The 227383-nt window shown below is 66.8% G+C and carries 210 protein-coding genes, 7 tRNA genes, 1 other RNA gene, 1 pseudogene and 1 riboswitch (2 of these 220 running past the window's edge); of the genes and pseudogenes, 106 read left to right on the top strand and 113 right to left on the bottom strand.

The genetic code is table 11. The features are described from left to right. A protein-coding gene (locus HWX25_RS05905; protein ID WP_059530510.1) for an EAL domain-containing protein crosses the window boundary here: on the bottom strand, nt 1-17 show its 5' portion. The gene continues 787 nt to the left of window position 1, outside the view; the window shows 17 of its 804 coding nt (coding positions 1-17); it begins with the start codon at nt 15-17; its stop codon lies beyond the left edge, outside the window. 379 nt (nt 18-396) lie between these two features. Here HWX25_RS05905 and HWX25_RS05900 point away from each other — a divergent pair, with 379 nt between their 5' ends. Genes HWX25_RS05900 through fahA form a run of 5 tightly spaced genes read left to right on the top strand, consistent with a single transcriptional unit; the run spans nt 397 to nt 6354 of the window. Then, complete coding sequence (locus HWX25_RS05900) at nt 397-2085, top strand: FAD-dependent oxidoreductase (protein ID WP_175907638.1); 1689 nt, start codon at nt 397-399, stop codon at nt 2083-2085. A gap of 29 nt (nt 2086-2114) precedes the next feature. Further along, nucleotides 2115-2345: a DUF2783 domain-containing protein gene (locus HWX25_RS05895; protein ID WP_014897947.1), complete on the top strand. Its 231-nt coding sequence runs from the start codon at nt 2115-2117 to the stop codon at nt 2343-2345. Beyond that, nucleotides 2342-3703, top strand: coding sequence for an MFS transporter (locus HWX25_RS05890; protein WP_175907636.1), 1362 nt, complete (start codon nt 2342-2344; stop codon nt 3701-3703). The genes HWX25_RS05895 and HWX25_RS05890 overlap by 4 nt, the downstream gene beginning before the upstream one ends. Nucleotides 3704-3718: 15 nt before the next feature. Next, complete coding sequence (gene hmgA, locus HWX25_RS05885; RefSeq protein WP_175907634.1) at nt 3719-5053, top strand: homogentisate 1,2-dioxygenase; 1335 nt, start codon at nt 3719-3721, stop codon at nt 5051-5053. Continuing rightward, entirely contained in the window at nt 5050-6354 is a 1305-nt protein-coding gene (gene fahA, locus HWX25_RS05880) for a fumarylacetoacetase (RefSeq protein ID WP_175907632.1), read from the top strand. The genes hmgA and fahA overlap by 4 nt, the downstream gene beginning before the upstream one ends. A gap of 157 nt (nt 6355-6511) precedes the next feature. Here the strand turns inward: fahA and HWX25_RS05875 are convergent, their stop codons facing one another. From HWX25_RS05875 to HWX25_RS05855, 5 genes are all read right to left on the bottom strand, one after another. After that, nucleotides 6512-7672 (bottom strand): MFS transporter, encoded by a 1161-nt coding sequence (locus HWX25_RS05875; protein ID WP_175907630.1) that lies wholly within the window; start codon nt 7670-7672, stop codon nt 6512-6514. Nucleotides 7673-7813: 141 nt separating this feature from the next. Beyond that, nucleotides 7814-8983, bottom strand: a complete 1170-nt coding sequence (locus HWX25_RS05870; protein ID WP_059530493.1) for an MFS transporter — start codon at nt 8981-8983, stop codon at nt 7814-7816. Nucleotides 8984-9245: 262 nt separating this feature from the next. Next, the gene (bluB, locus tag HWX25_RS05865) at nt 9246-10019 is read right to left on the bottom strand and encodes a 5,6-dimethylbenzimidazole synthase (protein WP_175907667.1); all 774 of its coding nucleotides are present in this window, start codon (nt 10017-10019) and stop codon (nt 9246-9248) included. A 119-nt stretch (nt 10020-10138) separates the two neighbouring features. Continuing rightward, nucleotides 10139-11137, bottom strand: coding sequence for a 2-hydroxyacid dehydrogenase (locus tag HWX25_RS05860; RefSeq protein ID WP_059690708.1), 999 nt, complete (start codon nt 11135-11137; stop codon nt 10139-10141). A gap of 30 nt (nt 11138-11167) precedes the next feature. Further along, a complete protein-coding gene (locus tag HWX25_RS05855; protein WP_175907628.1) occupies nt 11168-12154 on the bottom strand; it encodes a LysR family transcriptional regulator in 987 nt (328 codons plus the stop codon). On the opposite strand from HWX25_RS05855, the gene HWX25_RS05850 reads away from it, so the two are divergent. Both HWX25_RS05850 and HWX25_RS05845 read left to right on the top strand, forming a co-directional pair. Continuing rightward, nucleotides 12153-12524, top strand: a complete 372-nt coding sequence (locus HWX25_RS05850; RefSeq protein ID WP_175907626.1) for a hypothetical protein — start codon at nt 12153-12155, stop codon at nt 12522-12524. The genes HWX25_RS05855 and HWX25_RS05850 overlap by 2 nt on opposite strands. Nucleotides 12525-12909: 385 nt before the next feature. Next, nucleotides 12910-14121, top strand: a complete 1212-nt coding sequence (locus HWX25_RS05845) for an alanine--glyoxylate aminotransferase family protein (RefSeq protein WP_059699324.1) — start codon at nt 12910-12912, stop codon at nt 14119-14121. A gap of 77 nt (nt 14122-14198) precedes the next feature. Here HWX25_RS05845 and HWX25_RS05840 read toward each other — a convergent pair whose 3' ends face one another. Next, nucleotides 14199-15134, bottom strand: coding sequence for an AraC family transcriptional regulator (locus HWX25_RS05840; protein WP_059530479.1), 936 nt, complete (start codon nt 15132-15134; stop codon nt 14199-14201). 133 nt (nt 15135-15267) lie between these two features. Between HWX25_RS05840 and HWX25_RS05835 the strand changes: the two genes are divergently transcribed. Continuing rightward, nucleotides 15268-16158, top strand: coding sequence for an EamA family transporter (locus tag HWX25_RS05835; protein ID WP_059530477.1), 891 nt, complete (start codon nt 15268-15270; stop codon nt 16156-16158). 111 nt (nt 16159-16269) lie between these two features. Here the strand turns inward: HWX25_RS05835 and HWX25_RS05830 are convergent, their stop codons facing one another. Then, nucleotides 16270-17484 (bottom strand): MFS transporter, encoded by a 1215-nt coding sequence (locus HWX25_RS05830; RefSeq protein WP_059690711.1) that lies wholly within the window; start codon nt 17482-17484, stop codon nt 16270-16272. Between the two features lie 349 nt (nt 17485-17833). On the opposite strand from HWX25_RS05830, the gene xdhA reads away from it, so the two are divergent. The 4 genes from xdhA (at nt 17834) to HWX25_RS05810 (ending at nt 22963) form a co-directional block, all read left to right on the top strand. Then, nucleotides 17834-19393: a xanthine dehydrogenase small subunit gene (gene xdhA, locus HWX25_RS05825; protein ID WP_175907624.1), complete on the top strand. Its 1560-nt coding sequence runs from the start codon at nt 17834-17836 to the stop codon at nt 19391-19393. 18 nt (nt 19394-19411) lie between these two features. Next, nucleotides 19412-21775 (top strand): xanthine dehydrogenase molybdopterin binding subunit, encoded by a 2364-nt coding sequence (xdhB, locus tag HWX25_RS05820; RefSeq protein WP_175907622.1) that lies wholly within the window; start codon nt 19412-19414, stop codon nt 21773-21775. A gap of 1 nt (nt 21776) precedes the next feature. Next, nucleotides 21777-22454: a xanthine dehydrogenase accessory protein XdhC gene (gene xdhC, locus HWX25_RS05815; RefSeq protein WP_175907620.1), complete on the top strand. Its 678-nt coding sequence runs from the start codon at nt 21777-21779 to the stop codon at nt 22452-22454. A gap of 107 nt (nt 22455-22561) precedes the next feature. After that, on the top strand, nt 22562-22963 hold the full coding sequence (locus HWX25_RS05810) for a polyketide cyclase (RefSeq protein WP_175907618.1): 402 nt from the start codon (nt 22562-22564) through the stop codon (nt 22961-22963). Between the two features lie 43 nt (nt 22964-23006). On the opposite strand, the gene HWX25_RS05805 is transcribed toward HWX25_RS05810, so the two are convergent. The 3 genes from HWX25_RS05805 to HWX25_RS05795 all read right to left on the bottom strand — a co-directional run bounded on the left by HWX25_RS05805 (nt 23007) and on the right by HWX25_RS05795 (nt 26224). Beyond that, a complete protein-coding gene (locus HWX25_RS05805) occupies nt 23007-23954 on the bottom strand; it encodes a LysR family transcriptional regulator (RefSeq protein ID WP_059530460.1) in 948 nt (315 codons plus the stop codon). Between the two features lie 69 nt (nt 23955-24023). Beyond that, nucleotides 24024-24662 (bottom strand): 2-hydroxychromene-2-carboxylate isomerase, encoded by a 639-nt coding sequence (locus tag HWX25_RS05800; RefSeq protein WP_175907616.1) that lies wholly within the window; start codon nt 24660-24662, stop codon nt 24024-24026. Between the two features lie 107 nt (nt 24663-24769). After that, nucleotides 24770-26224 (bottom strand): TAXI family TRAP transporter solute-binding subunit, encoded by a 1455-nt coding sequence (locus tag HWX25_RS05795; protein WP_175907615.1) that lies wholly within the window; start codon nt 26222-26224, stop codon nt 24770-24772. 452 nt (nt 26225-26676) lie between these two features. Here HWX25_RS05795 and HWX25_RS05790 point away from each other — a divergent pair, with 452 nt between their 5' ends. The 3 genes from HWX25_RS05790 (at nt 26677) to HWX25_RS05780 (ending at nt 31819) form a co-directional block, all read left to right on the top strand. Then, nucleotides 26677-27042, top strand: a complete 366-nt coding sequence (locus HWX25_RS05790; RefSeq protein WP_059820137.1) for a BON domain-containing protein — start codon at nt 26677-26679, stop codon at nt 27040-27042. Between the two features lie 237 nt (nt 27043-27279). Further along, nucleotides 27280-29370, top strand: coding sequence for a D-(-)-3-hydroxybutyrate oligomer hydrolase (locus HWX25_RS05785; RefSeq protein ID WP_175907614.1), 2091 nt, complete (start codon nt 27280-27282; stop codon nt 29368-29370). 613 nt (nt 29371-29983) lie between these two features. After that, nucleotides 29984-31819 (top strand): peptidase S1, encoded by a 1836-nt coding sequence (locus tag HWX25_RS05780; protein ID WP_059820139.1) that lies wholly within the window; start codon nt 29984-29986, stop codon nt 31817-31819. A 157-nt stretch (nt 31820-31976) separates the two neighbouring features. On the opposite strand, the gene HWX25_RS05775 is transcribed toward HWX25_RS05780, so the two are convergent. The 5 genes from HWX25_RS05775 to HWX25_RS05755 form a co-directional block, all read right to left on the bottom strand. Beyond that, nucleotides 31977-32765, bottom strand: a complete 789-nt coding sequence (locus tag HWX25_RS05775; protein ID WP_175907612.1) for a sulfite exporter TauE/SafE family protein — start codon at nt 32763-32765, stop codon at nt 31977-31979. Between the two features lie 279 nt (nt 32766-33044). Further along, a complete protein-coding gene (locus HWX25_RS05770; protein WP_175907610.1) occupies nt 33045-34484 on the bottom strand; it encodes a DHA2 family efflux MFS transporter permease subunit in 1440 nt (479 codons plus the stop codon). Between the two features lie 127 nt (nt 34485-34611). Continuing rightward, nucleotides 34612-35346, bottom strand: a complete 735-nt coding sequence (locus tag HWX25_RS05765) for a DsbA family oxidoreductase (protein ID WP_175907608.1) — start codon at nt 35344-35346, stop codon at nt 34612-34614. Between the two features lie 180 nt (nt 35347-35526). Beyond that, the gene (locus HWX25_RS05760) at nt 35527-36321 is read right to left on the bottom strand and encodes a PAS domain-containing protein (RefSeq protein ID WP_059530436.1); all 795 of its coding nucleotides are present in this window, start codon (nt 36319-36321) and stop codon (nt 35527-35529) included. Further along, a complete protein-coding gene (locus HWX25_RS05755) occupies nt 36318-37280 on the bottom strand; it encodes an ornithine cyclodeaminase family protein (RefSeq protein WP_175907607.1) in 963 nt (320 codons plus the stop codon). Before HWX25_RS05755 ends, HWX25_RS05760 begins: the two co-directional genes overlap by 4 nt. 332 nt (nt 37281-37612) lie before the next feature. On the opposite strand from HWX25_RS05755, the gene HWX25_RS05750 reads away from it, so the two are divergent. The 11 genes from HWX25_RS05750 to groL all read left to right on the top strand — a co-directional run bounded on the left by HWX25_RS05750 (nt 37613) and on the right by groL (nt 48223). Further along, nucleotides 37613-38392, top strand: coding sequence for an ABC transporter substrate-binding protein (locus HWX25_RS05750; protein WP_059530430.1), 780 nt, complete (start codon nt 37613-37615; stop codon nt 38390-38392). Nucleotides 38393-38459: 67 nt separating this feature from the next. Beyond that, nucleotides 38460-39704 carry an FAD-binding oxidoreductase gene (locus HWX25_RS05745; protein ID WP_175907606.1) on the top strand — a complete coding sequence of 415 codons (1245 nt, stop codon included), beginning with the start codon at nt 38460-38462 and terminating at the stop codon, nt 39702-39704. 480 nt (nt 39705-40184) lie between these two features. Continuing rightward, a complete protein-coding gene (locus tag HWX25_RS05740; RefSeq protein WP_175907605.1) occupies nt 40185-42257 on the top strand; it encodes a hypothetical protein in 2073 nt (690 codons plus the stop codon). A 277-nt stretch (nt 42258-42534) separates the two neighbouring features. Next, on the top strand, nt 42535-42894 hold the full coding sequence (locus tag HWX25_RS05735; RefSeq protein WP_059530421.1) for a hypothetical protein: 360 nt from the start codon (nt 42535-42537) through the stop codon (nt 42892-42894). A gap of 46 nt (nt 42895-42940) precedes the next feature. After that, nucleotides 42941-43456 carry a sigma-70 family RNA polymerase sigma factor gene (locus HWX25_RS05730; RefSeq protein ID WP_059530417.1) on the top strand — a complete coding sequence of 172 codons (516 nt, stop codon included), beginning with the start codon at nt 42941-42943 and terminating at the stop codon, nt 43454-43456. Beyond that, nucleotides 43456-44244, top strand: a complete 789-nt coding sequence (locus HWX25_RS05725) for an anti-sigma factor (RefSeq protein WP_175907604.1) — start codon at nt 43456-43458, stop codon at nt 44242-44244. The genes HWX25_RS05730 and HWX25_RS05725 overlap by 1 nt, the downstream gene beginning before the upstream one ends. Nucleotides 44245-44272: 28 nt before the next feature. Then, complete coding sequence (locus tag HWX25_RS05720) at nt 44273-44689, top strand: quinol oxidase (protein WP_175907603.1); 417 nt, start codon at nt 44273-44275, stop codon at nt 44687-44689. After that, nucleotides 44686-45318: a DUF1571 domain-containing protein gene (locus HWX25_RS05715; protein WP_175907602.1), complete on the top strand. Its 633-nt coding sequence runs from the start codon at nt 44686-44688 to the stop codon at nt 45316-45318. The genes HWX25_RS05720 and HWX25_RS05715 overlap by 4 nt, the downstream gene beginning before the upstream one ends. 41 nt (nt 45319-45359) lie before the next feature. Beyond that, the gene (locus HWX25_RS05710) at nt 45360-45869 is read left to right on the top strand and encodes an SRPBCC family protein (protein ID WP_175907601.1); all 510 of its coding nucleotides are present in this window, start codon (nt 45360-45362) and stop codon (nt 45867-45869) included. Nucleotides 45870-46242: 373 nt separating this feature from the next. Next, nucleotides 46243-46536: a co-chaperone GroES gene (gene groES / locus HWX25_RS05705; RefSeq protein WP_014897904.1), complete on the top strand. Its 294-nt coding sequence runs from the start codon at nt 46243-46245 to the stop codon at nt 46534-46536. Nucleotides 46537-46582: 46 nt separating this feature from the next. Beyond that, entirely contained in the window at nt 46583-48223 is a 1641-nt protein-coding gene (groL, locus tag HWX25_RS05700; RefSeq protein ID WP_044846298.1) for a chaperonin GroEL, read from the top strand. A gap of 178 nt (nt 48224-48401) precedes the next feature. Here groL and HWX25_RS05695 read toward each other — a convergent pair whose 3' ends face one another. Further along, nucleotides 48402-49268: a hydroxymethylpyrimidine/phosphomethylpyrimidine kinase gene (locus HWX25_RS05695; protein WP_059466951.1), complete on the bottom strand. Its 867-nt coding sequence runs from the start codon at nt 49266-49268 to the stop codon at nt 48402-48404. A gap of 255 nt (nt 49269-49523) precedes the next feature. Between HWX25_RS05695 and HWX25_RS05690 the strand changes: the two genes are divergently transcribed. From HWX25_RS05690 to HWX25_RS05655, 8 genes are all read left to right on the top strand, one after another. Next, on the top strand, nt 49524-49694 hold the full coding sequence (locus tag HWX25_RS05690) for a rubredoxin (RefSeq protein WP_004186709.1): 171 nt from the start codon (nt 49524-49526) through the stop codon (nt 49692-49694). A 104-nt stretch (nt 49695-49798) separates the two neighbouring features. Continuing rightward, nucleotides 49799-51100, top strand: a complete 1302-nt coding sequence (locus HWX25_RS05685; protein ID WP_175907599.1) for a hypothetical protein — start codon at nt 49799-49801, stop codon at nt 51098-51100. A gap of 182 nt (nt 51101-51282) precedes the next feature. Beyond that, on the top strand, nt 51283-51861 hold the full coding sequence (locus HWX25_RS05680) for a YqgE/AlgH family protein (RefSeq protein ID WP_006751106.1): 579 nt from the start codon (nt 51283-51285) through the stop codon (nt 51859-51861). Further along, nucleotides 51858-52307 carry a Holliday junction resolvase RuvX gene (ruvX, locus tag HWX25_RS05675; protein WP_059530402.1) on the top strand — a complete coding sequence of 150 codons (450 nt, stop codon included), beginning with the start codon at nt 51858-51860 and terminating at the stop codon, nt 52305-52307. The genes HWX25_RS05680 and ruvX overlap by 4 nt, the downstream gene beginning before the upstream one ends. Continuing rightward, complete coding sequence (gene pyrR, locus HWX25_RS05670; protein WP_175907597.1) at nt 52294-52809, top strand: bifunctional pyr operon transcriptional regulator/uracil phosphoribosyltransferase PyrR; 516 nt, start codon at nt 52294-52296, stop codon at nt 52807-52809. Before ruvX ends, pyrR begins: the two co-directional genes overlap by 14 nt. Before the next feature lie 74 nt (nt 52810-52883). Further along, on the top strand, nt 52884-53915 hold the full coding sequence (locus HWX25_RS05665; protein ID WP_044846292.1) for an aspartate carbamoyltransferase catalytic subunit: 1032 nt from the start codon (nt 52884-52886) through the stop codon (nt 53913-53915). Between the two features lie 52 nt (nt 53916-53967). Next, nucleotides 53968-55245: a dihydroorotase gene (locus HWX25_RS05660; RefSeq protein WP_175907595.1), complete on the top strand. Its 1278-nt coding sequence runs from the start codon at nt 53968-53970 to the stop codon at nt 55243-55245. Nucleotides 55246-55264: 19 nt separating this feature from the next. After that, nucleotides 55265-56122 (top strand): lysophospholipid acyltransferase family protein, encoded by an 858-nt coding sequence (locus HWX25_RS05655; RefSeq protein ID WP_175907593.1) that lies wholly within the window; start codon nt 55265-55267, stop codon nt 56120-56122. A 33-nt stretch (nt 56123-56155) separates the two neighbouring features. Here the strand turns inward: HWX25_RS05655 and HWX25_RS05650 are convergent, their stop codons facing one another. Then, nucleotides 56156-56995, bottom strand: a complete 840-nt coding sequence (locus tag HWX25_RS05650) for a symmetrical bis(5'-nucleosyl)-tetraphosphatase (RefSeq protein ID WP_175907592.1) — start codon at nt 56993-56995, stop codon at nt 56156-56158. Nucleotides 56996-57339: 344 nt separating this feature from the next. Between HWX25_RS05650 and rfbB the strand changes: the two genes are divergently transcribed. From rfbB to HWX25_RS05575, 15 genes are all read left to right on the top strand, one after another. Further along, complete coding sequence (rfbB, locus tag HWX25_RS05645; protein ID WP_175907590.1) at nt 57340-58401, top strand: dTDP-glucose 4,6-dehydratase; 1062 nt, start codon at nt 57340-57342, stop codon at nt 58399-58401. A gap of 11 nt (nt 58402-58412) precedes the next feature. Continuing rightward, nucleotides 58413-59306: a glucose-1-phosphate thymidylyltransferase RfbA gene (rfbA, locus tag HWX25_RS05640; protein ID WP_175907588.1), complete on the top strand. Its 894-nt coding sequence runs from the start codon at nt 58413-58415 to the stop codon at nt 59304-59306. Continuing rightward, complete coding sequence (gene rfbC, locus HWX25_RS05635) at nt 59291-59842, top strand: dTDP-4-dehydrorhamnose 3,5-epimerase (protein ID WP_175907586.1); 552 nt, start codon at nt 59291-59293, stop codon at nt 59840-59842. Before rfbA ends, rfbC begins: the two co-directional genes overlap by 16 nt. Further along, the gene (rfbD, locus tag HWX25_RS05630) at nt 59835-60737 is read left to right on the top strand and encodes a dTDP-4-dehydrorhamnose reductase (RefSeq protein WP_175907583.1); all 903 of its coding nucleotides are present in this window, start codon (nt 59835-59837) and stop codon (nt 60735-60737) included. The genes rfbC and rfbD overlap by 8 nt, the downstream gene beginning before the upstream one ends. Before the next feature lie 140 nt (nt 60738-60877). Continuing rightward, on the top strand, nt 60878-62323 hold the full coding sequence (locus tag HWX25_RS05625) for a mannose-1-phosphate guanylyltransferase/mannose-6-phosphate isomerase (RefSeq protein WP_175907665.1): 1446 nt from the start codon (nt 60878-60880) through the stop codon (nt 62321-62323). Then, the gene (locus tag HWX25_RS05620) at nt 62323-63117 is read left to right on the top strand and encodes an ABC transporter permease (protein ID WP_059699368.1); all 795 of its coding nucleotides are present in this window, start codon (nt 62323-62325) and stop codon (nt 63115-63117) included. The genes HWX25_RS05625 and HWX25_RS05620 overlap by 1 nt, the downstream gene beginning before the upstream one ends. After that, complete coding sequence (locus HWX25_RS05615; protein WP_175907581.1) at nt 63117-64337, top strand: ABC transporter ATP-binding protein; 1221 nt, start codon at nt 63117-63119, stop codon at nt 64335-64337. Before HWX25_RS05620 ends, HWX25_RS05615 begins: the two co-directional genes overlap by 1 nt. Continuing rightward, entirely contained in the window at nt 64334-65728 is a 1395-nt protein-coding gene (locus HWX25_RS05610; protein ID WP_175907579.1) for a class I SAM-dependent methyltransferase, read from the top strand. Before HWX25_RS05615 ends, HWX25_RS05610 begins: the two co-directional genes overlap by 4 nt. A gap of 31 nt (nt 65729-65759) precedes the next feature. Continuing rightward, entirely contained in the window at nt 65760-67259 is a 1500-nt protein-coding gene (locus HWX25_RS05605; RefSeq protein ID WP_244138737.1) for a bifunctional heptose 7-phosphate kinase/heptose 1-phosphate adenyltransferase, read from the top strand. 390 nt (nt 67260-67649) lie between these two features. Further along, nucleotides 67650-71306, top strand: a complete 3657-nt coding sequence (locus tag HWX25_RS05600; RefSeq protein ID WP_175907577.1) for a glycosyltransferase — start codon at nt 67650-67652, stop codon at nt 71304-71306. Between the two features lie 60 nt (nt 71307-71366). Then, the gene (gene gmd, locus HWX25_RS05595; RefSeq protein WP_059530360.1) at nt 71367-72401 is read left to right on the top strand and encodes a GDP-mannose 4,6-dehydratase; all 1035 of its coding nucleotides are present in this window, start codon (nt 71367-71369) and stop codon (nt 72399-72401) included. Beyond that, complete coding sequence (locus tag HWX25_RS05590; protein ID WP_175907575.1) at nt 72379-73296, top strand: NAD-dependent epimerase/dehydratase family protein; 918 nt, start codon at nt 72379-72381, stop codon at nt 73294-73296. Before gmd ends, HWX25_RS05590 begins: the two co-directional genes overlap by 23 nt. Continuing rightward, on the top strand, nt 73293-74444 hold the full coding sequence (locus tag HWX25_RS05585) for a glycosyltransferase family 1 protein (protein WP_175907573.1): 1152 nt from the start codon (nt 73293-73295) through the stop codon (nt 74442-74444). Before HWX25_RS05590 ends, HWX25_RS05585 begins: the two co-directional genes overlap by 4 nt. After that, nucleotides 74410-75546 carry a glycosyltransferase family 1 protein gene (locus HWX25_RS05580; protein ID WP_244138736.1) on the top strand — a complete coding sequence of 379 codons (1137 nt, stop codon included), beginning with the start codon at nt 74410-74412 and terminating at the stop codon, nt 75544-75546. The genes HWX25_RS05585 and HWX25_RS05580 overlap by 35 nt, the downstream gene beginning before the upstream one ends. Continuing rightward, the gene (locus HWX25_RS05575) at nt 75543-76733 is read left to right on the top strand and encodes a glycosyltransferase (protein WP_175907571.1); all 1191 of its coding nucleotides are present in this window, start codon (nt 75543-75545) and stop codon (nt 76731-76733) included. The genes HWX25_RS05580 and HWX25_RS05575 overlap by 4 nt, the downstream gene beginning before the upstream one ends. A 79-nt stretch (nt 76734-76812) precedes the next feature. On the opposite strand, the gene HWX25_RS05570 is transcribed toward HWX25_RS05575, so the two are convergent. Continuing rightward, nucleotides 76813-77064 (bottom strand): hypothetical protein, encoded by a 252-nt coding sequence (locus HWX25_RS05570; protein ID WP_156437091.1) that lies wholly within the window; start codon nt 77062-77064, stop codon nt 76813-76815. Nucleotides 77065-77219: 155 nt separating this feature from the next. On the opposite strand from HWX25_RS05570, the gene HWX25_RS05565 reads away from it, so the two are divergent. The 5 genes from HWX25_RS05565 to HWX25_RS05545 all read left to right on the top strand — a co-directional run bounded on the left by HWX25_RS05565 (nt 77220) and on the right by HWX25_RS05545 (nt 86145). After that, the gene (locus HWX25_RS05565) at nt 77220-78185 is read left to right on the top strand and encodes an SDR family oxidoreductase (RefSeq protein WP_175907569.1); all 966 of its coding nucleotides are present in this window, start codon (nt 77220-77222) and stop codon (nt 78183-78185) included. Nucleotides 78186-78190: 5 nt separating this feature from the next. Further along, nucleotides 78191-79207 (top strand): glycosyltransferase family 4 protein, encoded by a 1017-nt coding sequence (locus HWX25_RS05560; RefSeq protein ID WP_175907567.1) that lies wholly within the window; start codon nt 78191-78193, stop codon nt 79205-79207. A gap of 12 nt (nt 79208-79219) precedes the next feature. Beyond that, nucleotides 79220-81103 (top strand): nucleoside-diphosphate sugar epimerase/dehydratase, encoded by a 1884-nt coding sequence (locus HWX25_RS05555; RefSeq protein ID WP_175907565.1) that lies wholly within the window; start codon nt 79220-79222, stop codon nt 81101-81103. A 273-nt stretch (nt 81104-81376) separates the two neighbouring features. Next, nucleotides 81377-83398, top strand: coding sequence for a tail fiber domain-containing protein (locus tag HWX25_RS05550; protein ID WP_175907564.1), 2022 nt, complete (start codon nt 81377-81379; stop codon nt 83396-83398). Nucleotides 83399-83796: 398 nt separating this feature from the next. Further along, nucleotides 83797-86145, top strand: a complete 2349-nt coding sequence (locus HWX25_RS05545) for a protease pro-enzyme activation domain-containing protein (RefSeq protein WP_244138735.1) — start codon at nt 83797-83799, stop codon at nt 86143-86145. Between the two features lie 123 nt (nt 86146-86268). Here the strand turns inward: HWX25_RS05545 and HWX25_RS05540 are convergent, their stop codons facing one another. From HWX25_RS05540 to HWX25_RS05520, 5 genes are read right to left on the bottom strand one after another with little or no spacing between them, the layout of a single operon-like run. Further along, nucleotides 86269-87375 carry a glycosyltransferase gene (locus tag HWX25_RS05540; RefSeq protein ID WP_059820171.1) on the bottom strand — a complete coding sequence of 369 codons (1107 nt, stop codon included), beginning with the start codon at nt 87373-87375 and terminating at the stop codon, nt 86269-86271. A 27-nt stretch (nt 87376-87402) separates the two neighbouring features. Further along, on the bottom strand, nt 87403-88425 hold the full coding sequence (gene galE, locus HWX25_RS05535) for a UDP-glucose 4-epimerase GalE (protein ID WP_059530331.1): 1023 nt from the start codon (nt 88423-88425) through the stop codon (nt 87403-87405). Between the two features lie 14 nt (nt 88426-88439). After that, nucleotides 88440-89576 (bottom strand): glycosyltransferase family 4 protein, encoded by a 1137-nt coding sequence (locus HWX25_RS05530; protein WP_175907560.1) that lies wholly within the window; start codon nt 89574-89576, stop codon nt 88440-88442. 43 nt (nt 89577-89619) lie between these two features. Further along, on the bottom strand, nt 89620-90444 hold the full coding sequence (locus HWX25_RS05525; protein WP_175907558.1) for a glycosyltransferase: 825 nt from the start codon (nt 90442-90444) through the stop codon (nt 89620-89622). Beyond that, entirely contained in the window at nt 90441-91697 is a 1257-nt protein-coding gene (locus tag HWX25_RS05520; protein ID WP_175907555.1) for an oligosaccharide flippase family protein, read from the bottom strand. The genes HWX25_RS05525 and HWX25_RS05520 overlap by 4 nt, the downstream gene beginning before the upstream one ends. Nucleotides 91698-91939: 242 nt before the next feature. On the opposite strand from HWX25_RS05520, the gene HWX25_RS05515 reads away from it, so the two are divergent. The 4 genes from HWX25_RS05515 to waaA all read left to right on the top strand — a co-directional run bounded on the left by HWX25_RS05515 (nt 91940) and on the right by waaA (nt 96831). Next, complete coding sequence (locus tag HWX25_RS05515; RefSeq protein ID WP_059690756.1) at nt 91940-93334, top strand: phosphomannomutase/phosphoglucomutase; 1395 nt, start codon at nt 91940-91942, stop codon at nt 93332-93334. Nucleotides 93335-93478: 144 nt separating this feature from the next. Next, nucleotides 93479-94507: a lipopolysaccharide heptosyltransferase I gene (gene waaC / locus HWX25_RS05510; RefSeq protein ID WP_347879249.1), complete on the top strand. Its 1029-nt coding sequence runs from the start codon at nt 93479-93481 to the stop codon at nt 94505-94507. Between the two features lie 43 nt (nt 94508-94550). Continuing rightward, nucleotides 94551-95435 (top strand): Kdo hydroxylase family protein, encoded by an 885-nt coding sequence (locus HWX25_RS05505; RefSeq protein ID WP_059605588.1) that lies wholly within the window; start codon nt 94551-94553, stop codon nt 95433-95435. A gap of 37 nt (nt 95436-95472) precedes the next feature. Next, nucleotides 95473-96831 (top strand): lipid IV(A) 3-deoxy-D-manno-octulosonic acid transferase, encoded by a 1359-nt coding sequence (waaA, locus tag HWX25_RS05500; protein WP_175907551.1) that lies wholly within the window; start codon nt 95473-95475, stop codon nt 96829-96831. Nucleotides 96832-97506: 675 nt separating this feature from the next. Here waaA and HWX25_RS05495 read toward each other — a convergent pair. The 19 genes from HWX25_RS05495 to hemN all read right to left on the bottom strand — a co-directional run bounded on the left by HWX25_RS05495 (nt 97507) and on the right by hemN (nt 113694). Then, nucleotides 97507-97791, bottom strand: a complete 285-nt coding sequence (locus HWX25_RS05495) for a hypothetical protein (protein WP_175907550.1) — start codon at nt 97789-97791, stop codon at nt 97507-97509. Next, nucleotides 97772-98290: a DUF2778 domain-containing protein gene (locus HWX25_RS05490; protein ID WP_175907549.1), complete on the bottom strand. Its 519-nt coding sequence runs from the start codon at nt 98288-98290 to the stop codon at nt 97772-97774. The genes HWX25_RS05495 and HWX25_RS05490 overlap by 20 nt, the downstream gene beginning before the upstream one ends. Nucleotides 98291-98303: 13 nt before the next feature. Next, entirely contained in the window at nt 98304-98789 is a 486-nt protein-coding gene (gene tssD / locus HWX25_RS05485; protein ID WP_175907548.1) for a type VI secretion system tube protein TssD, read from the bottom strand. Nucleotides 98790-98928: 139 nt separating this feature from the next. Then, nucleotides 98929-99576, bottom strand: a complete 648-nt coding sequence (gene ureG / locus HWX25_RS05480; protein ID WP_175907547.1) for an urease accessory protein UreG — start codon at nt 99574-99576, stop codon at nt 98929-98931. A 14-nt stretch (nt 99577-99590) separates the two neighbouring features. Next, nucleotides 99591-100271: an urease accessory UreF family protein gene (locus HWX25_RS05475; protein ID WP_059820177.1), complete on the bottom strand. Its 681-nt coding sequence runs from the start codon at nt 100269-100271 to the stop codon at nt 99591-99593. Beyond that, the gene (ureE, locus tag HWX25_RS05470; RefSeq protein WP_175907546.1) at nt 100258-100848 is read right to left on the bottom strand and encodes an urease accessory protein UreE; all 591 of its coding nucleotides are present in this window, start codon (nt 100846-100848) and stop codon (nt 100258-100260) included. Before ureE ends, HWX25_RS05475 begins: the two co-directional genes overlap by 14 nt. Before the next feature lie 18 nt (nt 100849-100866). Continuing rightward, nucleotides 100867-102573, bottom strand: a complete 1707-nt coding sequence (gene ureC / locus HWX25_RS05465) for an urease subunit alpha (protein WP_059699397.1) — start codon at nt 102571-102573, stop codon at nt 100867-100869. 28 nt (nt 102574-102601) lie between these two features. Continuing rightward, nucleotides 102602-102907, bottom strand: coding sequence for an urease subunit beta (locus tag HWX25_RS05460; RefSeq protein WP_175907545.1), 306 nt, complete (start codon nt 102905-102907; stop codon nt 102602-102604). Nucleotides 102908-102921: 14 nt separating this feature from the next. Further along, a complete protein-coding gene (gene ureA / locus HWX25_RS05455; protein WP_006048588.1) occupies nt 102922-103224 on the bottom strand; it encodes an urease subunit gamma in 303 nt (100 codons plus the stop codon). Nucleotides 103225-103459: 235 nt separating this feature from the next. After that, nucleotides 103460-104335 (bottom strand): urease accessory protein UreD, encoded by an 876-nt coding sequence (locus HWX25_RS05450; RefSeq protein WP_059820180.1) that lies wholly within the window; start codon nt 104333-104335, stop codon nt 103460-103462. Nucleotides 104336-104520: 185 nt separating this feature from the next. Next, the gene (gene urtE / locus HWX25_RS05445) at nt 104521-105213 is read right to left on the bottom strand and encodes an urea ABC transporter ATP-binding subunit UrtE (protein WP_059820181.1); all 693 of its coding nucleotides are present in this window, start codon (nt 105211-105213) and stop codon (nt 104521-104523) included. 4 nt (nt 105214-105217) lie between these two features. After that, nucleotides 105218-106075 (bottom strand): urea ABC transporter ATP-binding protein UrtD, encoded by an 858-nt coding sequence (urtD, locus tag HWX25_RS05440; RefSeq protein WP_059530295.1) that lies wholly within the window; start codon nt 106073-106075, stop codon nt 105218-105220. Then, complete coding sequence (urtC, locus tag HWX25_RS05435; protein WP_175907544.1) at nt 106072-107256, bottom strand: urea ABC transporter permease subunit UrtC; 1185 nt, start codon at nt 107254-107256, stop codon at nt 106072-106074. Before urtC ends, urtD begins: the two co-directional genes overlap by 4 nt. Nucleotide 107257: 1 nt before the next feature. Next, nucleotides 107258-108877: an urea ABC transporter permease subunit UrtB gene (gene urtB, locus HWX25_RS05430; protein ID WP_175907542.1), complete on the bottom strand. Its 1620-nt coding sequence runs from the start codon at nt 108875-108877 to the stop codon at nt 107258-107260. A gap of 140 nt (nt 108878-109017) precedes the next feature. Continuing rightward, on the bottom strand, nt 109018-110325 hold the full coding sequence (urtA, locus tag HWX25_RS05425) for an urea ABC transporter substrate-binding protein (RefSeq protein WP_059699402.1): 1308 nt from the start codon (nt 110323-110325) through the stop codon (nt 109018-109020). 548 nt (nt 110326-110873) lie between these two features. Then, on the bottom strand, nt 110874-111197 hold the full coding sequence (locus HWX25_RS05420) for a rhodanese-like domain-containing protein (RefSeq protein WP_059820185.1): 324 nt from the start codon (nt 111195-111197) through the stop codon (nt 110874-110876). A 14-nt stretch (nt 111198-111211) separates the two neighbouring features. After that, nucleotides 111212-111868, bottom strand: a complete 657-nt coding sequence (locus HWX25_RS05415) for a protein-L-isoaspartate O-methyltransferase (RefSeq protein ID WP_059530282.1) — start codon at nt 111866-111868, stop codon at nt 111212-111214. A gap of 104 nt (nt 111869-111972) precedes the next feature. Continuing rightward, a complete protein-coding gene (locus HWX25_RS05410; protein WP_059820186.1) occupies nt 111973-112230 on the bottom strand; it encodes a hypothetical protein in 258 nt (85 codons plus the stop codon). A 72-nt stretch (nt 112231-112302) separates the two neighbouring features. Continuing rightward, nucleotides 112303-113694, bottom strand: a complete 1392-nt coding sequence (gene hemN / locus HWX25_RS05405) for an oxygen-independent coproporphyrinogen III oxidase (protein WP_175907540.1) — start codon at nt 113692-113694, stop codon at nt 112303-112305. A gap of 171 nt (nt 113695-113865) precedes the next feature. On the opposite strand from hemN, the gene HWX25_RS05400 reads away from it, so the two are divergent. From HWX25_RS05400 to HWX25_RS05390, 3 genes are all read left to right on the top strand, one after another. Further along, on the top strand, nt 113866-114183 hold the full coding sequence (locus HWX25_RS05400; protein WP_175907538.1) for a YkgJ family cysteine cluster protein: 318 nt from the start codon (nt 113866-113868) through the stop codon (nt 114181-114183). A 141-nt stretch (nt 114184-114324) separates the two neighbouring features. Then, nucleotides 114325-114906 carry a DUF1439 domain-containing protein gene (locus HWX25_RS05395; RefSeq protein WP_059820188.1) on the top strand — a complete coding sequence of 194 codons (582 nt, stop codon included), beginning with the start codon at nt 114325-114327 and terminating at the stop codon, nt 114904-114906. 77 nt (nt 114907-114983) lie between these two features. Continuing rightward, nucleotides 114984-115814 (top strand): undecaprenyl-diphosphate phosphatase, encoded by an 831-nt coding sequence (locus tag HWX25_RS05390; RefSeq protein WP_059820189.1) that lies wholly within the window; start codon nt 114984-114986, stop codon nt 115812-115814. Nucleotides 115815-115903: 89 nt separating this feature from the next. Here the strand turns inward: HWX25_RS05390 and trmB are convergent, their stop codons facing one another. Together trmB and HWX25_RS05380 are read right to left on the bottom strand one after the other, a co-directional pair. Beyond that, entirely contained in the window at nt 115904-116671 is a 768-nt protein-coding gene (gene trmB / locus HWX25_RS05385; protein ID WP_175907536.1) for a tRNA (guanosine(46)-N7)-methyltransferase TrmB, read from the bottom strand. A gap of 132 nt (nt 116672-116803) precedes the next feature. Continuing rightward, nucleotides 116804-116878: transfer RNA gene (locus HWX25_RS05380), tRNA-Gly, on the bottom strand. 289 nt (nt 116879-117167) lie between these two features. Here HWX25_RS05380 and HWX25_RS05375 point away from each other — a divergent pair. Next, nucleotides 117168-117512 (top strand): cupin domain-containing protein, encoded by a 345-nt coding sequence (locus HWX25_RS05375; RefSeq protein ID WP_059448122.1) that lies wholly within the window; start codon nt 117168-117170, stop codon nt 117510-117512. A 299-nt stretch (nt 117513-117811) separates the two neighbouring features. Here the strand turns inward: HWX25_RS05375 and HWX25_RS05370 are convergent, their stop codons facing one another. The 4 genes from HWX25_RS05370 to HWX25_RS05355 are packed head-to-tail and all read right to left on the bottom strand — an operon-like array spanning nt 117812 to nt 118816. Further along, the gene (locus HWX25_RS05370; protein WP_059530263.1) at nt 117812-118018 is read right to left on the bottom strand and encodes a hypothetical protein; all 207 of its coding nucleotides are present in this window, start codon (nt 118016-118018) and stop codon (nt 117812-117814) included. A 9-nt stretch (nt 118019-118027) separates the two neighbouring features. Continuing rightward, nucleotides 118028-118240 (bottom strand): 30S ribosomal protein S21, encoded by a 213-nt coding sequence (gene rpsU / locus HWX25_RS05365; protein WP_059530260.1) that lies wholly within the window; start codon nt 118238-118240, stop codon nt 118028-118030. A 34-nt stretch (nt 118241-118274) separates the two neighbouring features. Further along, the gene (locus HWX25_RS05360) at nt 118275-118484 is read right to left on the bottom strand and encodes a hypothetical protein (RefSeq protein WP_175907534.1); all 210 of its coding nucleotides are present in this window, start codon (nt 118482-118484) and stop codon (nt 118275-118277) included. A gap of 47 nt (nt 118485-118531) precedes the next feature. Beyond that, entirely contained in the window at nt 118532-118816 is a 285-nt protein-coding gene (locus HWX25_RS05355; protein ID WP_059820193.1) for a hypothetical protein, read from the bottom strand. A 474-nt stretch (nt 118817-119290) separates the two neighbouring features. On the opposite strand from HWX25_RS05355, the gene HWX25_RS05350 reads away from it, so the two are divergent. Then, nucleotides 119291-120451 carry an enolase C-terminal domain-like protein gene (locus HWX25_RS05350; protein ID WP_175907532.1) on the top strand — a complete coding sequence of 387 codons (1161 nt, stop codon included), beginning with the start codon at nt 119291-119293 and terminating at the stop codon, nt 120449-120451. Between the two features lie 218 nt (nt 120452-120669). Here the strand turns inward: HWX25_RS05350 and HWX25_RS05345 are convergent, their stop codons facing one another. Continuing rightward, nucleotides 120670-121425, bottom strand: coding sequence for a DeoR/GlpR family DNA-binding transcription regulator (locus HWX25_RS05345; RefSeq protein WP_175907530.1), 756 nt, complete (start codon nt 121423-121425; stop codon nt 120670-120672). Between the two features lie 81 nt (nt 121426-121506). Here HWX25_RS05345 and HWX25_RS05340 point away from each other — a divergent pair, with 81 nt between their 5' ends. Both HWX25_RS05340 and HWX25_RS05335 read left to right on the top strand, forming a co-directional pair. Further along, nucleotides 121507-122112: an NUDIX domain-containing protein gene (locus HWX25_RS05340; protein ID WP_175907528.1), complete on the top strand. Its 606-nt coding sequence runs from the start codon at nt 121507-121509 to the stop codon at nt 122110-122112. 79 nt (nt 122113-122191) lie between these two features. Further along, entirely contained in the window at nt 122192-123067 is an 876-nt protein-coding gene (locus HWX25_RS05335; protein WP_175907526.1) for a Sir2 family NAD-dependent protein deacetylase, read from the top strand. A gap of 37 nt (nt 123068-123104) precedes the next feature. On the opposite strand, the gene HWX25_RS05330 is transcribed toward HWX25_RS05335, so the two are convergent. Both HWX25_RS05330 and HWX25_RS05325 read right to left on the bottom strand, forming a co-directional pair. Further along, nucleotides 123105-124316 (bottom strand): S53 family peptidase, encoded by a 1212-nt coding sequence (locus HWX25_RS05330; protein WP_175907525.1) that lies wholly within the window; start codon nt 124314-124316, stop codon nt 123105-123107. A 42-nt stretch (nt 124317-124358) separates the two neighbouring features. Next, nucleotides 124359-124670: a hypothetical protein gene (locus HWX25_RS05325; protein ID WP_175907523.1), complete on the bottom strand. Its 312-nt coding sequence runs from the start codon at nt 124668-124670 to the stop codon at nt 124359-124361. A gap of 25 nt (nt 124671-124695) precedes the next feature. Between HWX25_RS05325 and crcB the strand changes: the two genes are divergently transcribed. After that, entirely contained in the window at nt 124696-125082 is a 387-nt protein-coding gene (gene crcB, locus HWX25_RS05320; RefSeq protein WP_175907521.1) for a fluoride efflux transporter CrcB, read from the top strand. 24 nt (nt 125083-125106) lie between these two features. Continuing rightward, nucleotides 125107-125457: a DUF190 domain-containing protein gene (locus tag HWX25_RS05315; protein ID WP_059690770.1), complete on the top strand. Its 351-nt coding sequence runs from the start codon at nt 125107-125109 to the stop codon at nt 125455-125457. 9 nt (nt 125458-125466) lie between these two features. Here the strand turns inward: HWX25_RS05315 and HWX25_RS05310 are convergent, their stop codons facing one another. After that, nucleotides 125467-126030, bottom strand: a complete 564-nt coding sequence (locus HWX25_RS05310; RefSeq protein WP_059530230.1) for a YggT family protein — start codon at nt 126028-126030, stop codon at nt 125467-125469. 76 nt (nt 126031-126106) lie between these two features. Then, nucleotides 126107-127036 carry a DUF2520 domain-containing protein gene (locus HWX25_RS05305; protein ID WP_175907519.1) on the bottom strand — a complete coding sequence of 310 codons (930 nt, stop codon included), beginning with the start codon at nt 127034-127036 and terminating at the stop codon, nt 126107-126109. A 514-nt stretch (nt 127037-127550) separates the two neighbouring features. Between HWX25_RS05305 and HWX25_RS05300 the strand changes: the two genes are divergently transcribed. Then, nucleotides 127551-127847 carry a hypothetical protein gene (locus HWX25_RS05300; protein ID WP_059467009.1) on the top strand — a complete coding sequence of 99 codons (297 nt, stop codon included), beginning with the start codon at nt 127551-127553 and terminating at the stop codon, nt 127845-127847. 103 nt (nt 127848-127950) lie between these two features. Here the strand turns inward: HWX25_RS05300 and HWX25_RS05295 are convergent, their stop codons facing one another. Together HWX25_RS05295 and HWX25_RS05290 are read right to left on the bottom strand one after the other, a co-directional pair. Further along, a complete protein-coding gene (locus tag HWX25_RS05295; protein WP_175907517.1) occupies nt 127951-128622 on the bottom strand; it encodes a LysE family transporter in 672 nt (223 codons plus the stop codon). A 34-nt stretch (nt 128623-128656) separates the two neighbouring features. Continuing rightward, the gene (locus tag HWX25_RS05290; RefSeq protein WP_059690774.1) at nt 128657-130213 is read right to left on the bottom strand and encodes a UbiD family decarboxylase; all 1557 of its coding nucleotides are present in this window, start codon (nt 130211-130213) and stop codon (nt 128657-128659) included. Nucleotides 130214-130808: 595 nt separating this feature from the next. Here HWX25_RS05290 and HWX25_RS05285 point away from each other — a divergent pair. Then, nucleotides 130809-131939, top strand: a complete 1131-nt coding sequence (locus tag HWX25_RS05285; protein WP_175907515.1) for a transglycosylase SLT domain-containing protein — start codon at nt 130809-130811, stop codon at nt 131937-131939. 87 nt (nt 131940-132026) lie between these two features. Here the strand turns inward: HWX25_RS05285 and HWX25_RS05280 are convergent, their stop codons facing one another. From HWX25_RS05280 to HWX25_RS05240, 9 genes are all read right to left on the bottom strand, one after another. Then, the gene (locus tag HWX25_RS05280; protein ID WP_175907513.1) at nt 132027-133223 is read right to left on the bottom strand and encodes a pyridoxal phosphate-dependent aminotransferase; all 1197 of its coding nucleotides are present in this window, start codon (nt 133221-133223) and stop codon (nt 132027-132029) included. Nucleotides 133224-133293: 70 nt separating this feature from the next. Further along, nucleotides 133294-133731 (bottom strand): transcription antitermination factor NusB, encoded by a 438-nt coding sequence (nusB, locus tag HWX25_RS05275; RefSeq protein WP_059530215.1) that lies wholly within the window; start codon nt 133729-133731, stop codon nt 133294-133296. Further along, nucleotides 133728-134246, bottom strand: a complete 519-nt coding sequence (gene ribH, locus HWX25_RS05270) for a 6,7-dimethyl-8-ribityllumazine synthase (protein WP_059530212.1) — start codon at nt 134244-134246, stop codon at nt 133728-133730. The genes nusB and ribH overlap by 4 nt, the downstream gene beginning before the upstream one ends. A gap of 53 nt (nt 134247-134299) precedes the next feature. After that, nucleotides 134300-135442 carry a bifunctional 3,4-dihydroxy-2-butanone-4-phosphate synthase/GTP cyclohydrolase II gene (gene ribBA, locus HWX25_RS05265; RefSeq protein ID WP_059530209.1) on the bottom strand — a complete coding sequence of 381 codons (1143 nt, stop codon included), beginning with the start codon at nt 135440-135442 and terminating at the stop codon, nt 134300-134302. Nucleotides 135443-135629: 187 nt separating this feature from the next. After that, nucleotides 135630-136148, bottom strand: a complete 519-nt coding sequence (locus tag HWX25_RS05260) for a DUF1993 domain-containing protein (RefSeq protein ID WP_059530206.1) — start codon at nt 136146-136148, stop codon at nt 135630-135632. 182 nt (nt 136149-136330) lie between these two features. Continuing rightward, complete coding sequence (locus HWX25_RS05255) at nt 136331-136960, bottom strand: riboflavin synthase (protein WP_059680800.1); 630 nt, start codon at nt 136958-136960, stop codon at nt 136331-136333. Nucleotides 136961-136974: 14 nt separating this feature from the next. Continuing rightward, nucleotides 136975-138096, bottom strand: coding sequence for a bifunctional diaminohydroxyphosphoribosylaminopyrimidine deaminase/5-amino-6-(5-phosphoribosylamino)uracil reductase RibD (gene ribD / locus HWX25_RS05250; RefSeq protein WP_175907511.1), 1122 nt, complete (start codon nt 138094-138096; stop codon nt 136975-136977). A 15-nt stretch (nt 138097-138111) separates the two neighbouring features. Then, entirely contained in the window at nt 138112-139395 is a 1284-nt protein-coding gene (hemL, locus tag HWX25_RS05245; RefSeq protein WP_175907509.1) for a glutamate-1-semialdehyde 2,1-aminomutase, read from the bottom strand. A gap of 174 nt (nt 139396-139569) precedes the next feature. After that, a complete protein-coding gene (locus HWX25_RS05240; RefSeq protein WP_059448147.1) occupies nt 139570-140022 on the bottom strand; it encodes a hypothetical protein in 453 nt (150 codons plus the stop codon). A 254-nt stretch (nt 140023-140276) separates the two neighbouring features. Here HWX25_RS05240 and HWX25_RS05235 point away from each other — a divergent pair, with 254 nt between their 5' ends. Further along, nucleotides 140277-141494, top strand: coding sequence for a Bcr/CflA family multidrug efflux MFS transporter (locus HWX25_RS05235; RefSeq protein WP_175907507.1), 1218 nt, complete (start codon nt 140277-140279; stop codon nt 141492-141494). 96 nt (nt 141495-141590) lie between these two features. On the opposite strand, the gene HWX25_RS05230 is transcribed toward HWX25_RS05235, so the two are convergent. From HWX25_RS05230 to zwf, 3 genes are all read right to left on the bottom strand, one after another. Next, nucleotides 141591-143519 (bottom strand): bifunctional transcriptional regulator/glucokinase, encoded by a 1929-nt coding sequence (locus HWX25_RS05230; protein WP_059690778.1) that lies wholly within the window; start codon nt 143517-143519, stop codon nt 141591-141593. After that, nucleotides 143497-144177 carry a 6-phosphogluconolactonase gene (gene pgl, locus HWX25_RS05225; RefSeq protein WP_175907504.1) on the bottom strand — a complete coding sequence of 227 codons (681 nt, stop codon included), beginning with the start codon at nt 144175-144177 and terminating at the stop codon, nt 143497-143499. The genes HWX25_RS05230 and pgl overlap by 23 nt, the downstream gene beginning before the upstream one ends. Before the next feature lie 86 nt (nt 144178-144263). After that, nucleotides 144264-145733 carry a glucose-6-phosphate dehydrogenase gene (gene zwf / locus HWX25_RS05220; protein ID WP_175907502.1) on the bottom strand — a complete coding sequence of 490 codons (1470 nt, stop codon included), beginning with the start codon at nt 145731-145733 and terminating at the stop codon, nt 144264-144266. A 430-nt stretch (nt 145734-146163) separates the two neighbouring features. Between zwf and HWX25_RS05215 the strand changes: the two genes are divergently transcribed. The 4 genes from HWX25_RS05215 (at nt 146164) to ugpC (ending at nt 150566) form a co-directional block, all read left to right on the top strand. Continuing rightward, nucleotides 146164-147411, top strand: coding sequence for an ABC transporter substrate-binding protein (locus HWX25_RS05215; protein WP_175907499.1), 1248 nt, complete (start codon nt 146164-146166; stop codon nt 147409-147411). Between the two features lie 138 nt (nt 147412-147549). Beyond that, entirely contained in the window at nt 147550-148488 is a 939-nt protein-coding gene (locus HWX25_RS05210) for a sugar ABC transporter permease (RefSeq protein WP_059509685.1), read from the top strand. Then, the gene (locus tag HWX25_RS05205; protein ID WP_059448153.1) at nt 148478-149335 is read left to right on the top strand and encodes a carbohydrate ABC transporter permease; all 858 of its coding nucleotides are present in this window, start codon (nt 148478-148480) and stop codon (nt 149333-149335) included. Before HWX25_RS05210 ends, HWX25_RS05205 begins: the two co-directional genes overlap by 11 nt. 112 nt (nt 149336-149447) lie before the next feature. Beyond that, a complete protein-coding gene (gene ugpC, locus HWX25_RS05200; RefSeq protein ID WP_059530181.1) occupies nt 149448-150566 on the top strand; it encodes a sn-glycerol-3-phosphate ABC transporter ATP-binding protein UgpC in 1119 nt (372 codons plus the stop codon). A 92-nt stretch (nt 150567-150658) separates the two neighbouring features. Here the strand turns inward: ugpC and HWX25_RS05195 are convergent, their stop codons facing one another. From HWX25_RS05195 to trxB, 3 genes are all read right to left on the bottom strand, one after another. Next, nucleotides 150659-151282 (bottom strand): trimeric intracellular cation channel family protein, encoded by a 624-nt coding sequence (locus tag HWX25_RS05195; protein WP_059530178.1) that lies wholly within the window; start codon nt 151280-151282, stop codon nt 150659-150661. Continuing rightward, nucleotides 151269-152048: a Smr/MutS family protein gene (locus HWX25_RS05190; protein ID WP_175907497.1), complete on the bottom strand. Its 780-nt coding sequence runs from the start codon at nt 152046-152048 to the stop codon at nt 151269-151271. Before HWX25_RS05190 ends, HWX25_RS05195 begins: the two co-directional genes overlap by 14 nt. 135 nt (nt 152049-152183) lie before the next feature. Continuing rightward, entirely contained in the window at nt 152184-153146 is a 963-nt protein-coding gene (gene trxB, locus HWX25_RS05185; RefSeq protein ID WP_059690783.1) for a thioredoxin-disulfide reductase, read from the bottom strand. Nucleotides 153147-153433: 287 nt separating this feature from the next. Here trxB and HWX25_RS05180 point away from each other — a divergent pair, with 287 nt between their 5' ends. The 7 genes and pseudogenes from HWX25_RS05180 (at nt 153434) to HWX25_RS05150 (ending at nt 162548) form a co-directional block, all read left to right on the top strand. Continuing rightward, on the top strand, nt 153434-155743 hold the full coding sequence (locus tag HWX25_RS05180) for a DNA translocase FtsK (RefSeq protein ID WP_059530170.1): 2310 nt from the start codon (nt 153434-153436) through the stop codon (nt 155741-155743). Between the two features lie 46 nt (nt 155744-155789). Further along, a pseudogene (gene lolA, locus HWX25_RS05175) lies at nt 155790-156461 on the top strand (outer membrane lipoprotein chaperone LolA); the annotation flags it as partial. A 192-nt stretch (nt 156462-156653) separates the two neighbouring features. Next, nucleotides 156654-157964 carry a replication-associated recombination protein A gene (locus HWX25_RS05170; RefSeq protein ID WP_014897797.1) on the top strand — a complete coding sequence of 437 codons (1311 nt, stop codon included), beginning with the start codon at nt 156654-156656 and terminating at the stop codon, nt 157962-157964. A gap of 236 nt (nt 157965-158200) precedes the next feature. Further along, entirely contained in the window at nt 158201-159502 is a 1302-nt protein-coding gene (gene serS, locus HWX25_RS05165; RefSeq protein WP_059820211.1) for a serine--tRNA ligase, read from the top strand. A gap of 130 nt (nt 159503-159632) precedes the next feature. Next, nucleotides 159633-159723: transfer RNA gene (locus tag HWX25_RS05160), tRNA-Ser, on the top strand. A gap of 136 nt (nt 159724-159859) precedes the next feature. Further along, nucleotides 159860-160807, top strand: coding sequence for a phosphatase PAP2 family protein (locus HWX25_RS05155; RefSeq protein ID WP_236873208.1), 948 nt, complete (start codon nt 159860-159862; stop codon nt 160805-160807). Between the two features lie 205 nt (nt 160808-161012). Beyond that, the gene (locus HWX25_RS05150) at nt 161013-162548 is read left to right on the top strand and encodes a methyl-accepting chemotaxis protein (RefSeq protein ID WP_175907494.1); all 1536 of its coding nucleotides are present in this window, start codon (nt 161013-161015) and stop codon (nt 162546-162548) included. A gap of 33 nt (nt 162549-162581) precedes the next feature. Here HWX25_RS05150 and HWX25_RS05145 read toward each other — a convergent pair whose 3' ends face one another. Then, on the bottom strand, nt 162582-163742 hold the full coding sequence (locus HWX25_RS05145) for an alkane 1-monooxygenase (RefSeq protein ID WP_175907492.1): 1161 nt from the start codon (nt 163740-163742) through the stop codon (nt 162582-162584). Nucleotides 163743-164280: 538 nt separating this feature from the next. Between HWX25_RS05145 and HWX25_RS05140 the strand changes: the two genes are divergently transcribed. From HWX25_RS05140 to HWX25_RS05120, 5 genes are all read left to right on the top strand, one after another. Then, on the top strand, nt 164281-164934 hold the full coding sequence (locus HWX25_RS05140; protein ID WP_244135197.1) for a GNAT family N-acetyltransferase: 654 nt from the start codon (nt 164281-164283) through the stop codon (nt 164932-164934). Between the two features lie 166 nt (nt 164935-165100). Then, nucleotides 165101-165868 (top strand): septum site-determining protein MinC, encoded by a 768-nt coding sequence (gene minC / locus HWX25_RS05135; RefSeq protein WP_175907490.1) that lies wholly within the window; start codon nt 165101-165103, stop codon nt 165866-165868. Nucleotides 165869-165927: 59 nt separating this feature from the next. After that, complete coding sequence (gene minD, locus HWX25_RS05130) at nt 165928-166743, top strand: septum site-determining protein MinD (protein ID WP_044849298.1); 816 nt, start codon at nt 165928-165930, stop codon at nt 166741-166743. Nucleotides 166744-166755: 12 nt separating this feature from the next. Then, a complete protein-coding gene (minE, locus tag HWX25_RS05125; protein WP_006486661.1) occupies nt 166756-167010 on the top strand; it encodes a cell division topological specificity factor MinE in 255 nt (84 codons plus the stop codon). Between the two features lie 157 nt (nt 167011-167167). After that, nucleotides 167168-167569: a YXWGXW repeat-containing protein gene (locus tag HWX25_RS05120; protein ID WP_175907488.1), complete on the top strand. Its 402-nt coding sequence runs from the start codon at nt 167168-167170 to the stop codon at nt 167567-167569. Between the two features lie 116 nt (nt 167570-167685). Here the strand turns inward: HWX25_RS05120 and HWX25_RS05115 are convergent, their stop codons facing one another. After that, nucleotides 167686-169227 (bottom strand): chloride channel protein, encoded by a 1542-nt coding sequence (locus HWX25_RS05115; RefSeq protein ID WP_175907486.1) that lies wholly within the window; start codon nt 169225-169227, stop codon nt 167686-167688. 174 nt (nt 169228-169401) lie between these two features. Here HWX25_RS05115 and waaC (HWX25_RS05110) point away from each other — a divergent pair, with 174 nt between their 5' ends. Beyond that, nucleotides 169402-170400, top strand: a complete 999-nt coding sequence (gene waaC, locus HWX25_RS05110; protein ID WP_175907484.1) for a lipopolysaccharide heptosyltransferase I — start codon at nt 169402-169404, stop codon at nt 170398-170400. A 58-nt stretch (nt 170401-170458) separates the two neighbouring features. Here waaC (HWX25_RS05110) and HWX25_RS05105 read toward each other — a convergent pair whose 3' ends face one another. From HWX25_RS05105 to rph, 9 genes are all read right to left on the bottom strand, one after another. Next, nucleotides 170459-170638, bottom strand: coding sequence for a hypothetical protein (locus HWX25_RS05105; protein ID WP_175907482.1), 180 nt, complete (start codon nt 170636-170638; stop codon nt 170459-170461). A 97-nt stretch (nt 170639-170735) separates the two neighbouring features. Continuing rightward, nucleotides 170736-172040, bottom strand: coding sequence for an MFS transporter (locus tag HWX25_RS05100; RefSeq protein ID WP_175907480.1), 1305 nt, complete (start codon nt 172038-172040; stop codon nt 170736-170738). A 301-nt stretch (nt 172041-172341) separates the two neighbouring features. Further along, nucleotides 172342-172833 carry a TonB family protein gene (locus HWX25_RS05095; RefSeq protein ID WP_175907478.1) on the bottom strand — a complete coding sequence of 164 codons (492 nt, stop codon included), beginning with the start codon at nt 172831-172833 and terminating at the stop codon, nt 172342-172344. A 226-nt stretch (nt 172834-173059) separates the two neighbouring features. Continuing rightward, nucleotides 173060-173353, bottom strand: a complete 294-nt coding sequence (locus tag HWX25_RS05090; RefSeq protein WP_175907476.1) for a hypothetical protein — start codon at nt 173351-173353, stop codon at nt 173060-173062. Between the two features lie 157 nt (nt 173354-173510). Next, nucleotides 173511-173912: a hypothetical protein gene (locus HWX25_RS05085; protein WP_175907475.1), complete on the bottom strand. Its 402-nt coding sequence runs from the start codon at nt 173910-173912 to the stop codon at nt 173511-173513. Nucleotides 173913-174063: 151 nt separating this feature from the next. Further along, nucleotides 174064-174151: transfer RNA gene (locus tag HWX25_RS05080), tRNA-Ser, on the bottom strand. 43 nt (nt 174152-174194) lie between these two features. Further along, a complete protein-coding gene (gene hemW / locus HWX25_RS05075) occupies nt 174195-175409 on the bottom strand; it encodes a radical SAM family heme chaperone HemW (protein ID WP_175907473.1) in 1215 nt (404 codons plus the stop codon). 34 nt (nt 175410-175443) lie between these two features. After that, entirely contained in the window at nt 175444-176073 is a 630-nt protein-coding gene (gene rdgB, locus HWX25_RS05070; protein WP_059816316.1) for an RdgB/HAM1 family non-canonical purine NTP pyrophosphatase, read from the bottom strand. After that, the gene (gene rph, locus HWX25_RS05065; protein ID WP_059530129.1) at nt 176066-176806 is read right to left on the bottom strand and encodes a ribonuclease PH; all 741 of its coding nucleotides are present in this window, start codon (nt 176804-176806) and stop codon (nt 176066-176068) included. Before rph ends, rdgB begins: the two co-directional genes overlap by 8 nt. A gap of 175 nt (nt 176807-176981) precedes the next feature. On the opposite strand from rph, the gene HWX25_RS05060 reads away from it, so the two are divergent. The 4 genes from HWX25_RS05060 to HWX25_RS05045 all read left to right on the top strand — a co-directional run bounded on the left by HWX25_RS05060 (nt 176982) and on the right by HWX25_RS05045 (nt 181287). Continuing rightward, nucleotides 176982-177905, top strand: coding sequence for a YicC/YloC family endoribonuclease (locus tag HWX25_RS05060; RefSeq protein ID WP_059467048.1), 924 nt, complete (start codon nt 176982-176984; stop codon nt 177903-177905). Between the two features lie 6 nt (nt 177906-177911). Further along, on the top strand, nt 177912-178595 hold the full coding sequence (gene gmk, locus HWX25_RS05055) for a guanylate kinase (protein WP_059530126.1): 684 nt from the start codon (nt 177912-177914) through the stop codon (nt 178593-178595). A gap of 58 nt (nt 178596-178653) precedes the next feature. Next, a complete protein-coding gene (gene rpoZ, locus HWX25_RS05050) occupies nt 178654-178857 on the top strand; it encodes a DNA-directed RNA polymerase subunit omega (RefSeq protein WP_006025620.1) in 204 nt (67 codons plus the stop codon). A 63-nt stretch (nt 178858-178920) separates the two neighbouring features. Continuing rightward, nucleotides 178921-181287: a bifunctional (p)ppGpp synthetase/guanosine-3',5'-bis(diphosphate) 3'-pyrophosphohydrolase gene (locus HWX25_RS05045; protein ID WP_059530123.1), complete on the top strand. Its 2367-nt coding sequence runs from the start codon at nt 178921-178923 to the stop codon at nt 181285-181287. A 177-nt stretch (nt 181288-181464) separates the two neighbouring features. On the opposite strand, the gene HWX25_RS05040 is transcribed toward HWX25_RS05045, so the two are convergent. The 3 genes from HWX25_RS05040 to HWX25_RS05030 all read right to left on the bottom strand — a co-directional run bounded on the left by HWX25_RS05040 (nt 181465) and on the right by HWX25_RS05030 (nt 181824). After that, nucleotides 181465-181541, bottom strand: a tRNA-Arg gene (locus HWX25_RS05040). Nucleotides 181542-181603: 62 nt separating this feature from the next. Continuing rightward, nucleotides 181604-181680, bottom strand: a tRNA-Arg gene (locus HWX25_RS05035). 67 nt (nt 181681-181747) lie between these two features. Then, nucleotides 181748-181824 (bottom strand) — tRNA-Arg (locus HWX25_RS05030). A 130-nt stretch (nt 181825-181954) separates the two neighbouring features. On the opposite strand from HWX25_RS05030, the gene greB reads away from it, so the two are divergent. Continuing rightward, nucleotides 181955-182518 carry a transcription elongation factor GreB gene (greB, locus tag HWX25_RS05025; protein WP_059816313.1) on the top strand — a complete coding sequence of 188 codons (564 nt, stop codon included), beginning with the start codon at nt 181955-181957 and terminating at the stop codon, nt 182516-182518. 107 nt (nt 182519-182625) lie between these two features. On the opposite strand, the gene HWX25_RS05020 is transcribed toward greB, so the two are convergent. Both HWX25_RS05020 and HWX25_RS05015 read right to left on the bottom strand, forming a co-directional pair. Next, the gene (locus HWX25_RS05020; protein ID WP_175907471.1) at nt 182626-183768 is read right to left on the bottom strand and encodes a porin; all 1143 of its coding nucleotides are present in this window, start codon (nt 183766-183768) and stop codon (nt 182626-182628) included. 517 nt (nt 183769-184285) lie between these two features. After that, nucleotides 184286-184540, bottom strand: a complete 255-nt coding sequence (locus HWX25_RS05015) for a hypothetical protein (RefSeq protein ID WP_175907469.1) — start codon at nt 184538-184540, stop codon at nt 184286-184288. 393 nt (nt 184541-184933) lie between these two features. On the opposite strand from HWX25_RS05015, the gene HWX25_RS05010 reads away from it, so the two are divergent. Then, nucleotides 184934-185137, top strand: coding sequence for a cold-shock protein (locus tag HWX25_RS05010; protein WP_027783827.1), 204 nt, complete (start codon nt 184934-184936; stop codon nt 185135-185137). Nucleotides 185138-185297: 160 nt separating this feature from the next. After that, nucleotides 185298-186425: an exonuclease domain-containing protein gene (locus HWX25_RS05005; RefSeq protein ID WP_059816302.1), complete on the top strand. Its 1128-nt coding sequence runs from the start codon at nt 185298-185300 to the stop codon at nt 186423-186425. Between the two features lie 36 nt (nt 186426-186461). Here HWX25_RS05005 and HWX25_RS05000 read toward each other — a convergent pair whose 3' ends face one another. Continuing rightward, nucleotides 186462-187055, bottom strand: coding sequence for a chorismate mutase (locus HWX25_RS05000; RefSeq protein ID WP_059530108.1), 594 nt, complete (start codon nt 187053-187055; stop codon nt 186462-186464). 220 nt (nt 187056-187275) lie between these two features. Continuing rightward, complete coding sequence (locus tag HWX25_RS04995; protein ID WP_167359231.1) at nt 187276-187422, bottom strand: hypothetical protein; 147 nt, start codon at nt 187420-187422, stop codon at nt 187276-187278. A 197-nt stretch (nt 187423-187619) separates the two neighbouring features. Here HWX25_RS04995 and HWX25_RS04990 point away from each other — a divergent pair, with 197 nt between their 5' ends. The 4 genes from HWX25_RS04990 (at nt 187620) to HWX25_RS04975 (ending at nt 192211) form a co-directional block, all read left to right on the top strand. Beyond that, on the top strand, nt 187620-188009 hold the full coding sequence (locus HWX25_RS04990; RefSeq protein WP_175907467.1) for a DUF2946 domain-containing protein: 390 nt from the start codon (nt 187620-187622) through the stop codon (nt 188007-188009). A 127-nt stretch (nt 188010-188136) separates the two neighbouring features. Then, nucleotides 188137-190485, top strand: coding sequence for a TonB-dependent receptor (locus HWX25_RS04985; RefSeq protein WP_175907465.1), 2349 nt, complete (start codon nt 188137-188139; stop codon nt 190483-190485). Next, nucleotides 190473-191732 carry a sialidase family protein gene (locus tag HWX25_RS04980; RefSeq protein ID WP_175907463.1) on the top strand — a complete coding sequence of 420 codons (1260 nt, stop codon included), beginning with the start codon at nt 190473-190475 and terminating at the stop codon, nt 191730-191732. The genes HWX25_RS04985 and HWX25_RS04980 overlap by 13 nt, the downstream gene beginning before the upstream one ends. Further along, the gene (locus tag HWX25_RS04975) at nt 191729-192211 is read left to right on the top strand and encodes a TlpA disulfide reductase family protein (protein WP_059530099.1); all 483 of its coding nucleotides are present in this window, start codon (nt 191729-191731) and stop codon (nt 192209-192211) included. Before HWX25_RS04980 ends, HWX25_RS04975 begins: the two co-directional genes overlap by 4 nt. A gap of 88 nt (nt 192212-192299) precedes the next feature. Here the strand turns inward: HWX25_RS04975 and HWX25_RS04970 are convergent, their stop codons facing one another. From HWX25_RS04970 to pepN, 7 genes are all read right to left on the bottom strand, one after another. Further along, nucleotides 192300-192554: a GlsB/YeaQ/YmgE family stress response membrane protein gene (locus HWX25_RS04970; RefSeq protein WP_059530096.1), complete on the bottom strand. Its 255-nt coding sequence runs from the start codon at nt 192552-192554 to the stop codon at nt 192300-192302. Nucleotides 192555-192768: 214 nt separating this feature from the next. Continuing rightward, complete coding sequence (locus HWX25_RS04965; protein WP_175907461.1) at nt 192769-192981, bottom strand: hypothetical protein; 213 nt, start codon at nt 192979-192981, stop codon at nt 192769-192771. Then, on the bottom strand, nt 192978-194723 hold the full coding sequence (locus tag HWX25_RS04960; RefSeq protein WP_175907459.1) for an FAD-dependent oxidoreductase: 1746 nt from the start codon (nt 194721-194723) through the stop codon (nt 192978-192980). The genes HWX25_RS04965 and HWX25_RS04960 overlap by 4 nt, the downstream gene beginning before the upstream one ends. A gap of 176 nt (nt 194724-194899) precedes the next feature. Next, the gene (locus tag HWX25_RS04955) at nt 194900-195709 is read right to left on the bottom strand and encodes a LuxR C-terminal-related transcriptional regulator (RefSeq protein WP_059530089.1); all 810 of its coding nucleotides are present in this window, start codon (nt 195707-195709) and stop codon (nt 194900-194902) included. A gap of 181 nt (nt 195710-195890) precedes the next feature. Beyond that, nucleotides 195891-195966, bottom strand: a tRNA-Thr gene (locus tag HWX25_RS04950). Between the two features lie 208 nt (nt 195967-196174). Further along, on the bottom strand, nt 196175-197194 hold the full coding sequence (locus HWX25_RS04945) for a class 1 fructose-bisphosphatase (protein WP_059530086.1): 1020 nt from the start codon (nt 197192-197194) through the stop codon (nt 196175-196177). 288 nt (nt 197195-197482) lie between these two features. Continuing rightward, complete coding sequence (pepN, locus tag HWX25_RS04940) at nt 197483-200176, bottom strand: aminopeptidase N (protein WP_175907457.1); 2694 nt, start codon at nt 200174-200176, stop codon at nt 197483-197485. A 186-nt stretch (nt 200177-200362) separates the two neighbouring features. Here pepN and HWX25_RS04935 point away from each other — a divergent pair, with 186 nt between their 5' ends. Next, a complete protein-coding gene (locus HWX25_RS04935; RefSeq protein WP_175907455.1) occupies nt 200363-201064 on the top strand; it encodes a DUF4136 domain-containing protein in 702 nt (233 codons plus the stop codon). A 52-nt stretch (nt 201065-201116) separates the two neighbouring features. Here HWX25_RS04935 and HWX25_RS04930 read toward each other — a convergent pair whose 3' ends face one another. The 8 genes from HWX25_RS04930 to HWX25_RS04895 all read right to left on the bottom strand — a co-directional run bounded on the left by HWX25_RS04930 (nt 201117) and on the right by HWX25_RS04895 (nt 209088). Then, nucleotides 201117-201689, bottom strand: coding sequence for a TMEM165/GDT1 family protein (locus HWX25_RS04930; RefSeq protein ID WP_059448199.1), 573 nt, complete (start codon nt 201687-201689; stop codon nt 201117-201119). Between the two features lie 91 nt (nt 201690-201780). Then, nucleotides 201781-201905, bottom strand: a riboswitch (yybP-ykoY riboswitch). A 96-nt stretch (nt 201906-202001) separates the two neighbouring features. Then, complete coding sequence (gene guaD, locus HWX25_RS04925) at nt 202002-203321, bottom strand: guanine deaminase (protein ID WP_059699462.1); 1320 nt, start codon at nt 203319-203321, stop codon at nt 202002-202004. Continuing rightward, complete coding sequence (locus HWX25_RS04920; RefSeq protein ID WP_175907453.1) at nt 203318-203671, bottom strand: hypothetical protein; 354 nt, start codon at nt 203669-203671, stop codon at nt 203318-203320. Before HWX25_RS04920 ends, guaD begins: the two co-directional genes overlap by 4 nt. A gap of 27 nt (nt 203672-203698) precedes the next feature. Then, nucleotides 203699-204724, bottom strand: coding sequence for an adenosine deaminase (locus tag HWX25_RS04915; protein ID WP_059690809.1), 1026 nt, complete (start codon nt 204722-204724; stop codon nt 203699-203701). Between the two features lie 18 nt (nt 204725-204742). Beyond that, a complete protein-coding gene (gene xdhC / locus HWX25_RS04910) occupies nt 204743-205747 on the bottom strand; it encodes a xanthine dehydrogenase accessory protein XdhC (RefSeq protein ID WP_175907451.1) in 1005 nt (334 codons plus the stop codon). Between the two features lie 614 nt (nt 205748-206361). Beyond that, the gene (locus tag HWX25_RS04905) at nt 206362-206874 is read right to left on the bottom strand and encodes a disulfide bond formation protein B (protein WP_059467072.1); all 513 of its coding nucleotides are present in this window, start codon (nt 206872-206874) and stop codon (nt 206362-206364) included. A gap of 149 nt (nt 206875-207023) precedes the next feature. Further along, nucleotides 207024-208400, bottom strand: a complete 1377-nt coding sequence (locus HWX25_RS04900) for an amidase (RefSeq protein WP_175907449.1) — start codon at nt 208398-208400, stop codon at nt 207024-207026. A gap of 7 nt (nt 208401-208407) precedes the next feature. After that, nucleotides 208408-209088, bottom strand: coding sequence for a GntR family transcriptional regulator (locus HWX25_RS04895; protein ID WP_175907447.1), 681 nt, complete (start codon nt 209086-209088; stop codon nt 208408-208410). A 278-nt stretch (nt 209089-209366) separates the two neighbouring features. Here HWX25_RS04895 and HWX25_RS04890 point away from each other — a divergent pair, with 278 nt between their 5' ends. Then, the gene (locus tag HWX25_RS04890) at nt 209367-210554 is read left to right on the top strand and encodes a type 1 glutamine amidotransferase (protein WP_175907445.1); all 1188 of its coding nucleotides are present in this window, start codon (nt 209367-209369) and stop codon (nt 210552-210554) included. Nucleotides 210555-210668: 114 nt separating this feature from the next. Further along, entirely contained in the window at nt 210669-211361 is a 693-nt protein-coding gene (locus HWX25_RS04885; RefSeq protein WP_175907443.1) for a DUF2968 domain-containing protein, read from the top strand. Nucleotides 211362-211438: 77 nt separating this feature from the next. Here HWX25_RS04885 and HWX25_RS04880 read toward each other — a convergent pair whose 3' ends face one another. Then, nucleotides 211439-212698, bottom strand: a complete 1260-nt coding sequence (locus HWX25_RS04880) for a hypothetical protein (RefSeq protein WP_244135192.1) — start codon at nt 212696-212698, stop codon at nt 211439-211441. 41 nt (nt 212699-212739) lie between these two features. On the opposite strand from HWX25_RS04880, the gene HWX25_RS04875 reads away from it, so the two are divergent. Further along, the gene (locus tag HWX25_RS04875; RefSeq protein WP_175907441.1) at nt 212740-214035 is read left to right on the top strand and encodes an MFS transporter; all 1296 of its coding nucleotides are present in this window, start codon (nt 212740-212742) and stop codon (nt 214033-214035) included. Between the two features lie 76 nt (nt 214036-214111). On the opposite strand, the gene HWX25_RS04870 is transcribed toward HWX25_RS04875, so the two are convergent. Further along, nucleotides 214112-216022 (bottom strand): tetratricopeptide repeat protein, encoded by a 1911-nt coding sequence (locus tag HWX25_RS04870; protein ID WP_175907439.1) that lies wholly within the window; start codon nt 216020-216022, stop codon nt 214112-214114. A 58-nt stretch (nt 216023-216080) separates the two neighbouring features. Between HWX25_RS04870 and HWX25_RS04865 the strand changes: the two genes are divergently transcribed. Continuing rightward, a complete protein-coding gene (locus tag HWX25_RS04865; protein ID WP_175907437.1) occupies nt 216081-217745 on the top strand; it encodes an FAD-dependent monooxygenase in 1665 nt (554 codons plus the stop codon). An 8-nt stretch (nt 217746-217753) separates the two neighbouring features. Here HWX25_RS04865 and HWX25_RS04860 read toward each other — a convergent pair whose 3' ends face one another. The 4 genes from HWX25_RS04860 to HWX25_RS04845 are packed head-to-tail and all read right to left on the bottom strand — an operon-like array spanning nt 217754 to nt 223056. Beyond that, on the bottom strand, nt 217754-218005 hold the full coding sequence (locus HWX25_RS04860) for a formate dehydrogenase subunit delta (RefSeq protein ID WP_059816236.1): 252 nt from the start codon (nt 218003-218005) through the stop codon (nt 217754-217756). Nucleotides 218006-218012: 7 nt separating this feature from the next. Further along, nucleotides 218013-220964: a formate dehydrogenase subunit alpha gene (gene fdhF / locus HWX25_RS04855; protein ID WP_175907435.1), complete on the bottom strand. Its 2952-nt coding sequence runs from the start codon at nt 220962-220964 to the stop codon at nt 218013-218015. A gap of 17 nt (nt 220965-220981) precedes the next feature. Next, a complete protein-coding gene (locus HWX25_RS04850) occupies nt 220982-222559 on the bottom strand; it encodes a formate dehydrogenase beta subunit (RefSeq protein WP_175907433.1) in 1578 nt (525 codons plus the stop codon). After that, the gene (locus HWX25_RS04845) at nt 222556-223056 is read right to left on the bottom strand and encodes an NAD(P)H-dependent oxidoreductase subunit E (protein ID WP_175907431.1); all 501 of its coding nucleotides are present in this window, start codon (nt 223054-223056) and stop codon (nt 222556-222558) included. Before HWX25_RS04845 ends, HWX25_RS04850 begins: the two co-directional genes overlap by 4 nt. A 131-nt stretch (nt 223057-223187) precedes the next feature. Between HWX25_RS04845 and HWX25_RS04840 the strand changes: the two genes are divergently transcribed. The 3 genes from HWX25_RS04840 to HWX25_RS04830 all read left to right on the top strand — a co-directional run bounded on the left by HWX25_RS04840 (nt 223188) and on the right by HWX25_RS04830 (nt 225340). Beyond that, nucleotides 223188-224294: a substrate-binding domain-containing protein gene (locus HWX25_RS04840; RefSeq protein WP_175907429.1), complete on the top strand. Its 1107-nt coding sequence runs from the start codon at nt 223188-223190 to the stop codon at nt 224292-224294. Nucleotides 224295-224395: 101 nt separating this feature from the next. Then, nucleotides 224396-224665, top strand: coding sequence for a hypothetical protein (locus HWX25_RS04835; protein WP_175907424.1), 270 nt, complete (start codon nt 224396-224398; stop codon nt 224663-224665). Between the two features lie 321 nt (nt 224666-224986). Continuing rightward, a complete protein-coding gene (locus HWX25_RS04830) occupies nt 224987-225340 on the top strand; it encodes a DUF4148 domain-containing protein (protein WP_069225320.1) in 354 nt (117 codons plus the stop codon). A gap of 261 nt (nt 225341-225601) precedes the next feature. Here HWX25_RS04830 and ssrA read toward each other — a convergent pair. The 3 genes from ssrA to ubiG all read right to left on the bottom strand — a co-directional run. After that, nucleotides 225602-225971, bottom strand: a transfer-messenger RNA (tmRNA) gene (gene ssrA / locus HWX25_RS04825). A 17-nt stretch (nt 225972-225988) separates the two neighbouring features. Then, the gene (locus tag HWX25_RS04820) at nt 225989-226705 is read right to left on the bottom strand and encodes an HAD-IA family hydrolase (RefSeq protein ID WP_059816211.1); all 717 of its coding nucleotides are present in this window, start codon (nt 226703-226705) and stop codon (nt 225989-225991) included. 13 nt (nt 226706-226718) lie between these two features. Continuing rightward, nucleotides 226719-227383: the 3' portion of a bifunctional 2-polyprenyl-6-hydroxyphenol methylase/3-demethylubiquinol 3-O-methyltransferase UbiG gene (gene ubiG / locus HWX25_RS04815; protein WP_059530025.1), read on the bottom strand. The gene runs 34 nt beyond the window's last position; 665 of the gene's 699 nt are visible here — the last part of the coding sequence; the start codon falls outside the window, past its right edge; its stop codon occupies nt 226719-226721.

Below are 227383 nucleotides of genomic sequence, written 5' to 3'. Positions count from 1 at the left end.
ATGTTGGGCGGAATCATCGGCGTAGGAAGGAAAAATGGCGGCCGAAACGGCCGCCTCATGTCTTGATATTAGCAGCGCCCGTCCGGCTCGGCTTGGCGTTTCGCTCATATGGTTATCCCGTTCTCGCGCGGATGGCTAGGGTTTACGTTGATTTCACTATTCGTAATTGGTTTTACTATTCGTAAATCCAAAGATTTGTCGCCGATCAAGAAAAGCGGCGTTCGGGCGCCCGGAGCGGCGCCGATTCCCGAATCGGATCAACAGGAAGCAAGGAGCGAGACGTGGCGGTTGACAGCAAGTGGGCGAGGCAGGGCGGGCCGCGGCAGTGGCGGGCAACGGGCATGAGCGGGACGACGCAGCGCGCGTCGGCGCGCGGACGGCAGGGCTGAGGAGCGGATGGCGACCATGAGCATCGATTACCAGACGCTGAAGTTCGACTACCAGCCGCGTGCGACGCGGGCCGCCGGCGATGACGCCGCCATCCACCCGGTGGTGGTGGTCGGCGCGGGCCCGGTGGGCCTGTCGGCGGCGATCGACCTCGCGCAGCAGGGCGTGCCGGTCGTGCTGCTCGACGACGACGACACGCTGTCGACGGGCTCGCGCGCGATCTGCTTCGCGAAGCGCACGCTCGAGATCTTCGACCGGCTCGCCTGCGGCGAGCGTTTCGTCGACAAGGGCGTGAGCTGGCACGTCGGCAAGGTGTTCCTGCAGGACGAGCAGCTGTATGCGTTCGACCTGCTGCCGGAGGAAGGTCATGCGCGTCCCGCATTCATCAACCTGCAGCAGTACTACGTCGAAGGCTATCTGGCCGAGCGCGCGTTCGCGCTGCCGAACATCGACATCCGCTGGAAGCACAAGGTGACGGGCGTCGCGCAATCGGCGGAACACGCCACGCTCACCATCGAGACGCCGGAAGGCATCGAGACGCTGCGCGCGCAGTACGTGATCGCGGCCGACGGCTCGCGCAGCCCGATGCGCGCGGCAATGGGCCTCGAGAGCCGCGGCCGCACGTTCAAGGACCGCTTCCTGATCGCCGACGTGAAGATGAAGGCGGAATTCCCGACCGAACGCTGGTTCTGGTTCGATCCGCCGTTCCACCGCAACCAGTCGGTGCTGCTGCATCGCCAGCCCGACAACGTGTGGCGCATCGACTTCCAGCTCGGCTGGGACGCCGATCCGGTCGCCGAGAAGCAGCCGGAGCGCGTGATCCCGCGCGTGCGTGCGCTGCTCGGGCCGGATGTCGAGTTCGAGCTGGAATGGGTGAGCGTCTATACGTTCCGCTGCCAGCGGATGGATACGTTCCGTCATGGCCGCGTGCTGTTCGCGGGCGATTCCGCGCACGGCGTGTCGCCGTTCGGCGCGCGCGGCGCGAACAGCGGCGTGCAGGATGCGGACAACCTCGCGTGGAAGCTGAAGCTCGTGCTCGACGGCCGCGCGGACGATCGCCTGCTCGACACCTACGCGAGCGAGCGCGAGTTCGCGGCCGACGAGAACATTCGCAACTCGACGCGCTCGACCGATTTCATCACGCCGAAGAGCGCAGTATCGCGCGTGTTCCGCGACGCGACGCTGAAGCTCGCGCGCGACTGCGAGTTCGCGCGCAAGCTCGTGAACAGCGGCCGCCTGTCGGTGCCGGCCGTGCTGGCCGATTCGCCGCTGAACACGCCGGACCGCACCGGCGACACGTTCGCGTGCGCGATGCGGCCGGGCGCGGCGGCGGCCGATGCGCCGGTGCGCGCGCACGGCACGTCGGGCTGGCTGCTGCGGCATCTGAGCGACGGTTTCGCGGGCGTGCTGTTCGGGCTGCCGGGCGACGCCGCCGCGCTCGCGCAGGCGCTCGACGGCCTGGCGCTGCCGGTGCGGCCGGTGCTGGTCGTGCCGGCCGGGCACGCGCAACCGGTGGCCGGCGTCGACGTCGTGGAGGACGTCGACGGTCTCGCCGCGCAACGCTACGACGCGAAGCCTGGCACGTTCTATCTGCTGCGCCCCGACCAGCACGTCTGCGCGCGGATGCGCACGCTCGAGCGCCAGGCGATCGCCGACGCGCTGGCGCGCGCGACCTGCGCGCGCGGAACATCGCATTGAACACGACAACGATACCGGAGACACCCGTCATGCCCCGACTCGACACCCGCCCGCGCCTGGCCGATCCGGACGCGTTCTACGAAGCGCTGATCGACATGCATCGCGATCTGTCCGACGCCGACAGCCAGCTCGTCAACGCGAAGCTGATCCTGCTGCTCGCGAACCAGATCGGCGATGCCGACGTGCTGCGCGAAGCGATGGCGCTCGCGCGTCAGGGCGTGACGCCGCCCGTGCATCCGGCCGCCGAGGTGGCGCAATGAGCGCGGCGCCGGCCGACGCGCGCGTGCTCGAAGTCGAGCGCGTGATCGACGAGACCCATCGTCCGGGCTTTCACTGGATGCTGCTCGCGTTGTGCGGGCTGTGTCTCGTGATCGACGGCTTCGATGCGCAGGCGATGGGGTATGTCGCGCCCAGCGTGATCGCCGAATGGGGCGTGCCGAAGCAGGCGCTCGGGCCGGTGTTCAGCGCGAGCCTGTTCGGGATGCTGCTCGGCGCGCTCGGGCTGTCGGTGCTGGCCGACCGGATCGGGCGGCGCCCGGTGCTGATCGGCTCGACGCTGTTCTTCGCGGTGACGATGCTCGCGACGCCGTTCGCGGGTTCGATCCCGGTGCTGATGGCGCTGCGCTTCGTCACGGGCCTCGGCCTCGGCTGCATCATGCCGAACGCGATGGCGCTGGTCGGCGAATTCAGCCCGGCCGCGCATCGCGTGAAGCGGATGATGATCGTGTCGTGCGGCTTCACGCTCGGCGCCGCGATCGGCGGCTTCATCAGTGCCGCGCTGATTCCGGCGCTCGGCTGGCGCTCGGTGTTCTTCGTCGGCGGCGCGGTGCCGCTCGTGCTGACGCTCGCGATGTTCGCGCGGCTGCCCGAGTCGCTGCAGTTCCTGGTGTTGAGAGGGCGCGACGCGCAGGCACGCGCCTGGCTCGCGCGCTTCGCGCCGCAGGCCGGCATCGACGCGAGCACGCGCCTCGTCGTGCGCGAGCGCGCGGCGAGCGGCGCGCCGGTCGCGGAGCTGTTCCGCCATGGCCGCCTGCCGGTCACGCTGCTGCTGTGGGCCATCAGCTTCATGAACCTGATCGACCTGTACTTCCTGTCGAACTGGCTGCCGACCGTGATGCGCGACGCGGGCTATTCGCCGGGCACGGCGGTGATCGTCGGCACGGTGCTGCAGACGGGCGGCGTGATCGGCACGCTGTCGCTCGGCTGGTTCATCGAACGCTACGGCTTCGTGCGCGTGCTGTTCGCGTGTTTCGCGTGCGCGGCCGTCTCGGTCGGGCTGATCGGCTCGGTCGCGCATGCGCTGCCGTGGCTGCTGATCGTCGTGTTCGCGGGCGGATTCTGCGTGGTCGGCGGGCAGCCGGCCGTGAATGCGCTCGCGGGCCAGTATTACCCGACGTCGCTGCGCTCGACCGGTATCGGCTGGAGCCTCGGCATCGGCCGGATCGGCTCGGTGCTCGGGCCGCTCGTCGGCGGCCAACTGATTGCGCTCAACTGGACCAACGACGCGCTGTTCCACGCGGCCGCGGTGCCCGTGCTGTGCTCGGCGCTGTTCGTGCTGGGACTGGCCGGCGTAACGCGGCGCAGCGGCGCGCAGGCGCCGAACGCCGCCATGAATTGATGGAGAAAGGAAACGATGACGCTTGACCTGTCGAAACCGGCGCGAGCCGGCTACCTGAGCGGTTTCGCGAACGAATTCGCGACCGAGGCGCTGCCCGGCGCGCTGCCGCACGGTCGCAACTCGCCGCAGCGCGCGCCGTACGGCCTGTATGCGGAGCAGCTGTCGGGCACCGCGTTTACCGCGCCGCGCAGCCACAACCGCCGCTCGTGGCTGTACCGGATCCGGCCGGCGGCCGTGCACCGGCCGTTCGAGCCGTTCACGGGCACGCAGCGGCTCGTGTCGGAATTCGGCGACTCGGCCGACGTGCCGCCGACGCCGCCGAACCAGCTGCGCTGGGATCCGCTGCCGATGCCGGTCGAGCCGACCGATTTCGTCGAAGGGCTCGTGACGATGGCCGGCAATGGCTCGGCGGCCGCGATGAACGGCTGCGCGATCCACCTGTACGCCGCGAACCGCTCGATGCAGGACCGCTTCTTCTACAGCGCTGACGGCGAACTGCTGATCGTGCCGCAGCAGGGGCGGCTCTTCATCGCGACCGAATTCGGGCAGCTCGACGTCGAGCCGTTCGAGATCGCGGTGATCCCGCGCGGCGTGCGTTTTTCCGTCGCGCTGCCGGACGGCGATGCGCGCGGTTACATCTGCGAGAACTTCGGCGCGCTGCTGCGCCTGCCGGACCTCGGCCCCATCGGCTCGAACGGGCTCGCGAACCCGCGCGATTTCCTCACGCCGCAGGCCGCGTACGAGGATCGCGAGGGCGCGTTCGAGCTGGTCGCGAAGCTGAACGGGCGCCTGTGGCGCGCGGACATCGGACATTCGCCGTTCGACGTCGTCGCGTGGCACGGCAACTACGCGCCGTACAAATACGACCTGCGCCTGTTCAACACGATCGGCTCGATCAGTTTCGACCATCCCGATCCGTCGATCTTCCTCGTGCTGCAGTCGCCGAGCGACACGCCGGGCGTCGACTCGATCGACTTCGTGATCTTCCCGCCGCGCTGGCTCGCGGCCGAGGATACGTTCCGGCCGCCGTGGTTCCACCGCAACGTCGCGAGCGAGTTCATGGGGCTCGTGCACGGCGCGTACGACGCGAAGGCCGAAGGCTTCGTGCCGGGCGGCGCGAGCCTGCACAACTGCATGTCGGGCCACGGGCCGGATGCGGACACGTTCGAGAAGGCGTCGGCGAGCGACACGACGAAGCCGCACAAGGTCGACGCGACGATGGCGTTCATGTTCGAGACCCGCACGCTGATCCGGCCGACGCGCTATGCGCTCGACACCGCGCAGCTGCAGGCCGACTACTTCGAATGCTGGCAAGGCATCAAGAAACACTTCAATCCGGAGCAACGATGAGCGATACCCAAGACTGGCGCGCAACGCTCGACCCGGCCCGCAAGAGCTGGGTCGAGACGGCGAACGATCCCGCCTGCGATTTCCCGATCCAGAACCTGCCGTTCGGGATCTTCAGCGATGCGAAGCAACCGGCGCGCCGCGCGGGCGTCGCGCTCGGCGACCAGATCGTCGACCTCGCCGCGCTCGCGCGTGCGGGCCTCGTGACGCTGCCGGCCGGCGCCGACGTGTTCGCCGCGCCGACGCTCAACCCGTTCATCGCGCTCGGCCGCGACGCATGGCGCAGCGTGCGCGTGCAGCTGTCGGGCCTGTTCTCGCGCGAGGACGCGCGGCTGCGCGATGACGCCGCGCTGCGCGCGAACGTGCTCGTCGCGCAGCGCGACGCGACGCTGCACCTGCCGGTCGACATTCCCGGCTATACCGATTTCTACTCGTCGAAAGAGCATGCGACCAACGTCGGCTCGATGTTTCGCGATCCGAAGAATGCACTGCTGCCGAACTGGTCGGAGATGCCGATCGGTTACAACGGCCGCGCGTCGTCGGTAGTCGTGAGCGGCACGCCGGTGCGGCGCCCGAACGGCCAATTGAAGCTGCCCGACCAGGAACGTCCGGTGTTCGGCGCATGCCGCAAGCTCGACATCGAGCTGGAGACGGGCTTCATCGTCGGCCGCGGCAACGCGCTCGGCGAGCCGATCGCCTGCGAGGATGCCGAAGCGCACATCTTCGGGATGGTGCTGCTGAACGACTGGAGCGCGCGCGACATCCAGCAGTGGGAATACGTGCCGCTCGGCCCGTTCAATGCGAAGACCTTCGCGACGACGATCTCGCCGTGGATCGTCACGCTCGACGCGCTCGAACCGTTCCGCGTCGAGCAGCCCGAACAGTCGCCGCAGCCGCTCGCGTATCTGCGGCACGCGGGCAAGCATGCGTTCGACATCGCGCTCGAAGTGACGCTGCGCGCGGAGGGCGCCGCCGAAGCGACGTCGATCTGCCGCACCAACTTCAAGCACATGTACTGGACGATGGCGCAGCAGCTCGCGCATCACACGGTCGCGGGCTGCAACACGCGCGTCGGCGACCTGATGGGATCGGGCACGATCAGCGGGCCGACGAAGGACTCGTTCGGCAGCCTGCTCGAACTGACGTGGAACGGCAAGGAGCCGCTCGCGCTGAACGGTGGCGGCAGCCGCGCGTTCATCGAGGACGGCGACGAGCTCACGCTCGCGGGCTGGTGCCAGGGCGACGGCTATCGCGTCGGTTTCGGCGCATGTGCCGGCAAGATCCTGCCGGCGCGCAGCGTATGACGGACTGCACCGCGACTCGTTACGCGTAGTCCGGATGCAGAGGGCGGCCCGCATTGCGCGGGCCGTTTTCATTTCGGCGGCGGGTGGCGGGCGGCGGTACGCAAGCGCTGGTGCGTGACGCTGCGCACGAGCGTCGGCGCCAACATCTGCGTCGGCGTCAGACCGCGCGCTGCAACGTGGCGCGTCGTTCCCACAACGCGGCTGCGACGAACGCGGCGACGCAGACGACCAGTACGCCGATCAGCGCGTTGCTGCCCAGTTGCTCCATCAATGCGCCGGCGACCAGCGGACCGCCGAAGCTCGCGGCGCTCCACGATGCCGACACGAGCGAGCTCGCGGTGACGAGCGCCGCGCCGCGGAAGCGTTCGCCGCATGCGACGAGCGACAGCGTGTAGATGCTGCCGGCCGCCGCGCCCAGCACGAACAGCAACGGCCAGCACAGCCACGGGTTCACGATAACGAACGGCAGCAGCGGCAGGCCCGCGAGCACGATCCAGCCGGCGCCGAGGTGCACGCGTTCGCGGCCGAGCTTGTCCGCGAGCCAGCCGATCGGGAACTGCATCGCGGTGTCGCCGAACAGCATGATCGACGCTAGCAGCACGGCGGTCGCGCTCGCGACGCCGTGATCCATCGCATAGAGCGGCAGCAGCGACAGCGCGAGCGTATCGAACAGCGCGAAGAAGCCCGTGCCGATGATCAGCGCCGGCATGCGCGGCAGCACGGCGAGCCAGCTGTCGTGCGCTGCGTGGTGCGCGTCGTCGCCGGCGAGCGGCGCGCGGCGGATCGTCGCGAGCGTCGGCAGCGCGAGCAGGAACAATGCGCCGCACAGCGCGAAGCGGATGCTCGTCGCGCCGGCGATCTGGCTGACGAGCACGGGGCCCGCCATCTGGAACAGCGTGAAGTTGGTCGCGTAGATCGCGACCACGCGGCCGCGCGTCGAATCGTCTGCGAGCTGGTTGACCCATGCCTCGCCGATCGTGAACAGCAGCATCAGCGCCGCGCCGCACAGCACGCGCAGCACGCCCCATACGATCAGGTTCGACGTGAACTGCATCAGCGCCGTGGCCGCCGCGAGCAGCACGACCGACACGACGATCGCGCGGCGCGAGCCGATGCGCCGCGCGAGTGCGGTGACGAACGGGACGATCGCGAGGCCACCCAGGGCCTGCGCGGCCGTCAGCATGCCGACGACGTTGGTGCCGTGTCCGGCTTCGGTCAGGGCGAGCGCGGTGAGCGGCATCGTCGCGCCGGTGCCGAGACCGACGACCGCGACGCTCAGGATCAGCGCGAGGAAATCACGATTGAGAATGGCTTTCATCGGCCGCGATGCTACACCGCGGACCCTGAAAGGTCCATGAAGGCCATCAGGTTCGCATGGCGTTGCGCGCGCAACGAACGCCGCGGCACGCGGCCCGGCCGCTGCACCGCCGCACCGCCACGCGTCGCCGCTGCGCGCGCGTCACACGTATCCGGTCGGCCCGCTCACCGGACGGCGCTCGAGCGACGCCGACCACAGCGTGAGCGCGAGCGCGGCGACCGCCATCGCGGCACCGACCCACGGCAGGTTCACGAGCGACACGCCGGAGCCGATCGCCATCCCGCCGAGCCAGGCGCCCGTCGCGTTGCCGAGGTTGAACGCGCCCTGGTTCAGCGTCGACGCGAGGTTCGGCGCGTCGCTCGCGCGATCGACGATCAGGATCTGCAGCGGCGGCACGATCGCGAACGCGAGGATGCCCCACACGAAGATCGTCGCAAGCGCCGCGAACGGCAGGTGCATCGTGCCCGCGAACAGCGCGAGGACGATGCCGATCAGCGCGAGCGTCGCGATCAGCGACGGCATCCGGCGCCAGTCGGCGAGCTTGCCGCCGAGCGTGCCGCCGACGGTCAGGCCGAGACCGAACAACAGCAGCACATAGGTGACCTGGCGCGGCGAGAAGCCCGTCACGTCCTCGAGGATCGGCGTGATGTACGTGAACACGCTGAACAGGCTCGCGGACGCCAGCACGCTGATGCCGAGCACCATCAGCACCTGCGGATGCTTCAGCACGCTGAATTCCCGCGTGATGCTGGTGTCGGGCATCGCGAGGTTCCTTGGCAGGCACACCGCGAGCGCGGCGGCCGCGGCGATGCCGATGCCGGTGACGGCCCAGAACGTCGCGCGCCAGCCCCAGGCCTGGCCGAGCGCGGTGCCGAGCGGCACGCCGAGCACGTTCGCGAGCGTGAGGCCGGTGAACATCAGCGCGATCGCCTGCGCGCGCCGGTTCGGCGCGACGAGGTTGCTCGCGACCACCGAACCGATCCCGAAGAACGCACCGTGGCAGAACGCGGTGACGACGCGCGCGGCCATCAGCACCGCGTAGCCGGGCGCGATCGCGCAGAACAGGTTGCCCGCGATGAACAGCCCGATCAGGCCCATCAGCGCGCGCTTGCGCGGCATTCTCGCGGTGACGATCGCGAGGATCGGCGCGCCGATCGTCACGCCGAGCGCGTAGCCCGACACGAGCATCCCGGCGGCCGGGATCGACACGCCGAGGTCGCGGGCGACGTTGGGCAGCAGCCCCATGATCACGAACTCGGTGGTACCGATTCCAAATGCGGCGACGGCAAGGGCGAAAAGAGGTAATGGCATCGCGGTGGGCTACGGAAAGGCCGCGGCCCGAGGCCGGCGCGGGATGCGCGCGGCGGGCGGGGCGGGGGGACATCAGCCGCGATTCTACTTCAGTGAAAACCCCTATGCTCGGGGCCAAAACGGATGTTGCCGGTGTGCGACGCGGTAGCAGCCGCGGCGCGTCACAGTGTGGGATTGAACGATGTCCGATGTCGGCAACGCGGCAAAATTCGGGTCGAAGCGACGCCGGTGGAGCGGCGCTTTTCGCGCGCCGCGGGCTCGATTAGCGCTCGGGCAGGGCGCCGGCTGATGTCGAGTCGGAGCGGTCGGCCGGTGCTGCCACCTCGGGCGACGGCGATGACGACGGCGACGATCCGCCTGTCGTGCCGGCGTTTGCCGTGCAATCGGCGGTCTGCGTCGCCGGTGCATCCCACCCGTTTTCGAACAGGCATGCCTCGATCGGCATCCGCGCGGCCCAGCGCTCCTCCTCGAGCATCGGCTTCGCATAGAACGCATCGACATGCCCGACGCACAGCACGGCGATCGGCTTCGCGCCGGCCGGCATGCCGAGCAGCGTGCGCAGCGCGTCGACATCGAACAGCGACACCCAGCCCATCCCGAGCCCTTCGGCGCGCGCGGCGAGCCACATGTTCTGGATTGCGCAGGCGGCGGACGCGAGGTCCATCTCCGGCAGCGTGCGGCGGCCGAACACGTGGCGCTCCCGATCGTCGGTCAGCGCGACGACCAGCAACTCGCCGCATTCGCGCACGCCTTCGACCTTCAGCCGCATGAATTCGTCCTGCCGCTCGCCGAGCGCGTCGGCGGTCGCGCGGCGCTCGGCCTCGACCAGCGCGTGGATCGCGGTGCGCAGCGCGGGATCGGTGATGCGGATGAAGCGCCACGGCTGCATGAAACCGACGCTCGGCGCGTGGTGCGCGGCGCGCAGGAGCCGCGCGAGCGTGGCCGGATCGACGGGCGCCGGCGTGAAGTGGCGCATGTCGCGCCGTTCGAAGATGGCGCGGTAGACCGCGGCAATGGCGGAGTCGTCGAAACGCATGAGCGGCAGAAGCAAGGGGGAAGTCGGCGCAACGATAGCAGACGCCGGCCGCGCGGCGTTACATCAGTCAAAACAAAATGATGAATCGTTGACGGATCGCGTGCGCCGCGCGCCGTGGATCAGCGCCCCGTCGTGACGACGTTGGTCGGCGTGCCGGCGTGCCATGCCTCGATGTTCAGCAGCGTCGTATGCGCGATCTCGGCGAGCGCCTCGCGCGTGAAGAATGCCTGGTGCGACGTGACGATCACGTTCGGGAATGTCAGCAGGCGCGCGAGGACGTCGTCCTGCAGCGGCAGGTCGGAGTGATCCTCGAAGAACAGGCCGCTTTCCTCTTCGTACACGTCGAGCCCGAGATGGCCGAGCTGCCCGCTCTTGAGCGCGTCGACCAGCGCCTGCGCGTCGACGAGGCCGCCGCGGCCGGTGTTGATCAGCATCGCGCCGTGCTTCATCCGCGCGAGCGTCTGCGCGTTGATCAGATGGTGCGTCGACGGCAGCAGCGGGCAGTGCAGGCTGACGATGTCCGATTGGTGCAGCAACTCGTCGAGCTCGACGTAGCGCGCGCCGAACGCGATCAATTCGTCGTCGTAAGGCGGCATCGAGTGCGCGAGCACGTGCATCCCGAAGCCCATCATGATCTTCGCGAACACGCTGCCGATCAGGCCGGTGCCGATCACGCCGACGGTCTTGCCGTGCAGGTCAAAGCCGAGCAGGCCGTTCAGCGAGAAGTCGCCTTCGCGCGTGCGTGCGACCGCGCGCGGCAGCCGGCGGTTGAGTGCGAGGATCAGCGCGACCGCGTGTTCGGCGACCGCGTGCGGCGAGTACGCCGGCACGCGCACGACGGCGATGCCGAGCCGCTCGGCGGCCGCCAGGTCGACGTGGTTGAAACCCGCCGAGCGCAGCGCGATCAGGCGCGTGCCGCCGTCGGCGAGCCGTTCGAGCACGGCCGCGTCGACGGTGTCGTTGACGAACGGACACACGACCTCGTAGCCGTGCGCGAGGATCGCGGTTTCCGCGTCGAGGTGCGACGGCTGGAAGTGCAGCCGATAGCCGAATTGCCGATTGGCGGCGGTAAACGATTCGTCGTCGTACTGTCGGCTGCTGAACAGGATCACACGCACGCTGCACCTCCGATGGCTGTCGCGTGCAGTTTACTGCAGGCCCGTCTGCCGGCCGGTGACGATGTCGGCGCGATCGGGCGAGCGCAGGAAGCCGTAGCCGGTCCGCTCGCGGGCCGCCTGCGCGCCGAAGTGCTCGAGCGCATGCTCGACGAAGCTGCGCGTGCGGGCCGGCACGTACTGGCGGTTCGGGTAGACGAGCGACAGTTGCGCGTCCGGGTCGTCGATCCGGTAGGCGGGCAGCAGCCGCACGAGCGTGCCGGCGGCGAGCGCGTCGGCGATGCTCGGCTCGGGCAGCACCGCGATGCCGGACCCGGCGACGGCCGCTGCCTGCACGAGCGCCAGCTGGTTGACCGTGCAGGTCGGGCGCACCGTGATCGAATGCGTGACGCCGTCGTGGCCGACCAGCCGCCACGCGGGCGCATGCTGGTGCGGCGCGAGCGCGACCCAGTCGTGACCCGGCAGGTCGTCGGGTGCGCGCGGCTCGCCGCGCCGTTCGAGATACGCGGGCGCCGCGCAGGCGACGAACGGGCTCGGCGCGAGTGCGTGGCCGATCAGGGTCGGGTTGCCGTCGAGCCGGTTGCCCGTCGCGATGCCGACGTCGTAGCCGGAATCGAGCACGTCGAGCGGCCCTTCGGCGACGGTGAGCTGCACGCGCAGTTCGGGGTAGCGGTGCCGGAAACTGCTGACGAGCGGCGTGAGCGCCAGCGGCGACAGCAGGCCCGACGCGACGACGCGCAGCGTGCCGGCGGGCTCGCGCACGGCGTGCGCGACGGACGCCTCGAGGTGGTCGAATTCCTCGAGCAGCGCACGGCAGCCGTCGAGGTAGCGCAGGCCGGCCTCGGTCAGCGACAGGTTGCGCGTGGTGCGGTGGATCAACCGCGTGTTCAGGTGAGACTCGAGCATCGCGATCGAGCGCGTGACGAGCGCATTGGACACGCCTAGATGGTGCGCCGCGCGCCGGAAGCTCTGCTGTTCGGCGACGCAGACAAACACACGCATGGTCTGAATCTGGTTCATGGCTCGCGGATTTCTGGCCCGGTTGATTGATTTTGGTTGTGATTTTTCGTTGCGCGACCTGGAAAACCGTCGCGTGACACCGGGGTTCTGGCCCGTATCGAAAAATCGGTTTTCGATTCTGCAGACGATTGTTCATTACAGAACCGATATCCGTCAACCTGAGAAAAAGGGCGGGTTGCGTAAAATCGAAATCGCGGGTATCGATTTAGCGGGGCAGTGTCGTGTGTGTATGCGGGGGATAGCCGGAAGTGAATTGGGTGAAACTGCCGGTGGTTTGAATGTTTACCATTTAAATCAATGCATTGTGCGTGATCGTGTGTGGCCTGGTGCGGTAATGGGTGAAATCGCTCACCAATTGATGCCGCGATAATGGATGTTTTTTACCGGGCCCGGTTTTCGTGGACCGATTCCATTCGCGCGATTTTTATCGTGATGGCCGGTATTCCGGCCGATGCATGTATCGTGCAGAACGCGGGCATCCGGAGCGCGTCGCGCATACTGCGCGAGAAAATCGCGAACATCGAACTGCGGATGGAACCGTTACGCATCCGCACGGCAATGCCGCGGCATGGCGAAATCCGCTCATGCGGCGCAGGCGCGGCCGGCTGGCCCGGTCCGTCGACCGGGCCAGCGTCGCGCTGTCCGGCGGCGCGTGCCTCTTGCGCGCGGGCGCGGAACGGGGAATGATCGATCAGTTCGCCATGCCGTGCGGCGAACGATGTCCGAGCGTTTTCTTCCTTCCTTCTTGATCTGCCATGTCCATCGATTACTCGCCGATTCCCTGTCCCGTCGTCGTGCCGCTCGACGCGATCCTGCCCGAAGAACCGCTGCTGATGATGGGGGCCGGCCCGGTCCCGATCCCGGCCGCCGTCGCGAAGGCGAACACGATCGTGATCAACCACCTCGGCGCGACGATGGCGAAGATCATCGAGCAGGTGAAGGAGATGGCGCGCTACGTATTCCAGACCCGCTCGAAGTGGGTGCTCGGCGTGGCCGGCCCCGGCTCCGCCGCGATGGAGATGGCGATTTCGAACCTCGCGTGGCGCGGCACGCGCGTGCTGTCGATCCGCAACGGCTTCTTCAGCGCGCGGATGGCCGAGATGGCCACGCGCGTCGGCGCCGACGTCGCCACGCTCGAGGTGGCCGACCGCTCGGTCGCGAGCCTCGACGAGATCGCGGACGCGATCGCGCGCGAGCGGCCCGAAATCGTCACGATCGTGCAGGGCGAGACGTCGAACACCGTGTGGAACCGCGATCTGCGCGACATCGCCGCGCTCGCGAAGGCGGCCGGCGCGCTGGTCGTGGTCGACGCGGTGTGCACGCTGTCGACGATGCCGCTCGAGATGGACGCATGGGGCATCGACGCGGTGATCACGGGCGGCCAGAAGGGGCTGTCGTCGATCCCCGGTGTGTCGCTGATCGCATTCTCCGACGCCGCGTGGGAGCGCATGAAGCAGCGTCCGGAACCGAACGCGCACTGGTGCCTCGACATGGCGCTCGCGGAGAACTTCTGGCACAACGCGGGCTATCACTACACGGCGCCGGTGTCGGGCGTGCTCGCGCTGCACGAGGCGCTGCGGCTCGTCTGCGCGGAGACGCTCGAAAGCCGCTTCGCGCGCCATCTGCGCTGCTCGCTCGCGCTGCAGGCGGGCGTCGAGGCGATGGGGCTCACGCTCTATGCGCCGAAGGACTGCCGGCTCAACTCGGTGGTCGGGATCGAGACGCCTGAAGGGCTCACGCCGGGGATGGTGTGCGGCCATATCTCGAAGCAGTACCAGGTCGAGATTTCGGGCTCGTTCGGGCTGCCGATCGTGCGGATCGGGCAGATGGGCGAACAGTGCCGCGAACACAACCTGTTCCGCACGCTGCACGCGTTCGGCCGCACGATGGACGACCTGAAGGTGCCGGTCGACCTGCCGGCCGGCGTGGCCGCGCTCGAGCAGGAACTGTCGCGGCGCGGTACGTAAGCGGAGAGCGGAGAGTGGCCAGGCGGGTGCGCTGCACGAAGCCGCCTCGTCGACGGCCGCGGCGCGTGGCGTGGCGTTCAGCCGCCCTGCATCGCGCGCCGGTACGCGTTCGGCGTCGTGCCGTGCGCGTCGCGAAAGCGATGGCTGAAGTGGCCGGCGTTCGCGTAGCCGCATTCGGCCGCGACCTGCGCGAGCGGTAGCGTCGTCGTGCGCAGCAGCAGCCGCGCCCGCGCGAGCCGCTGCTCGGCCACCCACGCGTGCGGCGCGCGGCCGAACGACAGCCTGAACATCCGCGAGAAATGGTATTCGGACAGCGCGGCGACGTTCGCCAGTTCGCCGAGCGTCAGCGGCTGCGACAGGTAGCTGTCGATATAGTCGCGCACGCGGCGGCGCACGGCCGGCGCGAGCCCGCCGCGGAACGGCACATCGGTGCGCGTCGTGCTCTGGCCGCGCAGCAGCAGGCTCAGCACGTCGTGCGCGGCTTCGTTCACGCGCAGCCGTCCGTCGGCATCGTCCCAGCGTTCGAGCGCGAGCGAACGGAACTGCGCCGCGACGCGCGCATCCTCGAAATAGGTGCGGTCGGCGAGCTTCAGCTCGCGCGGCTCGCGATCGAGCTCGCGGATCGCGCGCTGCGTGAAGTGCTCGGGCAGGAAGTACAGGTGGATGAAGTGCATCTCGCCGCGCACCCACCAGCGCGATTCATGGTCGCCGGGCAGGGCGCACAGCAGGCTCGGCGCGCCGTAGCGCGGCACGCGTTCGCGCTCCGTCCGGTAGCCGCCGTCGAGATAGCACGACAGCGTATGGTGGCCGGGCTGTTCGTAGATCGTCTCGCTTTCGTCGGTGATGCGCGTCCATTCGGCGATCGCGAGATGGTCGCCGAGCCACGCGAAGCGTTCGAGCGTCGCGTTCGCCTCGGCGAGCGTGCGGCACACCGACTGCAGGCCGAACGGCATCGCACCGCCGGCAAGGGCGGCCGCGTGGTCGGCGGGCGGGGCGTACAGGGGCGAACTCATGATGGGGCGAGTATAAGCGCGCGCGAAGCGCGCCGTGCGGACGCCCGAAAAAGACCGCAATTCCGGACAATCCGCGCCGGCAGGGTGGCGGCACAGTCGAAGTCCGTCTCACTCGTTCCGCTTCGTTGCCGCCATGAACCTGTCGCTTTATTTCGTCACCGTGCTGATCTGGGGCACCACCTGGATCGCGATCAAATGGCAGCTCGGCGCCGTGCCGCCGCCCGTGTCGATCGCGTGGCGCTTCTGGCTCGCGGCCGCCGTGCTGTTCGCGCTGCTGCGCGTGATGCGCCGGCCGGTGCGCCCGCCGCGCGAGGCGTGGCGCTACCTCGTCGCCCAGGGCTTCGCGCTGTTCTGCCTGAATTTCCTGTGCTTCTACTATTCGGAGCAGGTCGTGCCGAGCGGCCTCGTCGCCGTGATCTTCTCGACCGCGCCGCTGCTGAACTCGATCAACGGCCGGCTGTTCATGGGCCGCCCGCTGCGGCCGTCCGCGATCGCCGGCGCGCTGCTCGGGCTGACCGGCATCGCATGCCTGTTCTGGCAGCAGATGGCCGGTCACCTCGACGATCACGCGACCTGGACGGGCCTCGCGATCGCGTTCGCGGGCACGATGTGCTTCTCGGCCGGCAACCTGCTGTCGAGCCGGATGCAGTCGATGGGCCTGCACCCGCTCGCGACCAACGGCTGGGCGATGCTGATCGGCGCGGCGATCCTGACGATCGGCAGTGCGGTGGCCGGGCTGCCGTTCATGATCGACCCGAGCCCGCGTTATCTCGGCGCGCTTCTCTATCTGGCCGTGCCGGGCTCGGTGATCGGGTTCACGGCCTACCTGACGCTCGTCGGACGGATCGGGCCCGAGCGCGCCGCGTACTGCACGGTGCTGTTCCCGATCGTTGCGCTGGCCGTGTCGACGGTCTTCGAGGGCTACCAGTGGTCGCCGCTCGCGGTGCTCGGGCTGCTGCTCGTGCTGGCCGGCAATCTCGTCGCGTTCGACCTGACTCGCCGGTTGTTCCTGCGCACGGCCTGACCGGGGCGGCCGCCGCGATCGCCGCCGGAAACAAAAACGCCCGCGCGATGCGGGCGTTTTCCTTTGGGCCGCCAGGGCAGCGGCCGCCTGGCCGGTCGGCGAGCGGCTCGCTCAAGCCGCCGCGCCGCTCCCCGCGACCCGCGCCTGCCGCTGGTACAGCATCATCGACAGCGCGACGCCCGCCGCCGCGGCCACCGCCGCGAACAGGAACACCTGCGGATAACCGAACTCACCGGCCACATAGCCCGCGAGCGGGCCCGTGATGCCGAGCGACAGGTCGAGGAACACCGAATACGCGGACAGCGCCGCGCCACGGCTTGCCGGCGGCACCAGCGCGACCGCCTCGACGCCGAGCGCCGGGAAGATCAGCGCGAAGCCGAAGCCGGTCAGCGCGGCGCCGACGAGCGCGACGTGCGGCACGGGCGCGAGCCACAGCAGCACGAGGCCCGAGCATTCGAACGCGAACGACACGATCGCGACGCGGAAGCCGCCGTAAGTCTTGATCGTGTTCGCGAACAGCAGGCGCGCGCCGATGAACAGCGTGCCGAACACGGTCAGCGACAGCGCGGCGTTCGGCCAGTGGCGCGCCGCGTAGTACAGCGTGACGAAGGTCGCGATCGAGCCGAAGCCGGCGGAGCCGAGCGCGAGACCGAGGCCGTGCGGCAGCACGCGCGTGAACACGCTCGCATACGACATCCGTTCGCCGTGTACGAGCGGCACGGAATCGATCAGGCGTGCGAGATAAAAGCCGGTCGCGGCGAGCGCGATCACGATCACGCCGATCAGCGCCGGATTCAGCGTATGCGCGATCGCGACGCCGACCGGCGCGCCGAGCGCGAGCGCGCCGTAGGTCGCGATGCCGTTCCACGAGATCACTTTCGCGTTGTGCGCGACGCCGACCCGCCCGATGCCCCACAGGATCGCGCCGGTGCCGCACAGGCTCTCGCCGACGCCGAGCACGAGCCGGCTCGCGACCAGCAGCACGAGGCTCGCGACCGGCCAGTGAGCCAGCAGCAGCGCGACGAGCAGCAGCACGCCCGACACGCCGCAGCCGATCAGCCCGCGCAGCACCGTCTGCTTCGGCCCGAGCGTGTCGGCGAAGCGCCCGGCGAGCGGGCGCGACGCGAGCGTCGCGAAATACTGGACGCTGATCGCGCCGCCCGCGACGATCGCGGAAAAGCCGAGGTCGTCGTGGACGAAGCCCGGCAGCACGGCGAGCGGCAGGCCGATGGTCAGGTAGCAGATGAACGTGAAGCAGACGACGGACACGATTTGCAGCGTGACGGCAAACCCGCTGCGCGGCGATGTGGCGGAATCGGTGGACATGGGGTCGGATCGAATGGGCGAAACGGAACGGAAGACGGCGAAAAACGGAATCGGGATTTTCCCATGGAACCGGTTTTCCCGCAGGGACCATTTAGTTAATCGCGCCCCGTTTCCGTTGCCGAAGAATCGCTGACGGCGCGGTGCCGGCAAGCGCGGAATCCAGATGGAGCAAGGCGCGCGCCGCCCGCCGGGCAGCCTCGCCGCCCATATCGCGACAGTTATATGGGCCCCATGCGTGATGGGCTATGGGTTGCGGAATTTGATGGTGATAGCGTGCAAACTGTCAGAGAAACGTCGGTCGAGCGCCCCGCGCAGGCCGCCTTGCCCCCACTTGAAGAACGATAGAGACATGAGTGAGCCGATCCGCTTCTACCATCGTCACGCGGTCCGCGAAGTCAGCGGCGCGGACGTCACCCGCACCGTGCTGCAGTATCTGCGCGAGGATGCGCACTGCACCGGCACCAAGGAAGGCTGCGCGGAAGGCGACTGCGGTGCGTGCACGGTCGTCGTCGGCGAGCTGACCGACGCGGGCACCGTCGCGTTCAAGGCCGTCAACGCCTGCATCCAGTTCCTGCCCACGCTCGACGGCAAGGCGCTGCTGACGGTGGAAGACCTGCGCCAGCCGGACGGTTCGCTGCATCCGGTGCAGCAGGCGATGGTCGACTGCCACGGGTCGCAATGCGGGTTCTGCACGCCCGGTTTCGTGATGTCGATGTGGGCGCTGTACGAGAAGCACGGCCACGAAGGCTGCGGCAGCGCGTGCGCAAAGGCGAAGGACGTGCCGACGCGCACCGAGATTGCCGATGCGCTGACCGGCAACCTGTGCCGCTGCACCGGCTACCGTCCGATCGTCGACGCGGCCGTGCAGATGTTCGATGCGACCGGCGAAGGTGCGCCGGCGTCTACCGCGCCGGTCGACACGGCCGCGCTCGCCCGTACGCTCGCATCGCTCAAGCGCGACGACACGTTCGACTACACGACGCCCGACGGCGCACGCTTCGCGGCGCCACGCACGCTCGACGCGCTGGCCGCGCTCAAGGCCGAGCGTCCCGCCGCGCGGATCCTCGCCGGCAGCACCGACATCGGCCTGTGGGTCACCAAGCAGATGCGCCGTCTGGACGACCTGATCTACGTCGGCCAGATCGCCGAACTGCAGAACGTCGTGCACGGCGACGACTGGATCGAGATCGGCGCGGGCGTGACGGTCGAGAACGGGTATGCGGCGCTCGCCGGCACGTATCCGGAACTGACCGAAATGTGGAAGCGCTTCGCGTCGCTGCCGATCCGCAACGCGGGGACGATCGGCGGCAACGTCGCGAACGGTTCGCCGATCGGCGACTCGATGCCGGGCCTGATTGCGCTCGGCGCGCGGGTCGTGCTGCGCGGCGGCGACACGGTGCGCGAGCTGCCGCTCGAGGCGCTCTACACCGGCTATCAGCAAAAGGACATGGCGCCGCACGAATTCGTCGTCGGCCTGAAGGTGCCGACCCGCACCGGCGCGCGCGCGAAGCTGCAGTTCCGGACGTACAAGCTGTCGAAGCGGTTCGACTCCGACATTTCGGCGGTGTGCGCGGCGTTCGCGTTCATCGCGGACGGCGAGCTGATCCGCGAGCCGCGCATCGCGTTCGGCGGGATGGCCGCGACGCCGAAGCGCGCGACGCACACGGAAAGCCTGCTCGACGGCGCGCCATGGCACGAAGCCACCGCGCAGGCCGCGATGCAGGCGCTCGAGCGCGACTACCAGCCGCTCACCGACATGCGTGCGACGAGCGCGTATCGCCTCGATACCGCGAAGAACCTGATGTACCGATTCTGGCTGGAGACGCGCCCGCACGACCCGCTGCCGCCGCAGGCGCTGAACGTGCGTGAAGTGGCCGCCGAAGTTGCCAACGACGCGGCGCGCGTCTGACGAGGGAGAACACCGAACATGAACCAGCAAGCAGAACCGTTCCTGAACACCCTCGACCCGCAAGCCGACGCCGCGCAGGTGCACGTCTCGCGCGCGCACGAATCCGCGCACCTGCACGTGAGCGGGCGCGCGACCTACACCGACGACATCCCGCTCGTCGCGGGCACGCTGCACGCGGCGCTCGGGTTGTCCGCGAAGCCGCACGCGAAGATCCTGTCGATGAACTTCGACGCGGTGCGCGCGACGCCCGGCGTGGTCGCCGTGTTCACGGCTGACGACATCCCCGGCGTGAACGACTGCGGCCCGATCATCCACGACGACCCGGTGCTCGCGAAGGGCATCGTGCAGTTCGTCGGCCAGCCGATGTTCATCGTCGTCGCCACGTCGCACGAAATCGCGCGGCTCGCCGCGCGCCGCGCGCAGGTCGACTACGAGGAGCTGCCTGCGATCCTGACCGCGCAGGATGCGCGCAAGGCCGAAACCTACGTGATCCCGCCGCTGAAGCTCGCGCGCGGCGACGCGGCCGCGCGCCTGGCCGCCGCGCCGCATCGCGAGTCGGGCGAGATGCTGCTCGGCGGCCAGGAGCAGTTCTACCTGGAAGGGCAGATCGCCTACGCGGTGCCGAAGGACGACGACGGGATGCACGTGTACTGCTCGACGCAGCACCCGAGCGAGATGCAGCACCTCGTCGCGCACGTGCTCGGCGTCGCGTCGCACAACGTGCTGGTCGAATGCCGCCGGATGGGCGGCGGGTTCGGCGGCAAGGAATCGCAGTCGGGCCTGTTCGCGTGCTGCGCGGCGCTCGCCGCGTGGAAGCTGCTGTGCCCGGTGAAGCTGCGCCCTGACCGCGACGACGACATGATGATCACCGGCAAGCGGCACGACTTCCACTACCGCTTCGACGTCGGCTACGACGACGACGGCCGCCTCGACGGCGTCGCCCTCGACATGACGTCGCGCTGCGGCTTCTCGGCGGACCTGTCGGGCCCGGTGATGACGCGTGCGGTGTGCCATTTCGACAACGCGTACTGGCTCGGCGACGTCGACATCGCCGGCTACTGCGGCAAGACCAACACGCAGTCGAACACCGCGTTCCGCGGTTTCGGCGGCCCGCAGGGCGCGTTCGCGATCGAGTACATCCTTGACGACATCGCGCGCTCGCTCGGCCGCGATCCGCTCGACGTGCGCTACGCGAACCTGTACGGCAAGACCGAACGCAACGTGACGCCTTACGGGCAGACGGTCGAGGACAACGTGCTGCACGAACTGCTCGGCGAACTCGAGACAACGAGCGATTACCGCGCACGGCGCGCGGGCGTGCGCGAATTCAACGCACGCAACGCGGTGCTGAAGAAGGGCATCGCGCTCACGCCGGTGAAGTTCGGCATCGCGTTCAACGTCACGCACTTCAACCAGGCCGGCGCGCTGGTGCACATCTACACCGACGGCTCGGTGCTCGTGAACCACGGCGGCACGGAGATGGGGCAGGGGCTCAACACGAAGGTCGCGCAGGTGGTCGCGCACGAGCTCGGCATCCGCTTCGGTCGGATCCGCGTGACGGCGACCGACACGAGCAAGGTCGCGAACACGTCCGCGACGGCCGCGTCGACGGGCTCCGACCTGAACGGCAAGGCCGCGCAGGATGCGGCGCGCCAGCTGCGCGAGCGCCTCGCGGCGTTCGCGGCGAAGCAGTTCGGCGACGGCAAGGTCGATGCGGCCGACGTGAAGTTCGGCAACGACTTCGTCTGGATCGGCGGCGCGAGCGTGCCGTTCGGCGAGGTGATCGCGAAGGCGTATCTCGCGCGCGTGCAGCTGTGGTCCGACGGGTTCTACGCGACGCCGAAGCTGTACTGGGATCAGTCGAAGCTGCAGGGGCGGCCGTTCTACTACTACTCGTACGGCGCGGCCGTGTCGGAAGTCGTGATCGACACGCTGACGGGCGAGATGCGCACGCTGCGCGTCGACGCGCTGCACGACGTGGGCGCTTCGCTGAACCCGGCGCTCGACATCGGCCAGGTCGAAGGCGCGTTCATCCAGGGGATGGGCTGGCTCACGACCGAGGAGCTGTGGTGGAACGCGGGCGGCAAGCTGATGACGCACGCGCCGTCCACGTACAAGATTCCGACCGTCAACGACACGCCGCCCGAGTTCAACGTGCGGCTGTTCCAGAACCGCAACGTCGAGGACAGCATCCACCGGTCGAAGGCCGTCGGCGAGCCGCCGTTGTTGCTGCCGTTCTCGGTGTTCTTCGCGGTGCGCGACGCGATTGCCGCGGTCGGCGACTACCGGGTGAATCCGCCGCTCGACGCGCCGGCCACCGGCGAGTCGATCCTGCGTGCGGTGAATGCGGTGCGCGCGGCGAGCGCCGCGCGGGCAGGCTGATATGAAACGGCCCGCCGGCTCACTGCACTCGCCGCATGCCGCGCCGGATGCGCCTGCCACCGGTTGCGACGGCGCGTGCGGCAACACGCCGTCGCCGATACAGACGTTCGCGCCGGGCACCGGCCGGCGCCCCCGCGCGAATGCCGCGCCGCCGCCGATGCACATCGTGCTGTTCGGCGCGGGGCACGTCGGTCATGCGCTCGTCACGCTGCTCGGCGCACTGCCGTGCGTCGTGCAGTGGGTCGACACGCGCGACGAACTGTTCCCGGACGAATGTCCGCCGAACGTGCAGCCGGAGCCGACCGACACGCCGGAGGCCGTCGTCGACGCGGCGCCGCCCGGCGCGTACTTCCTCGTGATGACGCACAACCACGCGCTCGATTTCTCGCTCGCCGCGCAGATCATGCGGCGGCGCGACTTCGCATACTTCGGGATGATCGGTTCGCGCACCAAGCGCGTGAAGTTCGAACGCCGGCTCGCGGCGCGCGGCGTCGATCCGGCGCGGCTCGCGGAGATGGTGTGCCCGATCGGCATCGCGGGCATCGTCGACAAGGCGCCCGGCGCGATCGCGGTGGCCGTCTGCGCGGAACTGCTGCAGGCCCGCTCGGGCATGGCGGTGGCCGACACGAAGGCGGCCGCGGCGGAACGCGTGCGCGACGACGTGAGCTGCGCGCGGTAACGACGGGTAACGACGCAGGTCGGCACGCCCGACGCACGTCCGCGCGTTTTTGCCTACACTGCACGGATCGCGCGGCATCGGGCCGTGCGTCATTTCGTGCAGGCACCATGTCCGATCCCCAGGTCTATCTCGACGCACTCGATGCAAGCCTCGTCGACATCGAGCGCTGGCTGTCCGGCACCGATACTTCACCCGCGGCGCTCGATGCGCTGATCGCAGCCTTTTCCGCCGATTTCACGATGATCATGACCGACGGTCGCGCGCTCGACCGCGTCGGCACGCGCGCGCTGTTCGCGACGCTCGGCGGCGCGAAGCCGGGGCTGCGCATCGCGCTGTCGGACATCCGCGTGCTGATGGCCGACGCATCGCACGCGGTGCTCACCTATGTCGAAGCGCAGCAGGCGGCATCGGGCGAACTGCCCGCGCGTCGCGCGACCGCCGTGTTCGCGCGCGACGCGGCAGGCATCGTGCGCTGGACCCATCTGCAGGAAACCTTCTGCACGGCCTGAGCGCCGGCGCTGCGTCGTCGCGCGCCGGCAATGCCGCGCGGCGTCAGCGCTTGCGGCCGCGTGCGGCGGTCAGCTCGTCGGACACGCTCTGCATCAGCGCGCACAGCCACGCGATGTCGGTCGGGCGGTCGGGGTGCGGGTGCGTGAGCAGATAGCTCTTGATGCGCGGGAACGGCACGGGCGGCGTGACGACCACGAGCGGCAGCAGCTGCGCATAGTGCGTCGCGAAGCGGCGCGTCGTCGTGAAGATCAGGTCCGACTGCAGCAGCACCTGCGGCACGATCCCGAAATACGGCAGCGTCGTCACGATCCGCCGCGTGAGGCGGGCGCGCGCGAGGCCGATCTCGATCGCGTTGCGCTTGTCGCCGGTGTACGGCGTCGGCGCGACGTGCGCGGCCGCCGCGTAGGCTTCGCGCGTGAGCGGTTCGCGCGCGAGCGGATGCGCGTCGCGCATCAGGCACACGATCGTGTCGGAGAACAGGTCCTGGCGCGCGAACTGCGGGTCGGGCTTCGGCCAGTTGCCGATCACGAGATCGAGCGCGCCCGATTCGAGCGCCTCCGCGTGATCGAGCGCGGGGTTCAGCGAGTCGATTTCCAGATGTGCATGCGGCGCCGCGTCGCGAAAGCGCTCGATCAGCGTCGGCATGAAGAAATCGTTCAGGTAGTCGGGCGCGGCGACGCGGAACGTGCGCCGCGCCGACGACGGATCGAAGTCGCCGTGCGGCGTCGCGATGAAGTCGACCTCGCGCAGCGCACGCGACGCCGCCCCGAGCAGCGACGCGCCATACTCGGTCGGCACCATCCCGGACTTGCCGCGCACGAGAATCGGGTCGTTCAGCGTCTCGCGCAGCTTGCGCAGCGCGGTGCTGATCGCGGGCTGGGTCTGGTTCAGCCGCAGCGCGGCCTGCGTGACGCTGCGCTCGAGCAGCAGCGTGCGCAATACGCGCACGAGCCAGATATCGAGCGAGGCGGTACGGTCGTCGTCTTCCATCGGTGCGCGGTGATTCGGCAGAAGCGTAACCTTACCGCAGCCACGCGTCGCGGTGCGTGATACCGGCCATCACACGCGCCCCTTCGGCAGCGTGCTGATCCGCTTGACCTCGCGCGACTCGAGCCAGTTCGGCGTGCGCGCGCAGTACAGCACCATCGGCAGCGCGTCCTCGCCCCAGAACAGCTGCTGGTTCATCCAGAACGTCGGTACGCCGAACACGCCGAGCGCGATCGCGTCGTCGGTGTTGCGGCGCAACTGCGCGCTCGTTTCCTCGAATTCGATCAGCTCGTCGCCGTGTCCGACGCCGACGCGCTCGCACAGCGCGGCGAACCCGTTCGGCGTCGACGGATCGTTGCCGTCGTGCCAGATGAAGCGGAACATTTCCAGCACGGTCGCGATGTCGGCGCGCAGCGCGATCGCGAGGCGCAGCACCTTGTCGGAGTCGAACGGATGCGCGGGCGGCATCTTGAAGCGGATGCCGAGCTGTTCGGCGCGAAACAGCGCATGGCGGTACGTGAACATGCGCTTGGCCGGCACGTCGGCGCTCGGGCGCTGTCCCCAGTGGCGCTGCAGGTCGGGCAGCGACACGGCGACGGGGTCGAACGGCACGTCCGGCCACTTGTCGTGCTGTTCGAGCAGCAGGTAGGAGAACGGCGACACGAAGTCGAAGAACCAGGCAGGCTGGGCAGTGTCGAGGCCGGTTGTCATGGCGATCTCCAGAGTGTGGGGCGTGTGCGCCTCGCGGCGGCCTTCATGTTACGGGGCGGCGCGCGGACGCAGCCGCGCGGATGCAGCAATGATCGCGGATCGGCCGCTCATGCGGAACCGGGAGTCGCCCGAGGGGGCTCGCCGGCCGGCGGCGCCGCCGCGCCGCCGCGCGTCGCGGCGAGGCCGCCGGCGCCGGGTGTGCCCGACGTGCCCGATGCGGCGTCGTGGTCCTGCGCGGTGAGCCGCTCGCGCACGAAGCCGATGTGCTCGCGCAGCACGTAGAACTGCCCGGCATACGCGAGCGGCATCTTCATTCGATTCACGGCTTCCTCGATGTCGTCGAGTTCGTCGAGCAGATGGACGCGCTCCTCGGCCGTATGCTCGCCGAGCGCGCGGCGCTCGAGCGCGATCAGCGCGCCGTACCAGCGGTAGATACGCGAACGCACGCGCCAGCCGTACAGCGACGGCACCAGCCGCAGCCCGGGAATCAGCACGACGATCAGCGGCACCACGACGACCAGCAGCCGGTCGACGAGACTCGCGACCCAGAACGGCAGCCGCCGGTACAGGAAGGTCTTGCCCGACTTGTAATAGCGCGCCGCGTCATCCGACAGCGGGAAGCCGCGCGTGACGGCCGACGGGAATTCGCCCGCGTGCTGCAGGATCGTCGCGTGGCCGTGCACTTCGCGCGCGGCCTCGATCAGCAGGTCGGACAACGCGGGGTGCAGCGAATCGCGCGCGACCAGCTCGATCGTCGGCGCGACCGTGTGGATGTCGGCGGGCGGCAGGTTGCGGCCGAGATCGTAGACGCCCATCGGCAGCGTGATCGCGGTCAGGTACGGAAAGCGCCGCGCGTACGCCTCGGCCTGCGTGAACGAGTACACGTGCACGCCGGGCGCGCGGAACAGCTTCGCCATCACCGGGATCTGCGTCGAGTCACCGGACAGGAAGGCGGCGTCGATCGTGCCGTCGAGCAGCGCGGTCGCGGCGTCCTCGCCGGCCGTCGGCAGCAGCTCGGTCGAGCCGCCCGGCACGATGCCGTTCATCTTCAGCAGCGCCAGGCTCAATTCGCGCGCGCCGCTGCCTTCCGCGCCGAGCGCGAGCCGCTTGCCCTTGAAGTCGGACAGGCGCGCGACCAGCGGGCCGCGGTACATGATCGCGAGCGGCACGTAGCCGATGCTGCCGAGCGATACCAGATGCTCGTCGCGCTCCTTCGGGCCGATGCCGCTCTGCACGAAGCCGACGTCGACCGGCGCATTCGGGTTCGACAGCCGCGCGAGGTTCTGCGCGGATCCTTCGGATGACTGGACGTCGAGCGTGACGCCGTTCTTCGCGAGGATCGTCTTGTATTTCTGCGCGGCGTTCCAGTAGGTGCTGCCCGGCGGGCCGGACGAAATCACGAGCGTGGACGGCGGCGCCGGCTGGATCAGCTTGACCGCGAGCCAGACCGCCGCGACCGCGAGCAGCACGGTGGGGCCGATCGACAGCGCGAGATCGCGCCACGACACCGCGACGAAGCGGGCGAGGATGCGGCGGGGCGGGCGAGGGCGGGCTGGCTTCATGACGTGGCGGATGACACGGGCGTGACGCGTCGATGACGGGCGTCACGGACGATGTACGCGATGCAGGGTCTGGCGGCGATGGTACCCGGTTTCACCCGGCATGCGCGAGTTCGGCGCGGTGGCGCGGCGCGGGACGCGGGCGCGCGAGCCGGCCGCCGCCGGGCGCTCGCGCGTCAAAAGCTTTGCGCTTCGGCGGGCGCTGGATTACATTGTGCGTCGCAGCCGCGACCGATTCGCGCGCGACCCGGCACGCAATAGACCGGGCGCGTCCGGCCGGCGGCTGTCCGGCCCGGCCGGCCCGCATTCGCGTGCGCCGGTCGCCGGCCCGTGCCGCCTCTCTCGCATCGCCGTGGAAATCATCGGCCATCCCGCCCGTTCGCGCGCGGGCCGGCCGCCTTTGGGGGTATCCGGCCGTACTGTGCACGGCCGTTCCGAAGTCATAAGGAGATAGCATGAAGTCGATCGTGTTGAGAGCGTTGGGTGTTGCGGCCGTGGCGGCCTGTCTGTCGGGCAGCGTATATGCGCAGTCGAGCGACGCGGCGGCAACCGAGGCGCCGGCTGCGGCAGCGAGCTCGCCGAAGGCCGCGGCCAAGACCGCGAAGAAGGCGAACCGCCAGCTCGGCTACGCGGTGCGCAAGGCAATTACGAAGGCTGGCGGCATCGACGTGGCAAACCTCGTCGTGCGCTCGAAGGGCGGCGCGATCTCGCTGGAGGGCACGGTGCCCGACCAGGCACAGATCGACAAGGCGGAAGAGGCAGCGAAGAGCGTGAAGGGCGTGACGTCGGTCTCGAACAAGCTGACGGTCCAGCAGCAATGATGCTGGGCGGCGGCGCGCCAGCGCCGCGCGCCCGCTTGCGGCGGGCCCCGGTGTACCGGGGCCCGTTTGCGCTTTAGAATGCCTCGGGCCTGCCGCTTTGCGCCAGGCCCCCCCGAACGGGTATCCCCAAGGGTCTTCCTTCGGGACGGAAAGTGCTGGACGGCCCGGCGTTTCTTCTGAGGCCGTGAGCCGCGCACGACGCAGCGGCGGACCGATAACGATATCGAGAGGTCGGCAATGACGACGCACGGGTGGGGCAGTCGGATTCTCTTGGGCGCGGCGCTGGTCGCGGTCGCGATGCTCGGCGCCTGCAACGGCGACGATTCGGGCGAGCGCAACCGGCTGCCCGGTTTCGTGTCCGGCAGCGTGCGCACGACCGCTTACGACGGCTCGAGCGACGATCTGCTGACGGCTGGCCTCGGCAAGACCGGGCTCGCCACGGCCACCGCGCCCGCGTTCGCGAATCCGTCCCGGCCGACGAGCGCCGAGTTGCGCCGGGTCGCGATCTGGTCGAACTACCGCGCGCTCGTCGACATGAGCGCCAATGGCGGCTACGGCCGTTTTTGGGGGCCGAACGTCGACCTCGACGGCAACGACACGCTCGGCGAGGGCAAGATCCCCGGCACCGAATATCTCGCGTATTCCGATGACGGTAGCGGCCGCAAGAACGTGACGCTGCTCGTGCAGGTGCCCGCGAGCTTCGATCCCGCTCAGCCATGCATCGTCACCGCGACGTCGTCCGGTTCGCGCGGCGTGTACGGCGCGATTTCGGCGGCCGGCGAGTGGGGCCTCAAACGCGGCTGCGCGGTCGCATACAACGACAAGGGCGGCGGCAACGGCGCGCACGAACTCGGCACCGACACGATCACGCTGATCGACGGCACACTCGCCGACGCCGTGCTCGCCGGCAACGCCAGTCTCTTTACCGCCAACGTGACGAGCGGCGACCTGGCCGCGTTCAACAGCCGCTTCCCGAACCGCTACGCGTTCAAGCACGCGCATTCGCAGCAGAACCCCGAGCAGGACTGGGGGCATGTGACGCTGCAGTCGGTCGAATTCGCATACTGGGCGCTCAACGAGCAGTTCGGGCCGCTGCTCGACGGCTCGCATCACGGCGTGCGGTACCGCCCGGGCGACATCACGACGATCGCCGCGTCTGTCAGCAACGGCGGCGGCGCGGCGCTCGCGGCGGCCGAGCAGGACACGCGCCGCTGGATTACCGCGGTCGTGGTCGGCGAGCCGCAGGTCAACGTGCGGATGGCGCCGAACGCGGTCGTGCGCGAGGGCGGCCAGCCGGTGCCGTCGTTCGGCCGGCCGCTGGCCGACTATGCGACGCTCGCGAACCTGCTGGAGCCGTGCGCGGCCGCATCGGCGTCGCTCGGGGGCGCGCCGTACCTGAGCGCGCTGCCTGCCGCCACCACGCAGTCGATCCGCGCGCAGCGCTGCGCGACGCTCGCCGCGGCGGGGCTCGTGTCGGGCGCCGATACGCAAAGCCAGGCCGCCGACGCGCTCGCGCAACTGCATGCGGCCGGCTATCTCGCCGATTCCGACCTGCTGCAGGCGCCGATGTGGGATTCGCAGGCGATCCCGGCGATCGCGGTCACCTATGCGAACGCGTATACGCGCTCGCGCGTGACCGACAATCTGTGCAATTTCAGCTTCGCGACCACCAGCGCGGCGACGGGCACGGTCGCGCCGCCCGCCACGTCGCCGATGCCGGCCGTGTTCGGTCTCGGCAACGGCGTCCCGCCGACCGCCGGCGTCAGTCTCGTGTTCAACACCGGCGCGGGTGTCGACCACCGGCTCGCGACGCCCGATGCGAGTTTCGCGGGCGCGCTGTGCCTGCGGCAGCTGTGGACCAACGGAATGCTCGACATGCCGGCGAACGTCGACGCGGTGCGCGTGAACGCGAACCTGCAGGGCAAGCCCGCGATCATCGTGCAGGGCCGCAGCGACGCGCTCGTGCCCGTCAATCACGCGTCGCGCGCATACGTCGCGCAGAACGGCATCAGCGAAGGCGGTCGCAGCCAGCTCGTGTTCTACGAGGTGACGAACGGACAGCACTTCGATGCGTTCCTGCCCGTCGCGGGCTTCGACACGCGCTTCGTGCCGGTCCACTACTACAACCTTCAGGCGCTGAACCTGATGTGGCGGCACCTGAAAAGCGGTGCCGCGCTGCCGCCGTCGCAGGTGATCCGCACGGTGCCGCGCGGCGGCACGCCGGGCGCCGCGCCGGCGTTGACGAACGCGAACCTGCCGCCGATCTCGGCGTCTCCTGGTGCGAACGCGATCACGACCGGCGCTGGCGCGATTGACGTGCCGCTCTGACGGCGCACGCCGCGCCGCGATACGGAAGCCGGACAGTCGTCCGGCTTTTTTCTTTTCAGCGCCTGGAATCCGTCCCCGCACTGGCCTTTATCGGAATGGCGCGCGCTGTAACAAATTATTACTTTACGGCGGAAAACCCGGAATTTATTATGCGCCGATATTTTCACTTAATTTAATAAATTCCCGTAAAGACAATATTCCTTTCCGTATAGTTAATCGATCCTTTCGATCTTATTAAATCGGCTCGAACTGCGATTGGTCGCCGTTTGGCGATTGATCGGCATTTCGCCGAGGGGGATTGTTCGTCTGTTGGAAGCGAAGGCGCCTTGTCTGGCGGGCTTTGCGGGGAATGCTTTTGCTTGCTGTTTCTCGCGCATGCGGATGATGGGGCTGAATTCGCATTGCCGCGCATTATTGAATCGTCGTTTGCAATGGAATTGATTCCATTGCGCGGTCGCAGAATATGGGTGGGGTAAATCGTGCCGATCGGTATTCGCCGATCCGGTAAAAAACTCGGAGTGCATCGCAAAACGAATGCGCTCCCGGTGCGGAGCGCCGGCGCAAATGATCCTTTGCGACCGGCGGTATTTATCGTTCTGTTCGAGAGGCAATAATGACGACACTGAAGTCCTTGAAAGACGGTTTCGCGCTATTTGGAACGACACTGAGCCTGCCGCTCGCCGCAGCCGCGGCCGCGGCGCTGCTCGTCACCGGGTGCGGCGGCGACGACGGGTCCGGCCCGACCGCCGCCACCGCGGCGGCCGCGACGACGTCGAACGGCAGCACGGCGGCTACCAGCAATGCCACGGCCGCCGTCCCGGCCGACCAGCCGTACGTCGACAACGACGTGTACGGCACCGGGCCGAACGACGCGGTCACGGATTCGACCGAAGGGGCCGCGGTCGTGCACCGCCAGGTCACGATCGGCGGCAAGACCGTCCAGTACACGGCCACCACGGGCCACCTGACCACCATCGATCCGATCACGTCGGCGCCGAACGCGAAGATGTTCTACGTCGCGTACACGCAGGACAACCCGGACCCGTCGAAGCCGCGCCCGGTCACGTTCTTCTACAACGGCGGCCCCGGCTCGTCGTCGGTCTACCTGCTGCTCGGCTCGTACGGGCCGAAGCGCCTGCAGTCGTCGTTCCCGAACTTCACGCCGCCGGCCCCGTACAAGCTGCTCGACAACCCGGACAGCCTGCTCGACCGCACCGACCTCGTGTTCATCAATCCGGTCGGCACCGGCTACTCGGCGGCGATCGCCCCGGCGAAGAACAAGGACTTCTGGGGCACCGACCAGGACGCGCACTCGATCGATCGCTTCATCCAGCGCTACCTGACCAAGTACTCGCGCTGGAACTCGCCGAAGTTCCTGTATGGCGAGTCGTACGGCACGGCGCGTAGCGCGGTCGTGTCGTGGGTGCTGCATGAGGACGGCATCGACCTGAACGGGATCACGCTGCAATCGTCGATCCTCGACTACGCGAACGCGCTGTCCGCGCCGGGCACTTTCCCGACGCTCGCGGCCGACGCGTTCTACTGGAAGAAGACGACGCTCAACCCGACGCCGACCGATCTCGACGCGTACATGGTGCAGGCCCGCAACTACGCGGACAACACGCTCGCGCCGCTCGCGCAGAAGCCGAATCCGCAGGACGGCGGCTTCGTGAACGTGCGGCTGAACCTGAACCTGCAGACCGCGCAGCAGATGGGCTCGTACATCGGCACGGATCCGACGTCGCTGATCCAGACGTTCGGCAACCCGGCCGCGCTCGGCAACGTGCCGTCGTCGGACGACAACCCGCCGTACACGTTCTTCCTGACGCTCGTACCGGGCACGCAGATCGGTCAGTACGACGGTCGCGCGAACTTCACGGGCAAGGGCATCGCGCCGTACATCCTGCCGAACTCGGGCAGCAACGATCCGTCGATCACGAACGTCGGCGGCGCGTACACGGTGCTGTGGAACAGCTACATCAACACCGACCTCAAGTACACGTCGACGTCGTCGTTCGTGGACCTGAACGACCAGGTCTTCAACAACTGGGACTTCAGCCACACGGACCCGACCGGCGCGAACAAGGGCGGCGGCAATACGCTGTACACGGCCGGCGACCTGGCGGCGACGATGAGCGTGAACCCGGACCTGAAGGTGCTGTCGGCGAACGGGTATTTCGATGCGGTCACGCCGTTCCACCAGACCGAGCTGACGCTCGCGCAGATGGCGCTCGATCCGACGCTCAAGGCGCAGAACCTGACGATCAAGAACTACCCGTCGGGCCACATGATCTACCTGAACGACGCGTCGCGGACCGCGTTGAAGGGCGACCTCGCCAACTTCTACGACGGGATCCTCGCGAATCGTACCGCGCTGCAGCGCGTGCTGAAGCTGCAGGCGCGCACGCAGCAGCTCAAGCAGCAACAGTTGAAGCAGCAGGGGCAGTAAGCATCGCGTTGCGGCCCGCACGGTCCGGCCTTGCGCCGGGCGGTGCGGGTTCGCGAGGCCCCGGATGGACGACAGCCCGATCGGCGCAGGCCGGTCGGGCTGTTTTTTTTCGGAGGATGGCGGTGCCGGCGGCCGAGGCGGCGCCCGGCGGTGCGCCCTACGCGAGCACGAGCCGCACGCCGACCGCGACGAGCGTCGCGGCGAGCAGGTTGCGCAGCAGCCGTTCGGGCGCGCGCGCCGACAGCAAGCTGCCGAGCACGATGCCGGGCAGCGAGCCGAGCAGCAGCGACAGCAGCATCGACCAGTCGACCGAGCCGAGCAGCCAGTGGCCCATGCCCGCGACGAGCGTGAGCGGCACCGCGTGCGCGATGTCGGAGCCGACGATGCGCGTGGTCGCGAGCATCGGGTACAGCAGCAACAGCACGGTGACGCCGATCGCGCCGGCGCCGACCGACGTCATCGACACGAGCACGCCGAGCACGGCGCCCGTCAGCACCGTCGACCACAGCGTGCGCGCGGGGCTCGGCGCGAGCGGGTTGCGCGCGGCGAGCGCGGTCAATTGCGGACGGAAGATCAGCGCGAGCGACGTGAGCAGCAGCGCGACGCCGAGCACCAGCTGGATCAGCCGCGCTGTGCCGGGCGAATTCATCCCGTGCGTGTGCAGCACCCACAGCGTGACGGCTGCGGCCGGGACGCTGCCGGCCGCGAGCCGGCCGGTGATGCGCCAGTCGATCGACCCCTTCAGCCCGTGGACGAGCGTGCCGGTGGCCTTGGTCGCGGCCGCGTACAGCAGGTCGGTGCCGACCGCCGTCGCGGGGTGGACGCCGAACAGCAGCACGAGGATCGGCGTCATCAGCGAACCGCCGCCGACGCCCGTCAGGCCGACGAGAATGCCGACGAACAGGCCGGACAGGGAGTACAGCAGATCGATATGGGGAAGCGACATCGGAAGCAGGCGGTTATGCGGCGTTCGGCGGCGGCGCGCGGCCGCGGCGCGCGCATCAAAGTCCGCCATTGTCGCAAAAGTGGCGCGTCGGTGTACGACTACGTTAAAAATCGGCCGGGAAGGCTTGCTGGACGGGCCGTTGGTGGCGGGTGAAACGGTCGTTTGAATGAGGCCGGGCCTGACGTGGCCGTGCGCCGGCGTCGGCGGGTGTTTCGCCGATGGTTTGCTATCGGGCATGACGGGGGCGACGCGCGCCCCCGGTTCAGGCACGGACGGCCGTCAATGCATCGCGGGACCGACGCCGGCAACGGCGTCCTGGCGGCGGATGCGCAGCGCGAGGCCGAGCAGCCCGGCCGCGGCCGCAAAAGCCGCGCCGACCGCGAACGCGGCGTGGTAGCCGCCGTTCAGCGCGTCGAGCGGCGTGGCGTGCGCCGCCGCGAGCGCATCGGTGCGCGCGGCGGCGAGGCTCGCGAGCACGGCGAGGCCGAGTGCGCCGCCCATCATGAACGCGGTGTTGACGATGCCCGACGCGAGCCCCGAATCGGCCGGGTCGACATCGCTCATCGCGGCGAGCAGCACCGGATTGAACGCGACGCCGGCGCCGATGCCGAGCAGCGTCATGCCCGGCAGCACGTGCCAGATGAAGCTGCCGTCCGCCGGCGCGCGGGAGAACAGCGCAAGGCCGCACGCCGCGATCAGCAGGCCGGCCGCGATCGGGCCGCGGATGCCGAAGCGCATCACGATCCGCGCCGACAGCCCGAGCGAGAACGCGGCCATGATCAGGTTCGCCGGCAGGAACGCGAGCCCGACCTGCAGCGGCCCGTAGCCGAGCACGCGCTGCATGTAGAGCGCGGACAGGAAGAACCACGCGAACATGGCCGCCGCCCACAGCACGCCGATCACGTTCGCGAGCGCGACGTTGCGCGCGGCGAACAGCGTGAGCGGCATCAGCGGATGCGCGACGCGCGCCTCGATCGCGATGAACAGCGCGAGCAGCACGACGGCCGCGCCGATCAGCACGACGGTCTGCGTCGACAGCCAGCCGGCCTCGTTGCCGCCGACGATCCCGTAGACGGCGAGCATCAGCGACGCGGTCACGGTGATCGCACCCGCGACGTCGAGCCGCGCGGCGCCGGCCGGCGCGCGCATGCGCGGCAGCAGCGCGACGCACATCGCATAGACCGCGATGCCGATCGGCAGGTTGACGAGGAAGATCCAGTGCCACGACAGCGTGCTCGTCAAGAGCCCGCCGAGCAGCACGCCGATGCTGCCGCCGCCCGCGCAGACGAAGCCGTAGACGCCCATCGCGCGCGCCCGTTCGCCCGGTTCGGTGAAGAGATTCATGATCAGCGACAGCGACACGGCCGACACGATCGCGCCGCCGAAACCCTGCACCGCGCGCGCGGCGATCAGCATCGCCTGCGATTGCGCGAGGCCGCAGGCGAGCGATGCGAGCGTGAACACGACGAGGCCGGCGAGGAACATGCGTCGCTGGCCGTACAGGTCGCCGAGGCGGCCGCCGAGCAGCAGGCAGCCGCCGAACGTCAACAGGTACGCGTTGACGACCCACACGAGGGCCGTCTCGGTGAAGTGGAGGTCGGTGCTGATCGACGGCAGCGCAACGTTCACGATCGTGCTGTCGAGCACGATCATCAGCACGCCGAGGCAGAGGACGATCAGCGCATACCAGCGCTTCTCGCCGTGGATCCCGTGGGTCATGGGTTGGCCGCCTTCTCTCTGATAGTTATTTGAAAGGCTGCATTGTAGGCGTCATTCGCGCGCGCTTCCTGCCGGTTTATGGCAGGAGCGACGCGTAGCGGCGGCGCGCGTCGCGCGGCGCCGGAGGTTATCCGCGCGGCGGCAGTTCGCAGCCGTCGGGGCCGCACGCGGCGGCGTCGTCGCCGGCGAATTCGACGATGGCGCCGTCGCGCCACGCCTGCTCGAGCGCCTGCGCGAACACGTCGGCCGGCTGGGCGCCCGATACCGCGTAGCGGCCGCCGAACACGAACAGCGGCACGCCGCGTCCGCCGATCTGCGCCGCGCGCGCGATGTCGGCCTCGACTTCGTCGCGGTACGCGTCGCTGCGCAGCACGGCTTCGATGGCCGAGCGCTCGAGCCCCGCTTCGACCGCGAAGTCGATCAGCGACGCGTGGTCGAACAGCGAGCCGTGCTCGCAGAAATAGGCGCGGTACAGCCGCTCGGTCAGCGCATGCGCACGGCCGGTCGCCTCCGCGAGTTTCACGAGCCGGTGACCGTCGAGCGTGTCGCCGACGAACGTGCCGGGCAGGTCGTAGCTCAGCCCGACGCTCGCGGCCGCATCCGTCACCTGACGCAGCATCTGGTCGACCTGCGCGGGCGACATCCGGTACTTGCCCGCGAGCATCGCCTCGACCGGTTCGACCGGCTGGCCCGGCATCAGCCGGTACGCGCGCAGCGCGACGTCGACGTGCTCGGCGTGCGCGAACGCGGCGAGCGCCTCATCGAAGCGGCGCTTGCCGATCCAGCACCATGGGCAGATCAGGTCGGACCAGATTTCGACGGTCAGGATCGGGCGGGCAGTCGGGGCAGGGGTGGTCGTCATGAGCGGTCCGGGGCGGCAAATAAATGTAACCGGGACTATATCACTTTATGCTTCGATGCTTCGTCGGCTCGCCCGGGCGGAGCGGGGCGGCCCGGATGCTTCACGAAGCATAGACACGGACCGGGTGTACCGGTAGCGATTGTCGATGCCAGTGGCGCCGCCGCCCGCTGCGCGCGCCGCTTACACGTCGCCCTGCGTTTCCTTCAGATGTTTGAGGTGCTTGTAGACGGTCGCGCGCCCCATCCCGAGCACGTTCGCGACGTAGTTCGCGGCGCTCTTGCCGCGGAACGCGCCTTCCGCGTACAGCGCCTCGACGAGCTCGCGCCGGTGCTCGCGCGTGAGCCCGTTCAAGCCGACCTGCCGCTCGCGCAGCCAGCCGTGCAGGAACGTGTTGATGCGTTCCTGCCAGTCGTCGCGGAACAGCTCGTCCGGTTGCGCGACGATGCCCGCGCCCTTGATGAAGACGTCGAGCGTCGCGCGGACGTCGTCGAACACTGCGATGTTGAAGTTGATGCACATCATCCCGGCCGGGCGGCCTTCGTCGTCGAACAGCACGTTGCTCACGCAACGCATCCGCCGGCCGTCCCAGTTCAGCTTTTCGTACGGACCGATCACGCGCTCGCGCGCCGAATGATCGATTTCCTCGAGTGCGGAGTCGTCGCCGACCTCGCGCTTCGACAGGTTGTTCGCGAGATACAGCACGGTCTGGTCGTGCAGGTCGTGAATCACGACTTCCGCATACGGGAAGAACAGCGCCGCGATGCCGTCGGCGATCGGTGCATAGCGGGTGAGCAGCAGGTCTTTGACGGGGGATTGCTTCTTGCGCATCGGAATCGCCATCTCGGGTGAGCGGGGGCCGGGCGGTGCGTCGGCGCGGCGCGCCGGCGTGCCGTCGACCGGCTGCTCCGTGCGCCCGCGCGCTGCCGCCGCGGCGGTTGCGCCATTGTATCGGCCCCGCGTGCGCGCGCCGCTCATGCGCGCGTCAGATGCGTGTACAGCGCATGGGCGATCGCGATGTCCTCGAGCCCGAGGCCGATCGAGCGGAAGAATGCATGACGCGTGCGCGACGGCGCCGCGCAGGTGCCGGCGACGAGCGCGGGCAGGTCGCCGACGATCCGCTCGGGCGTCCAGCCGTGCCCGGCCGCCGCGATCTGCATCTCGCCCGCGCTCGCGGGCGTCGTGTGCCGGTAGTCGCAATACACGTCCATGTCGGGCAGCCACGCAGGCGGGATCTCGTGCGCGCGCGCGACGTTGGTGCTGATCGACGTGACGAGCGCGGGGCGCGTCAGCATGCCGTCGGCGAGCACCGGCGTGCCCGACGACGTGCACAGCATCACGACGTCCGCGTCGCGCACGCACGCCTCGATGCTGGCGGCCGCACGGGCCCGCGGATCGATCCGCGCGAGCGTCGCCCGCAGCGCCGGGTCGCCGGCGAGCGCGGGCGAATGAACGCTGATCGACGCCCAGTCGCGCAACGCCGCGGTGTGGCGCAGATGCGCGAGGCCGACCGCGCCCGTGCCGATCACGGCGAGCCGGCGCGCGTCGCGCGGCGCGAGGCAGTCGACCGCGAGCGCCGTCGTGCCGGCCGTGCGCTCGACCGTCAGCAGCCCCGCGTCGCACCACATCAGCGGTTGGCCGGTGCGCATCGACATCAGCGCGGTCCATGCGGTGACGATCGGTTTGCCGCCGGTCACGACATACGGCGACAGCTTCGCGCCGAACACCTGCTCGTCGGCGAGCGCGCCGAGATACGTGATGAAATCGCCGGCCTGCTCGGGGAACAGCGTGAGCGTCTGCGTCGGCTGCACCGCGCGGGCCGACGCGAGCGACGCGAACATGCGGCGCAGCGTGCCGAGCACGTCGAGCGACGGCAGCGCCGCGCGCACCGCGGCTTCGTCGACGGTCAGCGGCAGGGTCGGGGCGGGTTGCGTCATGGGACTTCTCCGGTCGGGGCCGGACAGGACAGTCTCCAAATAGCGCGTCCGGCGGTGTTCGTGATGGACTAAAAGTCTAATATAGACAAATTAAGTTTGGTGGATTTTTCTTTTCAGGAGCGGGAGGAGTCGATTCCTTCGGAAAAAACATCGATAAATCAACGACGCGGAGCATGGCCGACGGCATTTCACGGGACTGCGTGAGCGCCGGATTATCGTATCCCCTATAGTCTATAGTAGACTAAGAGTCTATATTTTCGCGTGCAGACCGGCGTGCCGTCGCACGATGACCGGTCTTCATCGCCTCAATCCGGAATCGAAGGACATCCGTCATGAACTGGAAGCTTTCCCTCTGCGCCGTCGCGGCGCTTGCGTGCGCGGCCGTCACGGCCCACGCGGAACAGACCACGCTGCGCTTCGGGATCGAAGCCGCGTATCCGCCGTTCGAGAGCAAGACGCCGGCCGGCCAGCTGCAGGGTTTCGACGTCGACATCGGCAATGCGGTGTGCGCGAAGCTGAACATGAAGTGCGTGTGGGTCGAGAATGCGTTCGACGGGCTGATCCCGGCGCTGCAGGCGCGCAAGTTCGACGCGATCAATTCGGCGATGAACATCACCGCGAAGCGCAAGCAGAGCATCGATTTCACGCCGGCGATCTACGTGGTGCCGATCGTGATGGTCGCGCACCGCGGCTCGCCGCTGCGGCCCGATGCCGCGAGCCTGCGCGGCAAGCACGTCGGCGTGCTGCAGGGCTCGTCGCAGGAGGATTTCCTGAAGGCGCACTGGGCGAATGCGGGCGTGGCCGTCGTGTCGTACCAGGATCAGGACCAGATCTATGCCGATCTCGTCGCCGGGCGTCTCGACGCGGCCGTGCAGGAGGCGCAGACCGCGCAGGACGGTTTCCTCGACAAGCCGGCCGGCCGCGACTATCAAATCGTCGGCGACGCGCTGAAGGATCCCGCGACGCTCGGCGAAGGCACCGGCTTCGGGATGCGCAAGGGCGACAAGGCGCTGCAGGCGAAGATCGTCGGCGCGCTCGACGCGCTGAAGAAGGACGGCACGCTGAGCGCGCTTTCGCAGAAGTACTTCAAGCGCGACATCGTCGCGAAGTAAGCCTGGCCGCGCGCCGGCCGCGGTGTCGGCGCGTGTCGCACCGAATCTCGACGCAGTACGGGGAAGCATGGATTTCGACGTCATCGTTCTGGGGGCCGGCATCGTCGGCGTGTCGTCGGCGCTGCATCTGCAGGATCGCGGGCTGCGCGTCGCGCTCGTCGACCGGCGCGCGCCCGGCGAGGAGACGAGCCACGGCAATGCCGGGCTGATCGAGCGCTCGTCGGTCGTGCCGTACGCGTTCCCGCGCCGTCTCGGCACGCTGCTGCGCTACGCACGCAACCGCTCGGTCGATCTCTACTGGGATTACAAGGCATTGCCCGCGTATGCGGGCTGGCTCGCGCGCTTCTGGCGCGAATCGTCGCCGCAGCGGCTCGCGGCCGCCGCGCGCGACATGCTGCCGCTCGTCGCGGCAAGCGTCGTCGAGCACGACGCGCTGCTCGCGCGCACCGACGCGCAGCCGCTCGTGCATGACGGCGGGTGGATCGAGGCGTTCCGTTCGCCGGCGCTGTTCGACGCGGAAACGCGCGCGCAGCAGCGGGTGGCCGACGCGCACGGGTTGCGGATGAGCGTCCTCGACGCGCGCGCGTTGCGCGAACGCGAGCCCGGCATCGGCGACGCATTCTGCGGCGCATTCCACTGGCAGGACCCGAAGACCGTGTCGAGCCCCGGGGGCCTCACGAAGGCGTACGCGCGGCTGTTCGAGCGCGACGGCGGCACGTTCGTGCACGGCGACGCGACGACGCTCGCGCAGGTGAGCGACGGCTGGCAGGTCAAAACCGAGCATGGGCCGATCGCGGCCCGCTCGGCCGTGGTCGCGCTCGGGCCGTGGTCCGATCACGTGTTCGCGCCGCTCGGCTACCGGATTCCGCTGCGCGCGAAGCGCGGCTATCACATGCATTACCGGCCGACCCGCGCGTCGCTGAACGTGCCCGTGTGCGATACCGAGGCGGGTTTCGTCGTCGCGCCGATGGAAGGCGGCCGCCTGCGGCTCACGACCGGCGTCGAGATCGCGTTGCGCGGCGCGCCGCCGACCGGCGTGCAGCTCGCGCGCGCCGAGCCGCTGGCGCGCGACGCGTTCGGCATCGGCGAGCGGCTCGATCCGGCGCCGTGGCTCGGGATGCGGCCGTGCACACCCGACATGCGTCCGGTGATCGGGCCTGCGCCGCGCCATCGTCATCTGTGGTTCGCGTTCGGCCATTGTCACCACGGGCTCACGCTCGGACCCGCGACCGGGCGTCTGCTTGCCGAGATGATGACGGGCGAGCCGACCTACATCGATCCACATCCATACCGACCCGCGCGCTTCGGCTGAGCGCGTTTCGATATGACGGCCGCCCCGGTGCGGCCGTCACATTTTTTCATTTGGTAATCCGCATTATCCGCGGTCGCGCGAATGGAAATTGTCTGCGTAATTGATCGGAAAGAAATCGCTAAATAAGAAAATCGGTAAACAAGCGATTTATTAATGCATTTTCATGAAAATGAAATGCGAAACAGGCGATTTGGCCGGGCAATCCGGCGGCGCTTTCGTGCCGGGCGTTCCGATGTGGCACGGAATGTACCGGAACACGTTACTTCGGGCCTCGCAAACGTTACGTTACATCCGCGCACCAGACGCCTGATTCATCAGATGATTATGGCTGTGCGATCAGCTTATTTGCCCTGAAATCCATATAAAACCGTTATTGGCTTGCAATGGGCCGACGAATCAATCCGCTTTAACCGGGTGGCACACTTCGTGCAATCCGTCCCCATGCTTTATCAACGTAGTGCCAACCGAGATGGGGTAAAGATGGGACAAAAGCTTAAATTGACGGGTGTGGCGCTGTCGGTCGCGACGGTGTTCGGGGTGCTGGCTTCCGGTTCGGCTATCGCGGGGACGCTCGATGCGCTGCCGCTTCCGCAGGTAATCGTGAATCCGCCGACGAACAGCGTCTCGATCGGGCTGGCCGCGACCGGCACGTCGCCGTTGGGTTCGGTCACCGTGGCGGCGGGCGGATCGGGCGCGATCCAGACGTCGCTCGGCAATCCGGCGCAAGCCTTGTCGGGCGCGGTGAACGCGCTGCAAGGCGCGCTCGGCGGCGCTGGCGGCACGGTGACGCCGCTCGCGCCGGTGCAAGGCGTGGTGAACCAGGTGACGGGGGCGCTTGGTGGCGGCAATCCGGCGGGGGCGTTGACTGGCGCGTTGGGCACGGCGACGGGGACGTTGAGCAATGCGGTTGGTACGGTGACGGGCGCGCTGGGTAGCGTCGGCGGTGGGGCGAATCCGCTGGCGCCGGTTCAAGGCGCGGTGAATCAAGTGACGGGCGCGCTCGGTGGCGGCAACCCGGCAGGTGCGTTGACCGGTGCGCTGGGCACGGCCACGGGCGCACTGGGTAGCGTTGGCGGCGGCACGAACCCGCTGGCGCCGGTTCAAGGCGCCGTCAACCAAGTGACGGGCGCGCTCGGCGGTGGCAACCCGGCAGGCGCCTTGACCGGCGCGCTGGGCACGGTCACGGGTGCGCTGGGTAACGTGGGCGGCGGTGCAAACCCGCTGGCGCCGGTTCAAGGCGTGGTGAATCAAGTGACGGGCGCGCTCGGCGGCGGTAACCCGGCAGGTGCGTTGACCGGTGCTCTCGGCACGGTCACGGGCGCGCTGGGTAACGTCGGCGGCACGAATCCGCTGACACCGATCCAGAACATCGTCGACCAGGTCACGGGCACGGTGGGCAGCGGCAATCCTGCCGGTGCGCTGAGCAATGCGGTCAATACGATCACGGGGACGCTCGGCAACATCGGTGGCGCGTCGAGCCCGCTGGCACCGGTGCAAGGCGCCGTCACGCAACTCGCCGGCACGCTTGGCAACGGTAACCCGGCCAGTGCACTGACGGACGCCGTAAACTCGATGACGGGCGCACTCGGCAACCTCGGCGGCACGAACCCGTTGGCGCCGGTGCAGGGCGTCGTGAACCAGGTCGTCGGCACGTTGTCGGGCGCCGGCGGCGGCGGCCCGATCGCGCCGATCACGAACCTCGTCAGCGGCCTGCAGAACGCACTGCCGACGGGTGGCAATGCGGCCGGCGCGCTGACCGGTGCGCTCGGTTCGGTCACGAGCGCGCTCGGCAATCTCGGCGGCACGAACCCGCTGGCCCCGGTTCAAGGCGTCGTGAACCAGGTGGTCGGCACGCTCGGTGGCAGCAACCCGGCAGCCGCACTGAGCAACGCGGTGAATTCGGTGACGGGTGCACTCGGCAATCTCGGTGGCACGAACCCGCTGGCCCCGGTGCAAGGCGTCGTGAACCAGGTGGTCGGCACGCTCGGCAGCGGCAACCCGGCAGCCGTACTGAGCAACGCGGTAAGTTCGGTAACGGGCGCACTCGGCAACCTCGGCGGTACGAATCCGCTGGCGCCGGTGCAGGGCGTCGTGAACCAGGTCGTCGGCACGCTGTCGGGCGCAGGCGGCAGCCCGATCACGCCGATCACGAACCTCGTCGGCGGTCTGACCGGCGGCAGCAACCCGGCCGGCGCACTGACCGGTGCACTCGGTTCGGTGACGGGCGCCCTCGCGAACGGTCCGGCAGCCCTCGGGCAGGCGGCCGGCGCGCTGTCGGGCGCGGCCGGTTCGACGGCTGCGGCGGGCGGCAGCCTGCTCGGCTCCGGCGCGAGCGCGGCCGGCAGCACGGCGGGCGCGACTGGTTCGCTGGTGTCGACGACCGGCAACGCGACGGCAACGGTCGTCAATGCCGTCGGCACGACGCTGGGCGCGGCGCTGGGTTCCACGCCGAGCCTGTCGGTTACGCCGCACTCGGGCAACGGCTCCGCGAACAACCCGCTCGCACCGGTGTCGACGCTGCTGCAGGCGGTGACTGGCGCATTGCCGAAGTAACCGGCCGGAACGCGCGGCGGCGATCCATCGCCTGCCGCGTGCAACGGGCCGTACGACGCGGCATGACAGCAATGTCATGCCGCGTTTTTCTTGGGGATCCCGAGGTGTTTCGTGCGAGGAATGGCGCCGCTTCGTGGGGCGGCATGGAATAACTGGCCGGATTCGTCCGTTTACATACCGAGTCTCGGCGCGGCCGGACAGCGGGATAATGGTCATCACGAAGTCGACGTCCCGTCCGGCGGCATCGTGCCGCGACGCCATGCCAAGGAGAACGGGAATGAAGACGATGCTGTTCGCCATCGCGCTGACGGCCGCGATCGCGCGGCCTGCGGCCGCCGAGCCGCCGCAGGCCGGTGACGGGAAACTGGTCGACGAAGATCACATGACGCTGTACGTGTTCGATCACGACGCGCCGGGCAAGAGCACCTGCACCGGCACCTGCGCGGCCAACTGGCCGCCGGCGCTCGCCGACGGATACGACAAGGCGTCGGGTGCGCTGAGCCTCGTCACGCGCGACGATGGGAAGAAGCAATGGGCGTACCACGGCCGTCCGCTGTATCGCTGGAAGATGGACCGCAAGGCCGGCGACGCGGGCGGCGACGGAATCGGCGGCATGTGGCACGTCGCGCGTCCCTGAACACCGACCGACGGACTGACGGCGCGGCGACGCGCGAGGCATCCGGATGAGCTACGAATCGGACCTGCTGGTGTGGTTGCCGCATCTCACGCGATATGCGCGCGCGCTGACGGGCGACCGGGCCTGGGCGGACGATCTCGTGCAGGACACGCTCGAGCGCGCGTTGAACCGGCCGCCGCGCGACGGCGGCAACCTGCGTGCGTGGCTGCTGACGTTGCTGCGCCACCGCTTCATCGACCAGTTGCGCGCGCGGCACGAGATCGCGGTCGACGATGCGACCGCGCCATGGCAGACGATGGCCGCGCCGACCGACGAGATCGGCGGCCTGCTGTTGCGCGACGTGCAGCGCGCGCTGTACCGGCTGCCCGTCGAGCAGCGCGAGGTGCTGCTGCTGGTCGCGCTCGAGGAATTGAGTTACCGCGACGCCGCGCAGGTGCTCGGCGTGCCGGTGGGGACGGTGATGTCGCGGCTGTCGCGGGCGCGTGAACAGATGCGTGCGCTGCTGTCCGACGAGCCGCCGGCGCGCGGCGCGGCCGCGTTACGGGTGATCGGGAAGACATGATGGACGACGATCCGCGCAAACCTTCGAACGATCGGGACGGCGGCGCCGACGCGTCGGCGCAACTGCTGTCGGCGCTGCTCGACGGCGAGCTGTCCGGGCAGGAGCGCCGCGAGGTGCTCGAACGGCTGGCGTCCGATCCGCGCGAAGCCGACCGGTTCGCGCATTACCGCGCGCAGCGCGACGCGCTGCAAGCGCTGTTCCCGCTGCCGGCCGCCGCACCCGCGCTGTTCGTGCAGCGGCGCGTGCCGCGTTGGCGCGGCGTCGCGTATGCATTCGCGGGGCTGGCGGCCGGGCTGGTGATCGGCGTCGCGCTGCACGCGGGCTGGACGACCTTCGGCGCCGAGCCGGCCTTCGCCGCGCACGCGGACGTCGCGTATGCCGTGTACGCGGCCGATCGCGAGCATCCGGTCGAGGTCGACGCACGCGATCCGGCGCGCCTTGCCGCGTGGCTGTCCGTGCGTCTCGGGCGGCCCGTGCGTGCGCCGTCGCTCGACGAATACGGCTATGCATTGCTGGGCGGCCGGCTGCTGCCGGGCGACGCCGGGCCGGCCGCGCAACTGATGTACCAGCGCGCGGACGGCAAGCGCGTGACGCTCTACATGACGGCCTATGATGCGCGGCGCTTCGCGCCCCGGGCGATGTCCGCCGGCGGTCGCGATACGTACTTCTGGTCCGATCGCGGCATGGGTTATGCGCTCTCCGGACACGCCGACGAACGACGGCTGCGCGAGCTCGCGATCGAAGCATGCGGCGCGCTCGGCGGACCGACCGACGCGTGGAAGGGCTGACGCGCGCGACATCGGCAGGGGGCCGACGATGAACACGAAGAAGGCGGTGATGGTGGCGGTGGCGCTCGTGGCGGGCGCCGGGCTCGCGCGGGCGGACGGCGATGCGCCGGTGCGCGTGCCGGTCGACGCCGACGGCGTGCAGCGGGTGGCGATCGTCGGCGGCAGCTATTTCTTTCGGCCGAGTCACGTGATCGTCCGCGCACACGTGCCGGTTGAACTCACCGTCTCGGCCGAACCGGGCGTCGTGCCGCACAGTTTCAAGATCGACGCGCCGCAGGCCGGCATCGCGGTGCATACCGAGCTCGGCACGACGCCGCGCACGTTGCGCTTCACGCCGACGGCGCCCGGCCGCTTCGCCTACTATTGCACGCATCGGCTGCTGTTCCTGCGCAGCCATCGCGAGCGCGGAATGGAAGGCGTGCTCGACGTCGAGGCGGCGCCGTGATAGCCGCGTTGCTGGCCGCGAGCCTGATAGGAGCGAGCATGACAGCCGATCCCGTGACCATCGCGCAGACGCATTTCGACCAGGTTCACTCGTATCGCGCGACGATCCGGTCGTCGGCGCGAAGCGGCGAGCATGCCGAATTCCACTATGCCTACTTGAAACCCGGTTTCGTCCGGATGGACTTCGTGTCGCCGCATCACGGCGCGGTGCTCGCGTACGACCCCGGCAACGGCAAGGTGCGGCTGCGTCCGTTCGGCGAGCATGCGCTGCCGGCGCTGACGCTGTCGCCGTCCAATCCGCTGCTGCGTGACCGCAGCGGCCATCGCGTCGACCGTTCGGACGTCGGCGTGCTGCTGCACAACGTGCATGCGCTGCAGCAGGGCGGTGCGACCGTGACGGAAGGCAAGGAAACCCTCGGCGGCCGCGCCACGCTGCGCGTATCGGTGACGGGCGCGCCCGCGCACGTGGTCGACGGCGTGCATCGCTATCGTCTGTGGCTGGACACCGAGGACGGCTTTCCGCTGAAGGTCGTCAGCTTCGGGGACGACGACGGCGCGCCGCTCGAAACGGTGACGCTCGACGACGTCGAGATCGACGTCGCGTTTCCCGCCCGCTTTTTCTCGCCCTGATCGCGCTTTTGACCCCGATTCTGATTCGCGCCGGAGGCAGCATGGCGGAATACCGGTTTTCGACGACGTGGCGCGTGGACGCGCCCCTCGCGGCTGTCTGGGACGCGATCTACCAGGTCGATCGTTGGCCGGACTGGTGGAAGAGCGCCGTGCGGACCGTCGAGATCGAGCACGGCGACGCGGGCGGCGTCGGCGCGCTGCAGCGATACACGTGGAAAGGCGCGTTGCCGTACCGGCTGACCTTCGACATGCGCGTGCTGCGCGTCGAGCGGCCGCATGTGCTCGAAGGTCGCGCGAGCGGCGCGATCGAAGGCGACGGCCGCTGGTCGTTCGCCGGCGACGGCGCGCGCACCGTCGTGCGCTACGACTGGCACATCCGCACGCGCGAGCGCTGGATGAACTGGCTGGAGCCGATCGCGCGCCCGCTGTTCGCGTGGAATCACGACGTCGTGATGCGCGAAGGCGCGAAAGGCCTCGCGCGGCTGCTCGGCGCGACGGTCGAGACCGACGGCCGGACGTTTCAGCCGGTCGTGGGCTGTCCGGACATGTGACGATCCCGTGGCCGCAGTTTGCGCCCTTGGCACGTCCGCGCAGCCTTGTTCATGCGATGCCGGACGACTGCGGGAACTCGGTGCTCGCCCCGTGTCAAATTGGGGCGAGGTCGGGATATCCCGTATCTCGTCCGCGTCCGATGTGCAGGAGCGATGTTTATGTGATTGTTTTTAATGAAATTTTTCAATCAATCCCCGTTTTTCCATCGTTCCGCCCCGCACGAAAAAACCTCTGGCTCCCCTTCTTGAATTTGTCAAAACCCGTCCATATAATTAGCACTCGCTGCACGAGAGTGCTAACAATTCTCTGCCGGGCGACCCGCCGGGCAGATTCCCTAAGCGTTCTTCAATCTCAGTCAAGAGAGGAGTGAATATGAACCTTCGTCCTTTGCACGATCGCGTGATCGTCAAGCGCCTGGATCAGGAAACCAAGACCGCCTCGGGCATCGTGATCCCCGAAGCTGCTGCTGAGAAGCCGGATCAAGGCGAGATCCTCGCGGTTGGCCCGGGCAAGCGCGACGACAAGGGCGCGGCGATCGCGCTCGACGTGAAGGTCGGCGATCGCGTGCTGTTCGGCAAGTACGCTGGTCAGACCGTCAAGGTCGACGGCCAGGAACTGCTGGTCATGCGCGAAGAAGACATCATGGCCGTGGTCAACGCGCAGTAAGCGTCCACCGACGGTACATATTCCCAAGAATTCAAGGAGTTAGAAGATGGCAGCTAAAGACGTCGTATTCGGCGATTCCGCCCGTTCGAAGATGGTCGAAGGCGTGAACATTCTCGCCAACGCAGTCAAGGTCACGCTGGGTCCGAAGGGCCGCAACGTCGTGCTCGAGCGCAGCTTCGGCGGCCCGACGGTCACCAAGGACGGTGTGTCGGTCGCGAAGGAAATCGAGCTGAAGGACAAGCTCCAGAACATGGGCGCGCAAATGGTCAAGGAAGTGGCTTCCAAGACCAGCGACAACGCAGGCGACGGCACGACGACGGCAACCGTCCTCGCGCAATCGATCGTTCGCGAAGGCATGAAGTACGTCGCATCGGGCATGAACCCGATGGACCTGAAGCGCGGCATCGACAAGGCAGTCGCAGCGGCTGTCGAAGAGCTGAAGAAGATCAGCAAGCCGTGCACGACGAACAAGGAAATCGCACAGGTCGGCTCGATCTCGGCGAACAGCGACACGTCGATCGGCGATCGCATCGCTGAAGCGATGGACAAGGTCGGCAAGGAAGGCGTGATCACCGTCGAAGACGGCAAGTCGCTCGCCGACGAACTCGACGTCGTCGAAGGCATGCAGTTCGACCGCGGCTACCTGTCGCCGTACTTCATCAACAACCCGGACAAGCAAGTCGCCGTCCTCGACAACCCGTTTGTGCTGCTGCACGACAAGAAGGTGTCGAACATCCGTGATCTGCTGCCGGTGCTCGAGCAAGTCGCGAAGGCTGGCCGTCCGCTGCTGATCATCGCTGAAGACGTCGAAGGCGAAGCGCTCGCAACGCTGGTCGTCAACAACATCCGCGGCATCCTGAAGACCGTTGCGGTCAAGGCGCCGGGCTTCGGCGATCGCCGCAAGGCCATGCTGGAAGACATCGCGATCCTGACCGGCGGTCAAGTCGTCGCGGAAGAAACCGGCCTGACGCTCGAGAAGGCAACGCTGGCAGAACTGGGCCAGGCGAAGCGCATCGAAGTGGGCAAGGAAAACACGACGATCATCGACGGCGCAGGCGAAGCCGTGAACATCGAAGCGCGCGTCAAGCAAGTTCGCACGCAAATCGAAGAAGCGACGTCGGACTACGACCGTGAAAAGCTGCAAGAGCGCGTGGCCAAGCTGGCCGGCGGCGTGGCAGTGATCAAGGTCGGTGCTGCGACCGAAGTCGAAATGAAGGAAAAGAAGGCACGTGTCGAAGACGCACTGCACGCAACGCGCGCAGCTGTGGAAGAAGGCATCGTGGCAGGCGGCGGCGTTGCGCTGATCCGCGCTCGCACCGCGATCGCAGGCCTGACCGGCGCGAACGCCGACCAGAACGCCGGCATCAAGATCGTGCTGCGCGCAATGGAAGAGCCGCTGCGCCAGATCGTCACGAACGGTGGCGAAGAAGCGAGCGTCGTGGTGGCGGCAGTTGCTGCAGGCACGGGCAACTACGGCTACAACGCAGCAACGGGCGAGTACGTCGACATGGTTGAAGCCGGCGTTGTCGACCCGACCAAGGTCACGCGCACCGCACTGCAGAACGCAGCTTCGGTTGCAGGCCTGCTGCTGACGACGGACGCAGCTGTCGCAGAACTGCCGAAGGAAGACGCACCGATGCCGGGCGGCATGCCGGGCGGCATGGGCGGCATGGGCATGGACATGTAATCGACTTCGGTCGATGGTGTCCGGAACGCGCAGTGATGCGCGTTCCAGCCAAAGAAAAAGACCCGCAGCGATGCGGGTCTTTTTTTATGCGTGCGAAAAGGGGCGGACATGGGACGGACATGCCGCCCCGAAGCGAGCGCAGGCCGCGCAACGGCGGCGCAGGGCCGCCGCGCGGGCGTCAATGCCGGGCGATTCGCGGCGAGCTTTTGCTGCTTTCCGTCACCGGACGCCCGCCTTCCTCGTCGTTGCTGCGCGCCCAGAAGAACCGGTCGGGCAGGTACGCGCCCATGCCGGGCCGGAACGCGTCGCGGACGGCCTGGTACAGGTATTCCTGCGCCTCGCGCACCGCTTCGGGCGGCTCCTGGCCGTTCGCGAGCAGTGCCGCGATCGCCGCGCCGAGCGTGTCGGTGATGCCCATCAGCCGGTGCGGCGAGCGATCCCACATGTCTTCGCGAAGCTGGCCTTCCTCGCCGTACAGCGTGTTGACGAGCCGGTGCGAGCCCGTTTCCGACGATAGGATGTACTCGCAGCCCTGCGACAGCAGGTGCGACACGGCCGCGTCGAGATTCGGCGCCTCGGCATCGCCGTCCGGCTGCGCGAGCGCGATCAGCGTCGCGTGGTCGGCGACCAGCAGCGTCGTCTGCGGCGCGAGCAGGTCGGCGATCGATTCGCGCAGGTCGTCGGCGGCGAGCACGTGCTCGTCGTCGAGCGTGAAGTCCGGTGCGAGCACGAGCGGCACGCCGTCGTAGTCGGCGACCACTTCCGCGATCGCGCTCACGACTTCCGCGCGCGTCGCGGCGCCGATCTTGAACGCGGCGACCGGCATGTCCTCAAGCAGCATGCGCGCCTGGGCGGCGACGACATCGGGATCGAGACCGGTCACTTCGTCGCAGGCGGCGGAGTCGCGCACGGTGTAGCCCGTCAGGACGGACACGCCGTGACAGCCCATGCTCGCCAGGGTCATCAGATCGGCTTGGAGGCCGGAGCCGCCGGTGGGATCGGACAGGCCGAAGGTGAGGACGATCGGAGGGGCGTTGCTGGACATGTAAAAATGGGGCAAGAAAAAAACGGGGGAGCGACAGAGCTGCGGACGGCGAGGCGAATCGGGCGTTTGGGCCCCGTGTTGCCCGGCAGGCCGCACTTTTCAGCCATTATGCGGCGGAATCCGGCCCGCACGACGGAATTTTTAGCGCAGCGCAACGTAGTCGTCGGACTCCAGTGCGATTGCTAGGCAGTCCGGCCCCGACACGGTACCATCATGGCTCCCGAATTTACCGACTTTTCCCCGACGCGGCTTAAGATGGAATACAAGAGCTGGATGTGCCTGATTTGTGGCTGGATTTATGACGAAGAAGCCGGGCTGCCCGAAGAGGGCATCGCCCCGGGCACGCGCTGGGAAGACGTCCCGATCAACTGGACGTGCCCCGAATGCGGCGCTCGCAAGGAAGACTTCGAGATGGTCCAGATCTGACCGGACCCTTGGCCCACGGACACACCGCTTCGGCCTCGCGGTTGCCCGGCGCTCGCGCGCCGCGGCCGGCGCGAGCGACTTGACGATGACAGGCGCGCGTGTCCATGACGTCCGATCCGGCGAACGTTTCCCACCCTGACGCACTGCCCAACCCGCGTGGCGGGGCCGTGCGCGCGGCCGACGCGTGGCTCGCGGCGGCCGCCGATGCATTCGAGCAGCGGGACGACGCGGCCGCGCCGCTGTCGGCCGCCGCGGCCGTGCTGGCGGAGGCCGGCTGGCTGCCAGCCGCTCGTTTCGCCGGGCAACTGGCCGCCGCGGTGCCGCTGGTCGCCGACGAACCGGCTTCCGCCGCCTGGCGCCTCGCGCTGCGCGATTTCCGCGCGGCGGTCGAGCGCCACAATCTGCGCGAGCTGGCCTGCTCGCCCATCCTGTTCGAACATTTCCGGGCGCTGCGTGCGCAAAGCGCGGCCGACCTGCACGCGAGCGTGCCGCTCGACGTGCTGGCGCTCGTCGGGCGCGCGACACCGCCGGCGACGCTGCGCGCGCTGCCAGACGCATTCGCAAGCCGGGCGCGGGCTCGTTACGAGCAGGCGCTGCTCGGCGTGCTGCGCGCGCCGCACGGCACGCCGGACGCAGCGCTCGACGAACTCGACACGATCCTGACCGCGCTGGCCGACGGCGCGCCGTACGATTTCTGGCGGCTCGCCGCCGCGTGCCTGCGCGCGCTGCGCGCTAGCGCCGCGCCCGAACTGAAGCGTTTCCTCGCACGCACCAACCTGCTGCTCGGCGAGCACGCGCAGGGCAGGCGCAGTGCGCCGCCGGCGCTCGTGCGCGAGACGGTGGCGCTGCTGTGGCGCGATTTCGCGCTGTTCGGCGCAGCCGCGGAAGACGTCGCGCTCGTCGACGTGCTGCACGACTATGGGCTGACCGTGGACTGGCACGTCGCCGGCACGCCCGCGTCCGAGGCGCTGTGGGAGGCCGACGCTGCGCGCGCCGAGCGTGATGCGGTCGCGGCGGCGCCCACCCGCATGCTCGGCGTCGTGACCGTCAACGCCCATGCGTATGAGGATTTCCTGCAGACGGCTGACGCATCGATGGCGGATCTGGCCGTCGACCCGGCCGCGGCCGATGCGGGGGCCGCATGGCGCGCGTCCGCGGCCGCCTACCGGGTTGGTACGGCTGCATGCGCGCTCGGGCTCGGTCATGCGGCGCTGCTGGCCGACACGCTCGGGCTGGCATGGCGCCGTGCCGCGCACGGCATGCCGCTCGCCGAAGGCGGGCTCGACGCACACGCCCGCGCGTCCGACATGTTGCGCGCCGCGCTGCTGAAGATCGCCGCGGGGGTGGCGCCGCCGGACCTGACCGCCGCGTCCGGGGCGCTCGGCGCGGCGCTCGGCCGGACCTGATGCGCAACGGGACGCGACCGTGGCGGCAGCCCTTGTCGCACGGGCCGGCAACACGCTGCCGACAGCACCCGCGCGCGTGTTAGAGTGCCGTGTGATCCGCGCGCGTCGTTGCCAGCGTCGCGCGGCGTTGCTTGTTGATCGCGGCCCGGTCAGGTCGCGGCGTCTTTGCTAAAATTCAAACCATGTCAAAGCCTTCCGATCGCATCAATCTCACCAACCAGTTCCTGATCGCCATGCCGAACATGGCGGATCCGACGTTTTCGGGAACGGTGGTCTATCTTTGCGATCACAGCGAGCGCGGCGCGCTCGGCCTCGTCATCAATCGTCCCACCGACATCGACCTCGAATCGCTGTTCAACCGCATCGACCTGAAGCTCGACATCGAGCCGCTGCTGCACATCCCCGTGTACTTCGGCGGCCCGGTCCAGACCGAGCGCGGCTTCGTGCTGCACGAGCCGGTCGAGGGCGCGAACTACAACTCGTCCATGTCGGTCGAGGGCGGGCTCGAGATGACGACGTCGAAGGATGTGCTCGAGGCGGTCGCGACGGGCACCGGCCCGAAACGCTTCCTGCTGACGCTCGGCCATGCAGGCTGGGGCGCCGGGCAGCTCGAGGAAGAAATTTCCCGCAATGGCTGGCTGACCGTGGCCGCCGATCCCCGCATCGTGTTCGACACGCCGGCCGAGGAGCGCTTCGAAGCCGCGCTTGGCCTGCTCGGCGTCAGCTCGTCGATGCTGTCCGGCGAAGCAGGGCACGCATGAGTGGCGCGAGCGCGCGCGATGCGACGCTCCTGGCGTTCGACTATGGCGAGAAGCGGATCGGCGTCGCGATCGGCAACGCGCTGACGCGCTCGGCCCGCGCCCTCGTCGTGATCCCCAACCTGAACCGCGAGCACCGCTTCAAGGCGGTCGGCGAACTGCTGGCCGAATGGCGGCCGGACGCGCTCGTCGTCGGCCTGCCGATGCATCCGGACGGCACGCCGCACGAGATGACGCAGCAGGCGAAGCGCTTCGGCAATCAGCTGAACGGCCGCTTCGGGCTGCCCGTCACGTGGGTCGACGAACGCTATTCGTCGGTCGAGGCCGAGGCCGGGCTGCGCGAGCGCAACGTGCGCGGGCGCGCACGTGCCGAGATGCTCGACGCCGAGGCCGCGCGCGTGATCCTTCAACAGTATCTCGATCAATTGTCCGACCATGAGCACCATTGACGCCGACGCGCTCTACCGCGTCCTGCTCGACCAGATAAGCGACGCATACGGCACGGCCTTCGCCGAGCCGGGCGGCCCGCGGCTCGCCGGCATTCACAGCGGCGGCGCCTGGCTCGCCGAGCGCCTCGCGCGCGATCTCGGCGCGCCGGGGTTCGGCGTCGTGAACGTCGCGCTGCATCGCGACGACTACGCGAAGAAGGGGCTGCACAGCCAGGCGAGCCCGACGTCGCTGCCGTTCGACGTCGACGGCGCGCGCATCGTACTCGTCGACGACGTGCTGTACACCGGCCGCACCGTGCGCGCCGCGCTCAACGAACTGTTCGACTACGGCCGTCCGGCCGCGGTCGAGCTCGCGGTGCTCGCCGATCGCGGCGGCCGCGAGCTGCCGGTTGCAGCGCGCTTCGCGGGCGGCACGCTCGACGTGCCGGCCGATGCGACGCTCGTGCTCGCGCGCGACGAGGCCGCGCAGCTGACGCTGCGCATCGAGGCGCACGGCGCCTGACCGAACCGCGAAACCGTATCCCGGGCCGCCGGTTCGTGCCGCGGCCCGTTTGCATAGTTGGAATCACGCACACCATGACCACCGACACCACTGGCCGCACCGGCAATCCCGCTGCGGCCGCGAGCCCCGAGCGGTTCCGCTACGGTTTCCTGAAGGGCAACCCACAGCTCACGAAAAACGGCGAGCTGAAACACCTGCTGTCGATCGAGGGGCTGCCGCGCTCGATCGTCAATCACATTCTCGATACGGCCGAGCAGTTCGTCAGCGTGACGGACCGCGAGGTGAAGAAGGTGCCGCTCCTGCGCGGCAAGTCGGTGTTCAACCTGTTCTTCGAGAACTCGACGCGCACGCGCACGACCTTCGAGATCGCCGCGACGCGCCTGTCGGCCGACGTGCTGAACCTGAACATCAACGCGTCGTCGACGAGCAAGGGCGAGTCGCTGCTCGACACGATCAACAACCTGTCGGCGATGCATGCCGACCTGTTCGTCGTGCGCCACGCATCGAGCGGCGCGCCGTACCTGATCGCCGAGCACTGCGCGCCGCACGTGCACGTGATCAATGCCGGCGACGGCCGTCATGCGCACCCGACGCAGGGCCTGCTCGACATGTACACGATCCGTCACTACAAGCGCGACTTCACGAAGCTGCGCGTGGCGATCGTCGGCGACATCCTGCATTCGCGCGTCGCGCGCTCGGACATCCACGCGCTCACCACGCTCGGCGTGCCGGAAGTGCGCGCGATCGGCCCGCGCACGCTGCTGCCGGGCGGTCTCGAGCAGATGGGCGTGAAGGTGTTCCACAACCTCGACGAAGGGCTGAAGGGCGTCGACGTGATCATCATGCTGCGCCTGCAGAACGAGCGGATGAGCGGCGCGCTGCTGCCGTCCGCGCAGGAATACTTCAAGACCTGGGGCCTGACGCCCGAGCGCCTCGCGCTCGCCGCGCCCGACGCGATCGTGATGCACCCGGGCCCGATGAACCGCGGTGTCGAGATCGACTCGCAGGTCGCCGACGGCCCGCAGTCGGTGATCCTCAACCAGGTCACGTTCGGCATCGCCGTGCGGATGGCGGTGATGGGCATCGTCGCCGGCAACAGCGACTGAGCCTGCCTTCGCGCATCCTTATTCACGCAATCAACGCATTCACAGACAGCGCATGAAGATTCATATCCAAGGCGGCACGCTGATCGACCCGGTCGCCGGCACCGAACGGCAGGCCGACGTATTTGTCGCGGACGGCAAGATCGCCGCGCTCGGCACGGCGCCGGCCGGTTTCAACGCGGAGAAGACGGTCGACGCGGCGGGCCTGATCGTCGCCCCCGGTCTCGTCGACCTGTGCGCGCGGCTGCGCGAGCCGGGCTACGAGCACAAGGCGACGCTCGCGTCTGAGATGGCCGCGGCCGTCGCCGGCGGCGTCACGACCCTCGTATGCCCGCCGGACACCGACCCCGTGCTCGACGAGCCGGGTCTCGTCGAGATGCTCAAGTTCCGCGCCCGCAACCTCCACCAGGCGAACGTCCATCCGCTCGGCGCGCTCACCGTCGGCCTCAAGGGCGAAGTGATCACCGAGATGGTCGCGCTGACCGAGTCGGGCTGCGTCGGCTTCACGCACGCGAACGTGCCGGTGCGCGACACGCAGGTGCTGCTGCGTGCGCTGCAGTACGCGAGCACCTACGGCTACACGACGTGGCTGCGTCCGCTCGACGCGTTCATCGGCCGTGGCGGTGTCGCCGCGAGCGGCGCGCTCGCGTCGCGGCTCGGGCTGTCCGGCGTGCCGGTCGCGGCCGAGACGATCGCGCTGCACACGATCTTCGAACTGATGCGCGTGACGGGCGCGCGCGTGCACCTCGCGCGCCTGTCGTCGGCGGCCGGCCTCGCGCTCGTGCGTGCGGCGAAGGCCGAGGGGCTGCCCGTGACGTGCGACGTCGGCGTGAACCACCTGCACCTGATCGACGTCGACATCGGCTACTTCGATTCGCAATTCCGGCTCGACCCGCCGCTGCGCGGCGAGCGCGATCGCGAAGCGATCCGCGCGGCGCTCGCCGACGGTACGATCGACGCGATCTGTTCCGATCACACGCCGGTCGACGACGACGAGAAGCTGCTGCCGTTCGCCGAAGCGACGCCGGGCGCGACGGGGCTCGAACTGCTGCTGTCGCTCACGGTGAAGTGGGCCGATGAAACGAACACGCCGCTCGCGCAGGCGCTGCGTCGCATCACGGCGGCGCCGGCCGACGTGCTGCAATTGCCGGCGGGCCGTCTGGCCGAAGGCAGTGCGGCCGACCTGTGCGTGTTCGACCCGCGCGCGCACTGGCGCGTCGAGCCGCGCGCGCTGAAGAGCCAGGGTCACAACTCGCCGTTCCTCGGCTACGAACTGCCGGCCTGCGTGCGCACGACGCTCGTGGCGGGGCAGGTCGCGTTCGAGCGCCACTGAACCACGCCGGATCCTCGCCATGACCGCTCTTCGCAAGCTGCGTCTCGTCTTTCACCTGTTGCGCGGCATGGCGATCGTCGCGCTGCGCTTTTCGCACGTATCGCCCGCGCGCCGCGCCGAGATGACGCGCCGCTGGTCGCTCAAGATGCTGCGGATCTGCGGGATGCGCCTCGTCGTCCACAACGACGGCGCGCGGCTCGACGCGAGCGCGCTCGTGGTCGGCAATCACGTGTCGTGGCTCGACATCTACGCGATCAACGCGTGGCGGCCGACGCCGTTCGTGTCGAAGGCCGAGGTGCGGCAGTGGCCGGTCGTCGGCTGGCTCGCCGAGAAGCTCGACACCGTGTTCCTGCAGCGCGAGAAGCGTACCGAGGCGATGCGGATCATGCACGAGATGGCCGAGCGCCTGCGCAACGGCGGGTTGATGTGCGTGTTTCCGGAAGGCACGACGTCGGACGGGCAGTCGCTGCTGCCGTTCCATGCGAACCTGTTCCAGGCGTCGGTATCGGCCGGCTGCTCGGTGCAGCCGATCTGCCTGATGTACGAGGACGCACAGCGGCGGCAGTCAGTCGCGCCGGCGTATACGGGCGAGCTGTCGCTCGGGATGTCGCTCGACATGGTGCTGCGCGGCGGCCCGCTGGTTGCGCACCTGTACGTGTGCGAGCCGATCGCGCCGGGCGGTGACCGCCGCACGACTTCGGCGGCGGCGCGCGACGCGATCGCGGCTGCGCTCGAAGCGATGCAGGCGAAGGTCGGCAAGCCGTCGCCCGAGTCGCTGGCGGAGCTCGAGCGGCACGCGTATCCGGCGATCGAAGTCGGCGGCGGTGCGGCGGGCGATGCGGCTGCCGAGGAGCCGGTGCCGGGGCGCGAGGGTTGATGCTTCATTCCGCCCGCGCGTCTCGCGTGCGGGCTACTCGCCGCCCGGCGTGCGGCACGCTTCGCACTGCACCTGCGTGACCGTGCGCTGCGCCGGGTCGGCCGTCAGTCGTACGGCCGACAATTGATTTCCCCATACGCACCCCGAATCGAGTGCGACGACGTTGTCGCGCAGCATCAGGCCGAGCGCGGCCCAGTGGCCGAACACGACCGTCACGTTTTCGGTGCGGCGGGCCGGTACGTCGAACCACGGCAGGTAGCCGGGCGGTGCGGTGTCGGGGCCGCCGTTCGCTTTGAACTCCATCGTGCCGTCGGGCGTGCAGAACCGCAGGCGCGTGAACGCGTTGAATGCGACGCGCATCCGGTCGCGTTTTTTGAGGTTCGGACTCCATTGGTTCGGCTCGTTGCCGTACAGGCCCTGCAGGGTGTCGCGCCAGTCGGGTGCGCGCAGCGCGCGTTGCAGCTCGTCCGCGAGTTCCAGTGCGAGCGTGGCGTCCCATTGCGGCAACACGCCTGCGTGGACGAGCAGCATATCGTTTTCGAAATGGGCGAACGGGCGGTGGCGCACCCAGTCGAGCAGTGCGTCGGCGTCGGGCGCGTCGAGGATTTCGCCTATCGTGTCGCCCGGGCGTTCGGTGCGGATGCCGGCTGACACCGCGAGCAGATGGAGGTCGTGGTTGCCGAGCACGGCGGTCGCGCGTGGGCCGAGGTCGACGACCGCGCGCAATGCGGCGAGGGAGCTCGGGCCGCGGTTGACGACGTCGCCGGCGATCCAGAGCGGGGTGTCGGCGGGGGCTGAAAGTTTTTCGGAGAGCGACTGGAAAGCTGAATGACAGCCTTGGATGTCGCCGATGGCGATGGGGGTAGGCGGCATGAGAGGCAGTTGTTACAGGTTTTGATACAGAATGGAAAAAGGCGCGATGGCGAAAGCGCGCACATGCACAACATTGTGCTAGTTTAACGTATTGATTTAAAACATCATTTCATTCGTGATGCCGAGTGCGGATCACTGTTTCAAGTTGTTAGCAGCATGGCTTTTGCGGAGGCTTGCTTCCTATAATTGCCGCTTCCTCGACAAAATTAGCATTTCATGACTTTGACGGTCACGGTGAGAAGTTAGAATTCCCGCCTTGAGCGACGCGTACGTTGATGCCGTCGCTGTTCGAAATGATGGCGGCTCGTGCTTGAGGCCCGCCGCGTATGATTAGAGGGAGCCTCATGATCCTGGTGACGGGTGGCGCGGGTTTTATCGGTGCCAATTTTGTACTCGACTGGCTGCGTCAATCCGACGAGGCCGTGCTTAACGTCGACAAGTTGACCTACGCCGGCAACCGTCGCACGCTGCAGTCGCTGGACGGGAACCCGAAACACGTGTTCGTACGCGCCGACATTTGCGATCGCGCTGCGCTGGATGCGCTGTTCGCGGAACACAAGCCTCGCGCAGTCGTGCATTTCGCTGCGGAAAGCCACGTCGATCGCTCGATTCACGGGCCGGCGGATTTTGTTCAGACAAATGTGGTCGGCACGTTCACGCTGCTTGAAGCCGCCCGGACATACTGGAGCGGCTTGGGCGAAGCAGAGAGATCGGCCTTTCGTTTTTTGCACGTGTCGACGGATGAAGTGTTCGGCTCGTTGTCGGCGACCGACCCGCAGTTCTCGGAAACCACGCCGTATGCACCGAACAGCCCGTATTCGGCAACGAAGGCCGGCTCCGATCATCTCGTGCGTGCCTATCATCATACGTACGGCCTGCCCACGCTCACCACAAACTGCTCGAACAACTACGGCCCGTACCAGTTTCCCGAGAAACTCATTCCGCTGATGATCGCCAACGCGCTCGCCGGCAAGCCGTTGCCCGTGTACGGCGACGGCCAGAATGTACGAGACTGGTTGTATGTGGGCGACCACTGCAGTGCGATCCGCGAGGTACTCGCGCGCGGCCAGACCGGCGACACGTACAACGTGGGCGGCTGGAACGAGAAAACGAATCTCGAGGTCGTGCACACGCTGTGCGACCTGCTTGACGAACTGCGACCGAAATCGGCGGGTTCGTATCGCGACCAGATCACTTTCGTGACCGACCGTCCCGGCCACGATCGCCGTTATGCGATCGACGCACGCAAGCTCGAGCGCGAACTCGGCTGGAAGCCCGCCGAGACGTTCGAAACCGGTCTCGCGAAGACGGTGCGCTGGTATCTCGACAACCAGGTGTGGGTCGATGAGGTGGCCTCGGGCGAATACCTCAAGTGGGTTGAAACCAACTACGCAGAACGCGCTTGAGGAGTCGATCGATGGCACGTAAGGGCATCATTCTCGCCGGCGGTTCCGGCACGCGTCTGTATCCGATTACGCACGTCGTATCGAAGCAGCTCCTGCCGGTGTATGACAAGCCGATGATCTATTACCCGCTATCGACGCTGATGGTCGCGGGGATTCGCGACGTCCTGATCATTTCGACGCCGCAGGACACCCCACGCTTCGAGTCGATGCTCGGCGACGGCAGTCAGTGGGGCATGAACATCGAGTATGCGGTACAGCCGTCGCCGGACGGTCTTGCGCAGGCGTTCATCATCGGTCGGGATTTCGTCGGCAACGATCCGTCGGCGCTTATCCTCGGCGATAACATCTTTTACGGGCACGATCTCGCGAAGCAACTCGAGCGCGCATATGCGGCAGAGGCAGGGGCTACGGTGTTTGCCTATCACGTGCACGATCCCGAACGTTATGGCGTCGTCGAATTCGATGCGTCGTTCCGTGCATTGTCCATCGAGGAGAAGCCTGTGAAGCCGCGTTCGAACTATGCGGTCACGGGGCTGTATTTCTACGACAACCGCGTGTGCGACATCGCGGCCGACATCAAGCCGTCGGCGCGAGGCGAACTGGAAATCACCGACATCAATTCGCAATATCTCGCGGATGGTGCGCTGAATGTCGAGATCATGGGACGCGGCTATGCATGGCTCGATACGGGAACCCACGATTCGCTGATCGAAGCGGCGAGCTTCATCGCGACGCTGCAGAAGCGGCAGGGACTGGTCGTGGCGTGCCCAGAAGAGATTGCGTACCGCAGGCACTGGATCGACGCGGAGCAGGTGCTGAAGCTGGCACAGCCGCTGTCGAAGAACGCCTACGGGCAGTACCTCCGGAACCTTCTCACGAATCAGGTCGCATGGCTATCCAAGTAACGGCAACGGCGCTACCCGAAGTCAAGGTCATCGAACCGAAGGTATTCGGCGACGCGCGCGGTTATTTCTACGAAAGCTTCAATGCGCGCGAGTTTGCCGAGCAGGTGGGGCTGGGCATTGTGTTCGTGCAGGACAATCACTCGCGTTCGTCGAAGGGCGTGCTGCGTGGACTGCACTATCAGGTCCGGCATGCACAGGGCAAGCTTGTGCGCGTGGTGGAAGGCGAGGTGTTCGATGTTGCGGTCGACATCCGCAAGCGCTCGCCGAATTTCGGCAAATGGGTCGGCCTTGTGCTGTCGGCCGAAAACCACCGGCAGCTGTGGATTCCGCCCGGCTTTGCGCATGGTTTCGTCGTCCTGTCCGATGCCGCGCAGTTTCTGTACAAGACGACCGACTACTGGTTCCCCGAACATGAGCGATGCATCGTTTGGGACGACCCGGAAATCGGGATCGAGTGGCCGATCGATGCGGCACCGATACTGGCGCCGAAGGATGCGGCCGGCAAGCGTCTGAGCGAGGCCGAAGTCTATGCGTGAGGGCGGCGTGCATCCTGAATCGACGATCCTCGTGACCGGCGTGAACGGCCAGGTCGGATTTGAATTGCTGCGGGCGCTGCAGGGGCTCGGGCGTGTGGTCCCGTGCGACAGATCAATGCTGGACCTGACCGATCTGGATCGTGTGCGTGCGTTTGTCCGAGAGGTGAAACCATCGCTGATCGTGAACCCGGCCGCCTATACGGCGGTGGACAAGGCCGAGACCGACGTTGACGCCGCGCGGCGATTGAATGCAGACGTGCCGCGCGTCTTCGCCGAGGAGATGGCGCGTACCGGCGGCGCGTTGATTCATTATTCGACCGATTACGTGTTCGATGGCACGAAGCCGGTCGCGTATACGGAAACCGACGCGACGAACCCCGTAAACGCTTACGGCGCGACGAAGCTTGAAGGCGAGCAGGCGATCGCGGCAACGGGGTGCGCGCATCTCGTGCTACGGACGAGTTGGGTATATGGTCGCCGCGGCAAGAACTTCCTGCTGACGATGCTGAAGCTCGGCCGCGAGCGGCCGGAACTGCGGGTCGTCGCGGATCAGATCGGCGCGCCGACCTGGGCGCGGACGATCGCCGTGGCTACCTCGCACATCGTCGCGCAGCAAATCGTCGCGGAGGATGTCGCCGCGTGGTGGGCGGCGCGTTCCGGCATCTATCACCTGACTTCGTCCGGCGAGACGTCGTGGCACGGCTTCGCGCAAGCCATTTTGGGCACGGCGATGGGCGAACTCGCGCCGAAGGTATTGCCGATTTCCGCGAGCGAGTATCCGGTTCCGGCGAAGCGGCCCGCGAACTCGCGAATGGCGCTGGAAAAGCTGGCGCAGACGTTCGGCGTGAGGATGCCGGCATGGGACGACGCGCTGCGGCTCTGCCTGGGCGAGTAGGGTGCGTCGGCTATAATTCTGTCCCAACTAAGTTGGCCTAAACGGCTGATATTTTTTGCTGACGGACCGTTGAATCAGACGGCGAAAGGCAGTGAAAGCCTTCCTTTCGCGGTTGGAAAACCAAATCTGGAGTGAAAGTGATATTGATCCCCGTCATCCTGTCTGGTGGCGCAGGCACGCGACTTTGGCCGGTCTCCCGTGAAGGACACCCCAAACCGTTCATGAAGCTTGCGGACGGCGAGAGCCTGCTCTCGAAAACCTATCGCCGGGCGGCAGCCGTGGTCGGCAATGAGGCGGGGGCGCAGCGCCGGGAAATTCTCACGGTCACCAATCGCGACTACTACTTCATGAGCAAGGACGAGTTCGCGGGCGTGAAGCTCGGCGAATCCGTGTCCGGTGCATTCATGCTCGAACCCGCGGGCCGCAACACGGCACCTGCTGTTGCAATGGCTGCCCATCACGTCGCGGAAAAGTACGGGCGCGATGCGCTGATGCTGATTCTCGCGGCCGATCATCTGGTTCAGGATCAACAGGGTTTTTCCGCGGCGGTTGCGAACGCCGTCGAACTGGCGAACCAGGACAAGCTGGTGACGTTCGGCATCGTGCCGACGCGTCCGGACACCGGCTTCGGTTACATCGAGGCAGGGGAGACGATCGGCGCGGGTCGGGCCGCCCTGCGCTTCGTCGAAAAGCCGGATGCCGACAAGGCGGCCGAATATCTTGCTGCGGGCAACTATCTGTGGAATTCCGGGATGTTCTGCTTCAAGGCAGGCGTCATTCTGGAAGAAATGGCTCGCCATGCCCCGGACGTCGCCAAGGCAGCCGAGGCATGCTGGTCGTTGCTGAAGGAGAGCAACGCGTCGGCGCAGATGCTCGAGATTCCTTCGGAGTCTTTCGCGAAAATGCCCGATATCTCGATCGACTACGCGGTAATGGAGCGTTCGACGAACGTGACGGTCGTGCCGTCCAGTTTCGGGTGGAGCGATATTGGCTCGTGGGGTGCGGTCCGCGACCTGGTTTCGCCTGACGCGGACAGTAACCGTGCGATCGGCGACGCGATCTTCATCGACAGCCGGAATACCTATGTGCAGAGCCAGGACCGTGTGGTCGCGGCCGTGGGTGTGGCTGACCTGATGATCATCGATACGCCGGATGCGCTGCTGGTCGCGCATCCCGATTGCGCGCAGGACGTGAAGCAGGTCGTGGCTCGCCTCAAGAAGCAGAATCACGAAGCATACAAGTTGCATCGCACCGTGAGTCGCCCGTGGGGGACTTACACCGTGCTGGAAGAAGGGCCTCGCTTCAAGATCAAGCGCATCGAGGTCAAGCCGGGCGCCAGCCTGAGTCTGCAGATGCATCATCATCGCAGCGAGCACTGGATCGTCGTGTCCGGCATGGCCAAGGTCGTGAACGGGGATCGGGAAATCTTCGTGCGTACCAATGAGTCGACTTACATTCCGGCAGGCCACAAGCATCGGCTCGAGAACCCGGGTGTGCTGGATCTCGTGATGATCGAGGTGCAAAGCGGCGAGTATCTCGGGGAAGACGACATCGTTCGTTTCCAGGACGTTTACGGGCGGGCGTGATGCTAGGGATGTTGAAAGTCCTCTGGGACTATCGCGGTTTCATTCTGGGTAGCGTCAAGCGGGAGTTCCAGTCCAAATACCGCAATTCCCTGCTCGGCGCGGCGTGGACCGTGCTCAATCCGCTTGCGATGATCGTCGTCTATACGGTGATCTTTTCGCGAGTCATGCACGCCCGTTTGCCTGGGGTCGACAGCACATTTGCGTACAGCATCCACTTGTGTGCCGGTGTGTTGCCTTGGGGAATGTTCGTTGAAATCGTCAGCAACGGCCAGAACACTTTCGTCAACAACGCGAACCTGCTCAAGAAGCTGAGTTTTCCGCGACTGTGTCTGCCGATCATTGTCGTGATCAATGCGCTGGTCAATTTCGCGATCGTGTTCGGGCTGTTTACGGTGTTCCTGGTGATTACGGGCAATTTCCCTGGTCTGGCCTATTTCGCCGTCATTCCCGTGCTGACACTGATGACGTTGTTCGCCATCGGACTGGGCATCACGCTCGGGGTGTTGAACGTGTTCTTTCGCGACGTGGGGCAGTTCTTCGGGATCGTGCTGAATTTCTGGTTCTGGCTGACGCCGGTGGTGTACGCAGCCAACATTTTGTCCAAGTCCGCACAAGAGGCTTTGCGCTTCAATCCGATGGCGCCCGTGATCGAAGCCTTCCAGGTGATGATGGTGCAACACGTATGGCCGGACTGGTCGATGCTGCTGTATCCGCTCGTATTGAGCATCGGGCTGTGTCTCGCCGGCTTCAGTTTGTTCCGCAAACATGCGGGTGAAATGGTGGATGAACTCTGATGGGCACCATTACCGTTACCAATCTTGGCAAGGCGTACAAGCAGTATCCGACGCGGTGGTCGCGTCTTCTCGAGTGGCTGGATCCGCGTCGCAAGCCTCATCACACGCTGCACTGGGTGCAGCGTGACGTCAGTTTCTCGGTTCGCTCCGGCGAGGCGCTGGGTATTGTCGGCATCAACGGTGCCGGCAAAAGCACGCTGTTGAAAATGATCGTCGGCACCACGCAGCCGACCGTCGGCAGCGTGACGCGGACTGGCCAGATCGCCGCATTGCTCGAACTGGGAATGGGCTTCCATCCCGACTTCACCGGGCGCCAGAACGTGATGATGGCGGGGCAACTGCTCGGTTACAGCGTCGAGGAGATTGTCGCGTTGATGCCGGCAATCGAGGCGTTCGCCGAAATCGGCGAATACATCGACCAGCCGGTGCGCGTGTATTCGAGCGGGATGCAGGTGCGTCTCGCGTTCAGTGTCGCGACGGCCCGCCGTCCGGACATCCTGATCGTCGACGAGGCGCTCTCGGTCGGTGACGCCTATTTTCAGCACAAGAGTTTCGATCGCATCCGGGAGTTTCGGAAGCAGGGCACGACGTTGCTTATCGTCGCGCACGACAAGGCCGCGATTCAGGCCATCTGCGATCGCGCAATACTGCTGAATGCCGGGCGGCTGGAGATGGAAGGCACGCCCGAGGCGGTCATGGATTACTACAACGCGATGTTGGCGGACCACCAGGACCAGGACGTTCGTCAGGAAGTGCTCGAGAGCGGCAAGGTCCAGACGATTTCAGGTACGGGCGAAGTCACGATCGACAAGGTCACGCTGCTGAATCGAGACGGCAGGCCGATCGATGTCGCTCAGGTCGGACAGCCGGTGACGTTGCGGATATCCGCCGAATGTCGCGCGTCCGTGCAGGATCTGGTCATGGGCTTCATGATCAAGGACAGGCTGGGGCAGACGGTCTTCGGTACCAACACGCACAATCTCAAGTCCGACATCGGCGATGTAGCTGCGGGCGCGAATGCGACGGTCGATTTTGAGTTCCCCGCGAATATCGGCCCGGGCAGTTATTCGGTTGCCGTGGCGTTGCATACGGGCAGTACGCACATGCAGAACAATTTCGAGTGGAGGGATCACGCCCTCACATTCAATATGGTGAACGGCAACGTGAGCGAATTCGTCGGACTGACTTGGATGCCGACGCAGGCGAGGGTGGTGTCGTGAGTGACAATTTCTACCGGGCCTTTGAAGAGCGCTATTACGCGCCCCGGGACCTCATCAAAAGCATTCGCAGACAATATCTGCCGTTCGTCGAGCCGCTGGCATCGATTTATCCGGGCGGCTGCACATTCGATCTCGGCTGTGGTCGCGGCGAGTGGCTGGAACTGATGTCCGAACAAGGTTTGACGCCTTTCGGCGTGGACCTGGACGCCGGCATGCTGCAAGCCTGCGAAGAGCGTGGCCTGCCCGCGACGCAGGGCGATGCGGTGGCCTATCTGAAGACGCTGGAATCAGACAGCCAGGTCGTCGTGTCGGCTTTCCACGTTGTCGAGCACATTACGTTCGAGCAGTTGCAGACTGTCGTGTCGGAGGCGTTGCGGGTGTTGCGGCCTGGCGGATTGCTGATCCTCGAGACGCCGAATCCGGAAAATATCGCTGTCGCGACCAACAACTTCCATCTCGATCCGACGCATCAGAAGCCGATTCCGTCGCTGTTGTTGTCTTTCGTTGTCGAGCATGGTGGATTCGAAACGGTGAAGACGCTCCGGTTGCAGGAGTCGCCGGCGTTGCGTAATCCTGATCATGCGGTGTCTCTGCTGGACGTGATACGGGGTGCGAGTCCCGACTACGCCGTCGTCGCTCAGAAGACTGCCGATCCGGAAACCAGGTCGAAGTTCGCACAGGTGTTCGCTGCCGAGTATGGTTTGTCGCTGGAGCAACTGGCGGATCGTTACGATGTACAAACCGAATCCGTGCGGATGCGGATGGAAAAGGCCGAGGCGGGCGTCGAGCGGTTGGACGAACTGGCTCGTGTGATCAGCGGGCAACTGCATCTGACCCAGGAGCGGCTTCAGTCCGTCGAAGCAGATCTTGATGCAGGGCAACGGCAGGTTATCGAAGACCGGCTCAAGCTTGCAGAGGAGCGGTGTCGGCATGCGGAGGAGTTGCGCCAGCATGCGGAGAACCAGCTTGGCGCCGTGGAGGCGCGGGCGCAACAAGCCGAAGCTCAGGCCCGGCATGCAAATGAAGTATTGCATGCCGTGCTGCACAGCACGTCCTGGCGCGTGTCGAAGCCGGTGCGCATGGTCGGCGTGCCGCTGCGCAGGCTGACGTCTGCAATCCGCGAAGGCAGGTTGATGTCAGGGGTCAAGACGCGAATCAAGGGCGTACTCAGAGTCGGAGCGGCTGAACTCGCAAAGCGTCCGGCATTGAAGCGTGCGGCCCTTCGGTTGGTGAGAATGAGTCCGGCCCTGGACCGTCGATTGCGCGCGGTCGTGACACAGTCGGCGAGCGTTGCGGCCAGCTCTCCTCTGTCTCAACGAGCGTTGCCGGAGTCGGTCCGTGAAGTGCTCGACGAGCTCCGGGCTGCCGCGCGCGCGTCCGAATCCCGGTGACGATGCTCGTAATCGAATAGATGGAACTGCCGTGCACGCGAAGAACGGCGTGCCGGCAACAATGCTAAGTGCTGCTTTGGAAAGAATATCCCCCATGCATAAACCCCAGCCCGCTAACGCGATCAGACCTCGAATCCTGGTGGTTGGCGACATCATGCTTGACCGCTACGTCATTGGTGGCGTCTCTCGCATTTCTCCTGAGGCACCGGTTCCGGTTCTGGCTGTCGGTCGCGAAGAGAATCGGCCAGGCGGTGCTGCGAACGTTGCGGCCAACGTCAGTGCCATGGGAGGGGACGCAACATTGCTGGCGGTGGTCGGCCACGACAGCGCGTCAATCGAGCTTCAGAAGTGCTTGCAGGGGTACGGCGTACGGACGATGTTCGTGTCCGACCCAGAGGGCGGCACGACGCAAAAGACCCGCTTGATGGCGGGTGCGCAACAGATCGCGCGCGTCGATCGCGACGTGCGGCCGACGGTGCGGACTCAGGCGCTACTGCTCGAAGAGTTCAGGCGAGTCGCGTCGGATCATGATCTGGTCGTGTTTTCCGACTATGCGAAGGGTACGCTGGACCACCTGCCGGAATTTCTCGCGGTGGCAGCGGCTTTGAATGTTCCGACGCTGGTCGATCCGAAGCGGACCGATCCTGCGTTCTATCGTGGCGCAACGTTGCTCAAACCAAACAATTCCGAGTTCATCGGACTGTTCGGCGACTACGCATCCGAGGATGAACTGCTGGAGCGGGCACATCACGCATTGAATGAGCTGGGCTTGCGGCATCTCGTCGTGACCCGCGGCGCGAAGGGCATGGTCTACGTGAGCACGGACGGCCATCAGGGCAGTATCCCCACGCACGCACGTGATGTCTTCGATGTATCGGGAGCCGGGGATACCGTACTCTCGGCACTGGCACTGGCGCTGGCCCGCGGTACTCCGGTATCCGAGGCGGTGCATGTCGCCAATGTGGCAGCAGGCATCGCGGTCTCCCATTCCGGCACTTACGTGGTCTCGGCGGATGAGGTTCGCGATCAACTGTATCCGTCGCGCCAGCGTGCCCTCAAGCTGGTGGATGAGGACACCCTCTGCAAGCTGCTGCAGGCGCATCGGCAACGAGGGGAAGTCGTCGTGTTCACCAACGGCTGCTTCGACACCCTGCACCCTGGCCATATCCGCTTCCTCAACGAAGCGCGTGCGCAGGGCGACATTCTGGTCGTGGGGCTCAATTCCGATGCTTCGGTACGCGCATTGAACGGTTCCGGGGATTCAGTCCATTCCTTTGGCGATCGCGCCGAAGTGCTGGCCGGCTTGGCAGCAGTGGATTATGTGGTGGGGTTCGATGCGCCGACGCCGTTGAAACTGATTGAATCGCTTGAACCCGACGTTCTCGTGAAGGGCGGCGATTACCAAGTGCATGACATCGTGGGTAATGACGTCGTAAGTGCCCGGGGTGGGCGCGTGGCCGCACTCGCATTCCATGATGGCTATCCGACCACGCGCGTCGCTCCGAAGCTCAGCGCGGTGCGTGATCAATGACCGTGCTTGCCGTGGATATGGAGTGGAGCCCGCGCGGGTTGTGCGAAGCCGGCATGTCGCGACGTGCAGTCCAGGGCTATGACTTCGGTCTGTGCCTGTTTCACCGGTGGCCCGGTTATTCAGTTCGTCCGCAGTACGAACTGCTTCGTCACCTGACGGTGCAATGCGGACGGCTCGACGTGATGAGCCGCACGCGTCGAAGAGGCTGGTTGGAGGGCAGTTCAGTGATTGAGCGAAGCTGGAGCAAGGTTCAGCGCCGCTGTTACCACTCGACGTTGCCCTTTGGATGCGTCTCTTCCGTCAGTGCGCCCCGACGCGCTGTTGCGCCGGATCGTTCCGGGGTCACGACGGCCTCGTGGGCGTCGGTAGGTCAAGTAAAGTAGGACAACCATGCGAATCGTTATTGACATGCAGGGAGCGCAAACCGAGAGCCGCTTCCGTGGCATCGGACGCTATTCCCTTTCCCTGGCGCTTGCCATTGCCCGCAATGCGGGACACCACGAAATCTACCTGGCCCTCAGCGGACTGTTCCCCGAGACCATCGGGCCGATTCGTCAGGCGTTTCGAGGGTTGGTGCCGCAGGAGCGAATTCGCGTCTGGCAGGCGCCGGGGCCGATGCGCTGGGTCGACCCGCAAAATGCGTTGCGTCGTGCCGTCGCCGAACGGGTGCGCGAGGCGTTTCTGGAAACGCTCGATCCCGATATCGTGCTGGTTACCAGTCTGTTCGAGGGATTGGGGGACGATGCGGTCATCAGCATCGGGGCATTGGGCGACCCGCTGCCGACCGCGGTCATACTTTACGACCTGATTCCGCTGATTAACCCGGATGAGCAATACCGGACGAACCCCATTTATCGTGACTACTACGCAGACCGCATTGAAAACCTGAAGCGGGCGCGGCATCTCCTTGCGATTTCGGAGAGTGCCCGGCAGGAGGCGTTGGGTGCGTTGCCTTTTTCGCCCGAGAAAGTGACCAACGTGTCGGGCGCCTGCGACGAGATGTTTACCCGTGTCGTGCCCGATGCAGACCTGTTGGCGACCCTGAAGCAGCGCCTGGGGGTAACCAGGCCTTTCATCATGTACACGGGGGGAGCCGATGCGCGCAAGAACCTCCCGCGGCTGATCGAGGCGTTCGCCGCCTTGCCCGATACGTCGCGCAACCACCATCAGTTGCTGTTTGTCGGTCGAATGCCGCAGTCGGAAGTGAGTGCGCTTCGTGCACATGCACAACGCGTCGGTCTCCGTGCCGACGAGTTGTTGTTCAGCGACTACATCTCCGATGGAGAACTGCTGGCGTTGTTCAGCACATGCCGCCTGTTTGTCTTCCCTTCCCTGCACGAAGGATTCGGCTTGCCGCCGCTGGAAGCGATGGCATGCGGCGCCGTGGTGATCGCTGCCGATGCAGCCAGCCTTCCTGAGGTCATGGGTAGCCCCGAGGCGCTCTTCGATCCGCAGTCGGTCCCGGCCATCAGCGGCAAGATGCATCAAGCCCTGACCGACGACGGCCTGCGCGCGCGGTTGCTGGAGAACGCCAGAACTCAGGCGCATGCATTCTCGTGGGATCGCAGCGCCAAGCTCGTGTTGCGGGCCATCGCTCCCTTCGAGCGGCCCCGTGAGTCACGGACGGCGCGAGCCGTGACCTTTGAGCGCACCACCCTGTTCGAGCCGAAGATCAAGAAAATCCTGCTGCTCAAACTGGATCACATGGGTGATCTGCTGCTGGCAGTGCCGGCTATCTCGCGTCTGCGCGCACGATATCCGAATGCCAGCATCGATGTCGTGGTGGGTAGCTGGAATCAGGCGTTGGCTCAAACCCTGCCGTTCTTCGACCGGGTGCTGACGCTCGACTACTTCAAGCGCAAATCGTCGTTGCAGGCAGAGCTGTCCGATGGTTCGTTGGTCGAATTCGTGAAGCAGCTGGGTTTCTACGACCTGGCTATCGATTTGAGGCGACAGCCCGATACACGGTTCGTCCTGGCACAAGTCGAGGCGGGGCTCAAGGTCGGCTACGGCAGCCTCAATCCAGCCATCGATACCAAGCTCGACATCGCGCTGCCCACGTATCAGGACCTGCCGTTCGTGGAAACGCCGCTGAATCGCATTTCGATCAGCGAGCAGATGCTGGCTTTGGTCGACGCACTTCCGGCTCATCCGTCCGACTACGTGATCTTGCCTCCGCTTGCGACCCCTTTGCAACAGCATACTCGTGCGGTTGCGCTGTTTCCCTATGCCGGTGGCGATGCGAAGGAATGGCAGGTTGAGCGATTCCACGAACTGGCACGCCGGCTGGCCGCGGATGCCACGGTGGAACACGTCAGCGTTTTCTTTGCCAGCGACAAGGAAGCCCGGCGTTTCAGCTTTGACGGCCTTGAAAAGGTGGTGATTCATGCGGGACTCAGCATCCCCGAACTGATGCAGCATCTCGCCGGTCACCAGTTGTGCGTCGCCAACAATTCCGGCGGCGCGCACATGGCGGCCTATCTGGGCGTGACGGCGCTTGGGGTCTATGGCGGCCTGGAAACCGCGCACGAATGGGCACCGGTATTCGGCAACAGCTATGTCTTGCATAATGAGGCCGCATGCTCGCCCTGCCACATTCCTGCGCGACGCGATTGTCCGCACAACTTCTTCTGTCTCGACGACATCACGGTGGACGAGGTGTATGCCCGCTGCCGGGAACTGCTTGCCCAGAACGGCGCGACGCCTCCGGCGACACAATCGCGTCCGAGCATCAAGTCGACGCGCAAGAAGCTGTTCCAGGCAATCGCACCTCTGGTGCGTCAATGCAGCGAAGATGAACTGAGTCAAGTTGCGCAGGGCATCGCGTTCAGCTTGCCCACGCGAACGCGCCGTGCGCTGTTCGTCGACGTATCGGAGCTGGTCAGCCATGACGCACGGACCGGAATTCAACGGGTCGTACGGAGTATTCTGAGCGAACTGCTCAAGGACCCACCGAAGGATTTCGAGGTGTGGCCTGTCTACGCGACGCATGACCGAACGGGTTACTTTTACGCGAAACGCTTGCGGTCGCGCTTCATGGGACAGGGTGACCCTGGCACGGTGCAGGAAGATCCCATCGATTTCCAGGCGGGCGACATCTTTTTGGGGCTGGATCTAAACCCGTACGGTACCGGCGTTCAGGAAGCGTTTCTCGATGAAATGTCGCGTCAGGGCGTTCGCATCCAGTTTGTGGTGTACGACCTGTTGTGCGTGCAGATGCCCAGCTACTTCGCGCCCGGGAGCGAGAAACTGTTCGGGGAATGGCTGAATACGATTTCCCGTTATGACGGTGTCGTGTGCGGCTCCCGGACAGTGGCGGATGAATTCAAACAGTGGCTGCGGGAGCATCAGCCTCAGCGCCAGGGCGCGCTTGAGGTGGGCTGGTTCCATTACGGCGCGGATGTGCAGAATTCTCACCCGAGCACCGGCATGCCGAGCGACGCGCCCCGTATACTCGAGGCACTGCGCGCGGCTCCCAGTTTTTTGATGGTGGGGACGGTCGAGCCGCGTAAAGGGCATGCCCAGGCATTGGCGGCTTTCGAGCAGCTCTGGCAGGAAGGTACGGCGGTCAATCTCGTGATCGTCGGCAAAGCCGGGTGGCTGGTCGAAAAGCTGGTTGCACGTCTGCGAGCGCATCCCGAGCTCGGAAAACGACTATTCTGGCTGGAGAGCATCAGCGATGAATACCTGGAGCAGGTCTATGGCGCATGTTGCTGTTTGCTCGCGGCTTCGGAGGGAGAAGGCTTCGGGTTGCCGCTGATCGAGGCGGGTCGCAAGCATCTGCCCATATTGGCTCGAGATTTGCCGGTGTTCCGCGAGGTAGCGCAGGACCATGCGCATTACTTCCATGGCACCAGTGGCGAAGCATTGGCGCAAGCCGTGGCGCACTGGCTCACGCTGTATCGGCAAGGCGCACAACCGAAGTCCGAGGGGATGCCCACGCTGACGTGGCAAGCTTCAGTCCAGCAATTGCTGGACAGCGTATTACCGACGCGCCAGGTCATCAAACCCATTATCCGCATGGAAGTTTCGGCGGAGACCGAGTGAGATTGCCGTCAATCATCCGATAAAGATTTTGCAAGAGAACTTAAGATGAATTCTCAAACTATGAAAGTTTCCATCATTACCGGCATCACTGGCCAAGACGGTGCCTATCTCGCCCAGCTCCTGCTCGAGAAGGGCTATCAGGTATATGGCACCTATCGCCGCACCAGCTCGGTGAACTTCTGGCGTATCGAAGAGCTTGGCATCGCCAAGCACCCGAACCTGCATCTCATCGAATACGACCTGACGGACCTGTCGGCGAGCATTCGCCTGCTGCAGACGACCGGCGCCACGGAGGTCTACAACCTCGCCGCGCAAAGTTTTGTCGGCGTGTCCTTCGACCAGCCGGTCACCACGGCGGAAATTACCGGCATCGGCCCGCTGAACCTGCTCGAGGCGATCCGCATCGTCAATCCGAAGATCCGCTTCTACCAGGCGAGCACGTCCGAAATGTTCGGCAAGGTGCAGGCAATTCCCCAGATCGAATCGACGCCGTTCTATCCGCGCAGCCCGTATGGCGTTGCCAAGCTGTATGCGCACTGGATTACGGTGAACTACCGCGAAAGCTACGATATCTTCGGCTGCAGCGGGATCCTGTTCAATCACGAATCCCCGCTGCGCGGCCGCGAATTCGTCACGCGCAAGATCACGGACTCCGTCGCGAAGATCAAGCTGGGTCAGCTCGACGTGCTCGAACTGGGCAACATGGACGCGAAGCGCGATTGGGGTTTCGCGAAGGAATACGTGGAAGGGATGTGGCGCATGCTGCAGGTCGATGAGCCGGACACGTACGTGCTCGCCACGAATCGCACGGAAACCGTCCGCGATTTCGTCCGCATGGCGTTCAAGGCGACCGGCGTCGACCTCGAGTTCAAGGGCAGCGACGTGGATGAAGTCGGTGTCGACGTCGCGACCGGCAAGACGGTGGTGCGCGTCAATCCGAAGTTCCATCGCCCGGCCGAAGTCGATCTGCTGATCGGCAACCCGGAGAAGGCGAAGCAGAAACTGGGCTGGGAGCCGACGACGACGCTCGAGCAGCTGTGCGCAATGATGGTCGAAGCGGATTTGCGTCGCAATGAACTCGGCTTCTCGTTCTGACGCGCCGCGGGCCCTGGTGACAGGGCTCGGCGGCTTTACCGGCGACTTTCTGGCGCAGTCGTTGCGGGCGGCCGGCTATCGCGTGTTCGGTACGACGCACGGTTCCGAAGTGACGGGGCCCGATATGTATCGAGTGGACCTGTGCGACCGCGCGGCGCTCGCACCGGTCGTCGCCGATGTCCGGCCGGACGTGGTCGCGCATCTTGCCGCGATTGCGTTCGTCGCGCACGGTGACGCCGATGCGATATATCGCACCAACGTGGTCGGCACGCGCAACCTGCTCGACGCGCTCGCGAATCTGGATAGTTGTCCGAAGGCGGTTCTGCTGGCAAGCAGTGCCAACATCTACGGCAACGCAGCGGTTGAAGTCATCGACGAGTCGGTCGAGCCCAACCCGGCGAACGACTACGCGGTGAGCAAGCTGGCGATGGAGTACATGGCGCGCCTGTGGTGCGACAAGCTGCCGATCGTTGTCGCGCGCCCGTTCAACTATACGGGCGTCGGTCAGTCGTCGCAGTTCCTGCTGCCGAAGATCGTCAGTCATTTCCAGCGTGGCGAACGCGTGATCGAACTCGGCAATATCGACGTCGAGCGCGATTTTTCCGACGTGCGTCGCGTCGTGGATGCCTATCGGCGCCTGCTGCAACTCGCACCGGCCGGCGGGGTATTCAACGTGTGCTCCGGCCGTGCGGTGTCGCTGAAGGCCGTGATCGCGATGATGGAGCAGATTGCCGGTTACACGATCGAAGTACGCGTCAATCCGGCATTCGTGCGCGCGAACGAAGTGCGCCGGTTGCAGGGCGACGGTACGCGGCTGCAGGCGGCCGTTGGTCCGCTCGAGGACATTCCGTTGGAAAGTACGCTGCGCTGGATGTTTGGCGGAGGGCGTGGGTGAAGGTCGGTTTCGGCACGACGGCCCTCGCGCGAAGCCGCGCGCACGGCGGCGTCGACGGCATTGGTTCGTATACGCGTGAATTGGGACAGGCGCTGATCGCGCGCGGCGGGATCGGCCTCGTTCCGGCCGGTTTTGGCGCGACCGTTGGCGACGACGTATTTCCGGGCGCCAGGCCGCCGGTGAATCTCGGTCGGCATGAAGTCGCGACGGTGCTGGGCGCCGTGACGCCGTGGACCTCCATCGACGAGAAGGCGCTGCGCGCGGAACGCGTGGACGTGTTTCATGCGACGGATCACCTGATTCCGAAGCTGTCCTCGACGCCGGTCATCGCGACGTTGATGGACGCGATTCCGCTGTCGCATCCGGAGTGGACGACGATCCGGTTGGCGGCGCTGCGTCGTTGGCTGCTGCGTCGGTCGGGTGCATGGGCCGACCACGTGATCACGATCTCCGACTACTCCAAGCAGGAAATCGTCGAGCATTTCGGCATCGCGTCGGAGCGGATTTCGGTGGTGCCGCTGGGTGTCCACCCTCGATTCTTCGAACGGATCGATCAGGCCGAGCGTGAGGCGGTATTGACGCGTCTCGGCTTGCCGGCGCAATTCTTCCTCTGCGTCGGAACCCTGCAGCCGCGGAAGAATCTCGAGCGCGTGGTTGACGCCCATGCGAGCTTGCCGGCCGGCTTGCGCCGCGATATCCCGCTGGTGATCGTCGGCCGGGCAGGGTGGGGCTGCGAGCAACTCGTTGCGCGCTTGCGCGCGGACGAGAGCGGTTGCGTTCGCTGGCTCGAGTATCTGCCTGACCATGACGTGCGCGCGCTGCTTCAGTCGGCAACTGCGCTTGTGTTCGCGTCACTGTGCGAGGGTTTTGGACTGCCCGTCGTGGAAGCTTTTGCGTCGGGGCTGCCGGTCGTGGCTTCCAGCACGACGTCCGTTCCGGAAGTCGCGGGCGACGCGGCTATCCTGGTCGATCCTTTCCGTACCGGCGATATTGCCGACGGCATGAGAATGATCGTCGAGCAGCCCGGCCGGGCCGACATGCTTCGCGCGGCCGGGCTGGCCCGGGCGCGAGCGCTGAACTGGCCGGCCTGCGCGGAGAAGACGCAGGCCGTCTATGAAGCCGTCCTGGGCGGAACACGTCGTCAATGAATCAATTCGCTTCGAGGAGCACCGCGTGAAGTTGGGGGTGGACATCACCTGGATGGTGGGCAACTACCGCGGCATGGGGCGCTTCGCCCGTCAACTGGTGGCGCCGATCGGCGAGTCGGTGCTGGGCTTCGCGCCAAGCGGAGTGAGCACCGACGACTGGCCGTGCGTCAGCGAAGGGCGTGGTTTCTTCCCGTGGTGGGAGCAGGTCGAGTTGCCGCGATTGTGCCGCGAGCACAAGCCGGACTATCTGCTGTGTCCATACAACACCGGGCCGCTGCGCGCCACGGGCAACACGCCGCTGATAGCAGTCATCTACGATCTGATCTACATGCAGCCGTGGAGCGTGCTGCCGCCGGCGCGGTCGCTATATCAGACCGCCGGGCGCGTGTACCGTCGGCATGTGGTGCCGCGGCTGGCGCGCCGGGCCGACATCGTGCTGACCATCTCGCGTTTTACGCAGCGGGAGTTGGTCGAGACGCTCGGGCTGAACGAGGCGGACGTACGCATCATCCCTTGCATGATTTCGGACGACTGGTTCGATGCGCCGGTGAGTGCGGCGGCGCGCCGGCCGTATATTTTCACGGTCGCGGGCGAGGTGCCGAGCAAGAACGTCGAGCGCCTCCTGCAGGCGTTCGCGGTCGCGCGCCCGGCGCTCGGCGATGACGCCACGCTGAGGATCGCCGGGATCAAGTCTGAACATCACGCGCATTTTCTCGGCAGGGCTGCGGCGCTCGGGCTTGCGGGTTCGGTCGAGTTGCTCGGCTACATTTCGCGGGACGAACTGCGCGAGCAGTACCGGCACGCGCGCGCGTTCATCTTTGCTTCGCTATTCGAAGGGTTTGGCATTCCGCTGCTGGAGGCGATGGCGTCGGGTACCCCCGTTGCGTGCAGCAATACGACCTCGATGCCCGAGGTGGTCGGCGACTGTGGTCTGCAGTTCGATCCTTTTTCGGTGGACGACATGGCGGAGCAGATTCGCAGGGTATGGACCGACGGCGCACGCTTCGACGTCGCGATTGGTGACGGTGTGGCCCGCGCACGGTCCTTCTCGGAGTCTGCCGTGCGTCCGTTGATTCAGGACTTCTGGGCGCATCTGCCATGAACCAGGACAAGAAGAAGCTGCTGGTGCTGACGCCGCGGTTTCCGTATCCGGTGATCGGCGGCGACAAGCTGCGGATCTACCATCTTTGCCGTGTGCTGTCCCGTCATTACTCGCTGACGCTGCTGAGCATGTGCGAGACCGACGAGGAGATGCACGCCGCGTTGCCGGACGATGGCGTATTCGACCGGGTCGAACGGGTCTATCTGTCCCGCCGGCGATCGTACCTGAATACACTGCTTGCATTGCCCACGCGCACGCCGCTACAGGTCGCGTACTACCGGAGCCGCGCGTTTGCTGCGGCGGTGGCGCGATTGCTGCCGTCACACGACGGTGCCTTCGTGCATCTCGTGCGTTGTGCCGAGTATGTGCGCAAGTCGGACAAGCCGCGCATCCTGGAAATGACCGATGCGATTTCGCTCAACTACAGCCGGGTGAAGCAGCTGAAGAACGCGCGCGGACTGAAGTCGCGCGTGTTCGGTATCGAGGCGAAGCGCTTGCTCGACTACGAGCGCACGATCGTCGACGATTTCGATCTGTCGGTGCTGGTGTCCCGGACCGATCGCGATTACCTGTTTCCGGGTGAGTCGGGCAAGAAGGTGATGGTGTGCTCGAACGGTGTGGACCTGTCGAGCCTGCCGTACTCGCCGCGCAGAATGGCGAGCAGGATCCTGATTTTCATCGGCGACATGCGCACGGTCCAGAACCAGGATATGTGCCACTATTTCGCGGAGGCCGTGCTGCCGTTGCTGCGCGAGCATGCCGACTATCGCTTCCGGATCGTCGGATCCATCGCGCCCGCGCTGGCAGAACGATTTCGCGCGTATGACGGCGTCGACGTGACCGGCCGGGTCGAGTCGGTTGCGCAGGCCGCATCCGACGGCGCGATCGGCGTCTGCCCGATGCGCATCGGCGCAGGTGTGCAGAACAAGATTCTCGAATACATGGCGCTTGGGCTGCCTGTGGTCACCACATCGCTGGGCCACGAGGGTTTGGGTGCGGAACGCGGCCGCGATCTGCTGATCGCGGATACGCCGGAGGAATTCGTCGATCGCATCGAGCAACTGGTTGCCGACGAGTCCGCTGCGATCGAGATGACGGCGCGAGCGCGAGCCTTCGTCGAGCACGAGCACGGGTGGGAGCGGATGCTCGCGCCGCTCGTCGACAAGGTCGGTACGCTGCTGGCCTGAGCGGCGGCGTCTCCAGCACTCGTAGACTCCGTGGTCGCGGGTGCGGGGCGCGCGGCTTGGTTGCTGCCGATCGGTAAGGTTACAATGTCCGCGCATCGATGCGGCACCATCGGCACGCGTGGCCAATGACCTTCGGTCGGGCTTGCGCGTTGGCGACGCCGCCGTCGTGCAACCCGACGAGCCGCGCCGCGTCACGCGGCGCTTTCATCCGCTTCGGAACCCGAACATCATCTTGTCTTTCCATCTGGTTGCATCTGGCCGCGCACGTCTTGATGCGCTGCCGAATGCTTGTCGCGCGGCGCCGATTGAAAACAGTGCCGGCGATCGACATGCTTTCCGCTTTCGAGATCCCGACGTGTTCGTGTTTGCCTCCCTTTCCGTTCTCGAGTTCCGGTCCAGTGTGCGTCGGCCCGCGCTGTCCGTCGGCGCGGCAGGCGAGCTCACCCCGCCTCGCCAAGTCGTCAGCCGACAAAGCCGGAGGGTGCGATGACCCATCTCGTCGTCACCGGCGCGAACGGCTTCGTCGGTCGAGCGCTTTGCCGCCGCGCGTTGCAGGCCGGTTATACCGTTACCGCACTGGTGCGGCGACCGGGCGGCTGCATCGACGGCGTGCGTGAATGGGTGCACGGCGTCGCCGATTTCGATCGCCTGGATGAGGCGTGGCCGGCCGATCTTGCTGCCGATTGCGTGATTCATCTTGCTGCCCGTGTGCACGTGATGCGCGACGAGTCGCCCGATCCCGACGCTGCGTTCGATGCTACCAATGTCGTCGGAACCATGCGTCTCGCCGAGGCGGCGCGCAATCACGGCGTACGCCGCATCGTGTTCGCGAGCAGCATCAAGGCGGCCGGCGAAGGCGATGACGGTGTGCCGCTTTCGGAAGTATCCGAACCCGATCCGCAGGATGCATACGGTCGCTCGAAGCTGCGTGCGGAGCGACAGCTCGCGCAGTTCGGCGCGTCGGCGGGGCTCGACGTCGTCGTCGTTCGTCCTCCGCTCGTGTATGGCCCGGCGGTCCGCGCCAATTTCCTGAGGATGATGGATGCGGTCGCGCGAGGAATACCGTTGCCGCTCGGTGCCGTCTCGGCGCGCCGCAGCATCGTCTACGTCGAAAACCTCGCGGATGCGCTGCTGCATTGTGCAATCGACCCCCGTGCGGCAGGCGAATGCTTTCATGTCGCCGACGACGAAGCGCCGTCGGTCGCGGGTCTGCTGCGTCTCGTAGGCGACACGCTGGGCAAGCCGGCACGGCTGATCGCGGTGCCGCCGATGCTGCTGCGTATGATCGGGACGTTGACGGGCCGCCGTGCGGTCGTCGACCGCCTGACCGGTAGCCTGCAGCTTGACACTGGCCGGATCACGCGCGTGCTCGGCTGGCATCCGCCCTATACCACCCGCCAGGGCCTCGAAGCGACCGCCGCATGGTATCGTTCGCGCGATACACAACAATAGTCGACATGCATCTCCCAATTTCCACATGGCCTTCCGCGGTCGTGGTGGCGCTGGCCGCCGCCATTGCATCGACGGCCATCCTGCGCATGCTGCTGGCGACCGGCCTAGCCTGGCGCCTCGCTACCGATATTCCGAACGATCGTTCGCTGCATACGCTGCCGACGCCGCGCGTCGGCGGGTGGGGTATCGTCCCGGTCTGCATTGTCGCGCTGCTAGCGCTTGCGCCGGCGTTGTGGCTGATTGCCGCCGCCGCCGCGGGGCTGGCCGCGATATCGCAGATCGATGACCGGCGCGGGTTGCCGGCCCGTGTGCGGTTCTCCGCTCACCTCGCGGCAGTGGTTGCGCTGATCGTCGTCTATCCGGCCGATGCGCCATGGTGGCTGCTCGTCGGTGTCGGCTTCGTGATGGTCTGGCTGACGAACCTGTACAACTTCATGGACGGTGCCGACGGCCTCGCGGGCGGCATGGCGCTATTCGGCTTCGGTGCTTATGCGATCGCGGCACTGACCGCTGCGAGTCCGTTGCCCGATCTCGCCATGGCCGGCGCGGCCGTGGCCGGTGCGGCGTTTGGCTTCCTGTTGCTCAACTTTCATCCGGCCCGCCTGTTTCTCGGCGACGCTGGCTCGATTCCGCTGGGATTCATGGCGGGTGCGGTCGGCTACTGGGGATGGCGCGCCGATGCCTGGCCGATCTGGTTTCCTGCGCTTGTGTTCGCGCCCTTTATTGCTGACGCATCTGTAACACTTTTGCGACGTTTGTTACGCGGCGAAAAGTTCTGGCAAGCGCACCGGGAGCACTATTATCAAAAGATGGTCCGCTCGGGGGTAGGTCACCGACGGACCGCGCTTTATTGGTACCTCATCATGCTCGGCGGCATTCTCGTCGCCGTATGGGCAAAGGGCCGCCCTGAACAGCAGCAATGGCTGTCGTTTTTCGCATGGTATGGCGTTCTCGCATGTATCGGATTGGTGATCGACGTGCGCTGGCGCCGGTTTCAGTCGACCACCGAAAACAACTCTTGAGGTTTCCTGCCGATGTTGCGATCCAAAGCATCGTGGCTGTCGCTGAGTGCTTTCCTGTTCGACCTGACGGCGGTTGTCGCGTCGTGGTTGTTCGCTTATCTCGTTCGTTTTAACGGTAGCGTTCCGTCCGATTTCCTGAGCGGCGCGATGACCGCGCTCGCCTGGACGCTGCCGGTCTACGCGCTGATGTTCCATGTGTTCGGGCTTTACCGCGGGCTGTGGGTGTTCGCAAGTCTCCCCGACCTGATGCGAATCTCCAAGGCCGTTGCCGGCGGCGGCGTGATCGTGATGATCGGGGCCGTGATGTTCCAGCCGTCGCCGATCATCCCGCGTTCGGTGCTGCTCGTATCGCCGCTGATGCTGTTCCTGTTGATGGGCGGCGCCCGTGCGCTCTACCGGGCGACCAAGGAGTTCTATCTGTACGGTGGCCTGGTCGGACAGGGCAAGCCCGTGCTCGTTCTCGGTGCCGGCACGGCGGGCGCGAGCCTCGCGCGCGAATTGTCGCGCTCGGGCGAGTGGCGCCTCGTCGGCCTGCTCGACGACGACGTCACGAAGCATGGGCGCGAGATCTACGGCTACAAGGTGCTCGGCTCGTTCAATGACCTGAAGCACTGGACCGACGCGATGAAGGTCGAATACGCGATCATCGCGATTCCGTCTGCGTCCGTCGAAACGCAGCGCCGCGTGGCGACGCTATGCGTGCGCGCCGGCGTGAAGGCGATGGTGCTGCCGTCGCTGACCGCATTGATGCCGGGGCAGGGGTTCCTGTCGCAGGTGCGCAATATCGACCTCGAGGACTTGCTCGGCCGAGATGCCGTGACGATCGACACGCCGCACGTCGAAGCGCTGTTGCGTGGCCGCGTCGTGATGGTGACGGGCGCGGGCGGTTCGATCGGCTCCGAGCTGTGCCGGCAAATCCTCCGTTTTGCGCCGGCACAGCTCGTCGCATTCGATTTGTCCGAATACGCGATGTACCGGCTCGCCGAGGAGTTGCGGGAGCGCTTCCCCGACCAGCCCGTCCTGCCGATCATCGGCGACGCGAAGGATTCGCTGCTGCTCGACCAGGTGATGTCGCGTTATGCGCCGCACATCGTGTTCCATGCGGCAGCATACAAGCACGTGCCGCTGATGGAGGAGCACAATGCGTGGCAGGCGCTGCGCAACAACGTGCTCGGCACGTATCGTGTCGCGCGCGCGGCGATTCGCCACGGCGTCCGTCATTTCGTGCTGATTTCGACCGACAAGGCCGTCAATCCGACCAACGTCATGGGAGCGAGCAAGCGTCTTGCCGAGATGGCGTGCCAGGCTCTGCAGCAGACAAGCGGCGGTACGCAGTTCGAGACCGTGCGGTTCGGCAACGTTCTTGGCAGTGCCGGCAGCGTGATTCCGAAGTTCCAGCAGCAGATCGCGAAGGGCGGGCCGGTGACGGTCACGCACCCGGAGATCACACGCTTCTTCATGACGATTCCGGAGGCGTCGCAACTCGTGCTGCAGGCGTCGAGCATGGGCCATGGCGGCGAGATCTTCATTCTCGACATGGGCGAGCCGGTCAAGATCGTCGATCTCGCTCGCGACCTGATTCGTCTCTACGGCTTCTCGGAGGGGCAGATCCGGATCGAGTTCACGGGGTTGCGGCCCGGCGAAAAGCTGTACGAGGAACTGCTCGCGGACGATGAGACGACGACCCGCACGCCGCACCCCAAGCTGCGGATCGCACGTGCGCGCGAAGTGCCGGATCACTTGCTCGACGAATTACTGCCGTGGCTGATGCAGAATCGCGTGCTGAGCGACGATGAAGTCCGGCGCGATCTGCGACGTTGGGTGCCGGAATACCAGTCGACGGCTGCGCCTGTGCTGCAGAGTGTGCCGGACGCGCGGGCGGTGTCGAACGAGTGAGCATCAGTGCCGCGTGCGTGTGTCGGACACGCCGAGAAAAAAGAGCGCCCTTGAGGCGCTTTTTTTATTTGCCGGGGAATGAAACGCGTTCCATAATTTCGCGTGAAGATTATTTTTAAATGCGGTGGGAAATGTCCGCGCTCGCGATGGTGAGTTTTTCGATTGGGCGGGAGAAGGCGACCTGGGCGATAATAAAAATATTCGAAAAATCTGTTCTCTTCCAAGGGTTTGTGATCAAATTAAATTGACATTAACTCCGGTGGAGAAAAAGACATGGCAATAAACGTCGTCGCTGTGCAAAATATATCCGCACTTCGGAGCACCGATCATACGCAGTTCGCAAGTGCCTGTGTTCAGGGGTATTATTCGATGCTGGATGGTGGCGGTGGTTTGTACCATTACGATGCAACTGATATCACTTCGCCTGATAACGGAGGTACTGTCATTGTTGCGAGCGACGGGGCGCGATGGAAATTGCAAGTCATCGGTGGATTCGTCGCGGTTGAGCAATTTGGAGCAAAGGGCGATGGAGCTGCAGACGACACGGATGCAATAAATCGCTGCCTAGCTGCGTTTGGGTTGTCTGGGGAAACGGCGGTCGCTGCCAAAATCTACAATGTTTCAACTATTAGTGTTCCTCAAAATTGCTGTCTTGCGGGGGAGTTGCAGAATCCGGAGCAGTCGCTCAGTGGTAGTGCTCAGAATTATTACACATGGGGATCACAAATAAGGCTTCAATCGAGCGGCGTTATCAATCTGGCTCGAGGCGCGTCATTGGACAAGCTGCTGATCATTCGAGGCGGACTATCGCTGCCAGTAACAAATGATACGCAGGCGACGGCGGTGGTCGGTCAGATGGTCGGGGTTGGGGTTTCAGTGGTCGATGCCGGTTGTTCGATCACGAATACGATGCTGCTCGGCCATGGCCAAGCGATCAACGTTCTAGCGAATCAGAGTAATACGCAAGGTCGTTTTTATATGAGCAATGTGCGCATCGATAGCAAGTACGGTGTGTACATCAATGGTGCGTACGATTTGTGCCGACTCTATAGCGTGCACTGTTGGCCGTTCCTTACCGTTCATGCATCCGGTGTGTCAGGTGCAAACCTGTCGCGTGCAGGCGTCGCATTTTCCCTCGAAAATGTGGATGACTGGTCGCAACTCGTGAGCTGCTTTTCGTATGGATATGGGATCGCTTACCAGTGTTCCTCAACCGCAAATATCGAGTTCCTCGCCTGCCAGGCCGATGGCCCCGGTGTCGGTCAGCAGACGGCGTTCAATATCATTGGAGCCAGCACATACACGCATATGGAAGGGTGTATGGTCAACAGTTACCAGACGGCTGTTTCAATTAATATTGAACCAATTGGCGGGAGTGGCGCGAACTGGCCGGAGGTCAGGTCTGTCAATGGTAACTACAACTGCATCGGCTCATGTATTAGTGTCGGCTCCGGTCAGTTGCGATCTGTAAACGACAGTTTTCATAGTGGCGCGGTTGGAGTTGCATTCGGGGCGGGAACGCTCCGCGGAAGTTCGATAAGTACCCCTTACTTCAATAATGGCGTGGGAATTCCATGGAATTTTGCGTCGGATGCGATCAAAAAGATTGTCAGTGTCGTTGCCCCCACTTTTTATGGCGGGGCTAGTTCGGCGAACCCGAGTCAGTTTCTCTCTGATTTCAATATCGTCAGTCAAAGCGGCGTTGCGCCTGGTGTTGGGCCGTCGTATCAATGGAGTGGTCCGTACTCGACATATACCGGTCTTTATGCAAGCGTTCAGGCGAGATTGGTAAGCGGCACGGCTGGCAATGAGGCATCCGATCTGGTTTTTTCTAGCTTTCGCGCAGGTGCAGTGATTGATCGTCTTGTAATCGACCACGACGGTCATCTCTACCCTGCAAAAGGCAGTGCCTACAATTGTGGTAGTCAACAAAATCCGTGGTTATCAGTCTATGTGTCAAGCGGAGTAGTCAATACCTCCGATGAGACTTATAAGGCCGACTTTCGAGAAATTGACGAAGTATTGCTGGACGCATTCGCATCGATCAAACCGGTTCAGTTTCGTTGGAAAGAGGGCGATGATATTCGCTGGCGTGTAGGATATCGCGCTCAGGACCTTGAGCGAGCGTTGCGACAGCGAGGGGCGGATCCTGCACTGTATTCGCTTTGGGTAAGGGACGAGATTGTCGAGGACGGGCAGAGGACAGACAGATTCATTCAGGGCTTGGACTATGACCAACTCGCGGTGCTGAGAGATGCGCTTGAACGTCGTCGGGGCATCGAAGAACGCTCATGACGTTTTCCCTACGGTAAGCGCCTCGATACCGGTATTTTCGCCTACCCCGTATGCGGTCGGACCCTTGGGGTACTCACTCGCTCAGTGTGTAGGCCGTGCCTGGCGAACGGCCACGAGTGATATATCACGAGTGGTATGAGGGGGCGGTGTTTGTTCGTCCCGTGATCGGAATGTCAACTCCGGCATATACGCGGCGCCATCGTCCCGATCGACACACCGATCGTTCCGTTCGCGTTCACCCATATCGACCCGCTTCGGTCATTTGACTACCCGTCGATTCCTTCCTATGTTTTCCTCAAGGTAGCCGTCCGATTGCCGTAAAGAACAAAGGTGAAAAGCCAAATACGAGATCAACGGTCCATACCAATCCGATGAAAGCGGAACATATTGCAAGGGGAATGAGCGCAGCACTCATGGTGTTCGCGCTCGCGGGGTGTGGCGGCGACGAGAGTCCGACGGCGTCGACCGTCACCGCCACTGCGCAGGTCGGCAAATTGTCGGCGCTGCGCGCCACCGGCAACGTGGTGAGTGCAGCGCCGATGAGTGCGACGGCGCCGGTCCATGTTGTGCTCATACTCAAGCCGAACGACGAAGCCGCACTGCATCGCTTCGTGCAGGACGCGCGAACGCCCGGCAGCGCCAGCTTCGGCGCCGTGCTGACCTCCGCGCAGATCGCCGCGCGCTACGCGCCCACTGCCGATCAGGTCGCCTTGGTGAAGGCCTATTTGGGAAGTAAGGGCTTCACGAACATCAACGTTGCCGGCAACAACATGATCGTCGAAGCCGATGCGCCGGCCGGCGTGATATCCGGCGTGTTCAAGACGACGCTGGTGCCCGTCGCGATGGCGGACGGCAGCCGCGCGCATATCAACACCGCCCCCGAGACGGTGCCGGACGCACTCGGCGGTGTCGTCCAAGCGGTTCTGGGGCTCGATACCGCGACGCGTCTGCATCCGCACTTCGTGCGCGCGTCTGTGGGCGCTCGTACGCCAACCGCAAACACGTCGCCGACGACCAATGCAATCATGGTGGGTCACAACCCGACGCAGTTTCCGGGCATCTATTCCGTCGGCAGCGCGCCGACGGCCGCCAACACCACGGTGGGCATCATCGCGGAAGGGAACCTGACGCAGCCCGTCATCGACCTGACGACGTTCGAAACCAACAACCGGTTGCCCGCCGTACCCGTTTCGGTGATCAACGCCGGAACGCCGAGCGCCGACACGAGCGCGAACGTCGAATGGTCACTCGACAGCCAGACCATCGTCGGGATGTCCGGCGGCGTCAAGCAAATCAACTTCTATGTTGCGCCGTCCTTCGCATGGAGCGACATGGCGCTCGCGATCAATCGCGCCGTGTCGGACAACGCCGCGCAGGTCGTCAACATGTCGATCGGCGGATGCGAGAACTGGGCGCCGACCGCCTCGATGGACGTGCTGTTCGAAATGGCCGTCGCACAGGGGCAGACCTTTTCGGTCAGCACGGGCGATTCGGGTAGCGTTGCGTACGGCTGCAGCGGCACGTCGGTGCAATATCCGGCGAGCTCGCCCTACGTCGTGGCCGTCGGCGGCACCAGCCTCTATACGAACGGGAACGGCAGCTATGGCGGCGAGATGGCCTGGGGCTCCGGCGGTGGCGGCAGCAGCGGATTCGAGCCGATTCCGACCTGGCAGTCGAACGTACCGCAACTCAAGGGACGGGCGTTCCGGGGCCTGCCGGATCTCGCGTTCGACGCCGATCCCAACAGCGGCGCGCAGATCATCGTGGGCGGACAACTCGAGACGCTGGGCGGTACGAGCCTGTCCGCGCCGTTGTTTGCCGCGACCTGGGCGCGTCTCTTGTCCGGCAGCTGCGCGACGAACCCCGGCTTCGCGGCACCGACGATTTACAGTGCACAAGCCACGACACCGTCGATCTTCCGCGACATCACCTACGGCAGTAACGGCGCATACAGTGCCGGTTCGGGCTGGGACTTCGTGACCGGCTGGGGCACGCCGATCGTCACCACGCTGCAATCGTCGATATGCGCGCCGACGACACCGATCTATGGCGGCACCATCGGTGAAGGGACGACGCTCAAGCCGGGACAAACCGTGTACTCGGCGTCCCAAAGCCATCGACTGGTCATGCAGAATGACGGCAACCTCGTGCTTTACAACGCGACCAGTGGTGCTGCGGTATGGAACTCGGGGACCAACGGAAACACCGGCGCCTATGCCGTGTTTCAGACCGACGGCAATTTCGTCATCTACGGCACGAGCGGCAAGCCTTTGTGGTTCTCGTCGACCAATGGCACCTTGTATGGCCAGAGTCTTGTCATTCAGGACGACGGCAACATGGTGATCTACCGGTTGTCGGTGCCGGTATTTGCCACGGCGACTTCCGCGATGGGCCTGGCGAGTTCCTCGAGCGGTCCCGCGGTCTGGAAGGGCGGCGTCACGCTTGGTAGCGGGCAGAGTTTTGCATCGGGCAACGGCGCAAACGTGCTCGTCATGCAGGGCGACGGGAATCTGGTGCTGCTACGCCAGGGCGTTCCGGTGTGGAGTTCGGGTACCTACAATCACCCGGGGGCCTACGCGACGATGCAAACGGACGGCAACCTGGTGGTCTACAGTTCAGCGGGGGCACCGCTCTGGTATTCCAGCACCGGTGGAAATCCGGGGGCAGTTACCTACATTCAGGACGACGGTAACGTCGTGATCTATACGCAAGTGCCGGGCTGGAGCTCGAATTCCGCGGGAAGCTAGTCGACCGTTCGTCGAGCCGCCGCCGTGCCGTCATGATCCTGTCGGCAACGGCGGCTCGTCCATCATCGGGGCGCGGCACGCGTTGCCGCGCGAACCGGCAGCGCGCCGGCTGACCCGCCCCCCTCAATGCCCGCGCTTCTCCTTCCTCACCACCATCCACCGAGGCACCCGGAACCTGACGATGCTGATATACAGCCACACATAGGTCAGCGCGAACAGCACCACAAAAACGAACAGGTGCACCGTGTGTCGCCAGAACAGCGTCGCCGGAATCACGGCAACGAGGCACAGCAGCCACAAATAAGGCGAAGTGAGCGAATTCCGCCGCGTGAGGTCATGCGCATGCTTCGTCCCGACGGCCCAGCGCATCAGCCGCTTGTACACGAGCATGTGCAGGTGAACGCCGTCCGGAATCCCCGGCGACATCCCGCGAATGAACTTCTTCCGATAGATCGAGAAACACGTCTCGAAGATCGGATACATGAACAGCAGCACCGGATACCACGCCGACACTTCGCGATTGCGCATCACCAGCATGATCGCGAGCTCGGCGAGCATGAAGCCGATGAAATACGCGCCGCCGTCGCCGAGGAAGATCAGGCCGGCCGGGAAATTCCACAGGAAGAAGCCGAGCACGGCGCCCATCATGATGATCGACGCGGACATCACGACCGGGTCGTTGACGTGGAATGCGACGTAGGCGAGCGACGCGAACATCATGAAGCTGACCATCGACGCGAGACCGTTGAAGCCGTCGATGATGTTGATCGCGTTGGCCAGCGCGGCAACCGCGAGCACCGTGATGAACGCCGAAATGGCGACGTAGTGGAGCAGGAAGTCGAGCGGCGGCACGCTGATGCGCGTGACCGCGATGTTCAGCAGCCAGAACGCCAGCGCGGCCGCGCCCATCGTGCACAGCAGCCGCGCGCGCGGCGACACGCGCTTGGTCAGGTCCTCGACGAGCCCGGAGAGGAACGCCGGCAGCCCGCAGGCCACGATGCCGAGAATGCTGCCGGCGATCGTTGGATAGCGCCGGGTCAGGAGCAGCGCGGCAATGACGACGCCGGCGAGGATCCCGATGCCCCCGACGCGCGGCACGGGCCGCACGTGGAATTTCTGCACGCCGGCCAGATCGCTGTCGATCGAGAATTTCTCGTGCAGATGCGCATAGCGCACGATGAACAGCGTGACGAGCAGGGAGACGATGAAGCCGGACGCGAAGCTGAGCATGGGATCGCTCGAAAAATGGACAGCGGATTATACAAAACCGCGGGGGTTCCCCTCCTGCCATTTCCAGTGGTCGGCGCACATCTCCTCGATCCCGAGCGTCGCGCGCCAGCCGATGAGGTCGGCGGCGGCCTGCGGATTCGCGTAGCACTCGGCGATGTCGCCCGGGCGGCGCGCGACGAGTTCGTACGGCACCGGGCGGCCCGACGCCTTCTCGAACGCGCGCACGACTTCCAGCACGCTGTAGCCCTGGCCCGTGCCGAGGTTCACGACGAAGCTCGCATCGCGCTTCGCGAGCGCGTCGAGCGCGGCGATGTGCCCCTTCGCGAGATCGACGACGTGGATGTAGTCGCGCACGCCGGTGCCGTCCGGCGTCGGGTAGTCGGAGCCGAACACGCGCAGCTTCTCGAGCTTGCCGACCGCGACCTGCGCGACGTACGGCATCAGGTTGTTCGGGATGCCGGCCGGGTCCTCGCCGATCAGCCCGCTCGCATGCGCGCCGACCGGGTTGAAGTAGCGCAGCGTCGCGATGCGCCACGACGGGTCCGATACCTCGAGATCGCGCAGAATCTGCTCGGCGATCAGCTTCGACTGGCCATACGGGTTGGTCGCGGACAGCGGGAACGATTCGTCGATCGGCGAGCGCTCCGGCACGCCGTACACGGTGGCGGACGAGCTGAACACGAATTGCTTGACGTTGCGCTCGCGCATGATCTTGAGCACGGAGAGCAGTCCGCCGAGGTTGTTCTGGTAGTACTCGAGCGGCTTCGCGACCGATTCGCCGACCGCCTTGAGCGCCGCGAAATGGATCGTGCCCGTGATCGGATGTGCATCGAACACCTTCGCGAGCGCGGCTTCGTCGCACACGTCGACCTGGTGGAACGCGGGCGTCCTGCCCGTGATCCGTTCGATGCGCCGGACGGACTCGGCCTTGCTGTTGACGAGGTTGTCGACGATCACAACATCGTAGCCGTTGTCGAGCAGCTCGACGGCCGTGTGCGAGCCGATGTAGCCCGCACCGCCGGTAACGAGGATGGTGCCTTTAGCGGTCATGCTGATGCGCTCCTTCAGAGTGTGATGCCGGTCAATGTATGAATGGTCTGCCGGTAACGTTCGACGACCTGCTGCTCGTCGAATTCAGCGGCGACCTTGCGGCGACCGCGCGCGCCCATCGCATCGCGCCCGGCGGTCCCGAGTTCGATCATGCGGATCAACTGCTCGACGAGGCTCGCGCTGTCGCGCACGCGGCACAGGAAGCCGGTTTCGCCGTCGGCCACGACGTCGCGGCAGCCCGGCACGTCGGTCGCCACGATCGGGCGGCCCATCGCGGACGCTTCCATCAGCGTGCGCGGCACGCCCTCGCGGTACGACGGCAGCACGACGCAATCGGCCGCCGCGATGTGCGGGCGCACGTCGTGCGCCTCGCCGAGATACTCGACGACGCCTTCGCCGACCCACGCGTCGACGTCCGCGCGGCCGATCGCGCTCGGATTGTCGACGCCGAGCGGCCCGAGCAGCTGGAAGCGCGCATCCGGGTAGCGGGCCCGCACGACGCGTGCTGCCTCGACGTATTCGCGCACGCCCTTGTCCCACAGCAGCCGGCCGATCAGGATGAACACCGGGCCACGGCCGGCGGGCAGCGGCGCCGGCGCGAACTGTTCGAGGTCGACGCCTTCGCCGTGCAGCAGCCGCGCGCGGTCGGGGTGCGCAAGCAACTGCTCGTCGGTGAAGGTCGCGAGATCGTCGCGGTTCAGGAACCAGACTTCACGCGGAAAGCGGAACGCGAACCGGTACAGGCGCTTCGCGACGCTGGCCGCGCGACTTTTCTGGATGAACACGTAGCCGAGGCCGGTGGTGACCGCGATCGACGGCACGCGCGCGAGCCACGCCGCGATCGACCCGTAGATGTTCGGCTTGATCGTGTAATGGAACACGAGATCGGGCTTGAGCGCGCGGTAATGGCGCACCAGCGCGGCAAGCGTGCCGAGATCCTCGCGCGGGCTCGTGCCTTTCGACGCGACGGCGAGCGCGACGTAGCGGCAGCCCATCTGTTCGAGCAGCGGCACTGTGCGGTCGTGCGGCGCGATCACGATGACCTCGGCGCCGCGCGCGACGAGCGCACGGATCAGCCCGTGGCGGTACGTGTAGATCGCCCAGGCCGTGTTGCAGACGAGCGCGATGCGCAGCGAGGAGGTAGCGGACATGAAAAAAAAGAAAAAATAAAGCGTCGAAAATGCCGGATGCGGACTACGCGGACGGGCGCGCCGCGAACAGCGTCCGCTTGATCCGCTGCAGCGTGCGGTACGGCGTCACGAAATGCAGCAGATTCTTGGCGAGGCCGGCCCAGTCGTACGGGTTCAGCGCGTTGAAGTGTCGCAGCAGCAGCGATAGCGTCGATATCAGCTGGCGGCGGCGCTTGGTCGCGCTGATCCCGCCCTCGTTGAGCTCGTAGTAGAGGCCGAGCTCGGGCAGGTTCGCGCAATCGTAGCGTTGCATTAACCGTAAAAAAAGATCGAGATCCTCGGCCGCGCGGTACTTCGCCCGATAGTTGCCGACTTCGCGCACCGCGTCGATGCGCAACATGACCGACGGATGCACGAGCGGCGAGCGCAGGAAGCGCGTGCGGCGCAGCGTGCGCGGATCGGCGGGCGGCGTCAGCATGAAGCGCGGCTCGCCGGCGCGCGACACGACCTGGGTCCACATGCCGACGCAGGCCACGCGCGGGTGGGCGTCGAGATACGCGCGCTCTTTCGCGAGGCGCTGCGGCGCGGCGAGGTCGCCGGCGTCGATGCGGGCCGCATAGCGGAAGCCGCGCGCCGCGAGCGCGTCGATGCCGGTCTCGAGCGCGCGCTCGATGCCGCCGTTTTGCGGCATGCGCAGCACTTCGACCGCGAGGCCGGGCAGGTCGGGCACCGCGATCGGCGGCGTGCTGCCGTCGTCGACGATCAGCACGTGCACCGGCGCGGCCTCACGAAACGACGCGAGGGTGCGCACGACGTCGTCGTGGCCGTTGTAGGCCGGCATCAGCACGGCCACGTCGTCGAGCGGGGGCGGGCAATCGGGAGACGTCATGGGCGCAGCTTGATACGAATGTAATAAAAATTAACGGCGGCGGCGGCAACATAGCCGGCCGCCAGCCCGACGAGCGCGCCGTACAGGCCGAGCCGGGGGATGGCGAACACGTTGACGAGCGCGGCGATCGCGAGCGCGAGCACCCATTTCGCCAGCAACACGAATTTTGCTTGATATTTGAGAACGATAAGATTGCCTATCGCCTCGATGCCGGCCGGGACGGACAGCCAGACGGCCCAGCGGAAGATGTCGACCGACGCCTCGTAGCCGCGGCCGAACACCTTGCCGACGATAAGCGGCGCGGCCGCGTCCAGCACCAGCGCGCCGGCCGTCATCAGGCCGGCGGTCATCGCGATCAGCCGGACGATGTTGCGGCGCAGCCGCGCGACGTCCTGCACGCGGTACACGAACGCGGGCGCGATGGTCTGCGCGAGCATCAGTGCGAGCGTGATCCAGTTCTCGTTGAGCTGCTGGGCCGCCGAATAGCGGCCGAGGTCGGCGAACGACACGTGACGCTCGAGCATCAGGCGGTCGAGCTTCAGGAACAGATACATGCAGATCAGGCCGAGCCAGAACACGGTGCCGGCGGTGGCGAAGTGCCCGAACAGCGGTTTGTCGAACGTCCAGCCGAGCGTGCCGCCGTTACGATGGCGGTAGTAGAGCAGCAGCGCGAAGCCGATCGCGGCGGCCTCCAGCGCCCACAGCCACGCGAAGCGGGCAGGGCCGGCGGCCGCGCGGACCAGCAGCCAGACGCACAGCGCCTTCGCCAGCGCGGTGACCATGCTGGTCACGAGCTGCGGCTTGCTGTAGGTCATGCTCTGCAGCCACGCGTTGATCACGCCGACGAACGGCTCGCGGAACACCATCGTGACCGCGAGGCCCGCGAGCATCGCGCCGACGAGCGGGTCGAACGCGCCGGCGCCGATCGCGACCCAGGTCGCGACGAGCGCGGCGGCGGACACGCCGATGCGCAGCGCGAATGCGCTGCCGAGCACCGCGCCGAGTTGCGCGGGCGGGCGCTGGACGATGGTCGGAACCAGGATTTCGGCGCCGCACACCCAGGTGAGCGGCGCCAGTACGAGGAGAAGCGTATTCGCATACTGCCACTTGCCGAACACGTCCGGCCCGAAATAACGGGCCAGAAGACCGCTGATCGCGATCGCGACGCCGATCTGCGTGAGCCGTTCGAGCCCCAGCCAGACGAGGTTCGCGACGGCCTTCGCGACGTCCGGGTTGCCGAATCGCTTCAGCATGCGGGGCAGCCGCACGCGCGCGAGGCGGCTGGCAGGGCGCCCGGAGGCGGCAGGGTGGCGGCGGCGGAACGGCTAGGCATTAAAATGGGCGGAATCCGCGTCATCAAAACCCGCGATTATAAGTTGGATCGGGGCCGCTCCAGCCGTCCCGTTCCTTGCAGCGCCGGGCCCGCAGGTATGATGCCGGGCATGCGCGAAAGGCGGCCAGATTATTTTCCATGCACGCAACCGAGAGAGAATCGATGATCTCCCAATCCATCTTCAAGGCATATGACATTCGCGGTGTGGTCGGCAAGACGCTCGACGCCGACACGGCGCGCGGGATCGGCCGGGCATTCGGCAGCGAAGTGCGCGCACAGGGCGGCGACGCGGTCGTCGTCGCGCGCGACGGCCGCCTGTCGGGGCCCGAGCTCGTCGGCGCACTCGCCGATGGCCTGCGTGCGGCGGGCGTCGACGTCGTCGACGTCGGCATGGTGCCCACGCCGGTCGGCTATTTCGCGGCGAGCGTGCCGCTCGCGCTGAAGGGCGGCGAGCGTCGCGTCGATTCGTGCATCGTCGTCACGGGCAGCCACAACCCGCCCGACTACAACGGCTTCAAGATGGTGCTGCGCGGCGCGGCGATCTACGGCGAGCAGATCCAGGCGCTGTACCGCCGCATCGTCGACGAGCGCTACGAGACGGGCAGCGGCTCGTACGAGGCATTCGACGTCGCCGATCAGTACATCGAGCGCATCGTCGGCGACGTGAAGCTCGCGCGCCCGCTGAAGCTCGTCGTCGACGCCGGCAACGGCGTCGCGGGCCCGCTCGCGACGCGCCTGTTCAAGGCGCTCGGCTGCGAACTCGTCGAGCGTTTCACCGACATCGACGGCACGTTCCCGAACCACCACCCCGATCCCGCACACCCGGAAAATCTGCAGGACGTGATCCAGGCGCTGAAGGACACCGATGCCGAGCTCGGCTTCGCGTTCGACGGCGACGGCGATCGCCTGGGCGTCGTCACGAAGGACGGCCAGATCATCTTCCCGGACCGCCAACTGATGCTGTTCGCGGAGGAAGTGCTGTCGCGCAACCCGGGCGCGCAGATCATCTACGACGTGAAGTGCACGCGCCATCTCGCGCAGTGGGTGAAGGCGAAGGGCGGTGAGCCGCTGATGTGGAAGACGGGCCATTCGCTCGTGAAGGCGAAGCTGCGCGAGACGGGCGCACCGCTCGCGGGCGAGATGAGCGGCCACGTGTTCTTCAAGGATCGCTGGTACGGTTTCGACGACGGTCTCTACACGGGCGCGCGCCTGCTGGAAATTCTCGCGAAGGCGGCCGATCCGAGCGCGCTGCTGAACGCGCTGCCGGACGCGATGAGCACGCCCGAACTGCAGCTCTGGCTCGACGAAGGCGAGAACTTCCGCCTGATCGAGAAGCTGCAGAAGGAAGCGAAATTCGACGGTGCGGACGAGGTCGTGACGATCGACGGCCTGCGCGTCGAATACCCGGACGGCTTCGGCCTCGCACGTTCGTCGAACACGACGCCGGTCGTCGTGATGCGGTTCGAATCCGAGACCGAGGAAGGCCTCAAGCGCATCCAGGACGACTTCCGCCGCGTGCTGACGGCCGCGAAGCCGGACGTCAAGCTGCCGTTCTGAACCCCGGCGGCCTGCGGGCCGCCGCCGGTGCGACGATGGTCGAACGATCGTCGCGCCATCCCCGAAAAGCGGCGCACGCCGACGGCGTGCGGCCGCTTTTTGCCTGTGTGGTCCCCCGGGCGCGATAAAATCGCGTCTTTATGCCTGTCGCCGGCCGTCCGCCGGCGTTTTTTCAGCGTGCAAAAGATCCTGATCGTGCGCGTGTCGTCGCTGGGCGACGTCGTGCACAACATGCCGGTGATCGCCGATATCCGGCGTCGCCACCCCGACGCGCAGATCGACTGGCTCGTCGAGGAGAGCTTCGTCGACCTCGTGCGGCTCGTCGACGGCGTGCGCGACGTGCTGCCGTTCTCGCTGCGCCGCTGGCGCAAGAAGCCGTTCTCGGGTGCGACGTGGCGCGAGATCCGCGCGTTCCGCAAGCGCCTCGCGGCCGAGCAGTACGACCTCGTGATCGACTGCCAGGGGCTCATCAAGACGGCGTGGGTCGCGAGCTGGGCGCGCGGCCCGCTCGCGGGCCTCGGCAACCGCACCGACGGCGCGGGCTACGAATGGCCGGTGCGTTTCTTCTATCGCAAGCGCGTGCCGATCGCGCCGCGCACGCACGTGGTCGAGCGTTCGCGCCAGCTGGTCGCGGCCGCGCTGGGCGACCTGGCGCCGACGCCGGCCGATCCGGTCGACTTCGGCCTCGATACGCGTGCGGCGGCGCTCGCGGTCGCGGCGCTCGGACTGAACCTGCCGGTGCCGTACGTGGTGTTCGTGCATGCGACGTCGCGCGCCGACAAGCAGTGGCCGGACGCCGCCTGGATCGAGCTCGGCCAGGCGCTCGTGCGGCGCGGTGCGTCGCTCGTGCTGCCGTGGGGCAACGACGCGGAGCGCGCGACCAGCGAGCGGCTCGCGAAGGAGTTCGGCGCGGCGGCGATCGTGCCGCCGAAACTGTCGCTGCCGGCCGTCGTCGGCCTGATCGACGGCGCGGCCGCGACGGTCGGGGTTGATACAGGTCTGGTTCACATCGCGGCCGCGCTGAAGCGTCCGACGGTCGAACTGTACAATTTCGCGACGGCCTGGCGCACCGGCGGTTACTGGTCGCCGAACGTCGTCAACCTCGGCACGGCGGGGCAGCCGCCGTCGATCTCGCAGGTGAAGGCGGTGCTCGCGGGCTTCGGTCTGCTGTGATGCCCGTCATGCCTGCCCTGCCCGTCACGCACGCGAACCGATCATGAGCGAATCCCAGATCATCGAAGTCCCGTCCGCCGACTGGAGCGGACACAACCTGTCGGCGCCGCGCGAGCAGTTGCTCGCCGCAGTCGAGGAAGGCAAGGTGCTGTATTTCCCGCACCTGCGCTTCGCGATCGAAGGCGGCGAGGAAGCGCTGCTCGATCCGGCGCTCGCCGATCCGAAACGCAAGAACATCAGCCTTGCGCCGAACGGCGGTGCGCTCGCCGGCGTGCTCGGCGACAGCGTTACGCAGTCGGCCGTGCGCGCGCTGGTCGCGCGCTTCCAGCAGCAGGCCGGCACGCTCGTCGACGGCCTCTTTCCCGAATACCGCGGCAAGCTGCGCGTCGCGCCGACGAGCCTGCGGCTGATGCAGGTCGAGACGCGCCAGACCTCGTGGCGCAAGGACGACAGCCGGCTGCACGTCGACGCGTTCCCGTCGCGGCCGAACTACGGCGAGCGGATCCTGCGCGTGTTCACGAACGTGAACCCGGCCGGCCAGCCGCGCGTGTGGCGCGTCGGCGAGCCGTTCGAGGACGTCGCGAAGCGTTTCCTGCCGAAGATCCGGCCGCAGTTCCCGGGTTCGGCGTGGCTGCTGAACCTGCTGCACGTGACGAAGTCGCCGCGCAGCGCATACGACCACCTGATGCTGAACCTGCACGACAGCATGAAGGCCGATCTCGACTACCAGAAGACCTGCCCGCAGCAGACGATGCCGTTTCCGCCGGGCAGCGTGTGGATATGTTTCTCGGACCAGACTTCGCACGCTGTGATGTCCGGCCAGTTCATGCTCGAGCAGACCTTCTTCCTGCCGGTCGACGCGATGGTGCGTCGCGAATGTGCACCGCTCGGGATTCTCGAGCGCCTGCAGGGCAGGGCGCTGGTTTGAGCGCGCACCGCATCCTTCACGGTTTCGGAGCCCGCGCATGCTGAGGGCGATCTATCGCGCGCTGTGGTGGCTCGTCGCGCCGATCGCGGTCATCCGGCTCTATGTGCGTTCGCGCAAGGAGCGCGGCTATCGCGAGCATATCGGCGAGCGCTTCGGCCACGTCGCGGGCCGGTCGCCGGACGATCGCACGCCGCTGATCTGGGTGCATGCGGTGTCGGTCGGCGAGACGCGCGCCGCGCAGCCGCTGATCGACGCGCTGATGCATGCGCGTCCCGACGCGCGCATTCTGCTCACGCACATGACGCCGAGCGGTCGCGCGACCGGCGAGCAGATCTTCGGCGATCGCGTGCTGCGCTGCTATCTGCCGTACGACATGCCGGGCGCGGTGCGGCGCTTCCTGCGCGCATGGCGGCCGACGCTCGGCCTCGTGATGGAAACCGAGGTGTGGCCGACGCTGATCGACGAGTGCCGCCGTGCGGACGTGCCGCTCGTGCTGACCAACGCGCGGATGTCCGCGCGCTCGCATCGACGTGCGGCGAAGTTCGGCGCGGCGACGCGCGACGTGTTCGGCGGTTTCTCGCGCGTGCTTGCACAGAGCCCGGCCGACGCGGAGCGGCTGACGTCGCTCGGCGCACGCAACGTGACCGTGCTCGGCAACCTGAAGTTCGACATGACGACGCCGCCTGAGCTGGCGGCGCGTGGCCATGCATGGCGCGACGCGATCGGCACGCGGCCGGTGTGGGTCGCCGCCAGCACGCGCGAGAACGAGGAGGCGCTGGTGCTGCAGGCGTTCGCCGCGATGAAGACGCCCGGCGCGCTCCTCATTCTTGTGCCGCGTCATCCGCAGCGCTTCGCCGAAGTCGAGGCGCTCGTCGAGCGCAACGGGTTCAAGTGTGTGCGGCGTTCAGTGTGGGGTGCGGACACGGCGGCGCTCGCCGCGGGTCGGCCCGCCGCGGCCGAACCGTTGCCGGCCGACGTGACGGTGCTGCTCGGCGATTCGATGGGTGAGCTCGGCGCGTACTATGCGGCCGCCGACGTCGCGTTCATCGGCGGCAGCTTGCTTCCGCTCGGCGGGCAGAACCTGATCGAGGCCTGCGCGGTCGGCGTGCCGGTGCTGATCGGGCCGCACGTGTTCAACTTCACGCAGGCGACCGCCGATGCGGTCGCGGCCGGTGCGGCGATGCAGGTCGCGGATCCGCTCGATCTCGCGCACGTGCTCGACGCGCTGTTCGCCGACAAGGCACGGCGCATCGCGATGGGCGCGGCCGGTGCCGCGTTCGCGTCGCGCCATCGCGGCGCGACGGCGCGCTCGGTCGACGTGCTCGCGGCGCTGCTGCCGCCGGTGGAGAACGGCGGGCGTGCGATGCAGGATGGGCGGGACGCCCAAGGCGACTAAGTGTAGCGATTTGCATTCGAGCGCGTCGCGCTCGAATGCGCTGCAACGGGTTGAAGGTCGACCGTTGTATCCAACGAACTTTGAGACGGGTAAGGGCGCGGCTTTGTTTCTGGTGCGGTCATCCTTGGTCGCTATTTTCCAACATGCTTTTTTCGGTGGTGTCGCCACAGCCGCATAATCGCTACATAAGCGAGCACTGTCGCGATCAGTTCGATAGTTGCCCACACCACGAAATACAAATCTTTGGGGTCGCGAATACCTAACGCTTGTGATGTGTACAACCACGTGCGCATCTTGTTTTCTGTCCATTCATAGGAATGTGGTCGGACATAACGAAGCGATAGAGCGAGCAGTTCGATAAATGTCGAGATTTTGACAGGCCTGCGGATCCGGTTACTCCAAGGCATTATTTCCCGACATGTTTTTTCTCGCAATAGTGTCTCCGTAGCTTCCTGATCGCCATATACGAAAACGTTGCCACGATAAGGTTAGTCAGCAGGAAGAGCGGAATGTATAAATCATCGGGATCGCGAATGCCAAGTCGATTTGCAGCGCGTAGCCAAGCGAGCGCTTGGCTTTCTGACATTGTCACAGGATATATGTGGACAAACGGTACGGAGAGGCGGAATAGGTCGACGAACAGCGCGACCTTAAATATTCGACGGACGAGAGTGATCATTCTCGGGCGTTATTTCTCAACGCGGCGTTCTTGCTGCGATTATGCTTCCATAGCTTCGTGATTGTCATATATGCAAGCGTTGCTGCAAGCAGATCAAGAATCAGCATCACCAGGATATAGGCATCATCTGCTTCGTGCAGACCAAGGCTTTGCGCGATGCTCAACCATCTAAGTGCTACGCTTTCCGGCATCGCCCCATTTCGACCAATACAGCGCACGGATAGAAGAAACAAGCCGATAAACAGCGTGATTTTGAAAAATCTACGGGCAAGTATTGCCATACGCGACGACCTCAATTGTTCCGTATGCATCAAGCCCTGAATTGCCAGCTGCAATTTTGTTTGTGGTCAAAAGTGCTGTTCGGATTCTCAGAAAATCCGTACGGCTCGGCAGAGTAATGCAGCCTAGCGAAATCCCATCGCCACCCGTCGGATGCAGCCGAAACTGACCGCGCTGGAGACCGTTGATCCAAGTAAAATCGTCGATTAAGCTGTCGCTCCGATATAGTGCAAACCATTCGGAATGGTAAGACGGTCTGCCCTTTAAGGCGTTATATGCGTCCTTGATCGAGGTCCAAGCTCGAGACCCGACACCGCCTGTAGGACGATCGACGATCCAGTATTTACCAGCAGGAATCGGACCGTTGTCGGGTACCGCCGTACAGCCCCCTCGATTCCGATAGATGCCGTGGCCAGAGAACGCATCGAACGTACCCAGGCCATCGATGGTAAGGGGCGACAAAAAGTCGTTATTCACCAGAAATCTACCGGTATAAGCCATTGACCACCTCCGCTTATCCGATGTCATTCCATGAATCTGTGTATTTGACATTGCCGTCGAGATAATGCCAGGTGATGCGTTCATACATCATCGAGACGGCTTCCAGATGATTGAGCGCGGACACCTGCGACAGTTTGGTATTCGCCATGCCGGGGTTGATGCCGCGGACTTTGACGCCTTCGAGCAGCATCACGAAATACGCTTCTTCCCTTCCTGCATCGTTGATGCGATACCACTTGATTTCAGCCGATTGCAGCGTTTGTCCCGTCGCCACGGCCTTGTAGAGATACGGTGTCGCAGCGTCGAATTCCTTTTCGAACGCAACCGGTGAATGTGTACGCTTGCCGGTAATCTTGCCGTTGGCGCCATCGACCGGCAGATTCACACCGTGGCCGAAACTGATGATTTCAATGCTGCCTTCACGGTCCTGGACGGTTGACGAGCCTCTGATCTCTGCGCCGCCATCATCCTTGAGCCACATATGCGCGGGAATCGGCATTTCGAAATCCTTACAGATAAATGTAAGGAATCGATCCTAGCCAGGTGCAACTGAATGCACAATGTCGCCAAGGGACCTTTCGGCAGCGCACGCGCCGCTGTGCACGCAAAGGCCATGCAGTGCCGGCCCGGACACTTATTCAAACCGTCAACAACCCCTTCTTCTCGATGAACGCGACGACATCCGCGACGCCTTCAAGCGCCTTCAGGTTCGTCATCACGTAAGGCCGCTCGCCGCGCATCTTCTTCGTGTCCGACGCCATCACGTCGAGGTTCGCGCCGACGAGCGGTGCAAGGTCCGTCTTGTTGATCACGAGCAGGTCGGACTTCGTGATGCCGGGGCCGCCCTTGCGCGGAATCTTCTCGCCGCCCGCGACGTCGATCACGTAGATCGTCAGGTCCGACAGCTCGGGGCTGAACGTCGCCGCGAGATTGTCGCCACCCGATTCGATGAACACGATGTCGGCGTCGGGAAAGCGCGACAGCATTCGGTCGACGGCCTCGAGGTTGATCGACGCATCCTCGCGGATCGCCGTATGCGGGCAGCCACCCGTCTCGACGCCCATGATGCGTTCCTCGGGCAGCGCGCCCGCGACCGTCAGCAGGCGCTGGTCTTCTTTCGTGTAGATGTCGTTCGTGATCGCGACGAGGTCGTAGCGCTCGCGCATCGCCTTGCACAGCATTTCGAGCAGCGTGGTCTTGCCGGAGCCGACCGGGCCGCCGATGCCGACGCGCAGCGGCGGCAGTTTCTTGGTGCGGCGAGCGGAGGAGAGAGCGGGTGCGTTCATGGCGTGGGTGGGATTCAGGAGCGGAACAACCGCGAATACTGGGTTTCGTGCCGCGCGGACAGGATGCCGAGCTGCGGCGCGAACGTGTTGATGGCGTCGGGCGGCGTCGCGAGCGCGCGGCGCACGGCCGCGTCGATCGCGCCGCGCAGCGCGACGATGATGCGCTGGCCGGCGAGCTGGCCGAGCGGCACGGCTTTCAGCGCGGCCGACGTCTGGTTCTCGACCCAGCCGAATGCGTAGGCGGCGAGCGTCGCGTCGGCGCCGGCATCGTGCGCGGCGGCCGCGTAGGCGAACGCCGTCGGCAGCGCGATCGGCGAGATCGACGCGAGCGTCGCGCGGCGCGCGGCATCGCCCCATTCGAGCGACGCGCAGAGTTGCGCGAGCGACCAGCCCATCTGCTCGGTTTCGCGGCGCAGCTCCGACGATTCGCGGCTCGCGACGAACCACGCATTCTCGCGTGTGAGCGCATCGGCGTCGTGCGCGTGCCAGCGCGCGAGCTGGTGCGCGAGGAACGGCAGCTCGCCGTGCGCGAGCACGTCGGTCAGTCCGCTCGCGATCCAGTCGCGCGCGGTGTCGGCGTCACGGATCAGGTTCGCGTCGAGTGCGGCTTCGAGTCCCTGCGAATAGCTGAACGCGCCGATCGGCAGCGCGGGCGACGCGAGATGCAGCAGCGCGACGAGCTCAGTGGTGGTCATGACCGTGGTGGCCGTGCGCGCAGCCCGGACCATGCTGATGATCGTGATCGTGCGAGTGGCCGTGATGTTCGCCGAATACCTGCTGCGCGAGTGCGTAATCCTCGGCGAACGTCGCGTCGTGTCCGTGCTTGTGGCCGCCGCCGTATGCGCCGGCTTCCGGCTGGAACGGTGCGCTGGTTTCTTCGACCTGCGTGCCGAGCCGGCGCAGCATGTCCGCGAGCACCGGATCGGCTTCGAGCTTCAGGTAGCCGTCGCCGATCTCGACCGGCGTGTGACGATTGCCGAGGTGATACGCGGCGCGCATCAGCGTAAGCGGATCGGCCGCACGCACGAGCAGCACGGTCTCGGGCGCCGCGGCGACGCGCACGAGCGCGCCGTCGTCGGCGACGAGCACGTCGCCGTCGCGCAGCACGGTGCCGCGCGGCAGCAGGACCGCAACGTCCTCGCCGGTGTCGAGCGTCGCCGCGAGGCGGCTCTTGCAGCGGGCGTCATAGGCGAGCGTGAGCGTCGGCGCGCGCGCGACGAGCGACGCGGCGAGCTTCACGTTCGGGGCAATGCGTTTGTCGAGGGTGCGCATGGAACGAAAAACCGGAAATCAGAACAGGAAATAGCGCTGCGCCATCGGCAGCACCGTCGCCGGCTCGCAGGTGAGCAGCTGGCCGTCGGCGATCACGTCGTAGGTTTCGGGATCGACGCTGATCGACGGGCGCCATGCGTTGTGGATCATGTCGGCCTTCGTCACGTTGCGGCAGTTGCGCACGGGCACGACGCGTTTCGCGAGCCCGTAGCGTTCGGCGATGCCCGCATCGGCGGCCATCTGCGACACGAAGGTCAGCGACGTGCGCGCGAGCGCACCGCCGCGCGTGGCGAACATCTCGCGGTAGTGGACGGGCTGCGGCGTCGGAATCGACGCGTTCGGATCGCCCATCTGCGCCATGGCGATCATCCCGCCTTTCAGGATCATCGACGGCTTGATCCCGAAGAATGCGGGCTCCCACAACACGAGGTCGGCCCACTTGCCGGGTTCGATCGAACCGACTTCGTGCGCGATGCCGTGCGTGAGCGCCGGGTTGATCGTGTACTTCGCGACGTAGCGTTTCGCGCGGAAGTTGTCGTTGCGTGCGCCGTCCTCGGGCAGCGCGCCGCGCTGCACCTTCATCTTGTGCGCGGTCTGCCAGGTGCGGATGATCACTTCGCCAACGCGACCCATCGCCTGCGAGTCGGACGACAGCATCGACAGCGCGCCGAGATCGTGCAGGATGTCCTCGGCCGCGATCGTCTCTCGGCGGATCCGCGATTCGGCGAACGCGAGATCCTCGGCGATCGACGGATCGAGGTGGTGGCACACCATCAGCATGTCGAGATGTTCGTCGAGCGTGTTGATCGTGTACGGGCGCGTCGGGTTGGTCGACGACGGCAGCACGTTCGCCTCGCCGCACACCTTCAGGATGTCGGGCGCGTGGCCGCCGCCCGCGCCTTCGGTGTGGTACGTGTGGATCGTGCGGCCCTTGAACGCGGCGACCGTCGATTCGACGAAGCCGCCTTCGTTCAGCGTGTCGGTGTGGATCGCGACCTGGGTGTCGGTGTCGTCGGCGACCGACAGGCAGTTGTCGATCGCGGCGGGCGTCGTGCCCCAGTCTTCATGCAGCTTCAGGCCGATCGCGCCGGCCGCGATCTGCTCGACGAGCGGCTGCGGCAGGCTCGCATTGCCCTTGCCGAGGAAGCCGAGGTTGATCGGCCAGCCGTCGGCGGCCTGCAGCATCCGCTCCATGTGCCACGGGCCCGGCGTGCAGGTCGTCGCGTTGGTGCCGGTGGCCGGCCCCGTGCCGCCGCCGAGCATCGTCGTGACGCCCGAGGCGAGCGCCTCGTCGATCTGCTGCGGGCTGATGAAGTGGATGTGCGTGTCGATGCCGCCGGCCGTCACGATCAGCCCTTCGCCGGCGATCACTTCGGTCGCCGCGCCGATCGCGATCGTCACGCCCGGCTGGATGTCCGGGTTTCCCGCCTTGCCGATCGCGGCGATGCGGCCGTGCTTGATCGCGATGTCGGCCTTCACGATGCCCCAGTGATCGAGAATCACCGCATTCGTGATGATCGTGTCGGGCACGTCGGCGGCCACCCGCTGCGATTGGCCCATCCCGTCGCGGATCACCTTCCCGCCGCCGAATTTCACTTCCTCGCCGTAGGTCGTGAAGTCGCGTTCGATCTCGATCAGCAGTTCGGTATCGGCGAGCCGCACGCGGTCGCCCGTCGTCGGCCCGAACATTTCCGCGTATGCGCGGCGGCTCAAGCGTAGTGTCATGTGCTGTTCCTGAAGAGCGGGGCGCGGCTTACAGCGGCCCCATCACCTTGCCCTGAAAACCGTAGACGGCGCGTTCGCCGGCCAGCTCGACGAGCTCGAAGGTGCGCGTCTGGCCCGGCTCGAAGCGCACGGCCGTGCCGGCGGCGATGTTGAGCCGGAAGCCGCGCGCGGCGGCGCGGTCGAAGGACAGCGCGTCGTTGACTTCGAAGAAGTGGTAATGCGAGCCGACCTGCACCGGGCGGTCGCCGGTATTCGCGACGACGAGCGAGACCGTCGCGCGGCCCGCGTTCAGTTCGTGCTCGCCGTCGTCGGTGAGGATTTCGCCGGGGATCATGCGTGCTACCTCGGTCACGGAATCGGGTGGTGGACGGTGACGAGCTTGGTGCCGTCGGGGAAGGTCGCCTCGACCTGGATGTCGGGAATCATCTCCGGCACGCCTTCCATCACGTCGTCGCGCGTGAGCAGCGTCGTGCCGTAGTGCATCACCTCGGCGACGGTCTTGCCGTCGCGCGCGGCTTCCATCAGCGCGGCGGTGATGAACGCGACCGCTTCCGGATAGTTGAGCTTCAGCCCGCGCGCGCGGCGGCGCTCGGCCAGCAGCGCCGCCGTGAAGATCAGCAGCTTGTCCTTTTCTCGGGGAGTCAGTTTCATGAAGGCAGTCGTTCAGGAAAACGTAATTTTTATCGGTGCGCGGGGTTCCAGCCGGGGCGCGGGTCATCGTAGCACCGCGCCGTTTTTCGTGCGTCGTGTAGCCGTTATGTAAGCAGCAAGGTGCGTGCCATGTCGATGGAACGGGCTTCGATGCGCGATCGTGGTGCGCGATGCATGAATCGTGGGCAGGGTGGGCGGCGCGGCTGCGCCGAAACGGTGCGTGCGGGCCGCGCGCTCAGGTCTGCCAGAGGCGCAGCGGCCGCGCGTCGACGCCGTGCACGAGCGGCCGCAGGTAAAGCCAGCAGTCGGCGAAGTGACGCTGCAACGCTTCCATCGACGTCGATACCGCGCGCACCAGCACGACGCCCGGCGTCACGCAGGTCGCGCCCGCGCGCAGTGCGTCGTCGAACGGCATCCGCGCGGCGAGCGCTTCGGCGAGCGCGGCATCGCACGCGGCGCCGGCCGCCCACAGCGTGCCGTACACGGGAAAGCCGCCGAGGCCCTGCAGCGCGCCGCGCAGCGGATCGTGCGCGTCGAGCAGCGCGCGCTCGGTCCATAGCGGCCGTCCGTCGGCATCGACGAGTGCCGAACCCGACGCAATGCGGCCGGCCGACCACGTTTCGCCGGCCGCCTGACGGCCGAGCTGCGTCGCGTCCCAGCCGATCGCGCTCGCGCCGGCGCCGAGCGTCACCGTGAAGTCGAGCGCGGCGTGGGCCGCGTCGAAGAACAGGTTGTTCTGCGGGAGCCAGTCGAGCTTCGCGTGCTCGCCGACCGTGATGCCGATGCGCTGCGTCGCGTCGAGGCCGTTCGACTTGTACCACTTGGTCGCGCCGGGTGTCGTCAGCACCGCGTGCGTGCCGTCGCCGAGCGTGATGTCGATGTCGAGCCGGTCGCCGCCCGCGACGCCGCCCGGCGGGTGAACGATGACCGCGTGGCAGATCGCGTCGCCTTCCGGATACAGCGGCCGCTGGACGCGCAGCGGGCCGTCGTGCAGCCGGTGGACGAGCGTCGTGCGCGCGCCGTGCCGCTCGAAACCGAGTTCGAGACGGCCGCGCCACGACTTGGCGACGGCGGGGCGGGACAGCGGGGCGTGGGAATCGAGGGCGGACATCGGCGGGAAGCTGGAGACGGGCGCGGTGATCGGAGATGCTACCGCAACACTATACGCTTGGGTGTTCGGGATGCCGAACGAGGCGACGGGGAGGGGCGGCGGCGCGGCGGCGATGCCGACGTTCGCCCGACATGCGTCGATCGCCGGCACCTCGCGGCAACGTCATCGCGTGCCGCATTCCTCGGCTACACCGCGATCAGCTCGCGCACGCCGTTGGTTTCCATGTCGCGCGCCTCGCCACCCGCGATGACCTCGCCGCGGCTCATCACCCAGTAATGGTCCGCGATCGAGCGCGCGAAGTCGTAATACTGCTCGACGAGCAGCACGGTCATTTTAGATTCGTCGACGAGCTGGCGCAGCGTGCGGCCGATGTCCTGGATGATCGACGGCTGGATGCCCTCGGTCGGCTCGTCGAGGATCAGCAGTTGCGGCTCGCTCATCAGCGCGCGGCCGATCGCGAGCTGCTGCTGCTGGCCGCCCGACAGGTCGCCGCCGCGCCGTGCGCGCATGTCCTTCAGCACCGGGAACAGGTCGTAGATGCGGTCGGGCACTTTCGACGGCGCCTTGCGGCTCGCCGCGCCGACGAGCAGATTCTCCTCGACGGTGAGGCGCGGAAAGATGTCGCGGCCCTGCGGCACGTACGCGAGGCCGGCCGCGACGCGCGCATACGGCGGCAATGCACCGAGCGCCGTGCCGCGCCACGACACGCTGCCGCTCTTCGCGGCGACGACGCCCATCAGGCAGCGCAGCAGCGTGCTCTTGCCGACGCCGTTGCGGCCGAGCAGCACGGTGAGCTTGCCGTCGTCGGCGGCCAGCGTGACGTTGCGCAGGATATGGCTGCCGCCGTAATACTGGTTCAGTGCATCGATCTTCAGCATTGGATTACCGTCCGAGGTAGGACTCGATCACCGCGTCGTCGCGCTTGACCTGGTCGAGCGTGCCTTGCGCGAGCACCGCGCCTTCGGCCATCACCGTCACGCGGCCCGTGTCGCCCGCGAGCGCCGCGACGAACTCCATGTCGTGCTCGACGACCATCATCGAGCAGGTGCCGCGCAGCGTGTTCAGCAGCTTCGCGAGTTCCATCGTCTCGTGGTCGGTCATTCCGGCGGCCGGCTCGTCGAGCAGCAGCAGAGCCGGGCGCTGCATTAGCAGCATGCCGATCTCGAGCCGCTGCTTCTGCCCGTGCGACAGCTCGCCGGCCGCGCGATACGCGTCGCTTTCGAGGCCGATCAGCGCGAGCGTCTCCTCGATCTTCGCCTGCGCGGCGCGATCGAGCCGCGCGCGCAGCGACGCGAGCCAGCCCTTGTCGGTCTGCATCGCCAGTTCGAGGTTTTCCCACACCGGATGCTGTTCGAACACGGTCGGCTTCTGGAACTTGCGGCCGATCCCCGCACGCGCGATCTCGGGTTCGTTCATCCGCGCGAGGTCGATGGTCTGGCCGAGAAACACCTTGCCCGCATCGGGGCGCGTCTTGCCGGTGATCACGTCCATCATCGTCGTCTTGCCAGCACCGTTCGGGCCGATCACGCAGCGCAGTTCGCCCGCGTCGATCGCGAGCGACAGCTTGTTCAGCGCGCGAAAGCCGTCGAAGCTCACCTCGATGTCCTCGAGGTAGAGGATCGTGCCGTGCGACGTGTCGATGCCGGGCGGCACCACGCGGCCCATCGATGCGGTGCCGCTGACGGTCAGCAGCTCGTCCTCGGCCGGTGGCGTGAACTGGTAGAGGGCCGTGCCGTTCATGCGCGTTTCCCCTTTGCGAGCAGCGTATCGACGAGCCCCATGATGCCGCGCGGCAGCAAGAGCGGCACGAGCACGAAGATCAGCCCGAGAAAGAACAGCCAGTACTCGGCGAAGTAAGCGGTAAAGAGGCTCTTCGCGCCGTTCACCGCGAACGCGCCGACGATCGGCCCGATCAGCGTGCCGCGCCCGCCCACCGCGACCCAGATCGCCATTTCGATCGAGTTGCCGGGCGACATCTCGCCGGGGTTGATGATGCCGACCTGTGGCACGTACAACGCGCCTGCGATTCCGCACAGCACGGCCGACAGCGTCCATACGAACAGCTTGTACGCGAGCGGGCTGTAGCCGAGGAACATCAGCCGCGTCTCGCCGTCGCGCACCGCGGTGACCACGCGCCCGAGCTTGCTGGTGACGATCGCGCGCGCGGCGATGAACGCGAGCACGAGCGTCGCGAAAGTCAGCAGCAACAGCACAGTGCGCGTGCCGGGCGACGTGACCGAAAACCCTGCGATGCGCTTGAAGTCGGTGAAGCCGTTGTTGCCGCCGAAACCCGTCTCGTTGCGAAAGAACAGCAGCATCGCGGCAAACGTCAGCGCCTGCGTGATGATCGACAGGTACACGCCCTTCACGCGCGAGCGGAACGTGAAGAAGCCGAACACCCATGCGAGCACGGCCGGCACGAGCACGACCAGTGCGAGCGCCCAGGCGAGATGCTGAGTGCCGCTCCAGTACCAGGGCAGCTGATGCCAGTCGAGGAACACCATGAAGTCGGGCAGGTCGCTGCCGTACTTGCCGTCGCGGCCGATCTCGCGCATCAGGTACATGCCGATCGCATAACCACCGAGCGCGAAGAAGAGGCCATGGCCGAGGCTCAGGATTCCGCAGTAACCCCACACGAGATCGAGCGCGAGCGCGGCGATCGCGTAGCACATCAGCTTGCCGGTGAGCGTCATCGCGTACGCGGACAAATGGAACGCGCTCGACTCGGGCGCGACCAGCGCGGCGAGCGGCACGCCGATGCCGATCGCGATGCACAGCGCGACGAGCGCGAGCCACGCGCGGCGCGACAGCAGCGCGGGGCGGGGCGGCAGGCCGAGCGCGAAACCGTCTGCGCGCGCGGAGGCAGCGGGCTTCGGCGCGTCGGCGATCGGGTTCGACAACGAATCGGTGATTGAAGTCATGTCAGGCCTCCGCGCTGCGTCCCTTCGGGGCGAACATGCCCTGCGGACGTTTCTGGATGAACAGCACGATCATCACGAGCACCGCGATCTTCGCGAGCACGGCGCCCCAGAACGGCTCGATCGCCTTGCTGACGAGGCCGAGCCCGAAGCCGCCGAGCACGGTGCCGGCGATCTGGCCGACGCCGCCGAGCACGACCGCCATGAACGAATCGATGATGTAGTTTTGCCCGAGGTCCGGGCCCACATTGCCGATCTGCGACAGCGCGCAGCCGCCGAGGCCCGCGATGCCCGCGCCGAACGCGAACGCATACGCGTCGACGCGCGCGGTCTTCACGCCGACGCACGCGGCCATCCGGCGGTTCTGCGTGACCGCGCGCACGAACAGGCCGAGCCGCGTCTTCGTCAGCACGCCCCAGGCGACGCACACGACCGCGAGCGCGAACGCGAGGATCGCGAGCCGGTTGTACGGCAGGATCAGGTTCTGCATCACGGTCACGCCGCCGCTCATCCACGACGGGTTCACGACCTGCACGTTCTGCGCGCCGAACAGCATGCGCGTCGCCTGGATCAGGATCAGGCTCACGCCGAAGGTCGCGAGCAGCGTCTCGAGCGGGCGGCCGTACAGGTGCCGCAGCACGAGCCGCTCCAGCACGATGCCGACCAGTGCGGCCGCCGCGAACGACACCGGCACCGCGACGAGCGGATACCAGTCGAATGCCGCCGGCGCATAGCGCTGGATCAGCGTCTGCACGACATAGGTTGCGTACGCACCGATCATCAGGAATTCGCCGTGCGCCATGTTGATCACGCCGATCAGCCCGTATGTGATCGCGAGGCCGAGCGCCGCGAGCAGCAGCACGCTGCCGAGCGACAGGCCCGCGAACACGGTGCCCGCGATCTCGCCGCGGCGCTGCAGCGCGTGCAATGCGTCGAGCCCTTGCTGCGCGGCTTCGCGCACGCGTGCGTCGGGCTCGGCGAAACTGCCGTCCGCGTTCTTCGCGACGAGCGGACGCAACTGTTCGATCATGTCGAGGTCGCGGCGCGCGGCCACCACCTGCACGGCTTCGAGACGCTTTGCCGGATCGGCATCGTGCAGCGCGGCGATCGCCCATAGCGCGTCGAGGCGGCGCTTCAACGCCGGATCGGTTTCCTTCGCGCGGGCGCGATCGATCATCGGCTTGAGCGCCGGGTCGGGCGATTTCAGCAGCGCGTCGATCGCGTCGCGGCGCGCGGCGACGTCGGGCGAGGCGAGGGCGAGACCCGACAGCGCGCCGGCGATCTTCGTGCGCAGCAGGTTGTTCAGAAGCACGGGCTGCGCGTCGCCGGCCGGCGTCGCGGCCTGCGTGAGCGCGTCGTGCGCGGTGTCGCCGGTCTGGATCAGCAGGCGTCCGTCGCCGGTCGCGAGCGCGTCGCCGGTCGACAGCGCATTGAGCAACGCGACGGCGCGCGGATCGGCATCGGCGGCGAGATGGTCGATCGCGGTCGTCTTCGCGTCGAAGTCGTCGCCGGCGAGCGCGGCGGTATCGGCCGCCGTCAGGGCGAACGCGGCACGCGGCAGCGCGCCCGCCAGCGCGGCACAGGCGACGACCGTGACGGCGGCGCGGCGAAAGCGTGTAGGCATCGGGAAATCCTGTCGGGCGTGGGAAAGCGAATGCGTGCGGCGGTGCGCGAGCGCGTGCGGCGCGTTACCGCAATCGCGGCGAGTGCCTGCACCGGCCTGCGAACGGAGCGCCACGCCGGTGCGCGGCGCTCCGCATCGCATCAGGCGAGCGCCGCGCGCTGCCGGCGCAGGAACGCCGGAATCGAGCTGACGATGTCCGGCTTGCCCTGGTTGCCCGCGATGAACGGGCTCCACGGCTGCGCGCGCACGGCCGTCTTCGTCTTCCACACGACGTTGAACTGCCCGTCGCCGCGAATCTCGCCGATCATCACCGGCTTGTGCAGGTGATGGTTGCCGTCCATCGAGAGCGTGAAGCCCGACGGCGCGGCAACCGTCTGTCCGATCATCGCGACGCGCACCTTGTCGACGTCGGTGCTCTTCGCCTTCTCGACCGCCTGCTTCCACATGTGGATGCCGACGTAGGTCGCTTCCATCGGATCGTTGGTCACGCGCTTCGCGCCGCCCGGCAGGTTGTTCGCCTTCACCCACGCGGCGAACTGGTCCTTGAACTTCGTGTTCGTCGGGTTCTTCACCGACATGAAGTAGTTCCACGCGGCGAGATGGCCGACGAGCGGCTTCGTGTCGATCCCGCGCAGCTCTTCCTCGCCGACCGAGAACGCGACCACCGGCACGTCGGTCGCCTTGATCCCCTGGTTGCCGAGCTCCTTGTAGAACGGCACGTTCGAATCGCCGTTGATCGTCGAGATCACGGTCGTCTTGCCGCCCTGCGCGAAGTTCTTGATGTTCGCGACGATCGTCTGGTAATCGCTGTGGCCGAACGGTGTGTAGACCTCCTGAATGTCGGCGTCTTTCACGCCCTTCGATTTCAGGAACGCACGCAGGATCTTGTTGGTCGTGCGCGGATACACGTAGTCGGTGCCGAGCAGGAAGAAGCGCTTCGCGCCGCCGCCTTCCGCGCTCATCAGGTACTCGACGGCGGGGATCGCCTGCTGGTTCGGCGCGGCGCCCGTGTAGAACACGTTGCGCGACATTTCCTCGCCTTCATATTGCACCGGGTAGTAGAGCAGGCCGTTCAGTTCCTCGAACACCGGCAGCACCGACTTGCGCGACACCGACGTCCAGCAGCCGAACACGCACGCGACCTTGTCCTGCGTGAGCAGCTGGCGCGCCTTCTCGGCGAACAGCGGCCAGTTCGATGCGGGGTCGACGACCACGGGCTCGAGCTTGCGGCCCATCACGCCGCCGCTCTTGTTGATGTCGGCGATCGTCATCAGCGCCGTGTCCTTCAGCGACGTTTCGGAGATCGCCATCGTGCCCGACAGCGAATGCAGGATGCCGACCTTGATCGGACCCGTGCCCGCATCGGCCGCGTGCGCGAACGGACTCTTGCCCGCCAGCGCGAGTGCACCGGCCATCGAACCGAACTTCAGCAGACTGCGACGTTTCATCGAGTTCCCCTTGACGTGTTGGATAGGCGTGCGCCGTGTCGGCGCCGGCATCGGACTAACGCAAGGCATGTGCCAGTCGCACCGATGCACGCCGGGCGTGCCTGTGCGGGGTGGCGCGGGGCGTCGGTGTGGTGCGCGTGACGCGTCGTGCAGCATGCGCGATCCGTTGCGGTGCAGTCGCGCGGGCGCAAATGGTGCACGGCGCGCGCCCGGGTGCGAGCGCGAAGGTCACTTGTTTAGAGACGCGCGGAACGTGATCGATGCGGATGCATCCGGCCGCGTCGTGTTGGCGGCGCTGTACACGGCGTGGTCGTGAAGTGCGACGGGAAGGGCGAGGCGCTCCGCTCGACGGGGGGCCATGTTCGGGTGCCCGCCGCCGTTCGTCATCGAACGAACGCGGATGGGCGACGCGGTGAAGCAATCGAAGAAGGAGGAAGCAGAAACGCAAACGGGCGCGCCATGCGCGCCCGTTCGGCGGATCGGAGCGATCGGCCGCAACGGGCCGGTCGCCGTGGCGGCGCGCGATGCGCCGCCGGAAGGTCAGTCACTCAGTAACGCGGCACGGACGGATCGACGTCACGCGACCACGCGTCGATCCCGCCCTGCAGGTTGTACAGCTTCGTGAAGCCGCGCGATTCGAGGAACATCGCGACCTGGGCGCTGCGCATCCCGTGATGGCACACGCAGACGATTTCCGCTTCGTCGTCGAGCTCCTCGCTGCGCGCGGGGATCTGCTGCATCGGGATCGACATGCTGCCGGCGATCTGCGCGGTCGAGATTTCCCACGGCTCGCGCACGTCGAGCACGATCGGCGCGGGACGCGCCGGATCGCGAAGCCATTCCGCGAGCATCGCGGGCGTCAGGATCTGCATGGAAGCTCCGCCGCTCAGAACTTGAAGCGCGACGGTTCGATCGCGTTGACGAGGTGATTGACGTAGGTTTCGAACACGTCGGCGACACGGTACTGCTTGTCGTCGATGCGCGTGATGATTTGCGCCTTCATCACCGGACGGCCGCCGACGAACGCCGACAGGCGGCCGCCGATCTTCAGCTGTTCGAGCATCTGCTGCGGCACGACCGGCAGGCCGCCCGCGACGCAAATCACGTCGTACGGCGCCTTGTCGGGCCAGCCGAGCGAGCCGTCGCCGAGCACGACTTCCGCGTTCGTCACGCCGTCGTTGCGCAGGTTGTCCGCCGCAAACTTTGCGATGGTCGGATCGATATCGACAGCCGTCACGTGCTGTGCGCGATGCGCGAACAGCGCGGCCAGATAGCCCGAACCCGCGCCGATCACGAGCACGTTTTCGTGCTTCTTGACCGCCAGTTCCTGCAGCACGCGCGCTTCGACGCGCGGAAACAGCATCTTGCTGCTGCCGCCGGGCAGCGGCAACTCGAGGTCGGCGAACGCGAGATCGCGGTGTTCGGGCAACACGTAGTTTTCACGCTTGACGATCGCCAGCAGGCCCAGGACGTCCAGATCCAGCACGTCCCACGGCCGGATCTGTTGTTCGATCATGTTGAAACGCGCGTTTTCGATATTCATGGTGTGGTCACGCAGCCAGGTCGGCCATCAGCGGGGATAGAGAAACTTCGTGATTGTACCAAACGGGGCAGCGGCGAAGCCTTCAGACGGCCTGCAACAGACCTTTACCCCTTGCTCTTCTTGATCTGCGCCTCGAATGCGAGGTCGAGCTTGCTCGCCTTGCGCGGCTTTTTGGGGCCGAATTCGTCGACGAACCTGACGAATTCGTCGAGCGGCAGCGGCTCGCTGCGCTTCTCGGCAGAGCCGCCGGAGCGGTCGACCAGATAGAACAGGCCGCCCGCCATCGCGACGGCCGCGAATTGCGGGTTGCCGGAACGGGTCTTCAGGCGTTCGACCGCGTTGGTTGCTTTGGTGGTGCGCATCGTGCGGATTCTTGCAGGGGCGTTGAGCCCCTTACTTTATCAAACCGGCCGCCCGCATGCGGCCGTGCGGCGTCAGACGGTGCGCGAGTAGCGTTGCCGCGGCGTCTGGCCGAGGTAGGCGTCGAATGCCATTGCGATGTTGCGCACGACCATTCGGCCGGCGGGGTGGATCGTCAGGCGGTCGCCTGCGATGGTCAGCAACCCGTCCTGCTCGAACGCGCGCAGCGCGTCGAGCTCGCGTGCGAAGTGGTCGACGAAGCGGATCCCGTGCGCGGCCTCGATATGCGAGAACGGCAGTTCGAGGTTGCACATCAGCTGGGTGATCACGTCCCGGCGCAGCCGGTCGTCGGCCGTGAGCCGCACGCCGCGCGCGATCGGCAGCCGGCCCGCGTCGAGCGCGGCGCCATACGCCGGGAGGTCCTTCGCGTTCTGCGCGTAGACGTCGCCGACCTTGCCGATCGACGACACGCCGAAGCCGACCAGGTCCGTATCCGCGCGCGTGCTGTAGCCCTGGAAATTGCGCTGCAGCGTGCCGTTTCGCTGCGCACGCACGAGTTCGTCGGTCGGCCGCGCGAAGTGATCCATCCCGATGTATACGTAGCCGGCCTGCGTCAGCATGTCGATCGCGAGGCCGAGCAGCGCGACGCGCGTCGCGGGCGGCGGCAGCGTCGCGTCGTCGATCTGCCGCTGCATCTTGAACAGGTGCGGCATGTGCGCGTAGCCGAACACCGAGAGGCGGTCGGGCGCGAGTTCGATGATCGTCTCGAGCGTGCGCGCGAACACGGCGACCGTCTGGTGCGGCAGCCCGTAGATCAGGTCAACGCTGACCGAATGGAAGCCCGTCGTGCGTGCGGTCGACAGCAGGTCGGCCGTCATCGCGAGCGGCTGGATCCGGTTGATCGCCTGCTGCACGACCGGGTCGAAATCCTGCACGCCGAGGCTCAGCCGGTTGAAGCCGATGTTGCGCAGGTGCACGAGCGTCGCGGGCGTGACCGTGCGCGGGTCGATCTCGATCGAGAACTCCGCGTCGGTGTCCGGCGCGAGCGCGAAGTGTTCGCGGGTGGCCACCATCAGTTCGGCCGTTTCGTCGTCGGACAGGAAGGTCGGCGTGCCGCCGCCCCAGTGCAGCTGCGTGACCGGACGCGCGGGATCGAACAGCGCGGCCTGCAGCGCCAGCTCGCGCTTCAGTTGCTCGAGATACGGGCGCGCGCGGCGGCGGTTGTTGGTCGCGATCTTGTTGCAGCCGCAATAGAAGCAGGCCGTGTTGCAGAACGGGATGTGGAAGTACAGCGACAGGTCGCTCGACGACGCGCCGGGATCGCCCGCGGCGCGCACGTAGTCGGCCGGGTCGAAATCGTCGCGAAACTGCAGCGCGGTGGGGTAGGACGTATAGCGCGGCCCGTTCGCGCCGTACTTCGCGAGCAAATCGGGACGGAACAGGGTGTCGGCAGAACCGGAACTCATGATGGTCTCGCGCTTTTTAGATGCTTTCGAGTATATAAACGCGCGTTCCGGCGGCATTGTGTAATAACGTCGCAGCCGACGGTGGCACAATGCGCAGTGGGCTGCCGCACTGCTACGTCCGGTTGCCGCACCGTTTTTCGTTGTTCGTGAGAGAGCCGAGTGTCCGTCGAAATGCCTGTCCGTCCGGCGCCCGCCGATGTCCCGCCGCCGCATGCGTGCCGCGAACGGTGCGGCGCGTGCTGCATCGCACCGTCGATTTCCTCGCCGATTCCGGGGATGCCCGACGGCAAGCCGGCCGGCGTGCGCTGCGTGCAGCTCGGCGACGACCTGCGCTGCCGGATCTTCGGCCGGCCGGAGCGTCCCGCGTGCTGTTCGGGGCTGCAGCCGTCCGCCGAGATGTGCGGTGCGTCGCGCGACGACGCGCTCGCGTGGCTGACGCGCCTCGAGGTCGCGACGCAGCCGTCGCCCGGCGCCGGCGCGGCTCGCTGACGCATTGCCCGCGCTGCCGCCCACCGGCATGCGCATGGAACCGGTGACATGCGCCGAAGCACTAACTTCGGTCCCCGGCCCCGCTTGCGGCCGAGCCGGTAACCCGACTGCCGCTTCGCCCGATACAGGAGATTGTTCAGCATGACCGCATCTTGCACGCCCGGCCGGCGCCGCTTCCTCGCCGCCTGCGCCGGCGCCATCGGCGTGTCGGTATCGCTCGCCGCCTGCGCGTCGACGTTCCCGTTCATCCCCGATCACTACACGTTCTCGCGCGGCGACGTGCAGAAAGCCGTCGCGCGCAAGTTTCCGTACCAGAAGACGGTCGCGCAGGTCGTCGACGTGTCGCTCGCCAATCCGGCCGTCAACCTGCTGCCCGACCAGAACCGCGTCGCCGTGCAGCTCGACGCGCATTTCGCGAGTCCGTTCCTGCGCGAACCGGTGAGCGGCAAGTTCATCGTGTCGGGCCAGCTCGCTTACGACGCGCCGAGCCGCTCGGTCGTGCTGAAGGCGCCGGCCGTCGACAGCCTCGTGCTCGACGGCAACGCGCAGATGTACGCGCAACAGGTCGGCGCGGCCGCCGGCCTGCTCGCCACGCAGGTGCTGACCAACTACCCGATCTACACGTTCAAGCCCGAGCAGCTGCAATTTGCCGGCGTGAACTACGAACCCGGTACAATTACGATTCTTACAAACGGCATACGCGTGGCGATCGTCGAAAAGTGACGGCGCACCGCGCGCGGCCGGGCGGGCCGCGGCGGTGACGCGGCCTTTCTTTCGACTACTTCGGAGTTGGGCCTCGGATGGACTGGATCCTGATCTGCAAGGCATTGATCCTCGGCGTCGTCGAGGGGCTGACGGAATTCCTCCCGGTGTCGAGCACCGGCCACCTGATCGTCGCGGGCAGCTTCCTGAATTTCAACGATGCGCACGCGAAGACCTTCGACGTCGTGATCCAGTTCGGCGCGATCCTCGCGGTCTGCTGGGAATACCGGCAGCGGATCGTGTCCATCGTGACCGGGCTGCCGAGCCGGCCCGACGCGCGGCGCTTCACGCTGAACGTCGTGATCGCCACGATTCCCGCGATCGCGCTCGGCCTGCTGTTCGAGAAGAAGATCAAGGCCGTGCTGTTCTCGCCGGTGCCGGTCGCGTTCGCGCTCGTCGTCGGCGGCGCGATCATCCTGTGGGCCGAGGCGCGGCAGCGCGAACGCGGCGAGCCGCCGCGCGTGCAGTCGGTCGATGCGCTCACGCCGCTCGACGCGCTGAAAGTCGGCATCGCGCAATGTTTCGCGCTGGTGCCGGGCATGTCGCGTTCGGGGTCGACGATCATCGGCGGGATGCTGTTCGGCCTCGACCGGCGCGTTGCGACCGAATTCTCGTTCTTCCTCGCGATTCCGATCATCTTCGGCGCGACGCTTTATGAAACGGTCAAGGACTGGCAGGCGTTCACGGTCGATTCGCTCGGCCTGTTCGCGCTCGGGCTCGTGGCCGCGTTCGTCAGCGCGTTCGTGTGCGTGCGCTGGCTGCTGCGTTTCGTCGCGACGCACGACTTCACCGTGTTCGCGTGGTACCGGATCGCGTTCGGCCTGTTCGTGCTGCTGGTGGGTTACAGCGGGTGGCTGAACTGGGCGTGATGCCGGTGCGGGGGTGAGGGCGCATCCAATAGAAAACGGCCCGATCGGCAGCAGATGCCGGTCGGGCCGTTCGTCATTGCGCGCCGTGTTCAGTTGGCGCGTTTGCGGAACACCAGGTCCCACACGCCGTGGCCGAGCCGCAGCCCGCGCCGTTCGAACTTCGTGACGGGGCGGTAGTCGGGGCGCGGCGCGTAGTCGGCGGCCGTGTTTTCGAGCGTCGGTTCGGCGCCGAGCACTTCCAGCATCTGTTCCGCGTAGTTTTGCCAGTCGGTCGCGCAGTGCAGGTATGCACCGGGCTTCAGGCGCGATGCGAGATGCGCGACGAGCGGCGGCTGGATCAGCCGGCGCTTGTGGTGGCGCGCCTTGTGCCACGGATCCGGGAAGAAGATGTGCACGCCGTCGAGGCTTTCCGGCGCGAGCATGTGCTCGAGCACCTCGACCGCGTCGTGCTGGATGATGCGGATGTTCGGCAGGTCCTGCTCGCCGATCAGCTTCAGCAGCGCGCCGACACCCGGCTCGTGCACCTCGACGCCGAGGAAGTCGTCGCCCGGGCGGTGCGCGGCGATTTCCGCGGTCGATGCGCCCATCCCGAAACCGATCTCCAGGATACGCGGCGCGCGGCGGCCGAACACGGCGTCCCAGTCCGGGATTTCCGCCGCGTACGGAACGACGAAGCGCGGGCCGAGATCGTCGAGCGCGCGGCGCTGGCCGGTCGACACGCGGCCGGCGCGCGTCACGAAGCTGCGGATGCGGCGGCGGTGCAGCGGGTTGACTTCGTCGGCGCCGTCGGCGGCTTCGTCGGGAAGGGCGGCGTCGTCCGGCGGCAGGCCGGCTTCGTTCGGATCGTCGTGCATCATCGGTGACAGAGAAAGGCTCGGTTCGGGCGCGGGCCCGTCATGCGCAGCGGCGCTACCGGATGAACCGGCAGATGGTACAAAAAAGCCGCCTTCGACGAGGCGGCTCTTGCGCAGGCTGCGAGCAGCCGAAGGTGGAGCGGGCGATGGGAATCGAACCCACGTCATCAGCTTGGGAAGCTGAGGTAATGGCCATTATACGACGCCCGCAGAACGCGTAATTCTACAGGGTTTGGCCCGGATGTTGCAAGCGAGCCGTTTTTGGCCGCTGCGTCGAAGCCGGCATGGGCTCGGTGGTTGGCCGACGGATCGCCGGGAGCGGGAGTCAAGGATCGGCCCGAATCCGTCCGTCAACGCAAGGCCGACCGGAACACGACGCGCGCCCGCACGCAGGCCCGTGTCGAAAATAGACGAGTCGGTGTCGGACGCATACAAGCCCCGGTGACGCTTTCGAACTAACGTGACAGACCTCTTACCCGATCGTTAGTCTGGAGCCGACATGTCCGATTTCATCACCGTTCTGCGCAAAACCTGCCCGACCCCGGTCGTCGACGCGACCAAGTGGAAGCGCATCGGCGGCGATCCGCACACCGTGAACCTCAACGCCTACGTCTCGAAGGATGGCAGCAAGATCATGGGCACGTGGATCTGCACGCCGGGCAAGTTCGAGGTGAACTACGAGAAATGGGAGTACTGCCATTTCCTCGACGGCTATTGCATCATCACGCCGGAAGGCGAGGAACCGGTGCATCTGAAGGCCGGCGACGTGTTCGTCATCGAACCCGGCATGAAAGGGACGTGGGAAGTGGTGGAGACGGTACGCAAGTACTTCGTGTTTGCCTGAGCGGGCCCGTCGATTCGACTCGCGTACGAGCGTCGGTCGAATCGATGCGTTGAAACGCATTCCGGTTCGGAAACAACACGCCGAGCGTGATCGCACGCTCGGCCGGTTCCGCTATCCCGTCGGTCCGACCGATCGCGCCGACTGCCTGTCGCTTGCGAGAGCGGTGGTGATGGGAGAGTGCGGATCGAATCCGCAGGTTCGACGATGAGAAAGAAGCTCGACCAGTCCTGAGTCGGTCAGGCCGCTCGCATGCGCCGCACTGACCAGCACGACGCGATTCGACAACGTCGAGGCGGCGTTCAATGCTCGATGCTCAACGCTTTTTCGATCGCGGCAATCAATCTGAATGCATCGTCTCGGCCGATCAGGAGGCCGCGACTGGTGTACTCGCAGCCGAACGCGTAGAAGCTCGGCAGAAGCGTGATCGCGTCGTTCTGTCGATCGAAATCGACTTCGCATTTCGTCAATGGGAAGAACGGAGGATCCTCGACGGTCGGCTGGTACACGGCGTTCTCCTAGTAGAGCTTGCGAGGCGGCAGCATGCGTTTCGCGCGCAGGCGCTGTCTCGCGACGGCGCTGGCTTTCTTGCGCTTGCGCTCGGTGGTCGGCTTTTCATAGCTCGTGCGACCGCGCAACTCGCGGATCAGGCCCGTCTTCTCGATGTTTCGACGGAAGCGCCGGAGCGCGACATCGACAGGTTCGTCGGGCTTGAGGATGATCGTCGTCATGTAGGTCCTGTTTCAAGACATGCGTGGAGGAAAACTAGCCGAGTCGGGTCATGACGGCACTCGCGATCTCGTCGGATTCGAATTCCGAATATCCGGCGCTGATCGACAATGCGCGTACGGCAGCGAACATCTGGAACTCGGGTTGGTGACGCAACGCAGAACCGGCGAGGCCGTCGTTCGGGACCGCGTCGGTCCTGGAAATCTCGCGCCGTTCGATCAGGCGGAGGAGTTCATCGATGATCATTTCGTCATCCGAATCAGAGTGCCGCCGCGCTGCCGCGACAGGAAGCGTCAAGGGGAATCGGCGAAGAGCGGCTGCTCGCCGCGATTGCCGTCGATGATTTCCTCCGCGTAGCGTACGGACGCCCGGCGCGCTTCGCCCGCCGATTCGAACGGTGCGTTCTCGAGCAGCCGGAACGTTTCGCTGCGGGTCAGCGTGTCGGCGGTGCCGCGCAGGCAGATCTTAACGGCCGCGTCGAAGCCGCCGTCGTAGTTGTGCGGATTACCGTTCAGCGACGGAATGTGCGGGTAGATCAGTGGATAGATTTCGAAGCCACGATAGAGATGCATGCTCATGATGAACTCCTGGGTTCGGTCGCGACAAATCGCGTGGACGAACGCATCCGACCGGTATCGCCGCGGCGCGGCGTGACGGGTGGGGTGAAAAGGGCGGCAATGCGTGCGGGTAACGGCGCGACGCAGTGAGAGGGTAGACGGCGGGGCGAGCGGAGTGACGCGAGCTCGGACAAAATTCATCATACGCGCTTCGCGTCGGATGTCCATCTAATTCGCGGCCGTGCCGGTGCGGTGCGATGATCGACGTCGAGGCCGCAACACGCTTCGCACATGACGCGGCATTCGTCCGCACTTCGACGTGGCACGGCGCGATTCGGATGATGTCGATCGAGTCCGATCCCTTCACCGCATCGTGACGGTCGCACGCCTGCACGACATCGCGCAAGCGCCTATGATGCAGCGATCCGCCAGTCGCGCCGGCCCGCAATGCGCGTATGGCCCGCGAACGCTGAACGTTTTCCCGGAACCCCGACCATGCGCATCATCGACATCCGCGAGCAAGCGATCCCGGTTTCCCGTTATGCCGATCCGGCGATTCCGTCGGGTGGCCTGACGACGAGCGTCGTCGCGATCGTCACCGATGTCGTGCGCGATGGCCGGCCGGTCACGGGTTACGGCTACGCATCGGTCGGCCGTCATGCACAGGGCGGGCTGATTCGCGAACGATTCGCGCCGCGTCTGCTGGCCGCCGCGGACGCCATCGCCGACGATGCCGGCACGAACCTCGATCCATTTCGCGCATGGCGCGCGATGATGGCGGGCGAGAAGCCCGGCGGGCACGGCGAACGCTGCGTCGCGGTCGGCGTGCTCGACATGGCGATCTGGGATGCCGCCGCGAAGATCGCGGGCCTGCCGCTTCATCGCTTCGTCGCCGATCGGCTCGCGCGCGACGCGGCACCTCGCGTGCGTGTCTACGCGGGCGGCGGTTACCGCTATCCGCACGACGATCTCGCGCGCCTGTCGGACGAGATGCATCGCATCGCTGATCTCGGCTACACGCACGCGAAGATCAAGATCGGCGGCGCGGATGTCGATCACGACAAAAGACGCATCGAAGCCGCCGCGGCGTGTCTTGCCGACAGTTCGCATCTCGCGGTCGATGCGATGAACGCGTACGACGCGACGAGCGGACGCGCAGCCGCCGCGATGCTGGCACCGTTCGAACTCTGGTGGTTCGAGGATCTCTGCGATCCGCTCGACCTGCCGCTTCATGCGGACCTGATCGTGCAATACGCGCCGCCGGTCGCGGCCGGCGAGGCGTTGTTTTCGCTGGCGGAAGCGAAGCTGCTCGAACGCTACGGCGGTCTGCGCCCGGACCGCGACGTCCTCGTGTTCGATCCGGTTCATTGCTATGGCCTGCCGGCCTATCTGCAGATCGTCGACCATTTCGTGTCGAACGGCTGGCGGCGCGATGCGTTCTGGCCGCACGGCGGTCATCTGTTCTCGCTGCACGTCGTGTCGGTGCTCGGGCTCGGCGGCGCCGAAGTCAGCCCGTTCGCGTTCCGTCCGTTCAACGGGCTGGCGGACGGCGAATCGGTTGACGCCGGCTACGCGGCCGTGCCGCAGGCGCCGGGCATCGGCTTCGAGCTTCATGCCGATGCGTACCACGCGTTTCGCGCGGTAGCCGGCTTGTGAACGGCGCGGCCGGTCTCGGCGCGCGTCGATCGTGAAGCGGGCCGCGAATCCGAGCCTCGTCACCGCGATGAACCGGTCGAGCACACGCCACGTGAGCGCGCGGTCGAACCACGCGCGGCATGACCGTACGCCGTAGGCGAGCCACCGTCACCTGATCACGTGCACGCCGACCAGTAGCCACGCACCGCCGACGTCCAGACGTCGAAGCCACCGCTCGGCTATGCGCGCACGACCGTCACGCCCGCGGCCTCGATCGGCTCGGTCAGCGCTGCATCGGTTTCCTGTTCGACCACGATCGCTTGCGCGAGCGCGAGCTCGCCGATCACGAACTGCGACGCCGCTCGCAGTTTGGATTGCGAAGCCAGCACGACCGTCTCGCCGGCGCGCCCCGCCAATGCGCGCTTGATCGCTGCTTCCTCGAAGTCGCCGGTGCTCAGCCCCGCGACCGGATGAACGCCGGTCACGCCCATGAAATACAGGTCCGCGTGGATGCGCGAGATGCCTTCCATCGCCGCGGCGCCCACCGCGACGATCGAATGCTTGTACAGCTGTCCGCCGATCAGGATCACGTCGATCGACGGATGCGCGGCCAGCGCGACGGCGACGCTCGGGCTGTGCGTGACGATCGTCGCGCGTAGCTCGGGCGGCAACTGGCTGACGAGCAGTGCCGACGTCGTGCCGCCGTCGACGATCACGACTTGTCCGGGCGCGATCATCTGCGCCGCCCGGCGCGCGATGCGCCGCTTTTCCGCGGTTTCGAGCGCCTCGCGCTGCGCGAACGGCGCGACCGCCGGCGACGCCGGCAATGCGCCGCCGTGCACGCGCTGCAGCAGGCCCTCGGCCGCCAGTTCGCGCAGGTCGCGCCGGATCGTGTCCTCGGACACGCCGAATTGCGCGCTCAGCTCGACGGCCAGCACCTGGCCGTCGCGGGCGAGCGCGTCGAGGATCGCTTTCTTGCGTTGGGTCGTCAGCATCGGAATTGCACGAAATTTCTTGAAATTGCACGAATGTGCACGTTACCATGCGTGCCGTCACTTGTCGAATGGGAGACCACCATGGCCGCAACGCGGGACCGTGTCCGCATCGTCGATACGACGGTGCTGTCCGATGACTGGTATGTGCTGAAGAAGGTAACGTTCGATTTCCTGCGCCGCGACGGCACGTGGCAGCGTCTGAGCCGCGAAACGTACGACCGCGGCAACGGCGCGACGATCCTGCTGCGCAACGCGGCGACGGGCGACGTGCTGCTCACGCGGCAGTTCCGGATGCCGGCGTTCGTCAACGGACACGACGGGATGCTGCTCGAAGCCGCCGCCGGCCTGCTCGACGACGCGACGCCCGACGCCCGGATTCGCGCGGAGGCCGAAGAGGAAACCGGCTATCGCGTGCGCGGCGTGCGCAAGGTGTTCGAGGCGTTCATGAGTCCGGGCTCGGTGACGGAAAAGCTGCATTTTTTCGTCGGCGAATACGATGCGTCGCTGCGCACGGGCGACGGCGGCGGCATCGCGGAGGAGGGCGAGGATCTCGAGGTCGTCGAGATGCCGCTGCACGCGGCGCTGGATGCCGTCGAGCGGGGCGAGATCGTCGACGCGAAGACGATCATGCTGCTGCAGTACGTCGCGCTGCGGGAACCCGCGAGCGGGCGCGCCGCGGCGGCGTGATGTCGCGGCGCGGCGCCCGAACCGGCGTATGATCGCGCGACGCCACTCGCGCACCGTTCGACGCTTCCGCTGCTCCATCATGCCGATTTCCGACTCCTCCGATTTCACCGATTCCAGCGCCGCTGCCGCATCACTGCCGGCTCATCTGGTCGCGTCCGCCGTCGAGGCACTCGCGCGCGCCGATGCCCTGCTCGTGACAGCCGGCGCCGGCATCGGCGTCGATTCGGGGCTGCCTGATTTCCGCGGCACGGACGGCTTCTGGCGCGCGTATCCGGCGCTGCGCCACGAGCGTTTCGAATTCCACGAGATTGCCTCGCCGCAGGCGTTCCGCGCGCATCCGCAGCTTGCGTGGGGCTTTTACGGCCACCGTCTCGGACTTTACCGGCAGACGGTGCCGCACGCGGGCTTCGCGATTTTGCGGCGCTGGATGGACGCGATGCCGAACGGCGGCTTCGTGCTGACGAGCAACGTCGACGGCCAGTTCCAGAAGGCCGGTTTCGATCCGGCGCGTGTCGCCGAGATTCACGGTTCGATTCATTCGATGCAGTGCCTGCGACCGTGCTCGGACGACACCTGGGGCGCCGCGCCGTTCACGCCCGACGTCGATGCGGCCGCGTGCCGGCTGGTCGGCGAGCTGCCGCGCTGCCCGCATTGCGGCGGCCTCGCGCGACCGAACATCCTGATGTTCGGCGACAACGGCTGGCTCGGCGAACGCTACGACGCGCAGGAGCGGGCGCTGCAGGACTGGATCGTACAGGCGGGATGGGTGACCGTCGTCGAGGTCGGCGCGGGCACCGCGATTCCCACCGTGCGTCTCTTGAGCGAACGGCTTGGTGCCGACGTGATTCGCATCAACGCACGCGAAGCCCATGCCCGCCGCGCGGACGTGATCGGGTTGAAGGGCGGCGCGCTCGCGACGCTCGTCGCGCTCGACCGAGCATGGCACGGCGGCTGAGCGGCGCGGGACGAACCGGCCGGCCGCGGCCGCGCGATCACGGCTGCGCGACGAGCGCCTGGACGAGCGCCGGCGCGATCGGCGAGCCGAGGCCCGTCACGTAGTCGTAGCCGCCCGCTGCGTTGCAGATGCTGCCGCAAGTGCCGTTGGATCCGGTCGTTACGTCGTGATAGTCGCTGCCGTAGGCGTTTTTCCCGATCGTATAGAGCGTGTCGTAGGTGCCGCTCAGCGAGTGTTTGCCGGCCGCCGCACGCAGCGAATTCGCGATCGCGACGAGCGCCGACCATTGCGGCGCGCCCGCGCTCGTGCCGCCGACCTGGAACCAGCCCGCCTGCCCCTGATAGGTGACCGAGTCGTACACCGCGAAGCCGCTGGACGGATTCGCGTCGTAGCTGACATCGGGCACGCCGCGCTTGCCGGCCACCGGCACCGGCCAGCCGGTCTGCCCGGCCGGCTCGGCCTCGATCGAGCTGACACCGCCGCCGCTGCCGCTCCACGCGGCCTCGCCGACGTAGGCGCCGGACGCGTCGGTCGACAACGTCGTGCCGCCCACCGCCACCACGTACGGCGACGCCGCCGGGTACTCGGTGCCGGTGCCGCTGTCGCCGGACGATGCGACGAACGTGACGCCCGATACGTTGAAGTGGCTGTCGAAGCCGGTCTCGCTGCCGAACTCGTTGCCGCCGAAGCTCATCGACACGACCGATGCGCCGCGCTTGACCGCGACGTCGACCGCGGCCATCAGGTCGCTGAAGCTGGCCGACGCGGCTTCGACGAGCACGATCTTCGCCTTCGGCGCGATCGCATGCACCCATTCGACATCGAGCGACATCTCGAGCGACCAGCCCGCGTCCGTCTTGGGTCGCGCGCCGCGCGCGTAGACCTTGGTGAAGCAGCCGTTCGACGAAGTGCAGGCCGGTAGCGAGAACGCGTTGCTGAATACGCCGAGATCGGCTTCGATTTTCGGATCGTCGTACGCGTCGACGATCGCGACGACCATCCCGTCGCCCTGGTTGGCGATCGAATCGAACCCGTACGCATGCCGTACGAGCACGGGTGTGAGGCCGGCCACCGTGGCGGTGTTCGCGCGCTGTTTCGTATGGAATGGCGGGCGCGCATAGCCTTTCGGCGCGCGGTTGCCTTCGACGTAGGACGGGGGGCCGTTGTCCTCGGCGAGCGCGACGCTCGATGCGAGCAGCGACGCGCACAGCGCCGGAATCAACATGGATGACAGGCGGTAATTGTTCATTTTTCGAGTCTCCATGCCGATGGAGTGGTGGGCGAAATTATTTTACGAAACTGGTCGAATGAATTGCATGGAATATCGGCCTGATTCGGGAATGTCTGGATTAGGGAAAACATGCGGCGTGGGGCCGCGCGGCTGATTTTTCGACTTCGGGAAAATCAGATGAATAATCGATTTGTTTATAGTGATTTGTAATGTCCTGCGTAATGCATTGGAAAATGCCGAGCCCGGCGTCGCATGGAAATAATGAAATGCGTGATTCCGGCGCGACACGATCCGGTGCGCGCCGGGGTGCCGGCCGGCATTGCCGGCGCGGCGCGATTGCGCATACAGTTCGGCGTAGGCCGCATCCGCCATGCGGCCTCGTCAGCGAGGAGCTCCCTTGTTCTATTCGATCGTCGCGATCTTCGTCGGCGCCGGGCTCGGCGCGTTGCTGCGCTGGTTCCTGAGCCTTGCGCTCAACGCGTTCTTTCCCGCCGTGCCGCTCGGCACGCTCGCCGCGAACCTGATCGGCGGCTACGTGATCGGCATCGCGGCCGTCGCGTTTACCACCCGCGTCGGGCTGCCGCCTGAGTGGCGGCTCTTCGTGATCACCGGCTTCCTCGGCGGCCTCACGACGTTCTCGACCTATTCGGTCGAAGTGATGACGCACGCGGTGCAGGGCGAATTGGGATGGGCGTTCGCGGTGGCTGCCCTACACTTGACTGGATCGTTCACGCTGACGGCGCTCGGCATGTGGACCGCGCGCGCGTGGTTCGCGGTGGCCTGAGCGCGTCGGCATCGGGAGGACGCGATGGACAGGGTCTTCTTGCGTTTCTACGTGCACGAGCAGCACCGGCTGCACTGGAAGCCGCTGTGGGAGTGGTTGCTGGAGGAGGGAAACCGGATGGGTGTCGCGGGCGGTTCCGCGTTTCGCGCGATGGCCGGCTTCGGCCGGCATCGGGTGCTGCACGAGGACCGCTTTTTCGAGCTGCAGGGTTCGCTCGCGATCGAGGTCGAGTTCATCGTCACCGAGGACGAGGCGCAGCAACTGCTCGAGCGGCTGACGCGCGAGAAGGTGCGCGTGTGCTACGCGATGATTCCCGCGCGCTTCGGCGTGATCGACACGCTCGAGGCGCCGCCGGCGCAGGGGCCGGCAGCGTAGCGCAATACGTCAGATGCCGAACATCGTCAGCGACACGGCGGCGCGCGTGACGATCATCAGCAGCACCTGGACGATCACGAACAGCAGGATCGGCGACAGGTCGATGCCGCCCAGGTTCGGAATCACGCGGCGCAGCGGGTTCAGAAACGGCGCGGTGAGCTGGTAGAGGATCGGCATCGCCGGCGAGCGCGGATTGAGCCACGACAGCAGCGCCATCAGGATCGTCATCCAGATCACGAGATTGAGCGCCCACTTCACGACGGTGAGCAGCGCGACCACGACGAGCGTCGCGATCACCGAGGCCGGATCCAGGCCGGCCATCACGACCATCAGCACCACATAGACGAGCGCGGTGAGGAGGGCGGCGACGACGCTTGCCCAGTCGATGCCGCGCACGCCCGCGATCACGCGGCGCAGCGGCAGCACGAGCCAGTTGGTCGCCTGCAGCACGGCCTGCGTGACGGGGTTGTACGGCGGCACGCGGACGGCCTGCATCCAGACGCGCAGAATCAGCGCGGCGCCGAACAGCGTGAAGACGGTATTGAGCAGAAAACGGGCGATCTCGCCGAACATCGTTGGCATCCTTTTTATACAGTCGAGTAGCGTGCGGCCGCCAACGCCGGATGGCGGCGCATCGGCCGACACCTTATCACGCCTCGTCTCGCGGCGGGGAGGGGTGCCCGATCGTGCGCTCGAGCGACGTTTCGACGGCCTGCGCAAGCGCCGGCAGCGCGGGCGGCGGCGCCGCGCGCTTCGCCGCGAGCGCGACCGCGCGGCGGGTCATCAGCGCATACAGCGTCGCATGGTCGCCGCCGCGCGCCTCGAGCAGCGCGAGCTGACGCTCGACGATGCCGGTGTCGCCGCGCGACACCGGGCCCGCCAGGGCGTTCGCGAGGCCCTTGTCGCGCGCGGTCGCGATCGTGCCGGTGAGCATCGGCAGCAGCGCGCGCAACGCCGCTTCCTCGTCGAAGCCGAGGCCGCGCCACAGCTCGACCGCTTCCGACAGCCCGCAGAGCGCGAAACTCGCCGCGTAATGCGCGGCCGCGTGATACAGCATTCGGCCGCCGGCCGGAATCGACAGCGGATGGCAGCCGAGTGCGGCAGCAAGTCGCAGCAGCGTCGCGTGCAGCGCGCCGTCGGCTTCGAGCGTGACCGAGCAGCCGTCGATGCGGGTGAGATCGGCGTCCGTGCCGCCGAACAGATAGAGCGGATGGAAGCCGCCCGTGGCCGCGCCTTGCCGCTTTGCCGGATCGAGCAACTCGACCGCCGACGCGCCGCTGCAGTGGACGAGCGCCTGGCTTGCCGCGCGCGCCGCGTCGAACCGCAGCGCGGCGGCGGTCGATGCGAGATGGTCGTCGGGCACGGTCAGGAAGATCAAGTCGGCGGCGTCGACGACCTGCTGCGGCGTGTCGACCGCCCGGCAGCCGTCGATGCGCGCGGAAAGCGCCGCGGCCGATTCCGCCGTGCGGCTCGCGATCGCGACGACCGGAAAGCCGGCCGCCGCGAAGCGCAGCGCGAGACAGCGCGCCAGGCGGCCGGCGCCGATGAAGCCGAGGCGGGGAGTGTCGGGGAGGGGCATGGCGGGTCACGAAGCGCAAACGGAGCAGACGCCAGTATCGCAGGAATGACGGGGCGGTCGTGGATAGGCGGCGTTGCCGAACGGGGACAGCCCGAACGGTCGGCGTTCGGTACGGACAACCGGCAAATTCGCGCGGCGGCTTCGTCCCGTCGAAGGCGGCTCAATCCGGCCCCAAATCACGCGGCGGCTGTGCCCCGCTTGGCGTGTCGGCGTCCTGTCGCAAATTTGTAATCGTTGATTACTGAAGCATGCGCGCCGCGCTTACCGGATCCGGTAAAACTGACCGGCCGGCATGGCGCGATTTCCCTGGTCGGACGGAATCGCGGGACCCGCGAGGGGGATCGCCGGTCCGCGCAGCCCTGCCGCACGGTGGCTGCGGCCGCGTGGAATTGCAATTTGCAACAAATGCGCGATACGCGGGCGGCGGGTTTTCGCTACATTGCATCCATGCGACGTGCATGCCCGCCGTTGCCGACAGGAGCGCACAAATTACCGCTCCAGCAGGAGAATCGAAGTGAAAAAGCTCATTCCGTTCATCGCCGCCGCCGCGCTGGCCCTGGGTGCCGCAAGCGCCGCGCAGGCTCACGTGTCGATCGGGGTCGGCATCGGTGTCCCGGTCGCACCTGCGTATCCCGTGTATGCGCCGCCTCCGCCCGTGTACTACGCACCGCCCCCGCCCGTGTATTACGCGCCGGCGCCGGCTTACTATGCGCCGCCCGCCGTGGTCGTCGGCGGCTACGGTGGCTACTACGGCCGTCCGTACTGGCGTCACGGCTACGGCGGCTGGGGTCACCACGGCTGGCGTCGTTGACGCATTCCGCGTGGCGGCCTGACCGCGCGCGGCAAAACGGCGCAACCTCCCTCGCGGGGCGTTGCGCCGTTTTTCATTCGGGGCGCGGCTCGGGGCGCGGCGGTCACGCCGCGTGGGCAATCAGGTCGCGGTAGCCGCCGACGATCACGCTGTACGAGAAATACGCGAACAGCAGCGCCGACGCGACGTGACACGCGCGCATCATCCCCGCGCCCGCGCGCTTGCGGCCCTGGCTCGCGAGCGTGCACATGAAGAGCGTCCACGCGAGGCCGCCGAGGAAGAAGCCGGACAGGAACACCGACGCCGTCGCCGGCGTGGTCGCGCCGGCTTTCGCGATCAGCGCGCCGCCGACCGCCGCGAACCACAGGATCGCGCTCGGCGACGACATCGCAAGCAGCATCCCGCGCACGAAGCTGCGCCGCGCGCTGGCACGCGGCTGCGGTGTTTCGTCGGCCGTGCCGTCGTCGGCGCTGCCGGCCGGCGCGAGCGCTTCACGCGCCATCTTCCACGTGAGGAACAGCAGCACCGCACCGCCGCCGATCCAGACGATCCAGCGTACGGCCTCGAACTGCAGCAGCACGGCCATGCCCGCGAGCGCGAGCGCCGCGTAGACGAGATCGCCGAAGCACGAGCCGACGCCGAGCCAGAAGCCCGGCCGGAAGCCGTGCGACAGCGTCAGCGACAGCATCGCGACGTTGACGAGGCCGATGTCGAGACACAGCGACAGCGACAGGAAGAACCCGTCGGACAGCATCGAGGCGGGGGGAAAGCTCATCGTCGTTCTTGTCGGGTGCGTTCAAGGCGTGGACTTACAGTCCGATTTCCTGCCAGAGCCGGTCGACGCGCGCCTTCACGGCCGCATCCATCTCGATCGGGCGACCCCATTCGCGGTTCGTCTCGCCGGGCCACTTGTTGGTCGCGTCGAGCCCCATCTTCGAGCCGAGGCCCGCGACGGGCGACGCGAAATCGAGATAGTCGATCGGCGTGCTGTCGACCATCACGGTGTCGCGCACGGGGTCCACGCGCGTCGTGATCGCCCAGATCACCTCGTTCCAGTCGCGGATGTTCACGTCCTCGTCGACGACCACGATGAACTTCGTATACATGAACTGCCGCAGGAAGCTCCACACGCCGAACATCACGCGCTTCGCATGGCCGGCGTAGCTCTTCTTCATCTGGACGATGGCCATCCGGTAGCTGCAGCCTTCCGGCGGCAGGTAGAAGTCGGTGATCTCGGTGAACTGCTTCTGGAGCAGCGGCACGAACACCTCGTTGAGCGCGACGCCGAGCACGGCCGGCTCGTCGGGTGGCTTGCCGGTATAGGTCGAGTGATAGATCGCGTCGCGGCGCATCGTGATCCGCTCGACGGTGAACACCGGGAACCACTCCTGCTCGTTGTAGTAGCCGGTGTGGTCGCCGTATGGGCCTTCGAGCGCGTGTTCGTATGCGGCGGCCGCGTTGCCGGCCGGCCGCGGCGGTGCGCCGGCCGGGGCAGGGGCGGGCGCGCCTTCCTGTGGATGGATGAAGCCTTCGAGCACGATCTCCGCGCGCGCGGGCACCTGCAGCGTATCGACGCCGGGCGTCAGGCACTTCGCGAGCTCGGTGCGGCTGCCGCGCAGCAGGCCGGCGAACTGATACTCGGACAGCGAATCGGGCACGGGCGTCACCGCGCCGAGCGTCGTGGCCGGATCGGCGCCGAGCACGACCGCGACCGGATACGGCTTGCCGGGGTTCTGCAGCGCGAATTCGCGGAAGTCCAGCGCACCGCCGCGATGCGCGAGCCAGCGCATGATCAGCTTGTTGCGGCCGATCAGCTGCTGGCGGTAGATGCCGAGGTTCTGGCGCGGCTTGTTCGGCCCGCGCGTGACCGTGAGGCCCCACGTGACGAGCGGCCCCGCGTCGCCGGGCCAGCAGGTCTGGATCGGCAGCTTGTTCAGGTCGACGTCGGCGCCCTCCCAGACGATCTCCTGGCACGGCGGCGACGACACCGATTTCGGCGCCATGTCCCATACGGCCTTCGCGAGCGACAGCAGCTTGCCGGCGTCCTTCAGGCTCTTCGGCGGATCCGGCTCCTTCAGCGCGGACAGCAGCCGCCCGAGGTCGCGCAGCGAGCCGAGCGCGGCGTCGTCGCCCGCATCGACACCCATGCCGAGCGCCACGCGGCGCGGCGTGCCGAACAGGTTGCCGAGCACCGGGAACGCATTGCCGGGCGGCGCTGCGAACAGCAGCGCCGGGCCGCCGGCACGCAGCACGCGGTCGCACAGTTCGGTCATTTCGAGCACGGGCGACACGGGCTGCGTGACGCGCCGCAGTTCGCCGAGCGCCTCGAGGCGCTGGATGAAATCGCGTAAGTCTTTGTATTTCATGAAGAAGGTCCGGGCCGCCCGCAAGGCGGGCAGCGATGGGCGGGCGCAGCGGCCGGCTGCGCCCCGAATCGACCGACGATTTTACCCGCGCGGCCGCTCGCACGCCCGGCGGAGAAAATTGTCGACGACGCGCAGAGCCTCTACGGCAGGGGGCCGGCGATCTGAAGGGCGATTCAAAATTACTTTTTGTTATAATTTCAAAGTTTTATAGTGTTGACGATCTATAAAACCCTGCTAGAATCCGCTCACATTGGTTGCAGGGTAAAAGGCTTCGAGCCGCCAATCACCGATCTTTGACGCAGCGCGTCACCGTCCGCCGAAACCTGCACGGCGTATTCGACGGCCTTTGTCGTAGTCCCAGCCAGCGCCACCAGACGCTGGTTTTTTGCGTGGGTGCCACCGCGTATGCCCGCCTCGCCCATTGTGCGAAGGTGCCGGCCCTCTTACACCGTGGCCCCGAACGGTACTTATACCGTTTCCCCGATGCTTGCGCGTCCCAACCAAGGCGTGCGGTGTCGTGATTCCGCGGCGCGTTTTTTGTCTCGCCATCGAGCAGAGCGAGCCGCACGAGTCATGTTCATGGGAGATGATCTGAATGAACGCTTGGTTATCGTGGCGTCCCAGTGAGCAGCATGCGCAAATCGTGCGCAACATGCTGCGTCGCGGGACGCGTGTCAGTCACCATCTATTCAGCGTTGTCGGCTGTCTCGCTGTCGCGGTCGCACTTGCCCTTTGGCTGCTGCCGACCGTGCGCGGGAATCTCGCCGCGAAGCTGATGCCGGTCGTATCCGCGGCCGTGCAGGCCGGTCCGGCCCGTCTGCTGACCGGTCATCCGCTGCCGAACTTCGCGCCCGCTGGCGCGCAGCCGCAGCAGGAAGACGCCCCGGAAACGGATGCGCTCGCCGTCGGTCTCGACGTCGCACCGGAAACCGCCGCGCAGAACGATGCGTCCGATCCGGCCCGTAACGGCCCGTCGCCCGTCGCGCTGGCGAAACTGATCCCGACCCAGCGGGTCCCGGCCGATGCGCGCGACGATCGCGCGCTCGCGTCGAACCGCGAACAGGCGTTGGTCGCCACCTACCTGTCGCGCCGTTACCGGGTCGCGCAGGAGCCCCTCGGCCAACTCGTCAAGGCTGCTTTCCAGACCGGCCGCGACGTCGGCCTCGATCCGCTGCTGCTGCTGTCCGTGATGGCGATCGAATCGGGCTTCAACCCGTACGCGGAAAGCGGCGTCGGCGCACAAGGCCTGATGCAGGTCATGTCGAAGGTTCATTCCGACAAATTCGAGTATTTCGGCGGTACCGACACCGCGCTGCAACCGCTCGCGAACCTGCAGGTCGGCGCGCTCGTGCTGAAGGACTGCATCGCCCGCGGCGGCTCGCTCGCGAACGGCCTGCGCCTGTACAACGGCTCGACCAACCCGGACGACACCGCCTACGGCTCGAAGGTCATGGCCGAGCGCGGTCGCCTGCGCGACGTTGCGCATGGCCGCAGCGTGTCGGTCAATGCGCCGCAGGCGCCGGCCCAGCCGTCGAAGCCGATCGTGACCGCGGCCGTGACGGCATCGGCCGGCGGCGCCAAGCGCGTGCATGCGACGCTCGACGGCGCGCAGCCGATCACCGCTAAGGCGGCTGCCGCGCCGAAGGGCGCACCGCAGCAGGACGACGCGAGCGTCGATACCGCGAAGCAGGCGCACGGCGGCGACCACTCGGAACTCGGCGCGTAACGTCCCGCGGTTCCGGCCAGGCTCCAACGAAAAGGCACCCGAATCGGGTGCCTTTTTCTTTTGCGCGGCCGGGAACGCGGATCGCGGTCAGTGCTGGCCGAAGAGTGTCGCGAGCCGCTCGACGGCCTCTTCGAGGCGCGAGTAGGCGGTCGCATAGGACAGCCGGATATAGTCGCGCGGTGCATGCACGCCGAAATCCATACCCGGCACCAGCACGACACCCGCGTCGTGCAGCATCGCCTGCGTGAGCGCCGCGCTGTCGCCGGCCGCGGGGTGAGCGACGCCGCCGCAGTGCGCATACACGTAGAACGCACCGTCCGGCATCACGGGCACGGTGAAGCCGAGCTTCTCGAGCGCTGGCGCGATGAAGTCGCGGCGACGCTTGAATTCGAGGCGGCGCGCCTCGTAGATGTCGAGCGCCGCCGGCTCGAAGCACGCGAGCGCCGCGTGCTGCGCGAGCGCGGACGGACAGATGAACAGGTTCTGCGACAGCTTTTCGAAGGTACCGACGAGCGCGGGCGGCACGACGAGCCAGCCGAGCCGCCAGCCGGTCATGCTGAAGTACTTCGAGAAGCTGTTCACGGTGACGACATCGTCGCCGAACGACAGCGCCGACACGGGCGCCGCGTCGTAGCTGAGCCCCTGGTAGATTTCGTCGACGATCGTGAAGCCGCCGCGTGCGCGCACGGCTTCGACGATCCGCTTCAGCTCGTCCGGCTCGAGCGACGTGCCGGTCGGGTTCGACGGCGACGCGAGCAGCACGCCGCGCGTGCGACTGCCCCAGCGCGTGCGGACGTCGTCCGCGGTGAGCTGGAAGCGCGCTTCCGGGCCGCTCGGCACGAGCACCGGCCGACCTTCGGCCGCCGCGACGAAGTGCCGGTTGCACGGATACGACGGGTCGGGCATCAGCACCTCGTCGTCTCGGCCGACGAGCGCGAGGCACGCAAGCAGCAGCGCGGCGGAGGCGCCGGCCGTCACGACGATCCGCTCGGGGCTGATCGTGAGGCCGTAGGCGCGCGCATAGTGCGCGGCGATCGCTCCGCGCAGCGGCGCGATGCCGAGCGCGCTCGTGTACTGCGTGACGCCGCGGCGCAGCGCGGCCGCCGCCGCCTCGACGACGGGCTCCGGCGCGGTGAAATCCGGTTCGCCGATGCCCATGTGGATAACATCGCGCCCGGAGGACTCGAGCCGCTGTGCCTCCTTCATCAGTTCCATCACGTAGAAGGGCTGGATCGCGTCGACGCGTGCGGCGAGCGTGACGAGCGAATCGGCGGTGGTATTCATCGGTCGGGCGGAGCGGGGAGGGGGAGGGAGAACGAAAAACGGGCGCTTGCGCGCCCGTCTGCCTGCGGAATCAGCCGTTGCGGCGCGCCTGAGTTTCGGCGGGGCGCAGCTTTGCGGCCAGCTTGTCGAGCACGCCGTTGACGTACTTGTAGCCGTCGGAGCCGCCGAACGTCTTCGCGAGTTCGACTGCTTCGTTGATGATCACGCGGTACGGCGTTTCGACATGATGCGTGAGCTCGAACGTCGCGATCAGCAGCACGGCGCGTTCGACCGGCGACAGCTGATCGACCGGACGGTCCAGCGACGGCGTGAGGGCTTCGACGAGCGTCGCATGCTCGCGAATCACACCGTGCAGGATCGCGTCGAGCAGCTCCTTGTCGGCCTTGTCGTAACCGAGCGCGCCGCGCAGTTGCGCGTCGATCTCGCCGGAGGCCGCGTTCGACAGCAGCCACTGATACAGGCCCTGCGTCGCCAGCTCGCGCGATTGTCGGCGGGCGCTCTTCTTCATGCGCGCTCCTCTTCGTCGTCTTCGTCCTCTTCTTCTTCGTCCTCGTCGTCGCCGAGCTGGTCGAGTGCCATCGTCAGGTTGGCCATCTCGACCGCGACGCGTGCGGCGTCACGACCCTTTTCGGTCATGCGCGCGACGGCTTGCTCGTCGTTTTCGGTCGTCAGGACCGCGTTGGCGATCGGCAGGTTGAAGTCGAGGCCGATGCGGGTGATGCCCGCGCCGCTTTCGTTCGACACGAGTTCGAAGTGGTACGTCTCGCCGCGGATCACCGCGCCGAGTGCGATCAGTGCGTCGAACTGGCCGCTTTCCGCGAGCTTTTGCAGCGCGAGCGGGATTTCCAGCGCGCCGGGCACCGACACGAGCAGCACGTCTTCACCGGAGACGCCGAGGCGCTCGAGTTCCTCGACGCACGCATCGGCGAGGCCGTTGCAGACGGGTTCGTTGAAGCGGGATTGCACGATGCCGATACGCAGGCCGTCGCCTTCGAGATTCGGTTGGTATTGTCCGATTTCCATGATCTGGTCCGTGGTGTGGATGAACGGTTATAGGGCGAAAGCGTCGTGGCGGGTTACGCGTGGGACGCCGGGCAGGACTTGGCTTCGCCGCCGGGCATCGGAATGAAGCCCGTGACTTCGAGGCCGTAGCCGGACATGCTGCCCAGCTTGCGCGGATTCGACAGCACCTGCATCTTGCCGACGCCGACGTCGCGCAGGATCTGCGCGCCGATGCCGAACGTCTTGAAATCGACCGGCCGGCGCTTCAGCGCAGCGGCCTTTTCTTCCTCGTCGAACGCCTTGAAGACGTCGATCAGATGTTCCTTCGTGTCGCCGCAGTTAAGCAGCACGATCACACCGAGGTCGCGTTCCGCGATCTCGTGCATCGCTGCGTCGAGCGTCCACGAGTGCGTCGAGATGCCCGTCTCGAGCAGATCGAGGACCGACAGCGGCTCGTGCACGCGCACGGGCGTATCGACGTCGGGCGACGGCGTGCCGCGCACCAGCGCGATGTGCGGCGAGCCGCTCGGCTGGTCGCGGTACAGCACCGCGCGGAACGTGCCGTGCGCGGTCTGCATCGTGCGCTCGGCGATCCGCTCGATGATCGATTCGGTGCGGCTGCGGTACTGGATCAGGTCGGCGATCGTGCCGATCTTCAGATCGTGTTCCTTCGCGAACTCGAGCAGGTCGGGCAGGCGCGCCATCGTGCCGTCGTCCTTGATGACCTCGCAGATCACCGCGGCGGGCGTGAGCCCGGCAAGCGCGGTGAAATCGCAGCCGGCCTCGGTGTGACCGGCGCGCACGAGCACGCCGCCCGGCTGCGCCATGATCGGGAACACGTGGCCCGGCTGCACGATGTGCTCGGGGCGGACGTCGTGCGCGACCGCCGTGGCGATCGTGTGCGCGCGGTCGGCGGCCGAGATGCCGGTCGTCACGCCTTCGGCCGCTTCGATGCTGACCGTGAACGCGGTGCCGTATTGCGTGCCGTTGCGGTAGGTCATCAGCGGCAGGTGCAGCTGCTTGCAGCGTTCCTGCGTCAACGTCAGACAAATCAGGCCACGGCCGTACTTGGCCATGAAGTTGATCGCTTCCGGCGTGACGAATTCGGCGGCGATCACGAGGTCGCCTTCGTTTTCGCGGTCTTCTTCGTCGACCAGGATCACCATCCGGCCGGCTTTCAACTCCGCGATGATGTCGAGCGTGGAGGCGAGCGTCATAAAGGGGCGAGAAAGAGGAAAGTGCGTATTTTACGCCAGCCGGACCGCGTTTCGGCTGGCACCGGCTGCGCGCGGCCGGCGAGCGCGCCGGAAAGCGGTGCGGCCGGCAGTCGGGACGGGCCTGCCCGGGCCGGCGCGGGCCGCCCGAAGACGGGCCGCCGCAGGCCGGCCGAGGCCCGGCCGTGCGTCACGCCTGGTCGTTACGGCCGCCGAGGTAGTCGAGCTTGCCGAGTTCGACGCCGCTGTGGCGCAGGATGTCGTACGCCGTCGTCACGTGGAAGAAGAAGTTGGGCAGCACGAAGTTCAGCAGATACGACTGGCCGGTGAACTCGATCGGGCCGACGCGCATCTTGAGCACGACCTGGCGCGCTTCGCTACCGTCGATCTGCGCGGCGTCGAAGCCTTTCAGATAGTCGATCGTCTTCTGGATGCGCGCGTGCAGTTCGTCGAATGTCTGCTCGACGTCGGGATAGCTCGGGATGTCGACGCCGGCAAGCCGCGCGGCGCAGCCCTTGGCCGTGTCGGTCGCGATATACACCTGGCGGACGAGCGGCAGCATGTCCGGATAGAGGCGTGCGCCGATGAACACCGACGGGTCGATCTGCTTCTCGGCCGCATGCGCCTGCGCCTTGCCGAGGATGTGCTGCAGGTTGGTGAGGCCGCGGATCAGGACGGGCAGCGAAGCCTGGTACATCGAGATGGACATGGGGACGACTCCTGGAGGAAAAGGGGCAGCCGGTACGCGGCGCACCGTGCGCCGCGGCGCCGAAACCGCTGCCGCTGCATCTTAGCGCGACGGGATGACCCGTGCGCGTCGTTGGCCATCAGGCCAGGTGCCGGGCCACGCCGCCGGGCGCCATTTCCCATCCAGCGGGCGGAACCGCCTGGTCAGTCCTGATGCACGCCCTGCGATGCCGACATCATCCGCTCCACATACCGCGCGATCATGTCGATTTCGAGATTGACCTTGTCGCCGGCCTTCACGTGACGCAGCGTCGTGACCTCGACCGTATGCGGGATCAGGTTGATCGAGAACTCGCAGCCGTCGGCGCGATCGTCGACCGTGTTGACGGTCAGGCTCACGCCGTTGACCGTGATCGAGCCCTTGTACGCGAGATAGCGGCCGAGCTCGCGCGGCGCGACGATCCGCAGCTCGTGCGATTCGCCGACCGGCGCGAAGCGCGTCACGGTGCCGAGGCCGTCGACGTGGCCCGACACGATGTGCCCGCCGAGGCGGTCGTGCGCGCGCAGCGCCTTCTCGAGGTTCACTTCGCCGGGCTGCGCGAGGCCGACCGTGCGGTTCAGGCTTTCGCGCGACACGTCGACGTCGAATCCGGTGTCGGTCTTTTCGATCACCGTCATGCACGCACCCTGGATCGCGATGCTGTCGCCGAGCGCGACATCCGCCAGGTCGAGCCCGCCGGCCTGCACGGTCAGCCGCACGCCCGCCTCGGGCGACGCGCCGAGCGGGTTGATCGCTTCGATGCGGCCGACGGCCGCGACAATTCCGGTAAACATCGTGACGGCTCCGTTCAAAGAGTGGCGGAGGGCGGCGCGACGCGCGCCAGGATCCGCAGATCGTCGCCGATCCGCTCGACGCTGTGGAACGCGAGTCGCGTGCGGGCGTCGAGGCTCGCCGGCGCGGCGAGGTCGAACATGCCGGCCGCGTCGCTGCCGAGCAGGCTCGGCGCGAGGTAGACCAGCAGCTCGTCGACGCACTGCTCGCGCAGCAGCGAGCCGTTCAGCTTGTGACCGGCCTCGACGTGCAGCTCGTTGACGCCGCGTGCGCCGAGCGCCGCCAGCATCGCGGGCAGGTCGACCTTGCCGTACGCATTCGCGAGCGGCACGATTTCCGCGCCGCGCGACTTCAGCACGTTCGCGCGCACTTCGCCGGCGGCGTCGAGCCGGCCGCAGAAGATCAGCAGCGGCGCGCCTTCGAGCAGGCGCGCATCGAGCGGCAGGTCGAGGCGGCTGTCGACCAGCACGCGCTGCGGCTGGCGCGGCGTGTCGACGCCGCGCACGGTCAAGAGCGGGTTGTCCTCGCGCACGGTGCCGATCCCGGTGAGGATCGCGCACGCGCGCGCGCGCCAAGCATGGCCGTCGAGGCGCGCGGCCTCGCCGGTGATCCACTGGCTTTCGCCGGACGGCAGCGCGGTGCGTGCATCGAGCGACGCGGCCGTCTTCATCCGCACCCACGGGCGGCCGCGCGTCATCCGCGACACGAAGCCGATGTTCAGTTCGCCCGCTTCGTTCGCGAGCAGCCCGCAGCGCACGTCGACGCCCGCGTCGCGCAGCATCCCGAGGCCGCGCCCCGACACCTGCGGATTCGGGTCTTCCATCGCCGCGACGACCTTCGCGACGCACGCGTCGATCAGCGCGTTCGCGCACGGCGGTGTGCGGCCGAAGTGGCTGCACGGCTCGAGCGTGACGTACACGGTGGAGCCGGCGACGTCATGGCCGCGCGCACGCGCGTCTTTCAGCGCCTGCACTTCCGCGTGGTCCTGGCCGGCCGGCTGCGTGAAGCCTTCGCCGATCACGTCGCCGTCCTTGACGATCACGCAGCCGACGCGCGGGTTCGGCGCGGTCGTATACATGCCGCGCGCCGCGAGCGTCAGCGCGCGCTGCATGTGGGCGAAATCGGTATCCGAGAACATGCGTTCGGACCCGGGTCAGGCGGCGAGGGCCGCGAATGCGCGGCGTGCGGCCGCGAGCGTCGCGTCGATCACCGCGTCGTCGTGCGTGCTCGACACGAAGCCGGCCTCGTACGCGGACGGCGCGAAGTACACGCCTTCGTCGAGCATCAGGTGGAAGAAGCGGTTGAAGCGCGCGACGTTGCTCTTCGTCACTTCCGCGAAGCTGACCGGCACGCGCTCGGCGAAGTACAGGCCGAACATCGCGCCGATCGAGTCGGCGGCGAACGGCACGCCGGCCGCGCGCGCTTCGGCCGCGAGGCCGTCGGCGAGGCGTTTCGTCTGCGCGGTCAGCGCGTCGTAGAAGCCGGGCGCCTGGATCAGTTGCAGCGTCTTCAGGCCTGCGGCGACCGCGATCGGGTTGCCCGACAGCGTGCCGGCCTGGTACACGCCGCCGAGCGGCGCGAGGTGGGCCATGATGTCGCGACGGCCGCCGAACGCGGCGGCCGGCATTCCGCCGCCGATCACCTTGCCGAGGCAGGTGAGGTCGGCTGCGATCCCGTAGTACGCCTGCGCGCCGCCCAGCGCGACGCGGAAGCCGCACATCACCTCGTCGAAGATCAGCACGGCGCCGTGCTTCGTGCACAGCGCGCGCAGCGCATTCAGGAATTCGGGCGTGCCGCGCACGAGGTTCATGTTGCCCGCGACGGGCTCGACGATCACCGCGGCGATCTCGTCGCCGAACGCGCCGAACGCTTCTTCGAGCGCGGCGACGTTGTTGTATTCGAGGACGGTCGTGTGTTTCGCGATGTCGGCGGGCACGCCGGCCGACGTCGGGTTGCCGAACGTCAGCAGGCCGGAGCCGGCCTTGACCAGCAGGCTGTCCGCGTGGCCGTGATAGCAGCCCTCGAACTTGACGATGCGGCTGCGGCCCGTGAAGCCGCGCGCGAGACGCAGCGCGCTCATCGTGGCCTCGGTGCCGCTCGACACCATCCGCACCTGCTCGATCGACGGCACGAGCTTGCAGATTTCCTCGGCGATCTCGATTTCCGCCTCGGTCGGCGCGCCGAACGAGAAGCCGTCGGCGAGCACGTTCTGCACGGCCGACAGCACTTCCGGATGAACGTGGCCGACGATCATCGGGCCCCACGAACCGATGTAGTCGATGTACTGCTTGCCGTCGGCATCCCAGAAGTACGGGCCCTGCGCGCGCGAGACGAAACGCGGCGTGCCGCCGACCGAACGGAAGGCGCGCACCGGCGAGTTGACGCCGCCCGGAATGGTCTTCTGGGCGCGTTCGAAGAGGATCTGATTGTTGGACATGTGCGAAACCTGCGAGAGAAGGGCGCGGGGGCCTGTGCACGGGCCGCGGCGCCTGGGCGGAACGATCGTCCGATTGTACCGGAGACGCGCATGACGGGCCCGCCGCGCGGTCTGCGGCCTTTCGGCACGCGGGGGATTGGCCGGCGCGCATGGCCGGCGTCCGATCCGGCCCGTTTATCGCGGCGGTTTGCGCTTGCCGGTCAGTTCGGCCCAGCGCTTCTCCAGCGGGCCTTCGACCATCGGCTTGATCGACGTGCCGGAGGACTGCGCGTCCCAGGTCTGCACCGAGTATGGATGCACGCGCAGCGCGTCGCGCGGGATCACGACGTCCTGGTGGGCGTCGACCAGCCAGTCGTAGACGAAATCGATGCACAGCCGGTAGCCGCGCTTCGTCGCCGGGTCCGGCACTTCGTAGGGCGCGCGCGTCACGTAGCCCGAGCCGAACACGCCCTTCGGCTCCTTCGCGACGCGGTGCAGGAACACGCGATCGCCCGGCAGGATGCCGCGCGCGAAGCCGCAGCCCCACACGTCGTGCACGGCCTCGCCGGCCTTCACGCGCGCGGCGACGTCGGGCAGCTCGGGCCACGGCCATTTCTTGGGGCTCCAGATCAGCAGGAAAGCGGTCATCGGTTCGGTCGTGCGTCGATTGGGTCGGACAGGAAGAGCGGGGAGCCGCAAGCTTAATCGAATCCGCGTGCGGTCTCGTGCCGCCTCGTGCGACAGCGGCAGTGACCGGCCGTTCGGCCGTGCGCGGCACCCGGCCGCCGGCACGCGAAAAAGTTGCGCGTACAATCATGGGCCTGAGCGCCGTCCGCGGCGCGGCCTCCCGTCTTCACCGCCACGCGCGCCCCGATGCGCGCGGGCCTCCATTCCGGATACCCATGTCCCACGTCGTCCGGCGCCGGCCCGATGCCCGGCTGATCCTGTTGCTTGGCGCGCTCGCCGCTTGCGGGCCGATCGCCACCGACATGTACCTGCCGAGCCTCCCGTCGATCGCTGACGGCTTTTCCGTCAGCCCCGGCGCCGCGCAGCGCACGCTGACGAGCTTCATGGCCGGCTTCTCGATCGGCATGCTGCTGTACGGTCCGATGTCCGATACCTGGGGCCGCCGGCCCGTGCTGCTCGGCGGCATCGCGCTGTTCACGCTCGCGAGCATCGGCTGCTTCGTGTCGAACTCGATCGACATGCTGATCTTCGTGCGGTTCCTGCAGGCGCTCGGCGCAGGCGCGGCGTCGGTGCTGTCGCGTGCGATCGCGCGCGACGCGCACGAGCCGACCGATGCAGCGAAGGTGCTGTCGATGGTTGCGATCGTCACTGCGGTCGGGCCGCTGCTCGCGCCGCTGATCGGTGGGCAGATCCTGCGCTTCTCGGGCTGGCGCGGCGTATTCGTCGTGCTGGCCGTGTTCGGTGCGGTGTGCGCGACGACCGCGTACCTGCGCGTGCCCGAAACTTGGCCGAAGGAGCGGCGCAAGAGCGCGGCCGTGCTCGCGTCGTTCGCATCGTACGGGCGCATCCTCTCCGATCCGGTCGCGTGGGGGCACATGCTGTGCGGCGGGATGGCGTTCGCGTCGATGTTCTCGTACATCACCGCGACGCCGTTCGTGTACATCGAGTATTTTCACGTGTCGCCGCAGCACTACGGGTTGCTGTTCGGCCTGAACGTCGTCGGGATCATGATCGGCAATTTCGCGAATACGCGGCTCGTCGGCCGCATCGGCTCGCTGCGCATCATCGCGGCCGCGTCGCTCGTGAGCTGCATCGCGTCGCTCGCGGTCGCGCTCGTCGCGCTGACCGGGTGGGGCGGGCTGTGGTCGATCGTCGTGTGCCTGTTCTTCGTGGTCGGCGTGGTCGGGATCCTGTCCGCGAACTGCACGACCGACCTGATGCATCGCTATCCGCACAACGCGGGCGCGTCGGCGGCCGTGTTCGGCGCGATGCAACTCGCGCTCGGCGCGATCGCGAGCGTCGCGATCGGCGCACTCGCGGACGGCACGCCGTTCGCGATGGGCGTGACGATCGGCGTCACCGGCGTGCTGTGTTTCGTCGGCCGCTCCCTCGTGCTGCGCTGGCATGGCCGGCCGGTGAAAGCAGGCGCCTGAGCCGCCGTGGCATGAAAAAACGCCACCGCGCGATGCGTCGGTGGCGTTTTTTTGGGGGGCGGGCGGAAAGCGGCCGCCGCCGTGCCGTGGCGGGCGTCAGTCCCGCGCGACGTCCTTGGCCGCCGGCGACGCGCCGTGGCTCAGCCAGTCGAGCACGTCGGCAGTTTCGTCGTCGCTCGCCCGCGCACGCGCCTGCGCGACGGCCTCCGGCAGTTCGCCGTTGGTCGATGCGCGACGGATCGCGACGCCGACCGCGAGGATGTCGATCATCAGCAGATGCAGGATCCGCGAGATCATCGACAGCTGCGATTCGCGCATCTCGATGTGGTCGGTCTCGAGCGCGACGGTCGCGCGCTTCGCGAGCGGCGTGTTGCTCGACGTGATCGCGATCACCTTCGCGCCGGCCTGCATCGCGACCTCGAGCACGCGCAGCAATTCCGGCGCGCGTCCCGACTTCGACACCGCGACGATCACGTCGCCCTTGCCGAGCAGCGCGGCCGATGCGGCCTGCATGTACAGGTCGCCGTACGCGATCGTCGGAATCCCGAAGCGGAAGAACTTGTAATGCGCGTCCTGCGCGACGATGTTCGAGTTGCCGAGCCCGTAGAACTCGATGCGCCGCGCGCCGTTCAGGATCTCGATCGCGTTCTCGACGTGCTCGAAGTTCAGGTGTTCGCGCAACTGCAGGATCGCGGACACCGTGTTGTCGAGCACCTTCGCGCCGAAGTCGGTGGCCGTGTCGCCGAGATGCACCTGGCTGTGGCTCATCGGAATCGTGCCGGTGAGGCCGGTCGCGAGCTTCAGCTTGAAGTCCGACAGCCCCTGGCAGCCGAGCGAGCGGCAGAAGCGGATCACCGTCGGCTGGCTCACGTCCGCCTTGCGTGCGATGTCGACGATCGGGTCGTTGATGATCGAGCGCGGATGGTTCAGCGCGAGATCGGCGACGCGGCGCTCGGCCGGCGTCAGCGCGTCGCGCATCTGGCGGATCCGCTCGAACACGGCCGACGATGCGCCGCCCGACCGGTTCGACAACTGCTCCGCGAGGATCGCCGACACGCCGAGGAACGCCGGATATTCGGCGGTGATCAGGTAGGTCGGGATGTTCTGGAGATACTGCGCGAAGCGGCCCTTCGCCTCGAAGCGCGCGCGGAACGACGAGCGCGTGAACAGTTCGCCGAGCTTCAGCGCGACGCCGCCGCCGATGTACACGCCGCCGAGCGCGCCGAGCGTCAGCGCGAGGCTGCCGGCGAACGAGCCGAGGATGCCGCAGAAGCATTCGACCGCCTCGAGCGCGAGATCGTCGCCCGCATGCGCGCGCTCGACGATCTCCGCCGTGTCGACGGTCGCGGCCACGCGCTTCTTGTCGCGCGCGGCGAGCGCGCGGTAGATGACCTCGATGCCGGGGCCCGCGCACACGCGTTCGAACGACACGTGCGGAAACTTCTTGCGCGCGTATTGCAGCACGAGGTCCTCGCGCTCGTCCTGCGGCGCGAACGATGCGTGACCGCCTTCGCTGCCGAGCGCGATCCAGCGGTCGTCCGCGGGAATCAGGCCGGAGACGCCGAGCCCGGTGCCAGGCCCGAGCAGCCCGATCACGCTGTTCTGGCGGCGCGTGCCGCCGCCGATCTGCACGCGCTGCGCATCGGTCAGGCCCGGCAGCGCCATCGCGAGCGCGGTGAAGTCGTTCACGACGAGCAGCGTGTCGAAGCCGAGCGCGCGGCGCGTGGCCTCGATCGAGAAGCTCCAGTCGTGATTGGTCATCGTGACCTGGTCGCCGTCCACCGGGTTCGCGATCGCGATCGCCGCATGGTTCACGCGGCTGATCTTCACGTCCTTCAGATACTTGCGGATCGCGTCGGTGAGCGTCGGATAGTCGGCGCCGGGGTAGACGCGGATCTGCGTGATCTCGCCGGGGCCGGTTTCCAGCGCGAAACGCGCGTTCGTGCCGCCGACGTCCGCGAGCAGGCGCGGGCCGTCGGCATGCTGGCCCGCGACGACAGCCTTACTTTGCGCACCAGTAGACATCGAGCTTGGTCCCCTTGTCGTTGGCCAGTTGGGAAATCGCGTTCTTCTGCAGCGATGCGGCCGCTGCGTCGAGCACCGCGCGTTTGCGTTCGCCCGCGATCAGCAGGAACAGCCGGTCAACGCGCTTGAGCGCATCGAGTGAGAAGCTCACCCGCGCATGCGGCGCGGCGCCGGGATGCACGGCGACGAAGCGCTCGGGCGTCGCGATCGCGTGGTTCCATTCGGGCGCGTCCGCGAAGATCGACGCGGTGTGGCCGTCCTCGCCCATGCCGAGCACGGCAACGGTCGGTACGCGGTAGTCGGCGTTCGCGTTGAGCGCGGCGACGTGCGCGTCGAGCGACACGCGCGTGTCGACGAGCGGCAGGAAGCGGGCAGGCGCCGCCGCGTGCTGCAGCAGCGTGTCGCGCACGAGGTGCGCGTTGCTGGCCGCATCGTCCTCCGGCACCCAGCGGTCGTCGACCAGCGTGACGTCGACGCCGGCCCAGTCGAGCGCCGCATGCGACAGCGTTTGCAGGAACGGGCGCGGGCTCGTGCCGCCGGACACCGCGAGCGTCGGGCGCGCGGGGCCGCCGAGCGCGGCGCGCAGCGCATCGCCGACGGCGCGCGCGAGCGCTTCGCTTTGCGCTTCCTGGGTGTCGAAAGCGTGAATCTCGATCACATCTCCTCCGGACTGCTTTGTCTGTTCAATTCGTGCGAATCATGGGGCACGTTGCCGCGCGCTTGCGCGCACGACAACGGTTTGCATCAGTTTTCTTCTTCGAGCCAGCAGGTGCCGTGCTGCGCGAGCATCGCGCTCGCCGCGGCCGGCCCCCACGTGCCTGCCGCATACGGCTTCGGCGGCTTCAGCGAGCGGGCCCATTCGTTCAGGATCGGCTCGACCCAGCGCCACGCGGCTTCCTGCTCGTCGCGACGCACGAACAGCGCGAGGCGGCCGTTGATCACGTCGAGCAGGAGGCGCTGGTACGCCTCCATCTGCCCTTCCTTGAAGAAACGGTCGAACGCGAGGTCGAGGTGCACGCTCGCGAGGTTCATCCCTTCGCCGGGCTGCTTCGCGAGGCAGTACAGGCGAATCGTCTCGTTCGGCTGCAGCCGGATCACGAGGCGGTTCGAGCCGGCGCGCAGCGCGGTCGGCCCGAGGGCCGAGTGCGGCACCGGCCGGAAGTTGACGACGATTTCCGCGACGCGATCGGCGAGACGCTTGCCGGTGCGCAGGAAGAACGGCACGCCGGCCCAGCGCCAGTTCTCGATCTCGACCTTCAGCGCGACGAAGGTTTCGGTCGGGCTGTCCGGCTTCACGCCCGGCTCGGTCGCGTAGGCCGGCACCTGCGCGCCCTTGATCACGCCCGCATGATACTGGCCGCGCACCGCGACCTTGCCGATGTCGCGCGCATCGACGGGTTTCAGCGCGCGCAGCACGCGCAGCTTTTCGTCGCGCACCGAGTCGGAGTCCATCGAATGCGGCGGCTCCATGGCGACGATCGACAGCAGCTGCAGCAGGTGGTTCTGCACCATGTCGCGCAGCGCGCCCGTATTGTCGTAGAAATCGCCGCGCGCCTCGACGCCGAGCTCCTCGGCGATCGTGATCTGGATGCTCTCGACCCATTCGCGGCGCCACAGTGGCTCGAACAGCGCATTGCCGAAGCGCAGCGCGAGCAGGTTCTGCACCGGCTCCTTGCCGAGGTAGTGGTCGATCCGGTAGATCTGGTCTTCCGCGAAGATCTCGCCGACCGCGTCGTTGATCGCGTTCGACGAGCGCAGGTCGTAGCCGAGCGGCTTCTCGAGCACGATGCGCGCGCCTTCGTTCAGCCCGACCGACGCGAGCGCCTTGCAGATCGGCACGAACAGCGACGGCCCCGTCGCGAGATAGAACACGCGGATGCCGGGAAGTTGCGCGACCGCGTCGCGCAGCACGACGTAGTCCTCCGCGCGACCGAGGTCGAGCTTCACGTATTCGATGCGTTCGAGGAAGGATTTCCACGCGGTTTCGTCGAAGGCCTTGCCGGCCGCCTTCGCCGCGTGCGGCTTCACATGCGTGTCGACCCACTCGAGGTAGCCGGCCCGATCCGATTCGTGCCGCGCGACGGCAACGATCCGGCCGCTTTCCGCGAGCATGTTGCCGCGGTGCGCTTCGAACAGCGCGGGCAGGATCTTGCGCATCGACAGGTCGCCGGTGCCGCCGAAAAGTACGAAGGTAAAGCTGGAATCGGTATGCATGTGTCTCCGCCGGTTGGGGTGCTGGGAAGCGATCCGTAGTGCGATAAAAATATTTTTGACACTGAATTGTAGTTTAACTACAATCCGCCGCAAGGGGTAGCACCTGGGTGAAGAAAAAAAGAAGTGCGGTCGATGAACTGCGCGAGCTTCGCCTTCGGGAACGCCTTGTGCCGAATGTTATCGGACATTGACGGTGCGCATCGTCCGCGCGCCGTCGCCCCCGGGCTCGCGCCGCAGCATCGCGGCGGGCCAGAAACACAAAGAGGAGACACGCCGTTGAATCTCGATTCACGCTTTCTGTAAGAGCCCGGCCGGTCATCGGCCCCGTACGCTGCATGCGTCCCGCGGCTCGATTTCCCCGTCGTTTATCAAGAAGCCGGTTCCCCGTCGGGGAACCTCACGAGTTGATTCAGTCTGGAGGAGATAAGTAATGAAAGTTCGCTCGATCATGGGCGCGCTCTGCGCCGCGGGTCTGATGGCTGGCGCCGTGGCGGCGCAGGCGGCCGAGAATGTAACCGTGCTGCACTGGTGGACCTCGGGCGGCGAGTCGAAGGCCGTCGGCGTGCTGAAGGACGACGTGCAGAAGCAGGGCTACGTGTGGAAGGACTTCGCGGTCGCGGGCGGCGCCGGCGCCGCGGCGATGACCGCGCTGAAGACCAAGGTGATCAGCGGCGACGCACCGTCGGCCGCGCAGATCAAGGGCCCGCTGATCCAGGACTGGGCCGACCAGGGCGTGCTCGTCAACATCGATTCCGCCGCTGGCGACTGGAAGCAGAACCTGCCGCCGGAAATCGACAAGATCATCAAGTACAAGGGCCACACCGTCGCCGCGCCGTTCTCGGTGCACCGCGTGAACTGGCTCTATATCAACAAGGCCGCGCTCGACAAGGTCGGCGCGAAGGTGCCGACGACCTGGCCGGAATTCTTCGCGGTCGCAGACAAGCTGAAGGCCGCGGGCATCCAGCCGGTCGCGATGGGCGGCCAGCCGTGGCAGGACCTGACGCTGTGGGAAGACGTCGTGCTGTCGCAGGGCCCGGGCTTCTACAAGAAGGCGCTGGTCGATCTCGACCAGGCGACGCTGACGTCGCCGCAGATGCTGTCCGTGTTCGACACGGTGCGCAAGATCCAGGGCTACTTCGATACCGGCCGTAACGGCCGCGACTGGAACCTCGCGACCGCGATGGTCATCAACGGCAAGGCCGGCATGCAGTTCATGGGCGACTGGGCGAAGGGCGAGTTCGAGAACGCCGGCAAGAAGGCGGGCAAGGACTACATCTGCGCGGCGGTGCCGGGTACGGCGAATTCGTACACGTTCAACGTCGACTCGTTCGTGTTCTTCCAGCAGAAGGGCCAGAAGGACGCGACGCCGGGCCAGCTGGCGCTCGCGAAGACGATCATGACGCCGGACTTCCAGGAGCAGTTCAGCCTGCTGAAGGGCTCGGTCCCGGTGCGCCTAGGCGTGAAGATGGACAAGTTTGACGACTGCGCGAAGAAGTCGTACGCCGACGAGCAGACCGCGATCAAGTCGGGCGGCTTCGTGCCGTCGCTCGCGCACGGGATGGCGCAGGGCGATGCAACGGCCGGCGCGATCACCGACGTCGTGACGAAGTTCATGAACTCGCAGCAGGATTCGAAGAGCGCGGTCGCCGCGCTCGCGAAAGCCGCGAAGGTGAAGTAAAGCGCGACAGGCGCCCGGCCGGAAACGCTTCAACGGCCGGGCGTTTTTGCAAGTGCAGCAAACGGGCTCGCCCGCGGGCCCGTGCCGTACCCGGCGCCGGCCCGGCCTGCGTCACCCTCGTTCCAGGAGTCGAATCAAGTGGCTGCCCCTCTTAGCGGAAACGGATCCGGCGCTGCCGCCGCACGGCGCACGTCGCCGATGTCGGCCTTCGCCGATCGCTGGATCCCGAAGCTCGTGCTCGCGCCGAGCCTCGCGATCGCCGTGGTGTTCATCTACGGCTTCATTCTGATTACCGGCTATCTGTCGCTGACCAACTCGCGGCTGTTGCCGAACTACGAATTCGACGGCTTCGGCCGTTACACGGACCTGTTCCAGAACGACGTGTGGTGGACCTCCGCCGCGAACCTCGGCTGGTTCGGGATTCCGTTCATCGCGATCTGCGTCGCGCTCGGGCTGTTCCTCGCGATCCTGCTCGACCAGCGGATCCGCAACGAAGGCGCGCTGCGCGCGATCTTCCTGTATCCGATGGCGCTGTCGTTCATCGTCACGGGCACCGCATGGCAGTGGATCCTGAACCCGGGCCTCGGCCTGGAGAAGGTGATGCACGACTGGGGCTGGACGAGCTTCTCGTTCGGCTGGCTCGACGATCCGGACAAGGCGATCTTCTGTATCGTGATCGCCGCCGTGTGGCAGTCGACCGGCTTCGTGATGGCGCTGTTCCTCGCCGGGTTGCGCGGTGTCGACGCCGAGATCTTCAAGGCCGCGCAGGTCGACGGCGCGACGCTGCCGACCATCTACCGCAAGATCGTGATCCCGAGCATGCGCCCCGTGTTCTTCTCGGTGCTGCTGATTCTCTGCCACATCACGATCAAGACCTTCGACCTGGTGGTCGCGTTGACGGCGGGCGGCCCCGGCACGTCGTCGTCGCTGCCGGCCATGTTCATGTACACGTTTTCGTTCAACCGCGGCCAGCTCGGGCTCGGCGCGGCGTCGTCGGTGATGATGCTCGCGACCGTGGTCGCCGTGCTGGTGCCGCTGATGTATATGGAATCGAGGAGCACCCGCAATGCAGCCTAAGATGACGATCAGCCGGGCAGTGATCTATGCGGCGCTGATCCTGTTCGCGCTGTATTTCCTGTTCCCGATCTACGTGATGCTGTCGACGTCCTTCAAGGATCTCGACCAGTTGCGCACCGGCAACCTGCTGACGCCGCCGACGCACTGGACCGTCGATCCGTGGGTGAAGGCGTGGAGCGGCGCGTGTACCGGCGTGCGCTGCGACGGCATGAAGCCGTTCTTCCTGAATTCGCTGCAGATGGTGATCCCGGCCGTGCTGATCTCGTCGCTGATCGGCGCGTTCAACGGCTACGTGCTCACGCACTGGCGCTTTCGCGGCGCGGATGCGCTGTTCACGATGATGCTGGTCGGCTGCTTCATTCCGTTCCAGGTGATCCTGCTGCCGATGGCGCGCCTGCAGGGGATGCTCGGCCTCGCCAACACGATTCCGGGCCTCGTGTTCGTGCACGTCGTGTACGGGATCGCGTTCACGACGATGTTCTTCCGCAACTTCTACGTGAGCGTGCCTGCCGAGCTGGTGAAGGCCGCGCGCATCGACGGCGCGGGCTTCTTCACGATCTTCACGAAGATCCTGCTGCCCGTGTCGCTGCCGATCTTCATGGTGTGCCTGATCTGGCAATTCACGCAGATCTGGAACGACTTCCTGTTCGGGATCGTGTTCTCCGGCGTCGACTCGATGCCGATCACGGTCGCGCTGAACAACCTCGTCAACACGTCGACGGGCGTGAAGGAATACAACGTCGACATGGCCGGCGCGATCATCGCCGCGCTGCCGACGCTGCTCGTCTACGTGGTCGCCGGCCGCTACTTCGTGCGCGGGCTGACGGCGGGCGCGGTGAAGGGGTAAGCGCGGATTCATCCGATACGACGAACCGGCCGCGCACGACGCGCGGCGCATCGAAACGAACCCGACGCGGCGCCGCAGTGCGCCGCGCGAGACGAGACAGAGGATTCACAGCATGGCAAGCCTTTCCATCCGTGACGTGTACAAGACCTACCCGAACGGGGTGCCGGTCCTGAAGGGTGTCGACATCGAGATCGAGGACGGACAGTTCCTGATCCTGGTCGGCGGGTCGGGCTGCGGGAAGTCGACGCTGCTCAACATGATCGCCGGCCTCGAGACCGTGACGAGCGGCGAGATCTGCATCGACGGCAAGGTCGTGAACGACCTGTCGCCGAAGGATCGCGACATCGCGATGGTGTTCCAGTCGTACGCGCTGTATCCGTCGATGACGGTGCGCGAGAACATCTCGTTCGGCCTGAACATCCGCAAGGTGCCGAAGAGCGAGCAGCAGCAGATCGTCGAGCGCGTGTCGGCGATGCTGCAGATCCAGCATCTGCTCGACCGCAAGCCGGGCCAGCTGTCGGGCGGCCAGCGCCAGCGTGTCGCGATGGGCCGTGCGCTCGCGCGCGATCCGTCGCTGTTCCTGTTCGACGAACCGCTGTCGAACCTCGACGCGAAGCTGCGCATCGAGATGCGCGCGGAAATCAAGCTGCTGCATCAGCGCCTCGGCACGACGATCGTCTACGTGACGCACGACCAGATCGAGGCGATGACGCTCGGCGACCGGATCGCGGTGATGAAGGACGGTGTGGTCCAGCAGTTCGGCGCGCCGCAGGAAATCTACGATTCGCCGTCGAACCTGTTCGTCGCGGGCTTCATCGGCGCGCCGCCGATGAACTTCATCAACGGCAAGCTGGTCGAGCAGGGCAGCGGGATCGCGCTCGAGATCGACACGGGCCTCGCGCGTGGCGCGCTGAACCTGCCGTTCGACGCGAAGCGGATGAACGGCCACGTGGGCCGCGAGGTGATTCTCGGCCTGCGCCCGGAGCGTATCACCGACGTGCGCAACGCGCACCACGGCGAGACGTCGCAGCTGCAGCCGATCGACGTGCGCGTCGACGTGACGGAGCCGACCGGGCCGGACACGCACGTGTTCGCGCAGGTCAACGGCAAGCGGATCGTGAGCCGCGTGCATCCGGCCGCGAATCCGCAGCCGGGGCAGACGCAGTCGCTGCTGTTCGACGTGTCGAAGGCGGTGCTGTTCGATCCGGCGTCGGAAGAGCGGATCGCGTGAGGTCGCGTATGCGCTGAACGAAAGAGAAGGGGCCGTGTCGAACGGCCCCTTTTTGTTTTGGCGTGCCGGCGATGCGCGGCGGTATCGCGGTGTCAGTGCGGCAACCGCACGTCGAACTTGAACGTCGCGAGCCGCGCGACGAGGATGAAGCCGGTCGCGAGCAGCACGCTGTACACCGAATCGAACTGAAGCCACGCGAGCAGCAGGTAGAACCAGCAGCCGATGAACGCGCAGGTCGCGTACGGCCGCGAATCGCGCAGGATCAGCGGGATGTCGTTGCACAACACGTCGCGGATGATCCCGCCGACCACACCCGTGATCACGCCCATCATCACCGCGATGAAGCGCGGCATCTCGGCATCGAGCGCGATCGCGGTGCCGGAGATGCTGAAGATGCCGAGCCCGATCGCGTCGGCTACCAGCAGCAGCCGCTCGGCCGACAGCCGCGACAGCATCCGCAGCACGAACGGCGCGAACAGCGCGAGCACGAAGATCGCGATCACGTAGTCGTCGTGCACGACCCAGTAGAACGGCCGGCGCTCGAGCAGGATGTCGCGCAGCGTGCCGCCGCCGAACGCGGTGGCGAGCGCGACGACGAACGTGCCGACCGAGTCGAGCCGGTTCTTGCGTGCCTCGATGAAACCCGAGATCGCGAACGCCAGCGTCGCGATCGCTTCCAGTACCGCGATCGCGAGCGTCAGCCTAGGATGCGGCACGCGGCCCCCGATCGGCGGGCGCCGCGAGCGGCTGCAGCAGCACGAGCACCGCGCCCGCGCCGCCGTCGTGGCTGCGCGCCTCGCAGAACGCGATCACTTCCTCCTTCTGCACGAGCCACGCGCGCACCTTGCCCTTCAGCACGGGTTCCTTGCCGATCGAGCCGAGCCCCTTGCCGTGAATCACGCGCAGGCACCGCAGCCCCTTCTTGCCGGCCTCGCGGATGAATTCCGCGAGCGCGTCGCGCGCTTCGTCGCGCCGCATCCCGTGCAGGTCGAGCTGCGCCTGCACGATCCACGCGCCGCTCCTCAGCTTGCGCACGACGTCGCGGCTGACGCCGGGGCGGTGGTAGTACAGCGATTCGTCGCTGTCGAGCAGCGTCTCGGGATCGAATTCGTCGGACAGCGTCGCGTTCAGCACGTCTTCCTCGTCGCGCTGAGTCTGCTTCGGCACCGGGTCGGGCGGCGTGCGGCCGGACTTCGCGCGCGGCAGCGCGTTCAGCGGCTGGATCGCGCCGATTTCGTTGCGGAACAGGTTCGCGTCGGCCTCGGCCTGGCGGGCGGCCTTCGCGGTTTCGACGCGGGTGCGCTCGCGGCGGTCGGCTTCGCCTTGCAGCGACTTGCGCAACGCGCCGAGGCCGGCCAGACCCTGGCCGCGCAGCGCGGCTGCGTCGGGCGCGGGCGGCGGCGCGGCGGGCGCGGGGTTCGACGGACGGGCGGCGATCTGCCGCTTCGCGGGATCGCTCGGATGGGGCTGGTTCTTTGCCATGATTCGGTAACCGGGCAGGCGCGTTCGGACGCGCGGGCACAAAAAAGCCGCTGCACGGCGGCAGCGGCTTTCCGGTCGAGCCCGCTGCGCGGCAGCGGACGCCATTGTAGCGCCCGGCGCGCGAAGGCCTGACGCTTACTTCTTGTCGTGCAGGCTTTCGAGGTAGCGCTGCGCGTCGAGCGCGGCCATGCAGCCCGTGCCGGCGCTCGTGATCGCCTGGCGATACACGTTGTCCTGCACGTCGCCGGCGGCGAACACGCCCGGCACGCTCGTCGACGTCGCGTTGCCTTGCAGGCCGCTCTTCGTCAGGATGTAGCCGTCCTTCATCTCGAGCTGGCCCTGGAACAGGTCGGTATTCGGCTTGTGGCCGATCGCGACGAACACGCCCTGCACGGTGAGATCCTGCTTCTCGCCGGTCTTCACGTTCTTGATGCGCAGGCCCGTCACGCCCGATTCCTCGCCCGTCACCTCGTCGAGCACGTGATCCCACTTGATGTCGACGACGCCTTCCTTTTCCTTCTCCAGCAGACGGTCGATCAGGATCGGCTCGGCGCGGAACTTGTCGCGGCGGTGGATCACCGTGACCTTCTTCGCGATGCCCGTCAGGTAGAGCGCTTCCTCGACGGCCGTGTTGCCGCCGCCGATCACCGCGACTTCCTGGTTGCGATAGAAGAAGCCGTCACAGGTCGCGCAGGCCGACACGCCCTTGCCCATGAATGCTTCCTCGGAAGCCAGGCCGAGATACTGCGCGGACGCGCCGGTCGCGATGATCAGCGAGTCGCACGTGTATTCGCCGGAGTCGCCGATCAGCCGGATCGGCTTTTCGTGCAGTTTCGCGGTGTGGATGTGATCGAATACGATTTCGGTGTTGAAGCGCTCGGCGTGTTCCTGGAAGCGCGCCATCAGTTCCGGGCCTTGCACGCCCTTTGCGTCCGCCGGCCAGTTTTCGACGTCGGTCGTGGTCATCAGCTGGCCGCCCTGCGCGATGCCGGTGATCAGCACCGGGGACAGGTTGGCGCGTGCCGCGTAGACGGCAGCCGTGTAGCCGGCGGGGCCGGAACCGAGAATCAGGACTTTGGCGTGTTTGGGCGTGGACATGTGCGAATCCGTAAAAGGCGGCCGCGGCGGGTGGGGTAGGCCCGCCGTACGATCCGGGTTGACCGGGATGCCGTCATAGATGGGTATCAGACGCGCATTATAAAGGCCCCGTTGCTGCGCTGCCGAACGAGAGTTTCAATCGTGGCGATAGCATTGCCCGGCGGTCGCTTCGGCGCCCCGGCCCTCTTATGTAACCGTCATTTACACTTGACGCCCCGGTGCAGCGTTTACAATAAGCGCGATCGAACGACAGGCGGGCGCGCGGCCCGTCCTCTTTATACGGATTCATGGCAAAAGCTCCTTATTCCGCCCAGGCACAGGCGTTGCCGCACCGGATGTCGAAGCTCCTCACGGAGATCCGCTGGATTCTCCAGGTCGCGCTCTGCGCTTTTCTGGTGATGGCCCTGTTGAGCTACAGCCGGCGCGATCCGAGCTGGACGCACGCCGCGCAGGTGGACCACATCTCGAACTGGGCCGGTCGCGTCGGCGCATGGACGGCCGACATCATCCTGCTGCTGTTCGGCCTGTCGGCCTACTGGCTGATCGTGCCGCTCGGGCGGCGCATCGCGGTCAACTACCGGCGCATCACGCGTCACGAGGCGGTCGCCGACGAACCGGAGCGGCCGATCGGCTGGCTCACCGAGATCTTCGCGTTCGTGCTCGTCGTGCTCGCGTGCGACGGCATCGAGGCGCTGCGGATGTGGTCGCTGAAGGTGCAGCTGCCGCGCGCGCCGGGCGGCGTGATCGGCGAGGCCGTCGCGGGTGCGATGTCGCATGCGTTCGGCTTCACCGGCGGCACGCTGCTGCTCCTGATCCTGCTCGCGATCGGCCTGTCGCTGTATTTCCGCTTCTCGTGGCTGTCGGTCGCCGAGCGCGTCGGCGGCGCGATCCTGTCCGCCGTCAACGTCGCGAAGCTGCGCCGCGAGGCCGAACGCGACCGCAAGCTCGGCGAGGCTGCGGCCGTGCGCCGCGAAGGGAAGGTCGAAGAGGAGCGCGTGCGCATCGAGGATCACGAGCCCGTGACGATCGTGCCGCCGGTCGTCACGCCGGCGAAGTCCGAGCGCGTCGAGCGCGAGCGCCAGGTGCCGCTGTTCACCGACCTGCCGGGCGATTCGACGCTGCCGCCGGTGTCGCTGCTCGATCCCGCGCCGAAGACGCAGGAAGCGATTTCCGCCGATACGCTCGAATTCACGTCGCGCCTGATCGAGAAGAAGCTGAAGGACTTCGGTGTCGAGGCGAGCGTCGTCGCCGCGTATCCGGGCCCGGTCGTCACGCGCTACGAAATCGAGCCGGCCACCGGCGTGAAGGGCAGCCAGATCGTCAACCTCGCGAAGGATCTCGCGCGTTCGCTGTCGCTCGTGTCGATCCGCGTGGTCGAGACGATCCCCGGCAAGAACTACATGGCGCTCGAACTGCCGAACCAGCGCCGCCAGACGGTCCACCTGTCCGAGATCATCGGCTCGGAAGTCTATGCGGCCGCGTCGTCGGCGCTGACGCTGAGCCTCGGCAAGGACATCGGCGGCAAGCCGGTGTGCGCGGATCTCGCGAAGATGCCGCACTTGCTGGTCGCCGGCACGACCGGTTCGGGCAAGTCGGTCGGGATCAACGCGATGATCCTGTCGCTGCTCTACAAGGCCACCGCGGAGCAGGTGCGCCTGATCCTGATCGATCCGAAGATGCTCGAAATGAGCGTCTACGAAGGCATTCCGCACCTGCTGTGCCCGGTCGTCACCGACATGCGCCAAGCCGGCCATGCGCTGAACTGGACCGTCGCGGAGATGGAACGCCGTTACAAGCTGATGAGCAAGCTCGGCGTGCGCAACCTGGCGGGCTACAACAACAAGATCGACGAAGCGGCGAAGCGCGAGGAAAAGATTCCGAATCCGTTCAGCCTGACGCCGGACGATCCCGAACCGCTCGGCCGCCTGCCGAATATCGTCGTCGTGATCGACGAGCTGGCCGACCTGATGATGGTCGTCGGCAAGAAGGTCGAGGAGCTGATCGCGCGGATCGCGCAGAAGGCGCGCGCGGCCGGCATCCACCTGATCCTCGCGACGCAGCGTCCGTCCGTCGACGTGATCACCGGCCTGATCAAGGCGAACGTGCCGACGCGGATCGCGTTCCAGGTGTCGTCGAAGATCGACTCGCGCACGATTCTCGACCAGATGGGCGCCGAATCGCTGCTCGGGATGGGCGACATGTTGTACCTGCCGCCGGGCACCGGGCTGCCGGTGCGCGTGCACGGCGCGTTCGTCGCCGACGACGAAGTGCATCGCGTCGTCGACAAGCTCAAGGAGCAGGGCGAGCCGAACTACGTCGAAGGGCTGCTCGAGGGCGGCACCGTCGACGGCGACGAGGGTTCGGCCGGCGCGGGAACCGGCGAAGGCGGCGGCGAGTCTGATCCGTTGTACGACCAGGCGGTCGAGATCGTCATCAAGAACCGCCGCGCGTCGATTTCGCTCGTGCAGCGCCATTTGCGGATCGGCTACAACCGCGCGGCGCGGCTGCTCGAACAGATGGAACAGTCGGGGCTCGTGTCGGCGATGTCGTCGAGCGGCAACCGCGAAATTCTTGTGCCGGCGCGCGACGCGGAATGAGTCCGCGGCGCCCGCAGCGCCGGCCACCCAGGGAGAAAACCGCAACATGCAGCAACTTTCGTTCGTCCCTTCCCTTCGTTCGACGCGGCGCTGGCTCGGCGCGGCGTTCGCCGGCGCATCGCTGATGCTCGCGGCGACGCACGCGTTCGCGGGCGGCACCGAGCAACTGAAGGCCTTCGTGTCGCAGGTGCGATCGGCGAAAGGCGATTTCACGCAGCAGATCGTCAAGGCGCCGGCCAAGGGCGCGAGCGCCGCACAGGCCGCGCCGAAGCCGAACGACAACTCGAGCGGCACGTTCGTGTTCTCGCGTCCGGGCAAGTTCATCTGGACGTACCAGAAGCCGTACCAGCAGGTGCTGCAGGCCGACGGCGACAAGCTCTACGTGTACGACCGCGACCTGAATCAGGTCACCGAACGCAAGCTGAACGGCGCGCTGGGCGCGAGCCCGGCCGCGATCCTGTTCGGCAGCAACGATCTCGACAAGAACTACACGCTGCGCGACGCCGGCGAGAAGGGCGGCATCGAGTGGCTGGAGATGCTGCCGAAGGCGCAGGACACGCAGTTCCAGCGGATCGGCATCGGTTTCCGCAACGGCACGCTCGCCGCGATGGAACTGCACGACGTGTTCGGCAACGTCACGCTGCTCACCTTCACGAACATCCAGACGAACCCGCCGCTGAAGAGCGATGCGTTCAAGTTCGTCGTGCCGAAGGGCGCGGACGTGATCAACGGCTGATCGGCACCGCACCATTTTCCCGACACGGGCCTGCTGGCGACGGCAGGCCCGTGTTGTTTTCCGGAGCGGGCATCGGGCGCGGGCACCGGGCCCGGCGGCGCCGTCGTGCGGCTGTCATAATGTCGGGTCCGGCGGCCGGTTCGGCCGCCATCGTTTGATCTGGAGCGAGGGTTCATGTCCGACCTGTTTCAAGTCGAGCCGCGCCGGCCGCTCGCCGAGGCGCTGCGGCCGAAGACGCTCGCCGAGGTGATCGGCCAGACGCATCTGCTGGGCGAAGGCAAGCCGCTGCGGCTCGCGTTCGAATCCGGCAAGCCGCATTCGATGATCCTGTGGGGGCCGCCCGGCGTCGGCAAGACTACGCTCGCGCGTCTTACCGCGCTCGCGTTCGACTGCGAGTTCATCGCGCTGTCCGCGGTGCTCGGCGGCGTGAAGGACATCCGCGAGTCGATGGAGCAGGCGAAGGACACGTTGAACCGCACCGGCCGCCACACGATCCTGTTCGTCGACGAAATCCACCGCTTCAACAAGGGGCAGCAGGACGCGCTGCTGCCGTTCGTCGAGTCGGGGCTCGTGACCTTCATCGGAGCGACGACCGAGAACCCGAGCTTCGAAGTCAACTCGGCGCTGCTGTCGCGGGCGCAGGTGTATGTGCTGCAGTCGCTGAACGACGACGAGATGCGCCAGCTGCTCAAGCGCGCGCAGGAAATCGCGCTCGACGGCCTCGCGTTCGACGACAAGGCGATCGATACGCTCATCGGTTACGCGGACGGCGACGCGCGGCGCTTCCTGAACCTGCTCGAGCAGGCGCAGACGGCCGCATCGTCCGCCAGGGTCACGACCATCGATGCCGATTTCGTCAGCAGCGCGATGACGCTGAACGCGCGGCGCTTCGACAAGGGCGGCGACAACTTCTACGACCAGATCTCGGCGCTGCACAAGTCGGTGCGCGGTTCGAGCCCGGACGGCGCGCTGTACTGGTTCTGCCGGATGATCGACGGCGGCGCGGATCCGAAATATCTCGCGCGCCGGATCGTGCGGATGGCGTGGGAAGACATCGGCCTCGCCGACCCGCGCGCGCTGCAGGTGGCGAACGACGCGGCCGAGACCTACGAGCGGCTCGGCTCGCCGGAAGGCGAGCTGGCGCTCGGGCAGGCGGTGATCTATCTCGCGTGCGCGGCGAAGAGCAACGCGGGCTACAACGCGTTCAACCAGGCGATGGCGTTCGTGAAGCAGGACAAGTCGCGCGAGGTCCCCGTGCATCTGCGCAATGCGCCGACCAAGCTGATGAAGGAACTCGGCTACGGTCACGCGTATCGCTACGCGCACGACGAGCCGAATGCCTACGCGGCCGGCGAGTCGTACCTGCCGGAAGGAATGCGCGAACCGCGCTGGTACAAGCCGGTGCCGCGCGGGCTCGAATCGAAGATCGCCGACAAGCTCGCGTGGCTGCGCGAACTCGACCGTGAGGCCGGCAAGAAGGACTGACCGGCCACGCGCGGCTTGGAGCGCATCAGCGCTTGCGGGGGCCCCTGGCCGGGCTGCTGACGCACGCCGAGCGGCGGCGCCGCGCGACGCGTTTCGCCGGCTCCCGACGCGCAGCCGGGATTGCGATATTCCCACGCCCGTCGCGCGTTTGCGGCACTGTCCATCCGGCCAGTGCCGTGGCGGCCCCGCGGTGCGTTAGAATTCCCGTCTTACACAACGATTTTCCAAGTCCTCCCATGCTCGACATCCAGTTGCTGCGCAAAGACCTCGACGGCGTCGCGAAGCGCCTCGCCGATCGCGGCTACACCCTCGACGTCGCCGCCTTCTCCGCGCTCGAAGCGGAACGCCGTGCGATCCAGACCCGTACCGAAGAGCTCCAGGCACGCCGCAACAGCCTGTCGAAGCAGATCGGCGCGATGAAGGGGAAGGGCGAGGACACATCGGCCGTCATGGCCGAAGTCGGCGGGATCGGCGACGAGATGAAGGCGTCGGAGGCCAAGCTCGGCGAGATCCAGACGCGCCTGTCCGACCTGATGCTGGGCATGCCGAACATCGCGCACGAAAGCGTGCCGGTCGGCAAGGACGAGGCCGACAACGTCGAGGTGCGCCGCTGGGGCACGCCGCGCGAGTTCGATTTCGCGGTGAAGGATCACGTCGACGTCGGCACGCCGCTCGGCCTCGATTTCGAAACCGGCGCGAAGCTCGCCGGTGCGCGCTTCACGATGCTGCGCGGCTCGATCGCACGCCTGCACCGCGCGCTCGCACAGTTCATGATCGACACGCACACGCTGCAGCACGGCTACAGCGAGACGTACACGCCGTACATCGTGAACCCCGAAATCCTCTACGGCACGGGCCAGCTGCCGAAGTTCGCCGACGACATGTTCCGCGTCGAGAAGGGCGGCGCCGAAAACACGATCACGCAGTACCTGATCTCCACGTCCGAGATTTCGCTGACGAACACCGTGCGCGAATCGATCGTCGAAGGCGCCGCGCTGCCGATCAAGCTGACCGCGCATTCGCCGTGTTTCCGTTCGGAAGCCGGTTCGTACGGCCGCGACACGCGCGGCATGATCCGCCAGCATCAGTTCGACAAGGTCGAGATGGTGCAGGTCGTCGCGCCGGACGCTTCGTACGCGGCACTCGACGAGATGGTCGGCCACGCGGAAGCGATCCTGCAGAAGCTCGGCCTGCCGTACCGCGTGATCACGCTTTGCACGGGCGACATGGGCTTTTCGGCCGCGAAGACATTCGACCTCGAAGTGTGGCTGCCCGCGCAGAACACCTATCGCGAGATCTCGAGCTGCTCGAACACCGAAGCGTTCCAGGCGCGCCGCATGCAGGCACGTTTCCGCAACGCGCAGGGCAAGCCGGAACTCGTGCATACGCTGAACGGTTCCGGCCTCGCGGTCGGCCGCACGCTCGTGGCCGTGCTGGAGAACTACCAGAATGCCGACGGTTCGGTCACGGTGCCGGAGGCACTGCGTCCGTACATGGGCGGCATGGAGCGAATCGAAGCGCCTGCGCAGGCGTCGTGAGATCGCTCCGCGATCGGTCTTTGAAGGCCCCGCAAAAAAATTGCAAAAAGGGCTTGTGAGATTCAAAGAGATCGTTCTATAATCTTTTCTTTCCCGGACACGACCAACCGGGAAATGAAGCAGCAAGGAAGGAGAGGTGGCAGAGTGGTCGAATGTACCTGACTCGAAATCAGGCGTACGGTTTCCCCGTACCGTGGGTTCGAATCCCACCCTCTCCGCCAAAATACGAAGCCCCGTGATCCGGAAGGATCACGGGGTTTTTCGTTTGTGTCGCGCGCGAGTGAATGCTGCGTCGATGGCGGTGTACGATAGCGCGCAGGCGTTGGGGCCCGTCACACGAACCACAAAAAAGCCACGATGAGAGCGAGCACGCGAATCTGGGGGATGCTGACCGGGGCGGTATTGCTGACGGCGCTTGCCGCCGGCATGTGTGTCATGCATGCGGATTGGGTCGTGAATCCTGGCAGCGTCGTCGAGTTCGCGCAGCACGTCGCGCTCGGCTTTGCAGCAAGCGCGTTCCTTGCCGTGCTGTCTCGTGTGCGCCGCTATCGCGACATCACGCGAACGCTGCGCTGTCGCGAATTCGCATTCGCGCTACTGAGCGTGGCGCTGCTCGCAACGCTCGGCGCGGCCGTCGCCGTGCTCGATTATCTTTGCGTGGCGATCGCCCCGCCGTCGATCGAAAGCCATCTCGTTCGCTTCGATGCGATGCTCGGTTTCCATTGGCCGGACCTGTACCGATGGGTGACGGCGCAAGCCGGCCTGCACCGTGTGCTCGACCTCGCGTATCGCAGCGGCATGCCGCAACTGCTTGCGGTGCCGTTCATCCTCGCGGCGGTCCGTCGCGTCGACGATCTCGCCGAGTTCGTCGCGCAGTTCATGTTCGCGGTGATCGTGGTCGTGCTCGTCTCCACGCCGTTCCCCGCCGCCAGCGCATTCGTCCATTTCGGCATCACCGACCCGGGCACCGCATCGACGGTGACGCACTACGGCCTGTTGCGCAGCGGGCAACTCCGTCAACTGAATCTGGCCGACGCGCAGGGGCTCGTGTCGTTGCCATCGTTTCACGTGATGCTGGCGCTGCTGTTCGCGTATGCGGTGCGGCATGTCCGCTACGTGTTTCCGGCCGCGATCGTGCTGAATGCGGTGATGATCGCGTCGACGCCGACGCAGGGCGGCCACTATCTCGCCGACGTGATCGCCGGGATCGTGTGCGGCGCGCTGTCGATCGCCGCGGTGCGTCGCTGGATGGGCGGTCGACGCGCGATCGAGGCGGCCGGACCGCACGCGGCAAGCCCGACCTGATCGCGCGACGCCAGAGTCGCAATTTCCCCGTGCTTGCCGGCGGGCCAGGTTCCTCACCGTCGCCGAACCGCCGTCCTCCTCGCGGCCGGTCCGGCGGATTCCCGCTGCCGATGCCCTGCTTCAGCCTTGGTTTCGCACGCCGTTAACAATGGGCGACGGCACGCGCCTTTTGCGTCGTCGCCGTTTCCCGTCGATTCAAGGTCCCATGAAGCTGAGCTACAAGATTCCCCTCGCATTCGCCGTCGCGCTGCTGCTGATGTTCTGCGGCGCCCTGTACGGCATCCGCATCCTCAATCGCTCGATCGATACGTTCGCGAACGACGTGCAGACCCGGGTCGCCGACGAGCGGCTCGTGTCGGCGACGCTCGTGCAGTTCAAGCTGCAGGTCCAGGAATGGAAGGACACGCTGCTGCGCGGCAAGCAGCCCGACAAGCTCGACAAGTACTGGCAGGCATTCCAGACGCGCGAGCGCACGGTCGATACGCTCGCCGCGCAGCTCGTGAACCAGTTGCCGCCCGGCGAGAGCCGTACGCTCGTCGAGCAGTTCATGCGCGCGCATGCCGCGATGGGTGACGGCTATCGGCGCGGGTTCGACGCATTCAAGGCCGCTGGCTTCGAGCCGACGGCCGGGGATGCGGCCGTCGCGGGCGTCGACCGTGCGCCCGCCGCGCTGCTCGAGCGCGCGGCGAAGGCGATTGCCGACGAGAGCGCCGCCGTGTCGGCGCAAGCGAGCCGCGATGCGAGCCACGCCACCGCGGCGAGCGTCGTGCTGATGCTGATCGTGCTCGGCATCGCGATGATCGGTGCGTTCCTGTTCAGCCGCGCGATCTTGCGGCCGCTCGATCGCGCCGTGGCCTGTGCGCAGGCAGTAGCGGGCGGCGACCTGACGCGCGATGTCGACGCGGCCGGTCGTGACGAGATCGCCGATCTGCTGCGGGCATTGCGCTCGATGCAGGCCAGCCTGTCGGGCGTCGTGCTCGAGGTACGTACGCATGCCGAAGCCGTCGCGACTGCGAGCGCGCAGATCGCGGCGGGCAATCATGACCTATCGTCGCGCACCGAGGCGCAGGCTGCGTCGCTCGAGGAAACTGCCGCCAGCATCACCGAACTGACGGGTATCGTGCGTCAGTCGGCCGAGCACGCGCAGCACGCGGCGCAGCTGGCGCGCGACGCGTCGGACATCGCGTCCGCGGGCGGCGGCGTGATGACCGACGCCGTCGACACGATGGGCGGGATCGCCGCCAGCGCGGCGAAGGTCGGCGAGATCATCGCGGTCATCGACGGCATCGCGTTCCAGACCAACATCCTCGCGCTGAACGCGGCCGTCGAGGCGGCGCGCGCGGGGGAGCAGGGGCGTGGCTTCGCGGTCGTCGCGTCGGAGGTGCGCACGCTCGCGCAGCGCAGCGCGGCGGCCGCGAAGGAGATCAAGGCGCTGATCGAGCAATCGACGCGGCGGGTCGACGAGGGCGCCGTGCTGATCGCGCGCGCGGGCGAATCGATCCACGAGATCGTCGGCGCGGTGCAGCGGGTCACGTCGATCGTCGGCGAGATTTCGTCCGCATCGCAGGAGCAGAGCGGCGGGATCCAGCAGGTGAACGTCGCGGTCACGCAGATGGACGAGGCGACACAGCGCAACGCGGCGCTGGTCGAACAGGCGTCGGCCGCGACGCAGGCGCTGGCCGAGCAGGCGAGCGCGCTGCGGCACGCGGTCGCCGTGTTCAGGCTGCCGCAGGCCGCGTGACGATATCGCAGACCGCGACTACACCGTCGTGCATCACGCCGCGGCCGAATGCTGCGCGAGCACGCGCGCGCGGATCGACGGCTTGATGTTCGACTGCGCCATGTCGCCGCGGTAATGCGCGACGACACGCGGGTTCATCACGCGATACCAGAGCGGCGGCACATACGCGAACAGGATCATCGTCGCGTAGCCGGCCGGCAGTTGCGGCGAGTCGTCGAAGTGGCGCAGCGCCTGGTACGAGCGCGTCGGGTTCGCGTGATGGTCGGCGTGCCGCTGCAACTGATACAGGAACAGGTTGGTGACGACGTGATTGCTGTTCCACGAATGCTGCGGCGTGCAGCGTTCGTAGCGGCCGCTCGGCAGCTTGCGGCGGCCGAGCCCGTAGTGTTCGACGTAGTTGACGACTTCGAGCAGCGACGCACCGTACACGGCCTGGATCACGAGGAACGGAATCACGATCTTGCCGGCCATCGCGATCGCGACGCCCCACACGACGACGGTCATTGCCCACGCGTGCAGCACCTCGTTGCGCCAGGTCCACGGCGAATGCCCGAGGCGCTCGAGGCGCGCCGTCTCGAGTCGCCAGGCCGAGCGGATGCTGCCGGTCACGGTGCGCGGCAGGAACGCCCAGAACGATTCGCCGTAGCGCGCGCTCGCCGGATCCTCGGCCGTCGCGACGCGCACGTGATGGCCGCGATTGTGCTCGACGAAGAAGTGCCCGTACGCGACCGGCGCGAGCGTGACTTTCGCGAGCCAGCGCTCGAAGCGGCTGGTCTTGTGCCCGAGTTCGTGCGCGGTGTTGATCGAGATGCCCGTCGCGGCGCCGAGCGACAGCGCGAAGCCGACGTAGTCGTACCACGCGAGCGCATGCGTGCCGACGATCCACACGCACATGAAGAACGCGATGTATTCGACCAGCGTCGCGAGATAGACGATGTAGCGGTAGTAGCGCTCGCGTTCGAGGTGCGGGACGGCGGCTTCGGGCGGATTGTCGCGATCGTCGCCGATCAGCGTATCGAGGACCGGGATCACGCCGAATGCGAACAGCGGGCCGAACCACCAGAACACGTGAAGGCCCGTCGACAGTGCGAGCTGGGCCGAGAGGATCGGCAGCGTGATCGTCACCGCGCCGAGCAGCCATAGATAACGTTTGCCATCCGACCAGCCCGAGGCCGATGCGTCGGTCATTGCCATTGTCTCCCTCCTTGTTTTGGCCGGCTCCCGCGTGTGCGGGCGCGGCGGCCGGGTGACGCGTTCGTCGTCGTTGGAATCGTCGTGGGTCCGCGGCGCGACGCGCGGCACGGATCGTTGGTCCGGTTGTGCCAGTTATACGACCGTCGCGCACGCTTTCCAAACCCTCGCGTTAGGCGTGCAACTCCAAACGGCGAACCGTGCATGACACCGGTTGGGAAGGGCCGGCATGGGGTGATTGAAACGGGCTGGCGCGGGCCGATTCGCTTGCACGGCCTGCGTTCTTGTCAGATGAATGCTCGGCGCGACGCACGCGTGCATTCGGCGGCGAAGTTCGCAACGAATGTTGCGACGCAGCAGACGTGGCGCGACGCCGCCCGGCAGCGCGGTTCGTTTGGATACATATGTAACGAACCATTACAGTCTCGACGACGAAATGCAGGACCCTCGCCGCATGAGCGCCATGCATGACAAGGCGAGCGAGGCGACGCCCCCGGTCTCGAAGTGCGGGCTGCATGCGTCGCCGCACGTCGACGCATCGATGCTGCACCTGCACACCGACGTGTGCGCGACATCGATTGCCTTTCGATCGGCGCCGCCATTTGAAAATTACGATTTGACTCATGCCCCGCTTTCGGTTGAAGCTAATAGCTTGCTGTCCGAAGGGGGCTGTGCCTGCATGAGTTCGACCTTGACCGTTCGTCGTATCGCTGCCGACCAAGGCCGCGTGTATCGCGAACTCCGCGCCGCATCGCTGCGCGAGCCCTACGCGCCCGGTGAAGCGCCGGAGGCCGAATTGCTGAACGTCGATTCCGACGCGGCGGCGGCCGTCGCCGCGCTGCGTGCCGCGTCCGACGAGTCGACGACTTTCCTGCTGTATACCGAAGGCCATCCGGCCGGCATGATCGGCGCGTATTTCGACAATACGCCCGAGCGGCGAGCGTTCGTCAGCGAGCTGTGGGTCGCGCACGCGGTCCGCCACCTGCGCGGCGGCGTGCTGTTGCTCGAAACGGCCACCGCGTGGCTGGCCGAACGCGGTGCGCAGGACGTCTACGCATGGATCGCCGATGCGAACCGCAACGCGATCCGTTTCTACGAACGCGCGGGTTTCGGCAACACGGGCGAGCATGCGCCGATCGCGCGGATGCCCGGCGCGATGAAGTCGTTATTCGTGTCGCACGTCAACACGCCCTGACGCATGAATGCGCGGGCCGCACGGTGCGATGAATTCCCGGCCGCCCGTCCGATTGCCCGCCTGCCGGTTGCGCGCTCGCCGCGACCGTCGCCACCCGGCTCCCCAAAAATAATGGCCGCGCGCGTGGACGCCTGTAAAATACGCAAAAATTTTTTGCAGAGTGTCCATGTCGCTTAAAAAATCGCCATTCTTCGAGCTGCGCAGCGGATCGGTCGATACGTTGCTGTTCACCGTGAAGACGACCGATCTCGATGCGTTGCGTACCGAACTGGTCAAGCGCTTCGAAGCGACTCCCGAGTTTTTTGCCGATGATGTCGTCGCGATCGACGTCCGCCGCCTCGCGGACGGCGAACGCGTCGCGCTTGCCGACATCCGCCAGATGCTGAACGATGTGCGGATGCGCCCGGTGGGCGTCGTCGCGCTCGCCACGCAGGGCTGGGCGGCGGAAGCCGGCCTGCCGTTGCTCGAGGCGCGCGACCGCCGCGTGTCGACCGCGAAGCCGGCCGAGGAAGCGGAGCCGGCGCCTGTCGTTGCCGCGGCCGCTGCCGTGGCGGCCGAACCGGCGCCGGAGCCCGCGCCGACGCCGATTCCGGCAGGCGGCCAGACGCTGGTGATCGATCGGCCGCTGCGTTCGGGGCAGCAGATTTACGCGAAAGGAGACCTCGTGGTGCTTGCGCCGGTCAGTCACGGCGCCGAAATCATCGCGGAAGGCAACATCCACATCTACGCGCCGTTGCGCGGCCGCGCACTCGCGGGCGTGCACGGCAATCACGACGCGCGCATTTTCTGCACGTGTCTGGAGCCGGAACTGATTTCGATCGCGGGTATCTATCGAACGACCGAGAACCCGTTGCCCGCCGACATACTGGGCAAATCGGTGCAGATCCGGCTCGAAGAGGAAAAACTGATGATCGAACCGCTGCGCCTGACGTGATTCACGCGGCACGCTCCGGATCGATCGGCTCTCATTGACGAACACAGGGTATTGGGTAAATGGCAAAAATCATCGTGGTGACTTCGGGCAAGGGCGGCGTGGGCAAGACGACGACCAGCGCGAGCTTCGCGTCCGGCCTCGCGCTGCGCGGCCACAAGACGGCCGTGATCGACTTCGACGTCGGCCTGCGCAACCTCGATCTCATCATGGGCTGCGAGCGTCGCGTGGTGTATGACCTGGTCAACGTGATCCAGGGCGAAGCGAACCTGAACCAGGCGCTGATCAAGGACAAGAAGTGCGAGAACCTGTTCATCCTGCCGGCGTCGCAGACGCGCGACAAGGATGCGCTCACGCGTGACGGCGTCGAGAAGGTGCTGAACGACCTGGTCGCGATGGACTTCGAATACATCGTCTGCGATTCGCCGGCCGGTATCGAGGCGGGCGCGCTGCACGCGATGTACTTCGCGGACGAAGCGCTGATCGTCACGAACCCGGAAGTGTCGTCGGTGCGCGACTCGGACCGCATTCTCGGCATCCTGTCGTCGAAGACGAAGCGCGCAGCCGAAGGCAAGGATCCGATCAAGGAACACCTGCTGATCACGCGCTACAGCCCGAAGCGCGTGAGCGAAGGCGAAATGCTGTCGCTCGAGGACATCAGCGAGATCCTGCGCATCAAGCTGATCGGCGTGGTGCCGGAATCGGAAGCCGTGCTGCACGCATCGAACCAGGGTCTGCCGGCGGTGCATATCGACGGCACCGACGTTGCGGAAGCGTACAAGGACGTCGTCGCTCGCTTCCTCGGCGAGGACAAGCCGCTGCGCTTCACCGATTATCAGAAGCCGGGCCTGCTGCAGCGCCTCTTCGGCAGCAAGTAACGGAGGCCGCCCATGTCCATCCTTTCGTTTCTCCTCGGCGAGAAGAAGAAGTCCGCATCGGTCGCGAAGGAGCGCCTGCAGCTCATCATCGCGCACGAGCGGGTCGGCGGCCGGCCACCGGCCGATTACCTGCCGGCGCTGCAGAAGGAGCTGGTCGCGGTCATCTCGAAGTACGTCCATATTTCGAACGATGACATCCGCGTGAGCCTCGAGCGCCAGGACGATCTCGAAGTCCTCGAAGTGAAGATCGAGATCCCGCAGGCCTGACGCTTGCCTGTCCCCCCGCACGGCGGCGCATGCCGTCGTGCGCGTCTTACGCCCTGTTGCACTTTCGGGCTCGCCGTAACACGGCGCCTGTCGGCCGCTGATCGACCTCCCGCATTGAACGAATACGCTCGCGTCATTTGTTAATCAGGAGGTTGTAATGGCTGTCTCTACCGTTCGACGTCGTATCGTTTCGCTCGCGCTGTTCGCCGCGGGCCTGTCAGCCATCGCCGCGCCGCTTGCCGCACGCGCGGACGAAATTCTCGTCGGTGCGCCGGTGATGGTGCAGTCGGGCCGGATGGTCGTCGCCGAACCGGTGGCGGCGCCCGTCGAGGAAATCGTCGTCGTCGCGCCGAATGCGCCGCCGCCCGTGCGCTACGAGGTCGTGCCCGACGCGCGCGTCGGCTATGTGTGGGAGCGCGGGCACTGGCGCTGGGATCACGGCCGCTACGTCTGGATCGGCGGTCACTGGGAAACCGAGCGCATCGGCATGCACTGGGTGCCGGGCCACTGGGATCAGCGAGGCCCGAACTGGTTCTGGAGCCGCGGCCACTGGGCCTGACGGAGGCATGCGATGAAACGAACCGCCATTGCCATCGCGCTCGTCGCGATCACGCTCGCCGGCTGTATCGTCGTGCCGGCCCGTCCCGTCTACTATCGGCCGGCGCCGGTGGTGATCTACTGAGGGTCACGCGGGCCCGTCCGCGCCGGGCCGCTCGCACCGGATGCGGACGGATCGGGTTCGTGCGGCGTCACCGGCGTGTGCGCGGCGACGTTGCCGGCCACCGGGGCCCCCGGCTCGCCAGCGTCCTGCTCGCGCAGCGTGTCGAGCGGATCGGCGGGCGCGGCGGCTGCATCCTGCGGCTCGACGACACCGGCCGCAGCCGCCGGTGCCGCGGCGGGGGCGGCGGTGGCCGCGGGCGGCGCGAGATAGCGCTCGGCGAGTGTTTCGTAGAGCGGCGGCGCGAAAAAGCGCGCCATGCGGCTGGATACCAGCGCGGTCGCCATCAGCGAAATCACGAGCGCGTGACCGTTGATCATCTCCATCACGATCACGAACGACGTGATCGGCGACTGCGTGACCGCCGCGAGGTAGCCGACCATCGCGAGCGCGATCAGCATCGGCAGGCTCATGTCGCCGAACACGATGTGCAGCAGGTTGCCGAACCCGGCGCCGATCGACAGCGAAGGCGCGAAGATCCCGCCCGGGATGCCCGGCAGGTACGACGCGACCATCGACACCATTTTCAGGAATGGATAAAGCACCGACAGCCGTTCATGGCCGTCGAGCAGGCCGCGCGCCTCGGCATAGCCGCTGCCGAACGTCGTCCCGCCCGACACGAGGCCGACGACCGCGATCACGAAGCCGCACAGCGCCGCGAACGCGATCGGGCGCTCGCGATACAGGCTGAGCAGGCGCGCGGGCAGCCAGCGGCCCGTATTGAGCAGCAGCCAGCTAAAAACGCCGCCCGCGATGCCCGTCACGATCGCGGTGACGAGTACGGCGACGGCAAGCATCTTCGGAAAATGCTGACCAGCGTCGATCGTGCCGAAGTACGTGTAATTGCCGTTCAAGCCCAATGCGACGACACCGGCGAGGATGATCGCGGTGATCAGCACGCCGCTTGCGCGGGCGGAGAAGCTGCGGGTCAGCTCCTCGATCGCGAACACGATCCCGGCGAGCGGCGTATTGAAGGCGGCCGACAGGCCGGCCGCCGCGCCGGCGAGCACGAGCTGCCGTTCGATCTGCGCGTTCGAGCGCGGGTAGAAGCGCCGCAGGTTGAACATCAGCACCGCGCCGACCTGCACGGTCGGGCCTTCGCGGCCGATCGTGAAGCCGCCGAGGATCCCCAGGAACGAGATCAGGACCTTGCCGAACAGGATGCGCAGCGTCAGCAGCCGCGCACCGAATGCGCTCGGGCTCGCATGCAGTGTCGCGATGACCTGCGGGATCCCGCTGCCCTCGGCACCGCGGAAGAAGCGGCGCGTGAGCCATGCCGACGCCGCGGCGATCGACGGCGTCAGCAGCAGCGGCAGCCATGCGGCGTGGTCGCGCATCGTGCGGAATGTGTCGTAGCCCCAGTCGATCAGTCGCGCGTACAGCACGGCCGCGAGGCCGACGGCGATCGCGCCGAGCCAGAACACCCCATACTGGCGCCAGATCCGAAGCGACCGGCGGGTGAGGGCAGGAAACAGCGCGGGAAGGGGAGGGCGTTGCATCGGCAGCGGGCCGGAAGAGCAAAGAACGCATTATAAAAAGAACCGATGCGGCCGGGGCTCGACAAATATTCACAAGAACGTCGCATTTTGTTGCAAATGTAATGTCGGCGTAATGTCTGCGCACCGCAAGCATCGTTAGCATGGCGCAATGGCCAGCCATTCCTCACAACGAACGTGAAACGCATCCTCATCGTGAAAGTGACGTCGCTCGGCGACGTCGTCCAGACGCTGCCCGTCGTCGCGGACCTCCATCGCGCCTTCCCGGGCGTGACGGTCGATTGGGCCGTGGACGAATCGTGCGCGGAGGTCGTGCGCTGGCATCCGGGCGTGAGCGAGGTGCTCTGCGCGCCGCTGCGGCGGTTCAAGAAGCTGCGCAACGGCGGCGACCTGAAGGCGATCTCCGCGTCGATCGGCGCGCTGCGCGCGCACCGCTACGACGCCGTCATCGACCTGCACGGCGTCTACAAGAGCGCGATCATCTCGGCGCTCGCGCGCGCCGCACGCCGTATCGGCTATCAGACCCAGGATCTCGGCGAGACCGGCGCCCGTTTCGCGTACTCGCATCGCTTCGGCCCGCGGCCGGACTGCGACGCGTGGCATGGAATGCGCGTGAGCGCCGGCGAGGCGCTGGACTATGTCCCCGAGGGCATCGCCACGTACGGGATCGTCCCGCCGCAGGATGCGAACCTGCCGCCCGCGGTGACCGACAGCGCACCGTTCATGCTGCTGTTCCACGCGACGTCCAACCCCGACAAGAAATGGCCGGCCGACGACTGGGCCGCGCTGGCCATCCGGATGATGGCGCGCGGCGTGCGCGTGCTGTTGCCGTGGGGATCGGCCGCCGAGCACGACGATGCGCAGGACATTGCCGCCCGCGCGTCGGGCGCGATCGTGCTGCCCGCGATGTCGGTGCGCGAACTGGGCGCGGCCATTGGCCGGGCTGCACTCGTGGTGGGGGTCGATACCGGGTTTGTGCACATGGCGCACGCGCTGCAGCGGCCGACCGTGATGATTTTCGTCGCGACCTCGCGCCACCATTGCGGCATCGGCGGCGCACCGAATGCACTTTCGATCGGCGAGCCCGGCGTGCCGCCGTCGGTGGAGCAGGCACTCGATGCGATCGATGCGGTCGGGCCGGCCTACGACGCGCAGCGCGAGCGGTTGACGGCCTAGGGCCTCCACAGGCCCGCTTTCGGCGTGAATGGGCCCCGCGGAAACGGAGCCGGCCGGTTCAGGCGAGGAGCGCTTCGGCCGTGACCACCGCGGCGACGGCGGCCAGGTTGGCGAGCAGCGCCTCGAACAGAAGGCCACGCCAGGTTTTCGGCCGGAAGCGAGCCGCGAGCAGCAGGGCGCCACCCAGCGCGAGCGCCAGGATCAGCACGAGGTCGGCGTTGTTGAGGTGGATGTTCATCGCGGCGGCTCCTTCGGGGATCCAGGGGGCGCGACGGCGCCCCCGGATCGAGTATAGGCAGCGCCGCCCGCCGCACAACCCGGGGCGCCCCGGAGGCTCAAACGAGCGATGCGTCGCGGGTTTCGCGCATCAACAGCACGCCGATCAGGCTGATCGCCGCCGCGACCGACACATAGCCGCCGACCCACGACAGGCCGCCTCGCGCGGCGAGCAGCTGCGCGATGTACGGCGCGATCGACGCGCCGAGGATCCCGCCGAGGTTGTACGCCACGCCCGCGCCCGTATAGCGGACGTTGGTCGGGAACAACTCGGGCAGCAGCGCGCCCATCGGCGCGAACGTCACGCCCATCAGGAACAGCTCGAGCGTCAGGAACAGCGCGACGAGCGGCATCGAGCCGCTGCCGAGCAGCGGCTCCATCGCGAAGCCGGACAGCAGTGCGGCGATCGCGCCGACGGCCAGCACCGGCTTGCGGCCGAAGCGATCCGACGCCCACGCCGACAGCGGCGTCGCGAGCCCCATGAACACGACAGCGAAGCACAGCAGGCCGAGAAAGCTCTGGCGCGGAATATGCAGCGTCGACACGCCGTACGACAGCGAAAACACCGTCGAGATATAGAACAGCGTGTAGCAGACCACCATCGCGAGCGCGCCGAGCAACGTGGGCTGCCAGTGTTGCGAGACGAGCGTCGCGACCGGCACGCGCACGCGTTCGTTGCGGTCGAGTGCGGCCTGGAACGCCGGCGTCTCGGTGATCTTCAGCCGCACGTACAGGCCGAGCGCGACGAGCACCGCACTGACGAGGAACGGGATGCGCCAGCCCCAGCTGCGGAATTGTTCGTCGGACAGCGACAGCGCGAAGAACAGCCCGTTCGACATCAGGAAGCCCACCGACGGACCCAGTTGCGGGAACATCCCGAACCAGCCGCGCTTGCCTTGCGGCGCGTGCTCGGTCGCGAGCAGCGCCGCACCGCCCCATTCGCCGCCGAGGCCGATGCCCTGGCCGAAGCGCAGCACGCACAGCAGCACCGGCGCGAGCGTGCCGATCGTGTCGTAGCCGGGCACGAAGCCGATCGCGGTAGTGGACACGCCCATCACGAGCAACGACGCGACGAGCGTCGACTTGCGGCCGATGCGGTCGCCGAAGTGGCCGAACAGGAACGAGCCGATCGGCCGCGCGATGAAGGCGATGCCGAACGTGACGAATGCGGACAGCGCCTGCGCGGTCGCTGAGCCATGCGGGAAGAATACGGGGCCGATGACGAGCGCCGCGGCGGTCGCGTACACGTAGAAGTCGTAGAACTCGATCGCGGTGCCGATGAAGCTCGCGAACACGATGCGCCGGTGGCTGACGGCGCCGGCCGAACCGGTTGCGTGTGCAACGGCCGGGGGAGATGCGGACATGGATGTCTCCGTTTTATCGTTGGGGCATTCGACTGAGCGTGCGCTCGGGCAGGCAGGTGGACGCCTGCCGGGTGAGCGCAGCCGGGCGGATGATGCGGTAGCGGCGTGGACGCGCGTCGTGGCGCGGACGTCACCCGCCGGTCGACGATGGAGACGGATAGGCCGCCGCCGCCCGGTGCCGGCATGGTCGGCTCGCATGCCGGGTGCGGCGCGCGAACGCGCGCGCGGGAGGGTGGCCGCGCGATTGCGGAAAATTATAGCCAGCGCCGCGACATAGCGGCAATCGCGTGCGGGCGCGGGCTCAGTCGAGCGATTGCGCCTGTGCGGATGCAGTGCTTTGCAGCTGGAAATGGCCGTCGTCGTTGAACAGCCAGCCTTCCATCATCTCGAGCCGGCCATTGCCGTCCAGCAGTTTCGACGGTGGTGGCGGCAGCGGTGCCGAGCGGCGCAGCGACGCGAGCGCGAGCCCTTCCGCTTCGCTGTCGCCGTTGCTGCGATAGACGGACGCGTTGACGAGGCGGCCGCTGCCATCGACGGTGTACGCGACGACGACGAGCGAGCGCAGCATCGCCTGCGGCGTCCCGCGCGATACGCCGGACGGATTGTGCTCCGTCACGCACCGCGCGACTTCCACGCGATATTGGTCGCGATTCGCGCTGCGGATGACGGACGGGATCGTCAGCACCGAGTGCACCGACGGCGGCGGTGTGATCGTGCACGCGGCAAGCAACGGGGCGGCGACCAGCGCGGCAATACGCAGCCGGCTGGCGCATGAGAGGGGAAGAGGGGACATGGCGGAGTGCCGGAGGGTGACTATAAAAAAATGATAGGCGTCCCGGCGCGACCTGTTATCGGGAGAAACGCATAGTGGGCGAAGCGCGACGTGGCGATTCGCGGAGGATGGCGATCGGCGGGCCGACCGTCATGCGTCGCGATGTGACGTGACATGTGACGGCGCGGGCGCGATATGTGCTCGCGTATCGCGCGCCGTGGCGGTGGGCGTGGCCCGACCGGCCCGCTCAGTAGCCGTGCGTGACGAGCGACAGAACGGACAGGTCCGGATGCGTGCCGTCGATGATGCTCTTGCCGATGTGCACGGCTTCCTGAACCGCTTCGTCGACGCTCGCGAAGCTTTCCTCGCCGTCGGCGTGGAAGGGCACCGCATGATCGGGCAACGCGGGATTCACGCCGGGATGGCAGACATAGCCGGTGTAGGTGTAACGCGTGTCGCTGCCGGGAGCGAGGCCCGGCACCACATGGATCTCGAAGCCTTCGTAATCGACGTGATCCGTCGCTGTCGACAGTTCGGTCATGGCGGTCTCCGTGGGCCGCACGCACGGATGGCGCGGGCGGCATCGAGTCGCGGCGGCGGTCGTGTCGCCGTGCTGATCGAATTCTAGGCGATGGCGGCCCGGCTCGTGAGGCTCGCGCGCGTCGTCGGCTGCCACGGCGGGCGTGCCGTGTCGCGCGTTACCGCGTGCAGCGCGCGTCCTTGCGCTGCACCACGAGGATCACGGGATACTTCTCGCCGTGCTCGAGTTCTACAGGCGCGACGACCGTCAGCGTCGCCGGGTCGGAATCGTCGTACACGCTGACCTGTTCATTGCGGATATAGGTCACGCCGGTGCAGTTCGATGCGCGCCCATCGTCCGAAACCTTGCACTGGATCTCGTTTTCCTTCAGGTAGTTGTATGGCGTCGGGCTCGCGAGATATTCGCGCAGGCTGCGCGGCGAGCCGCCGACGCCCTTCACGTACGCGATCGCGCACGATGGCGTTTGCGCGTCCGTGCCGGAGGCGGAATCGGCGGCCACGGCGTGCGTGCCGACGGCAGCGAGCAGGGCGACGAGCGACGAGGCGATGAAGGGCTTCATGACGTGGTTTCCCGTTTCGCGAATCGGAGCGCCGGATTGTAACGGCATCGGGCGAGATGCGTCGGCACGCCGGGCGGACACCGTGCGCGGCGCGCGGCGGACAAACAAAAACCCCGTCATTCGATGAATGGACGGGGTTTGGCGAACTTCCTGGCGGAAGCGGTGAGATTCGAACTCACGGACAGTTTCCCGTCGCCGGTTTTCAAGACCGGTGCCTTAAACCGCTCGGCCACGCTTCCACACGAGGCGGCATTGTAACCGAAATGTCGCCTCGTTCCGGCCTCAATCGTCGCGCAGGAACAATTCCTGCAGGTCGTTGAGGAAACGTTGGCCGAGCGGCGTCGGTGCGATCTGCGCAAAATCGCGCGTAATCAGTCCGCGCTGCTCCGCTTCCTTGAGTGCCGGCTCGATCGTGCCGATCGGCATACCCGTGCGCTCGACGAAGCTGTGCACGGGGAAGCCCTCGACGAGCCGCAGCGTGTTCAGCATGAACTCGAACGGCAGGTCGCGCGCACCGACTTCACGTTCCTCCTGAACCGGCGTGCCGGCCATCGCCTGTTCGATGAAGGTGGCCGGATGCTTGTAGCGTGCCTGCCGCAGGATCCGGTTCGGGAACGACAGCTTCGTGTGCGCGCCCGCGCCGATCCCGAGATAGTCGCCGAAGCGCCAGTAGTTCAGGTTGTGCTTGCACTGATGATTCGGCTTCGCGTAAGCGGACACTTCGTAGCGGTCGTAACCGGCCTCGGCCGTGCGCGCGTGGATCCATTCCTGCATGTCGGCCGACGCGTCGTCGTCGGGCACCGCGGGCGGAAACTTCGCGAACAGCGTGTTCGGCTCGAGCGTCAGGTGATACAGCGACAGATGCGGCGGCGCGAACGACAGCGCGGTCTCGATGTCGGCCCGGCATTCGTCGAGCGTCTGGTTCGGCAGCGCGAACATCAGGTCGAGGTTGAAGTTGTCGAACGTCTTCGCGGCGATCTCGACGGCCGCGCGCGCCTGCGCGGTGTCGTGAATGCGGCCGAGCGCCTTCAGATGGCCTTCGTTGAAACTCTGGATGCCGACCGACAGGCGGTTCACGCCGCTCGCGCGGAACTGCGTGAACTTCGCGGCCTCGAACGTGCCCGGATTTGCCTCGAGCGTGATCTCGGCGTCGGCATCGAGCGGCAGCAGCGCGCGCACGTCGGACAGCAGCCGGTCGAGACCGGCCGCGGACAGCAGGCTAGGCGTGCCGCCGCCGATGAACACCGTATGCACCTGCCGGCCCCAGACGAGCGGCAGCGCCTGTTCGAGATCGGCGCGCAGCGCGTCGAGGTACTCGGTTTCCGGAAACCGCTCGCCCTTCCACTCGTGCGAGTTGAAATCGCAGTACGGGCACTTGCGCACGCACCACGGAAAATGCACGTACAGCGCGAGCGGCGGCAGCGACGTGAGCCGTACCTGCCCGGGCGACGTGAAGGCCGCGACGACGCGCGCGCCGGTTTCCGCCGCCTGGCTCATGCGGCCTCCGGTTGCGAATGCGTGACGAAGTCGATCATGCCGGTTCCTCCGCGAGCCGCGCGAGCAGTGCCTTCAGCGCGAGCGCGCGATGGCTGTGCGTGTTCTTCACGGCCGGCTCGAGTTCGGCCGCCGTCGCGCCGAGCGACGGCAGGTGGAAATACGGGTCGTAGCCGAATCCGTGCTCGCCGCGCGGCGTGTCGACGATCTCGCCCGCCCAGCGACCTTCGGCGAACAGCGGCTCGGGATCGTCCGCATGGCGCACCAGCGCGAGCACGCAGCAGTAGTATGCGCGCCGGTCGTCGACGCCGCGCAGCTGCTCGACGAGGTACGCATTGTTCGCCGCGTCGCCCTTGTCGCCGCCCGCGCGCTGCGCGTAGCGCGCCGAATAGACGCCCGGCGCGCCGCGCAGCGCACGCACGCACAGGCCGGAATCGTCGGCGATCGCCGGCAGGCCGGTGAGCCGCGACGCGTGGCGCGCCTTCGTCAGCGCGTTCTCGATGAACGTGCCGAACGGCTCTTCCGCCTCCGGCACGGCCAGGTCGCCCTGCGGCACGATCTCGATGCCGACCGTCGAGAACAGCGCGGTGAACTCGCGCAGCTTGCCGGCGTTGTTCGACGCGAGCACGATGCGCGACAGCGGCGCGAGGGTGCGATCGTCAGACATGGCCGGCGCCCAGCACGTCCTTCTGCAACTGCACGAGCTGGCCGATCCCGCTTTGCGCGAGGTCGAGCAGCGCGTTCATCTCGGCGCGCGAGAACGGCACGCCTTCGGCGGTGCCCTGGACTTCGACGAAGCCGCCGGCGCCCGTCATCACGACGTTCATGTCGGTGTCGCAGCGTGAATCTTCCGCGTAGTCGAGATCGAGCACGGGCGCCCCTTCGTACACGCCGACCGAGATCGCGGCGACGTGGTCGGTGATCGGCGAGCGCGCGAGCTTGCCGGCGGCGATCAGCTTCGACACGGCGTCGTGCGCGGCGACGAAGGCGCCGGTGATGCTGGCCGTGCGCGTGCCGCCGTCGGCCTGGATCACGTCGCAGTCGATGTGGATCGTGCGCGGGCCGAGCGCTTCGAGATCGAACACCGCGCGCAGCGCGCGGCCGATCAGGCGCTGAATTTCCTGCGTGCGGCCCGTCTGCTTGCCCCGCGCGGCTTCACGGTCGCTGCGCGTGTGCGTCGCGCGCGGCAGCATCCCGTATTCCGCCGTCAGCCAGCCCTGGCCGCGATCGCGCAGGAATTCGGGCACGCGTTCGGCGACGCTCGCGGTGCAGATCACCTTGGTATCGCCGAATTCGACGAGTACCGAGCCTTCGGCGTGTTTCGTGTAATGGCGCGTGAGGGCGACCTTGCGCAGTTCGTCGGCGCGGCGGCCGCTCGGGCGGGACAGGGAAGACGTCATGGGGGAATCGTGGACGGAAGAGGAAACCCCGATTTTAGCGCCGAACGGCAGCCTTGCCCGGCGGGGTGGGGCGCAAAAATGGGATAATGCGCGCTTCCCGCCCCGCGCCTTGCAATGCGCCGGGCGCCTCGACATATTCCCGCCCGAGAAGGGCACCCAGACGGCGAGACGAACCATGATCTACAGCATGACGGGCTATGCGAGCGCGACGCGCGAACTCGCGACGGCTACCGGCAACGGCGGCACCAGCGTGTCGGTCGAACTGCGCACCGTGAACTCGCGCTTCCTCGACCTGAATTTCCGCATGCCGGACGACGTGCGCGCGTGCGAGCCCGCGCTGCGCGAAATGCTGATGAACAAGCTGTCGCGGGGCAAGGTCGACGTGCGCATCAACCTGCAGCGCGGCGAGCAGAGCATCGGCGCCGGCGCGCTGAACCAGACGGCCCTCGGCCAGCTTGCCGAGCTCGAGCGCTCGGTGCTCGATTCGTTCCCGGGCGTCGGCCGCCTGCGCGCGGGCGAGATCCTGCGCTGGCCGGGCGTGCTCGCCGAGAGCGGCGTGTCGGCGGAAGCGATCCGCGACGCGGTGCTCGCGTGCGGCAAGGAAGCGATCGGCGAGCTCGTCGTCGTGCGTTCGCGCGAAGGCGCGCAGCTGGCGACGATGCTGCTGTCGAACGTCACCGAAATGGAAGCGATCGTCGCGCGCATCACGCCGCTCGTGCCGGAGCTGATCGCGAAGCATCAGCAGAAGATCGTCGAGCGGCTGCAGGAAGCGCTCGGCCTCGCGGCGCCCGAAGGCAGCGCGCCGATCGTCACGCGCGAGGAAGCCGCGGAACGCATTCGTCAGGAAGTGACGATGTACGGCATCCGGATCGACATCGCGGAAGAACTGTCGCGACTCACCGCGCACCTGAACGAAACGCGTCACGTGATCGAGAAGGGCGGCCGCGTCGGCAAGCGTCTCGACTTCATGATGCAGGAACTGAATCGAGAAGCAAACACGCTCGGCTCGAAGGCGGCGGCAAAGGAACTGGCCGACGCATCGATGGCGCTCAAGCTGTTGATCGAGCAGATGCGTGAGCAAGTGCAAAACCTGGAGTAACGCAACATGACCCACCCCACTCACGATGGCCACGCATCGCATGCGCTGCACGGCGGCGTCTATCCCGGCAACCTGTTCATGGTCATCGCGCCGTCGGGCGCCGGCAAGTCGACGCTCGTGAACGCGCTGCTGTCGAAGGACAGCGACATCTGCCTGTCGATTTCGTACACGACGCGCAAGCCGCGCCCGGGCGAGCAGGACGGCCAGCACTACCACTTCACGACCGTCGAGGATTTCCGCACGCGCCACGCCGCGCACGAATTCCTCGAAAGCGCGGAAGTGCACGGCAACTATTACGGTACGTCGCGCGTCTGGATCGAAGAGCAGATGATGAACGGCCACGACGTGCTGCTCGAGATCGACTGGCAGGGCGCGCAGCAGGTGAAGAAGCAGTTCCGCAACGCGGTCGGCATCTTCATTCTGCCGCCGTCGCTCGACGCGCTCGAGGAACGTCTGAAGAAGCGCGGCCAGGACGAACCGAACGTGATCACGCGACGCCTGCTCGCGGCGGGCAGCGAGATGGCGCACGCGTCCGAAGCGGAATACGTCGTGATCAACGAGAATTTCGATCGCGCACTGGCCGAGCTCGAATGCATCGTCGCGGCGACGCGCCTGCGCTTTGCTTCGCAGTACGCGCGACATGCCGAGCTGTTCATCGAGCTCGGCATCCATTTGCCCCACGCGGAATGACGCGGGGGTAGAGGGACATAAGGTAGAATAGGGACTATATTCAGAAGGAATTACCAACATGGCTCGCATTACCGTCGAAGACTGCCTGAAGCAAATCCCCAACCGCTTCGAACTGGCGCTCGCCGCCACTTACCGCGCGCGGCAGCTCGCGCAAGGCCATACGCCGAAGATCGAGAGCCGCGACAAGCCGACCGTCGTCGCGCTGCGCGAGATCGCCGCCGGCCAGGTCGGCGTCGAGATGCTGAAGAAGGTGCCGGTGTAACGCGCATCCGGCCCGTTCCAGCCATGTAGTCCACGCGCGCAACGACTCGACCTGGAGGCGAATATGAGCACCACCCCATCGTCCGCCTCCGCGGATTCGACCACCGAAGCCACGGCCCAGTCGCCTGCGCGCCAGTACATCGACGCGGTCCTCGAACAGTCCTTCCGGCATCTGTTCGGGCCGACCGCCACTCCGGAGCAGCCGCGCAAGCACGGCGTCGTTTCGATCGCGAAACTGACGACCGCGCTTGCCGAGTATCTCCCTCCGGAAGAAATCAAAGAGGTCAAGGCGGCGTTCCACTTCAGCGACGAAGCCCACCTCGGTCAATATCGCCAGAGCGGCGAACCCTATATCACCCATCCCGTCGCCGTCGCGGAAATCTGCGCCGGCTGGAAGCTCGACGCGCAAGCCGTGATGGCCGCGCTCCTGCACGACGTGATGGAAGACCAGGGCGTGACGAAGAGCGAGCTGGCCGAACGGTTCGGCCCGAAGGTCGCCGAATTGGTCGACGGCCTGTCCAAGCTCGACAAGATGGAGTTCCGCAGCCGCGAGGAAGCGCAAGCGGAAAACTTCCGCAAGATGCTGCTCGCGATGGCGCGCGACGTGCGGGTCATCCTCGTCAAGCTTGCCGACCGTCTGCACAACATGCGCACGCTCGGCGCGGTGCCGATGGAAAAGCGCCGCCGCGTCGCACGCGAGACGCTCGACATCTACGCGCCGATCGCGCACCGCCTCGGGTTGAACAACACGTATCGCGAGCTGCAGGACATGAGCTTCGCGAACTTCAACCCGCATCGCTACGCGACGCTCGAGAAGGCCGTGAAGGCCGCGCGCGGCAATCGCCGCGAAGTGATCAGCAAGATCCTCGAGGCTGCGCAGCGCGCGATGGGCGACGCGAAGCTCGACGCCGAGATCACCGGCCGCGAAAAGACGATCTACAGCATCTATCGCAAGATGCGCGACAAGCAGCTGTCGTTCTCGCAGGTGCTCGACGTATACGGCTTTCGCGTCGTCGTCGAGAATCCGCTCGACTGCTACACGTGCATCGGTGCGTTGCACGCGCTGTACAAGCCCGTGCCCGGCAAGTTCAAGGACTACATCGCGATCCCGAAGATCAACGGCTATCAGTCGCTGCACACGACGCTCGTCGGCCCGTTCGGCGCGCCGATCGAGTTCCAGGTGCGCACGCGCAAGATGCACGAGATCGCCGAGGCGGGCGTGGCCGCGCACTGGCTGTACAAGAACGGCGGCGCGGATCTGAACGACGTGCAGAAGCGCGCGCATCAGTGGCTGAAGTCGCTGCTCGACATCCAGAGCGAAGCCGGCGATTCGAGCGAATTCCTCGAGCACGTGAAGATCGACCTGTTCCCGGATGCGGTCTACGTGTTCACGCCGAAGTCGAAGATCATGGCGTTGCCGCGCGGTGCGACGGCGCTCGATTTCGCGTATTCGATTCACAGCGATCTCGGCAACCAGTGCGTGGCCGTGAAGATCAACAACGAGTTGCTGCCGTTGCGTACCGAGCTGAAGAGCGGCGACATCGTCGAGGTGATCACCGCGCCGTATTCGAAGCCGAACCCGGCGTGGCTCGGCTTCGTGCGCACCGGCAAGGCCCGCTCGGCGATTCGTCACTACCTGAAGACGATGCGCCTGAACGAGTCGGTGCAGCTCGGCGAGCGGCTCGTCGACCAGAGTCTGAAGGGTTACGGGCTCGCGCTCGCCGATGTCGCGCCCGAGGTGTGGGAGAAGCTCGTCCAGTGGACGGGCAACAAGAGTCGCCAGGAAATCTTCGCGGACATCGGCCTCGGCCGGCGCGTCGCCGCGGTGATGGCCAAGCGCATCGAGGTGCTGATGAGCGGCCGCGATGCGGACGACGATCTGCCGAAGTCCGAGCGGCATCCCGCACACAATGCGCCGCCGGTCGTGATTACCGGCACCGAAGGGATGTCCGTGCAACTGTCGGCGTGCTGCCGGCCGATTCCGGGCGATGCGATCATGGGCTATATCGGCATCGGCCTCGGGATGGCGATTCATACGACCGATTGCCGGGTCGCGCAGCGCATCCATCGTCGCGATCCGGGCCGCTGGATCGACGTCGAGTGGGCGCCGCAGCCGGGTCGTCTGTTCGACGTCGCGGTGAAGGCGCTCGTGAAGAACACGAAGGGCATCTTCGCGCGCGTCGCGGCGGACATCACGTCGGCCGACGCGAACATCGTGCACATCGCGATGGACGAGGATCTGACGCACGAATCGACGGTGCTGCGGTTCGTGATCCAGGTCAGCGATCGCGTGCATCTCGCGAACGTGATGCGGCGCGTGCGGACCAATCCCGACGTGATGCGGATCATGCGCGAGCGCTCGACCGACGACAGCGTGCATGCGCGTCACGACGGTGGCATGCGCATCGAGCGCGAGCGGCAGGATTACTGACGCCGCGCGTTGGTTTGCGGCGGGATACGACGGCGGCCACGGGCCGCCGTTTTCGTTTGTGCCTGGGTCGGGCGGTGTCGCGCAGCGGCAACCCGACGCGGGCAGAGCGGGCGATGGCCGAAGAGAAGAGGGGGCGGACAAGAAAAAGGGCCTTCCCGGAGGAAGGCCCTTCTGAGGTGGCGCGGCTGGCAGGATTCGAACCCACGACCCCTTGGTTCGTAGCCAAGTACTCTATCCAACTGAGCTACAGCCGCACGCAAAACGGTACTGCTTCAACTGTCGGAACCTTCTGCGATGGGAAGGCCCCCAAAAAAGGTGGCGCGGCTGGCAGGATTCGAACCCACGACCCCTTGGTTCGTAGCCAAGTACTCTATCCAACTGAGCTACAGCCGCACGCAAAAACAAAACGCTACAACATCGAACTGAAAGGGCCTTCGGTTTGGAAGGCCCTCGAAAAAGGTGGCGCGGCTGGCAGGATTCGAACCCACGACCCCTTGGTTCGTAGCCAAGTACTCTATCCAACTGAGCTACAGCCGCACGCAGAAGCGGAAGTATAGCAGGGTTGTATAAAAAGGGAAGCCTTATTCGCAAAAAATGTCACCCGATCTTGGGCGGCCGCGTTCGTGTACCCTTGATGCATCAGTCATCCATGTGTTGAATCTGCATCATGAACAAGGCGTTTGTCAAAGAGTCGGACGGCGACGACGACGATCTCGACTCGAGTCAACCCGCGATTCCGGCGGGCACGAAAAACTACATCACCCCGGCCGGCCACAAGCGGCTCAGGGACGAACTCCTGAACCTGATCGACGTCGAGCGTCCCGAGGTCGTGCGGCTGGTGTCGTGGGCCGCGTCGAACGGCGATCGGTCGGAGAACGGCGACTACATCTACGGCAAGCGGCGGTTGCGCGAGATCGACCGCCGGATCCGCTTCCTGACGAAGCGGCTCGATCTCGCCGAAGTCGTCGACGCGAGCCGGCAGGAGAATGTCGACCAGGTGTTCTTCGGCGCGACCGTCGATTACGCGACGCCGGACGGCGAGGATCACACCGTCACGATCGTGGGGATCGACGAGGTCGATCTCGATCGCGGTTGTGTCAGCTGGATCTCGCCGGTCGCGCGGGCACTCATCAAGGCGAAGATCGGCGACACCGTCACGCTGATGACGCCGGCCGGTCCCCAGCCGATCGACGTGCTCGACGTTCGCTATCCGGCACCGGGCAGCGCGTGAGCAGCGAGTGGTGCATCCGCGCAGTGCCGCCCTGAAACGACGAGCGCCCCGGGGTGGGGCGCTTGTCATGACGCTCCTGGCCGAAGAGGCGGGAGCGATTGCGTTGCTCAGAAGCGGTGGCGCATGCCGGCCGTGACCGCGATCTGCTTGTTCGTCGACGACGCGGTGCCGAGCCCGTTGATGTTCGCGCCGACCGCCAGGCCGTCCGCATTGACCCGCTGGTACTCGCCCTGCAGATACAGGTCGGTGCGCTTCGACAGCGCATAGTCGGCCTGCAGGTTGAACTGGTGCCAGCTCGGCGTCTGGCCGTCGAGGCGGCCGTCGGTGTACGTGTACGAGCCCGCGAGCGAGAACGCCGGTGTCAGCGCGTAGCGGCCGTTCACTTCGTAATTGTTGAAGCGCGTGCCGCCGGTGAGCGGGATGCCGCCCGACACACCGGACTGCCCGGCACTGATCCTGGCCGAATCGGTCAGGCGCGTCTGCGTGAACACGAAGCCGGCCGTCGCGGGCCCGAACGTGTAGTTGAGGCCTGCGCCCCAGGTGCGCTGACGGCTGGCGGCAAACGTCCAGTCGCCGGCCACCGCGCCGGGGTCGCTGGCTGCGAGCGACAGCGCGTTGATGTTGTTGTTGAGCTGCATGTACGCGGCCGCGACGTTGAAGCCCATGTAGCTGTACGACGCGCCCACGCTGTATGCGCGGTTGTTCGAGAAATCGCTGGAATTCGAGAAGCCGTACAGCGCGCCGAACTTCAGGCCACCGTAATTGGCACTCTGATACTTGACCGAGTTGTTGATCCGGAACGAGTTGTTCAGGTTGTCGTTGTCGAACGGGTGCGCGAACTGCGTGCCGCCGTATTGGGTGCCGGTCAGCGACAGCGGGCCGAGGAAATCGACGACGCTGTCGTACTGGCGGCCGAGCGTGAGCGACCCGTAGCTCTCGTGCGCGAGGCCGACGAACGCCTGGCGGCCGAATTCGCGGCCGTTCTGCTTGAGTGAACCGTTGTTGATGCCGAAGCCGTTTTCCAACGTGAAAATGGCTTTCAGTCCGCCACCGAGATCCTCGGTGCCGCGCAGGCCCCAGCGGCTGCCGTTGATCGAGCCGCTCGTCTCCTGCCACGCGCTGTGGCCACCCTGGTTGTTCGTATAAGTGATGCCGGCGTCGATCAGGCCGTACAGCGTGACGCTGCTTTGCGCATGGGCGGCAGTGGCGCACATGCCGGTCAATGCCGCGACGATCAGGGGCTTTTTCATGATCTGTCTCCAAACAGGATGATGTCGATCGAACCTGCTGCGGGCATCGGCGGCGTCGCGGGTCGGCGACACCGTGCGCGTGGAGCGCGGCACCCTCGTCGGAAATCCATTTGCAGTGTACGGATGGGGCCGGGTGCAGAAGAAAATTGCTTCCGGCAATACTGTATTTTGAATCCCGCAAGAATAAGTGTATGCGCCGGGAGCCCCGGCCACCAAGGCTTTGCGGCAGCGCAGCAGGTGGAGAAGGTGCTCAGGACTGCGTAAAGGGTGTCGTGGACGTTGCGCGATCGCGACAGGCACTCACTGGCGGGCGGAAGTAGGACTAGCGCGATTATTGACACATCGGCAATAGAGGTTTGTGTGGGGCATGGATAATGAAAGGATGATCTCTCGCTATACTGCGATCTCTGCTTTCCGAAGCAGACTTTTTCGTTGACGGAAAAGATCTCCAAACCTTTGTCGGCGCGACTTCCCAGTCGCGCTTTTTTTTTGCCCTTCGCCCCGATCCCTATCGCGTTTACGAGCGTCGCTTGCGCTTGCTCGTCGGCGGCGGGTCGTCGGCTTCGGCTTGCGGCGGCGTATACGTCCAGTCTTCCATCACGTAGTGACGGGCGTCCAGCGGTGACGCCAGCAGGTTCTGCCAATGATCGCCGTGCCACGTCGGGTCGAATTCGGTGTCGCAAGGTGTGTCACGGGACTCGGCCAACGCGCGGGACTTGCGGCGCACGCGTGCGAGTCGGCTCGCGAAGCGTTTGATTCCGTCCAGCCACATGACCTTCTCCTTCCATTGCCTTGCACCAGCATCGCAACGTCCCTCGTTCTTCGCAATCCGGAAAAAACCCGAGGATTTTACCGACCCGATTTGTCCCCGGTAGGTTTTTCACCGTTTCGATTATGTGGGATTCGATCCCGGTAATATTGACAGGTTTTTGATGCGGATCAATTAATAAAAGACGATGGTGTACCGATTCCAGTGGTATTGACGTTTTTTTGATAAAGAAAGCGTCAAAAATTCCCTTGACGCGCCTGGATTGTCCAATTTATAAAGTCAGCACTCCGTCCCCGGGCGGAGCGCTGGGGGTGGGTGTCGGCGCGCCGTTGCGGGATTTCGGGAAGCGGCTATAAACAGTAGCTTTTTTGATCTAATCGAGTGGGGAATGAAGGTATGGATACCGGTATCGTAAAATGGTTTAACGATGCTAAAGGTTTCGGCTTTATTACGTCCGACAATGGCGGCGAAGATTTGTTTGCGCACTTTTCCGAAATCCGTATGGACGGCTTCAAAACGCTGAAGGAAAACCAGCGCGTTTCCTTCGAAGTGAAAGTCGGGCCGAAAGGCAAGCAGGCAGCGAATATCCAGGCGGTCTGACGCGCCACGCATTGCCGAACTCGTCCGGCCCCCGCATCGCGGGGGCTTTTTGCTTTTTGGGGCACGAAAACCCGAGAGCGGTGAATCGAATCCGCTTCGGACTGGTCGCGAACACGCCTGCCGGTGCATACTCACGGAAGCATCGTTTCTCCCGCCTTTTATGTCCGATTTCAGCCCGTCAGATCCCGCCTGCGAACAGCCGCTCGTCTTCGTCGACCTCGAAACCACCGGTGGTTCGTCCGCCGAGCACCGCATCACTGAAATCGGCGTGGTCGAAATCGGCCCGCTGGGCATATCGACATGGACGACGTTGGTCAACCCGGGGCAATCGATTCCGCCGTTCATCCAGCAACTGACGGGCATTTCCGATGAGATGGTGCGCGACGCGCCGTCGTTCGCGTCGCTCGCGCCCGTGCTGTTCGAGCGGCTCGACGGCAAGCTGTTCGTCGCGCACAACGCGAGCTTCGACCGGGGCTTCCTGCGTGCCGAATTCGAGCGCGCCGGCTTCGCGTTCAATCCGGACGTACTGTGCACGGTGCGGCTGTCGCGCGCGCTGTTTCCGCGGGAGGCGCGACACGGACTCGATGCGCTGATCGAACGCCACGGTCTCGTCCCCGCCGCCCGCCACCGGGCGCTCGCGGATGCCGATCTCCTTTGGCAGTTCTGGCGACAATTGCACGAGATCGTGCCGCTCGAGCGTCTGCGCGACCAGATTGCGCGCACGACGCGCCACTTCCGTCTCGCGGGCGGCATGACCGAAGCGTGGCTCGATACCGCGCCGGCCGGATGCGGCGCGTACGCGCTGTTCGGGGAGGGCGACGAAGCGCTGTACGTCGGCCGCAGCGTGCGCGTGCGGCAGCGCTTGCGTGCGCTGCTGACCGGCGAGCGGCGCTCGTCGAAGGAAATGCGGATTGCGCAGCAGGTGCGGCGTGTCGAATGGCGGGAGACCGGCAACGAACTCGGTGCGATGCTTGCGGAAGCGCAGTGGATCGCTCGCCTGCGTCCGTCATACAACCGGCGTCCCGCGGCCGAAAGTGGCCGTGCCGGCAATGCGCCCTGGCCGTTCGACGGCCCGGTCGCGTTCGAGGCGAGCGGCGAGCGCCGCCTGTTTCACGTGATCGACGGCTGGCGCTACCTCGGTGCGGCCGAATCGCTCGATGCGGCCGCGCGGCTCGTGGCCGACGGCGCGGACGGTGCGTTCGAACCGCATACCCATCGCCTGCTGCAGACGCATCTCGCGCGCGGCCTGCAACTGATTCCGCTAGCGGCGCTCACGCCTGCCGACTGAGCACGGCCGGCTGCCGCGCGCAATGGCCGTGCGCCGTCAGCCGATCGCGCTGGCGCCGCCGGCGGAGCAGACGTGCGACAGCGCGATGCCGAGCGCCTGCGTCTGGGTGCGGTCGTAGCGGGTCAATGTCTTCCAGTTCGCGATGCTGCGTGCGAGCCGCGCCTGGCAGTCGGGTGCGTCGCGCAGCGGTGCGACTTGCGCGAGGCCGGCCAGCATCTTTTGCGTGAGTTGATCGAGCGCCGGCCGCGTGCTGGTCGCGAGGTCGGGCGGGGAGCCTTCCGGCGGCCGCGTCGCGCGCCACGTAGCAAAGAGCGCGTTCTGCACGTCCTTGCTCGCGGCGATCTGATCCTCGAAGAACGTGCGCGCGAACGCCGGATCCACGCCGGACTGTGCGGCGCGCTTCTCGACCGATGCGAGCAGTGCCGCTTCGCGCGGTTGGTCCTCGATTGCCTTGTGATTCGCCCATTTCCATCGCGCGACGGGTTCGGCCAGGGCGAGCCGCTGCGATGCGAGCGCGACGAGATTGGTGAGCGCGGTGTCGTCGCCGTCCGCGCGTGCGATGTGCGGCGACGAAAAAAGGGCGACGCCGAGCGCGGCGACAGCGACGCTGGCACGAATGGCTTGTTTCATCGGAACGATCGGGAGAACCGGACGGGCCGGAGGTGGAAAACCAGAAGGATAGACGAAGACAGTCGCGCGGCGGAACGACGCGACAGAAGAATCAGCGGACGCGCTGATCCGGCACCGTCAGGCCGTTGCAGCCCGGGTGCGAAGCGATCTGCGCCGAAAACGCAGCGATGAACCGCACGATATCGATCGACACGTGGCGGTTACAGAACGGAACGTAGGTTCACTTCGGCGAGTACAGCTTGTGCTGCTCGTCGAAGAATGCCCGGACATACTCGGGCAACTCGGCGAGGAATTCCACGCCGACGGGTTCCGGATCCGGGCTCATCACTTGCTCGGGCGGGGGCATGCGGGTTGGTCTTTCGTCCATGGTCATTTCTCCAGCAGGTTCAATAATTATCAACCTCGCGCTCGGATTTTTGCCAGAGGCGAATCGTTAGATTTTGTCTCTGTTGTATTAACGGCACATGCGCTGCTGCGCACCGTGCGATGCCGACTATTGCACCTCGCACGTCGGCAACGATCAGGCCGCTTGTTATACTTGCGCGCACTTTTTCCTGGACCGCGATGAAACGAACGACGCGATGGATCGGCCTCGTATGGTTGGCGCTCGTACTGAACGTACTGTCGCCCGTCGTCGGCTACGCGCGTCTCGCATCGAACGGTTCCGGCGAGCTCACGCTCGAATTGTGCAGTGCGGCAGGTGCGCGTCAGATCGTCCTCGCGCAGTCGGGCGACGACCGCGGCACATCGTCGTTCGACCATGCCGGCGTGCCGCACTGCGTGTACTGCCCCGGCTTCGCGGCGAACGTGGCGCTCGGCACGAGCCTGCCTGCGTTGCCGGGCTTCGTGCGCGCCTTCGCGTACCGGGCGACCGCCCCGGCCGTTCCCGTTTTTCCCCGCAAGGGCATCCGTCTCGCGCAGCCGCGCGGCCCGCCTGAAAACGTCCCGATCTGATTGATATCGTCCGCGCGCCCCGGTGGCGCGCGTGCCGCCCGCGGCCCGGTCCGCGCGCCGCGCCGTGTGCGCGCGGCGCGTCGGCTCGCGCCCGGCGGTGTCCGGTCACGTTTCCAGGAATTCATCCATGTCGTTCACCTTCGCCGCGTGGCCGTCGCGCGGCCGGCTCGCGCTCGCCTGCGTGGCCGTTTTTGCCTGGCCTGCCGCGCAGGCGGCCACGATCGATGGCGTATCCGCTGACCCGGCGCCCGACAGTCCGGGCGACCCGGCCGGCCATGCCGCACCGGTTGCCGCGCCCGCGCCGACCGGCGACACGCTGACCGCCGTCAGCGTCACCGCTCGGCGGCGACCCGTCGATCCCGATACGCCGGCCGTCGTCGAGTCGATCACGCGCGAGCAGATCGACGCGCACACCAACGTCACCACCGAGGACGCGCTGAAGTACGCCCCCAACCTGATGGTTCGCAAGCGCTACATCGGCGACCGCAACAGCGTGTTCGCCGGCCGCGACTTCAACGAGCTGCAGAGCGCGCGCGGGCTCGTCTACGCCGACGGCCTGTTGCTGTCGAACCTGCTCGGGTCGAGCTATGCGTATCCGCCGCGCTGGTCGCTGATCGCGCCCGACGATATCGCGCGCGTCGACGTGCTGTATGGTCCCTTTTCCTCGCTGTATCCCGGCAACGCGATCGGCTCGACCGTGCTGCTGACGACGCGGCGTCCCGACGCACTCGAGGCGTCGCTGTCGACGCAGTTCTTCACGCAGCGCTATCACGACGGCTACGGCTTCGCGGACAGCTTCGGCGGCAATCACCAGACCGCGCGGATCGCGAACCGCATCGGCAAGTTCTGGTTTTCGCTGTCGCTCGACCGGCTGGAGAACAACGGCCAGCCGATGCAGTATGCGGACCCCAATTCAGCCTACAACCCGAAGCTCGGCGCCGCGGTGCCGGTGACGGGGGCGGCTACCGACATCGGGCCGAACGGCAAGCCGCGCACGATCGTCGGCGCGCAGACCATCGAGCGGACCGAGCAGCTCAACGGGACGGTGCGGATGGGCTACGCGTTCACGGACCGCGTCGACGCGACACTGACGCTCGGGCACTGGGAAAACCATTACCGGCAGCACGGCGAAACCTTCCTGCGCGATGCGGCCGGCAATCCCGTCTACGGCGGCAACGTGTCGATCGGCGGCCGGAACATGACCATCGCGCCGAGCGCGTTCGCGCCGCAGCGCGGCGACCAGGAGAACTGGCTGTACGCGCTCGGCCTGAACGGCCGGCTCGATTCGGGCTGGCGGCTGTCGGGCGTGGTGTCGGCGTACGACGTGTCGCGCGACGTGCTGCGCGCGGCGTCGACCGTGCAGGGCGGGGCGGGCACGCTGTTCCAGGGCGACGGCACGGGCTGGCGCACGTTCGACCTGAAGGCCGAAGCGCCGGAAGTGAAGGGCCACGCATTCACGTTCGGCTATCACTACGACAACTATTTCCTGCGCAACGTCACGTACAACACGGCCGACTGGCTGGCCGGGCCGACTACGTCGGTCGCGAGCGTCTACCGGGGCGACACGCGCACGCAGGCGCTGTTCGCGCAGGACGCGTGGCGTTTCGCGCCCGGCTGGCTCGCGACCCTCGGCCTGCGCTACGAGCGCTGGGATGCATACGGCGGCGCGCTCGGCAACGCCAACGGCATGCTCGGCTACGCGGACCGCGGCGCGAATGCGCTGTCGCCGAAAGTCGCACTGCAATGGGACGCGACGGACGTCTGGCGCTTCCGGCTGTCGTTCGCGACCGGCACGCGCTTTCCGACGGTCGGCGAACTGTTCCAGGGCACGATCTCGAACAACGCGATCCTCAACAACAACCCGAACCTGCGTCCGGAAAAGGCGATCGACTGGGACTTCACGGCCGAGCGCGACGTGGGCGTCGGCGTCGTGCGCGCGAGCGTGTTCCAGAGCGACCTGCGCGATTCGATCTACAGCCAGACGACGGTGTCGGGCGCATCGACCGTCACCAACATCTCGAACGTCGATCGCATGCGCGTACGCGGCGTCGAACTCGCATTCAGCGGTCAGAACGTCGGGCTGCGCGGGCTCGACATCGACGCGAACGTGTCGGCGAGCAACGCGCAGATTCTGGCCGACACCGCGAATCCGGCTTACGTCGGTTCGCGCTTTCCGCGCATCCCGCGCATGCGCGCGAACCTGCTCGCGTCGTACCGCTTTGACGAGCACTGGCTCGCGAGCGTCGGCGTCCGCTACTCGGGCCGCCAGTTCAATACGCTCGACAACGGCGACGTGAATCCGGACGTGTACGGCGGCACGAGCATCTTCACGGTCGTCGACCTGAAGGCGCGCTACCGGTTCGACCGTCACTGGACCGCATCGCTCGGCATCGACAACCTGACAGACCGCCGCTATTACGTATTCCACCCGTATCCGGGCCGCACTTTCTTCGGAGAACTGAAATGGTCGCTGTGAAATCGTTCGCGGCAGGCTGTGCGCTGTGGCTCGCGGCGCTGTCGCCCGCACGCGCGCACGACGCGCCGAACGCCGTCGATCCGCATGCGGCGCACATGAGCATGCAGGCCGCGCCGGCGCAGCAGAAGCAGCCGCTCGCGACCGGCGCCGCATTCGACGCGCGGCACCGGCTGTGGGTCGCATGGGTCGAAGGCGCGCACGTCGTCGTCGCGCACTCGGACGACGCTGGCCGCACGCTGTCCGCACCCACGACCGTCAACGCGATGCCCGAGCCGATCTACACGAGTGCGGAGAATCGCCCGAAGATCGCGACGAGCCCGGACGGTCGCGCGGTGTACGTGTCGTGGTCGATGCCGCTCGATGCGCCGTACACCGGCATGGTGCGCTTCTCGCGTTCGCTCGACGGCGGCGCGACCTGGAGCGTGCCCGTCACCGTGCATCGCGACCGGCAAACGATCACGCACCGCTTCGACATGATGGCGGTCGATCCGGCTGGCAACATCGCGATCGCGTGGATCGACAAGCGCGATCTCGTCGCGGCGAAGGCGGCGGGGCAGACGTACGACGGCGCGGCCGTCTACTTCGCCGTGTCGCGCGACGGCGGCGCGTCGTTCGAGCCCGAGCGCAAGGTCACCGATCACACATGCGAATGCTGCCGCATCGCGATGGCGATCGATCCGGCCGGACATATCGAAGCGGTGTGGCGCAACGTGTTCCCGGGGCAGATCCGCGATCATGCGCTCGCGGTGCTGCCCGTGTCGGCGTCGGAGCCCGTCGTGCCGGTGCGCGCGACGTTCTCGAACTGGCACGTCGAGGCGTGCCCCGAGCACGGGCCGGCGCTCGCGATCACGCCGGACGGCACGCGCCACATTGCGTGGTTCGGCGTCGTCGAGGGTCGCGCCGACGTGTTCTACTCGCGCATCGGCGCCGATGACCGGGCGCTCGGCACGCCCTGGGCGTTCGGCGCGAATCCGGCGGTACCGGCCGAGCAGGCATCGCATGCGGCGCTCGTCGCGCGCGGCGATGTCGTGTGGCTCGCATGGAAGGCGTTCGATGGCGACACGATGCAGATCAAGCTGCGCCGCTCGGACGATCGCGGCGAGCACTGGTCGGCGCCGCGCGTGATCGCGTCGACGTCGGGTGCGAGCGACAACCCGCAACTGCACGACGATGCAGGACGCATCTACCTGTCGTGGCGCACGCGTTACGACGGCTATCGGCTCATTCCCGTGGAGGGAGCGCAATGAAACGGCTGATGGTGTCGATCGGCGCCGTGCTTGCGAGCCTGCCCGCATGGGCCGGTGAACTGCAGCCGCTGCGCGCGGCCGAGGTCGCGAAGTTGTACGCGACGGCGCCCGAACGCCCGCTCGCGGTCGAGATCTGGTCGCTCGATTGCGGCTACTGCCGCGAGAACGCCGCGCATCTGGTCGCGTGGCAGCGCCGGCATCCGGACGTGCGGCTCGCGATGGTCTCGATGGACGCGTACGACGACAACGGTGCGGCAATCGCACAGGCGCTCGCGCAAATGAACCTGCCGCCGCAGGTCGCGCAATATGCGAACGCGGAGCCGATGCCCGAGCGTCTGCGAGCGGCACTCGATGCGAGGTGGCGGGGAGAAATGCCGCGTACCGTGTGGATCGGACGCGATGGCGCACGCGAGGCGCGCAGCGGATTGCTGACGACCGACGTGCTCGACGGCTGGTTGCAAGGCGGCAAGCGCCGGTGAAAGCGGAAGGTGGCGCGCGGGCGATGCCGCGCGCCGCTTCGATGCAAATACGAATCGAAAGCGCGCCCGAAGGCACGCAAGAAGATCGTCAGGCCGCGCGCCTGAACAGCCGGATCACGAACAGCAGGATCACGGCGCCGATGACCGCGACGATCACCGAACCGATGAAGCCGCTGCCGAGGCTGATGCCGAGCACCCCGGCCAGCCAGCCGCCGATCACCGCGCCGACGATGCCGACGATGATATCGACGATCAGGCCGAACCCGCCGCCCTTGACGAGCAGGCCCGCCAGCCAGCCGGCGATCGCGCCGATGATGAGCCACATAATCAAGCCATGAGTCATGGTGATCCTCTCCTTGTGTTGAGTCGAAATGACCGGACGTCGGCTGTTTCGCCGCAAGCTGCATGAAGGCGGCATGCGACCCGCCGCGCCGCCCACGCAATGTAACGCGATAGACGGGTCGGAATCGTTAAGTAATGTTATGCACCCTTAACGGGTTTTTCCAGGGGATTCGTCTGGCTACGCAATGAATCTGTAAGGAAAGGGGCGCCATGTGTCATCGTCCGTGCGTCGGCGTCGATGCGTCGGTGTCGGGCAGGCCGTCACCGGCGTCGGTAATCATGCGGGTGACGGTCGCCGCGTCGCCGATCGCCTCGATCGCGAGCAGTGCGAAGCGCGCGAGAAAGAGCGATGCATCGGTTTCGCCGATGCGCGTCATCGTGCGGCACAGGTCGGTGTAAAGGATGTCGCGTTCGGTGTCGGTCATCATGCGTTCTCCTGAGGATCGGATGACGTGTGCGGGTGCAGCACGCGTTCGAGTGCGGCGCTCAGGTCGGTGACGCGAGCATCGTGCCAGCGGCCGAGCACATGTCCGTCCGGACGCACGAGATAGATGGTGCCGTCGCGCGCGCCGTATAGGTCGAACAGCCGGCTGTCGGCATCGTAGCCGCCGCATCGCGGATGTTGCGGTGCCGCGTGCCGCGCGAGCGTGATCAGCGCGAACGGTATGCCGGCGTCGTGCAGGCGTCGTTCGAGATCGGCGAACGACGGATCGGACGCACCGTCGCGTGTGAAGCGGAACGCGGTGAAGCGCGCGCCGACGAGATCGGTCAGGTGACCGCGCCGCGCGCCGTTGTCGTTGCCGATGTCGCTCGACGCCTGCAGGATCAGCGGACATTCGGCGAGTACCATGCCGGGCGGCGGCCCAGCGGAGAACGCATCGCGTTCGTCCGCATTGAGCGGCGACGCTGTGTAAGCGATGGCCGATGTCTGACGCGGATTGATCAGCGAACGCAACGCCGGATGCCGGGCCGCGAGCGTCAGCACGGCCTTGCGCATCAGGTCGAATGCGAACGACGGCGGCGCCATGAACTCGGTGCTCTTGGTGCCGTAGCGCAGGTTCTCGTGCGTCGCGAACACGCGCTCGTCCGAATAGCTGTCGAGCAGCGCGTCCGACGCGAGGCCGCGAATCACGTACGCCAGTTTCCACGCGACATTGTCGGCATCGTCGATGCCCGAGTTCGCGCCGCGCACGCCGAAGATCGGCACGAGGTGCGCGGCGTCGCCACAGAACAGCACGCGGCCGTGCCGGTAGCGTTCGAGCGTCAGCGCGTTCGCCTTGTAGATCGTGATCCAGATCGGCGACCAGTCGCCGCGCTCGCCCATCATGTCGAGCAGGCTTTGCACGCGCGGGATCACGTTCTCGGGTTTGACGGCCGCTTCGGGATCCTCATCGTCGAGCAGCTGGTAGTCGATCCGCCACACGTTGTCGGGCTGCTTGTGGACGAGCACCGTCGAGCCCGGATTCGACGCCGGGTCGAAGTAGGCGAGTCGCTCGGTCGGCCGATCGCTGTCGAGCGCGATGTCGACGATCACGTAACGGCCTTCGTAGCTGGTGCCGTGCAGCGACAGGCCGAGCGCATCGCGCATCGTGCTGCGCCCGCCGTCACTCGCGACGACCCAGTCCGCATCGAGCGCGTAGCCGCCGAGCGGCGTATCGACGTCGAGACGCACGCCGTCCGGGCGCTGCGCGACGCCAGCGACCTTCGTCTGCCAGCGGATTTCGATGAGTTCGGGGCGGCGCAGTGCGGCGTCGAGCAGGAACTGCTCGATGTGATACTGCGCGAGGTTCACCATCGGCGGCAGCTTCTGGTTTTCGTCCTGCGGCATCGTGAAATGCAGCACTTCGTCGTGACGATAGAAGCTGCGTCCGCCGCTCCACGGCAGTCCGACGCGAAGGAAACCATCGAGTGCGCCGAGCCGTTCGATGATCTCGAGGCTGCGTCGCGAGATGCAGATCGCGCGGCTGCCGTGACAGACGGAATCATCGGCTTCGAGCAGCACGCTGCGGATGCCGTGATTGGCGAGGCCGAGCGCGACGGCGAGGCCGACCGGCCCGCCGCCGACGATCGCGACGCGGTGCCGCTGCATGTCGACACCTTCGCTACAGGTCGGCAGACGCGCGGGATGGCGCGCGGCGACAAACGGATATGGCTTGAATTCGATGCCCATCGTTGGCTTCCAGGTTGCACTGTTGGAATGCGCACGCTCGACCATGCGATGCGTGCGGCAGGCTGGATGCAGTATGGAAGCCGTACCGAACACCGCTGTCCCCATTCCGGGGACAGCGTTCGGCCGGCGGCGGGCCGGGATTTACCCCCGACGCGTTCAGGATCGGCGAGCGCGGTTCAGGGTTGGAGGCACAGCGCAAAAAGCTGGCGCTGGCTCGAGATGCCGAGGCGCCGGTACGCGCGCTTCTGATAGGTGACGACGCTGGAGGCCTTCACGCCGATCGTTTCACCGATCTCCTGCGCGGTCTGGCCTTCGAGCACGCCGCGCAGCACGTCGAGTTCGCGCTTGGACAGTGCCGGGCATGCGCCGCGCAGCCGCGCGAGCATCAGTTGCGGGATGCCGATCTGCGCCGCGCCGGCGAGCGCGTAGTGATGCTGTGCGGCCTGCGCGATCAGCGGTGCGAGCGTTTCGATGGCCGCGATCTCGCGCGGCTGGAACGCGCCGCTGCGATGCGCGCGATACAGGTTGATCGACAGCCAGGTCGAGTCGTTCGGCTGCATCAGCAACGCGAGGCGATCGGACACGTCGGGGCCGCGGTAGCAGGCTGCCCGATATGCGTCGTGGCAGATCTCGTCGCCGGCCTGCTGATGCAGCAGCACGTCGCGGCGGTGGGTGCCGCGACCAGCGGCAGAGACGATCTTCTGGTTGCCGTCGAGCGGATAGAAATGTCGCACGTAGGTGTCGGCGACGTCACGCAGGTAGCGGCCGCCGCGATGATCGGCGACCGACACTGTGCGTGGCCGGCTGCCGAACTCGTACGCGAAGATCGTGCACTGCGTGACGGACAGAGCATCGTCGAACAGCTTCAGGATTTCCGCGGCGAACGCATTCGGCTCGCTGCCGCCGATCGCGGTGACGAGACCGGTCGCGCGGGACACGTCCAGTTGTCCGCCGAGGTTGGGTCGTTCGAGGCGCCAGATGCGCATGATGCGGGGGAAGGGCCGGGTGGTCCGGCGATTGTAATCGGCGGCGCGCGGCGCGGGAGTCGGGGGATGCCCGCAAGCGGAAATGACGGGGAGGGTGGCGCAGGACTTCGTCGTGTATAGGAAATCGTCGCCGGAAAAGAGAAAAGGCCTGATAAGCGATGCTTATCAGGCCTTTATATCTTGGTGCCGGAGATAGGAGTCGAACCTACGACCTTCGCATTACGAATGCGCTGCTCTACCAACTGAGCTACACCGGCAGCAGAGAAATGAAATTATATGGTGAAATCCGAGATCTTGGCAATAGGTTTTGCGAAATTTTTTCAGCTTGCTGCGACTGCTTCGCGAAACCATCGATCCGGCGGACTTCCCGCTTTCACTTCACTGCGATGCAGCCTGTCAGGGCCACATCGCGAAGGCGCGATTGTACTGGCGTCTCGCACCTCCGTCTAGTGCTGCAGTGCAAATTTATTTGCCTTCGCCTTCGTTGTGATAGCTGGTCACGCGCTCGACTTCGTTCTTCGAACCGAGGAACACCGGCACGCGCTGGTGCAGGCCGGTCGGCTGCACTTCCATGATGCGCTGCGTGCCCGTCGTCGCGGCGCCGCCGGCCTGTTCGACGATGAACGACATCGGGTTCGCTTCGTACATCAGGCGCAGCTTGCCCGGACGATCGGGCGTGCGCTTGTCGGCCGGGTACATGAAGATGCCGCCGCGGTTCAGGATCCGGTGCACGTCGGCCACCATCGACGCGATCCAGCGCATGTTGAAGTTGTCGCCGCGCGGGCCTTCCTTGCCGGCGTTCAGTTCGCTGACGTAGCGCTGGACCGGTTCATACCAGTGACGTGCGTTCGATGCGTTGATCGCGTATTCGCGCGTATCGGCCGGGATCTGCATGTTGCTTTGCGTGAGCACCCACGAGCCGACTTCGCGGTCGAGCGTGAAGCAGTTCACGCCGTTGCCGGTCGTCAGTACGAACACGGATTGCGGGCCATACACCGCGTAGCCGGCCGCGACCTGCTCCGTGCCCGGCTGCAGGAACGATTCCTCGGTCGCCTGCTTGCCGTCCGGGCAGCGCAGCACCGAGAAGATCGTGCCGATCGACACGTTCACGTCGATGTTCGACGAGCCGTCGAGCGGGTCGAACACGAGCAGGTATTCGCCGCGCGGGTAGTTCGCAGGGATCGGGAAGAACGTTTCCATTTCTTCCGACGCCATCGCGGCGAGGTTGCCGCCCCATTCGTTCGCGTCGAGCAGGATTTCGTTCGACAGGATGTCGAGCTTCTTCTGCACTTCGCCCTGGACGTTCTCGCTGCCGGCGGTACCGAGTGCATCGCCGAGCGCGCCCTTCGACACGTTGTAGCTGATCGCCTTGCACGCGCGGGCGACGACTTCGATCAGCAGGCGGAGGTCGGCGGGGAGGTTGTTGGTCTCACGCTGCTGCTCGATCAGGAACTTGGACAGCGTGGTGCGGCGGGCAATGGACATGACAGACTCCGAAAGGCCAAAGAATCCTTGAATTGCCGCAATTTTACCCGGCGCGCCTCCCGAGCCGCCGCCTTTTTTCGTCCGGTTACATGGTCGGTCGGCCGTCCCGGCCGGGTGCCGGCGTGCGTGGCGCGGCGGCTCGGCGCGAAAGCGGCGGTAAAACAGGGCGGCTGAACACATGGTCCGGCTCCGACCCCGCCAACCTTCAGACGACAAAAAAGCCGGCGCCGCAACGGGGCGGCGCCGGCTTCGTCGCACGGGCACGCGACGCGAATCGCGTGCGTGACGTTACGCGAGGGCCTTCTCGACGATCTCGCGCACGTCGCGCGATTTCGCGCCGGCGGCGACCTGCTCGAGCGCATCGCGCATCCGGTCGCGCAGCGCCGGCGTGAAGCGGCGCCACAGTTCGAGCGAGCGGGCGAGGCGCGCGGCGACCTGCGGGTTGATCGCGTCGAGCGCGAGCACCTGTTCGGCCCAGAACGCGTAGCCCGAGCCGTCCGCCGCGTGGAATTGCGCCGGGTTCGCCGCGCAGAAACTGAAGATCAGCGAGCGCGCGCGGTTCGGGTTCTTCAGATTGAACGCGGGGTGGGCCATCAGCTTGCGGACCTTCGCGAGCGTCGGCTGCGTGGACGTGCCGCGCTGCGCGGCCTGCATCGCGAACCACTTGTCGATCACGAGCGCTTCCTTCTCGAAGCGACGGTAGAAGTCGTCGAGCGCGTGTGCGGCCGCGTCGTTCGCGCCTGATGCCGCGGCGGACAGCAGCGCGCCGAGCGCGGCGGCACGATCGGTCATGTTGTTCGCCGCGTCGTACTGCGCGGTCGCGATGCGCACGGCGTCGGCCGGATCCTCGAGTTCGGCGAGATACGCGAGCGCGAGGTTCTTCAGCGCACGGCGGCCGGATGCGTCGGGCGTCGGCTCGTACGCGCCCGGCGTCTGATGCTGCTCGTACGCGGCGAGCCACTCGGCGCGCAGCGCGGTCGCGAGCTGGCGGCGCACGAACTGGCGCGCGCGATGCACGGCGGCCGGATCGGCTTCCGCCATCTGGTCGGCCAGATACGTTTCCGACGGCAGCGTCAACGCGAGTTCGCGGAACGCGGGCGACAGGTTTTCATCGGTCAGCACGCGGCGGAACGCGGCGACGAAGTTCTCGCCGAGCGTGAGCGCCTCGTTCGCGGCGGCGCGCGCGGCGAGCGTCAGCAGCGCGCGCGTCGCGAGGCGCTGGCCGGCTTCCCAGCGGTTGAACGGGTCGCTGTCGTGGGCGAGCAGGAAGGCGAGGTCGTCGTCGCTGTAGTCATACTCGACGATCACCGGTGCCGAGAAATTGCGCAGCAGAGACGGCAGCGGCTGCTCCGGCACGTCGACGAACGTGAAGGTCTGTTCGGTGTCGGTGAAGTCGAGCACGCGCGTCGTGCCCGACGCGGCCGCTTCGCCGTCGAGACGCAACGGCAGGTCGCGGCCGTCGCGGCCGATCAGGCCGATCGCGAACGGAATCAGCAGCGGCCCCTGCTGCGTCTCGCGCGCGGCCGGCGACGCATTGCCGTAGCCTTGCGCGAGCGTGACCGTGTAGCGGCGCGCGGCTGCGTCGTACGCGGTGCGCACCGACACGCGCGGCGTGCCGGCCTGGCTGTACCAGCGTTCGAATTGCGCGAGATCGCGTCCGTTTGCATCGGCCATCGCATGACGGAAGTCGTCGCACGTCACGGCGTGACCGTCGTGGCGCTTGAAGTACAGGTCCATTCCCTTGCGGAAGCCGTCGCGGCCGAACAGCGTCTGGTACATACGCACGACTTCCGAGCCTTTCTCGTAGACGGTCATCGTGTAGAAGTTATTGATCTCGACGTAGCTTTCCGGACGCACCGGATGCGCCATCGGGCCCGCATCCTCGGCGAACTGCAGCTGGCGCAGCACGCGCACGTCCTCGATGCGCTTGACCGCGCGGGCCGCGGAATCGATGTCGTCGCCCGCCGCCATGTCGGCCGAGAATTCCTGGTCGCGGAACACCGTCAGGCCTTCCTTCAGGCTCAGCTGGAACCAGTCGCGGCAGGTCACGCGGTTGCCGGTCCAGTTGTGGAAGTACTCGTGGCCGACCACCGATTCGATGTTCGCGAAGTCGGTGTCGGTCGCGGTCTCGGGGTTCGCCAGCACGTACTTCGTGTTGAAGATGTTGAGCCCCTTGTTCTCCATCGCGCCCATGTTGAAGTCGCCCACGGCGACGATCATGAAGCGGTCGAGATCGAGCTCGAGGCCGAAGCGCTTCTCGTCCCAGCGGATCGAGTGAATCAGCGAATCCATCGCGTGACGGGTCTTGTCGAGATCGGCCGGTTCGACCCAGACCTGCAGCAGCTTTTCCTTGCCGGAGCCGGACGTGATCTTCTCCTCGATCGCGACGAGCTTGCCCGCGACCAGCGCGAACAGATAGCTCGGCTTGCGGAACGGGTCTTCCCATTTCGCGAAGTGGCGGCCGTCGGGCAGTTCGCCCGAGTCGACGAGGTTGCCGTTCGACAGCAGCACCGGATACGCGGTCTTGTCGGCGCGCAGCGTGACGGTATACGACGCCATCACGTCGGGGCGGTCGAGGAAGTAGGTGATGCGGCGAAAGCCCTCGGCCTCGCACTGCGTGAAGAAGTTGCCGCTCGACACGTACAGGCCGGACAGCGTCGTGTTCTGGTCCGGCGCGCACGCGCTGTCGAGCGTGAGCTCGAACGTGTCGGGCACGTTTTCGACGGTCAGCCCGTGTTCGTGCACGCGCACCGCGCCGTACGGCGCGCCGTCGAGGTGTGCACCGAGGAATTCGAGCGCTTCGCCCAGCAGCTCCAGGTGCGGCGTCGGCGCCGCGTCCGGATTGCGGCGCACGCGCATCGTATTCCTGACGATCGTGCGGGCCGGCGCGAGATCGAATTCGAGCGCGACGGAATCGATGAGGAAGGCCGGCGGCGTATAGTCGGCGCGGCGGATCACGGTGGAGGAGGCGTTGTCGGACATGGTCGTCGAGATCGGTGGAATGGGGATCGGGCCCGCGGCGCGGGCCGGGCGAACCGGGCCATTGTACAAAGGCTGGCGGCTGCGTGCCGGGCGAACTTTTTACCGGTTTTGGCTGTCCGCGTATTATCGGCATCCCGTGCGGTTCGCGCGGTGCGACGAACGGATGACGGAGCGACGAGGATCGACATGAAACACGAATGGATTCAACGGAGTGCGAGCTGGGCGGCGGTGCTGTGCGTGGCGCTGCTGACGGGCTGCACGAGCTATGTGACGACGCAGGTCACGGCCTTCTCCGACTGGAGCGGCAGCGACGCGACACGCACGTACGCCTTCACGCGCACGGATGCGCAGAAGCACAGCATCGAGCAATCGACTTACGAGCCGATCGTCGCGAACGAGCTGTCCGCGTATGCATTCAGGCAGGTGCCGGCCGCGCAGGCCCGCTATCTGATCGGGCTGGCCTACGGGGTCGGCAGCGATCTGGTGACGGTGCCGCAGCCGGTTTACTACGACCCGTGGTTCATGGGGCCGGGGCCGTACTGGCGGGGCGGGCCGTGGGGCCCGTGGGGGCCCTGGGGGCCGATGCCGGCCGGCTACGTCGCGCAGACCTATCAGGTCTTCGACTACACGCTCGGCATCCGGATCACCGAGCGCGCGACCGGCAAGGAAGTCTACAACGTGACCGCGCGCACCACCGGCGACAACGGTGCGCTGCTGTATGCGATGCCGTTCCTCGCGCGCAGCGCGCTCGCCGATTTCCCGTTGGCGAACGGCGTGATCCGCACGGTGCGGTTGCCGGTCGACAAGCGCGGCGGCCCGGCCGCGCCGGCCGCCAACGAGCGTGCGGTGCCGGCCGTGCCGGCATCGGGGGCGGCGGTCGCGAAGTAATGCGGTATCGACACCGGCGCGGCCGCCCGGCCGCGCCACGTGCCTGCGCGCGTCACGCCCCGACGCCCAGCAGCGCCAGCGCGCCGAGCACGACGAACAGCACGGCCGCGATGCCGTGCACCAGCTTCGTCGGCAAGCGGTGCGCGAAACGGTCGCCCAGCAGGATGGCGGGCACGTTCGCCAGCATCATCCCGAAAGTCGTGCCGGCCACCACGCCGATGTAATCCTGGAAGCGCGCGGCGAGCGCGACGGTCGCGATCTGCGTCTTGTCGCCCATTTCCGCGAGGAAGAACGCGACGAGCGTCGCGCCGAACACGCCGAGCCGCGAGCGGTTGGCATTGGCTTCGTCCGCATCGAGCTTGTCCGGCACGAGGATCCACAGCCCCATCGCGATGAACGAGAACGCGAGCGCCCAGCGCATGATCGACGGCGTGACGAGCGCGCCGAGCCATTCGCCGAGTGCGCCGGCGAAGCCGTGGTTCACGAGCGTCGCGACGAGTACGCCAAGAATGATCGGCACGGGCTTGCGATAGCGCGCGGCCAGCACGAGGGACAGCAGTTGGGTCTTGTCGCCGATTTCAGCGAGGGCGACGGCGCCGGTGGAGATCAGGAAGGCTTGGGACACGTATGGGGTTCCACGGGCCAGTGTTGTGCGTGCGAGCGACGATCCGCCGCGCGCCGGGCCCTGATGCGGCGCGCAGTGAACCATCGGTCTCGCCAGGCCTTCGTGGCTGCGTCCGCCATGGCCGAAAGGCCAAGTCTGTTGACGGACGCCTCCGTCACGATGCGCGCCGTTGGCGCGGGGCATCGAGCGGAGCGGCTACTCCCCAATGAGCGGCGAATTCTAGCACGCCGTGGGGCGTGCGCGGTGCGAATCCGGTTGCGCCGGCATGCGCTGCGACGCACGCCGGAGCAGGCATGGGCAGGCGCGCGCGCGTTACGCGGCGGCGGTGCGGCGTGCGGCGCCGCGCTCGTGCACGAGCTGGCCGGCCGCATACGTGCGGTACACGGCGCGATCGTCGCCGAGCAGCGCGAACGCGAACAGCAGTTCCTCGAGCGACTCCGCGCGTTTCGTGCGGCGCGCGAGCAGCGGCGTGGCCTGCGGGTCGAGCACGACGAAGTCGGCTTCGGTGCGCGGCGCGAGCGTGCCGACGGTGTCGGCGAGGTCGAGCGCCTGGGCGGCGCCGGCCGTCGCGAGCCAGAACATCCGCGTCGCGGTCAGGTGGTGGCCCGACAGCCGCGCGACCTTGTGCGCCTCGTTCATCGTCTGCAGCATCGAGAACGACGTGCCGCCGCCGACGTCGGTGGCGAGCGTGACGGGCACGTCGAATTCGCCGGCCTTGTCGAAGTCGAACAATCCGCTGCCGAGGAAGAAGTTCGACGTCGGGCAGTGCGCGACGACGGTGCGCGTCTCGGCCATCCGGCGACGGTCCTCGTCGTCGAGGTGGATGCAGTGGCCGTACACCGCGCGCGGGCGCAGCAGTCCGTAACGATCGTAGATGTCGAGATAGCTGCGGTGGCCGGGGAACAGCTCGGCCACCCATTTCACTTCATCGACGTTTTCCGCGACGTGACTCTGCACGAACACGTCCGGATGGCGACGCGCGAGTTCGCCGCATGCCTCGAGCTGCGCCTCGGTGGACGTCGGCGCGAAGCGGGGCGTCAGCGCGTACATCTGGCGGCCCTTGCCGTGCCAGCGGCCGATCAGCTCGGCGCTGTCGTCATAGCCCGATTGCGCGGTGTCGCGCAGGAATTCGGGGCAGTTCCGGTCCATCAGCACCTTGCCCGCGATCATCCGCAGGTCGCGCGCGTCGCTTGCCGCGAACAGCGCGTCGGCCGACTGCTTGTGCACGGTGCAGTAGACGAGCGCGCTCGTCGTGCCGCAGGCGAGCAGTTCGTCGACGAAGAAGTCGGCGACCTCGCGCGCATGTTCCGGATCGCCGAACTGGCGCTCGGTCGGGAACGTGTACTTGTCGAGCCACGGCAGCAGGCCGGGCGCCGGCGACGCGATCATGTCAGTCTGCGGATAGTGGATGTGCGTGTCGATGAAGCCGGGCACGATCAGCTTGTCGCGCAGGTCATGGACGACCGCGTCGCGCGCGAGCGTCGCGGCGAGCCGCGCATGCGGGCCGGCCGCGACGACCTTGCCGTCGTCGACGATCAGGAGGCCGTCGGTCTCGTGGTTCGCGGCCTGGCTCGACTGCGCCGGGTCACCGTTGAAGGTCAGCAGTTGGGAACGGAAAGCGGTTTGCGTCATGACGAATGGTCCTGCATCAAGGTAAGGCGAACAGAAGAAGAAAGCGGTCGGCGCCGCGCGGGCGACGGCATGGCGGGTGCTGCCCGGGCATGCGCGACGCGGCGAAGCGCGAAGGCCGGGGCGCCGCGGATGGCGAGCGCGCACGCGAGCGTGGCGGCATGTGCGACCGGCGCGGCGGCGAGCTGCATGACGAGCCGCCACGACAGGCTTCGGCGCGCGACGTCGCACAACGCCGTCGCCACGCGGGCGACGGGCGCGACGTCGGCGCGCGCGCGCGGGGCACGCACGCGGCCGGCGTGGCGCAGGGCCGAGCCGGTCGCCACGAAGCGGATGTCGTCGACGTGATTCATCTGTCTAGCGAACCTCGATGCCGGCCGTCACGCGGCTTGCCAGTACGAATCGAGACGCGCGATCAGCGCATCGCGCTGCGCGGCGTCGACGAACGACGCCTCGAAGCCGTTGCGGATCACCGCGTGCACTTCGGCGTCCGTCAGTTGCAGCCCGTCGACCGTCGCGAAGTAGTTGTCGTTCACGTAGCCGCCGAAATAGGCCGGATCGTCGGAGTTGATCGTCACCGCGACACCCCGATCGAGCAGCGCCTTCAGCGTGTGTTTCGTCATGTCGTCGAACACGCACAGCTTCAGGTTCGACAGCGGGCACACGGTCAGCGCCGTGCGCGTGCGCGCGAGGCGTTCGACGAGCGCCGCGTCCTCGATGCTGCGCACGCCGTGGTCGATCCGGTCGACCTTCAGCACGTCGAGCGCTTCGTGGATGTAGGCGGGCGGACCTTCCTCGCCCGCATGCGCGACGAGCTTCAGCCCGAGCGCACGCGCCTTCTCGAACACGCGCGCGAACTTCGTCGGCGGATGGCCGAGCTCGGACGAATCGAGACCGACGCCGATCAGCCGGTGGCGATAGCGTTCGAACAGCGGCAACGCGGATTCGAACGTCGCGAGCGCATCTTCTTCGGACAGGTGGCGCAGGAAACACAGGATCAGCTTGCTCGACAGCCCGCGCTGCTCGGCATCGGCGAGCGCGCGGTCGATGCCGGCAACGACCGTCTCGATCGGCACGCCGCGTTCGGTGTGCGTCTGCGGGTCGAAGAACAGCTCGGTGTGGACGACGTTGTCGGCGAGTGCGCGTTCGCAGTACGCGGCCGTCATGTCGTAGAAATCCTGCTCGGTCAGCAGCACGCTCGCGCCGGCGTAATAGATGTCGAGGAACGACTGCAGGTCGGTGAACGCATACGCGGCGCGCAGCGCGTCGATCGACTCGTACGCGAGCTTCACGCCGTTGCGCTGCGCGAGCGCGAAAATCAGTTCGGGCTCGAGCGAGCCTTCGATATGGATGTGCAGCTCCGCTTTCGGAGCGCGGGCGATCTTGTCCTTGAATGTCGGGGTCATGGCGTTGTTCTTGGTCGGTCAGAATTGTGGGGAAACCTGCACGGGCGCGTTCGCCTCGACGGCCTGCAGCAACTGCGCGGCCACCGAGATTGCGATCACTTCGGGTGCCTTGTCGACGATGCCTTCGACGCCGATCGGGCAGTGCATCCGCGCGACCTGGGCCGGATCGATGCCGATCGCCGCCAGCCGATGATCGAACTGCATGCGCTTGGTGCGCGAGCCGGTCATCCCGAAATACGCATAGTCGCCGCGCCGCAGGATGCGTTCGGCCAGCACGAAATCGAGTGCGTGGTCGTGCGTCATCACGACGAAGTACGCATGCGGCGGTGCCGTGTCGACGGCATCGGCCGGGCTGGCCACCGCGTCGATCGCGAGATTGCCGATCCCGGCGAGTGCGTCGGCCGGCGGGAACACCGCGTCGGGCCCGTCGATCCAGTGCACGTGGCACGGCAGCGTCGCCAGTACCTTCACGAGCGCGGTGCCGATGTGTCCCGCGCCGAACAGCACGACGGGGAACGCAAACGGCGCGATCGTTTCGGTCATCAGCGACACGCCGCCGGTTTCCCACAGCAGGCAATCGGCGTGCGCCGCGGGCGATTCGGGTTCGCTGAGCAGCGGCGCGCCCGGCGAGGGGCCGAATGATACGCTACGCACGGTCGCGGCGCCCGCCGCGACGCGCTTGGCGAGCGACATGATCCAGCCGAGGTCGCCGACGTCGAGCCGCTCGAACGCGAGCACGACCGCGCCGCCGCAGCACTGGCCGAGGCTCGGGCCGAGCGCGAGCCGTTCGAGCCGGCGTGCGTGGGGCACGTGCGCGCCGTCCTTCAATAGGTGCCGCGCGATCTCGATCGCCTTCCATTCCAGATGACCGCCGCCGATCGTATGGCGGGCCGTGTCGCGCGTGACGAGCATCTTGGTGCCGGCCTCGCGCGGCGCGGAGCCGTCGGTGTGCGCGACCGTCACGAGCACGGCCGCTTCGCCGTGCGCGAGCAGTTGCTGCAAATCGCCGAGCCAGGCTTCCATCAGCACGCTCCGGTCGGGACGACGCGGCACGACGCGCGGCGCGGGCTGGCGGGCGCGGCGGCAACGAGGACGGATGGGAGCGACGCGGGCCGGCTGCCCGACGTGTTCGGTGCGGCGGCCGTGCGCCGAAGGCGCGCGCGAACGACGCCGCGGGACGTGCGGACGCCATGAGGGTGACGGATGCGGATGGTTTGCGTTGTCATGATGAATCCAGTCGACATTGCGGATCGGGCGCGCGTTACGCAGGAGGTGAGACCGCTGGCCTCGCGCACGTAGATCGCCATCCAGTCGCGAAGATAGCACCGCAAGGCGGCGGAAACATTGCCGGGCGGTGATCCGGGCTATCAGGCGGCGATCATGTCGATCATAGGCCCGCCGCGCGGAATCGGGGCGCAGATGCACGGGCATCGGCCCGAAACGCATGTGCGGCGGGGCGTGCGCGCGGATGTCGCGCGACGTGCGTTCGCCCGGAAATCCGGGGTGCGGCGGGGGTAGGTGTTTGCGCGCGGCGGGCAGGGTGCGGGCGCGTCGGGGCTGCGCCGGCGCAGCCGGGTGAGCGGCGCGACGCGCCCGCGCGGCCTCGACCGGTCGGCCGGACCGCGTGGCGCGTCCGGTCAGCCTGCCAGCTTGCGGCGATGGCGCCAGAGGCTCGAGGCGACGGCGATCAGGATCGCGGCGAAGCCGATCAGCGCCCAGCCCGGCAGCAGGATGCCGAAGATCGGCGGGTAGACCGTCTCGCACAGGCCGGCGACCTTGAACATGCCAGGGAACCACTGGGCGGGCGGCAGGCTGTCGACGATCGGCTGCAACGTGTCGAAGCCGCAGCTGAAGCCCGGATTCATCTGGATCGACAGGTGCCGCGCGGCGGTGCCGACGCCGCCGGCCGCGGCGATCGCGATCAGCAGCTCGAGCACCCAGATGCCGCGCCAGTTGCGCATCCCGGCCGCCAGGAACGCGAAGATCCCGATCGCCGCGAAGAAATAGCGCTGGATGATGCACAGCGGGCACGGATCTTCGTTCTTCACGTACTGCAGATAGAGCGCGCCGGCCAGCAGGGCGATGCACACCCATCCGAGCAGCATCAGCAGGCGGCGTTCACGGCGGAGTGCGAGCGTGGAGTCGTTCATGTCGGCGGGATTCCTGTCGTTGGTCGGTCCGATAAACAATCGCGCGATTTTAGCGCGAACGATCTGGCACGAAACTGACAGCGCACGTGCGGCACCCCGCCGCAGCCACTGCGTCCGGGGCATCTGCCGCCGTCATTGCGCCCGTGCGGTCACCGGATCGTGTTCAGCACGGCCTCGACCGCCTGGCCGATCGCGAGCAGCGCGTCGTCGCGATGCGGCGCGGCCGCGAGCATCAGGCCGACCGGCGCTGCGTCGCGCGGATGGCACGGCAGCGACAGCGCGCAGGCGTCGAGGAAGTTGAACGCGCTCGGGTTGCGAAGGATCAGCGCGTTGGTGCGCGTGAAGGCGGCGTCGTCCGCTTCGAGTTCGGCGATGCGCGGCGGCACGACCGGCACCGTCGGCGCGACGAGCGCGTCGAAGCGCGACCAGACCGTGTGCGCCGCTTCGTCCAGCATCGCCTGGCGGGCGGCGACCAGGTCGAGATAGTCGGCCGCGCTCGCCGGCTCGCCCTTCAGGATGCGCGACAGCACGCGCGGATCGTATTGGTCGCGGTGCTGCGCGAGCAGCGGGCGATGCCACGCGTAGGCCTCGATCGGCGAGAAGCCGAAGCGGTTGATGTCCGGCAACCGGTCGAGCGCGGAAAAGCGCACTTCCGTGACGATCGCGCCGGCGGCTTCGAGGTGTTTCAGCGATGCGTCGAGCGCGGCGGCGACATCGGCGTCGACACCGTCCGTCACATAGTTGGTCAGCACGCCGAGCCGCACGCCTTCGAGCGGTCGCGCGGCCGGCACGTGCGGCTCGAGGCCCGCGAGCATGCGGTCGACGAGTGCGCAACAGGCGACCGTCAGGCCGATCGGGCCGAACGAATCGAGCGTGGTCGACAGCGGCACGCCGCCTTGCGTCGGGACCCGGCTCGCGGTCGGCTTGAAGCCCGTGAGCCCGCACAGCGCGGCCGGAATGCGGATCGAGCCGCCGGTGTCGGTGCCGAGCGCGACGGCCGCCATCCCGTCGGCGACGGACGCGGCCGCGCCGGACGACGAACCGCCGGCAATTCGCGCGTCGCCCGGCACGTCGCGGCGGTACGGCGAGCGCGGCGTGCCGAAGTGCGGATTCAGGCCGAGCCCCGAGAACGCGAACTCGCTCATGTTGGTGCGGCCGACCAGCACCGCGCCCGCGCGCTTGAGCCGCGCGACGGCGACCGCGTCGGACTTGGCGGGCGGCGCGCCGTCGAGCACGCGCGAGCCGGCGCGCGTCACCTGGCCCGCGACGTCGAACAGATCCTTCACCGACACGGGGATGCCCGCGAGCGGCGACAGCACGGTGCCCGCCGCACGCAGGCGGTCGTGGGCATCGGCGGCCGCGCGCGCGTTGTCGGCGTCGACTTCGGTGAAGACGGCGGCACCCTGGCCGGACGGATCGGCGATCCGGTCGAGCGCGACGTCGACGAGCGCGCGGCTCGTGGTCCGGCCGGCGGCGAGGTCGGCGGCGAGCTGGGCGAGCGGAGGGAAGGGCGTGAAGGTGGTCATGGGCGGCTCAGGGACGAAGATGTTGGACAAGCGTGGCGCGAAACGAATCGATATGGCGTTCGACGGCCGTGCGTGCGCCGGCGGCATCGCGCGCGGACAGCCGTTCGAACAATTCGAGGTGTTCGCGCTGGACCTCGGACAGGTGGCGCGGCTCGGACAGCGTGACGAACCAGAAGCGCAGCGAGCGTTCGTGCAGCGCGCGCAGGATTTCCGCGAGCACGGTGTTGCGTGCCGCCGCGGCGATCGTATGATGAAACGCGCGGTCGAGCTCCATCATGCCCTCGACGTCGTGCGTGTCGACGCAGGCCTGCCCGTCGTCGAGCAGCGCGGCCATGCGCGCGAGATCGTCGGGCGTCGCATGGCGGGCGGCGAGTTCGACGCAATGCGCTTCGTTGATGCGGCGCACGTCGATCACCGCGACGATGTCGTCGAGCGATAGCGGCTGCACCATCAGCCCCTTGCGCGGCATCACGGACAGTAGCCCTTCGAGCACCAGCCGGTGGACGGCCTGATGGACGGGCGTGCGGCCGATGCCGGTGCGTGCGACGAGGTCGGCTTCGTTGAGCGCGGCGCCGGGCTTCAGGCGCATCGTGATGATGTCGCGCTGGATCAGCGCGTACGCGCGATCGGCGAGGCTGACCGCCGATGCGGCGGGTCGGTCGTGGAGGGCATCGGTCAGGTCGTTCATGCGGGCGGCGGCGCGGTGGCCGGGCAGGGCGCGATCATGGCGCGGTCGATCGGGGAGCGTGGGCGATTCGTGAATATTATTGTGATATATCACTGATGTCCAGTTGGCCCGGGCGACTGTCAATGTTGTCGAACGGGGCCGGTGACGCGCGTCGCGGCGGATGCGACGAGTTGCAACAATATCGACAGGATGTTGCTCGTTTACCGCGCGATCGTGCACTGAAGCATAATGAATCCTCGTCAATCCACCACGCGCGAGCGACGTACCAGACCATCGTCATGAGCGAAAACACGCCTTCCCCGGCCGGTCTGCCCGGCACATCTTCCGCTTCTACCGATTCCCCCCGTTCCAGTCCGGCGCATACGCCGGAGGCGCCCGCCACGCGGGCTGCCGCCGCGCAGATCGTCGCGGCGGACGGCGCGTCGCCGGTCACGGCGGCGTCCGAGCCCGGCGCCGCGGGCACGACAGGCGCTGCCTCAGAAGGCCGTGCAGTGCCGCCGAAACACGGTGCCGCGCCGCCCGGTTTCGGCGCGCAGCCCGATTTCGACACGCCGCGTCCGCCGCCCGCGAGCGCGCAGAACGCGCCGCCGGCGTACCTGAAGCAAAGCGACACGCCGTGGTCGGTGTTCGGCCGGATCGTCGCGGCGCGCGCACGCCGGATCTTCGATCGCGCCGGCCAGCGGATCACGCAGCGCACGCTGCGCATCGGCGTGTCGGCGCGGATCTTTCATCCGGAGCCGGGCGCGAAGGGGCTGCGCGGCAAGACGCTGCAGTATCTCGAAGAATCGATCGCGCACTGGGTGATGTCGCGCGACGTGCTCGTGTTCATGATCCCGACCGTCGGTCACCAGGGCATGCTGCATCCGAGCAACATCCGCCTGCGCGACTACGCGAAGCATCTCGACGGCCTGCTGCTGCAAGGCGGCGCCGACGTGTCGCCGCAAACCTACGCGGCGTCGGATGCGCGCCCCGAGTGGCCGGGCGACCGCGTGCGCGACATGTACGAGCTCGAGCTGTTTCACGAGTTCGTCGAGTCCGGCAAGCCGGTGCTCGGCGTGTGCCGTGGCGCCCAGCTGATCAACGTCGCGTTCGGCGGGTCGCTGTACCAGGACATCGCGACGGACGTGCCGACCGCGAATGCGCACGTGAGCGAGCATTACGACCAGCATCGCCACGCCATCCGCTTCCCCGACTCGTCGACGCTCGCGAGCATGTTCCCCGGGCGCAGCGAAGCGATCGTGAACTCGATCCACCATCAGGCGATCCGCGATCTCGGCCGCGATCTGAACATCGAGGCCGTGTCGGCCGGCGACGGGATCATCGAAGGCATTCGCTACCGGCGTGCGCCGTTCGTCGTCGGCGTGCAATGGCACCCGGAGTTTCATCGTGCCGGCGGCTCCGAGTTGCTCGACTGCACGCCGCTGCTCGATGCGTTCCTGCGCGCCGCTCGCGAGACCCGCCTGTAACCCGTTCTGGTATTGCCGCGCAGGAAAGCCGGCCGCATCCCGATAAATTCGAGATGCGGCCGTTTCGTTTTGAACGATAATCGCGACTCCCGATTCGTTCGACGGAGTCTGACGTTGGCCTTCCGAGATTTTTCCCCTGCACGATGCGCGACGTGGATCGTTGCGCTGGCCGCCTGCGCGCACGCGGGCGCGGCGTGGTCCGACGCGACCGCGCCGGTCGCGGGCACGCGCCCCGCGGTGACGAGCCTGAGCGGCGATGCGGCGACCGCGGCGCCGGCGTCCGCCACGGAGGCCGCCGCGCAAGGCAACGTCGCCGAACTCACGCAGATGCTGCATGACGGCCGAATCGTCGAGATGCGCACCACCTACAACGGCAGCTATGGCGCAAGCCTGATGTTCGATCCGCGCGAGATGACGTATTACGTCGCACTGTTTCAGGACAAGCATCTGTGGCGCGTGATCAGGTCGCAGGAGAAGAACCGCGCGGAGATGGTGTACGCGAACTTCGTCCAGCAGACGGCGCAGCTCGCGGATGTCGAAATTCGTCGCACCGAACTCCAGGCGCAGAAGACGTTCCTCGAACGCGTGATCGCGCTGCAGGCGAATCGCGCGCAGCAACTGCAGGCGGATCTGAATATCGCGCGCGGCCAGCAGGCCGAGGTCGTGCAGCGGCAGAAGGCGGAGCAGGAGCAGACGCAGGCACTGCAGATCGAGAAGCGGGCCGCGCAGGTGCAGTTGCGTGATCTGCAGGAGCAGGTACGGCAACTCGAGCGGCAGTCCGAAACGGGATTGCCTGCGCACAAGTGACGATTCGGTCCGATGGACCAACGGACGGACAAAAAACCCGGCGAAGCTTGCTTCGCCGGGTTTTTTGTTGGGCGCTGTCAGCGGGTGAGCGTATCCGGTACGTCGGTCAGGCGGCGATGGGACAATTGCGCTGTCCAGTCGAAGCCGGCGACGGGCGCATTGGCCGCCGGTGCCGGGCGATCGGCCTGCAGCGCGTTCGCCACCGCGATAAGCGTGAGCGGATCGTCGAGCGGGTCGCGGGGGGCTCCGGGATGCGCAGGCGAACCGACGCGATCGGGCGTCTGCGTGCGCGACGCGTGGTGAGTGACTGACGGGCGGGCGGTGAATCGCGGCGCGGAAGGTGCTTGTACGCGTGCCGTTGCCGTGCGCCTGTTGTCCGAACGATGAGGCGTCGGCGGCGCTGCCGTGGCGACGCGCTGAACGTTCGGTGTCGTGTCGGCACGGCGCGGCGCTGGATTGGTCGTCGCGCCGCGTGTGACGGGCGCGCCTGTGGAGGGCGTCGCAACCGGCCGCACCGCGACGGGCTGAGCCGGCGCGATGGTCGGTGTGGCGGGCGCCACCGCGGCCGTTTGCACGGCACCCATGGACTGCACGGCGTGCTTCGGCTCGACGCCAACGGTCTGCATCGCGGGCGCAGGCGCGAAACCCGGGAACGGCTCGTGCGCGGCGATCAACCAGCCGATGATGCCGAGTGCGCCAATGCTCCAGCAGGCGGCGTGCCGCGCACGCCGGTCATGCGCGCGACCGGCGGCATGCTCGATGTGCTGGCCGGCGGCGCGCGCCGCAACGGCCGGTACACCGGCAGACACCGGGCGCGCGGCGGGCGGCGATTGCCAGCGGCACATGCGATGCGGTGCTTCGACGTCGATGCACGAGGTCTTCAGGATGGCAGCGCAGCGCGTGCCGAGCCGGGTACCGGGCGTGCCGCGGAACGTCCATTCGCGGCCGAACGGCGGCACGCCGTCGAGGGGCGCGACACGAGGGCGGGCAAGCGGACCTTCGACGGAAACGAGAGGCGTTGGGATCATGAGGGCGGTACGCGGTGCGACACGGGCGACGATGCCGGCCGCGGCGCGAATAGCGTGGCGAGTCGTGACATTGTGGTGAGTCGCCGGCGACCTGTCGATCAGACCGATCTGATTTTCGTGCGTTTTTCGAGGCGATTCGTACGAGACGTACGCGGCGACGTTGATCACGGCCCCGGCCCAAGGCAATTGTCGGCTTCGCGTGGCATCATTTGCCGACCATGCCGGCGTGCACATCGTTGCGCGGCGTGCCGTCGGCTGGCAGCGATGTTCGTGCGTGCCGGTCCGGTGCCACTGCATCGTCGGATCCATACGGCGCCGATGTCGCGCCATCCGCGCCGAGAGAGAACAACATGTCCACAGCAACACACGCCGTCGCCCGGGAATCGAAGGTTCGTACCGTGTTCCGGGTCGTCAGCGGCAACTTCCTGGAAATGTACGACTTCATGGTCTACGGGTATTACGCGTCGGCCATCGCGAAAACCTATTTTCCGAGCGGCAACGCGTTCGCGTCGCTGATGCTGTCGCTATCCGTGTTCGGCGCGGGCTTCCTGATGCGCCCGGTCGGCGCGATCGTGCTCGGCGCATACATCGACCACCACGGCCGCCGCAAGGGGCTGATCCTGACGCTTGGGCTGATGGCGCTCGGCACGCTCACGGTGGCCGCGATACCCGGCTATGCGACGATCGGCGTGCTCGCGCCGGTGCTCGTGCTGCTCGGCCGGTTGCTGCAGGGCTTTTCCGCGGGCGTCGAACTCGGCGGCGTGTCGGTCTACCTGTCGGAAATCGCGACGAAGGGCCGCAAGGGGTTCTATACGTCGTGGCAATCGGGCAGCCAGCAGGTGGCGGTCGTGTTCGCCGCATTCGTTGGCGTGCTGCTGAACCGCGCGCTGCCGGTCGAGGACATGACCGCGTGGGGCTGGCGCATTCCGTTCCTGATCGGCTGTCTGATCGTCCCGTTCCTGTTCCTGATTCGTCGTTCGCTGAAGGAGACCGACGAATTCCTTGCGAAGCGTCATCGTCCGACGATGGGCGAGATCATGCGTTCGATGCTCGAGAACTGGGGTGTCGTGATCGCCGGCATGGGGATGGTGATCATGACGACGGTGTCGTTCTACATGATCACGGCCTACACGCCGACATTCGGCAAGGAAGTGCTGCACCTGTCGTCGCTCGACGCGCTCGTCGTGACCGTCTGCGTCGGCCTGTCCAATCTCGTCTGGCTGCCGCTGTCCGGCGCGCTGTCGGATCGCATCGGCCGCCGCCCGGTGCTGATCGCGTTCACGGTGCTCACGCTGCTGTCGGCCTACCCGGCCGTGCTGTGGCTCGTGGCCGATCCGTCGTTCCTGCGGCTGCTGGCCGTCGAGCTGTGGCTGTCGTTCCTGTACGGCTCGTACAACGGCGCGATGGTCGTCGCGCTGACCGAAGTCATGCCGGCCGACGTGCGCACTGCCGGCTTCTCGCTCGCGTACAGCCTCGCGACGACGATCGGCGGTTTCACGCCGGCGATCTCGACGTTGCTGATCCACCAGACGGGCAACAAGGCGGCGCCGGGGCTGTGGCTGAGCGTCGCCGCGATCTGCGGATTGATCGCGACGCTCGTGCTGTATCGCACGCCCGAATCGCGCAACCAGTACAAGGCGGCCTGACGCCACCCGCGTCGCATCGCGTCGAATGAAAAAAGGAGCGCGTCGCGCTCCTTTTTTTGTCTGCGTGCGGCCGTGGTCAGGCGTCGCGCAGCGCGCCGGCGACCGCCGTCGCCACGTCGAGCCATTGCCCCGGTGCGGACTGGCGGGCGAGCCGCGCGTGCGGATACCACGGGCAATCGTCGCCGGTGAACCAGCGCCAGTCGGGCGCGAACGGCAGCATGATCCACAGCGGCTTGCCGAGTGCGCCCGCGAGGTGCGCGACCGCCGTGTCGATCGTGACGACGCCGTCGAGCCGTTCGATCAGCGCGGCCGTGTCGGCGAAGTCGTTCAGTCGCCCATCGAGGCGATGCACGCGCGGATGCGCGTCGACGCGCGCGCGTTCATCTTCGTCGAGCGCCGGTTGCAGCACGACCCAGTCGATGTCCGGCAGCGCAAGCAGCGGCGCGAGTGCGTCGAACGGCATCGAGCGGTTTTCCTGCGCCTGCCGGCGCCCTGACCACGCGAGACCGAACTTGCGCTTCGACTGGCCGCCGAGCGAGCCGCGAAAGCGCCGGTGCGCGTTGTCCGGCGCGTCGAGGTAGCGTCTGCCCGCGACGATGTCGGCCGGCTGCAGGCCGAGCAGGAACGGCAGGCTCATCAGCGTGCACGCGACGTCCGCCGCCGGTGGCTTCGCGGCGCCCTGTGCGACGAGCGTCACGCGCCAGCGTGCCGCGGCCGGCGCGAGCAGCGTGACGAGTTCCGGCTGCACTTCGAGCACGACGCGCGCGCAGCGCGCGCGCGCGAGCGGCACGAAGCGGACGAACTGCAGCGAGTCGCCGAAGCCCTGTTCCGCGCGGATCAGCAGCGTGCGCGACGCAATTGGCTCGCCTTGCCAGCGCGGCAGCGTGCCGAGCGGCGTCGCGCCGGGCGTGTCGTGACGCGTTTCGTATGCGGGCAGGCCGCGGGTGAAGTCGCCCAGCGTCAGCAGCGTGACGGCGCGATGCAGGTGCGCGAGTTTGAGGTCGGGAGCGACGCGCAGCGCCTGGTCGTACGCGCGCAGCGCCATCTCGTGCGCGCCGAGTGCGTGATGTGCGTTGCCGAGGTTCAGCCACGCGAGACTGAACGACGGATCGAGGCCGACCGCGCGTTCGTAATAGGGCAGCGCTTCGCGCTGGCGCGCCTGCGCGCACAGCGCGTTCGCGAGCCCGAAAAGGGCGAGCGGGAACGGCGGGTGCAGCGCGAGCGCGGCTTCGAATGCGGCGGCGGCTTCGGCGTGACGGCCGACCGCCTCGAGCGTGTTGCCGAGATTGAAATGCGCGGCGACGAAGCGCGGCTGCGCGGCGATCGCCGCCTGGAAGTGCGCGATCGCGTCGTCGGCCCGGCCCATCGCGTTCAGCGCCATCGCGAGATTGTTGTGCGCGCCGGCATGCCCGGGCCGCAACTCGAGCGCGCGATGGAATGCGGCGAGCGCGTCGTCGTGACGGCCGAGGGCATTCAGCGCGTTGCCGAGGTTGTTGTGGATCGATGCGTCGTCGGGCGTGAGCCGGAGCGCGCGGCCGAACGCGTCGATGGCATCCTCGTGGCGCTGCAGCGCCGCATACGCGTTGCCGAGGTTGTAGTGCGCGAGCGGAAATTCGGGCGCGAGCGTGAGCGCGTTGCGAAAGCGGTCGATCGCTTCGTCGAGTCGGCCGAGCGCCTTCAGCGCGTTGCCGAGATTGAGCTGCAGCGCCGCATCGTTCGGGCGCAGGTCGACCGCACGCCCGACGAGATCGGCCGCCTCGGCATGCTGGCCCTGCTGGTGCCGCAGCACGCCGAACAGATGCAGTGCGTCGGCGTCGGCGGGATTGGTGGCGAGGGCGGTGCGATAGCCGTGCTCGGCCTCGGCGAGGCGGCCCGCGCGGTGCGCGGCATACGCTCGGTCGAATGCGGAATCCATGACGCGAAAACTGACGGAAAGCGCGTATTTTCCCACACTGCGCGGGGGTACCCCAGATCGGCCGGTCGGCATATGGCCCCGTCACGCGGAGCGGCGTAGACTTGCACAATCGCGTGTCATCGAGGTTCTCATGGCTGACACACTGCTCGATATCCCGCCCGTGCTGATCGTCGGCGCGGGCCCGACCGGCCTTGCCGCCGCGATGGCGCTCGCGCGTGCCCGCGTGCCGGTGCGCATCATCGACCGGCTCGCCGCGCCCGCACCGTATTCGCGCGCGATCGGTATCCAGGCGCGCACGCTCGAACTGCTGGAGCAGCATCGCGCGGTCGAACCGTTTCTCGCGTTGGGCCATCGTGCGCATGCGGCCGCACTGCATGCGGACGGCCGCGTGATCGCGCGGCTCGATTTCGATCCACTGCAAACACGCTATCCGTATTTGCTGTTTCTCGACCAGAGCATCACCGAGCGGCTGCTCGCCGAGCACCTGGCCGGTTTCGGCGTGACGGTCGAACGCGGCGTCACGCTGACCGCGTGCGAAGCGGGCGGTACGTCGCTCGACGTGACGATCCGCGGCGCCGACGGTCGTGAACAGGCGTTCGCACCGTCGTACCTGATCGCCGCCGACGGCGCGCACAGCACGGTGCGCCATCTGCTCGGCCTGGGCTTCGCCGGGCATGCGTTCGAGCAGACCTTCCTGCTTGCCGATTTCGCGGCGATACCCGACTGGCCGGACGAGGAGATCCACCTGTTCACGACGCCGGACGGCATCGCGGGGCTGTTTCCGATGGGCGGCGGCCGCTACCGGCTTGTCGCCGACCGGCCGCCCGGCGGCGACGCACCGCCCGATGCGCCGACCCCGCCGACCCCGACGCTCGACGAATGCGAGGCGATCGTGCGCGCTCGCGTTGGCGCGTCGATCGCGCCGAGCGATCTCGCGTGGTCGGCGTATTTTCGTCTGCATAGCCGGATGGTCGACCGGCTGCGTCACGGGCGCGTGTTCTTCGCGGGTGACGCCGCGCACGTTCACAGCCCGGCGGGTGCGCAGGGCATGAACACGGGTATCCAGGAAGCGTTCAATCTCGGCTGGAAGCTCGCGCGCGTGCTTGGCGCGGGCACGCCGGAGCGGCTGCTCGACACGTATCACGCGGAGCGCCATCCGATCGAGCGCGATGTATTGCGGCAGACCGGCTTCATCACGCAGATCGTCGAAGCCGACCACGGCGCGATGAAGCTGCTGCGCGATCATGTCGTGCCGCTGCTGGCGTCGTTCGGGCCGGTGCGTGACGCGGTGCGCCGCACCGTCAGCGAGCTCGGTGTGCAATACCGGAAAAGCCCGCTCACGCTCGAACGCGTGCTCGATGGCGGGCCGCGCGCAGGCGAGCGTGCACCCGACGCGCTCGTGCACGTGGTCGACGGGCCGCTCGGCCGGGCGCCCGGGACCGCGCGACTATACGACCTGCACGATCCGGCGAGCTTTACGCTGCTGCTGCTCGAGGAGCCGGCAGGTGCCGACACGGGCGATACCGCCGATGTGCCGCCGATGCCCGCGGACGCGCAGGCGCTCGTGCAGGGGCTGGAGCGGATTATGCCGGGCGCCGTGCGAACCTGGCGCGTCGCCGATGCCGAAAGCGACGGCACGGACGGGCTCGCGCAGGTATACGGCCGTTCGAGGCCGTCGTTCTACCTGCTGCGCCCCGATGGCTACATCGCGGTGCGCGGCCGTACCGCCACCGACGCGAACGCGCTGCTGCGCCATTGCGAAAGCTGGTTCGCGGGCATGCCGGTGCCCGCGTAGCGGAGCGCTCAGGCGGGGGCCGCGGCCGGCGTGAGCGATGCGCGGTGCGCGGCGATCGCGTCGCGCACGATCGGCGCGGCGCGTTGCCCGGCTTCGCTCGATGGATCGTCGAGCGCGGCGAGTAGCGCGCGCCGCATCCGCGGTTCCCAGAAGCGCCGGATGTGTTCGGCGATGCCGGCCAGCGCTTCTTCGCGATCGGGCATAGATTCGAAGAAAGCGCCGATCTGGTTGGCCATGTCGATCAGGTGTCCGATGTCCATCGCGTCCTCACTTGCCCGTCGTCGCGGCAGCCGGCGTGGCGGCGCGGCGCTCGAGCAGATCGAGCTGCTCCGAGTTGAAGCGTGCATACGCGCGCTGCCAGTCCGACGGCTGCGCAACCGGCAGCACCTGCACGGCCGTGACCTTGTATTCCGGGCAGTTCGTGGCCCAGTCGGAGCTGTCCGTCGTGATCACGTTCGCCCCTGACTCGGGGAAGTGGAACGTCGTGTACACGACACCCGGCTGCATGCGGTCGGACACGAGCGCACGCAGTACCGTCTGGCCGGCCCGCGATTCGATGCCGACCCAGTCGCCGGTCCGGATCCCGCGATCCTCCGCATCGTGCGGATGAATCTCGAGGCGATCCTCTTCGTGCCACCGGACGTTCTCGGTCCGGCGCGTCTGCGCGCCGACGTTGTATTGCGACAGGATGCGGCCCGTGGTCAGGATCAGCGGATAGCGCTGCGTGACCTTTTCAGGCGTCGGAATGTACTGCGTGATCACGAACCGGCCCTTGCCGCGCACGAACGCGTCGATGTGCATCGTCGGCGTGCCGTCCGGTGCGGCTTCGTTGCACGGCCACTGGATGCTGCCGAGCGCGTCGAGTTTCTCGTACGACACGCCAGAGAAGGTCGGCGTGAGCCGCGCGATCTCGTCCATGATTTCGGACGGATGCGTGTAATGCATGTCGTAGCCGAGCGCCTGCGACAGCAGCAGCGTCACTTCCCAGTCGGCGTAACCCGCGAGCGGCGGCATCACCTTGCGTACGCGCGAGATGCGGCGCTCCGCGTTCGTGAACGTGCCGTCCTTCTCGAGGAACGTCGAGCCAGGCAGCAGCACGTGCGCGTATTTCGCGGTTTCGTTCAGGAAGATGTCCTGCACGACGATGCATTCCATCGACGACAGCGCGGCCGCGACGTGCTGCGTGTTCGGGTCCGACTGGACGATGTCCTCGCCCTGGCAGTAAAGCCCCTTGAAGCTGCCGTCGAGCGCCGCGTCGAACATGTTCGGGATGCGCAGCCCCGGTTCCGGTTGCAGCGTGGCCGACCATGCTTCCTCGAACTGGCTGCGCACGATTGCGTCGCTGATGTGCCGGTAGCCGGGCAGCTCGTGCGGAAACGAACCCATGTCGCACGAGCCTTGCACGTTGTTCTGACCGCGCAGCGGATTGACGCCGACGCCTTCGCGGCCGATGTTGCCGGTCGCCATCGCAAGGTTCGCGATGCCCATCACCGTCGTCGAGCCTTGCGCGTGTTCGGTCACGCCGAGGCCATAGTAGATCGCGGCGTTGCCGCCGGTCGCATAGAGGCGTGCGGCCTCGCGCACCCGTTCGGCCGGTACGCCCGTCACCTCAGCGGTGGCCTCGGGCGAGTTCTCGGCGCGCGACACGAAGTCGCGCCATTGCTCGAACGCGCGCGTGTCGCAGCGTTCGGCGACGAACGCGTCGGCGACGAGCCCTTCGGTGACGATCACGTGCGCGAGCGCATTGACCATCGCGACGTTGGTGCCGGGGCGCAGCTGCAGGTGATGCGTGGCCTTCACGTGCGGGCCGTCGACCACGTCGATGCGGCGCGGGTCGATCACGATCAGCTTCGCGCCTTCGCGGATGCGCCGCTTCATGCGCGAGCCGAACACCGGGTGGCCGTCGGTCGGGTTCGCGCCCATCACGACGATCACGTCGGCCTGGCCGACCGACGCGAAGGTCTGGGTGCCGGCCGATTCGCCGAGCGTCGTCTTCAGGCCATAGCCGGTCGGCGAGTGGCACACGCGTGCGCAGGTGTCGACGTTGTTGTTGCCGAACGCGGCGCGCACAAGCTTCTGCACGAGGTAGGTTTCCTCGTTCGTGCAGCGCGACGACGTGATGCCGCCGATCGAATCGCGGCCATATTTCTGCTGCAACTTGCGGAATTGCGTCGCCGCGTAGGTCAGCGCCTCTTCCCAGCTGACTTCGCGCCACGGGTCGGTGATCTTCTCGCGGATCATCGGTTTCGTGATGCGGTCCTTGTGCGTTGCGTAGCCCCACGCGAAGCGGCCCTTCACGCACGCGTGGCCTTCGTTCGCGAGGCCGTTCTTGTGCGGCGTCATGCGCACGACCTGCGTGCCCTTCATCTCGGCCTTGAACGAGCAGCCGACGCCGCAGTACGCGCAGGTCGTGACGACCGAGTGTTCGGCCTGGCCGAGCTGGACGACGGATTTCTCCTGCAGCGTGGCGGTCGGGCACGCGGCGACGCAGGCGCCGCACGATACGCAGTCCGACGCCATGAACGATTCGCTTTCGCCGGCGGCGACGCGCGATTCGAAACCGCGCGCGGCGATCGTCAGCGCGAACGTGCCCTGCGTTTCCTCGCATGCGCGCACGCAGCGGTTGCAGACGATGCACTTCGACGGATCGTACGTGAAGTACGGATTCGATTCGTCCTTTTGCTCGCGCAGGTGATTTGCGCCGTCGAAGCCGTAACGCACTTCGCGCAGCCCGACGACGCCCGCCATGTCCTGCAGCTCGCAGTCGCCGTTGGCGGGGCAGGTGAGGCAGTCGAGCGGGTGATCGGAGATGTACAGCTCCATCACGTTGCGGCGCAGCGACTGCAGCCGGTCCGACTGCGTGCGCACCTTCATCCCGGCTTCGGCGGGCGTCGTGCACGATGCCGGATAGCCGCGCCGGCCTTCGATTTCGACCAGGCACAGGCGGCACGAGCCGAACGGTTCGAGCGAATCGGTCGCGCAGAGCTTGGGCACATTGACGCCGGCTTCGATCGCGGCGCGCATCACCGACGTGCCGGCCGGCACTGTCACCGGCTGGCCGTCGATTTCGAGCGTGACGTCGGTATCGGCATGCCGTTGCGGCGTGCCGTAGTCGGTTTCGTCGAACGGATCGCGCACGCGCGCCTGCGCGGCGCTCTTGCACGCGCATTGGCCCGAGCCGCAGCCGCCTTGGCGGACGTTGTTCGTGTCGAGGGACATTCAGGGCTCCTTCTGGGTCAGGCCGCGGCCTTGACCGGACCCGACGCGGCTTGCTTGCCGGCGGCGAGCCCGAAATCTTCGGGGAAATGGTCGAGCGCGGACAGCACCGGGTACGGCGTCATCCCGCCCATCGCGCACAGCGAGCCGGCGAGCATCGTGTCGCACAGGTCGCGCAGCAGCGTGACCTGTCGCTCCGACTTGTCGCCCTGGCGAATGCGTGCGATCGTCTCGACGCCGCGCGTCGATCCGATCCGGCACGGCGTGCACTTGCCGCACGATTCGATCGCGCAGAACTTCATCGCGTATTCGGCGAGTTCCGCGAGATTCGACGTGTCGTCGTGCAGCACGATGCCGCCGTGGCCGACGACCGCGCCGATTGCCGTGTACGCCTCGTAGTCGAGTGGCACGTCCCACTGGTGTTCGGGCAGATAGGTGCCGAGCGGGCCGCCGACCTGGGCGGCGCGCGCGGGCCGGCCGCTGGCCGTGCCGCCGCCGTAGTCGAACATCAGCTCGCGCAGCGTGACGCCGAACGCGAGCTCGACGAGGCCGCCATGGCGGATGTTGCCCGCGAGCTGGAACGGCAGCGTGCCGCGCGAGCGGCCCATCCCGTAGTCGCGATAGAACGCGGCACCGCGCGCGAAGATCACCGGCGCGGTCGCGAGCGTGATCACGTTGTTGATCACGGTCGGCTGGCCGAACAGGCCGGCGAGCGCGGGCAGCGGCGGCTTCGCGCGCACGACGCCGCGCTTGCCTTCGAGCGATTCGAGCAGCGCCGTTTCCTCGCCGCACACGTACGAGCCGGCGCCCTTTGCGACGTGCAGGTCGAATGCATGCGCGGAGCCGAGCACGCGTTCGCCGAGCCAGCCGGCTTCACGGGCGCGCTCGATCGCGGTTTCCAGTGCCGCGATCGCGTGCGGGTATTCGCTGCGCACGTAGATGTAGCCGAGCGTCGCGCCCGTCGCGATGCCCGCGATGATCATCCCTTCGATCAGGCAGTACGGATCGCTTTCCATGATCAGGCGATCGGAGAACGTGCCCGAATCGCCTTCGTCCGCGTTGCAGACGATGTACTTCTGCGTCGCGCTGGCCTGCCGGACGGTGCGCCATTTGATGCCGGCCGGGAAGGCTGCGCCGCCGCGGCCGCGCAGCCCCGATTCGATCAGCAATTCGCATGCGGCGCCGCCGTCGAGCGCGAGCGCGTTCTTCAGGCCGGCGAGGCCGTCGTGCTTCAGGTAATCGTCGATCGACAGCGGATCGGTCAGGCCGATGCGCGCGAATGTGAGGCGCTGCTGGCGCGCGAGATAGGGCAGGGCGTCGACGAGGCCGACGCCGCTCGGATGCGCGCCGCCGTCGAGCCAGTTCGCGTCGAACAGGGCAGGCACGTCGGCGGCCGACAGGTTCGCGTAGCCGACGCGCCCGGCGGCCGTGCCGACCTCGACGAGCGGCTCGAGCCACAGCAGCCCGCGCGAGCCGTTGCGGATCAGTTCGATCGCGACGCCGCGCCGCTCGGCTTCCGCGACGATCGCGGCGGCGAGGGCGTCGGCGCCGAGCGCCAGCGCGGACGAATCGCGCGGAACGTAGATGCGGGTCGTCATGCGGCCTCCGGGGTGTGGGCGGTCGCGTCGGCGAGCAGGGCGTCGAACTTCTCCGGCGTGACCTTTGCGTGCAGCACGCCGTTGACCGTCATCGACGGCGATTGCGCGCACAGCCCGAGGCAGTAGACCGATTCGAGCGCGACGTCACCCGGCGCGTGCGCGTCGGCGCCACCGCCGTGCGCTGCATCGAACCGGCAACCCGTGCGCGCTTCCGCGTGCGCGGCCAGCGCTTCGCAACCCATGCTGCGGCACGCCTCGGCGCGGCACATCTGGATCGTCACGCGCGCGGGCGGCGCGGTGCGGAAGTGGTGATAGTAGGTGAGCACGCCGTGCACTTCGGCGCGCGACAGATTCAGCGCCTTCGCGAGCGGCGCGACGCAGCCTGCCGGCACGTAGCCTGCGTCGTCCTGGATCGCATGCAGGATCGCGACGAGCGAGCGGCCGGCACGCGCGTGGCGCTCGACGAGCGCGTCGGGCGCAGGGGAATTCGGGGACATCGGGTATGCTCCTCCAAAGTCTCATATGTGCCGCTAATTCATATAGTGCACATCGGGACTTCGTCCTGATTGATTTTGAGCAACGATAAGCGGAAGATTCCGCAGTCGCAATAGGAAATCGGAGTACATAATTGATTCGAATCGAATGCGACGCGTATCTGACCGTACGCGACACCGAGGGCCGCACCGCCAGCCTGTCGGACGTCGCCCCGTTGCTGGAGCTCGTGGCCGATACGGGCAGCATCGCGCAGGCCGCGCAGGCGAAAGGTCTGTCGTATCGGCACGCGTGGGGCATGCTGCGGGCGCTGGAGGCGTGCGTCGGAGGCGAGTTGATCGAGACGGCGCGCGGCAAGGGGTCGACGCTGTCGGAGCTCGGGCAGGCGATCGTCGACGCGCAGCGGCTCGCGCGCAGCCGTCTCGACGGGAACCTGCGCGCGCTGGCGGCCGAGGTGGCGAGCGACCTGAACCGGCGGCTCGCGCAGCGCGACGGCGCCGTGCGCATCCATGCGTCCCACGGCTACGCGGTTGCGACGCTCGTTTCCGCGCTTGTCGATGCGCAGGCCGCCGTCGACATCAAGTATCGCGAGAGCGTCGAAGCCGTGCAGGCGCTTGCGCGCGGCGAATGCGAACTGGCCGGTTTTCATCTGCCACGCGGCGCGTTCCGCGAACAGTGCGCGCAGATCTACCGGCCGTGGCTCGACGACACGCGCCACGTGCTGATTCATCTGACGCGTCGTCAGCAGGGGCTGTTCGTGCCGCGGGGCAACCCGAAGCAGGTCGGCGGGCTCGCCGATCTCGCCCGCAACGACATCCGCTTCGTCAACCGGCAGCCGGGGTCGGGCACGCGGATGCTGCTCGATCTTGCATTGCGCGCGATCGGCATCGATCCCGAGCGTATCGACGGCTATGCGTCGGCCGAACTCACGCATTCGGCGATCGCCGCATTCGTCGCGAGCGGGATGGCCGATCTCGGCTTCGGCGTCGAGCCGGCCGCCCATCACTTCGGGCTCGATTTCATCCCGGTCGTCGACGAGGACTATTACTTTGCGTGCGAACGCGCGCAGCTCGATTCGCGACCGCTCGCCGGCGTGCTCGCCTTGCTGCGCGATGCACGCTTCGTCGACCGCGTCGCGCATCTCGACGGCTACGATCCGGCCGCGTGCGGGACGCTGATCGGCATCGCGGAGGGATTCGCCGGTATCGCCGGGGGCGGTATGCCGGACGGCAACGCACAGTAACGGGGACGCGCGCGAGCTGCGCTGCAGCAGCGAGGGATTTGCGCTACGCTTGCCGCTTGATCAACGTTCCAACAAGCACGCCGTTCAGGCGTCATCCCGCCATGAAACTATCCGTTCCCTTCTCCGCGGCAGCGTTGACCGCAGGGCTTCTTGTTGCCGTTTCGCGGTTGACGTTCGCGCAGAATTCACCGGGCGTGCCCGGCGGGATCCTCAGCGAGCAGTTCCGCCTGAACGAGCACCCGCAGATGCCGTTCGCGGCGTCTGCGCCGTCGCAGAAATACCAGGGCAGCAAGAAGTCGGCATTGCGCCGCAAGGGCGATTTGGGGGACCCGAACGGCTGCAACCTGAAGTGTCCGATGGACACTCAATAAGCAGGCGCTGACGCGCCGGATGGTCGGCGCCGCGATCGTTTGTCCAGACCGCGCCGATGCCGCGCGGTTCTTTTCGAGTCCCGCAGGGTGTACTGCCTTGCGGGGCTCATGCTTTGTGGGGCTCGGTTCGGCCTCGCGTGACGTGGTGCGATCTTGGGGTGCTGGCCCATGTCTGCATGGATATAGGGTTAACCCTTGTTTCGGGAAGGATGTCTTCCTGAAACCTGCCTTATTCTTAAGCACATGCCTACATAAACTTCGGTTTGTCAGCGATGAACGGGTGTTCACCGCGAAATCAGACAAATCTGGAGGTAGGTCATCATGAAGTCGCTCGTTCAAGCCGTTGTCGTTGCTGCTGCTCTCGTTGCCCCGGTCGTGTCGTTTGCGCAGTCCGGCTCGGCACTCACCCGCGCACAGGTTCGCGCCGAACTGGTTCAGCTCCAGCAGGCCGGTTACAACACCGCCCGCGGCGAAGATCCGCACTATCCGGAAGCGATCCAGGCCGCCACGGCGCGTGTCGCGGAGCAACAGCGCAGCGCGCTCGCCCAGGCGCAAGGCGCCGACGCCAGCGGTTATGGCGCGCAGGTGCAGGGCGCATCGGTGTCGGGTTCGCGTGCGATCGGCGTGCGTCCGGCCAGCGCAGAAGAAATGAAGTCGCTGTATCGCGGCAGCTAAGCGGCTCGTCGCCCGGTGAGGCCGTGCTGCGGCGGCGACGATGCGTCGCGTGCCGGGCAGGGGGACCGTCCGCCGCGGTCGATCACCTCGCGGGCGACGTCGAACATCCGTCACCTCCTGCCGCCGGAATGCCGGCGGCATTCCGCCCGGCCCGTCCGAGGCCGGGCGCTTTTTCGGACGGCGCGGGATGCTCGGCCTCTCAGGCAACAAAAAACCCCGCAGACTCGCGTCGTGCGGGGTTCGTGCGTCAAGCGCGGAATTTGGTGGAGGCGGCGGGAATCGAACCCGCGTCCAGAAGCGCTCCACGACTAGTTCTACATGTTTAGTTCAGTCATTTGATTTAACCGCAGCGACGCGGACGAACACGCTGCACTACGGCGATTCGCTAGATTTTCGACCCTGGCGTCGCGACGCCGACAGGGCTTAACTGACGTAAATGACCTCTGGCGGTATTGCTACCGGTCTTGCGACACTAGCCCGTCAGTGAACTAGGCAGAGGACGGCGGCCGTTAGGCTGCCAGTGCGAACGTATCGTCGTTTGCAGTTACGATTTTCCCATTGATTAACGAGGTGACGGGTCCTCGACATGCCCTAGCCGCTTCACAACCCCTGTCGAAACCAGGTCGCCCCCGCGGATAAGATCGATCATTATAGCCCAACATCGCGCAGCAGTTCGCGCAGTTCCTGCGTCGTGCCGACAAGATGCTGCGCTTGCCAGTCGGCCGGCGCGACGCCGTCACCGCAATAGCCGTACGCGGCCGCGACCGTCGCCATCCCCGCCGCGCTACCGGCCTGGATGTCGCGAAGATCGTCGCCGACGTAGACGATGCGCTCCGGCGCGAGCGTCATTTGTTCCGCCGCATGCAACAGCGGGGCCGGATGCGGTTTCGAGTGCGGCGTTGTGTCGCCCCCGACGATGCAGGCCGCGCGCGGCGCGAGGCCGAGCAGGTCGGCGAGCGGCGCGGTGAGGCGCATCGCCTTGTTCGTGACGATGCCCCAGCGCACGCCGCGTGCATCGAGCTCGTCGAGCACGTCGCCGATGCCGGGGAACAGCACCGTGTGCACGCAGATGTCGGTCGCGTAATTGGTCAGGAACTCGTCGCGCATCGCGTCGTAGCCGGGCGATTGCGGGTCGATGCCGAATGCTCCGCCGAGCAGGCCGCGCGCACCGGCCGATGCCAGCGGCCGCAGCACGTCGAGCGACGTTTCGGGCAGGCCGCGCACGCGCTGCATCTTGTGGACTGCAGCGGCGAGATCGGGTGCCGTGTCGGCGAGCGTGCCGTCGAGGTCGAACAGCACGGCATCGCAGTGCAGCAGGCGCGGCGCGTCGAATGCAGGCCGCTCGGTCGAAAGGGGAATCGTCATGCCGGTCGGAGGGTCACGCGCCGCGGCGGCACGCGACGAGATAGTTGATGTCGGTGTCGTTCGACAGCGCGAAGCGCTTGCCGATCGGGTGATAGGTAATACCCTTGATCTCCACGATGTGCAGATCGGTCCCGCGAATGAAGCTCGCCAGTTCCGACGGGCGGATGAAGCGCGCGTAGTCGTGGGTACCCTTCGGCAGCATCTGCGCGATGTACTCGGCGCCGATCACCGCGAACAGGTAGGACTTCAGGTTGCGGTTCAGCGTGGAGAAGAACACCCAGCCGCCCGGCTTCACGAGCGTCGCACACGCGGCGACGACGCCGGCCGGCGACGGCACGTGCTCGAGCATCTCCATGCAGGTGACGACGTCGTAAGTGCCCGGCTCGCGTTCGGCGATCGCTTCGGCGGCGATCGCCTCGTAGTCGACCGTGATGCCGCTTTCGAGGCTGTGCAGGTCGGCGACCCCGAGCGCTTCGGTCGACAGGTCGATGCCTTTTACCTGGGCGCCGAGCCCTGCCATCGATTCGGACAGGATGCCGCCGCCGCAGCCGATATCGAGTGCGCGCTTGCCGGCGAGGTGCGCGTGCGAATCGATCCAGCCGAGCCGGACCGGATTCAGGTCGTGCAAGGGCTTGAATTCGGCATTCGGATCCCACCACCGATGGGCGAGGTCGCTGA

The organism is Burkholderia sp. BCC1640 (genome assembly GCF_902833125.1).
Classification (GTDB): domain Bacteria; phylum Pseudomonadota; class Gammaproteobacteria; order Burkholderiales; family Burkholderiaceae; genus Burkholderia; species Burkholderia diffusa.
This window is presented reverse-complemented; position numbering and strand designations above follow the sequence as displayed.

Coding starts and splice junctions, on each gene's coding strand:
- HWX25_RS05900 (WP_175907638.1), top strand. CDS start 397: ATGGCGACCATGAGCATCGATTACCAGACGCTGAAGTTCGACTACCAG.
- HWX25_RS05895 (WP_014897947.1), top strand. CDS start 2,115: ATGCCCCGACTCGACACCCGCCCGCGCCTGGCCGATCCGGACGCGTTC.
- HWX25_RS05890 (WP_175907636.1), top strand. CDS start 2,342: ATGAGCGCGGCGCCGGCCGACGCGCGCGTGCTCGAAGTCGAGCGCGTG.
- hmgA (WP_175907634.1), top strand. CDS start 3,719: ATGACGCTTGACCTGTCGAAACCGGCGCGAGCCGGCTACCTGAGCGGT.
- fahA (WP_175907632.1), top strand. CDS start 5,050: ATGAGCGATACCCAAGACTGGCGCGCAACGCTCGACCCGGCCCGCAAG.
- HWX25_RS05875 (WP_175907630.1), bottom strand. CDS start 7,672: ATGAAAGCCATTCTCAATCGTGATTTCCTCGCGCTGATCCTGAGCGTC.
- HWX25_RS05870 (WP_059530493.1), bottom strand. CDS start 8,983: ATGCCATTACCTCTTTTCGCCCTTGCCGTCGCCGCATTTGGAATCGGT.
- bluB (WP_175907667.1), bottom strand. CDS start 10,019: ATGCGTTTCGACGACTCCGCCATTGCCGCGGTCTACCGCGCCATCTTC.
- HWX25_RS05850 (WP_175907626.1), top strand. CDS start 12,153: ATGGCTCGCGGATTTCTGGCCCGGTTGATTGATTTTGGTTGTGATTTT.
- HWX25_RS05855 (WP_175907628.1), bottom strand. CDS start 12,154: ATGAACCAGATTCAGACCATGCGTGTGTTTGTCTGCGTCGCCGAACAG.
- HWX25_RS05845 (WP_059699324.1), top strand. CDS start 12,910: ATGTCCATCGATTACTCGCCGATTCCCTGTCCCGTCGTCGTGCCGCTC.
- HWX25_RS05840 (WP_059530479.1), bottom strand. CDS start 15,134: ATGAGTTCGCCCCTGTACGCCCCGCCCGCCGACCACGCGGCCGCCCTT.
- HWX25_RS05835 (WP_059530477.1), top strand. CDS start 15,268: ATGAACCTGTCGCTTTATTTCGTCACCGTGCTGATCTGGGGCACCACC.
- HWX25_RS05830 (WP_059690711.1), bottom strand. CDS start 17,484: ATGTCCACCGATTCCGCCACATCGCCGCGCAGCGGGTTTGCCGTCACG.
- xdhA (WP_175907624.1), top strand. CDS start 17,834: ATGAGTGAGCCGATCCGCTTCTACCATCGTCACGCGGTCCGCGAAGTC.
- xdhB (WP_175907622.1), top strand. CDS start 19,412: ATGAACCAGCAAGCAGAACCGTTCCTGAACACCCTCGACCCGCAAGCC.
- xdhC (WP_175907620.1), top strand. CDS start 21,777: ATGAAACGGCCCGCCGGCTCACTGCACTCGCCGCATGCCGCGCCGGAT.
- HWX25_RS05810 (WP_175907618.1), top strand. CDS start 22,562: ATGTCCGATCCCCAGGTCTATCTCGACGCACTCGATGCAAGCCTCGTC.
- HWX25_RS05805 (WP_059530460.1), bottom strand. CDS start 23,954: ATGGAAGACGACGACCGTACCGCCTCGCTCGATATCTGGCTCGTGCGC.
- HWX25_RS05800 (WP_175907616.1), bottom strand. CDS start 24,662: ATGACAACCGGCCTCGACACTGCCCAGCCTGCCTGGTTCTTCGACTTC.
- HWX25_RS05795 (WP_175907615.1), bottom strand. CDS start 26,224: ATGAAGCCAGCCCGCCCTCGCCCGCCCCGCCGCATCCTCGCCCGCTTC.
- HWX25_RS05790 (WP_059820137.1), top strand. CDS start 26,677: ATGAAGTCGATCGTGTTGAGAGCGTTGGGTGTTGCGGCCGTGGCGGCC.
- HWX25_RS05785 (WP_175907614.1), top strand. CDS start 27,280: ATGACGACGCACGGGTGGGGCAGTCGGATTCTCTTGGGCGCGGCGCTG.
- HWX25_RS05780 (WP_059820139.1), top strand. CDS start 29,984: ATGACGACACTGAAGTCCTTGAAAGACGGTTTCGCGCTATTTGGAACG.
- HWX25_RS05775 (WP_175907612.1), bottom strand. CDS start 32,765: ATGTCGCTTCCCCATATCGATCTGCTGTACTCCCTGTCCGGCCTGTTC.
- HWX25_RS05770 (WP_175907610.1), bottom strand. CDS start 34,484: ATGACCCACGGGATCCACGGCGAGAAGCGCTGGTATGCGCTGATCGTC.
- HWX25_RS05765 (WP_175907608.1), bottom strand. CDS start 35,346: ATGACGACCACCCCTGCCCCGACTGCCCGCCCGATCCTGACCGTCGAA.
- HWX25_RS05760 (WP_059530436.1), bottom strand. CDS start 36,321: ATGAGCGGCGCGCGCACGCGGGGCCGATACAATGGCGCAACCGCCGCG.
- HWX25_RS05755 (WP_175907607.1), bottom strand. CDS start 37,280: ATGACGCAACCCGCCCCGACCCTGCCGCTGACCGTCGACGAAGCCGCG.
- HWX25_RS05750 (WP_059530430.1), top strand. CDS start 37,613: ATGAACTGGAAGCTTTCCCTCTGCGCCGTCGCGGCGCTTGCGTGCGCG.
- HWX25_RS05745 (WP_175907606.1), top strand. CDS start 38,460: ATGGATTTCGACGTCATCGTTCTGGGGGCCGGCATCGTCGGCGTGTCG.
- HWX25_RS05740 (WP_175907605.1), top strand. CDS start 40,185: ATGGGACAAAAGCTTAAATTGACGGGTGTGGCGCTGTCGGTCGCGACG.
- HWX25_RS05735 (WP_059530421.1), top strand. CDS start 42,535: ATGAAGACGATGCTGTTCGCCATCGCGCTGACGGCCGCGATCGCGCGG.
- HWX25_RS05730 (WP_059530417.1), top strand. CDS start 42,941: ATGAGCTACGAATCGGACCTGCTGGTGTGGTTGCCGCATCTCACGCGA.
- HWX25_RS05725 (WP_175907604.1), top strand. CDS start 43,456: ATGGACGACGATCCGCGCAAACCTTCGAACGATCGGGACGGCGGCGCC.
- HWX25_RS05720 (WP_175907603.1), top strand. CDS start 44,273: ATGAACACGAAGAAGGCGGTGATGGTGGCGGTGGCGCTCGTGGCGGGC.
- HWX25_RS05710 (WP_175907601.1), top strand. CDS start 45,360: ATGGCGGAATACCGGTTTTCGACGACGTGGCGCGTGGACGCGCCCCTC.
- groES (WP_014897904.1), top strand. CDS start 46,243: ATGAACCTTCGTCCTTTGCACGATCGCGTGATCGTCAAGCGCCTGGAT.
- groL (WP_044846298.1), top strand. CDS start 46,583: ATGGCAGCTAAAGACGTCGTATTCGGCGATTCCGCCCGTTCGAAGATG.
- HWX25_RS05695 (WP_059466951.1), bottom strand. CDS start 49,268: ATGTCCAGCAACGCCCCTCCGATCGTCCTCACCTTCGGCCTGTCCGAT.
- HWX25_RS05690 (WP_004186709.1), top strand. CDS start 49,524: ATGGAATACAAGAGCTGGATGTGCCTGATTTGTGGCTGGATTTATGAC.
- HWX25_RS05685 (WP_175907599.1), top strand. CDS start 49,799: ATGACGTCCGATCCGGCGAACGTTTCCCACCCTGACGCACTGCCCAAC.
- HWX25_RS05680 (WP_006751106.1), top strand. CDS start 51,283: ATGTCAAAGCCTTCCGATCGCATCAATCTCACCAACCAGTTCCTGATC.
- ruvX (WP_059530402.1), top strand. CDS start 51,858: ATGAGTGGCGCGAGCGCGCGCGATGCGACGCTCCTGGCGTTCGACTAT.
- pyrR (WP_175907597.1), top strand. CDS start 52,294: ATGAGCACCATTGACGCCGACGCGCTCTACCGCGTCCTGCTCGACCAG.
- HWX25_RS05665 (WP_044846292.1), top strand. CDS start 52,884: ATGACCACCGACACCACTGGCCGCACCGGCAATCCCGCTGCGGCCGCG.
- HWX25_RS05660 (WP_175907595.1), top strand. CDS start 53,968: ATGAAGATTCATATCCAAGGCGGCACGCTGATCGACCCGGTCGCCGGC.
- HWX25_RS05655 (WP_175907593.1), top strand. CDS start 55,265: ATGACCGCTCTTCGCAAGCTGCGTCTCGTCTTTCACCTGTTGCGCGGC.
- HWX25_RS05650 (WP_175907592.1), bottom strand. CDS start 56,995: ATGCCGCCTACCCCCATCGCCATCGGCGACATCCAAGGCTGTCATTCA.
- rfbB (WP_175907590.1), top strand. CDS start 57,340: ATGATCCTGGTGACGGGTGGCGCGGGTTTTATCGGTGCCAATTTTGTA.
- rfbA (WP_175907588.1), top strand. CDS start 58,413: ATGGCACGTAAGGGCATCATTCTCGCCGGCGGTTCCGGCACGCGTCTG.
- rfbC (WP_175907586.1), top strand. CDS start 59,291: ATGGCTATCCAAGTAACGGCAACGGCGCTACCCGAAGTCAAGGTCATC.
- rfbD (WP_175907583.1), top strand. CDS start 59,835: ATGCGTGAGGGCGGCGTGCATCCTGAATCGACGATCCTCGTGACCGGC.
- HWX25_RS05620 (WP_059699368.1), top strand. CDS start 62,323: ATGCTAGGGATGTTGAAAGTCCTCTGGGACTATCGCGGTTTCATTCTG.
- HWX25_RS05615 (WP_175907581.1), top strand. CDS start 63,117: ATGGGCACCATTACCGTTACCAATCTTGGCAAGGCGTACAAGCAGTAT.
- HWX25_RS05600 (WP_175907577.1), top strand. CDS start 67,650: ATGCGAATCGTTATTGACATGCAGGGAGCGCAAACCGAGAGCCGCTTC.
- gmd (WP_059530360.1), top strand. CDS start 71,367: ATGAAAGTTTCCATCATTACCGGCATCACTGGCCAAGACGGTGCCTAT.
- HWX25_RS05590 (WP_175907575.1), top strand. CDS start 72,379: ATGAACTCGGCTTCTCGTTCTGACGCGCCGCGGGCCCTGGTGACAGGG.
- HWX25_RS05580 (WP_244138736.1), top strand. CDS start 74,410: ATGAAGCCGTCCTGGGCGGAACACGTCGTCAATGAATCAATTCGCTTC.
- HWX25_RS05575 (WP_175907571.1), top strand. CDS start 75,543: ATGAACCAGGACAAGAAGAAGCTGCTGGTGCTGACGCCGCGGTTTCCG.
- HWX25_RS05570 (WP_156437091.1), bottom strand. CDS start 77,064: ATGTCGATCGCCGGCACTGTTTTCAATCGGCGCCGCGCGACAAGCATT.
- HWX25_RS05565 (WP_175907569.1), top strand. CDS start 77,220: ATGACCCATCTCGTCGTCACCGGCGCGAACGGCTTCGTCGGTCGAGCG.
- HWX25_RS05560 (WP_175907567.1), top strand. CDS start 78,191: ATGCATCTCCCAATTTCCACATGGCCTTCCGCGGTCGTGGTGGCGCTG.
- HWX25_RS05555 (WP_175907565.1), top strand. CDS start 79,220: ATGTTGCGATCCAAAGCATCGTGGCTGTCGCTGAGTGCTTTCCTGTTC.
- HWX25_RS05550 (WP_175907564.1), top strand. CDS start 81,377: ATGGCAATAAACGTCGTCGCTGTGCAAAATATATCCGCACTTCGGAGC.
- HWX25_RS05545 (WP_244138735.1), top strand. CDS start 83,797: ATGAGCGCAGCACTCATGGTGTTCGCGCTCGCGGGGTGTGGCGGCGAC.
- HWX25_RS05540 (WP_059820171.1), bottom strand. CDS start 87,375: ATGCTCAGCTTCGCGTCCGGCTTCATCGTCTCCCTGCTCGTCACGCTG.
- galE (WP_059530331.1), bottom strand. CDS start 88,425: ATGACCGCTAAAGGCACCATCCTCGTTACCGGCGGTGCGGGCTACATC.
- HWX25_RS05530 (WP_175907560.1), bottom strand. CDS start 89,576: ATGTCCGCTACCTCCTCGCTGCGCATCGCGCTCGTCTGCAACACGGCC.
- HWX25_RS05525 (WP_175907558.1), bottom strand. CDS start 90,444: ATGACGTCTCCCGATTGCCCGCCCCCGCTCGACGACGTGGCCGTGCTG.
- HWX25_RS05520 (WP_175907555.1), bottom strand. CDS start 91,697: ATGCTGAAGCGATTCGGCAACCCGGACGTCGCGAAGGCCGTCGCGAAC.
- HWX25_RS05515 (WP_059690756.1), top strand. CDS start 91,940: ATGATCTCCCAATCCATCTTCAAGGCATATGACATTCGCGGTGTGGTC.
- HWX25_RS05505 (WP_059605588.1), top strand. CDS start 94,551: ATGAGCGAATCCCAGATCATCGAAGTCCCGTCCGCCGACTGGAGCGGA.
- waaA (WP_175907551.1), top strand. CDS start 95,473: ATGCTGAGGGCGATCTATCGCGCGCTGTGGTGGCTCGTCGCGCCGATC.
- HWX25_RS05495 (WP_175907550.1), bottom strand. CDS start 97,791: ATGGCAATACTTGCCCGTAGATTTTTCAAAATCACGCTGTTTATCGGC.
- HWX25_RS05490 (WP_175907549.1), bottom strand. CDS start 98,290: ATGGCTTATACCGGTAGATTTCTGGTGAATAACGACTTTTTGTCGCCC.
- tssD (WP_175907548.1), bottom strand. CDS start 98,789: ATGCCGATTCCCGCGCATATGTGGCTCAAGGATGATGGCGGCGCAGAG.
- ureG (WP_175907547.1), bottom strand. CDS start 99,576: ATGAACGCACCCGCTCTCTCCTCCGCTCGCCGCACCAAGAAACTGCCG.
- HWX25_RS05475 (WP_059820177.1), bottom strand. CDS start 100,271: ATGACCACCACTGAGCTCGTCGCGCTGCTGCATCTCGCGTCGCCCGCG.
- ureE (WP_175907546.1), bottom strand. CDS start 100,848: ATGCGCACCCTCGACAAACGCATTGCCCCGAACGTGAAGCTCGCCGCG.
- ureC (WP_059699397.1), bottom strand. CDS start 102,573: ATGACACTACGCTTGAGCCGCCGCGCATACGCGGAAATGTTCGGGCCG.
- HWX25_RS05460 (WP_175907545.1), bottom strand. CDS start 102,907: ATGATCCCCGGCGAAATCCTCACCGACGACGGCGAGCACGAACTGAAC.
- ureA (WP_006048588.1), bottom strand. CDS start 103,224: ATGAAACTGACTCCCCGAGAAAAGGACAAGCTGCTGATCTTCACGGCG.
- HWX25_RS05450 (WP_059820180.1), bottom strand. CDS start 104,335: ATGTCCGCCCTCGATTCCCACGCCCCGCTGTCCCGCCCCGCCGTCGCC.
- urtE (WP_059820181.1), bottom strand. CDS start 105,213: ATGCTGAAGATCGATGCACTGAACCAGTATTACGGCGGCAGCCATATC.
- urtD (WP_059530295.1), bottom strand. CDS start 106,075: ATGAACGGCACGGCCCTCTACCAGTTCACGCCACCGGCCGAGGACGAG.
- urtC (WP_175907544.1), bottom strand. CDS start 107,256: ATGACTTCAATCACCGATTCGTTGTCGAACCCGATCGCCGACGCGCCG.
- urtB (WP_175907542.1), bottom strand. CDS start 108,877: ATGCCTACACGCTTTCGCCGCGCCGCCGTCACGGTCGTCGCCTGTGCC.
- urtA (WP_059699402.1), bottom strand. CDS start 110,325: ATGAAACGTCGCAGTCTGCTGAAGTTCGGTTCGATGGCCGGTGCACTC.
- HWX25_RS05420 (WP_059820185.1), bottom strand. CDS start 111,197: ATGCAGATCCTGACGCCCGCGATGCTCGCGGAATGGCTTCGCGATCCG.
- HWX25_RS05415 (WP_059530282.1), bottom strand. CDS start 111,868: ATGAATATCGAAAACGCGCGTTTCAACATGATCGAACAACAGATCCGG.
- HWX25_RS05410 (WP_059820186.1), bottom strand. CDS start 112,230: ATGCGCACCACCAAAGCAACCAACGCGGTCGAACGCCTGAAGACCCGT.
- hemN (WP_175907540.1), bottom strand. CDS start 113,694: ATGAGTTCCGGTTCTGCCGACACCCTGTTCCGTCCCGATTTGCTCGCG.
- HWX25_RS05400 (WP_175907538.1), top strand. CDS start 113,866: ATGCCTGTCCGTCCGGCGCCCGCCGATGTCCCGCCGCCGCATGCGTGC.
- HWX25_RS05395 (WP_059820188.1), top strand. CDS start 114,325: ATGACCGCATCTTGCACGCCCGGCCGGCGCCGCTTCCTCGCCGCCTGC.
- HWX25_RS05390 (WP_059820189.1), top strand. CDS start 114,984: ATGGACTGGATCCTGATCTGCAAGGCATTGATCCTCGGCGTCGTCGAG.
- trmB (WP_175907536.1), bottom strand. CDS start 116,671: ATGATGCACGACGATCCGAACGAAGCCGGCCTGCCGCCGGACGACGCC.
- HWX25_RS05375 (WP_059448122.1), top strand. CDS start 117,168: ATGTCCGATTTCATCACCGTTCTGCGCAAAACCTGCCCGACCCCGGTC.
- rpsU (WP_059530260.1), bottom strand. CDS start 118,240: ATGACGACGATCATCCTCAAGCCCGACGAACCTGTCGATGTCGCGCTC.
- HWX25_RS05360 (WP_175907534.1), bottom strand. CDS start 118,484: ATGATCATCGATGAACTCCTCCGCCTGATCGAACGGCGCGAGATTTCC.
- HWX25_RS05355 (WP_059820193.1), bottom strand. CDS start 118,816: ATGAGCATGCATCTCTATCGTGGCTTCGAAATCTATCCACTGATCTAC.
- HWX25_RS05350 (WP_175907532.1), top strand. CDS start 119,291: ATGCGCATCATCGACATCCGCGAGCAAGCGATCCCGGTTTCCCGTTAT.
- HWX25_RS05345 (WP_175907530.1), bottom strand. CDS start 121,425: ATGCTGACGACCCAACGCAAGAAAGCGATCCTCGACGCGCTCGCCCGC.
- HWX25_RS05340 (WP_175907528.1), top strand. CDS start 121,507: ATGGCCGCAACGCGGGACCGTGTCCGCATCGTCGATACGACGGTGCTG.
- HWX25_RS05335 (WP_175907526.1), top strand. CDS start 122,192: ATGCCGATTTCCGACTCCTCCGATTTCACCGATTCCAGCGCCGCTGCC.
- HWX25_RS05330 (WP_175907525.1), bottom strand. CDS start 124,316: ATGAACAATTACCGCCTGTCATCCATGTTGATTCCGGCGCTGTGCGCG.
- HWX25_RS05325 (WP_175907523.1), bottom strand. CDS start 124,670: ATGGCGGATGCGGCCTACGCCGAACTGTATGCGCAATCGCGCCGCGCC.
- HWX25_RS05315 (WP_059690770.1), top strand. CDS start 125,107: ATGGACAGGGTCTTCTTGCGTTTCTACGTGCACGAGCAGCACCGGCTG.
- HWX25_RS05310 (WP_059530230.1), bottom strand. CDS start 126,030: ATGTTCGGCGAGATCGCCCGTTTTCTGCTCAATACCGTCTTCACGCTG.
- HWX25_RS05305 (WP_175907519.1), bottom strand. CDS start 127,036: ATGCCCCTCCCCGACACTCCCCGCCTCGGCTTCATCGGCGCCGGCCGC.
- HWX25_RS05295 (WP_175907517.1), bottom strand. CDS start 128,622: ATGAGCTTTCCCCCCGCCTCGATGCTGTCCGACGGGTTCTTCCTGTCG.
- HWX25_RS05290 (WP_059690774.1), bottom strand. CDS start 130,213: ATGAAATACAAAGACTTACGCGATTTCATCCAGCGCCTCGAGGCGCTC.
- HWX25_RS05285 (WP_175907515.1), top strand. CDS start 130,809: ATGAACGCTTGGTTATCGTGGCGTCCCAGTGAGCAGCATGCGCAAATC.
- HWX25_RS05280 (WP_175907513.1), bottom strand. CDS start 133,223: ATGAATACCACCGCCGATTCGCTCGTCACGCTCGCCGCACGCGTCGAC.
- nusB (WP_059530215.1), bottom strand. CDS start 133,731: ATGAAGAAGAGCGCCCGCCGACAATCGCGCGAGCTGGCGACGCAGGGC.
- ribH (WP_059530212.1), bottom strand. CDS start 134,246: ATGGAAATCGGACAATACCAACCGAATCTCGAAGGCGACGGCCTGCGT.
- ribBA (WP_059530209.1), bottom strand. CDS start 135,442: ATGACGCTCGCCTCCACGCTCGACATCATCGCGGAGTTGAAAGCCGGC.
- HWX25_RS05260 (WP_059530206.1), bottom strand. CDS start 136,148: ATGTCCATCTCGATGTACCAGGCTTCGCTGCCCGTCCTGATCCGCGGC.
- HWX25_RS05255 (WP_059680800.1), bottom strand. CDS start 136,960: ATGTTTACCGGAATTGTCGCGGCCGTCGGCCGCATCGAAGCGATCAAC.
- ribD (WP_175907511.1), bottom strand. CDS start 138,096: ATGTTCTCGGATACCGATTTCGCCCACATGCAGCGCGCGCTGACGCTC.
- hemL (WP_175907509.1), bottom strand. CDS start 139,395: ATGTCCAACAATCAGATCCTCTTCGAACGCGCCCAGAAGACCATTCCG.
- HWX25_RS05240 (WP_059448147.1), bottom strand. CDS start 140,022: ATGACCGCTTTCCTGCTGATCTGGAGCCCCAAGAAATGGCCGTGGCCC.
- HWX25_RS05235 (WP_175907507.1), top strand. CDS start 140,277: ATGTCCCACGTCGTCCGGCGCCGGCCCGATGCCCGGCTGATCCTGTTG.
- HWX25_RS05230 (WP_059690778.1), bottom strand. CDS start 143,519: ATGTCTACTGGTGCGCAAAGTAAGGCTGTCGTCGCGGGCCAGCATGCC.
- zwf (WP_175907502.1), bottom strand. CDS start 145,733: ATGCATACCGATTCCAGCTTTACCTTCGTACTTTTCGGCGGCACCGGC.
- HWX25_RS05215 (WP_175907499.1), top strand. CDS start 146,164: ATGAAAGTTCGCTCGATCATGGGCGCGCTCTGCGCCGCGGGTCTGATG.
- HWX25_RS05205 (WP_059448153.1), top strand. CDS start 148,478: ATGCAGCCTAAGATGACGATCAGCCGGGCAGTGATCTATGCGGCGCTG.
- ugpC (WP_059530181.1), top strand. CDS start 149,448: ATGGCAAGCCTTTCCATCCGTGACGTGTACAAGACCTACCCGAACGGG.
- HWX25_RS05190 (WP_175907497.1), bottom strand. CDS start 152,048: ATGGCAAAGAACCAGCCCCATCCGAGCGATCCCGCGAAGCGGCAGATC.
- trxB (WP_059690783.1), bottom strand. CDS start 153,146: ATGTCCACGCCCAAACACGCCAAAGTCCTGATTCTCGGTTCCGGCCCC.
- HWX25_RS05180 (WP_059530170.1), top strand. CDS start 153,434: ATGGCAAAAGCTCCTTATTCCGCCCAGGCACAGGCGTTGCCGCACCGG.
- HWX25_RS05170 (WP_014897797.1), top strand. CDS start 156,654: ATGTCCGACCTGTTTCAAGTCGAGCCGCGCCGGCCGCTCGCCGAGGCG.
- serS (WP_059820211.1), top strand. CDS start 158,201: ATGCTCGACATCCAGTTGCTGCGCAAAGACCTCGACGGCGTCGCGAAG.
- HWX25_RS05155 (WP_236873208.1), top strand. CDS start 159,860: ATGAGAGCGAGCACGCGAATCTGGGGGATGCTGACCGGGGCGGTATTG.
- HWX25_RS05150 (WP_175907494.1), top strand. CDS start 161,013: ATGAAGCTGAGCTACAAGATTCCCCTCGCATTCGCCGTCGCGCTGCTG.
- HWX25_RS05145 (WP_175907492.1), bottom strand. CDS start 163,742: ATGGCAATGACCGACGCATCGGCCTCGGGCTGGTCGGATGGCAAACGT.
- HWX25_RS05140 (WP_244135197.1), top strand. CDS start 164,281: ATGCTGCACCTGCACACCGACGTGTGCGCGACATCGATTGCCTTTCGA.
- minC (WP_175907490.1), top strand. CDS start 165,101: ATGTCGCTTAAAAAATCGCCATTCTTCGAGCTGCGCAGCGGATCGGTC.
- minD (WP_044849298.1), top strand. CDS start 165,928: ATGGCAAAAATCATCGTGGTGACTTCGGGCAAGGGCGGCGTGGGCAAG.
- minE (WP_006486661.1), top strand. CDS start 166,756: ATGTCCATCCTTTCGTTTCTCCTCGGCGAGAAGAAGAAGTCCGCATCG.
- HWX25_RS05120 (WP_175907488.1), top strand. CDS start 167,168: ATGGCTGTCTCTACCGTTCGACGTCGTATCGTTTCGCTCGCGCTGTTC.
- HWX25_RS05115 (WP_175907486.1), bottom strand. CDS start 169,227: ATGCAACGCCCTCCCCTTCCCGCGCTGTTTCCTGCCCTCACCCGCCGG.
- HWX25_RS05105 (WP_175907482.1), bottom strand. CDS start 170,638: ATGAACATCCACCTCAACAACGCCGACCTCGTGCTGATCCTGGCGCTC.
- HWX25_RS05100 (WP_175907480.1), bottom strand. CDS start 172,040: ATGTCCGCATCTCCCCCGGCCGTTGCACACGCAACCGGTTCGGCCGGC.
- HWX25_RS05095 (WP_175907478.1), bottom strand. CDS start 172,833: ATGTCCCCTCTTCCCCTCTCATGCGCCAGCCGGCTGCGTATTGCCGCG.
- HWX25_RS05090 (WP_175907476.1), bottom strand. CDS start 173,353: ATGACCGAACTGTCGACAGCGACGGATCACGTCGATTACGAAGGCTTC.
- HWX25_RS05085 (WP_175907475.1), bottom strand. CDS start 173,912: ATGAAGCCCTTCATCGCCTCGTCGCTCGTCGCCCTGCTCGCTGCCGTC.
- hemW (WP_175907473.1), bottom strand. CDS start 175,409: ATGAGCCAGGCGGCGGAAACCGGCGCGCGCGTCGTCGCGGCCTTCACG.
- rdgB (WP_059816316.1), bottom strand. CDS start 176,073: ATGTCTGACGATCGCACCCTCGCGCCGCTGTCGCGCATCGTGCTCGCG.
- rph (WP_059530129.1), bottom strand. CDS start 176,806: ATGACGTCTTCCCTGTCCCGCCCGAGCGGCCGCCGCGCCGACGAACTG.
- HWX25_RS05060 (WP_059467048.1), top strand. CDS start 176,982: ATGATCTACAGCATGACGGGCTATGCGAGCGCGACGCGCGAACTCGCG.
- gmk (WP_059530126.1), top strand. CDS start 177,912: ATGACCCACCCCACTCACGATGGCCACGCATCGCATGCGCTGCACGGC.
- rpoZ (WP_006025620.1), top strand. CDS start 178,654: ATGGCTCGCATTACCGTCGAAGACTGCCTGAAGCAAATCCCCAACCGC.
- HWX25_RS05045 (WP_059530123.1), top strand. CDS start 178,921: ATGAGCACCACCCCATCGTCCGCCTCCGCGGATTCGACCACCGAAGCC.
- greB (WP_059816313.1), top strand. CDS start 181,955: ATGAACAAGGCGTTTGTCAAAGAGTCGGACGGCGACGACGACGATCTC.
- HWX25_RS05020 (WP_175907471.1), bottom strand. CDS start 183,768: ATGAAAAAGCCCCTGATCGTCGCGGCATTGACCGGCATGTGCGCCACT.
- HWX25_RS05015 (WP_175907469.1), bottom strand. CDS start 184,540: ATGTGGCTGGACGGAATCAAACGCTTCGCGAGCCGACTCGCACGCGTG.
- HWX25_RS05010 (WP_027783827.1), top strand. CDS start 184,934: ATGGATACCGGTATCGTAAAATGGTTTAACGATGCTAAAGGTTTCGGC.
- HWX25_RS05005 (WP_059816302.1), top strand. CDS start 185,298: ATGTCCGATTTCAGCCCGTCAGATCCCGCCTGCGAACAGCCGCTCGTC.
- HWX25_RS05000 (WP_059530108.1), bottom strand. CDS start 187,055: ATGAAACAAGCCATTCGTGCCAGCGTCGCTGTCGCCGCGCTCGGCGTC.
- HWX25_RS04995 (WP_167359231.1), bottom strand. CDS start 187,422: ATGGACGAAAGACCAACCCGCATGCCCCCGCCCGAGCAAGTGATGAGC.
- HWX25_RS04990 (WP_175907467.1), top strand. CDS start 187,620: ATGAAACGAACGACGCGATGGATCGGCCTCGTATGGTTGGCGCTCGTA.
- HWX25_RS04985 (WP_175907465.1), top strand. CDS start 188,137: ATGTCGTTCACCTTCGCCGCGTGGCCGTCGCGCGGCCGGCTCGCGCTC.
- HWX25_RS04980 (WP_175907463.1), top strand. CDS start 190,473: ATGGTCGCTGTGAAATCGTTCGCGGCAGGCTGTGCGCTGTGGCTCGCG.
- HWX25_RS04975 (WP_059530099.1), top strand. CDS start 191,729: ATGAAACGGCTGATGGTGTCGATCGGCGCCGTGCTTGCGAGCCTGCCC.
- HWX25_RS04970 (WP_059530096.1), bottom strand. CDS start 192,554: ATGACTCATGGCTTGATTATGTGGCTCATCATCGGCGCGATCGCCGGC.
- HWX25_RS04965 (WP_175907461.1), bottom strand. CDS start 192,981: ATGATGACCGACACCGAACGCGACATCCTTTACACCGACCTGTGCCGC.
- HWX25_RS04960 (WP_175907459.1), bottom strand. CDS start 194,723: ATGGGCATCGAATTCAAGCCATATCCGTTTGTCGCCGCGCGCCATCCC.
- HWX25_RS04955 (WP_059530089.1), bottom strand. CDS start 195,709: ATGCGCATCTGGCGCCTCGAACGACCCAACCTCGGCGGACAACTGGAC.
- HWX25_RS04945 (WP_059530086.1), bottom strand. CDS start 197,194: ATGTCCATTGCCCGCCGCACCACGCTGTCCAAGTTCCTGATCGAGCAG.
- pepN (WP_175907457.1), bottom strand. CDS start 200,176: ATGTCCGACAACGCCTCCTCCACCGTGATCCGCCGCGCCGACTATACG.
- HWX25_RS04935 (WP_175907455.1), top strand. CDS start 200,363: ATGAAACACGAATGGATTCAACGGAGTGCGAGCTGGGCGGCGGTGCTG.
- guaD (WP_059699462.1), bottom strand. CDS start 203,321: ATGACGCAAACCGCTTTCCGTTCCCAACTGCTGACCTTCAACGGTGAC.
- HWX25_RS04920 (WP_175907453.1), bottom strand. CDS start 203,671: ATGAATCACGTCGACGACATCCGCTTCGTGGCGACCGGCTCGGCCCTG.
- HWX25_RS04915 (WP_059690809.1), bottom strand. CDS start 204,724: ATGACCCCGACATTCAAGGACAAGATCGCCCGCGCTCCGAAAGCGGAG.
- xdhC (WP_175907451.1), bottom strand. CDS start 205,747: ATGGAAGCCTGGCTCGGCGATTTGCAGCAACTGCTCGCGCACGGCGAA.
- HWX25_RS04905 (WP_059467072.1), bottom strand. CDS start 206,874: ATGAACGACTCCACGCTCGCACTCCGCCGTGAACGCCGCCTGCTGATG.
- HWX25_RS04900 (WP_175907449.1), bottom strand. CDS start 208,400: ATGACCACCTTCACGCCCTTCCCTCCGCTCGCCCAGCTCGCCGCCGAC.
- HWX25_RS04895 (WP_175907447.1), bottom strand. CDS start 209,088: ATGAACGACCTGACCGATGCCCTCCACGACCGACCCGCCGCATCGGCG.
- HWX25_RS04890 (WP_175907445.1), top strand. CDS start 209,367: ATGAGCGAAAACACGCCTTCCCCGGCCGGTCTGCCCGGCACATCTTCC.
- HWX25_RS04880 (WP_244135192.1), bottom strand. CDS start 212,698: ATGGATCCGACGATGCAGTGGCACCGGACCGGCACGCACGAACATCGC.
- HWX25_RS04875 (WP_175907441.1), top strand. CDS start 212,740: ATGTCCACAGCAACACACGCCGTCGCCCGGGAATCGAAGGTTCGTACC.
- HWX25_RS04870 (WP_175907439.1), bottom strand. CDS start 216,022: ATGCCGACCGGCCGATCTGGGGTACCCCCGCGCAGTGTGGGAAAATAC.
- HWX25_RS04865 (WP_175907437.1), top strand. CDS start 216,081: ATGGCTGACACACTGCTCGATATCCCGCCCGTGCTGATCGTCGGCGCG.
- HWX25_RS04860 (WP_059816236.1), bottom strand. CDS start 218,005: ATGGACATCGGACACCTGATCGACATGGCCAACCAGATCGGCGCTTTC.
- fdhF (WP_175907435.1), bottom strand. CDS start 220,964: ATGTCCCTCGACACGAACAACGTCCGCCAAGGCGGCTGCGGCTCGGGC.
- HWX25_RS04850 (WP_175907433.1), bottom strand. CDS start 222,559: ATGACGACCCGCATCTACGTTCCGCGCGATTCGTCCGCGCTGGCGCTC.
- HWX25_RS04845 (WP_175907431.1), bottom strand. CDS start 223,056: ATGTCCCCGAATTCCCCTGCGCCCGACGCGCTCGTCGAGCGCCACGCG.
- HWX25_RS04835 (WP_175907424.1), top strand. CDS start 224,396: ATGAAACTATCCGTTCCCTTCTCCGCGGCAGCGTTGACCGCAGGGCTT.
- HWX25_RS04830 (WP_069225320.1), top strand. CDS start 224,987: ATGAAGTCGCTCGTTCAAGCCGTTGTCGTTGCTGCTGCTCTCGTTGCC.
- HWX25_RS04820 (WP_059816211.1), bottom strand. CDS start 226,705: ATGACGATTCCCCTTTCGACCGAGCGGCCTGCATTCGACGCGCCGCGC.